The organism is Paenibacillus sp. FSL H8-0315 (assembly GCF_038005365.1).
GTDB lineage: Bacteria > Bacillota > Bacilli > Paenibacillales > Paenibacillaceae > Paenibacillus_AQ > Paenibacillus_AQ odorifer.
Map to the genome: position 1 here is coordinate 1 of NZ_JBBOTA010000001.1, position 230,686 is coordinate 230,686.

General features: G+C 44.9%; 169 protein-coding genes, 1 pseudogene and 2 riboswitches (1 of these 172 cut by a window edge). Of the genes and pseudogenes, 94 read left to right on the plus strand and 76 right to left on the minus strand.

The features are described from left to right. Positions 1–29: 29 nt before the first annotated feature. From MHB56_RS00005 to MHB56_RS00035, 7 genes are all read left to right on the plus strand, one after another. Complete coding sequence (locus MHB56_RS00005; RefSeq protein ID WP_341143104.1) at positions 30–3,836, plus strand: amino acid adenylation domain-containing protein; 3,807 nt, start codon at positions 30–32, stop codon at positions 3,834–3,836. A 1,078-nt stretch (positions 3,837–4,914) separates the two neighbouring features. Next, positions 4,915–6,174 carry an ACP S-malonyltransferase gene (fabD, locus tag MHB56_RS00010; protein ID WP_143766520.1) on the plus strand — a complete coding sequence of 420 codons (1,260 nt, stop codon included), beginning with the start codon at positions 4,915–4,917 and terminating at the stop codon, positions 6,172–6,174. Positions 6,175–6,229: 55 nt separating this feature from the next. Continuing rightward, positions 6,230–37,411, plus strand: coding sequence for a non-ribosomal peptide synthase/polyketide synthase (locus MHB56_RS00015; protein WP_341143105.1), 31,182 nt, complete (start codon positions 6,230–6,232; stop codon positions 37,409–37,411). 96 nt (positions 37,412–37,507) lie between these two features. Beyond that, on the plus strand, positions 37,508–41,224 hold the full coding sequence (locus MHB56_RS00020) for a type I polyketide synthase (protein WP_248548623.1): 3,717 nt from the start codon (positions 37,508–37,510) through the stop codon (positions 41,222–41,224). Positions 41,225–41,256: 32 nt separating this feature from the next. Next, positions 41,257–42,252: a BtrH N-terminal domain-containing protein gene (locus MHB56_RS00025; protein WP_339281040.1), complete on the plus strand. Its 996-nt coding sequence runs from the start codon at positions 41,257–41,259 to the stop codon at positions 42,250–42,252. 256 nt (positions 42,253–42,508) lie between these two features. After that, complete coding sequence (locus MHB56_RS00030; protein ID WP_076184931.1) at positions 42,509–43,096, plus strand: DUF1349 domain-containing protein; 588 nt, start codon at positions 42,509–42,511, stop codon at positions 43,094–43,096. Between the two features lie 549 nt (positions 43,097–43,645). Continuing rightward, positions 43,646–43,837 carry a hypothetical protein gene (locus MHB56_RS00035; protein WP_076130505.1) on the plus strand — a complete coding sequence of 64 codons (192 nt, stop codon included), beginning with the start codon at positions 43,646–43,648 and terminating at the stop codon, positions 43,835–43,837. Between the two features lie 92 nt (positions 43,838–43,929). Here MHB56_RS00035 and MHB56_RS00040 read toward each other — a convergent pair whose 3' ends face one another. Beyond that, positions 43,930–44,742 (minus strand): class I SAM-dependent methyltransferase, encoded by an 813-nt coding sequence (locus MHB56_RS00040; protein WP_339281041.1) that lies wholly within the window; start codon positions 44,740–44,742, stop codon positions 43,930–43,932. 431 nt (positions 44,743–45,173) lie between these two features. Here MHB56_RS00040 and MHB56_RS00045 point away from each other — a divergent pair, with 431 nt between their 5' ends. Both MHB56_RS00045 and MHB56_RS00050 read left to right on the plus strand, forming a co-directional pair. Beyond that, a complete protein-coding gene (locus MHB56_RS00045; protein ID WP_076302944.1) occupies positions 45,174–46,439 on the plus strand; it encodes a YncE family protein in 1,266 nt (421 codons plus the stop codon). Between the two features lie 71 nt (positions 46,440–46,510). Next, positions 46,511–46,705, plus strand: a complete 195-nt coding sequence (locus MHB56_RS00050; RefSeq protein ID WP_076184928.1) for a hypothetical protein — start codon at positions 46,511–46,513, stop codon at positions 46,703–46,705. A gap of 135 nt (positions 46,706–46,840) precedes the next feature. Here the strand turns inward: MHB56_RS00050 and MHB56_RS29795 are convergent, their stop codons facing one another. Further along, positions 46,841–47,368 (minus strand): DUF1036 domain-containing protein, encoded by a 528-nt coding sequence (locus MHB56_RS29795; RefSeq protein ID WP_076302945.1) that lies wholly within the window; start codon positions 47,366–47,368, stop codon positions 46,841–46,843. Positions 47,369–47,920: 552 nt separating this feature from the next. Between MHB56_RS29795 and MHB56_RS00060 the strand changes: the two genes are divergently transcribed. The 4 genes from MHB56_RS00060 (at position 47,921) to MHB56_RS00075 (ending at position 50,737) form a co-directional block, all read left to right on the plus strand. Then, positions 47,921–48,556, plus strand: coding sequence for a TetR/AcrR family transcriptional regulator (locus tag MHB56_RS00060; RefSeq protein ID WP_339281042.1), 636 nt, complete (start codon positions 47,921–47,923; stop codon positions 48,554–48,556). A gap of 207 nt (positions 48,557–48,763) precedes the next feature. After that, positions 48,764–48,940 (plus strand): hypothetical protein, encoded by a 177-nt coding sequence (locus MHB56_RS00065; RefSeq protein ID WP_175617337.1) that lies wholly within the window; start codon positions 48,764–48,766, stop codon positions 48,938–48,940. Between the two features lie 205 nt (positions 48,941–49,145). Next, positions 49,146–50,156 (plus strand): LLM class flavin-dependent oxidoreductase, encoded by a 1,011-nt coding sequence (locus MHB56_RS00070; RefSeq protein WP_076190296.1) that lies wholly within the window; start codon positions 49,146–49,148, stop codon positions 50,154–50,156. Positions 50,157–50,221: 65 nt separating this feature from the next. Further along, positions 50,222–50,737, plus strand: coding sequence for a nuclear transport factor 2 family protein (locus tag MHB56_RS00075; protein WP_076184923.1), 516 nt, complete (start codon positions 50,222–50,224; stop codon positions 50,735–50,737). A 194-nt stretch (positions 50,738–50,931) separates the two neighbouring features. Here MHB56_RS00075 and MHB56_RS00080 read toward each other — a convergent pair whose 3' ends face one another. Continuing rightward, complete coding sequence (locus MHB56_RS00080) at positions 50,932–51,582, minus strand: helix-turn-helix transcriptional regulator (protein ID WP_076302946.1); 651 nt, start codon at positions 51,580–51,582, stop codon at positions 50,932–50,934. A gap of 166 nt (positions 51,583–51,748) precedes the next feature. On the opposite strand from MHB56_RS00080, the gene MHB56_RS00085 reads away from it, so the two are divergent. The 9 genes from MHB56_RS00085 to MHB56_RS00125 all read left to right on the plus strand — a co-directional run bounded on the left by MHB56_RS00085 (position 51,749) and on the right by MHB56_RS00125 (position 64,061). After that, a complete protein-coding gene (locus MHB56_RS00085) occupies positions 51,749–53,152 on the plus strand; it encodes an MFS transporter (protein ID WP_339281043.1) in 1,404 nt (467 codons plus the stop codon). Between the two features lie 18 nt (positions 53,153–53,170). Next, positions 53,171–53,530 carry a HesB/IscA family protein gene (locus MHB56_RS00090; protein WP_076184918.1) on the plus strand — a complete coding sequence of 120 codons (360 nt, stop codon included), beginning with the start codon at positions 53,171–53,173 and terminating at the stop codon, positions 53,528–53,530. A 23-nt stretch (positions 53,531–53,553) separates the two neighbouring features. Continuing rightward, complete coding sequence (locus tag MHB56_RS00095; protein ID WP_076099150.1) at positions 53,554–53,838, plus strand: HesB/YadR/YfhF family protein; 285 nt, start codon at positions 53,554–53,556, stop codon at positions 53,836–53,838. Between the two features lie 154 nt (positions 53,839–53,992). After that, positions 53,993–54,790 carry an AraC family transcriptional regulator gene (locus MHB56_RS00100; protein WP_341143106.1) on the plus strand — a complete coding sequence of 266 codons (798 nt, stop codon included), beginning with the start codon at positions 53,993–53,995 and terminating at the stop codon, positions 54,788–54,790. Positions 54,791–54,998: 208 nt separating this feature from the next. Then, positions 54,999–56,309, plus strand: coding sequence for an NtaA/DmoA family FMN-dependent monooxygenase (locus tag MHB56_RS00105; protein WP_076190294.1), 1,311 nt, complete (start codon positions 54,999–55,001; stop codon positions 56,307–56,309). A gap of 25 nt (positions 56,310–56,334) precedes the next feature. Then, complete coding sequence (locus tag MHB56_RS00110) at positions 56,335–57,384, plus strand: NAD(P)/FAD-dependent oxidoreductase (RefSeq protein WP_076130518.1); 1,050 nt, start codon at positions 56,335–56,337, stop codon at positions 57,382–57,384. A 25-nt stretch (positions 57,385–57,409) separates the two neighbouring features. Then, positions 57,410–58,357 carry an ABC transporter substrate-binding protein gene (locus MHB56_RS00115; RefSeq protein ID WP_341143107.1) on the plus strand — a complete coding sequence of 316 codons (948 nt, stop codon included), beginning with the start codon at positions 57,410–57,412 and terminating at the stop codon, positions 58,355–58,357. 133 nt (positions 58,358–58,490) lie between these two features. Beyond that, the gene (locus MHB56_RS00120; RefSeq protein ID WP_341143108.1) at positions 58,491–60,413 is read left to right on the plus strand and encodes an AraC family transcriptional regulator; all 1,923 of its coding nucleotides are present in this window, start codon (positions 58,491–58,493) and stop codon (positions 60,411–60,413) included. Positions 60,414–60,764: 351 nt separating this feature from the next. Next, entirely contained in the window at positions 60,765–64,061 is a 3,297-nt protein-coding gene (locus MHB56_RS00125) for a chitinase N-terminal domain-containing protein (protein WP_341143109.1), read from the plus strand. A gap of 137 nt (positions 64,062–64,198) precedes the next feature. Here MHB56_RS00125 and MHB56_RS00130 read toward each other — a convergent pair whose 3' ends face one another. Beyond that, positions 64,199–64,879, minus strand: a complete 681-nt coding sequence (locus MHB56_RS00130) for a hypothetical protein (protein WP_339167900.1) — start codon at positions 64,877–64,879, stop codon at positions 64,199–64,201. Positions 64,880–65,118: 239 nt separating this feature from the next. Here MHB56_RS00130 and nikB point away from each other — a divergent pair, with 239 nt between their 5' ends. From nikB to MHB56_RS00175, 9 genes are all read left to right on the plus strand, one after another. Continuing rightward, on the plus strand, positions 65,119–66,057 hold the full coding sequence (nikB, locus tag MHB56_RS00135; RefSeq protein WP_254857073.1) for a nickel ABC transporter permease: 939 nt from the start codon (positions 65,119–65,121) through the stop codon (positions 66,055–66,057). Positions 66,058–66,080: 23 nt separating this feature from the next. Continuing rightward, positions 66,081–66,926 carry a nickel transporter permease gene (nikC, locus tag MHB56_RS00140; RefSeq protein WP_076184910.1) on the plus strand — a complete coding sequence of 282 codons (846 nt, stop codon included), beginning with the start codon at positions 66,081–66,083 and terminating at the stop codon, positions 66,924–66,926. Then, the gene (locus tag MHB56_RS00145; RefSeq protein WP_076302952.1) at positions 66,923–67,708 is read left to right on the plus strand and encodes an ABC transporter ATP-binding protein; all 786 of its coding nucleotides are present in this window, start codon (positions 66,923–66,925) and stop codon (positions 67,706–67,708) included. Before nikC ends, MHB56_RS00145 begins: the two co-directional genes overlap by 4 nt. Positions 67,709–67,745: 37 nt before the next feature. Then, the gene (locus tag MHB56_RS00150; RefSeq protein ID WP_076302953.1) at positions 67,746–68,594 is read left to right on the plus strand and encodes an ATP-binding cassette domain-containing protein; all 849 of its coding nucleotides are present in this window, start codon (positions 67,746–67,748) and stop codon (positions 68,592–68,594) included. Between the two features lie 18 nt (positions 68,595–68,612). After that, on the plus strand, positions 68,613–70,286 hold the full coding sequence (locus tag MHB56_RS00155) for a nickel ABC transporter substrate-binding protein (RefSeq protein ID WP_076302954.1): 1,674 nt from the start codon (positions 68,613–68,615) through the stop codon (positions 70,284–70,286). Then, positions 70,286–71,038, plus strand: a complete 753-nt coding sequence (locus MHB56_RS00160; protein WP_341143110.1) for a class I SAM-dependent methyltransferase — start codon at positions 70,286–70,288, stop codon at positions 71,036–71,038. The genes MHB56_RS00155 and MHB56_RS00160 overlap by 1 nt, the downstream gene beginning before the upstream one ends. Beyond that, entirely contained in the window at positions 71,039–71,383 is a 345-nt protein-coding gene (locus MHB56_RS00165; protein WP_076302956.1) for a class I SAM-dependent methyltransferase, read from the plus strand. Further along, the gene (locus tag MHB56_RS00170) at positions 71,365–71,637 is read left to right on the plus strand and encodes a hypothetical protein (RefSeq protein ID WP_076302957.1); all 273 of its coding nucleotides are present in this window, start codon (positions 71,365–71,367) and stop codon (positions 71,635–71,637) included. Before MHB56_RS00165 ends, MHB56_RS00170 begins: the two co-directional genes overlap by 19 nt. 254 nt (positions 71,638–71,891) lie before the next feature. Beyond that, on the plus strand, positions 71,892–72,881 hold the full coding sequence (locus MHB56_RS00175; RefSeq protein ID WP_076184906.1) for an alpha/beta fold hydrolase: 990 nt from the start codon (positions 71,892–71,894) through the stop codon (positions 72,879–72,881). A gap of 82 nt (positions 72,882–72,963) precedes the next feature. Here the strand turns inward: MHB56_RS00175 and MHB56_RS00180 are convergent, their stop codons facing one another. Further along, a complete protein-coding gene (locus tag MHB56_RS00180) occupies positions 72,964–73,599 on the minus strand; it encodes a TetR/AcrR family transcriptional regulator (protein WP_341143111.1) in 636 nt (211 codons plus the stop codon). Between the two features lie 80 nt (positions 73,600–73,679). On the opposite strand from MHB56_RS00180, the gene MHB56_RS00185 reads away from it, so the two are divergent. From MHB56_RS00185 to cydC, 5 genes are all read left to right on the plus strand, one after another. Then, the gene (locus MHB56_RS00185) at positions 73,680–75,527 is read left to right on the plus strand and encodes a hypothetical protein (RefSeq protein WP_076184905.1); all 1,848 of its coding nucleotides are present in this window, start codon (positions 73,680–73,682) and stop codon (positions 75,525–75,527) included. Positions 75,528–76,077: 550 nt separating this feature from the next. Beyond that, positions 76,078–77,442, plus strand: a complete 1,365-nt coding sequence (locus MHB56_RS00190) for a cytochrome ubiquinol oxidase subunit I (protein ID WP_248548643.1) — start codon at positions 76,078–76,080, stop codon at positions 77,440–77,442. Further along, positions 77,439–78,455, plus strand: a complete 1,017-nt coding sequence (locus MHB56_RS00195) for a cytochrome d ubiquinol oxidase subunit II (protein WP_076126522.1) — start codon at positions 77,439–77,441, stop codon at positions 78,453–78,455. The genes MHB56_RS00190 and MHB56_RS00195 overlap by 4 nt, the downstream gene beginning before the upstream one ends. 68 nt (positions 78,456–78,523) lie before the next feature. Then, a complete protein-coding gene (cydD, locus tag MHB56_RS00200) occupies positions 78,524–80,368 on the plus strand; it encodes a thiol reductant ABC exporter subunit CydD (RefSeq protein WP_341143112.1) in 1,845 nt (614 codons plus the stop codon). Then, entirely contained in the window at positions 80,365–82,092 is a 1,728-nt protein-coding gene (gene cydC / locus MHB56_RS00205) for a thiol reductant ABC exporter subunit CydC (protein WP_341143113.1), read from the plus strand. The genes cydD and cydC overlap by 4 nt, the downstream gene beginning before the upstream one ends. A 445-nt stretch (positions 82,093–82,537) precedes the next feature. Here cydC and MHB56_RS00210 read toward each other — a convergent pair whose 3' ends face one another. After that, positions 82,538–84,985, minus strand: coding sequence for a glycoside hydrolase family 38 N-terminal domain-containing protein (locus tag MHB56_RS00210; RefSeq protein ID WP_341143114.1), 2,448 nt, complete (start codon positions 84,983–84,985; stop codon positions 82,538–82,540). 57 nt (positions 84,986–85,042) lie between these two features. Continuing rightward, a complete protein-coding gene (locus MHB56_RS00215) occupies positions 85,043–87,160 on the minus strand; it encodes a DUF5054 domain-containing protein (RefSeq protein WP_341143115.1) in 2,118 nt (705 codons plus the stop codon). Positions 87,161–87,277: 117 nt separating this feature from the next. On the opposite strand from MHB56_RS00215, the gene MHB56_RS00220 reads away from it, so the two are divergent. The 4 genes from MHB56_RS00220 (at position 87,278) to MHB56_RS00235 (ending at position 91,160) form a co-directional block, all read left to right on the plus strand. Further along, complete coding sequence (locus MHB56_RS00220; protein WP_076126531.1) at positions 87,278–88,159, plus strand: AraC family transcriptional regulator; 882 nt, start codon at positions 87,278–87,280, stop codon at positions 88,157–88,159. A gap of 397 nt (positions 88,160–88,556) precedes the next feature. Next, a complete protein-coding gene (locus tag MHB56_RS00225) occupies positions 88,557–89,432 on the plus strand; it encodes a stalk domain-containing protein (RefSeq protein ID WP_076126533.1) in 876 nt (291 codons plus the stop codon). 224 nt (positions 89,433–89,656) lie between these two features. Further along, on the plus strand, positions 89,657–90,250 hold the full coding sequence (locus tag MHB56_RS00230; protein WP_341143116.1) for an RNA polymerase sigma factor: 594 nt from the start codon (positions 89,657–89,659) through the stop codon (positions 90,248–90,250). Then, positions 90,210–91,160 carry a hypothetical protein gene (locus MHB56_RS00235; protein WP_341143117.1) on the plus strand — a complete coding sequence of 317 codons (951 nt, stop codon included), beginning with the start codon at positions 90,210–90,212 and terminating at the stop codon, positions 91,158–91,160. Before MHB56_RS00230 ends, MHB56_RS00235 begins: the two co-directional genes overlap by 41 nt. Positions 91,161–91,359: 199 nt before the next feature. Here MHB56_RS00235 and MHB56_RS00240 read toward each other — a convergent pair whose 3' ends face one another. Further along, the gene (locus tag MHB56_RS00240) at positions 91,360–92,382 is read right to left on the minus strand and encodes an MBL fold metallo-hydrolase (RefSeq protein ID WP_341143118.1); all 1,023 of its coding nucleotides are present in this window, start codon (positions 92,380–92,382) and stop codon (positions 91,360–91,362) included. Positions 92,383–92,548: 166 nt separating this feature from the next. Here MHB56_RS00240 and MHB56_RS00245 point away from each other — a divergent pair, with 166 nt between their 5' ends. The 32 genes and pseudogenes from MHB56_RS00245 to MHB56_RS00400 all read left to right on the plus strand — a co-directional run bounded on the left by MHB56_RS00245 (position 92,549) and on the right by MHB56_RS00400 (position 139,637). Then, a complete protein-coding gene (locus MHB56_RS00245) occupies positions 92,549–93,559 on the plus strand; it encodes a fumarylacetoacetate hydrolase family protein (protein WP_341143119.1) in 1,011 nt (336 codons plus the stop codon). Between the two features lie 91 nt (positions 93,560–93,650). Next, complete coding sequence (locus MHB56_RS00250; protein WP_076126541.1) at positions 93,651–94,232, plus strand: TetR/AcrR family transcriptional regulator; 582 nt, start codon at positions 93,651–93,653, stop codon at positions 94,230–94,232. 376 nt (positions 94,233–94,608) lie between these two features. Further along, positions 94,609–95,556 (plus strand): ABC transporter permease, encoded by a 948-nt coding sequence (locus MHB56_RS00255; RefSeq protein WP_036677080.1) that lies wholly within the window; start codon positions 94,609–94,611, stop codon positions 95,554–95,556. Positions 95,557–95,569: 13 nt separating this feature from the next. Continuing rightward, positions 95,570–96,439 (plus strand): carbohydrate ABC transporter permease, encoded by an 870-nt coding sequence (locus MHB56_RS00260; RefSeq protein WP_036677077.1) that lies wholly within the window; start codon positions 95,570–95,572, stop codon positions 96,437–96,439. Between the two features lie 66 nt (positions 96,440–96,505). Next, the gene (locus tag MHB56_RS00265; RefSeq protein ID WP_036677074.1) at positions 96,506–98,092 is read left to right on the plus strand and encodes an extracellular solute-binding protein; all 1,587 of its coding nucleotides are present in this window, start codon (positions 96,506–96,508) and stop codon (positions 98,090–98,092) included. 190 nt (positions 98,093–98,282) lie between these two features. After that, the gene (locus MHB56_RS00270) at positions 98,283–100,022 is read left to right on the plus strand and encodes a sensor histidine kinase (RefSeq protein ID WP_341143120.1); all 1,740 of its coding nucleotides are present in this window, start codon (positions 98,283–98,285) and stop codon (positions 100,020–100,022) included. A gap of 2 nt (positions 100,023–100,024) precedes the next feature. After that, positions 100,025–101,644, plus strand: a complete 1,620-nt coding sequence (locus MHB56_RS00275) for a response regulator (protein WP_256717170.1) — start codon at positions 100,025–100,027, stop codon at positions 101,642–101,644. Positions 101,645–101,728: 84 nt separating this feature from the next. Then, positions 101,729–103,960: an FAD-dependent oxidoreductase gene (locus MHB56_RS00280; protein ID WP_341143121.1), complete on the plus strand. Its 2,232-nt coding sequence runs from the start codon at positions 101,729–101,731 to the stop codon at positions 103,958–103,960. Positions 103,961–103,977: 17 nt separating this feature from the next. Beyond that, on the plus strand, positions 103,978–105,186 hold the full coding sequence (locus MHB56_RS00285) for an SGNH/GDSL hydrolase family protein (RefSeq protein WP_076126551.1): 1,209 nt from the start codon (positions 103,978–103,980) through the stop codon (positions 105,184–105,186). A 296-nt stretch (positions 105,187–105,482) separates the two neighbouring features. Then, the gene (locus MHB56_RS00290) at positions 105,483–111,089 is read left to right on the plus strand and encodes a golvesin C-terminal-like domain-containing protein (RefSeq protein ID WP_341143122.1); all 5,607 of its coding nucleotides are present in this window, start codon (positions 105,483–105,485) and stop codon (positions 111,087–111,089) included. Positions 111,090–111,430: 341 nt separating this feature from the next. Continuing rightward, a complete protein-coding gene (locus MHB56_RS00295; RefSeq protein ID WP_339187109.1) occupies positions 111,431–112,372 on the plus strand; it encodes a hypothetical protein in 942 nt (313 codons plus the stop codon). A 108-nt stretch (positions 112,373–112,480) separates the two neighbouring features. Next, the gene (locus MHB56_RS00300; protein WP_341143123.1) at positions 112,481–119,278 is read left to right on the plus strand and encodes a putative Ig domain-containing protein; all 6,798 of its coding nucleotides are present in this window, start codon (positions 112,481–112,483) and stop codon (positions 119,276–119,278) included. 207 nt (positions 119,279–119,485) lie between these two features. Further along, positions 119,486–120,163: a response regulator transcription factor gene (locus MHB56_RS00305; RefSeq protein ID WP_076126558.1), complete on the plus strand. Its 678-nt coding sequence runs from the start codon at positions 119,486–119,488 to the stop codon at positions 120,161–120,163. Further along, a complete protein-coding gene (locus MHB56_RS00310; protein ID WP_341143124.1) occupies positions 120,160–121,167 on the plus strand; it encodes a sensor histidine kinase in 1,008 nt (335 codons plus the stop codon). The genes MHB56_RS00305 and MHB56_RS00310 overlap by 4 nt, the downstream gene beginning before the upstream one ends. A gap of 83 nt (positions 121,168–121,250) precedes the next feature. Next, entirely contained in the window at positions 121,251–121,973 is a 723-nt protein-coding gene (locus MHB56_RS00315) for an ABC transporter ATP-binding protein (RefSeq protein WP_341143125.1), read from the plus strand. Further along, positions 121,970–122,743, plus strand: a complete 774-nt coding sequence (locus tag MHB56_RS00320) for an ABC transporter permease (protein ID WP_076217648.1) — start codon at positions 121,970–121,972, stop codon at positions 122,741–122,743. Before MHB56_RS00315 ends, MHB56_RS00320 begins: the two co-directional genes overlap by 4 nt. Further along, positions 122,740–123,498: an ABC transporter permease gene (locus MHB56_RS00325; RefSeq protein WP_076126564.1), complete on the plus strand. Its 759-nt coding sequence runs from the start codon at positions 122,740–122,742 to the stop codon at positions 123,496–123,498. The genes MHB56_RS00320 and MHB56_RS00325 overlap by 4 nt, the downstream gene beginning before the upstream one ends. A gap of 190 nt (positions 123,499–123,688) precedes the next feature. Next, positions 123,689–124,273 (plus strand): TetR/AcrR family transcriptional regulator, encoded by a 585-nt coding sequence (locus MHB56_RS00330; protein WP_249267693.1) that lies wholly within the window; start codon positions 123,689–123,691, stop codon positions 124,271–124,273. Positions 124,274–124,430: 157 nt separating this feature from the next. Further along, the gene (locus MHB56_RS00335; protein ID WP_076217647.1) at positions 124,431–125,300 is read left to right on the plus strand and encodes an NAD(P)-dependent oxidoreductase; all 870 of its coding nucleotides are present in this window, start codon (positions 124,431–124,433) and stop codon (positions 125,298–125,300) included. A gap of 63 nt (positions 125,301–125,363) precedes the next feature. Continuing rightward, positions 125,364–126,416, plus strand: coding sequence for an LLM class flavin-dependent oxidoreductase (locus MHB56_RS00340; RefSeq protein WP_076279716.1), 1,053 nt, complete (start codon positions 125,364–125,366; stop codon positions 126,414–126,416). A 60-nt stretch (positions 126,417–126,476) separates the two neighbouring features. Beyond that, on the plus strand, positions 126,477–127,418 hold the full coding sequence (locus tag MHB56_RS00345) for an alpha/beta hydrolase (protein ID WP_339243601.1): 942 nt from the start codon (positions 126,477–126,479) through the stop codon (positions 127,416–127,418). A 306-nt stretch (positions 127,419–127,724) separates the two neighbouring features. Continuing rightward, positions 127,725–128,651 carry an ADP-ribosylglycohydrolase family protein gene (locus tag MHB56_RS00350; protein ID WP_341143126.1) on the plus strand — a complete coding sequence of 309 codons (927 nt, stop codon included), beginning with the start codon at positions 127,725–127,727 and terminating at the stop codon, positions 128,649–128,651. A 44-nt stretch (positions 128,652–128,695) separates the two neighbouring features. After that, positions 128,696–130,345 (plus strand): annotated as a pseudogene (locus tag MHB56_RS00355) (DUF6138 family protein). 607 nt (positions 130,346–130,952) lie between these two features. Next, positions 130,953–131,633, plus strand: a complete 681-nt coding sequence (gene pnuC, locus MHB56_RS00360; protein WP_248548662.1) for a nicotinamide riboside transporter PnuC — start codon at positions 130,953–130,955, stop codon at positions 131,631–131,633. Further along, a complete protein-coding gene (locus MHB56_RS00365; RefSeq protein ID WP_076184878.1) occupies positions 131,630–132,640 on the plus strand; it encodes an AAA family ATPase in 1,011 nt (336 codons plus the stop codon). The genes pnuC and MHB56_RS00365 overlap by 4 nt, the downstream gene beginning before the upstream one ends. A 26-nt stretch (positions 132,641–132,666) precedes the next feature. Beyond that, complete coding sequence (locus tag MHB56_RS00370) at positions 132,667–133,554, plus strand: NUDIX hydrolase (RefSeq protein ID WP_341143127.1); 888 nt, start codon at positions 132,667–132,669, stop codon at positions 133,552–133,554. Positions 133,555–133,556: 2 nt separating this feature from the next. Then, entirely contained in the window at positions 133,557–134,108 is a 552-nt protein-coding gene (locus MHB56_RS00375; protein ID WP_076184876.1) for an NADAR family protein, read from the plus strand. 59 nt (positions 134,109–134,167) lie between these two features. Continuing rightward, positions 134,168–134,443, plus strand: coding sequence for a hypothetical protein (locus tag MHB56_RS00380; RefSeq protein WP_143763838.1), 276 nt, complete (start codon positions 134,168–134,170; stop codon positions 134,441–134,443). A 261-nt stretch (positions 134,444–134,704) separates the two neighbouring features. Then, on the plus strand, positions 134,705–136,660 hold the full coding sequence (locus MHB56_RS00385) for an AraC family transcriptional regulator (protein WP_339187138.1): 1,956 nt from the start codon (positions 134,705–134,707) through the stop codon (positions 136,658–136,660). Positions 136,661–136,734: 74 nt separating this feature from the next. Continuing rightward, a complete protein-coding gene (locus tag MHB56_RS00390; protein WP_076126583.1) occupies positions 136,735–137,760 on the plus strand; it encodes a FecCD family ABC transporter permease in 1,026 nt (341 codons plus the stop codon). Further along, positions 137,757–138,770, plus strand: a complete 1,014-nt coding sequence (locus tag MHB56_RS00395) for a FecCD family ABC transporter permease (protein ID WP_340393669.1) — start codon at positions 137,757–137,759, stop codon at positions 138,768–138,770. Before MHB56_RS00390 ends, MHB56_RS00395 begins: the two co-directional genes overlap by 4 nt. Before the next feature lie 9 nt (positions 138,771–138,779). Further along, a complete protein-coding gene (locus MHB56_RS00400) occupies positions 138,780–139,637 on the plus strand; it encodes an ABC transporter ATP-binding protein (protein WP_076190254.1) in 858 nt (285 codons plus the stop codon). Positions 139,638–140,183: 546 nt separating this feature from the next. On the opposite strand, the gene MHB56_RS00405 is transcribed toward MHB56_RS00400, so the two are convergent. Continuing rightward, entirely contained in the window at positions 140,184–141,095 is a 912-nt protein-coding gene (locus MHB56_RS00405) for a helix-turn-helix transcriptional regulator (RefSeq protein ID WP_076126589.1), read from the minus strand. A gap of 99 nt (positions 141,096–141,194) precedes the next feature. Between MHB56_RS00405 and MHB56_RS00410 the strand changes: the two genes are divergently transcribed. The 3 genes from MHB56_RS00410 (at position 141,195) to MHB56_RS00420 (ending at position 143,117) form a co-directional block, all read left to right on the plus strand. Beyond that, the gene (locus MHB56_RS00410) at positions 141,195–142,136 is read left to right on the plus strand and encodes an alpha/beta fold hydrolase (protein ID WP_340393675.1); all 942 of its coding nucleotides are present in this window, start codon (positions 141,195–141,197) and stop codon (positions 142,134–142,136) included. After that, positions 142,112–142,702: a YdeI/OmpD-associated family protein gene (locus MHB56_RS00415; protein WP_232061375.1), complete on the plus strand. Its 591-nt coding sequence runs from the start codon at positions 142,112–142,114 to the stop codon at positions 142,700–142,702. The genes MHB56_RS00410 and MHB56_RS00415 overlap by 25 nt, the downstream gene beginning before the upstream one ends. Positions 142,703–142,946: 244 nt before the next feature. After that, on the plus strand, positions 142,947–143,117 hold the full coding sequence (locus MHB56_RS00420; RefSeq protein ID WP_217696906.1) for an alpha/beta fold hydrolase: 171 nt from the start codon (positions 142,947–142,949) through the stop codon (positions 143,115–143,117). Between the two features lie 20 nt (positions 143,118–143,137). Here MHB56_RS00420 and MHB56_RS00425 read toward each other — a convergent pair whose 3' ends face one another. After that, the gene (locus MHB56_RS00425; RefSeq protein WP_340393680.1) at positions 143,138–143,455 is read right to left on the minus strand and encodes a hypothetical protein; all 318 of its coding nucleotides are present in this window, start codon (positions 143,453–143,455) and stop codon (positions 143,138–143,140) included. A 346-nt stretch (positions 143,456–143,801) separates the two neighbouring features. On the opposite strand from MHB56_RS00425, the gene MHB56_RS00430 reads away from it, so the two are divergent. After that, on the plus strand, positions 143,802–145,295 hold the full coding sequence (locus MHB56_RS00430) for an SMI1/KNR4 family protein (RefSeq protein ID WP_341143128.1): 1,494 nt from the start codon (positions 143,802–143,804) through the stop codon (positions 145,293–145,295). Between the two features lie 25 nt (positions 145,296–145,320). Here MHB56_RS00430 and MHB56_RS00435 read toward each other — a convergent pair whose 3' ends face one another. The 3 genes from MHB56_RS00435 to MHB56_RS00445 all read right to left on the minus strand — a co-directional run bounded on the left by MHB56_RS00435 (position 145,321) and on the right by MHB56_RS00445 (position 146,979). Continuing rightward, positions 145,321–145,647: an MFS transporter gene (locus MHB56_RS00435; protein ID WP_076184869.1), complete on the minus strand. Its 327-nt coding sequence runs from the start codon at positions 145,645–145,647 to the stop codon at positions 145,321–145,323. Next, positions 145,604–145,921: an MFS transporter gene (locus MHB56_RS00440; protein WP_076302984.1), complete on the minus strand. Its 318-nt coding sequence runs from the start codon at positions 145,919–145,921 to the stop codon at positions 145,604–145,606. Before MHB56_RS00440 ends, MHB56_RS00435 begins: the two co-directional genes overlap by 44 nt. Positions 145,922–146,055: 134 nt before the next feature. Continuing rightward, positions 146,056–146,979 carry a ketopantoate reductase family protein gene (locus MHB56_RS00445; protein WP_076184868.1) on the minus strand — a complete coding sequence of 308 codons (924 nt, stop codon included), beginning with the start codon at positions 146,977–146,979 and terminating at the stop codon, positions 146,056–146,058. 148 nt (positions 146,980–147,127) lie between these two features. Here MHB56_RS00445 and MHB56_RS00450 point away from each other — a divergent pair, with 148 nt between their 5' ends. After that, a complete protein-coding gene (locus tag MHB56_RS00450; RefSeq protein WP_076184867.1) occupies positions 147,128–147,679 on the plus strand; it encodes a TetR/AcrR family transcriptional regulator in 552 nt (183 codons plus the stop codon). A 407-nt stretch (positions 147,680–148,086) separates the two neighbouring features. Continuing rightward, positions 148,087–148,320 carry a transcriptional regulator gene (locus MHB56_RS00455; RefSeq protein WP_076106729.1) on the plus strand — a complete coding sequence of 78 codons (234 nt, stop codon included), beginning with the start codon at positions 148,087–148,089 and terminating at the stop codon, positions 148,318–148,320. Positions 148,321–148,437: 117 nt separating this feature from the next. Here MHB56_RS00455 and MHB56_RS00460 read toward each other — a convergent pair whose 3' ends face one another. Both MHB56_RS00460 and MHB56_RS00465 read right to left on the minus strand, forming a co-directional pair. Next, the gene (locus MHB56_RS00460) at positions 148,438–148,674 is read right to left on the minus strand and encodes a hypothetical protein (protein WP_340919018.1); all 237 of its coding nucleotides are present in this window, start codon (positions 148,672–148,674) and stop codon (positions 148,438–148,440) included. A 118-nt stretch (positions 148,675–148,792) separates the two neighbouring features. After that, positions 148,793–149,113 carry a hypothetical protein gene (locus MHB56_RS00465; protein WP_341143129.1) on the minus strand — a complete coding sequence of 107 codons (321 nt, stop codon included), beginning with the start codon at positions 149,111–149,113 and terminating at the stop codon, positions 148,793–148,795. Between the two features lie 231 nt (positions 149,114–149,344). Here MHB56_RS00465 and MHB56_RS00470 point away from each other — a divergent pair, with 231 nt between their 5' ends. Continuing rightward, a complete protein-coding gene (locus MHB56_RS00470) occupies positions 149,345–149,791 on the plus strand; it encodes a hypothetical protein (protein WP_076126604.1) in 447 nt (148 codons plus the stop codon). Positions 149,792–150,586: 795 nt separating this feature from the next. Here MHB56_RS00470 and MHB56_RS00475 read toward each other — a convergent pair. Further along, complete coding sequence (locus MHB56_RS00475; RefSeq protein ID WP_305953553.1) at positions 150,587–151,630, minus strand: hypothetical protein; 1,044 nt, start codon at positions 151,628–151,630, stop codon at positions 150,587–150,589. Between the two features lie 3,979 nt (positions 151,631–155,609). Here MHB56_RS00475 and MHB56_RS00480 point away from each other — a divergent pair. From MHB56_RS00480 to MHB56_RS00500, 5 genes are all read left to right on the plus strand, one after another. Continuing rightward, on the plus strand, positions 155,610–156,452 hold the full coding sequence (locus MHB56_RS00480) for a hypothetical protein (RefSeq protein WP_341143130.1): 843 nt from the start codon (positions 155,610–155,612) through the stop codon (positions 156,450–156,452). A 140-nt stretch (positions 156,453–156,592) separates the two neighbouring features. After that, positions 156,593–156,895, plus strand: a complete 303-nt coding sequence (locus tag MHB56_RS00485; protein WP_341143131.1) for a MazG-like family protein — start codon at positions 156,593–156,595, stop codon at positions 156,893–156,895. A gap of 76 nt (positions 156,896–156,971) precedes the next feature. Further along, entirely contained in the window at positions 156,972–157,718 is a 747-nt protein-coding gene (locus MHB56_RS00490) for a hypothetical protein (RefSeq protein WP_341143132.1), read from the plus strand. Positions 157,719–157,923: 205 nt separating this feature from the next. After that, on the plus strand, positions 157,924–158,601 hold the full coding sequence (locus MHB56_RS00495; RefSeq protein WP_341143133.1) for a response regulator transcription factor: 678 nt from the start codon (positions 157,924–157,926) through the stop codon (positions 158,599–158,601). Positions 158,602–158,706: 105 nt separating this feature from the next. Continuing rightward, on the plus strand, positions 158,707–159,066 hold the full coding sequence (locus tag MHB56_RS00500; RefSeq protein ID WP_341143134.1) for a hypothetical protein: 360 nt from the start codon (positions 158,707–158,709) through the stop codon (positions 159,064–159,066). Between the two features lie 839 nt (positions 159,067–159,905). On the opposite strand, the gene MHB56_RS00505 is transcribed toward MHB56_RS00500, so the two are convergent. The 12 genes from MHB56_RS00505 to MHB56_RS00555 form a co-directional block, all read right to left on the minus strand. Next, on the minus strand, positions 159,906–160,439 hold the full coding sequence (locus MHB56_RS00505; protein ID WP_081387607.1) for a putative immunity protein: 534 nt from the start codon (positions 160,437–160,439) through the stop codon (positions 159,906–159,908). A 15-nt stretch (positions 160,440–160,454) separates the two neighbouring features. Further along, entirely contained in the window at positions 160,455–162,332 is a 1,878-nt protein-coding gene (gene asnB, locus MHB56_RS00510; RefSeq protein WP_341143135.1) for an asparagine synthase (glutamine-hydrolyzing), read from the minus strand. 147 nt (positions 162,333–162,479) lie between these two features. Next, a complete protein-coding gene (locus MHB56_RS00515; RefSeq protein WP_076218049.1) occupies positions 162,480–163,418 on the minus strand; it encodes an alpha/beta fold hydrolase in 939 nt (312 codons plus the stop codon). A 278-nt stretch (positions 163,419–163,696) separates the two neighbouring features. Further along, positions 163,697–163,909: a DUF896 domain-containing protein gene (locus tag MHB56_RS00520; RefSeq protein WP_036676956.1), complete on the minus strand. Its 213-nt coding sequence runs from the start codon at positions 163,907–163,909 to the stop codon at positions 163,697–163,699. Positions 163,910–163,971: 62 nt separating this feature from the next. Next, a complete protein-coding gene (locus MHB56_RS00525) occupies positions 163,972–164,388 on the minus strand; it encodes a MarR family winged helix-turn-helix transcriptional regulator (RefSeq protein ID WP_341143136.1) in 417 nt (138 codons plus the stop codon). 189 nt (positions 164,389–164,577) lie between these two features. Then, positions 164,578–165,672, minus strand: a complete 1,095-nt coding sequence (locus MHB56_RS00530) for a HAMP domain-containing sensor histidine kinase (RefSeq protein WP_341143137.1) — start codon at positions 165,670–165,672, stop codon at positions 164,578–164,580. Positions 165,673–165,753: 81 nt separating this feature from the next. Continuing rightward, entirely contained in the window at positions 165,754–166,392 is a 639-nt protein-coding gene (locus tag MHB56_RS00535; RefSeq protein WP_076218050.1) for an ABC-2 transporter permease, read from the minus strand. 17 nt (positions 166,393–166,409) lie between these two features. Continuing rightward, positions 166,410–167,045, minus strand: a complete 636-nt coding sequence (locus tag MHB56_RS29800) for an ABC-2 transporter permease (RefSeq protein WP_076280407.1) — start codon at positions 167,043–167,045, stop codon at positions 166,410–166,412. Further along, on the minus strand, positions 167,038–167,907 hold the full coding sequence (locus MHB56_RS00540) for an ABC transporter ATP-binding protein (RefSeq protein WP_076126629.1): 870 nt from the start codon (positions 167,905–167,907) through the stop codon (positions 167,038–167,040). The genes MHB56_RS29800 and MHB56_RS00540 overlap by 8 nt, the downstream gene beginning before the upstream one ends. Continuing rightward, positions 167,904–168,284, minus strand: a complete 381-nt coding sequence (locus MHB56_RS00545; protein ID WP_076126630.1) for a GntR family transcriptional regulator — start codon at positions 168,282–168,284, stop codon at positions 167,904–167,906. The genes MHB56_RS00540 and MHB56_RS00545 overlap by 4 nt, the downstream gene beginning before the upstream one ends. 156 nt (positions 168,285–168,440) lie before the next feature. After that, positions 168,441–169,118, minus strand: a complete 678-nt coding sequence (locus tag MHB56_RS00550; protein ID WP_076280406.1) for a M99 family carboxypeptidase catalytic domain-containing protein — start codon at positions 169,116–169,118, stop codon at positions 168,441–168,443. A gap of 180 nt (positions 169,119–169,298) precedes the next feature. Further along, on the minus strand, positions 169,299–170,597 hold the full coding sequence (locus MHB56_RS00555) for an alpha-glucosidase/alpha-galactosidase (RefSeq protein ID WP_076190244.1): 1,299 nt from the start codon (positions 170,595–170,597) through the stop codon (positions 169,299–169,301). 257 nt (positions 170,598–170,854) lie between these two features. On the opposite strand from MHB56_RS00555, the gene MHB56_RS00560 reads away from it, so the two are divergent. Next, positions 170,855–171,718: an AraC family transcriptional regulator gene (locus MHB56_RS00560; RefSeq protein WP_076126635.1), complete on the plus strand. Its 864-nt coding sequence runs from the start codon at positions 170,855–170,857 to the stop codon at positions 171,716–171,718. 10 nt (positions 171,719–171,728) lie between these two features. On the opposite strand, the gene MHB56_RS00565 is transcribed toward MHB56_RS00560, so the two are convergent. Further along, the gene (locus tag MHB56_RS00565; protein ID WP_370510713.1) at positions 171,729–172,259 is read right to left on the minus strand and encodes a GrpB family protein; all 531 of its coding nucleotides are present in this window, start codon (positions 172,257–172,259) and stop codon (positions 171,729–171,731) included. A gap of 39 nt (positions 172,260–172,298) precedes the next feature. Then, entirely contained in the window at positions 172,299–173,519 is a 1,221-nt protein-coding gene (locus MHB56_RS00570) for an MFS transporter (protein WP_076126637.1), read from the minus strand. A 188-nt stretch (positions 173,520–173,707) separates the two neighbouring features. Here MHB56_RS00570 and MHB56_RS00575 point away from each other — a divergent pair, with 188 nt between their 5' ends. Together MHB56_RS00575 and MHB56_RS00580 are read left to right on the plus strand one after the other, a co-directional pair. Further along, positions 173,708–174,487, plus strand: a complete 780-nt coding sequence (locus MHB56_RS00575; RefSeq protein ID WP_341143138.1) for a GNAT family N-acetyltransferase — start codon at positions 173,708–173,710, stop codon at positions 174,485–174,487. Positions 174,488–174,511: 24 nt separating this feature from the next. Next, a complete protein-coding gene (locus MHB56_RS00580; RefSeq protein WP_341143139.1) occupies positions 174,512–174,820 on the plus strand; it encodes a DUF4190 domain-containing protein in 309 nt (102 codons plus the stop codon). Positions 174,821–174,895: 75 nt separating this feature from the next. Here MHB56_RS00580 and MHB56_RS00585 read toward each other — a convergent pair whose 3' ends face one another. The 8 genes from MHB56_RS00585 to MHB56_RS00620 all read right to left on the minus strand — a co-directional run bounded on the left by MHB56_RS00585 (position 174,896) and on the right by MHB56_RS00620 (position 186,395). After that, positions 174,896–176,086 carry a Ger(x)C family spore germination protein gene (locus MHB56_RS00585; RefSeq protein WP_076126641.1) on the minus strand — a complete coding sequence of 397 codons (1,191 nt, stop codon included), beginning with the start codon at positions 176,084–176,086 and terminating at the stop codon, positions 174,896–174,898. Continuing rightward, entirely contained in the window at positions 176,079–177,182 is a 1,104-nt protein-coding gene (locus MHB56_RS00590; RefSeq protein WP_341143140.1) for a GerAB/ArcD/ProY family transporter, read from the minus strand. The genes MHB56_RS00585 and MHB56_RS00590 overlap by 8 nt, the downstream gene beginning before the upstream one ends. Positions 177,183–177,219: 37 nt before the next feature. Beyond that, positions 177,220–178,890 carry a spore germination protein gene (locus MHB56_RS00595; RefSeq protein ID WP_076126801.1) on the minus strand — a complete coding sequence of 557 codons (1,671 nt, stop codon included), beginning with the start codon at positions 178,888–178,890 and terminating at the stop codon, positions 177,220–177,222. Between the two features lie 172 nt (positions 178,891–179,062). Continuing rightward, complete coding sequence (locus MHB56_RS00600) at positions 179,063–181,261, minus strand: DEAD/DEAH box helicase (RefSeq protein WP_341143141.1); 2,199 nt, start codon at positions 181,259–181,261, stop codon at positions 179,063–179,065. Continuing rightward, positions 181,258–182,577 carry an ATP-binding protein gene (locus MHB56_RS00605; protein WP_076184846.1) on the minus strand — a complete coding sequence of 440 codons (1,320 nt, stop codon included), beginning with the start codon at positions 182,575–182,577 and terminating at the stop codon, positions 181,258–181,260. Before MHB56_RS00605 ends, MHB56_RS00600 begins: the two co-directional genes overlap by 4 nt. 15 nt (positions 182,578–182,592) lie before the next feature. Then, positions 182,593–184,149, minus strand: a complete 1,557-nt coding sequence (locus tag MHB56_RS00610) for a TerB N-terminal domain-containing protein (RefSeq protein WP_341143142.1) — start codon at positions 184,147–184,149, stop codon at positions 182,593–182,595. A gap of 185 nt (positions 184,150–184,334) precedes the next feature. Then, positions 184,335–185,537, minus strand: coding sequence for an MFS transporter (locus tag MHB56_RS00615; RefSeq protein WP_036677382.1), 1,203 nt, complete (start codon positions 185,535–185,537; stop codon positions 184,335–184,337). A gap of 90 nt (positions 185,538–185,627) precedes the next feature. After that, on the minus strand, positions 185,628–186,395 hold the full coding sequence (locus tag MHB56_RS00620; protein WP_036676915.1) for a DUF1836 domain-containing protein: 768 nt from the start codon (positions 186,393–186,395) through the stop codon (positions 185,628–185,630). A gap of 114 nt (positions 186,396–186,509) precedes the next feature. Between MHB56_RS00620 and MHB56_RS00625 the strand changes: the two genes are divergently transcribed. Beyond that, positions 186,510–187,820 carry a hemolysin family protein gene (locus MHB56_RS00625; protein WP_076126650.1) on the plus strand — a complete coding sequence of 437 codons (1,311 nt, stop codon included), beginning with the start codon at positions 186,510–186,512 and terminating at the stop codon, positions 187,818–187,820. A gap of 49 nt (positions 187,821–187,869) precedes the next feature. Here the strand turns inward: MHB56_RS00625 and MHB56_RS00630 are convergent, their stop codons facing one another. From MHB56_RS00630 to MHB56_RS00640, 3 genes are read right to left on the minus strand one after another with little or no spacing between them, the layout of a single operon-like run. Beyond that, positions 187,870–188,403: a GNAT family N-acetyltransferase gene (locus tag MHB56_RS00630; RefSeq protein WP_076184844.1), complete on the minus strand. Its 534-nt coding sequence runs from the start codon at positions 188,401–188,403 to the stop codon at positions 187,870–187,872. Between the two features lie 24 nt (positions 188,404–188,427). After that, complete coding sequence (locus MHB56_RS00635; protein WP_341143143.1) at positions 188,428–188,856, minus strand: GNAT family N-acetyltransferase; 429 nt, start codon at positions 188,854–188,856, stop codon at positions 188,428–188,430. Positions 188,857–188,881: 25 nt separating this feature from the next. Further along, positions 188,882–189,235 carry a VOC family protein gene (locus MHB56_RS00640; RefSeq protein ID WP_036677380.1) on the minus strand — a complete coding sequence of 118 codons (354 nt, stop codon included), beginning with the start codon at positions 189,233–189,235 and terminating at the stop codon, positions 188,882–188,884. Between the two features lie 191 nt (positions 189,236–189,426). On the opposite strand from MHB56_RS00640, the gene MHB56_RS00645 reads away from it, so the two are divergent. Next, a complete protein-coding gene (locus tag MHB56_RS00645; protein ID WP_341144353.1) occupies positions 189,427–190,743 on the plus strand; it encodes a TrkH family potassium uptake protein in 1,317 nt (438 codons plus the stop codon). A gap of 57 nt (positions 190,744–190,800) precedes the next feature. Here MHB56_RS00645 and MHB56_RS00650 read toward each other — a convergent pair whose 3' ends face one another. Further along, a complete protein-coding gene (locus tag MHB56_RS00650) occupies positions 190,801–191,076 on the minus strand; it encodes a hypothetical protein (protein ID WP_076280402.1) in 276 nt (91 codons plus the stop codon). A gap of 178 nt (positions 191,077–191,254) precedes the next feature. Between MHB56_RS00650 and MHB56_RS00655 the strand changes: the two genes are divergently transcribed. From MHB56_RS00655 to MHB56_RS00665, 3 genes are all read left to right on the plus strand, one after another. Beyond that, the gene (locus tag MHB56_RS00655) at positions 191,255–192,487 is read left to right on the plus strand and encodes an aminopeptidase (RefSeq protein ID WP_036676902.1); all 1,233 of its coding nucleotides are present in this window, start codon (positions 191,255–191,257) and stop codon (positions 192,485–192,487) included. A 44-nt stretch (positions 192,488–192,531) separates the two neighbouring features. Continuing rightward, positions 192,532–193,761 carry an aminopeptidase gene (locus MHB56_RS00660; RefSeq protein ID WP_076126659.1) on the plus strand — a complete coding sequence of 410 codons (1,230 nt, stop codon included), beginning with the start codon at positions 192,532–192,534 and terminating at the stop codon, positions 193,759–193,761. A 227-nt stretch (positions 193,762–193,988) separates the two neighbouring features. After that, positions 193,989–194,171: a hypothetical protein gene (locus MHB56_RS00665; protein ID WP_076126661.1), complete on the plus strand. Its 183-nt coding sequence runs from the start codon at positions 193,989–193,991 to the stop codon at positions 194,169–194,171. Positions 194,172–194,245: 74 nt separating this feature from the next. On the opposite strand, the gene MHB56_RS00670 is transcribed toward MHB56_RS00665, so the two are convergent. The 10 genes from MHB56_RS00670 to MHB56_RS00715 form a co-directional block, all read right to left on the minus strand. Then, positions 194,246–194,938: an AlkZ-related protein gene (locus MHB56_RS00670; protein ID WP_341143144.1), complete on the minus strand. Its 693-nt coding sequence runs from the start codon at positions 194,936–194,938 to the stop codon at positions 194,246–194,248. 25 nt (positions 194,939–194,963) lie between these two features. Continuing rightward, on the minus strand, positions 194,964–195,536 hold the full coding sequence (locus MHB56_RS00675) for a TetR/AcrR family transcriptional regulator (protein WP_076126664.1): 573 nt from the start codon (positions 195,534–195,536) through the stop codon (positions 194,964–194,966). Beyond that, on the minus strand, positions 195,537–196,253 hold the full coding sequence (locus MHB56_RS00680) for an MBL fold metallo-hydrolase (RefSeq protein ID WP_339168008.1): 717 nt from the start codon (positions 196,251–196,253) through the stop codon (positions 195,537–195,539). Positions 196,254–196,351: 98 nt separating this feature from the next. After that, positions 196,352–196,819, minus strand: a complete 468-nt coding sequence (locus tag MHB56_RS00685; RefSeq protein WP_339168009.1) for a DUF6773 family protein — start codon at positions 196,817–196,819, stop codon at positions 196,352–196,354. Between the two features lie 2 nt (positions 196,820–196,821). Then, positions 196,822–197,025, minus strand: a complete 204-nt coding sequence (locus MHB56_RS00690; RefSeq protein ID WP_036676881.1) for a helix-turn-helix transcriptional regulator — start codon at positions 197,023–197,025, stop codon at positions 196,822–196,824. A 1,557-nt stretch (positions 197,026–198,582) separates the two neighbouring features. After that, positions 198,583–199,185, minus strand: a complete 603-nt coding sequence (locus MHB56_RS00695; protein ID WP_341143145.1) for a nitroreductase family protein — start codon at positions 199,183–199,185, stop codon at positions 198,583–198,585. A 223-nt stretch (positions 199,186–199,408) separates the two neighbouring features. Next, positions 199,409–200,185 carry a phosphate ABC transporter ATP-binding protein PstB gene (pstB, locus tag MHB56_RS00700; protein WP_036687516.1) on the minus strand — a complete coding sequence of 259 codons (777 nt, stop codon included), beginning with the start codon at positions 200,183–200,185 and terminating at the stop codon, positions 199,409–199,411. Positions 200,186–200,223: 38 nt separating this feature from the next. Further along, on the minus strand, positions 200,224–201,120 hold the full coding sequence (gene pstA / locus MHB56_RS00705) for a phosphate ABC transporter permease PstA (RefSeq protein ID WP_076184366.1): 897 nt from the start codon (positions 201,118–201,120) through the stop codon (positions 200,224–200,226). Next, complete coding sequence (gene pstC, locus MHB56_RS00710) at positions 201,117–202,019, minus strand: phosphate ABC transporter permease subunit PstC (RefSeq protein ID WP_036687519.1); 903 nt, start codon at positions 202,017–202,019, stop codon at positions 201,117–201,119. Before pstC ends, pstA begins: the two co-directional genes overlap by 4 nt. A 90-nt stretch (positions 202,020–202,109) precedes the next feature. Further along, positions 202,110–203,045 carry a phosphate ABC transporter substrate-binding protein PstS family protein gene (locus MHB56_RS00715; RefSeq protein ID WP_076126671.1) on the minus strand — a complete coding sequence of 312 codons (936 nt, stop codon included), beginning with the start codon at positions 203,043–203,045 and terminating at the stop codon, positions 202,110–202,112. A gap of 328 nt (positions 203,046–203,373) precedes the next feature. On the opposite strand from MHB56_RS00715, the gene MHB56_RS00720 reads away from it, so the two are divergent. Next, a complete protein-coding gene (locus tag MHB56_RS00720; RefSeq protein WP_341143146.1) occupies positions 203,374–204,264 on the plus strand; it encodes a LysR family transcriptional regulator in 891 nt (296 codons plus the stop codon). Between the two features lie 54 nt (positions 204,265–204,318). On the opposite strand, the gene MHB56_RS00725 is transcribed toward MHB56_RS00720, so the two are convergent. The 15 genes from MHB56_RS00725 to queF all read right to left on the minus strand — a co-directional run bounded on the left by MHB56_RS00725 (position 204,319) and on the right by queF (position 219,559). Beyond that, positions 204,319–205,308, minus strand: coding sequence for a substrate-binding domain-containing protein (locus MHB56_RS00725; RefSeq protein ID WP_339243634.1), 990 nt, complete (start codon positions 205,306–205,308; stop codon positions 204,319–204,321). Further along, the gene (locus MHB56_RS00730; RefSeq protein WP_341143147.1) at positions 205,305–207,089 is read right to left on the minus strand and encodes a cache domain-containing sensor histidine kinase; all 1,785 of its coding nucleotides are present in this window, start codon (positions 207,087–207,089) and stop codon (positions 205,305–205,307) included. The genes MHB56_RS00725 and MHB56_RS00730 overlap by 4 nt, the downstream gene beginning before the upstream one ends. After that, positions 207,086–208,696 (minus strand): response regulator, encoded by a 1,611-nt coding sequence (locus MHB56_RS00735; RefSeq protein ID WP_341143148.1) that lies wholly within the window; start codon positions 208,694–208,696, stop codon positions 207,086–207,088. The genes MHB56_RS00730 and MHB56_RS00735 overlap by 4 nt, the downstream gene beginning before the upstream one ends. A gap of 80 nt (positions 208,697–208,776) precedes the next feature. After that, on the minus strand, positions 208,777–209,757 hold the full coding sequence (locus MHB56_RS00740) for an ABC transporter substrate-binding protein (RefSeq protein ID WP_076302571.1): 981 nt from the start codon (positions 209,755–209,757) through the stop codon (positions 208,777–208,779). Positions 209,758–209,817: 60 nt separating this feature from the next. After that, the gene (locus MHB56_RS00745; protein ID WP_076277599.1) at positions 209,818–210,810 is read right to left on the minus strand and encodes an ABC transporter permease; all 993 of its coding nucleotides are present in this window, start codon (positions 210,808–210,810) and stop codon (positions 209,818–209,820) included. A gap of 32 nt (positions 210,811–210,842) precedes the next feature. After that, entirely contained in the window at positions 210,843–212,342 is a 1,500-nt protein-coding gene (locus MHB56_RS00750) for a sugar ABC transporter ATP-binding protein (RefSeq protein WP_076279360.1), read from the minus strand. Positions 212,343–212,567: 225 nt separating this feature from the next. Next, complete coding sequence (locus MHB56_RS00755) at positions 212,568–213,413, minus strand: class I SAM-dependent methyltransferase (RefSeq protein ID WP_076217755.1); 846 nt, start codon at positions 213,411–213,413, stop codon at positions 212,568–212,570. A gap of 32 nt (positions 213,414–213,445) precedes the next feature. Next, a complete protein-coding gene (locus MHB56_RS00760) occupies positions 213,446–214,360 on the minus strand; it encodes a DMT family transporter (protein ID WP_175618917.1) in 915 nt (304 codons plus the stop codon). A gap of 142 nt (positions 214,361–214,502) precedes the next feature. Further along, entirely contained in the window at positions 214,503–215,639 is a 1,137-nt protein-coding gene (locus MHB56_RS00765; protein WP_076190235.1) for a zinc-dependent alcohol dehydrogenase, read from the minus strand. 81 nt (positions 215,640–215,720) lie between these two features. Beyond that, positions 215,721–216,539, minus strand: a complete 819-nt coding sequence (locus MHB56_RS00770) for a VanW family protein (protein ID WP_341143149.1) — start codon at positions 216,537–216,539, stop codon at positions 215,721–215,723. Continuing rightward, on the minus strand, positions 216,540–217,061 hold the full coding sequence (locus MHB56_RS00775; protein ID WP_076190233.1) for a cysteine hydrolase family protein: 522 nt from the start codon (positions 217,059–217,061) through the stop codon (positions 216,540–216,542). 135 nt (positions 217,062–217,196) lie between these two features. Further along, positions 217,197–217,919 carry a 7-carboxy-7-deazaguanine synthase QueE gene (gene queE / locus MHB56_RS00780; protein ID WP_339187202.1) on the minus strand — a complete coding sequence of 241 codons (723 nt, stop codon included), beginning with the start codon at positions 217,917–217,919 and terminating at the stop codon, positions 217,197–217,199. Continuing rightward, positions 217,912–218,394 (minus strand): 6-pyruvoyl trahydropterin synthase family protein, encoded by a 483-nt coding sequence (locus MHB56_RS00785; protein ID WP_280753138.1) that lies wholly within the window; start codon positions 218,392–218,394, stop codon positions 217,912–217,914. The genes queE and MHB56_RS00785 overlap by 8 nt, the downstream gene beginning before the upstream one ends. Continuing rightward, the gene (gene queC / locus MHB56_RS00790) at positions 218,394–219,056 is read right to left on the minus strand and encodes a 7-cyano-7-deazaguanine synthase QueC (protein WP_280753137.1); all 663 of its coding nucleotides are present in this window, start codon (positions 219,054–219,056) and stop codon (positions 218,394–218,396) included. Before queC ends, MHB56_RS00785 begins: the two co-directional genes overlap by 1 nt. 29 nt (positions 219,057–219,085) lie before the next feature. Next, complete coding sequence (gene queF, locus MHB56_RS00795; RefSeq protein WP_036687775.1) at positions 219,086–219,559, minus strand: preQ(1) synthase; 474 nt, start codon at positions 219,557–219,559, stop codon at positions 219,086–219,088. Between the two features lie 163 nt (positions 219,560–219,722). Further along, positions 219,723–219,766, minus strand: a riboswitch (PreQ1 riboswitch). Between the two features lie 311 nt (positions 219,767–220,077). Between queF and MHB56_RS00800 the strand changes: the two genes are divergently transcribed. Beyond that, a complete protein-coding gene (locus MHB56_RS00800) occupies positions 220,078–220,413 on the plus strand; it encodes a hypothetical protein (protein ID WP_036687547.1) in 336 nt (111 codons plus the stop codon). Positions 220,414–220,477: 64 nt separating this feature from the next. Here the strand turns inward: MHB56_RS00800 and murB are convergent, their stop codons facing one another. The 9 genes from murB to MHB56_RS00845 form a co-directional block, all read right to left on the minus strand. After that, positions 220,478–221,389, minus strand: coding sequence for a UDP-N-acetylmuramate dehydrogenase (gene murB / locus MHB56_RS00805; RefSeq protein WP_036687548.1), 912 nt, complete (start codon positions 221,387–221,389; stop codon positions 220,478–220,480). A gap of 150 nt (positions 221,390–221,539) precedes the next feature. Then, positions 221,540–222,340, minus strand: a complete 801-nt coding sequence (locus MHB56_RS00810) for an ABC transporter ATP-binding protein (RefSeq protein WP_036687549.1) — start codon at positions 222,338–222,340, stop codon at positions 221,540–221,542. Positions 222,341–222,395: 55 nt separating this feature from the next. After that, complete coding sequence (locus tag MHB56_RS00815) at positions 222,396–223,430, minus strand: FecCD family ABC transporter permease (protein ID WP_341143150.1); 1,035 nt, start codon at positions 223,428–223,430, stop codon at positions 222,396–222,398. Then, a complete protein-coding gene (locus MHB56_RS00820; protein WP_341143151.1) occupies positions 223,430–224,485 on the minus strand; it encodes a FecCD family ABC transporter permease in 1,056 nt (351 codons plus the stop codon). The genes MHB56_RS00815 and MHB56_RS00820 overlap by 1 nt, the downstream gene beginning before the upstream one ends. Before the next feature lie 220 nt (positions 224,486–224,705). Continuing rightward, the gene (locus MHB56_RS00825; RefSeq protein WP_081383366.1) at positions 224,706–225,713 is read right to left on the minus strand and encodes an iron-hydroxamate ABC transporter substrate-binding protein; all 1,008 of its coding nucleotides are present in this window, start codon (positions 225,711–225,713) and stop codon (positions 224,706–224,708) included. Between the two features lie 203 nt (positions 225,714–225,916). After that, positions 225,917–227,734 carry an APC family permease gene (locus MHB56_RS00830; protein WP_076126699.1) on the minus strand — a complete coding sequence of 606 codons (1,818 nt, stop codon included), beginning with the start codon at positions 227,732–227,734 and terminating at the stop codon, positions 225,917–225,919. 124 nt (positions 227,735–227,858) lie between these two features. After that, positions 227,859–228,018, minus strand: a riboswitch (cyclic di-AMP (ydaO/yuaA leader). Positions 228,019–228,212: 194 nt separating this feature from the next. Next, the gene (locus MHB56_RS00835; protein WP_341143152.1) at positions 228,213–228,677 is read right to left on the minus strand and encodes a disulfide oxidoreductase; all 465 of its coding nucleotides are present in this window, start codon (positions 228,675–228,677) and stop codon (positions 228,213–228,215) included. Further along, positions 228,674–229,426, minus strand: a complete 753-nt coding sequence (locus MHB56_RS00840) for a DsbA family protein (RefSeq protein WP_081386224.1) — start codon at positions 229,424–229,426, stop codon at positions 228,674–228,676. Before MHB56_RS00840 ends, MHB56_RS00835 begins: the two co-directional genes overlap by 4 nt. A gap of 161 nt (positions 229,427–229,587) precedes the next feature. Next, positions 229,588–230,686, minus strand: the 3' portion of a protein-coding gene (locus MHB56_RS00845) for a hemolysin family protein (RefSeq protein WP_036687555.1). The gene runs 218 nt beyond the window's last position; only the last 1,099 of its 1,317 coding nucleotides appear in the window; its start codon lies beyond the right edge, outside the window; its stop codon occupies positions 229,588–229,590.

Here is a 230,686-nt window from a genome sequence, read left to right on the forward strand (position 1 = left end):
GGGAGTACGCGTTCCATCTGGATCGAGGGATGACCCGGCAGTTGGAGCAGTTGGCGCGCCAGACACAAGTGACGCTGAATACAGTGATTCAGGCGATCTGGGGGCTGCTGCTGCAGAAGTACAACCAAAGCGAGGATGTGGTATTCGGGACGGTCGTATCGGGCAGACCATCGGAGGTAGCGGGTATTGAGCGGATGATCGGTCTGTTTATCAATACGACGCCGGTTCGGATTAACTGTACGGAGGACCAGCGTGTAACGGCGCTGCTGCAGCAGGTGCAGGATGCGGCTTTGGCGTCGGAATCACACAGCCATTATCCATTGTACGAGATTCAAGGGCTGAGCCCACTGAAGACGGGCTTGATCGACCATGTTTTGGTATTCGAGAACTACCCGATTGCCGAAGCGATTGGGCAAGCGGGCGAGACGGATGAAGCGGCGTTTGCGATCCGTGACGTAGGTGTATTTGAGCAGACGAACTATGACATGACAATAGTATTGGCGCCTGGCGAAGCGTTGTCGATGACATTCCGTTACAACGCCAAGGTTTACGACCCGTTGTTCATCCAGTGCATGGAGGGGCATATCAAAGAAATCGCGCGGCAAATTCTAGAGGACGCGCAGCGGCCGATTGCTTCGATATCGCTCGTTACGGCAGAGGAGAAGCAGTTGCTGCTCTACGCGTTTAACGACACGGCGGCAGCGTATCCACGGGAAGCGACGATCCATGGGCTGTTCGAGGCCCAAGTTGAGAAGACACCGAACGCGGTGGCGGTCGTGTACGAGGATAAGCAACTGACTTATGCGGAGCTGAATGCGCGGGCCAATCAGCTGGCTTGGACGCTGCGCGAACAGGGTGTGGGACCGGATCGCATCGTGGCCATCCTGGCGGAACGCTCGCTGGAGCTGATGGTAGGGCTTTACGCCATCCTGAAGGCTGGCGGAGCCTACTTGCCGATCGATCCGGCACTGCCTGCCGAGCGTATCCGGTATATGCTGACGGACAGCGGCGCGGAGGTGCTTCTGATTCAGCCGGGCCTGGATCCATGTGGATTCGAGGGTTCGGTGCTCGAGTTGACGGAGAGGGGACAAGCGCAACTCGAGGCCAATCCGCCGCTAACGATAGACTCCCGGCGTTTGGCGTATGTAATTTATACCTCGGGTACAACAGGCAACCCGAAAGGGGTCATGATTGAGCATCGCTCGGTCATCAACCGCCTGCAATGGATGCAAAAGCGCTACCCGATTGGGGAACAGGACATCATTCTGCAGAAGACGCCGATCACGTTCGATGTTTCCGTATGGGAGCTATTTCTATGGGGAATGACAGGGGCCCGAGTCTGCATGCTTCCACCACAGGGAGAGAAAGATCCCGCTGTGCTAGCTGAAACAATTGAGCGGTATCGCGTGACGGCAATGCACTTTGTGCCGTCGATGCTGAGCGTCTTCCTGGAGTATGCTGGGCAAGCGTTTAAAACAGAGAAGCTTAGCAGCTTACGCCGGGTATTTGCAAGCGGCGAAGCGTTAAAGCCGCAGCACGTCGCGGGCTTCTACAAGTTAACCGAGGGTCACGAAGCGACGCTACACAACCTTTACGGGCCAACAGAAGCAACGGTAGAGGTTGCATATTTTGACTGCATGACCTCCTTTATGGAACCGGTTGTACCTATCGGTAAACCGATCGATAATACACAACTGTACATTGTGAGCGACAACTGGCAATTGCAGCCGATCGGCGTCGCAGGTGAACTGTGTATCGCGGGCGATGGCTTGGCACGTGGTTACTGGAACCGTCCAGAGCTGACGGCGGAGAAGTTCGTGGATAACCCATTTGAGACGGGTACGAAGATGTATCGGACCGGGGATTTGGCGAGATGGTTACCGGACGGTAACATTGAGTACTTGGGCCGGATCGACCATCAGGTAAAGATTCGCGGCTACCGGATCGAATGCGGGGAGATCGAGGCGCGGCTCATGGCGCACGCAGACATCTGCAAAGCGGTGGTTATTGCCCGCGAAAAGGAGCGAGGGCAGGCGTACTTGTGCGCGTATGTCGTGAGCGACGAAGCTGTTCCCGTTCCGGAATTACGTACGTATTTGGCGGCACTGTTGCCGGAGTACATGATTCCGTCGCACTTCGTGGCGTTGGAGAAGCTGCCTCTGAACAACAACGGCAAGATAGACCGTAAGGCGTTGCCTGAACCAGATTTAAAAGCAGGCATAGAAGCCTATGAAACGCCGCGGGATGAGCTGGAGGCGCAATTGGCAGCACTGTTCGTGGAGGTGCTGGGTACGGGCGCAGTAGGCATCGGGGATTCGTTCTTCGAACGCGGCGGTCATTCGCTGAAAGCCGTGACGCTGGTGTCGCGCATCCATCAGAAGTTGTCGGTGGAGTTGCCACTCCGAGAGCTGTTCGCGCGTCCAACGGTGAAAGCATTAGCGGAATATGTGCGCAGCGTGGAGCATTGCGACTACGGCCGGATTGAGCCTGCGGCGCCGCAGGCATCGTATGCGCTGTCGTCGGCACAGCGGCGGTTGTATGTCCTGCATGAGATGGGGCCGGAGAGCACGCGCTACAACATGCCGGGCGTTGTAGAACTGGTAGGGAAGGTGGATGCGGATCGGCTGAAACAAGCAATTCGCTCAGTCATCGCCCGTCACGAATCGCTGCGAACCTCGTTCACGTGGGTAGACAGCGAACCGAGACAACAGGTACACGAAGAAGTGTCGTTGGAATGGGTTTACCGGGATACGAATGAAGCGTATGCGCGGGCGTTGACACGAAACTTCGTGCGTCCATTTGCACTCGACCAGGCGCCTCTGCTACGCGCCGAGCTACTGCATTTAGCGGAAGACCGCTATTGGCTGCTGTGGGACATGCATCATATTGTGTCGGACGGTGTATCGATGAACATTCTGGTGTCAGACTTCATGACGGCGTATGCCGGCGAGGAGCTGCCGGCGCTGCAGATTCAGTACAAGGACTACGCGGTCTGGCAGCAGGGCACACTCGGGGTCGAGCGGATGCAAGCGCATGAGGCGTACTGGCTGTCCGCCTTTGCAGAGGAAGCACCGGTGCTGGAGCTGCCGACCGACCGGGTACGTCCGGCGGTGCCAAGCAGCGAGGGCGGTCGAGTGCAAACCTTGGTGAGCGCTCAGACTGTCCATGCACTCAAGCAGATTGCAACAGAGACCGGAGCAACGCTGTACATGGTACTGCTTGCAGCCTACAATGTCTGGCTGCACAAGTATACGAGGCAGACCGATATCGTGGTCGGTACGCCGGTGTCGGGGAGAACGCATGCGGACACGGAGCCGATGATCGGGATGTTCGTGAACACGCTGGCGCTGCGCAACGCTCCGTCCGGGGACAAGCGGTTTATCGACTTCGTGCGCGAGGTGAAGGAGCGAACGCTAATGGCGTTTGAACATCAGGACTACCCGTTCGAGGAACTGGTGGACAAGCTGAACGTGCGCCGTGATATTAGCCGCAACCCGCTGTTTGACACGATTCTGGTGCTGCAGAATATGGAACAATCGATTCTCTATTTAGCAGGTATTGAGGTTCATCCCGTTAAACAAGATATCTCGACAACGAAGATGGATCTAACGATGAATGTTGTCGAAATAGAACAAGAACTTCAATTATCTTTGGAATATAGCCGGGATTTGTTCGATCATGAGACAACGACGAGACTGCTTCAAAGCTTTTGTGAACTCATTAAAGTAACAGCAACCGATTCTTCTGTGTGCATTAAAGAAATAAAAATGGAGATCTTTCAACATGAAAAAGAAGAAGACGAAGACGAATTATTCGAATTTATTAATTTTGAATAGCAGTGTCTGTTTTATTATGGTGAATGTTCGGTAACAAGCGACGAGTGGGTAAAGTTTGATCGAGTTCCTGCGCTGATTGAGGGTTAGGTACACATTCAACTGACTCTGTTTGGTTGCAGAATTCTAGTTTCAGAGATGGATAGGCATTTGAAGCAAATGACCGAGAGAATTCGAGTCCGAAGCTTTAGGCGGTCAGTAAGGCCGAAATCAACACACTGCCCTTACGTTAGTTGATCTGGAAACTGAAACTAGAATTCCTGTTGCCGGGCAAACGCCGACGTTGGTCTGCAAGTAAACCTATAAAGACTATTAGAAATCAGATGTATGATGTCAAGCCGCTCCGAAGTGGTAAGTTTCTACGAAGATGCGTACCTTGATGCCGATGGTTTTATACCTTGTACTGTATCTACAGCAGGTTATATCGTCAGAAATCCGAAAGATGGCATTCTACTACTCAATGTTCTTTGAGAGAAATCAAGCCCAATATCCTTGACTTTACTCGGTCAATCGTCGTTGAGAATTGGGAAAAAGTTTGCCGAGATAATACGGACATTGAAATCATGCATCCGAATCGTGATCAAAAAAAGAATACTCGTTCCATAGCTGATGTCGTCTTGCGTGTAGCAACTCGTGAATTTTCTAAAAAAGATGCGACGGTCATTTGGTCAAGCGCGTCATTTGCGAGAATAATTGTCATTTAATCTTGTGGACAGATGTCCGTCACGAGCAGAGTATGTGTGCTTCGAGCAACAGAATAATTTTTTTAAGTTGATGGGTATTCCTAGTTGAAATATAATAATAAATGGTACAATTTTGTTATTTATTGAAAATAAGGGATCCGATGAATTCTATGGATTCGCCACCTTGTTTAACCATTTTATAGCAACTAATAAAATCTCTCACTTATCAGAAGAGAAGAAAAGAGGAGGACAGATCGTTCGAAAAGCTTTAATTATGAGTACACTCTTAAGGCGATTCTTATTACAGAGACAGAGCTCTCTTTTTATTTTGGTATTGTAATCGCATACAAGTATAAAAGTGGATAAACCGACTGAAAGAGGTGTCATATTTGCATAAAATGGCATTTGTATTCCCAGGACAAGGCACTCAATATGTTGGGATGGGTCAAGCGTGGCATTCAGCTTATCCGATCGCACGGGAATTGTTCGAGATGGCCAACGATGCTCTTGGTTTCGATATAAAAAAAATATGTTTCGAGGGAAGCCCGCAAGTACTTAAAAAGACTGAAATTGCCCAACCCGCAATTTTAACCGTAAGTTTGATTGCCTATCGAATAATACTTCAGGAGGTTGAGGTTGTGCAACCCGTCCTTGCGGGGCATAGCCTTGGAGAGATATCGGCGTTATGTGCAGCAGAGACCTTATCGTTTACCGACGCTATCAAGCTTGTGCATGCCAGAGGAAAATATATGCAGGAAGCTGTACCGGAGGGCGGAGGTTCGATGTATGCCGTGCTCGGTCTTTTATCAGGACAAGTGGAGGAGATATGCAGAGAGGTTTCGCTAAATATAGGTACGGTCGTGCCATCTAACTACAACGCTAGTAAACAAACTGTAATTTCAGGGGTAAACGATGCAGTGGAAGAAGCCGCTATTTCCATGAAACTTGCAGGCGCGCAAGTCATACCGTTAAAAGTCAGCGCTCCCTTTCACAGTCCACTCATGGAACCGGCAGCTGCCCCATTTCGCACATTTTTGAATGAACTTACACTTCATCCTTTGCGGCATCAAGTTGTATCGAATGTTACTGGGGATTTTTACAAAAGTGAACAGGATATTATTCCATTGCTTACTGACCAATTAATGAGGCCAGTTTTGTGGACGGCCTGTATGAATAGGATGGCAACTCTACCTGTTGATGCATTTATCGATACTGGGCCTCGTGAATCGCTAGGGCCGCTCTTGAAGGAACATTTTCCAGAAGCGACGGTATATGCAATAGACTCGGTCCATTCGACAATACAAGATTGTCTTCCCAAAATGAGGCATAAACCCGGGAGAAGTTTCCTGAGGCGCAAGAGTAATCCGATGGATAAATGCTTATCTATTGCCGTATGCACAAAAAATCATAATGAAGATGAGGATGAATATCAAAAAAATGTTGTCGAGCCGTATAAGATTTTGCAGAGAATGAAGGAAGAAATTACCGTTTCCAGTAAAGAGCCGACATTAGAGCAAACTGAGAGATCCCTACATCTACTTCGGACCATTCTTAAAGGGAAAAAGCTGCCTGTCGATGAACTGAGATTACGTTTGGAACAGGCGATTTACGAAACAGATATGCCCAGTTTATATCAAGGACTGCTGATGCTTGACTGACTGGTCGTAAAACAGATCGCTCGCCAAGCTACTCTATGTAATGGAGGTTCAAAAAATGGATTCTTTATCCGTTAGGCTTATGGCTTCTAGTGGTAAATACTCGGAGGCCGTTGATTATTGGCTTGAACAGCTTGCGGAATCACCGTCACCAACAACCATCTCCCTAGGTACGGAAGGTGTTATAGTCGGCCAGTCGTTCCGACAGGTTGAACAGCAACTTTCAAATGAGACTTTACATTGTGTAGAGTCCCTGTCTAAAAACTCCGAACAAGCAATGTTCATGGTCTTAATGTCCGGAACGCTGTTGTTTCTTTCCCGATATCTAAATCTTACGGATTTATTAGTGGGTATGCCTCCACTGAAAAAAAAAGGAAGTGAAGAAGTTGCTTCGGCTGTATTGCCGATTCGAATTCGAATTTGCTCAGAGAGTACCTTCAGGGACGTTCTGATCCAGGTGCGCGATTGCTTAACGGAAGCTGCTAAACATCAGAAATTTCCACATCCTTATATTGCTGAAAAAACCGGACTGCCTATAAACCGTGATGAGTTTCTTCGTTTAGGGACGATTATCTCACTTAACAGCATTCACCAAACGATTGATCCTACTCTCTCTGAATGCCTCATACATATATTTTTTCAAAAGGAAGACGATACACTTTCATTTGTACTGCATTATGATGTCGATCGGTATGCTTATGAGAGCCAGATCAGGTTGAAACAGCAGCTCGCTAACTTCCTTGATTTGATAATGGAACAAATAAATACGCCGATTTCCCAGATCGATATCGTTTCGGATGAGGAGAAGCAACAGTTGCACACGTTCAACGATACGACGGCGGACTATCCGCGGGAAGAGACGATCCATGGGCTATTCGAAGCCCAAGTCGAGAAGACGCCGAACGCAGTAGCTGTCGTGTGCGAAAATCGGCAGCTGACCTATGCGGAGCTGAACAGGCGGGCGAATCAGCTGGCTTGGACGCTGCGCGAGCAGGGTGTGGGACCGGATCGCATCGTGGCGGTCCTGATAGATCGCTCTGTGGAGATGATCGTCGGGGTACTGGGTATCCTGAAAGCCGGCGGGGCGTACTTGCCGATCGATCCAGATTATCCGGCCGAGCGAATTGCCTATACGCTGGCAGACAGCGGGGCGGAGTGGCTGGTAACGACCCGTGACGTCGAGTTTCGGATGCCATCGCTTGCGTTTACGGGATGCCGGGTATATGTCGACGAAACAGCACAGGCACAAGCAGAGAACCCGCCGCAGGGGGCGAAGCCGGCGGATTTGGCGTACGTGATCTATACCTCGGGGACGACCGGAAAGCCGAAAGGAACGATGATCGCACACCGGAATGTTGTGCGGCTGTTGTTCAACGACCGCTTGGCGTTCGATTTCAACGAACGAGATGTGTGGACATTATTTCACTCGTATTGCTTCGACTTCTCGGTATGGGAAATGTACGGAGCGCTGCTCTACGGAGGCAAGCTGGTCGTCGTGCCGATGATGACGGCGAGGGATCCGGAGCAGATGGTGTGGCTGCTGCGGCAAGAGCGGGTGACGGTGTTGAACCAGACACCGAGTGCGTTTTATGCGTTGTTACAACGGGAAATGCAGGAACCGGACGCGGCACTGAGCGTACGAGTCGTCATTTTTGGCGGAGAAGCGCTGGCGCCGGGTCGATTACGGGAATGGAGCCGGAAGTATCCGAATACGGATTTGATCAACATGTACGGGATCACGGAAACGACGGTGCATGTGACGTACAAAAAGCTTGGAGAGGCGGAGATCGCAAGCGGCATCAGCAACATCGGCAAGCCGATTCCGACGCTGCGAACCTATATTCTCAACGAATGGCAGCAGCTGCAGCCGATTGGGGCTGCGGGCGAGTTGTACGTAAGTGGTGACGGTGTGGCGTACGGTTACCTAAATCGGCCAGAGCTGACGGCAGAGAAGTTCGTGGACAACCCTTTTGAGCCGGGTATGCGGATGTACCGAACCGGGGATTTGGCGAGATGGTTACCAGACGGCAACCTCGAGTACTTAGGTCGGATCGACCATCAGGTGAAAATTCGCGGCTACCGGATCGAGTGCGGAGAGATCGAGGCGCGGCTCATGACGCACACTGACATCCGCGAAGCGGTGGTTATTGCCCGGGAAGAGGAGCAAGGGCAGGCGTACTTGTGCGCGTATATCGTGAGCGGTGAAGCGATTTCGGCTCCGGAGTTACGAGCGCACTTGGCCGCATGTCTGCCGGAGTACATGATTCCGTCCTACTTTGTGGCCATAGACAGCCTCCCGTTGACCACTAACGGCAAGGTAGACCGCAAGTCGTTGCCGAAGCCGGAAGCGGCGCATACAGGCAGCGTCTACGAAGCGCCAAGCACACCGACTCAGCGACAGTTGGCAGATATTTGGCAGGAAGTGCTAGGAACGGAGCAGGTCGGCATCCACGATAACTTCTTTGTGCTGGGCGGTGATTCGATCAAGGTCATTCGCCTGGTCAGCCGGATAAATCGCGACATGGAGACGCCCCTCCAGATGAAAGATTTGTACCTGCATCAGACAATCGGACAGTTGTCCGACTTGTTATCTCAGGAACGCAAGCCCGTCCGGCAACTGGAGTTTGGACGGGAGATGCTTGAGCAGATGAAACGGCGTATCACGGACGATCCCGAGCAGGCAAAACAACTGCCGGCCGATTGTGAGGATGTGTATCCGCTTAGCAAGATTCAGCAAAGCATGGTGTTCTACTCGAGATTGCGGCCAGAGGAGCCAATTTACCACGATCAGTTTTTGTACCATTTCAAGATTGTGTCGATGGAGCGGTTTGCAGAAGCGATGCAGCGGTTGTCCGATAAGCATCCGATCCTGCGCACAACCTTCGATCTAACGCATTTTGAGGAAGAAGTCCAGATTGTGCACGCTCGGATCGTGCTGGAGCCGTCGACACAAGATGTATCGTCACTCAGCCGAGAGGAGCAAGAGCGCGTTATCCGCGCATATATCGAACAAGACCAGCGTAACTTGTTTCGGTTCGATGGTGAGGTACTGTGGCGATTTCGCTTATTCCGGCTTAATGCAAAGCACGATTATTACATGGTGTTTACGTTCCACCATGCGATTCTGGACGGATGGAGTGTGGCATCCTTCCAGGAGGAGATTGTGGGTATCTATCAGCAACTGCTACAGGGAAAACCGGTCGAGATAAAGCCGCTACAAAGCAACTACAAGGATTATGTGGCAATCAACCGGTTCCGGGAGAACGACGAGGAGAGCCGGCTATATTGGATCAACGAATTTGCGGGGTATACCCGCAACAAGCTGCCGTTCAACTACGCGGGCAAAAAGAGGGAGCGTGGGGCGGACAGTAGAATTTATCGCAGCCAACTTAGCGGCACGCTGCTCGGATCCTTGGAGCAGCAGGCGAAGCGATACGGTTGTACCGTCAAGGAGTTGTGCCTGAGCGCGTACTTGTATTTGCTTGGTATCCTGACGACGGAGGAAGATATTGTAACGGGCGTGGTCAGCCACGATCGGCCGGCAATCGAGGATGCGGACAAAGTATTAGGCTGCTACCTCAATACGGTGCCGATCCGCATGCGGCTAACACGTAAAGTGTCCAAGCCGGAACTGGTATATCGCACAAAACAGCAGCTTATGCAAATGAAAGTGCATGAAATGTTTCTGGTCGACATCGCCCAATCAATCGGAGAAGTGTCAAGCTCGTCGGTCAACCCGATCTTCGATACGTTGTTTAACTACACGGATTTCCATGTGCTTGAGGAGATGCGTCCGGGGCAAGCGATCGTACCGGAGACGGCGGCGCTGAACTTGGAAGCAAACGAGATGACGAATACGTGGTTTGATCTGGAGGTATCTCAATCCTTTAATAGGCTGAATGTGCAGATCAAATACGCGCCGGCTTATTTTGAGAACCAGGAGATTGAGACGGCGTTCGTTTGGTACGAACGAATCCTTGAAGCTATATGCGACGAAGAGACCGATATCTTGTCAATGGAGCATCTGATGACGGCTGCGGAACGACAAGTGATCGTGTTTGAATGGAATCAGACGGATATGCCGTACGCAGCAGAGAAGACGCTGCACCAGCTGTTCGAGGAACAAGTGGCGAGGACACCTGAACAGCCAGCTTTAAGATGGAACGGTCAGCAACTGACCTATCGGGAGCTAGACGAGCGGTCTAACCGATTGGCGCGGCGACTGCGGGACCTTGGGGTGCAAGTAAATGATCGGGTAGGGTTAATGACCGAGCGGGGCTTCGATATGATTGTCGGTATGCTGGCGATTCTTAAAGCAGGCGCTGCATATGTACCGATTGATCCTGACTATCCGCAAAGCCGGATCGCGCATATTATCGGTCATGCGGGAGTAAATGTCGTTATCGTCGATCGGACGTATGTAGAAGCGCTTGCACAATTCGTCGACAGCAGGGACCCTTCACTGATCGAGTATTCTAGCGAGGCGCTTCACCTTACCATAGATTCGCGCGAGTTGGCGTACATTATTTACACCTCTGGTTCAACCGGACTGCCGAAAGGGGTAATGATTGAGCATCATTCGGCAGTGAACTTGATTAGCTGGGTTAATGAAGAATTTCTTGTTGACAAGGAAGATCGGCTATTGTTCGTCACTTCGATGTGCTTCGACTTGTCAGTGTATGACATTTTTGGACCGCTGGCGGTGGGAGCCCAGGTAGTTATTGCAAATCGGGAACATATACAGGATCCGAAACAGCTGCTACAACTACTTGGACAAGAGGCGATTACGATTTGGGACTCGGTGCCGACGACGCTGAACCATGTACTGCATACCTTGGAGGAACAGGAGGAACTTATCAGCCAGAAGACACTGCGGCTGGCGCTTGTGAGCGGGGACTGGATTCCGGTCGATTTAGCGGAACGTGCGAAGACGTACTTCTTCCCAAACTTGCATGTGATTGGGCTTGGGGGTGCAACGGAAGCAACCATATGGTCCAACTACTATCCGATCCAGGAAGTTACGCCGGATCAAACGAGTATTCCGTACGGAAAACCGCTAGGGAACAATACCTTCTACATTCTAGACGAGGAACGACATCCGGTTCCATACGGGGTGGCTGGTGAGCTGTATATCGGAGGAGTGGGCGTAGCTAGAGGATATTTGAACGATCCGGCCAAAACGAGTACATCGTTTATGGCAAATCCGTTTGTGCCGCAGGGGCGTATGTATCGGACAGGAGACATGGGGCGAATGCTGCCGGACGGCAACATGGAATTCCTGGGGCGCCGTGATCATCAAGTGAAAATTCGCGGCTTCCGGGTGGAGCCGGGAGAAATCGAGAGCCAACTGTTGAAGCATGAGGCGGTCCGCGAAGCAGTGGTAATCGTTCGAGAGGATGCCGCCGATGGGAAATACTTGTGTGCGTATGTGGTACTGCAGCTGGAGACGACTTCGGCGGATATTCGGGAGTATCTCCGGCAAGCACTACCGGCATATATGATACCAGGGTACATTATGCCGATGGAGCGCTTGCCACTGACCCCCAACGGCAAGCTGGATCGCAAAGCGTTGCCGGAGCCGGATGATAGAATTCATTCGGAAGAACGGTATGAGGCGGCAAGCACCGAAACGGAACGGAAGCTGCTCGGTATTTGGCAGGACGTGCTTGGCTTAGAGAACATTGGAGTAAGCGACGACTTTTTTACAATCGGGGGACATTCCCTGCGGGCGACTGCGCTGGTGTCCAAAATCCAGAAGACGATGAATGCTGATCTGATGCTGCAGGAAGTATTCCGACTACCGACGATTAAGGAGCAGGCGCGGAAGATAGAGGGAATGTCCAAGACAGCATACAGTGCCATCGAACCGGCGAAGCCGGGCGAGGATTATCTAATGACGTCGGCGCAAAAAAGAATGTATATCCTGCATGAGCTGGAGCCGGAGAGCACGCGCTACAACATGCCGGGCGTCGTGGAACTGGCAGGGAAGGTAGATGCGGGTCGACTGGAGCAAGCGATTCGTTCAGTCATTACCCGTCACGAATCGCTACGAACGTCGTTCACATGGGTAGACGGCGAACCGAGACAACAGATACACGAAGACGTGTCGTTGGAATGGGTTTACCGGGATGCGGATGAGGGTCAAGCACGGGCGTTGACAAGGAACTTCGTGCGTCCGTTCGCACTTGACCAGGCGCCGCTACTGCGCGCCGGGCTGCTGCGTCTAGCGGAGAACCGCCATTGGCTGCTGTGGGACATGCACCATATTGTGTCGGACGGCGTATCCATGGGCATTCTGGTGTCAGACTTCATAGCGGCGTATGCCGGCGAGGAGCTGCCGCCACTGCGGATTCAGTACAAGGATTATGCAGTCTGGCAGCAAGGCACGCTCGAGGTAGAGCGGATGGAAGCGCATGAGGCGTACTGGCTGTCCGCCTATGCGGAGGAAGCGCCAGTGCTGGAGCTGCCGACCGACCATACGCGTCCGGCGGTGCCAAGCAGCGAAGGCGGAAAGGTATACACCTCGGTGAGCGCCAAGACTGCAGAGGCTCTTAAACGAATCGCGGTAGAGACGGGATCGACGCTGTACATGGTGCTGCTCGCAGCCTATAACGTGTGGCTACACAAGTACACGGGGCAGACCGACATCGTGCTGGGTACGCCGGTGTCGGGGCGCACACATGCAGACACGGAGCCGATGATCGGGATGTTCGTGAACACGCTGGCGCTGCGCAACGCTCCATCCGGGGACAAGCGATTTATCGACTTCGTGCAAGAGGTGAAGGCGCGGACGCTGGCAGCGTTTGAACACCAGGACTATCCGTTCGAAGAACTGGTGGAGAAGCTGAACGTGCGCCGCGATAGGAGCCGAAACCCGCTGTTTGACACGATGCTAATATTGCAAAATATGGAGCAGGTAAGCTTTGATCTGGCAGACGTTGACATTCGTCCGGTCGAGCTGAGCCATCCGGTGACGAAATTCGACTTGACGCTAAACATCGTAGAAGTCAATCAAAGTCTCCATATGACACTGGAATACAGTCGCGCCTTGTTCAATGCGTCTACGGTTGAGCGTCTATTGTCTCACTTTGTACAACTGTTGACTCAAATTACCGAACGAACGGACGCAAGCATAGCTTCTCTGCAACTTATAACGCCAGAGGAGAAACAGTTGCTGCTCTACGCATTCAACGACACGGTAGCAGATTATCCGCGTGAAGCGACGATCCATGGGCTGTTCGAGGCCCAAGTTGAGAAGACACCGAACGCGGTGGCGGTTGTGTACGAAGACCGGCAGCTGACTTATGCGGAGCTGAATGCGCGGGCCAATCAGCTGGCTTGGACGCTACGCGAACAGGGTGTGGGTCCGGATCGCATCGTGGCCATCCTGACGGAACGCTCGCTGGAGCTGATGGTAGGGGTAATTGGCATCCTGAAGGCCGGTGGGGCGTACTTGCCAATCGATCCGTCGCTGCCTGCCGAACGTATCCGGTATATGCTAGCGGACAGTGGGGCGAAGGTGCTGCTGATTCAGCCTAGTCTAGATCCGTGCGGATTCGAAGGCACGGTGCTGGACCTGGCAGAATCTGAACAAGCACCGTCAGAAGCAAACCTCACGCTTAATGCAACGTCGAACGATTTGGCCTATATGATCTACACCTCGGGCACAACAGGGAACCCGAAAGGAGTCATGATCGAGCACCGCTCGGTGGTGAACTTTATCGCAGGGATGAGGCAAGCGATTCCGTTCGCCCCAGCGAAGTCGATGTTATTTGCGACCACGCTGGCGTTCGACATCTCGGTGGTGGAAACACTGCTGGCGTTGACGCAAGGCATGCGGGTCGTGGCAGCGAATGAAGAGCAGCAGAAGGAGCCTCAGCAGCTGGCGGCGCTGATCGAGCGCCAGCATATCGACGTGGTGCAGATGACGCCTTCCCGGTTGAAGATGCTGCTGTCTGCAGGCAACGATGGGTGGCTGGAAAGCGTCACGGAAATGTTGATTGGAGGAGAGGCTTGGACGGACGATCTGCTGGCGGTGCTGCAAAGCAAATCGAAGGCCGCGCTGTTTAATATGTACGGTCCGACCGAGACGACGATTTGGTCCGCGATGCGGGAAGTAACCAATGATCAGACGGTGAGCATCGGGGGTCCGATCGCCAATACACAGCTGTATATTTTGAGCGACAACTGGCAGTTGCAGCCGATCGGTGTTGCAGGTGAGCTGTGTATCGCTGGCGATGGCTTAGCCCGTGGTTACTGGAACCGGCCGGAACTGACGGCGGAGAAGTTCGTGGACAATCCTTTTGAACCAGGTACACGGATGTACCGGACCGGTGATTTGGCGAGATGGCTGCCGGACGGCAACCTCGAGTACTTGGGCCGGATTGATCATCAGGTGAAGATCCGCGGCTACCGGATCGAATGCGGGGAGATCGAGGCGCGGCTCATCGCGCACGCTGACATCCGCGAAGCGGTAGTCATTGCCCGTGAAGAGGAAAAGGGACAGGCGTACTTGTGCGCGTATGTCGTGAGCGGTGAAGCTGTTCCCGTTCCGGAATTACGTACGCATTTGGCGGCTCAGCTGCCGGAGTACATGATTCCGTCCTATTTTGTTGAATTGGAGAACATTCCGCTGAACAACAACGGCAAGGTAGACCGCAAGGCGTTACCCGCACCAGATTTAAATGCAGGCTTAGAAGCCTGTGAAGCGCCGCGGGATGCGCTGGAGGCGCAATTGGCTGAGCTGTTCGCGGAGGCACTGGGCGGGAGTGCGATCGGCATCGGGGATTCATTCTTCGAGCGCGGTGGTCATTCGCTGAAGGCTGTGACGCTGGTGTCGCGCATTCATCAGCAGATGGCGGTGGAGTTGCCGCTGCGGGAGCTGTTCGCGCGACCGACGGTAAAGGCGTTGGCGGAATATGTGCGCAGCATGGATCCTAGCGACTACGGCCGGATTGAGCCGGCAGTGCCACAGGCATCGTATGCGCTGTCGTCGGCGCAGCGGCGGTTGTATGTGCTGCATGAGCTGGAGCCGGAGAGCACGCGCTACAACATGCCGGGCGTCGTGGAACTGGCAGGGAAGGTGGACGCGGATCGGCTGGAGCAAGCGATTCGTTCAGTCATTACCCGTCATGAATCGCTTCGCACGTCGTTCACATGGGTAGACGGCGAACCGAGACAACAGATACACGAAGACGTGTCGTTGGAATGGGTTTACCGGGATGCGGATGAGGGTCAAGCACGGGCGTTGACAAGGAACTTCGTGCGTCCGTTCGCACTTGACCAGGCGCCGCTACTGCGCGCCGGGCTGCTGCGTCTAGCGGAGAACCGCCATTGGCTGCTGTGGGACATGCACCATATTGTGTCGGACGGCGTATCCATGGGCATTCTGGTGTCAGACTTCATAGCGGCGTATGCCGGCGAGGAGCTGCCGCCACTGCGGATTCAGTACAAGGATTATGCAGTCTGGCAGCAAGGCACGCTCGAGGTAGAGCGGATGGAAGCGCATGAGGCGTACTGGCTGTCCGCCTATGCGGAGGAAGCGCCAGTGCTGGAGCTGCCGACCGACCATACGCGTCCGGCGGTGCCAAGCAGCGAAGGCGGAAAGGTATACACCTCGGTGAGCGCCAAGACTGCAGAGGCTCTTAAACGAATCGCGGTAGAGACGGGATCGACGCTGTACATGGTGCTGCTCGCAGCCTATAACGTGTGGCTACACAAGTACACGGGGCAGACCGACATTGTGGTGGGTACGCCGGTGTCGGGGAGAACACATGCAGACACGGAGCCGATGATCGGGATGTTCGTGAACACGCTGGCGCTGCGCAACGCTCCATCCGGGGACAAGCGATTTATCGACTTCGTGCACGAGGTGAAGGCGCGGACGCTGGCAGCGTTTGAACATCAGGACTATCCGTTCGAAGAACTGGTGGAGAAGCTGAACGTGCGCCGCGATAGGAGCCGAAACCCGCTGTTTGACACGATGCTAATATTGCAAAATATGGAGCAGGTAAGCTCTGATCTGGCAGACGTTGACATTCGTCCGGTCGAGCTGAGCCATCCGGTGACGAAGTTTGACTTGACGCTAAACGTCGTCGAAGTCAATCAAAGTCTTCACATGACGCTGGAATATAGTCGCGCCTTGTTCAATGCGTTTACGGTTGAGCGTCTATTGTCTCACTTTGTACAACTGTTGACTCAAATTACCGAACGAACGGACGCAAGCATAGCTTCTCTGCAATTTATAACGCCAGAGGAGAAGCAATTGCTGCTCTACGCATTTAACGACACGGCGGCAGCGTATCCGCGTGAAGCGACGATCCATGGGCTGTTCGAGGCCCAAGTTGAGAAGACGCCGAATGCGGTAGCGGTCGTGTACGAGGACCAGCAACTGACTTATGCGGAGCTGAATGCGCGGGCCAATCAGCTGGCTTGGACGCTGCGCGAGCAGGGTGTGGGTCCGGATCGCATCGTGGCCATCCTGACGGAACGCTCGCTGGAGATGGTTGTCGGGGTGCTGGGTATCCTGAAAGCTGGCGGAGCCTACTTACCAATTGATCCGTCGCTGCCTGCCGAGCGTATCCGGTATATGCTGACGGACAGCGGCGCGGAGGTACTTCTGATTCAGCCGGGCCTGGATCCATGTGGATTCAAGGGTTCGGTGCTCGAGTTGACGGAAAGGGGACAAGCGCAACTCGAGGCCCATCCGCCGCTAACGATAGACTCTCGGCGTTTGGCTTATGTAATTTACACCTCGGGTACGACTGGGAACCCGAAAGGAGTCATGATCGAGCACCGCTCGGTGGTGAACTTTATCGCAGGGATGAGGCAAGCGATTCCGTTCGCCCCAGCGAAGTCGATGTTATTTGCGACCACGCTGTCGTTCGACATCTCGGTGGTGGAAACACTGCTGGCGTTGACGCAAGGCATGCGGGTCGTGGCAGCGAATGAAGAGCAGCAGAAGGAGCCTCAGCAGCTGGCGGCGCTGATCGAGCGCCAGCATATCGACGTGGTTCAGATGACGCCTTCCCGGTTGAAGATGCTGCTGTCTGCAGGCAACGATGGGTGGCTGGAAAGCGTCACGGAAATGTTGATTGGAGGAGAGGCTTGGACGGACGATCTGCTGGCGGTGCTGCAAAGCAAATCGAAGGCCGCGCTGTTTAATATGTACGGTCCGACCGAGACGACGATTTGGTCCGCGATGCGGGAAGTAACCAATGATCAGACGGTGAGCATCGGGGGTCCGATCGCCAATACACAGCTGTATATTTTGAGCGACAACTGGCAGTTGCAGCCGATCGGCGTCGCAGGTGAGCTGTGTATCGCTGGCGATGGCTTAGCCCGTGGTTACTGGAACCGGCCGGAACTGACGGCGGAGAAGTTCGTGGACAATCCTTTTGAACCAGGTACACGGATGTACCGGACCGGTGATTTGGCGAGATGGCTGCCGGACGGCAACCTCGAGTACTTGGGCCGGATTGATCATCAGGTGAAGATCCGCGGCTACCGGATCGAATGCGGGGAGATCGAAACGCGGCTCATGACGCAAGAGCACATCCGCCAAGCAGTGGTTATTGCCCGTGAAGAGGAGCAAGGGCAGACGTATTTATGCGCGTATATCGTGAGCGACGAAGCTATTCCCGTTCCGGAGCTATGTGCGCATTTGGCGGCACAGCTACCGGAGTACATGATTCCGTCCTATTTTGTTCAATTGGAGAACATTCCGCTGAACAACAACGGCAAGGTAGACCGCAAGGAGTTGCCGGCACCAGATTTAAATATAGGTCTAGAGGTTTATGAAGCGCCTCGAGATGAGCTGGAGGCGCAATTGGCGGAGCTGTTCGCGGAGGTGCTGGGCACGGGCTCGTTCAGCATCGGCGACTCGTTCTTCGAGCACGGCGGTCATTCGCTGAAAGCCGTGACGCTGGTGTCGCGCATCCATCAGCAGCTGGCGGTGGAGTTGCCGCTACGGGAGTTGTTCGCGCGACCGACGGTGAAGGCGTTGGCGGAATATGTGCGCAGCATGGATCCTAGCGACTACGGTCGGATTGAGCCGGCAGAGCCACAGGCATCGTATGCGCTGTCGTCGACGCAGCGGCGGTTGTATGTGCTGCATGAGCTGGAGCCGGAAAGCACGCGCTACAACATGCCGGGCGTCGTGGAACTGGCAGGGAAGGTGGACGTGGACCGGCTGGAGCAAGCGATTCGCTCAGTCATCACCCGTCACGAATCGCTACGCACCTCGTTCACGTGGGTAGATGGCGAACCGAGACAACAGATACACGAAGACGTGTCGTTGGAATGGGTTTACCGGGATGCGGATGAGGGTCAAGCACGGGCGTTGACACGGAACTTCGTGCGTCCGTTCGCACTTGACCAGGCGCCGCTACTGCGCGCCGAGCTGCTGCGTCTAGCGGAGGACCGCCATTGGCTGCTGTGGGACATGCATCATATTGTGTCGGACGGCGTATCGATGAGCATTCTGGTGTCAGACTTCATGGCGGCGTATGCCGGCGCGGAGCTGCCGCCACTGCGGATTCAGTACAAGGATTATGCAGTCTGGCAGCAAGGCGCGTTCGAGGCCGAGCGGATGGAAGCGCACGAGGCGTACTGGCTGTCCACCTATGCGGAGGAAGCGCCAGTGCTGGAGCTGCCGACCGACCATACGCGTCCGGCGGTGCCAAGCAGCGAGGGCGGACGCGTTCATGCAGAGATTAGCGCGGACGTGGCCGAAGGGCTGAAGAAGGTCGCAACGAAGACCGGATCAACGCTGTACATGGTACTGCTTGCAGCCTATAACGTGTGGCTACACAAGTACACGGGGCAGAGCGACATCGTGGTCGGTACGCCGGTGTCGGGGCGCACACATGCGGACACGGAGCCGATGATCGGGATGTTCGTGAACACGCTGGCGCTGCGCAACGCTCCATCCGGGGACAAGCGATTTATCGACTTCGTGCACGAGGTGAAGGCGCGGACGCTGGCAGCGTTTGAACATCAGGACTATCCGTTCGAAGAACTGGTGGAGAAGCTGAACGTGCGCCGCGATAGGAGCCGAAACCCGCTGTTTGACACGATGCTAATATTGCAAAATATGGAGCAGGTAAGCTTTGATCTGGCAGACGTTGACGTTCATCCGGTCGAGCTGAGCCATCCGGTGACGAAATTCGACTTGACGCTAAACGTCGTGGAAGTCAATCAAGGTCTTCACATGACACTGGAATATAGTCGCGCCTTGTTCAATGCGTCTACGGTTGAGCGTCTATTGTCTCACTTTGTACAACTGTTGACTCAAATTACCGAACGAACGGACGCAAGCATAGCTTCTCTGCAACTTATAACGCCAGAGGAGAAACAGTTGCTGCTCTACGCATTCAACGACACGGTAGCAGATTATCCGCGTGAAGCGACGATCCATGGGCTGTTCGAGGCCCAAGTTGAGAAGACACCGAACGCGGTGGCGGTTGTGTACGAAGACCGGCAGCTGACTTATGCGGAGCTGAATGCGCGGGCCAATCAGCTGGCTTGGACGCTACGCGAACAGGGTGTGGGTCCGGATCGCATCGTGGCCATCCTGACGGAACGCTCGCTGGAGCTGATGGTAGGGGTAATTGGCATCCTGAAGGCCGGTGGGGCGTACTTGCCAATCGATCCGTCGCTGCCTGCCGAACGTATCCGGTATATGCTAACGGACAGCGGCGCAGCGATGCTACTAATTCAGCCGGGCCTGGATCCGTGCGGATTCGAAGGCACGGTGCTGGATCTGGTGGAAGCCGGGCAAGCACCGTCAGAAGCAAACCTCGCGCTTAATGCAACGTCGAGCGATTTGGCCTATATGATCTATACCTCGGGCACAACAGGGAACCCGAAAGGAGTCATGATCGAGCACCGCTCGGTGGTGAACTTTATCGCAGGGATGAGGCAAGCGATTCCGTTCGCCCCAGCGAAGTCGATGTTATTTGCGACCACGCTGTCGTTCGACATCTCGGTGGTGGAAACACTGCTGGCGTTGACGCAAGGCATGCGGGTCGTGGCAGCGAATGAAGAGCAGCAGAAGGAGCCTCAGCAGCTGGCGGCGCTGATCGAGCGCCAGCATATCGACGTGGTGCAGATGACGCCTTCCCGGTTGAAGATGCTGCTGTCTGCAGGCAACGATGGGTGGCTGGAAAGCGTCACGGAAATGTTGATTGGAGGAGAGGCTTGGACGGACGATCTGCTGGCGGTGCTGCAAAGCAAATCGAAGGCCGCGCTGTTTAATATGTACGGTCCGACCGAGACGACGATTTGGTCCGCGATGCGGGAAGTAACCAATGATCAGACGGTGAGCATCGGGGGTCCGATCGCCAATACACAGCTGTATATTTTGAGCGACAACTGGCAGTTGCAGCCGATCGGTGTTGCAGGTGAGCTGTGTATCGCTGGCGATGGCTTAGCCCGTGGTTACTGGAACCGGCCGGAGCTGACGGCGGAGAAGTTCGTGGACAACCCGTTCGAACCAGGTACGCGGATGTACCGGACCGGGGATTTGGCAAGATGGCTGCCGGACGGCAACCTCGAATACTTGGGCCGGATTGACCACCAGGTGAAAATCCGCGGCTACCGGATCGAGTGCGGGGAGATCGAAGCGCGGCTCATGGGGCACGCAGACATCCGCGAAGCGGTAGTCATTGCCCGGGAAGAGGAGCAAGGGCAGGCGTACTTGTGCGCGTATATCGTGAGCGGTGAAGCTATTCCCGTTCCGGAGCTACGTGCGCATTTGGCGGCACAGCTACCGGAGTACATGATTCCGTCCTATTTTGTTCAATTGGAGAACATTCCGCTGAACAACAACGGCAAGGTAGACCGCAAGGAGTTGCCGGCACCAGATTTAAATATAGGTCTAGAGGTTTATGAAGCGCCTCGAGATGAGCTGGAGGCGCAATTGGCGGAGCTGTTCGCGGAGGTGCTGGGCACGGGCTCGTTCAGCATCGGCGACTCGTTCTTCGAGCACGGCGGTCATTCGCTGAAAGCCGTGACGCTGGTGTCGCGCATCCATCAGCAGCTGGCGGTGGAGTTGCCGCTGCGGGAGTTGTTCGCGCGTCCGACGGTGAAGGCGTTGGTGGAATATGTGCGCAGCATGGATCCTAGCGACTACGGCCGGATTGAGCCGGCAGAGCCACAGGCATCGTATGCGCTGTCGTCGGCGCAGCGGCGGTTGTATGTGCTGCATGAGCTGGAGCCAGAGAGCATGCGTTACAACATGCCGGGCGTCGTGGAACTGGTAGGGAAGGTGGACGCGGATCGGCTGGAGCAAGCGATTCGCTCGGTCATCGCCCGTCATGAATCGCTTCGCACGTCGTTTACATGGATAGACGGTGAACCGAAACAACAGATACACGAAGACGTGTCGTTGGAATGGGTTTACCAAGATACAGATGAAGCGCATGCGCGGGCGTTGACACGGAACTTCGTGCGTCCGTTCGCACTTGACCAAGCACCCCTGCTACGCGCCGAGCTGCTGCGTCTAGCGGAGGACCGTTATTGGCTGCTGTGGGACATGCATCATATTGTGTCGGACGGCGTATCGATGAACATCCTGCTGTCGGACTTCATGACGGCGTATGCCGGCGCGGAGCTGCCGCCACTGCGGATTCAGTACAAGGATTATGCAGTCTGGCAGCAAGGCACGCTCGAGGCCGAGCAGATGGAAGCGCACGAGGCGTACTGGCTGTCCGCCTTTACGGAGGAAGCACCGGTGCTGGAGCTGCCGACCGACCGAGTGCGTCCTGCGGTACCAAGCAGCGAGGGCGGACGTGTTCATGCGGAGCTTAACGCTGACGTGGCCGAAGGGCTGAAGAAAGTCGCAGCGAAGACGGGATCGACGCTTTACATGGTACTGCTTGCAGCCTATAACGTGTGGCTACACAAGTACACGGGGCAGAGCGACATCGTGGTGGGTACGCCGGTGTCGGGGCGCACACATGCGGACACGGAGCCGATGATCGGGATGTTCGTGAACACGCTGGCGCTGCGCAACGCTCCATCCGGGGACAAGCGATTTATCGACTTCGTGCACGAGGTGAAGGCGCGGACACTGGCAGCGTTTGAACACCAGGACTACCCGTTCGAGGAACTGGTAGAGAAGCTGAACGTGCGCCGGGATAGGAGCCGCAACCCGTTGTTCGACACGATGCTGATATTGCAAAATATGGAGCAGGTAAGCTTTGATCTGGCAGACGTTGACGTTCGTCCGGTCGAGCTGAGCCATCCGGTGACGAAATTCGACTTGACGCTAAACATCGTAGAAGTCAATCAAAGTCTCCATATGACACTGGAATACAGTCGCGCCTTGTTCAATGCGTCTACGGTTGAGCGTCTATTGTCTCACTTTGTACAACTGTTGACTCAAATTACCGAACGAACGGACGCAAGCATAGCTTCTCTGCAACTTATAACGCCAGAGGAGAAACAGTTGCTGCTCTACGCATTCAACGACACGGTAGCAGATTATCCGCGTGAAGCGACGATCCATGGGCTGTTCGAGGCCCAAGTTGAGAAGACACCGAACGCGGTGGCGGTTGTGTACGAAGACCGGCAGCTGACTTATGCGGAGCTGAATGCGCGGGCCAATCAGCTGGCTTGGACGCTACGCGAACAGGGTGTGGGTCCGGATCGCATCGTGGCCATCCTGACGGAACGCTCGCTGGAGCTGATGGTAGGGGTAATTGGCATCCTGAAGGCCGGTGGGGCGTACTTGCCAATCGATCCGTCGCTGCCTGCCGAACGTATCCGGTATATGCTAACGGACAGCGGCGCAGCGATGCTACTAATTCAGCCGGGCCTGGATCCGTGCGGATTCGAAGGCACGGTGCTGGATCTGGTGGAAGCCGGGCAAGCACCGTCAGAAGCAAACCTCGCGCTTAATGCAACGTCGAGCGATTTGGCCTATATGATCTATACCTCGGGCACAACAGGGAACCCGAAAGGAGTCATGATCGAGCACCGCTCGGTGGTGAACTTTATCGCAGGGATGAGGCAAGCGATTCCGTTCGCCCCAGCGAAGTCGATGTTATTTGCGACCACGCTGTCGTTCGACATCTCGGTGGTGGAAACACTGCTTGCGTTGACGCAAGGTATGCGGGTCGTGGCAGCGAATGAAGAGCAGCAGAAGGAGCCTCAGCAGCTGGCGGCGCTGATCGAGCGCCAGCATATCGACGTGGTGCAGATGACGCCTTCCCGGTTGAAGATGCTGCTGTCTGCAGGCAACGATGGGTGGCTGGAAAGCGTCACGGAAATGTTGATTGGAGGAGAGGCTTGGACGGACGATCTACTGGCGGTGCTGCAGAGCAAATCAAAGGCCGCGCTGTTTAATATGTACGGTCCGACCGAGACGACGATTTGGTCCGCGATGCAGGAAGTAACCAACGATCAGACGGTGAGCATCGGGGGACCGATCGCCAATACACAGCTGTATATTTCGAGCGACAACTGGCAGTTGCAGCCGATCGGCGTCGCAGGTGAGCTGTGTATCGCTGGCGATGGCTTAGCCCGTGGTTACTGGAACCGGCCGGAACTGACGGCGGAGAAGTTCGTGGACAATCCTTTTGAACCAGGTACACGGATGTACCGGACCGGTGATTTGGCGAGATGGCTGCCGGACGGCAACCTCGAGTACTTGGGCCGGATTGATCATCAGGTGAAGATCCGCGGCTACCGGATCGAATGCGGGGAGATCGAAACGCGGCTCATGACGCAAGAGCACATCCGCCAAGCAGTGGTTATTGCCCGTGAAGAGGAGCAAGGGCAGACGTATTTATGCGCGTATATCGTGAGCGACGAAGCTATTCCCGTTCCGGAGCTATGTGCGCATTTGGCGGCACAGCTGCCGGAGTACATGATTCCGTCCTATTTCGTCGCGCTTGAGAAACTACCGCTTACAGTAAACGGTAAGCTGGATCGCAAAGCGCTGCCGGCACCGGATCGGGAGGCTTACACCGAAGCCTATGAAGCGCCACGGGATGGGCTGGAGGCGCAATTGGCGACGCTGTTCGCGGAGGCACTGGGCGGGGGTACGATCGGCATCGGCGACTCGTTCTTCGAGCGCGGCGGTCATTCGCTGAAAGCCGTGACGCTGGTGTCGCGCATCCATCAGCAGTTGGCGGTGGAGTTGCCGCTACGGGAGTTGTTCGCGCGACCGACGGTGAAGGCGTTGGCGGAATATGTGCGCAGCATGGATCCTAGCGACTACGGTCGGATTGAGCCGGCAGAGCCACAGGCATCGTATGCGCTGTCGTCGGCGCAGCGGCGGTTGTATGTGCTGCATGAGCTGGAGCCGGAAAGCACGCGCTACAACATGCCGGGCGTCGTGGAACTGGCAGGGAAGGTGGACGTGGACCGGCTGGAGCAAGCGATTCGCTCAGTCATCACCCGTCACGAATCGCTACGCACCTCGTTCACGTGGGTAGATGGCGAACCGAGACAACAGATACACGAAGACGTGTCGTTGGAATGGGTTTACCAAGATACGCATGAAGAGCATGCGCGGGCGTTGACACGGGACTTCGTGCGTCCGTTCGCACTTGACCAAGCGCCGCTACTGCGCGCTGCGCTGCTGCGTCTAGCGGAGGACCGCCATTGGCTGCTGTGGGACATGCATCATATTGTGTCGGACGGCGTATCGATGAACATCTTGCTGTCGGACTTCATGACGGCGTATGCCGGCGAGGAGCTGCCGCCACTGCGGATTCAGTACAAGGACTATGCGGTCTGGCAACAAGGCACGCTCGAGGTTGAGCGGATGGAAGCGCATGAGGCGTACTGGCTGTCCGCCTATGCGGAGGAAGCGCCGGTGCTGGAGTTGCCGACCGATCATACGCGTCCGGCGGTGCCAAGCAGCGAGGGCGGACGCGTTCATGCGGAGATTAGCGCGGACGTGGCCGAAGGGCTGAAGAAAGTCGCAACGAAGACCGGATCAACGCTGTACATGGTACTGCTTGCAGCCTATAACGTGTGGCTACACAAGTACACGGGGCAGAGCGACATCGTGGTCGGTACGCCGGTGTCGGGGCGCACACATGCGGACACGGAGCCGATGATCGGGATGTTCGTGAACACGCTGGCGCTGCGCAACGCTCCATCCGGGGACAAGCGATTTATCGACTTCGTGCACGAGGTGAAGGCGCGGACACTGGCAGCGTTTGAACACCAGGACTATCCGTTCGAAGAACTGGTGGAGAAGCTGAACGTGCGCCGCGATAGGAGCCGCAACCCGCTGTTTGACACGATGCTGATATTGCAAAATATGGAGCAGACGCGCTTTGGTCTGGCTGAGGTTGCGGTTCGTTCGGTCGAGCTGAGCCATCCGGTGACGAAGTTTGATTTGACGCTAAACGTCGTGGAAGTCAATCAAGGTCTTCACATGACACTGGAATATAGTCGCGCCTTGTTCAATGCGTCTACGGTTGAGTGTCTATTGTCTCACTTTGTACAACTGTTGACTCAAATTACCAAACGAACGGACGCAAGCATAGCTTCTCTACAACTGGTAACACCAGAGGAGAAGAAGCAGTTGCACGCGTTCAATGACACGGCGGCGGACTATCCACGGGAAGCGACGATCCATGGGCTGTTCGAGGCCCAAGTTGAGAAGACACCGAACGCAGTTGCGGTTGTGTACGAAGACCGGCAGCTAACTTATGCGGAGCTGAATGCGCGGACGAATCAGCTGGCTTGGACGCTGCGCGAACAGGGTGTGGGACCAGATCGCATCGTGGCCATCCTGGCGGAACGCTCGCTGGAGATGGTTGTCGGGGTGCTGGGTATCCTGAAAGCTGGCGGAGCCTACTTACCAATTGATCCGTCGCTGCCTGCCGAGCGTATCCGGTATATGCTAGCGGACAGCGGCGCGGAGGTACTTCTGATTCAGCCGGGCCTGGATCCATGTGGATTCAAGGGTTCGGTGCACGAGTTGACGGAAAGGGGACAAGCGCAACTCGAGGCCCATCCGCCGCTAACGATAGACTCTCGGCGTTTGGCTTATGTAATTTACACCTCGGGTACGACTGGGAACCCGAAAGGAGTCATGATCGAGCACCGCTCGGTGGTGAACTTCATCGCAGGGATGAGGCAAGCGATTCCGTTCGCCCCAGCGAAGTCGATGTTATTTGCGACCACGCTGTCGTTCGACATCTCGGTGGTGGAAACACTGCTTGCGTTGACGCAAGGTATGCGGGTCGTGGCAGCGAATGAAGAGCAGCAGAAGGAGCCTCAGCAGCTGGCGGCGCTGATCGAGCGCCAGCATATCGACGTGGTTCAGATGACGCCTTCCCGGTTGAAGATGCTGCTGTCTGCAGGCAACGATGGGTGGCTGGAAAGCGTCACGGAAATGTTGATTGGAGGAGAGGCTTGGACGGACGATCTGCTGGCGGTGCTGCAAAGCAAATCGAAGGCCGCGCTGTTTAATATGTACGGTCCGACCGAGACGACGATTTGGTCCGCGATGCGGGAAGTAACCAATGATCAGACGGTGAGCATCGGGGGTCCGATCGCCAATACACAGCTGTATATTTTGAGCGACAACTGGCAGTTGCAGCCGATCGGTGTTGCAGGTGAGCTGTGTATCGCTGGCGATGGCTTAGCCCGTGGTTACTGGAACCGGCCGGAACTGACGGCGGAGAAGTTCGTGGACAATCCTTTTGAACCAGGTACACGGATGTACCGGACCGGTGATTTGGCGAGATGGCTGCCGGACGGCAACCTCGAGTACTTGGGCCGGATTGATCATCAGGTGAAGATCCGCGGCTACCGGATCGAATGCGGGGAGATCGAAACGCGGCTCATGACGCAAGAGCACATCCGCGAAGCAGTGGTTATTGCCCGTGAAGAGGAGCAAAGGCAGACGTATTTATGCGCGTATATCGTGAGCGACGAAGCTGTTCCCGTTCCGGAGCTACGTGCGCATCTGGCCGTACAGCTGCCGGAGTACATGATTCCGTCGCACTTCGTGGAGCTGGAGAAGCTGCCACTGAACAACAATGGCAAGGTAGACCGTAAAGCGCTGCCGGCACCAGAACGGGAGGCTTACACCGAAGCCTATGAAGCGCCACGGGATGCGCTGGAGGCGCAATTGGCGACGCTGTTCGCGGAGGTGTTGGTCACGGGCGCGATTGGCATCGGCGACTCGTTCTTCGAGCGCGGCGGTCATTCGCTGAAGGCCGTGACGCTGGTGTCGCGCATCCATCAGCAGCTGGCGGTGGAGTTGCCGCTGCGGGAGCTGTTCGCGCGACCGACGGTGAAGGCGTTGGCGGAATATGTGCGCAGCATGGATCCTAGCGACTACGGCCGGATTGAGCCGGCAGAGCCACAGGCATCGTATGCGCTGTCGTCGGCGCAGCGGCGGTTGTATGTGCTGCATGAGCTGGAGCCGGAGAGCACGCGTTACAACATGCCGGGCGTCGTGGAACTGGTAGGGAAGGTGGACGCGGATCGGCTGGAGCAAGCGATTCGCTCGGTCATCACCCGTCACGAATCGCTGCGCACTTCGTTTACATGGATAGACGGTGAACCGAGACAACAGATACACGAAGTCGTGTCGTTGGAATGGGTTTACCAAGATACAGATGAAGCGCATGCGTGGGCGTTGACACGGGACTTCGTGCGTCCGTTCGCACTTGACCAAGCACCGCTACTGCGCGCCGAGCTGCTGCGTCTAGCGGAGGACCGTTATTGGCTGCTGTGGGACATGCATCATATTGTGTCGGACGGCGTATCGATGAACATCCTGCTGTCGGACTTCATGACGGCGTATGCCGGCGCGGAGCTGCCGCCGCTGGGGATTCAGTACAAAGATTACGCGGTCTGGCAGCAAGGCACGCTCGAGGTCGAGCGGATGCAAGCGCACGAGGCGTACTGGCTGTCCGCCTATGCGGAGGAAGCGCCAGTGCTAGAGCTGCCGACTGACCATACGCGTCCGGCGGTACCAAGCAGCGAGGGCGGAAAGGTATACACCTCAGTGAGCGCCAAGACTGTAGAGGCCCTTAAACGAATCGCGGCAGAGACGGGATCGACGCTGTACATGGTGCTGCTCGCAGCCTACAACGTGTGGCTACACAAGTACACGGGGCAGAGCGACATCGTGGTCGGTACGCCGGTGTCGGGGCGCACACATGCGGACACGGAGCCGATGATCGGGATGTTCGTGAACACGCTGGCGCTGCGCAACGCTCCATCCGGGGACAAGCGATTTATCGACTTCGTGCACGAGGTGAAGGCGCGGACGCTGGCAGCGTTTGAACATCAGGACTATCCGTTCGAAGAACTGGTGGAGAAGCTGAACGTGCGCCGCGATAGGAGCCGAAACCCGCTGTTCGACACGATGCTGATATTGCAAAATATGGAGCAGACGCGCTTTGGTTTGGCTGAGGTTGAGGTTCGTTCGGTCGAGCTAAGCCATCCGGTGACGAAGTTTGACTTGACGCTGAATGTCGTGGAAGTCAATCAAGGCCTTCACATGACGCTGGAATATAGTCGAGCCTTGTTCAATGCGTCTACGGTTGAGCGGCAATTGTCTCACTTTGTACAACTGTTGACTCAAATTACCGAACGAACAGACGCAAGCATAGCTTCTCTGCAACTGGTAACGCCGGAGGAGAAGCAACTGCTGCACGCGTTCAATGACACGGCGGCGGACTATCCACGGGAAGCGACGATCCATGAGCTGTTCGAGGCGCAAGTCGAGAAGACGCCGAACGCGGTGGCGGTTATATGCGGCTACAAACAATTGACATATGCAGAGTTGAATGCGCGGGCGAATCAGCTGGCTTGGACGCTGCATGACAAAGGTATTCAAGCGGATACGGTAGTCGGAATTGCTGCTGAGCGTTCATTGGAAATGATCATTGGCCTATTGGCGATATCGAAGGCCGGCGGTGCATATTTGCCAATCGATCCGATTTTGCCGTTTGAACGCATTCGGTCCATGCTTAAGGACAGCGGCGCAAGTGTACTGCTGCGTCATCACGGTTCAGAAACGTATGCGTTTCAAGGATGCATTCTGGATTTTGAGGATACCGAAATCGGAGATCGGCTTGAAACGAACCCTGCCATTACAGTGATGCCACACCATTTGGCTTATGTGCTTTACACATCGGGGACGACCGGCCAGCCGAAAGGCGTAATGATCGAGCATCGCTCCGCCGTCAATTTTCTGTTTGGCATGACAACGAGAATTGCGTTCGTGCCGACCAAATCGATTCTATTCGCGGCCACGTTGTCTTTCGACATCTCGGTTGTTGAAACGTTACTGGCGTTAACCCGGGGCATGCGCATCATTGTCGCGACCAAGGATCAGCAGAGGGATCCGCAGCAATTAACGGAACTGATTAAGCGACATCGGATCGCCATGCTGCAGGCGACACCATCTAGACTTCATACGCTATTGGCTGTTGGTTCCGATTCTTGGTTGGAGAGCGTGAGCGACATTATGGTTGGCGGAGAAGCGCTGACAGAGGATCTACTGAATCAATTGCAATCACGGTCTTCTGCGGCGATATATAACATGTATGGGCCGACAGAAACGACGGTCTGGTCGATGCTGCGAGACGTCACCGCAGATAAAACAGTGACGATCGGAAGTCCCAACGCCAATATGCGGTTCTACGTCGTAGATCCAAACGGCCAATTGCAACCCATTGGCGTAGCGGGAGAGCTTTGTATAGCAGGCGATGGCGTGGGACGCGGTTATATTAATCAGCCTGAACTGACTACGGAAAAATATGTAGATAACCCGTTCGATCCGGGTACGCTGATGTATCGGACTGGGGATTTGGCAAGGTGGCAGCCGGATGGCAACCTTATCTATATGGGTCGAATGGATCATCAAGTCAAGATCCGTGGGTATCGCATCGAATGTGGGGAGATTGAAGTTTGTCTGAAAGAGCATGAATACATCCGCCAAGCGGTCGTATTGTCTCGGAATGATGAGCAAGGGCAGGCGTATCTATGCGCTTATCTGGTATGCAGCATGCCGCTGACAGCATCTCAAATACATGCTCACCTAGCTCGGTATTTGCCGGAGTATATGATCCCGTCCTATTTTGTTGAATTGGAGAACATTCCGCTGAACAACAACGGCAAGGTAGACCGTAAGGCGCTGCCTGCGCCGGATTTAAATGCAGGCATAGAAGCCTATGAAGCGCCGCGGGATGCGCTGGAGGCGCAATTGGCGGAGCTGTTCGCGGAGGTGCTGGGCACGGGCTCGTTCAGCATCGGCGACTCGTTTTTCGAGCGCGGTGGTCATTCGCTGAAGGCCGTAACGCTGGTGTCGCGCATTCATCAGCAGCTGTCGGTGGATTTGCCGCTGCGGGAGCTGTTCGCGCGACCGACGGTGAAGGCGCTGGCGGAATATGTGCGCAGCATGGATCCTAGCGACTACGGCCGGATTGAGCCGGCAGAGCCACAGGCATCGTATGCGCTGTCGTCGGCGCAGCGGCGGTTGTATGTGCTGCATGAGCTGGAGCCAGAGAGCACGCGTTACAACATGCCGGGCGTCGTGGAACTGGTAGGGAAGGTGGACGCGGATCGGCTGGAGCAAGCGATTCGTTCAGTCATTACCCGTCACGAATCGCTACGCACGTCGTTCACATGGGTAGACGGCGAACCGAGACAACAGATACACGAAGACGTGTCGTTGGAATGGGTTTACCAAGATACGCATGAAGAGCATGCGCGGGCGTTGACACGGGACTTCGTGCGTCCGTTCGCACTTGACCAAGCGCCGCTACTGCGCGCTGGGCTGCTGCGTCTAGCGGAGGACCGCCATTGGCTGCTGTGGGACATGCATCATATTGTGTCGGACGGCGTATCGATGAACATCCTGCTGTCGGACTTCATGACGGCGTATGCCGGCGCGGAGCTGCCGCCACTGCGGATTCAGTACAAGGATTATGCAGTCTGGCAGCAAGGCACGCTCGAGGCCGAGCAGATGGAAGCGCACGAGGCGTACTGGCTGTCCGCCTTTACGGAGGAAGCACCGGTGCTGGAGCTGCCGACCGACCGAGTGCGTCCTGCGGTACCAAGCAGCGAGGGCGGACGTGTTCATGCGGAGCTTAACGCTGACGTGGCCGAAGGGCTGAAGAAAGTCGCAGCGAAGACGGGATCGACGCTTTACATGGTACTGCTTGCAGCCTATAACGTGTGGCTACACAAGTACACGGGGCAGAGCGACATCGTGGTGGGTACGCCGGTGTCGGGGCGCACACATGCGGACACGGAGCCGATGATCGGGATGTTCGTGAACACGCTGGCGCTGCGCAACGCTCCATCCGGGGACAAGCGATTTATCGACTTCGTGCACGAGGTGAAGGCGCGGACGCTGGCAGCGTTTGAACATCAGGACTATCCGTTCGAAGAACTGGTGGAGAAGCTGAACGTGCGCCGCGATAGGAGCCGAAACCCGCTGTTTGACACGATGCTAATATTGCAAAATATGGAGCAGGTAAGCTCTGATCTGGCAGACGTTGACATTCGTCCGGTCGAGCTGAGCCATCCGGTGACGAAGTTTGACTTGACGCTAAACGTCGTCGAAGTCAATCAAAGTCTTCACATGACGCTGGAATATAGTCGCGCCTTGTTCAATGCGTCTACGGTTGAGCGTCTATTGTCTCACTTTGTACAACTGTTGACTCAAATTACCGAACGAACAGACGCAAGCATAGCTTCTCTGCAACTGGTAACGCCGGAGGAGAAGCAACTGCTGCACGCTTTCAATGACACGGCGGCGGACTATCCACGGGAAGCGACGATCCATGAGCTGTTCGAGGCGCAAGTTGAGAAGACGCCGAATGCGGTAGCGGTCGTGTACGAGGACCAGCAACTGACTTATGCGGAGCTGAATGCGCGGACGAATCAGCTGGCTTGGACGCTGCGCGAGCAGGGTGTGGGTCCGGATCGCATCGTGGCCATCCTGGCGGAACGCTCGCTGGAGATGGTTATCGGGGTACTCGGCATCCTGAAGGCCGGTGGGGCGTACTTGCCAATCGATCCGTCGCTGCCTGCCGAACGTATCCGGTATATGCTAGCGGACAGTGGGGCGAAGGTGCTGCTGATTCAGCCTAGTCTAGATCCGTGCGGATTCGAAGGCACGGTGCTGGACCTGGCAGAATCTGAACAAGCACCGTCAGAAGCAAACCTCACGCTTAATGCAACGTCGAACGATTTGGCCTATATGATCTACACCTCGGGCACAACAGGGAACCCGAAAGGAGTCATGATCGAGCACCGCTCGGTGGTGAACTTTATCGCAGGGATGAGGCAAGCGATTCCGTTCGCCCCAGCGAAGTCGATGTTATTTGCGACCACGCTGGCGTTCGACATCTCGGTGGTGGAAACACTGCTGGCGTTGACGCAAGGCATGCGGGTCGTGGCAGCGAATGAAGAGCAGCAGAAGGAGCCTCAGCAGCTGGCGGCGCTGATCGAGCGCCAGCATATCGACGTGGTGCAGATGACGCCTTCCCGGTTGAAGATGCTGCTGTCTGCAGGCAACGATGGGTGGCTGGAAAGCGTCACGGAAATGTTGATTGGAGGAGAGGCTTGGACGGACGATCTGCTGGCGGTGCTGCAAAGCAAATCGAAGGCCGCGCTGTTTAATATGTACGGTCCGACCGAGACGACGATTTGGTCCGCGATGCGGGAAGTAACCAATGATCAGACGGTGAGCATCGGGGGTCCGATCGCCAATACACAGCTGTATATTTTGAGCGACAACTGGCAGTTGCAGCCGATCGGTGTTGCAGGTGAGCTGTGTATCGCTGGCGATGGCTTAGCCCGTGGTTACTGGAACCGGCCGGAACTGACGGCGGAGAAGTTCGTGGACAATCCTTTTGAACCAGGTACACGGATGTACCGGACCGGTGATTTGGCAAGATGGCTGCCGGACGGCAACCTCGAATACTTGGGCCGGATTGACCATCAGGTGAAGATCCGCGGCTACCGGATCGAATGCGGGGAGATCGAGGCGCGGCTCATGGCGCACGTTGACATCCGCGAAGCGGTAGTCATTGCCCGGGAAGAGGAAAAGGGGCAGGCGCACTTGTGTGCGTATATCGTGAGCGGTGAAGCTGTTCCCGTTCCGGAACTACGTGCGCATTTGGCGGCACAGCTGCCGGAGTACATGATTCCGTCCTATTTTGTTGAATTGGAGAACATTCCGCTGAACAACAACGGCAAGGTAGACCACAAGGCGCTGCCTGCGCCGGATCGGGAGGCTTACACCGAAGCCTATGAAGCGCCTCGAGATGAGATGGAGGCGCAATTGACGACGTTGTTCGCGGAGGCACTGGGCGGGGGTACGATCGGCATCAGCGATTCGTTCTTCGAGCGCGGCGGTCATTCGCTGAAGGCCGTGACGCTGGTGTCGCGCATCCATCAGCAGCTGGCGGTGGAGTTGCCGCTGCGGGAGCTGTTCGCGCGACCGACGGTGAAGGCGTTGGCGGAATATGTGCGCAGCATGGATCCTAGCGACTACGGCCGGATTGAGCCGGCAGAGCCACAGGCATCGTATGCGCTGTCGTCGGCGCAGCGGCGGTTGTATGTGCTGCATGAGCTGGAGCCGGAGAGCACGCGTTACAACATGCCGGGCATCGTGGAACTGGTAGGGAAGGTGGACGCGGATCGGCTGGAGCAAGCGATTCGCTCGGTCATCACCCGTCACGAATCGCTGCGCACTTCGTTTACATGGATAGACGGTGAACCGAGACAACAGATACACGAAGACGTGTCGTTGGAATGGGTTTACCAAGATACAGATGAAGCGCATGCGCGGGCGTTGACACGGAACTTCGTGCGTCCGTTCGCACTTGACCAAGCACCGCTACTGCGCGCCGAGCTGCTGCGTCTAGCGGAGGACCGTTATTGGCTGCTGTGGGACATGCATCATATTGTGTCGGACGGCGTATCGATGAACATCCTGCTGTCGGACTTCATGACGGCGTATGCCGGCGAGGAGCTGCCACCGCTGCGAATTCAGTACAAGGACTACGCGGTCTGGCAGCAAGGCGCGCTCGAGGTTGAGCGGATGCAAACGAATGAGGCGTACTGGCTGTCCACCTATGCGGAGGAAGCACCAGTGCTGGAGCTGCCGACCGACCATACGCGTCCGGCGGTACCAAGTAGCGAGGGCGGAAAGGTATACACCTCGGTGAGCGCCAAGACTGCAGAGGCCCTTAAACGAATCGCGGCAGAGACGGGATCGACGCTGTACATGGTGCTGCTTGCAGCCTATAACGTGTGGCTACACAAGTACACGGGGCAGACCGACATTGTGGTGGGTACGCCGGTGTCGGGGAGAACGCATGCGGACACGGAGCCAATGATCGGGATGTTCGTGAACACGCTGGCGCTGCGCAACGCTCCGTCCGGGGACAAGCGGTTTATTGACTTCGTGCGCGAGGTGAAGGCGCGGACGCTGGCAGCGTTTGAACACCAGGACTATCCGTTCGAAGAACTGGTGGAGAAGCTGAACGTGCGCCGCGATAGGAGCCGCAACCCGCTGTTTGACACGATGCTGGTGCTGCAAAATATGGAGCAGACACGCTTTAGCCTAGCGGACGTTGACGTTCGTCCGGTCGAGCTGAGCCATCCGGTGACGAAGTTTGATTTGACGCTGAATGTCGTGGAAGTCAATCAAGGTCTTCACATGACACTGGAATATAGTCGCGCCTTGTTCAATGCGTCTACGGTTGAGCGTCTATTGTCTCACTTTGTACAACTGTTGACTCAAATTACCGAACGAACGGACGCAAGCATAGCTTCTTTGCAATTTATAACGCCAGAGGAGAAGCAGTTGCTGCTCTACGCGTTTAACGACACGGCGGCAGCGTATCCACGGGAAGCGACGATCCATGGGCTGTTCGAGGCCCAAGTTGAGAAGACACCGAACGCGGTGGCGGTCGTATACGAGGACCGACAACTGACCTATGCGGAGCTGAACAAGCGGGCGAATCAGCTGGCTTGGACGCTGCGCGAACAGGGTGTGGGACCGGATCGCATCGTGGCCATCCTGGCGGAACGCTCGCTGGAGCTGATGGTAGGGCTTTACGCCATCCTGAAGGCTGGCGGAGCCTACTTGCCGATCGAACCGGCACTGCCTGCCGAGCGTATCCGGTATATGCTGACGGACAGCGGCGCGGAGGTGCTTCTGATTCAGCCGGGCCTGGATCCATGTGGATTCGAGGGTTCGGTGCTCGAGTTGACGGAGAGGGGACAAGCGCAACTCGAGGCCAATCCGCCGCTAACGATAGACTCCCGGTGTTTGGCGTATGTAATTTATACCTCGGGTACAACAGGCAACCCGAAAGGGGTCATGATTGAGCATCGCTCGGTCATCAACCGCCTGCAATGGATGCAAAAGCGCTACCCGATTGGGGAACAGGACGTCATTCTGCAGAAGACGCCGATCACGTTCGATGTTTCCGTATGGGAGCTATTTCTATGGGGAATGACAGGGGCCCGAGTCTGCATGCTTCCACCACAGGGAGAGAAAGATCCCGCTGTGCTAGCTGAAACAATTGAGCGGTATCGCGTGACGGCAATGCACTTTGTGCCGTCGATGCTGAGCGTCTTCCTGGAGTATGCTGGGCAAGCGTTTAAAACAGAGAAGCTTAGCAGCTTACGCCGGGTATTTGCAAGCGGCGAAGCGTTAAAGCCGCAGCACGTCGCGGGCTTCTACAAGTTAACCGAGGGTCACGAAGCGACGCTACACAACCTTTACGGGCCAACAGAAGCAACGGTAGAGGTTGCATATTTTGACTGCATGACCTCCTTTATGGAACCGGTTGTACCTATCGGTAAACCGATCGATAATACACAACTGTACATTGTGAGCGACAACTGGCAATTTCAGCCGATCGGCGTCGCAGGTGAACTGTGTATCGCGGGCGATGGCTTGGCACGTGGTTACTGGAACCGGCCGGAGCTGACGGCGGAGAAGTTCGTGGATAACCCATTTGAGACGGGTACTAAGATGTATCGGACCGGGGATTTGGCGAGATGGTTACCGGACGGTAACATTGAGTACTTGGGCCGGATCGACCATCAGGTAAAGATTCGCGGCTACCGGATCGAATGCGGGGAGATCGAGGCGCGGCTCATGGCGCACGCAAACATCTGCGAAGCGGTGGTTATTGCCCGCGAAAAGGAACAAGGTCAAGCGTATCTATGCGCTTATCTAGTATGCAGTATGCCGCTAACAGCGGCTCAAATACGTGCTTACCTGTCTCAGTATTTGCCGGATTATATGATCCCTTCGTATTTTGTTGAAATGGAGAACATTCCACTCAACAATAACGGAAAAGTGAATCGAAATTTTCTACCTGTTCCAAATCTGGCCATGCAAAATAAAGGAGAAATACTGCCGCCTGCTACTGAGATTGAGTCTGAAATTTTGAAAGTGTGGCAAGCGGTCCTTAACCAAGACGATATTGGGGTTACGGATCATTTCTTCCATGTTGGCGGAAACTCATTGCACATTGTAGAGGTATATGCCAAGTTAAAGCAAAAGTATCCGGGCGTTCTTTCTGTAGCGGATTTGTTCGGAAATCCGAACGTGCGTCAACTGGCTCAGCATATTGAAACGATCTATGAGCAAAAGCAAGTATTTAAATGGAAGCCCTTCACATTCCCAACGTCGGATATGCTCGACCAGGGTGACTACATTCCAGGCGATGTATTGCTTTTTGAGCTTTCGAAGCGAACGAGTCAAAGCTTGGAACGGATTTCGGATCACTACAGTGTTCTAAAGGTATCTATTCTGATGACTGCTTTTGCATTTTTGATGTCGGAATACGCACAGACAGATGAGGTAACTTTACCTTGCTTACTAAATGACGACGTTTTATGTCAAGTTGAGGTTTCGTTCCGCGAAGCTGCAGAGTTGAGAGAAGTCTTTACAACAGTAGACAGATACCTGAAAACGAGAGATGGAGGACATTTTCATTGGGACAAGGTGAAGTACACCGCTTATGAGCCGCGTGAAGACCAAATACTTTGTGCTTTTGCAGGCGCTGTCTCGTTACCGGCAGGCTTTGCAAAACAGTTCGATCTAGTGCTCCAATGTGTAGAGGATGGTCATGCCCTTGCCTTTACATGTGAGCACAACCAGGGCCGCATTTTACAAGCGTCTGTAGAGACGCTGCTTCGCCAATTCGTAAGCTTACTGACAAAAATGCTTGAACAATGTGAAAAAAAGATAGGTCTGCTAGAGATGTAAAGTTAAGTGTAGGAGAGAGGAGAAGGCAAGCAGATGTCCTTCTCCTTTATCTTACCAATCACCCATTAGGAGCGGTTTCATATTAGAGGAGGATATATGAAAAAAAGACTGGTCGATTTCGATACTTCTGACGTGCTCTTAACTAACGAAAATATCAAGTTTGAACAAATCTCAAGTAAAGATATTGCAGTGATTGGTGTATCTTGTCAGATTGGTAGAGCAAGAAACATGAATGAATTTTGGGGTTTTTTAGTTGACGGGAAATGTTTGATTGAAGATCTGCCACGAACACGTAAAAAAGATATAACAGACGCGCTAAAACAATTAGGCATCGCTCCCGCTCCTCAGAAATTCATGAAGTCTACTTATCTTGGCAACATCGACACGTTTGATTATAAGTTTTTTTCTATACCGGCCATTGAGGCTCAATTAATGGATCCGAACCAACGTCTCTTTCTAGAGACTGTCTATGCTGCTATGGAGGATGCAGGTTACGGGGGAAGGGGATTGCATGGCAGCGAAACCGGAGTGTTCGTCGGACTTTCTAGCGAAGGGCCAATTGAATACAAAACATTTGCGCAAATGTCCGCTCCGGAGCTTGTAGGTCTAACAACTTCAGGTAATTTAAAATCGATTATTGCAGGTAGGATTTCCTATATATTTGATTTTAAAGGACCCAGCAGTGTGGTGGATACCGCATGCTCTTCATCTTTATCCGCTCTTCATCTGGCATGTCGTTCCATTCGCGCAGGCGAATGCAATACTGCTATAGCGGGAAGCGTCAAAATTAATATGTTACCGGCCAGTCAGTCGAATAATTACAAAATGGGAATCGAATCATCAGACGGGTATACGCGAACATTCGACGCAAATTCTGATGGAACAAATTCTGGGGAGGGAGTCGCGGCTGTTCTGCTGAAACCACTGCATCAAGCGATATTGGATCATGATCATATTTATGCGGTCGTTAAGGGCGGCGCATGGAATCAAGATGGCAGTTCAGTGGGGCTAACCGCACCGAATCCGAGCGCACAAGAGCGGGTTATTCTAAGCGCATGGCAAGATGCAGGAATCAATCCAGAATCCATTTCATACCTGGAAGCTCATGGAACAGGAACAAAGCTAGGCGATCCGATCGAAATCCAGGGAATACAAAATGCATTCCGCAGACATACCTCAAAAATGCAATTTTGTGCCGTAGGTTCTGTTAAAACAAATATAGGTCATTTGGATCATGCAGCAGGAATTGCAGGCTTTATTAAAGTAGTGCTCGCCTTAAAGCATGAAAAAATTCCTCCGATGCTACATTTTAAACAGCTTAATCCTAATATATCGTTAATTGATTCGCCTGTTTATATTGCGGACAAGCTAATCCAGTGGAAGCGTTCACCAAGTTCGAAAAGAAGATGCGGAGTAAGTTCGTTCGGTCTAAGCGGAACTAATTGTCATGTCATATTAGAAGAAGCTCCTGAACGACCTGAGGCTTCCCCTGACAACTTGAATCATATTTTTACCCTATCCGGCATGGAACAAACTAATCTAATAGAGAATGTTAAACAATATATTAATTTCCTATCAAGTTCTGCTAACCATTATAGAGTCGGGGATGTCTGTTACACCGTTAATACGGGGAGAGACCACTACACACACCGCTTGGTGCTGAAGACATCCAGCATAAAAGAACTGCTTCAGCAACTTGAAAGATTTCTTAATGCCCCATTCTTTACGATGGAGGAGCATCATATTTATTACGGTAGTCACAACACCGACACTGACAAAGCCATCTGGCCAAAACCTGAAAATGTGACCGATTCTGATACCAATCACGCCAAAGATCTGCTGCTAACTTTTAGTAAAGACCCATCCGATATGGGAGGGGCGTTTCGTGCTTTCGCTCAGGCCTATACGCAAGGAGCAGAGATTGATTGGGAATTGTTTTATCCGAAACATTCTTATTATAAAGTCAGTTTGCCAACATATAGCTATTTGAAAAACAGATGCTGGATTAGTATTCCGAAGAGGAATGTACATCCTGTTGGGAGACGAGAGACTTCAACATCCGAGCAAGAAGAGGAACATTGCTATTATCAGCTGAAATGGGTGGCCCAGGGCATTGATGACAAACCTTCGGAACCAATTGACGGGAAGACGGTTTTCTTTCGAACAACAGATCCAGTTTGCAACCAAATCAGTATATTACTGGAAAGACAAAACCAAGATTTTATTGAAGTTTATTATGGATCCCAGTACAAAAAGGTAACTGATTGTGAATACGTGATTTCGAGCAATGATTCTGACCACCATTTACTGCTCGAACAATTAGGAAAGGTTGGGCATGTCATTCATGCCTTTGATCTCGAAGAACGGCTACCGCTTTCTACATCGGAATTGCAGGAACGCCTCGTTAGCAGCGTGTACAGCTTGGTTTCTTTAACGAAAGCATTATTCAAGAAGCAGCGAAGGCAAGAAGTTGTGATTACCGTGCTTACCAAATCTGCAAATTCTGTGACGGGAGATGAGAAACAGATCAACCCGATCGGTGCCGCTATGCTCGGAATGGCAAAGGTTATTCACCAAGAATATCCGTACTTATTCACTCGAAGCTTTGATTTGGACGTAACTAGTGATCCTTCTGCACTTAAACAAATCTTAGCCCCAATTAGAGAAACGGCAGAATGTGCATACCGAAACGGCGATAGGTATATAGAAAGCCTTCAGTCATCGGAGCTTGAAAAAACTGAAGCCGTCTCCTTACGCAACAATGGCGTCTACATCATTACTGGAGGACACGGGGGGATTGGCTTGGAAGTAGCCAAACATTGGGTAAGACAACATAAAGTCTCCATTGCACTAATAAGTCGGACGCAATTGCCAAGCCGCGAACAATGGAGCTCAATTAAGGAGGGAGATGATCATAAACTAAAGCGCATTATTCAGAGCATTGAGGAAATGGAAAGCCTGGGATCTTCCATACATTCTTACAGCGCAGACGTTTCCGACTACGATCAAATGAACGTTCTGATCCAGCAGATCAGAGGCAGCTTTGGAAATATTAATGGTATTATTCATGCAGCAGGTATCGCAGGAGACGGCATGCTGTTCAGGAGAAGCAAGGAGCAATTTGACGCGGTCCTATCTCCTAAAGTAATGGGGTCGTGGAATCTGCACATGTTGACGAAAGACAATGACCTTGACTTTTTCGTGCTATGCTCCTCGATCGCTTCGCTTACCGGGGGAGTAGGTCAAGGGGACTATACGGCAGCCAATCGGTTCCTAGATTCATTCGCCGCTTATAGATTTGGATTAGGGATGACAGCTAGCTCTATTAATTGGCCAGCTTGGAAGGAGGTTGGTATGGCTGTTGATTATGGCGTCAAAGAAATCAACAACGTCATCAGCCATATTACACCTCGTTCGGCGCTGACTGCGCTTGATCAAATCCTAAATTCGAATCGACCTAGAGTAATCCTAGGAGAAATTAACGCTGTACACACGAATCAAATAACCATCAATAGTCAGTTACGGGATAAACAGTCCTTAGTGGCTGTTCAGCTGGTTGGAAGGGAATCCGGCGAATATACAAAACTTGAGAATCTATTGGCACGCATTTGGGGAGAACTTTTCGAACGTAATGTGATCATGGTTAATGACAATTTTTACGAATTGGGAGGACACTCCTTGCTTCTCATCCGGGTTGAAGTTGAGCTGGAAAAGCATGGCGTTGCGGTAGATCGTTTAAATATTGAACGGGACCGGACGCTTGAGCAAATAGCGAGCGCACTGGAGCACTCTAATTCAACGCTTGAAGACTGAGTGCGTAACTAGATGAATGCGGGGGAAAAGTGATGCACAAAATTATTGAACCGATAGAACCTTTTAACGAAATATATTATCAAAGCTGCTTGTATAATTCGTTGTTTCCGATTATACGGCATTTTCAGCTTAGCATCTTGCCGTTACTTATTAATGATTGGATTGTGTATGAGGCGACCCGCACAGGTGAAGGACTGCTATGTGGAATCTCCTACAGGACGAAAACGGGCCTTTCTGAAGGTCTTACAGGGCTTGGCGTCGCAGTAGAGAAGAGAGAACTTGTTGAAACGGTAATTGATAGAATCAAGAGTGCTATAGACATGGAGAGGCCTGTTGTGCTTTGGGTTGATTGCTACGAAATGCCGATTCGCAAAGACACTTTTCAAAAGAAGCACTTGCCTCACACCATCTTAGTTCATGGATATGATGATGTTAGCAGCCAATTTCATATTGTTGAACATTTGCAGACGGAAAACCTGTCCTATGGTAAAAAAACAATCATGATGGAGGATTTAGAGCGAGCGTTTATTGGATTTGATAATGAATTCAATAAAGGTCAAAAGAAGATAGATTCTTACTATGAATTTTACAAGATGAAGCAAGATGTTTCGACGATATACAAGGGCGAAGTTGAAACCTACCAAGAACTAATCAGGATAAACATGGATGCAATTACTGAAGGATTAGACAATCTGCTGGAAGTTACAGAGCAGTTGTACGGGAGGTTGATGCAGCAAGCGCCCATATCTATAGAATTTGCTGTAAAGCAACTGGATAAGCTGAATTCGCTCATATTAGCAAAACAAGCAGAGCATTACAAGCTTAAGCTTTTACAGATGGAGCAGGAGCCCTATTGTGCCATTCTACTAAATATTATCAATGAATGGAGCATAATAAGAGGTATAGTAGCCAAGTATGTTTATTCCAATCATTTTGAAGTTGAACGCTTTTCCGATCTGCCGGATCGAATGAACAATATTTACGAAGCAGAGTTAGAGTTCTACGCAAACTATTGTTCAAAAATATAGGCTTAAACTCGTGACACAAGCTTTAGGATCATATCGAGCATCCGAGTTTGAAAGAATTTGAATGGTTATTAGTGTTGAAGAAAAAGAATCTCCTCTGTCCGAAGCCGTAACCAATCGGGAAGGGATTGTTACAGAAATGTTTCCAAGACATGAACAGAATTATGGGAGGATCCACGCGGACTTATTGGGTAAGCATAGGTTTATACGAATTTCAGCGCCATAAATTTGTAACCATATTGAAGTGAGGAGTAGAGCAATGAACTTTGATAAAGAACAGCTTTTTTGGATAAATCCAATCAATGATTATTCTATTACAGAAAACAGGATTGAATTTGTAACGATGCCGAATACAGATTTTTGGCAACGAACCTATTATGGTTTTAGAAATGATAATTCACCTGCACTGTTAATGAAAACTGCTGAGAAGTATTTTTCATTTATAGTAAGAACAGATTATGATAGTACACATAGATACGAGCAGTGTGGGATAGTCATCTATCAGGACAGTGATAATTGGTTCAAGGCATCGGTAGAATATGAAAATGAGGAATTCCAAAGACTTGGAAGTGTGGTTACAAATCACGGATATTCAGATTGGGCAACAACTGATATCGATGCAAACATTAAAACTATGTATTATAGACTAAGTCGACGCGAAAGTGATTTCTGTATTGAAAGCTCTTTGGACGGGACTATATTTGAACAGATGCGTATTTTTCATTTGTTTGAAGGGAATGAGGAAATAAATTTTGGCTTATATGCTTGTAGCCCAGAGAATTCTTCATTTAAAGGTGTTTTCACCGAAATGGAAATTACAGAGTGCAAGTGGTTGGAGCATAAATAGTCGTTTACGCAGCTGAAAGTGAATATTACTCAAAAGGGCCTTCCTAAAAGGAAGGTCTTTTTTTAATGGAGTGGTTATAAAGTTGTCATCAGTTTCCGATTTCTATAGTTATCCATGTGGTAAAATTAGGATAATTGGATCTTGGGAGGCGAGGAGATTGAGTCTTGTGATGATCATTTTATTACTGTTCTTAAATATTCCAGTATATAAATTTTTATTTCGCGTGTTCTTCGTGAATAAAGATGATTATAGCGAATCGATTAGGCATACTTTTACACCTAACATCATTTCATTATTCCGGGGAGAGTATTGGAAGGATAGAATGAATACGGCAAGGCTTCAGTTTTTTATACTCATTTGCGGTGGGATTGTTGTTTTGGAATACCTTGTTTTGTATAAAATAATTGATATTTTTCGTTAACTAGAACTTCATTTAGAAACTTCTGCTTATGGTGAGCAGGAGTTTTTTTATCTTGCATAAGCACCGCCCTATTATGGAAAACTTATGTAGTGCGAATAAACAGCATGAATCTATTTTGGGAGGTGATAATGATGACAAATCAAGATCCGCAGGAGCTTCTTAAAAGTAAACACAAGCTGGATGAGCAGAAGAGGCAGTTCACAAATTTTGCCCGAAGTGCTTCCGGTCATGGTGAAGCAGAAGCAGGCCAGGAATTCAGTAATGACCGAGTGCCAGATGATCAAAACCGCATGAAATCTGTTGAGAACAGACAAGATTGATCTTAAAAAGCTATCAAATAAGCCGATCCTTTTCTGGATCGGCTTAGAAAAATAATTTTTACGTTGTAAGGTTGTTCAATAGGTATCGGATGCTAGAGTTTTCTTGCTTTAATTACAAAAGTTACAGGAAGCATCTTTGCTTTTTTTGCAAAATCGCTTTTATCGTCCCGCGACTGCATAAGTTCATCATCAGATTGCTCAATCATTTGCTCAATAACAAATCCAGCTTTAGATAGCGCATTCACATAAGTTGATAATTTACGATCCGATAAAGTTAGCGTACTTTCATCAAGAGATACTGAATACCAAGATTCATCGAAATAACATTTTTTAAAAACAAGCATATCATTTTCTGCAACAACACATTTGTGTATAGGGTGAGACCAGCTGAAAATAAATGATCCATCTTTTTTAAGGTAAGAAGCAATCCGGCTAAAAGTACCCTCAAGGTCAGTTGTCCAGCCTATGGCATAAACCGAATATACAAAGTCAAAATAATCCTCTGGCAGGCCACATTCTTCTTCCATAGGTGAGCAGATCAATTTTGCTGAAAGACCGTGCTCCGTCAAAAGTTGCCTAGTCTTTTCGATTTGGTTCTCTGCTATATCCGTACCCCATAGTTCAGATGCATTGCGTTCCCCCAGATATTGCAAAGATTGACCGCTTCCACAGCCTATCTCCAGCAACTTTTTCCCTGAGACATCACCAAAAAGTTGGCATTGTTCTTCCGATACAAATGCTCCATAAAGAGGAAGTGCAGTAGCTCCTAAAACTTCATTTCCTTTTGTATCCCAAAATAAGCTGTTTGTTTCATGAATAGAGTTCGTATCCATATCGACCGAGATGGCAACGCCAACCTCACCAGCGCCTATAACATTTGTTCTATAACCAGAATTTTTGTCCATGCAGACACCCGCCCCAAATATAGATTTTATAAGCCTAAACATATCTCCCGACTTGCGCGTAATCCCAATAATATATATCGAACACGAACAAGCTGAGGGATTAACCATAGAATAATCTACCATTTTTCCATGAACATATCCATCCAAAATTTCCAATTGTGAAATAAAGCATGAATTTCTGTTTATCACTCGCAGGGGGAGCCAGAATAAGTATGAATGTTACGATATTTTAATTTACGAGAAGGATCAGTTTTTCATGCTGCTCTAGGCATGCAACTGGACTCGCACACACCTTTCCTAGATAAATAGGCAGTCAAGCTATAATTTAATTCTAGCTATTGTATAGTCCAATCCCGACTACAGTTCTTACATACATTAAAGAGAGACTGGTAGTTTATATTAAATCTTTAATTAAGGGAGGATTCACTAGAATGGCCATTCTATCATCAGGACCTATTGATAATAGCGCTGTGAGCGGTTTCAGACCTACTGAACAGGTGACGGTCAAGATTGATAACCGGGATGCGTTAAATCAGTCCGCAATTCTGATCCAAGGGTACAATTTAACCCTCACAAGGACCTTGTATGTAAGCGAGCTTGTTACTATTTCTCCAGACGAGGTGATTACAAGAAATTACTTTGCCAATCTGGATGCCTATGAGTTTGTCTTTACAACGGAAGGTCTTGCAGAATTACAGACGGAAATTTCCATGTGGGGCAAAAATACAGACGGGGAGTTGGTTACCGCCCACCGGCTTGTATCATCTGAGCTGCTGGGAACTGAAAATGGGGGAGCCACAGGCTCCGTTAACCGCATCTATGTTTCCAATTTCAATAGCAATGATGTTTCTGTGATCAACGGGGCAACAGGTGCGGTGATAGTAGTCATCCCTGTAGGTGTGAATCCTGCGGGAGTAGCCATAAACCCGTTAACTAATCGTATTTATGTTGCTAATTTGAACAGCGACAACGTATCCGTTATCGACGGAGCGACCAATACGGTGCTGGCTACCATTCCTGCCGGGGATGGAGCAGGTGCTGTCGCGGTCAATACTGCTACCAATGCTATCTATGTTGCTAACTTTAATGATAATAGTGTTACTGTCATTGACGGATTAACCAACACAGTGGTGACTACCATTATTCCCGCCGGCGGTTCTCCTTTTCCAACGGGGATCGGCGTGAATTCCTTAACCAATACTATTTATGTAGCTGAATTCAACTCGGATATTGTTACCGTCATTGACGGGTCTACGAATATGGTTATTACGCAGATTCCCGTTCAGGTTAATCCATTTCGGGTGGGCGTTGATCCCTTAACGAACCGGATTTATGTCTCGAACTTTACCAGTAACACCGTTTCAGTCATTGATGGAGCCAGCAATACTGTGATAACTAACTTGCCTGTAGGAACGACTCCGGCTGAATTGGGAGTGAACATATCAACCAATGCCATCTATGTGCCAGACCGGGATGACGACAATGTGTCGGTGATTGGCGGTTTAACGAATACGGTGATTACTACCATTCCGGTCGGGAATAACCCTAATGGTGCAGGAGTTAATCCATTGACCAATCGCATCTATATCACCAATCAGGATGATAACACGGTATCGGTCATTGATGGGGTTACCCAGACTGTGATTAGTGTTATTCCTGTAGGTGCACGTCCGTTCTCAGTCGGTGTCAATCCGTAGGAAGCAAGGACAAAGAATTTAGTACACTCTAAATTCTGTTCTTCATCTTACCGCAGGGGGTGAATCATACGATGAAAATAACATCGGCAGAAGAAATTATGATCCTATTGTCGAGTATGGACAAAGAGCATTCTGCAGCACGTATCTACGTTCCGGGCATAGGTGAATTCACGATTGTACTACAAAAGAAAGAGGGTAGCAGCAGGACAGCAGCAGAAGAACGCATAATACCGGCAGCAGGGTTAACAAGGAACCCTTATCTTTAGTGATAATCAGTAACTCAACCTTCTTCCGGTAAGGAAGAGGCTGGGGGTTTGTATCTTGAAGTTTTGTATATGAGAGAAGTTGAAACAGTCTTGGACTGAATACGAAAGTCCAAGACTGTTTCTACTTTTTTCCGCCTAATGTTTCGAGATAGATTTCCTGCCTGCAGCAGGTTGTACAACTCGATGACCTTTAATAGGAGAGGTACTCCGGCCAACATTTTTCCTTTTACCAGGAACTGCCGTGTTGACATTTAAAAACTTAGATTGACTTTGAATACTAGTGGATACAATATTAACCGTGTAATTTCTGTAGTTACCAATACTGATTTTTCTCAATCCAAGCCTTCTACAAAGCGGAGCAGCACAGTAACCTGCGCCACCACAAAGTTTGAAAGCATTTTGCGGTAGAGTAAGATAGTTAACACCTGACCATACAAGACGCCTATCTGCAGATTCGGCATAGTAATATATCTCACGATTGTTGACTGCCCCATTCAATACCTCTACCGTTTGACCTGGATTAATTGTGTACCAACCTACCGCTTCATACCAGCTGGGCCAAGGTATTAAGGGGATAGAGCCCTTATTACAGCTTGCAGAGGAGTAATATGCGAAGGCAACATATATGGTTACACTGGTACTATTACGAAAACTAAGTCCCATTGCATTCAGCTCCTTTCTTTTTGATAGAATAAAGTATGCAGTTTAATAGAAGAAAGGAATGGACATTAAGAAAACAATTTCGAATCGATTGGGTTGCTCATGTGAAGAGCCAGGGTAGATAAATTAAGAAGAGACCTCTCGCGTGCCGTCCTTTATCTATGTCATCCTATTTTATCGATCGAACTTATTAATTCGTCAGAGGACGTAGATCTGTTCTGTTTGGTCCGAGTCAAAAAGCATATGTGGATGTATATATCAGAAACATAACACCTGCAGGGTTGTAATGAGTATTTGCTCTGACTAATAGTTAAATTAATCCCAGCATTTGTCATACAGACGCTCCCCTATGTGTCGATGAAATATCATAGTGAAGAAATGCGTGAACTGGTATACACACTAGGCAAAACTTTACTTAGATTTCTGGTCGAACTCCGCAGACCTGTTCCAAGGCTGACTTATTTCCAATGACATGTACAACATTAAGAGTATCAAGTAAAATGGCTGATATAAGAATTCTGAATGTATTGGTTTGATCAGGGGGGGAGTTTTACAATGAAGAAAAAGGTACTAACTGAACGTCAGTTAAAATCGCAACAAGTCAAAGAAAATATACATAATGCAGCCATCAGGATGCTGAAAGAATATGAATACGACTATTTAACGGTTCGTAATGTATGCAAAGAAGCCAACGTATCTACAGGTACGTTTTATCATCATTTTAAAAACAAAGATGATCTTTTGACCTATTATTTAGCATACGGGTACGAAAAGTACATGGATGAAAACGAGATTCTGTTTGATGATGATGTGAAAAAGAACATCGCTCAAATTTATCATATTTACATTTCTTATTGTATGGAGATGGGTATTGAATTTTTATCAAATTACTATTCCACTAAAAATAAAAGCTTAAATACACGTGATAAACATTCCCCAGATGAAATCCACAAGGTTCCATTTTTTGAAAAGTCGATCATTGCCATAAAACATGGGCAAGAACAGGAATTTATATCGCCAGATGTAGATATACATGAAGCTGCTAATGATATTTGCACTTTAGTTAAAGGACTCATCTTCGAGTGGTGCCTGACAGATGGGAGCTATGACCTACAAAAGAATGTTCAAAAAATCTTAAGGATTTATTTGAATAGTATAGTTACAGAGGCGTATAGAGCTTTGTACGAATAAATTTTTGGAAATAGTTATTTGACAACTATGGATTTTTGCTTTAAATTTAGAACACGTTCTAGAAATGGTTATTTGTTCTCTAAGCAACGCCAACCGGGGGTCTTTATGGAGACCTTAGGATGAAAAACTATTTACTGAGCGTTTGAGTACTTTACACGGTGATCGTCTTCCCCTAGTGGCAGTAGGTTTTATTCATAGTCCAGAAGAATGCTAGACATCCTAAACAGTGGGATTACTCTTGTTGCCATGGGTCGGGAATTTATTGTGGAACCGCATTGGGTGAAGAAGGTGATGGATGGGAATGAAGGAGATATTGCTTGGGAGAAACTATTTTTTATCGAAGGTTGGGTACCTGTGGCGAAAAAAATGAATAGGGTGGTGTAAGGTCGGAACTATGGATTAAAATCTCAAAGTAAAGCAAAACATTCTAATTTAGAAAACTAGTAAACATAAATAACAGGATAATCATATTAACCTTTTATATGCATGCGCATGCAAATATATGGGTGTTTTCAAAATAAATACGCCAACTAATTGTTCAATACGAGGATAATAAATATTCCCTTATAAAAGGAGCCCTTTGAGAAACATGATTTCAATAAACATATTGGACTATTCGCCAGTGGACGAAAATTACGATGCACAAGAAGCATTGATTCAGACAACGGAGTTGGCAAAAAGAGCGGATCAACTTGGATATAAGAGATTTTGGGTATCAGAGCATCACCAAATGCAGTCCTTAGCAGGAAGTACTCCTGAACTGCTCATGATGCATCTTGCGGCTTCAACAAATCACATAAGAATCGGTTCTGGAGGAGTGATGCTTCCTCATTATAGCTCGTATAAAGTGGCTGAAAACTTCCGGATGCTAGAGGCTCTGTACCCTAATCGTATTGACTTAGGTATAGGAAGAGCTCCCGGAGCAAATAGATTAGTCACTCACGCACTTAATGAAGAGAAAACTAGACCACTTTCCTATGAGCAACAAGTTATGGATCTAAAAAGTTTCTTAACGAATGATTTTCCAGAAGAACATCGTTTCAAAGATTTGTTCACTACGCCTGATATTTCTACAACTCCAGAAATGTGGGTCTTGGGTGGGGGAGGAGGAAGTGCCAAAATAGCTGCTGATAATGGCGCTGCATATACGTTTGCTCATTTTATTAATCCTTATGGAGAAGGGATAAGAGCAATAAATCACTATCGAGAAAACTTTAAACCATCCAAATTGTTTAAAGAACCTCATGTAATGATTGCTGTATTTGCTGTAATCGCAGAAACAAATGAAGAGGCAGAAGAGCTCGCAAAAGCATTTGATTTATGGCTTTTGAAAGCTGAGTCTGCACAAACTCCAAATTCTTACCCTTCAATTGAAACTGCAAAGATCTATTCATACAGTTCATTTGAGAAAGAAACTATTCATCGTAATCGCAATCGCGTTGTAGTTGGTGATGTAAATCATGTTAAGGAACAAATTGAGAATCTTGCAAAAAAATATGGAGTGAACGAAGTAACTATTCTGCCAAATATCTCAGGAGCTAATAATAGAGTTAAATCTATTGAACTGCTGGCGCGAGCTTTTAATTTGAAAGAATTATAATTTTTATTAAGGATTAGAAAAACGGAGCACAACTATCAAATTTATCATTGAAGGGGAAGTCGAAAATGTTGAATTTAAATGAATCATTAAACGATAATCTAAGCTTAGAACAAAGAATAGCTCGGTTAGAAGATATTGAAGCAATCAAACAGTTAAAGTATCAGTACGCACGTTATTGTGATAACCATTATGACCCGGATGGAATCGCCTCATTATTCATACCAGATGGACATTGGTTAGTTACTGGTATTGGTGGCGAGGCAACAGGCCATGATGAGATAAAGAAGCATTTCGTTGCAGCTTCTAAGGATATTGTATGGGTCGTACATTATATAACGTCACCAGAAATCGTAATAGCTTCTGATGGGAATAGTGCTACTGGAAAGTTTTATTTGAACTGTCTTGCTACCATTATTAATAAAAATGACAGATCCCAAGAAGACGCAGTAGTAATGACCGGGAACTATGTTGATCATTTCGTTAAGGTAAATGGAAAGTGGTACTTCAAAAAATTAAGCGGTGCTATAACTCAAGCGTCTGAATGGACAGATGGTTGGGTTCGTAAGCCTTGGATTGAATGAAGTATTCCTGCGTTATAAACCATTAGAGGGTAAAAGCTAAAATATAACAACCCACAGCCAAGATCATATTTATTATAAATCTTGGCTGTGGGTTGTTATTTATTTGTAATGAATATTATGATAATGGTTCATATCGCTAGTCATTGGATGCTCATGTGTGAAATGGAAGGGTTTGGAAAGTGCCACAGAAATTGTCAGAGTCTAACCGTATAAACACAGTTTCTTCCTCCCGCTAATATGTACTCCCCCCGTTCAATATGAACATTATTACCTAGAACAGTTTTAAATAGATGTAACTCATTTTTGCATAACCCGGTACATACAGCAGCAGCTTCACAGATCGGGCAATGTTTCTCAATGAATAAAAGACTGCCATCATCCTGCTCCTTAACCTCGGCCATATACCCTTCATTTGTTCGAATCTCGGCCAGTTTCTCCAGCTTCTCTCTAACGTCTGCTGTATCACCAAGATGCTGAAGATATTGTTCTTGCATATTCTTATTTCGAACAGCCAGCAGCTTGTCCAGCCCCTCATTTCCGAAAGCTTCTTTCATGGAATGGATCAGACTGACGGATAAATCCGAATATCCGCTTGGAAAAAACCGATCGGCCGCGGGGGTTAAGATCCATAGCTTGGTGGGCCGCCCCATGGGACGGGACTCTTCTATATTAGTAACCAGCCCTTCTTCTTTCAGCGCATTCAAATGTTGACGAATAGCCATTCCAGATAGCGAAAACTGGGAGGAGAGTGCCATAACATCCATTCCCCCTTGTTGCTTTAACAAATCAATGATCGCTCTTCGGGTCTTGGTTGAGACATCCTTTTTGGTTTGATTTCGGCTCACGTTGCACCTCCTACTGAAACAACTAAATCTACATCACAGACTACATTTTAAACAAAAATGTTGACAAAGTCAAAGCTGGACTGTAGCTTAGACATTATAAACAAAAATGTTTACTAAGTTTCCGGATACGATGTATACATACCAATTTTCTTGGAGGTCACATTTCATGTCGTCTAATCATCAAAGTATTTTCAGCCCACGTTATTTTGCACTATCCATAGGTATTATTCTGTCAGTGATGGCCGTTGGATTCGAAGGCCTGTCCGTAACCACCATTGCCCCTTCAATTGCTAGAGATTTGAACGGCCTTAGCCTGTTTGGCTGGATATTCAGTACGTATCTGCTTGCGCAGATTATCGGGACTCTGGTCGTCGGTCGAATCATAGATAGAAGAGGACCTGCAGTACCGTTCACTATCGCACTTCTTTTGTTTATCGTTGGGTTGATTGCTGCCGCAACATCAGGCGATATGTATACCATGATAGGATCACGGGCCATGCAGGGTTTGGGTGCCGGAGCTATGATGACTTGTGTGTACACAGCAATATCCTTAAGCTACCCGGATGAATTACGCGCCAAAATACTCGGAGCATTTGGTACGGCCTATGTTCTTCCGTCCATGCTCGGTCCTTACGTTGCAGGTCTTATTGCAGATCAGTGGTCCTGGCGGTTTGTTTTCTGGGGAATATTACCGATCCTGATGATTTCAGCACTGCTTAGTTTACCTGCGTTCACGAAATTAAAAACACCGAAGACGCAAGGGGATATCGGAGCTTCATCAACCTGGAATGCGTTACTGTTAACGATGGGTACAGGGATTTTCTTAGTTGGTCTAAGCATGCTTCCGAGCATTATGGGATTTGTTTTAGTCATTATCGGCTTAGTACTTATGATATTTCCGCTCCGCAAACTGCTACCGAAGGGAACTCTTACGCTTAGAAGAGGCATGCCAGCTATTCTGGCAACACGTGGGCTGTTCTTCGCTGCCTATACCAGCACACAGAATTTCTTGGTATTGGCTCTAATCGATGTGAAAGGAATAACGCCTTCTCAGGCCGGATTGATTGTAGCGAGTGCTGCGTTGAGTTGGTGCGTCATAGCGTATCTGCAAGGACGGTGGGATTCGGCAGATCAGGGCCGTGGACGGCATACGCGAATTATTCTGGGTGTATTGCTGCTTGCCATAGGGATTACTATCGTATTTTGGATACCCGTTGTGACCGTTACCGTAGCAGTTATTGGACAGATCATCGCTGGAATCGGCATTGGATTGGCGCATCCGATTAGCGGTGTTGTGGCGTTTTCTCAGACAGGAGAAGGAGGTGTCGGCAACACCTCGGCTAATCTGCAATTTGCGGATTCTTTTACACCCGGTGTAGTTATCGGGATCGGCGGTTCCATCCTTGTGGTTTGTCAGGCTGGCGGAATGTCACTCCAATCCGGATTAATTGTAGCAATGGGTTTCCATCTCTTGTTGATTGTAATGAGTTTATTTGCGAGCACTCGGATCTCACCAGTAGCTGAACAAATAGGAACGGGTATCCAATCTTTAGGTTTGAAAAACAAATAAACGAAGGAGGAGTTCACAATGTTCATCGAGGTCAGTGACAAAGCATCAGAAAAAATCGCCGAAATCTTATCAAGTGCGAATATCCGAAATCCATTTCTAAGAGTGGGTGTTGATGAAGGAGGATGCAGTGGACTATCCTATACCCTAGTCGTGGATGAGCAGCAAGCAGAAGAGGATATTATATTAAATAAACAAGATTTTAGTATATTGGTTCACCCGAATAGTATTCCATATATTGACGGTCTTGAAATTGACTATGAAGAGAGTGGAATGGTAGGCGGATTCACTATGAATAACCCTAATGCAAAAGCTTCATGTGGATGCGGAGCCAGTTTCAGAATGGCCAATTATCGTGGCGAAATAAAAAAATGTGATTAAACAGCAGGAAGGAGAGAAGAGGAATGATATCATTTGCAGTATCCGAAAAAGCATTGGATTCATTTAAGAATGAATGGGGTTTGGAAGAGGGGCAATATGTAAGAATTTATGCAAAATATGCCGGTGGAGGCTCTGATGCTTTCACTGTTGGAATTAATGCAAGTGCTACACCGATCGATCCCGCATGGGTTCAATCCATTGGCGGATTTCATTTCTTTGTTGAAAAAACTGATGTTTGGATTTTACAGGATGAACTTCTTCAAATTGATTGTAATGAAAACGGCATATTTTCAACCAAAATCTCCTGAGCATCTTCTTGGGTTGCAATTTACAGTAGAATATCTACTACACTTCTAGCAATTTCGCATACTATTGTCTATACTGTTTTAAATAAATATCAGAATTGGATCTGATTTTAAAAGAAGCATGGTGCTAGGAAGCAGGTGCAGAGCATTGATAAATTTGGACAAATTAGCAAAGGCATTTACTAAAGGTGTCTATGAAATAGAAGATAGAAGCCGCTTAGTCATCCAGCCCAAAAGCTTATTAAGTGAATTCACCACCGTTAAGCATGGATTTCTATTTATCATTCGCGGAGGAGCCAGAATACGTGTGAATGGAACGGTATATGAATTACGGCCAGGATCAGTTTTTCATGCTGCTCCGGGCATGCAGATGGATTCGCAGGTTATAGGACAATCTGAGCTCGAGTATTACTCCCTTTTTTATAAATTGGATATGCCGGAAGAAATGAATAGTACTCACGAATTTGACTCTCATTTCAAGCTGGAGCCGGGAGCGAATCTAAAAATTATTGAATTACTAATTATGCTCCATCAGAATGCCCATCCATCCGGAGAAATTGGGAAGCTGCGTATCAAGGAGTTGTTCTTAAGCCTGATGCACCAGGTTCTGATTGCGTGCAGTTACAGAGAGAACGATCGTTCTCCGAATCAAAGAATGGTAGACGAAGCCCTTGCGTATATTAAACTTCATTATATGAATTCACTTACACTCGGTGAGTTAGCGGAACTGCATGCAATGAGTGCCAACCGCTTCTCTTACCTCTTTCATAAATATACGGGACTACGACCCATCGACTATGTCGTTAATTATCGTTTGGAACGGGCCTGTGAATTACTCAAAGCAGGTAATTTTCCTATCCGCGAGATTGCTGACCGTGTCGGTTATGACAATCCACTATATTTCAGCCGATTATTCAAAAAGAAATTCGGTGTTTCTCCCTCTGCCTATAAATAATGTACATAATGAGCTTCTTGTACTTGAACTACGTCTGCAGCTACTGGTGATAAGCCAGAAGTGCAGACTTTTTTTATTTAGATTAAATAATGATGCATGCTGGATTTGAGATTTGTACATTTGAATTTATTTAAATTTTTGATAAACTCACCTTTGTAACTGAGAATCATTATCAGTAAATTGATTTATAAATGAAAGGCTGGTAGATATGACAGAAAAAAGACCCAGACAATTATGTATTGGCCTGTCCTTAAATGCAACCTGGATGAAAGGAGACGGCTGGCGGCACCTGGATAGCAGAGTTGAAAAGATGGAGTCTATTGATTACTATATTGATTTGGCAAAAATGGCTGAGAATTCAAAGCTCGATTTTCTTTTCAGAGCTGATTATCTGTATGTTAGCCCACAGATGTTAGGAGATTCCTCAAATTTCGGCAGCCCAGACCCTGCATTGTTTTTTGCAGCGATAGCTCGTGAAACCGAGCGGATCGGACTGGTAACGACGATTTCCACTACTTTTAATCCGCCGTATGTTGTTGCAAGGCAGCTGCAGTCCTTACACTGGCTGAGCAATGGACGCGCCGGCTGGAATATTGTCACTTCTATTGAAGGCGCCGATAATTTCAGCGCCTCACCCATGCCGTCACCGGAAGAGAGATATGCCATGGCTATGGAGTTCACGGATGTTGTATGCAAGCTTTGGGAGAGTTTTCCGAATGAAGCGATTGTTATCGACCGTCAGACAGGTATGTTTTCGGATAAGGATAAAGTGACTGCCATTAATCATTCCGGGGAATTTTTCAGTGTAAAAGGGCCGCTTACTTTGCCTGCTCACAAGTCAGGAACGCCGCCGCTATTCCAAGCTGGGGCTTCGGATATTGGACGGAATTTCGCCTCATCTGTAGCTGATGCTATTTTTGCCGCAATGCCGGATATCGAATCGGGAGTGGAACTAAGGAATGATCTGAGAAGAAGAGCGGCTGAGCAGGGCCGTGATCCGGATGCTATCAAAGTTTTGCCGGGCTTATATTTTTTCCTGGCCGATACGCGCGAAGAAGCACTTGAATTACATAAGGCTGCACATGCGAATTTAAGCCTTGAACGCAGACATGCTTCGCTTAAATCGGTGCTGGGTCTTGATTTAAGCGGTTATCCCTTAGATAAGCGAGTAACTGCCGATATGTTACCCGATTCCAGTCAGGCCGTCCGCAGCCGGACTCATGCTGAGTTGTTACGGCGGTATATTATTAAAAATCAGCCTACAGTGAAAGAAATCTTGGACAGGCCGGAGGTTGTCGGATCTGCACATTGGGTATCTGTCGGGACAGTCGAGGATGTGCTGAACGATATTATTGAACGGTTTGAAGCGGGGGCTATAGATGGCTTCATCGCCCTGCCAGGCGGTTCGGAACAATCTATGGAGCTGTTTTTTGAGAAGTTGGTACCGCAGCTGGTTGAAAGAGACTTATTCCGGAGCGAATATACGGGTAGCACTTTCCGTGAGCATTTAGGGATTTAAAAAAGAGAAATGAGGCGATTGAACGATGCATGAAGAGGAATTGTTTGATGTTACGATTATTGGCGGCGGTCCGGCTGGATTATTTGCTGCATTTTATAGCGGACTCCGTGAAATGAAAACCAAAATTATAGAATTCCAACCTGTGCTTGGCGGCAAAGTGCATGTCTATCCGGAAAAGATGATCTGGGACGTGGGAGGCTTACAGCCTATTCTTGGCTCGCAGCTTATTGAACAAATGGTTGGTCAAGGGATGACTTTCCAACCGGAGGTTGCCTTTAATGAAAAGGTCACATCCATCTCGCAAGATGAAGCAGGTTACTTTATTTTACACACAGCCGCAAACCGGAAGCATTTCACTAAAACTGTCATATTGGCCATTGGAGGAGGCATTTTGAAGCCTGTCAAGCTCGAAATCAAGGGTGCCGAAAGATTCGAAATCACAAATTTGCATTATACGGTGAAGTCACTTGCCCGCTTTAAAGAGAAGACTGTCCTAATATCGGGAGGCGGCCATTCTGCTGTAGACTGGGCGAATGAACTGGCTCCGATTGCCAAAAAGGTGTTTCTGACGTACCGGAAAGAGAACTTAAAGGGGCATGAAGCCGATATTTCACGCTTGGCAAACAATGGCGTAGAGTGCTTGTTAAATACTTCAATCGAAAAGTTGATTGCCACACCGGATCACGAAAGAATAGGGACTGTACTGCTAAAAAGTAATGACAACGGAGAGGGATTTGAGCTGTCTGTCGATGAGGTCATCATTAATCACGGTTATGAGCGCGACAAAGAACTGCTGGTGAACAGTGAAATTAAAATGGATCTGTGGGAACACCGGATTTCAGGATCAGTAATGAGCGGGACATCCGTGCCGGGTATTTATGCGGCAGGGGATGTTCTACATCATGAGGGGAAACTGCACCTGATCGCGGGGGCATTCCAGGATGCTGCCAATGCGGTAAACCAAGCCAAACAATACATCACACCGGAGGCAAATTCGTCCGGGATGGTGTCTTCACATAATGACCTGTTCACGCAGAAAAACCGTGATTTAATGAAGCATTTATACAGACAGTAATGATAACAACTCAAGGGGGAGCCAAATGAAAAGACTATATGGATGGATTACATCCTTAATTATACTAGTAGGATTACTGGCTGGGTGTTCCGAAACTTCAGTCACGCCTACACCAGAAGTTGGCAAGATCGAAGAAGCAGGATGGCCAAGAACAATTGCGGATGCCAGCGACAATGGAGTGGTGCTCAAGACACGACCTGAGCGTATAGCGGTTCTGCATCCCTTGTATTTAGATTACTTTTTTGCTCTTGATACGCCTCCAATCGCATCAACTAACGCAGCGGAAGCGATGAAGGATTTTGCTACTTTACAGCCTTACGCTGGAACTGCTGAAATTATTGATTTGGGCAGCAGCAATGCGAATCTGGAAATGATCATGGATGCAAAGCCTGATGTGATTGTAACCTTCAAGGGTTCTATTGATAGCAATTATGAAGAGTTGAATAAAATTGCACCAGTCATCTTAATTGACTACACCGATACCTGGGAAAAAACGACGATGCTGTGTGCTCAGATTGTTGGTAAAGAGACATTAGCGGAACAAACCATTAAGGAAACCCAAGAAATGATCGCAAAAACAAAAGAACAGCTAAGTAGTCTTGAGAATAAAACCTTTGCTTTACTACGGGTCGACGGAAAAGCTAATTTTAATGCTCAAGGCTCTAAAAACACAATGTACTACAATCAAACAGTAGGCTTTGGGTTGTTGCCACCGAAGGGATATCCTGAAGAGGGAGGGGCCCTTTCTCTGGAAGGGATATACAGCATGAATCCTGATTATATTATTATCCAGCATGATATGGATATCGCAAAGGCAGCCATCAAGGACAAGGAAACTTCGAACGTGTGGAACTCACTGGAAGCAGTGAAAAATAATCATGTTCTTATCTTTGATAACTCACTTAATAGCGCAAGTATCCTGGCTGTCCGTTTGGCTGCAGATCATTTTCTGCAATTGGCGTCTGAACAATAAATTTATATTAAAAAATCCGATTGCACCTTTTAGGGCAATCGGATTTTTGTTATTAAGTTAAATATCTTGACTATTATTGATAATGGTTATCATTTATGATGAGTATTAGACAGATAACGGAGGGGTAGTCATTATGCACAAAAGCAATCAAATATTGCTTTGGGACCAAGCGACGGTCAAGTTATTGGATGTGCGCCATATTGAACGGGTTCAAGGCGAAATTCTTCATAAGTACAAGATTCCTGCCAGTATATTTTTACTTTCGGTACAAGGGAGCGCTCAAGTTCAGTTAGATCACTCTGAATTTTCTTTTACAGGATTTCAAGTCCTGCATAGCGGGAAAGGGGCGATACTTAATATTGTTCCGACAAGTAAGAATTTTGTTTACTATATCATTTATTACCGTGCATGGATTCAAGAGGAGGATCTGTTCCAATCACAATATTGTTTTTCCCCTGATGCACCCATTTTACTTTATAACAAAATGCAATTGATGTATCTAAAATGGAACGAGCAAGAAGAGAGACTCAACGTAAAATCACTTTTTTATCAATTCATTCATCAGGTTTTAAAAGAATTACATAGAAAAGAGACTGAGGTGAAACAGACCAGTGTTGCAGTCCAAGTAATCACCTACATTCAGGAGTACTATGCGGAGCCAATTACATTAGATTCTCTTGCGGAAGTATTTAATTTCAGTGCTTATCATTTGTCATCCTTGTTTAAAGAGTACACAGGTATGAGTCCGATTGATTACTTAATTCGGTTTCGGCTTGAACTTGCAACAGAGCTTCTAATAACAACAGATGCTTCGGTCGGTGAAATATCAGCAAGCGTTGGTTATAAAGACGTATATTATTTCAGCCGAATTTTCAAGAAAAGAAAAGGTGTATCCCCTGCACATTTTAGAACAAAAGAGTCACAGCGGCCAAAAGTTGCTGAAAGTCCATTAAACTTCCCCACATCCTCTATTTTTGAACCCATCGTTCAACAGTATATTAATAATGATAATCATTATCATAATACGGAAAAAGGGGAATTACATATGTTTAAAATGACAAAATCTCAGACGACGGCCGCTTTACTGCTTTGCGGTTCTCTATTATTAGGTGCTTGCTCAAGTGGGACGGGTACTGCTACGAAGGAACAAAGTAATGGAAATGGAACCGTAAATCAAGCAACATCAGAAGAAAGTACGAACACTCGAATAGTATCAACGCCTAAGGGAGATGTGGAAGTACCAGCAGAGCCGAAAAGAGTGGCGGCTGACCAATATATGGGGCATTTATTGAAATTAGGAATTGTACCCATCGGAGCAAGAACGTTTATGCTGGATGAAGGCTGGATGGAAAAAGCGGACATACCCAAAGAAACGATCGAGAAAATTGAGGATTTAGGGGATTTCCCTTTAAATCTGGAAAAATTAACGATGCTAGATCCGGACTTAATTATCGGTTCGATCGATGAGAACATAGAACAATATGAGAAAATTGGGACCACTGTATTTCTGCCTTATTGGGAGGGGTTAAAAACAGCAGGGCCGCTTGATAAATTTAGGAGTGTAAGCAAAATATTCGGAAAAGAAAAAGAAGCAGAAGAATGGATTACGGAATATGAACAGAAAGTAGCTGAAGCAAAGTCTAAACTTGCCGGGGTTATCAAGGAAGAGGAAACCGTTTCGATTGTTCAGTTTTCACAAAAGGCGGTATACGTCTTAGCGGCAAAGGGAGGAAACTATGGTTCTTCCACTATATATAATATGCTTCAGCTGCCTCCAACAGAAAGTGCAAAAAATATGGCGGAGGGATTTGAATCGATTTCATTAGAAGTGCTTCCAGAATATTTAGGTGATTATGTTTTTGTTTATAATGGCGATGCGGATGCTACCAATAAAGCAATGGAAAGTAACATATGGAAAGGCATCCCTGCAGTGAAAAATGGCAAAGTTTATTTGTATGGTGATAATTATCATGATGAATTCGTAATGGAAGATCCTTTTTCATTAGAGCTTCAGCTTGATACGATTGTGAATTTGTTACTTGGCACTAGTAAATAGTTTAATAGATATACTTAAGCCACTGATGTTTCTGGAATATTGATACCAGGACAACAAGCAGAAACTGCCAGCGGCGACATAGGAAGAGAGCGAAACGGAGCATTTATCCGTTTCGTTTTTTTTTGCTAATATCCCGATAGTCCAATCCTTCATCATAAGCCTCAGCAACTGTGACTTTTTTCATAATACCCTTTCTATATTCGACCCGTTTTATAGGCCAAAAGTATAATTTTTACAGCAGTTTACATAAATCTATCTTTTTTTTAATTGTTTTGAGATAGGATAGTAGATGTCTAGCAGGTGGGTATTTATGGTAATTACTCACCGGACTATATCTTGAGGAGGAAGGGTATGAAGGAGAAGAATTCAGTTTGGAAAAAGAGGCTGATGAACAGCACTCTAGCTGTGGCGGTGGCCGTACCACTTCAGCTGTTCACGTTCGGAGCCGGTTCGGCGGTATTCGCAGAAGGACCAAACGATCCTGCGCCGTACATTGAGGCCAAAGTCGTCAATGAGCATGCAGGCCAGAAGATCCTGTTCGACAACACCCATGAGCAGACTGCGGGAGCAGCCGATTGGGTGATTGACGGCGCTTTTTCAGACTTTGGGAATGCCCTTGCCCAGGAAGGCTATTATGTCAAAGAACTCCGCAAGACGACTCCAATTACTTTGAGTGATCTTTCCGATTATGATGTCTACATCGTCGCCGAATCCAACGTGCCCTACAAAGCAAGCGAGCAGCTTGCGATGGCGGAATATGTGGAGGATGGCGGCAGTATTTTCTTCATCGGCGACCATTATAACGCCGACCGCAACAAAAACCGCTGGGATGGTTCAGAAGCTTTCAACGGCTACCGCCGTGGAGCGTGGGACAATCCAGCCAAAGGCATGAATGCCGATGAGGTCGCTTCTTCAGCCATGCAGGGTGTGGTTAGCTCTGACTGGCTGGCGGACGAGTTCGGTGTCCGTTTCCGCTACAATGCGCTTGGCGACATTAACGCAACCAACGTCGTGGCTCCCGATCAAGCCTTCGGCATTACAACGGGCGTATCAGCGGTAGCTATGCATGCCGGTTCAACGCTGGCCATTCTAGACCCAGCCCGTGCGAAAGGTATCGTCTACCTGCCGCAAACCAATGCTGCCTGGGCCAATGCCGTAGACCAGGGGGTCTATAACGGCGGCGGTGTGGCAGAAGGTCCCTATGTGGCAGTTGCTAAAAAAGGCGCCGGCAAGGCAGCCTTCATCGGTGACTCATCTCCTGTAGAGGATGCAACACCTAAATACCTGCGCGAAGATACCGGCGCCAAGAAAACAACTTACGATGGCTTCAAGGAAGTGGACGATGCCACACTGCTGGTTAACACCGTGAACTGGCTCGCCGAGCAGGAGAGCTATACGGATTTCACCCAGGTGAATGGCCTGACGCTAGATCAGCCGACAACACTGCTGCCATTCGAGGAGCCGGCGCTGTCCACTGAGCCGCAGCCGGAGCCTTGGGCTCAACCTAATGCTGGCTACAAATGGTATGATCACAGCACCTTCAAAGCAGGCTCCTACGGCGGACCGGCAGCCACTGCAAGTGCGGTTTATAACTTCACGCACCAGGCTGTGCTGCCAAATGCACAGAATTTTCAGATTCGGGTGAGTGCAGATAATCTTCCTGCAGGCACAAGCGTATCCGGCTTCCAGGTAGGTGTCTACCAGGTAAGCAGCGGCGCCCAAATCGCCAAGATTCAGAACAGCGACGGTACCTGGCCAAGCAGCTACGGCTATAGCTCCTCATTCAATCTGACAGGTGATCTGAACGGTCATGCCTATAAGGATCTGACGATCCAGATCAAGCCGGGCACCACAGCTGCATCCAATCTGCGCCTTCGCCAGAACAGTACAAACCTCAAGACTGAATCGGTGACGCTGGGCAATGTTCCTGCTGAACCGCTTCCGGCTGAGGAAGATCCCATTCCGGCTACAATCTCTATCAGCGACTCCCGGGCTAAGGCAGCCGGATCACTGGTAACGGTGGAGGGGACCGTGACGACTGAGCCGGGTATCTTCGGCGGACAGTCCTTCTATCTCCAAGATGGAACCGGTGGGGTTTATGTCTTTCAGAGTCAGAGCGGCTTCCACGTGGGCGATAAGGTCAAGGTAACAGCGTCCACCGCATTGTACAACACAGAGCTGGAGCTGACAGAAGCAGTGCAAATTGCGAAGACGGGCACGGCGACACTACCGCAGCCGATTGCGGCGAGCATGGTGAATGATGCCAACCAAGGCCAATTGGTTCAACTGAACGGTGTGACCGTGGCGAACATTATCAACGCTACGCCAAGCGGCTCCTTTGAATTCGACGCCGTCAATGCCGACGGGACAAGCAATCATGTGCGCGTGGATGCCCGGACAGGCATTACTAAGGATATCTTCCCTTATACAGAGGGACAGAAACTTAATATTACAGGTGTTGCCGCAATTTTTAAAGGCATCTACCAGCTCAAGCCGAGAAGCCTCGATGACTTCGCCGCAGCAGCAGAAGAGGGAGCTCCGGTAACAACGGCGACGCTTTCTGCCGAGCCTAATGCTTCCGGCTGGTTTAACCAGCCAGTCACCGTTACCCTGAAGGCGAATACAGATACAGCTAATGTTTATTACTCGCTGAACGGCAACAAGGAAGCTGAGTACAGTACACCTGTGGACCTGAAGGAAGACGGGCGGCATACATTGACATACCATGCTGTGCCGGCAAAAGGCAAAGCGGAAGATCTAAAGACGCTGAACCTCAATATTGATACGGCTCCACCGGTTGCCGAACTGAAAGAATCCGGTCATGAGGTGAGAGATGTAGAAGAAGGAGCGCAGCTTTCCTTTGAATTGACTGCTGACGATGTATTGTCAGGTGTAACCTCGAAACAGCTTCTATTAGATGGAAGACCGATTGCCGAAGGCCAGACCCTGAGCGCCGCCGATTTAGGCGCCGGCCCCCACACCGTGAAATACATCGTGCATGACGCGGCCGGCAATACGACTGAAAAGAACAATACGTTTCAGGTTATTGGCGGCCAGGTGATTGCGACTGGTAAGCCAGGACAAGCTGTGCTATCCTCCAACAGCAGCTATGCTAATGGACTTAGTGATGGTAACTATACAGTCACCATGAACCTATGGTGGGGTAATAACGGCACGAGTTACAAACTCTATGAGAACGGCACACTGATTGATTCCAAGACACTGAAAGATGTATCGCCGGCTGCCCAGACGGCAAGTACAGATCTTCATGGTAAGGTGAACGGCACTTATGTTTACACTGCGGAGTTAATCAACAAATATGGCACGACCAAGAGCGATCCGCTTACGGTCACCATAAGTGACTCCGCGCCGGGCAAGCCGATACTATCCGAAGATAACTGGGACGGAGATGGCACCTATAAGGTGTCGATGAATCTGTGGTGGGGGACTAACGCTACAGAATACCGCCTGTATGAGAACGGGGAGCTCATCGACTCGCAGCCGCTGAATGCCCATACGCCTTCGGCACAAAGTGCAGCAACCACTATCAGCGGACGCACTGCCGGTGTGTACGAATATCGGGCGGAGCTGGTCAACGCGGCGGGAGTGACTGCCAGTGATACGATCAAGGTAACGGTCATCCGCTAAACAGACTGACAGTAACAATAAAAGTAAAAAACGAAGAGCGCCGGATTCCAGGCCACTCTTCGTTTTTTACATTACCATGAGTTCAATTGTGCCTCGCAAAAAGCCCTGGTTCGCACCAGGGCTGCAAATCATGTGGATTATAGGCCGCTATCATCGGTAGTTTCGTAACCATAGTCGAAGGTCTCGATAGTACCATCATCATATTGAAGTGTGAGCTGGTCAATAATAATCGTATGTATTGTATTCTGATATGTAAAATCACTGAAAATAAATAAAGTATCATTGGGCTCAACCGGCCCCACATATTTAAGTGAAAAGCTGCTCTTGCCGTTCAGCTGATCATTGGAAGGATCGCCTACTGGATTAAACGTGCTGATGTGGGCTGTGTAATAATTGATCCTTTTTCCAGTTAAGTTGTCAGCTTCCCAAGTAAGCTTAACAGCATCGGCAGAGTTCGTACTATACTTGAATTCTAATGGCGCACCAATCCCTTGCCCGGATGGGGTATCTGCTACTGACAGATCTTCAGAGTCATCACCGACGGGTCCAGTATCATCATCCGAAGGCATATCTTCCAAGACAACGGCTTCCGGGGAAGGGGAAGGGGAAGATTCAGTAGGATTGGATCCAGTAGTGTTGGATTCAGCAGCAATAGCAGCTTTATCTAAGGTACTAGGCGGTATTTCTTCGATAACGGGATTACTTGCCACAGTCTGCCCATTGAAGCGTGTTTCAACGCTAGGGGCCACGTAAATCCCTAAAAGAAAAGCTATCATGATGGATAAAACATAGATGAGGACTAGATTGAACCGACTCAAATACACACTTCCTTTATTGTTATTTTTAATATGAACCTACTTATAATGACATGATTCCTAAGGATTTGACAATATTATTGTGAAAAATAGTTGCGACTGTGCAGAGACCAAATGTTTAAAGATCAACTCATTTAATAGGGGTTGATTTTTTTATGTCCTACATAAAATAAATCAATTTAAGACTATTAATTTAAAAAGATTATGCTATAATCGTAATTATTACGATTAAGATTTTGGAGTTGAATGCCATCAATCGATACTTGTTGCAACGCTTATTGCAGCTCATCCCCGTGCTGCTCGGCATCTCTTGCATTACCTTTGCGCTGATGCATTTAACACCAGGTGATCCAGCGGAGATCATGCTGCGTGCTGACGGCATCAAACCTACGCAGGAAGCTATTGAGGCGACCAGACATACACTTGGTCTGGATGGTCCTGTACATAAGCAATATTTTCACTGGTTGAACCGGGTATCCCATCTCGATTTTGGCTTATCTTACAGCAGCGGTCGTCCAGTGTTCACAGAGCTGATGAGTCGTTTTCCGGCAACTTTACTGCTCAGTGCCTGTTCCGTATTGTCCGCTATTCTTATTGCCCTGCCGATAGGAGTGGGGTCTGCATTATATCCAGGTAGAATGCTTGATCGACTGGGAAGAGTATGTGCAATGCTCAGTGTTTCAATGCCAGGATACTGGCTAAGTCTGCTTCTGATTTATTATGGTGCGGTGAAGTTTAAGCTATTTCCTGTGATGGGAATGGATGAGGTATCCAGTGTCATTCTACCTGCCCTCACACTAGGATTTGGTATGGCAGGAGTCTACATCCGCTTGATTCGTTCCAGTCTCCTAGACGTTTTGGGCAAGCGTTACATCACAGCAGCTAGAGCTAAGGGGCTGCAGGAATGGAGAATAATCATTCGGCATGCACTTCGTAATGCGCTTCTTCCGAGTCTTACCCTCCTTGGGGTTAACATAGCGGGGCTATTAGGCGGTTCCGTTATTGTTGAAACTATATTTTCTTGGCCGGGAATTGGTAAGTATGCCATTGAGGCGATTTTTGCGAAAGACTATATTGTCATTCAGGGTTACGTATTATGGATGGCTGTTGTCGTTGTCCTGATTAACTTGACAGTGGATTTATTACATCTGCTGCTGGATCCGCGAATCAGGCTGCGGTGACGATTTAGAAGGAGCGGATTGTCATATTTCGTATTAGCTTATTTAAGAATAAGGGAGCAAGGTTAGGAGCGGGCATAGTACTTTTGTTCATATCCGTTGGACTCTTTGCCCCATGGCTTTCACCTTCCGATCCGCTGCAGATTCACATGGAACTCAAACTGGCTACACCTTCCTGGCAATACCCGCTCGGTACGGATCATCTGGGACGTTGTGTCTTATCCCGATTAATCTATGGGACCCGAACCTCCCTGAATGATTCGTTTATGGTGTTGATCGTTGTTTTTGCGATTAGCATCCCTGTTGGTTTACTGGCTGGTTACGCTGGCGGCAAGATCGATCATTTGATTATGCGGATCATAGATATATTGCTTGCCTTTCCCAGCTTAATCCTATCCCTTGCTATTACAGCCATGCTAGGTCCCAGTATGAAGAATCTGCTAATCGCATTTGCTGCTGTCTGGTGGACGGGGTATGCCAGAGTGATACGCAGTATGGTCCTTCAAATCAAGGAAAGTGAATATATTACAGCGGCCAAAGCGTCAGGCACTTCTCATTTACAAATTATTTTCAGGCATATTCTGCTGAACGCAGCCCGGCCTATTCTGGTTCTTGCTTCTATGGAAGTGGGTACGATTATGCTCTCCATTGCGGGTTTGTCCTTTCTGGGTTTGGGAGCTCAGCCGCCTACACCGGAATGGGGAGTAATGCTGAACGACAGCCGTGCCTATATTCAAACGGAGCCGCGGTTGATGCTATTTCCGGGAATGATGATCATGCTGGCGGTTCTGGGCTTTAATCTGTTGGGAGAAGGCTTGCGACAACCAGAGCGTGCTTTCAATTCTGTAGTAAAGTGGGGGGCCAGAATATGATGGCAGAGTCTCCACTGCTGAAGGTCAGTCATTTACGCACCTGCTTTCACACAGGCAGTTATAAAGTTACAGCGGTTGATGATGTCAGTATCGAGGTGAAATCCCGGCAGATTGTCGCACTTGTAGGTGAGAGCGGCAGCGGTAAAAGTGTTACGGCAATGTCCATATTAGGATTAGTAGATTCTCCAGGCATAGTTGAGAGTGGAGAAATCTGGCTTAAGGGTAACAATCTTCGTGAGTGCTCCAGCCGTCAGTTACAGAAACTTCGGGGAACAGAAATGGCTGTTATCTTTCAAGATCCTATGAACGCGCTGAATCCGGTACTTACTATTGGCAGGCAGATCATGGAGACGATTAAACTGCACAAGCGTATATCGGGAAAAGAAGCAAAGCTGCTTGCCATGAGGCAGATGGAGCAAGCAGGGCTCAGCGAGCCTAAATTGCTTTTCAATAAATATCCTTTTCAAATTAGCGGTGGTATGTGTCAAAGAGTAATGATCGCCATCGCCCTGGTATCCGGAGCACAATTGCTAATTGCAGATGAGCCTACAACGGCATTGGATGTAACCATTCAAGCCCAGATTCTTAAAGAGCTGGACCGAATCAGATGGACGAACAATGTCGGCATTCTATTAATTACCCATGATCTTGGCGTTGTTGCGGAGCTTGCAGATTATGTATATGTGATGAAGTCCGGGAAGATTGTGGAATCAGGCAATGTGTTTGAACTCTTTTCTAATCCCGTGCATCCCTATACTAAATATTTAATTGAGTGCAGATAACAACGGTAATATTACATTTTTTAGGGACGTGGTGATCTTGAAGATATTGGAAGCGGTAAGCCTGAACAAGAAATATGGGATGGAAAGGGGGTGGTTCACACGTAATGTCAGAAGTGTTCATGCCGTCAACAACCTGTCTCTCAGTCTGGAGAGCGGTGAGACCCTTGGTTTAGTGGGGGAAAGTGGCTGTGGTAAGAGCACTTTGGCCAGACTTCTGCTGGGACTGGAGAAACCATCCTCCGGAAGAGTTATGTACCGGAACGAGGATTATACGGATTGGACCTTTAGCGAAATGCGCATGATCCGCAGGAAGATGCAGATGGTGTTTCAGAACAGTCTGGCTTCATTTAATCCGTTGTTTACGGTAGAGCAGATTATCGGGGAGCCTCTTCAGAACTACGGAGAGAGGAAGGCTGGAGCCCGCAGGGCCACGGTAGCAGACACACTTGAGCTTGTGGGACTTGAACGGCAGCATATTCACCGCTATCCGCATGAACTCAGCGGCGGACAGCAGCAAAGGGTCGGAATTGCGCGCGCAATCGCCTTGCGGCCGGAGCTGATTATCTGCGATGAACCTTTCTCAAGTCTCGATGTCACCCTGCGAAAGCAAATGATGGATCTGCTGCAGGAGTTGAAGCATGAGCTGGGATTATCCTATGTATTCATTACACATGACTTGTCAGTTGTAAATCGTTTTTGCGACAGTGTGGCTGTGATGTGTCAAGGGGAAATTGTAGAGAAGCAATCGGGTGCAACCATGTTGCAGCAAGCAAACCACCCTTATACAAAAACATTGCTCTCCTCGGTACCTGTGCAGGACCCCCGCTTAAGAAAGAAGAGACTGGGAGAAGAGTGGCAACCCAGCCATTCCTATGATGTTAAGTAGAGAAAGGATGTACCAAGAATGAGAACGAACCCTAAGACAAAAAACCTATTATCAAAATCGTTATTCTTTATGCTTCTTGTAATAGTTGTGTTGATATCAGGTTGCAGCAACAGTAATAACAGCAATTCTACGGCTAGAGCCAATAATACCGCCAATAATGAAGCTGCACAAGGATCTGAAGCTCAGGACAAGACAGTCACTGTTGCTATATCGTCTGATGCCGGTATAGACCGATTGGATGCCGGTGCCTATGATGGTTCGATGAATGTGCACGCGATGATATATGAGGGGTTAGTGGAGTATGGTGAAAAAGGCGAAATACTGCCGTCGCTTGCGGAGTCTTGGGATATTTCAGAAGATGGGAAAGTATATACGTTCCATCTTCGCCATGACGTCAAATTCTCTGACGGTACGGAGTTTAATGCCGACGCAGTTAAATTCTCCTTCGAACGCTGGATTAAGGATCCAGCCAATTCGTTAAATGTAGCAACTGCGATGCAATCCCTTGTTGTTGTGGACGAACATACGATCACAATGACATTCAACAAAGCGTATTATCCCTTCTTAACCGAGTTATCCTTTGCAAGACCGGTCCGAATTATCAGCCCTTCCGCTGTGGAACCCGCAGGAGATATTACGGGTAAATTCATCAAAGCGATTGGAACTGGCGCATGGATGGCAGAGAGCTACAAAACAGATCAGGAAGCCATACTCGTCAGAAATCCGAATTATTGGGGAGAAATGCCGAAGCTGTCGAAAATTATTTTGAAGGTAATCCCAGATCCACAGTCCAGAGTACTAGCGCTGCAAGCTGGAGACATTGACATTGCCGGGGGACAAATGGGAAAGATTCCAGTCGAAAGCGTGCCAGTGATTGAAGCGGATTCTTCACTAACTTTGCAAAAAGCACAAGGAACAAACTCTCATTTCATGATCTTTAACTACAAAACGCCCGCACTTCAAGATCTGAATGTGCGCAAAGCTATCAATTTGGCAATTAATAAAAAAAGCATTGTCGAAGATCTTATGGACGGTATCGGCAGTGAAGCTCAAGGCCTGTTCCCGCTGACAGTTCCTTATGTGACGGAGTCCAATAATACTTGGTACGGCTTCAATCCGCTGGAAGCGAAGCAACTGCTAGCAGCTGCCGGTTACACGGATTCGGACGGAGATGGAATTGTACAGAAGGACGGAGCCCAGCTTGAGCTTAATTTCGTGCTGCAGCAGGCTGAATATCCCGAATGGAAGTCCATCAGTGAACTGGTTCAGTCTGAGTTAAAGGAGATTGGCATTAGAGTGAATCTTCAGGTTCTTGAGCCGAATGCTTATTATGATGCCTTATGGACAAGCAAAGCTTATGATCTAATCATGTACCGGACTTATGATGATGCTTATAATCCGCATGCATTCTTGCTGTCCCTATTTCATAAAACAGCTGACGCATCTGCTGTCGTATGGTCTGATCCTGGACTAGAATCACTGATTGACACAGCAGTAGGAACAACCGATATTCAGGAACGTCAGACCGCATATGACTCCATTTTCTCCAAATTGTATCAGGAGGCTATGTTTGCAGCTATTTATTTCCCTGACGATATCTTAGCAGTAAATAATAGAGTGACTGGATTTAAACCGGGGTACTCCACCTTTATGCCGGTCTTCTGGAATCTACTCGACATAGGAGAAAAATGATGTTAAAAGAGATTTCGAAATACTGGACATCAAGCTCGGAGAGTTATGACAAAGTCATACAGACTCAATTCCGCAGCAAAAAAACCATAAACCTCTGGAAACAACTGCTTAATAAAGGGTTGGGAACAACTACCCAGCAAAAGGTGCTGGATGTGGGAACAGGGCCTGGCTTTTTCTCCATACTCTTATCACAGATGGGTCATCTGCCTACAGCGGTGGATACCTCTCAGGGAATGATCGATAGAGCTTCACGAAATTTTGAGAGTTATGGATATAAAGTTCCAGCTTATGTCGCTGATGCTGCCGATTTGCATATGGAGCTAGAGAATAGCTTTGAGGCAGTGGTCTGCAGGGATGTAGTATGGACGCTTCCTGATCCACAGAGGGCTTATGCTGAATGGTATCGGATTCTAAAACCGGGCGGGACCCTGATTATTTTTGACGGCAACTATTTGTATAAAGAGAGCAAGACTGTATTCCATAGATTTTGGTATGCCTTGTCCTGGACACTGATTCTACTCACAGAACAAAGAATCCGCCAGCGAAGCAGTCAAGATAAAAGCCTGCTAAGCGAGTTGCCATATGTTAATGTATTACGGCCTGAAGCTGACGAGACAGCGCTGAAACAGGCCGGGTTCCGAACCATAGATGTTCACCGGAACTTTATCCCTGCCCGTGCGATGCCGCTAGATTATTTGAAATACGGTTACCAGAATGTAAACCGGTTCATGATACTTGCCAAGAAGGAGTGAATGATAAATGGGTTTCCTGGCTTCTTCTCTGTGATTCTTTCGAGTGCCGGGCATCTGGTTACTGCGATCGATTGTACCGACAATATGCTGGAAGAAGCACGTGCCCACTCCATTCGGGAAGGTGTAACCGTTACTTTCCGCAAGATGGATTCGCACAAGCTTGACTTTGCTGCGGAGAGCTTCGATCTAATCGTGTGCCGCAATGTCACCTGGAGCCTTACCGATCCCCGCAGTCAGCCTACAAAGAGTGGAGAAGTGTACTTAAGCCTGGGGGACGGCTGCTGGTTTTTGATGCCAACTGGAATCGCCATCTCTGGGACGAAGAGATGCAGCAAAAGCGAGTAGAGGATCAGCAAACCTATGTAGATAAGGGCTTTGGTGAACTCCCGCATCATAAGGACATAGAGGAGACAGACCGTCTGAGTCTTGTATTGCCGCTGACCAGAGAATGGCGTCCCGAGTGGGATATACGGACTCTCAAAAAAGAAGGCTTCGCTAATATTTTTGCTGAAGAGAATTTGAACGCAAAAATTCTGGATGAGAAACAGCAAGTCTTAAACCGGTCAACACCGATATTCATGATTTGTGCTGAGAAATAATAGAATAGTGAGAACCTACACATATTAAATGAAGTATACAATAAAAAGTAGCGATCTCTAATGAGAAACGCTGCTTTTTGAGTAAAGGACAAGAACATTATTTCATTTCCGATTTGATGTTAATCTAAAACTTCTTTTTTTGTCTTGTTCATATTCCGTTCATATTGTCGTCACGAAGAGTACATCTTGATTGATTACACTTTGAATATGTCGTCAAGGCGGCACTTCAGATACAGGGACAAGGAAGGGAAGAGATGAACGTGGCAAATAAGGTAGAAATAAAAACAACAGGGACTAAGAGCCACAAGAAACGGAACCTATGGTTAAAAATAATCGGAGGTATTGTAGGGGCGCTCGTGCTGTTCATGGGCATCGTTTTTATCGTTGATGCAATCAGCGACGGGGTAGAGAAAAAGAAAATCGAATCGTATGGCCAGTATGTCAATGTGGATGGGAAAAAGATGAATGTGCTTATTCAAGGCAGTGGAGAACAAACTGTTGTACTCCTACCGGGACAAGGAACCCCGACGCCTGCACTTGATTTCAAATTGCTGATCGATGAAATTACCCCTAATTATAAAGTCGTGGTGGTCGAGCCTTTCGGTTATGGTTTGAGCGATGAAACCGAGAAGGAGAGAACGACTGAGAATATAGTAAGTGAGGTTCACGAAGCATTGCAGCAACTGGGTTTAGACCGTTACATTCTAATGGGACATTCCATCGCGGGACTTTACGGAGCGACCTATGTGAACACATATCCGGATGAAGTTCTTGCTTTTGTCGGCATCGATAGCAGCGTTCCCAATCAACCCGGAATGGATGTCAAATTACCTTTGAACGCCATGAAATTTCTTCAAAAATCAGGTCTAATGAGATTGGTCCAAAAAGTGAGCGGAGATCCCTATGAATCGCTTGCGTTCGATGAGCATACCAAAGAACAGATGCGTTTGATTTCGAATCAAGTCGCGACCAATCCAACGTTGATGAATGAACTGGGCCACCTCGGTTCCAATTTCAAAAATGGAGAAAAAATCACAATGCCAAATGACTTGCCGCTGCTTCTCTTCGTTCAATCAAATAACGAGCACAATAAACAGTGGATTCCGCTGCATGAGGAGCAAGTCAAACAATCCGCACAGGGCAAAATGATCCCAATGGAAGGTTCACATTATCTGCATCATACAAAATACAAAGAAATCGCCGAGGCATTCAAAGAGTACATGAAACAAATTCAAATTCAATAGTAGGGTTGATAATTAAACTGCGGAGCCGAACTTGGTTCCGTGGTTTCTTTGTTTTTTCATTTATAAACACGATTTTTAAACCTTATTCCTGGGACATTGGAGTATGGTATACCTCAAGACAAATTTTGGTCATTTCGTCTATGGATTTTGCAAAGTCTGATTGTATCCATTTAAGGAGAACATTATAGAGGGCCCCCGCTTTAAAGTATATTCGGTACACATTCTCGTCGCTTTTGTCATGAGCAGTAGAAAGCATCATTTCATTCAAGCAATCCAGAATTACATGATCAAACTTTGCACTCTGAAGTGCTTTGTAGATGTTCCGCTGCTGAAAAATAACTTCAAAAAGCACTTTGATAAATTTTTGAGGTTCTTTAGCTTTGCCTGTTAATTCATTGGTGTAAGGTAAGAGTTTTTGATTAATTTCAAAAATAAGCGAATCGACCAAATCCACCAGGATCTCTTGCTTGGAGGAATAGTTGTTGTAATAGGCTGTTCGAGAAACCCCTGCGCGCTTCACAATATCGGTGATGGTGATTTTGTCAAAAGGCTGTTCCTGGATCAAGAAGACTAATGCCGTACAGATGGCTTCTCTTGTCAAATGGTTGGTTTCTTTATTGGAACGATGCTGAGAGGTATTTGGACTGTATAATTCATGATTTGAGATGACATTTCCCCTCCGTTTGTACATTCTGATGTTCGTTTCATTGTTTTTCATGAGTCTTTTCAATATGCTAAAACCATAAGGCATTACAAATGTAATGTCAAAATAATCGTTAGTTAAAATGGGAGGGCGTCATGTTAGAAATCTTATATAGACGATTGTCAGCAGTGCTGCTTTTGATCCTAGCACTAAGTGCTACGGTATTCATTGGCGAAGAAACGGTAATCTCAATCGTGACCATCATCTTTTTATTAGCAGAATTAGGCATCTCTTTTTTACTATTAAAGAAGCGTGAGAAGTTACATGTAGTATTTATTAGTGCGATGGTGGCAGAAGGGTTATTCTTACTAACAAGAAATTTTTGGCTGCTTGCGCTTTCTATCCTCTTGCTGATCATAGCGGGCATATGGAGAGGACTCTTGGGGCAAAAGGTAAGCAGAAGAGTTACTCCGTTTCTAGTGGTTCGTAAAGTGTTATTCAGCATTGCTGCACTTATCGTTACTGCACTTTGGGGTATTGGAGTCTATGCAAAACCTATTACAACACCTGTAGCATTAGCTGCTGATACGACAGTGACGATCGATGAACGCAATTTGGATTCTGCAGCAGTGATGCTCAAAGATATTGAAGTAATGAATTCTTTTGGAAGCCGTACAACCGGCTCTGAGGGTCACAATCAGTTTATTGCTTGGCTGGAGCAGCAGGTATCTGATATGGGGCTGCAAGTTTATCGTGATCGCTATACTTTTGACCGATGGGAAGAAAAGAACAGTACTTTAATGATTGATCAGCAGGAAATTCATGTCTCTTCAGCTTTTCCCTATTCCGGGGAAACTGACGAAAAAGGTGTAACTGGGGAGCTGGTGTATACGAAGCGTGGTGAATATGGCCAGGCCAGCGGAAAAATTGCTGTCATTGAAATTGAGAATTTCAGAAATTTTCCAAGTGGGATCGTTATGAATATGCGGGATTCATCACCAATGGACAACCAAATTGCCCCAAATGAAGGCGATCTGGTCCTCACTACAGCATTAAAAGAAGCTAAATTGGAGCAAGCGAAGGAAATGGGCGTAAAAGCTGTTGTTTTAGTCTGGAAAGGGGTATCTGACGATAAGGTTGAAGAGCAATATGTGCCTTTTACCACCGATTATGCTGGAATCCCTGCGATTTGGGTTAATGAAACGGAAGGGAAAAAGGTGATCAGCGCAGCTCAGGAGCATAAAGAAGGTACGGTTATTTTAGAAGCGGAAATACAAAAAGATGCCCCAACAGAATCCTTTTATGTGAAAATTGACGGTAAGAATAAAGACGAAGCAATTATCGTAAATACTCATACGGATGGGATAAATGTGGTGGAGGAGAATGGCGCTGTGGGCATGCTGTCTATGATTCGTTACTTACAGCAGGAGCAGCCGGAACGTACGATGATATTTGCTTTTGTGACAGGGCATTTTAGATTACCGGAGTTCAAAGGTTCCTCTCAGGCAACTTCCACCTGGATGGAGGGGCATCGAGAGCTGTGGGATGGCAAGAATGGCCATTTAAAAGCTGTAGCTGGAATTACGGTTGAGCATTTAGGCAGCATGGAGTGGAAGGACGATGATACGGGTCATTATGGTCCAACTGGACAAATAAGTACAGAATATACCTATGCAGGCAATGAAATGATGGCAGGCATTTGGCTGAAGGCTATTGAAAAGACAGATAGCACACGTACTGTATTATTGCGTGGACATAACAAGTTTGAGTTTGGAGAGAGTCAGCCCTTATTTGAAGCAGGGATACCAGTGATTGGTTTCATTCCAATGCCCGACTATCTGCTCGTGGATAGTGACAACAGAGAGATGGACAAATTTGATGCAAAGCTAATGCATACGCAAATTGTATCGTTGCTGAAAGCGGTCAAGCTAGTGGACGGAACGGAGACGACTAAGCTTGGGAAATCAGATGGGTATTCTTTTTTCTACGGTCGTACTAAATGATAGTAGCAGTTCAAGATTTGTCATGACAAAGATGAAATTAGCTTTAATTCAAAAAACACTGATGATTTGAGTCAGTGTTTTTTGTTGCAAAAAAGGGGATATATTACGGCTCAAAATGAGAAAATATCGTTTTTTTGCTAGCATCGAAGTAGGAGGGAACTTGTGACATCACATATGCACTAATCAATCAATAGCTCCTTCGGGTACTTTTTGTGTTATTCACTGAGTTGTCAGAAAGATTTGACCCTTTCTTGAACGTTTAGGGATTAAGAGATATCTGTGATTGAATTACTTGCAATTTAAGATAAGATGATTTTAATCATTAGGTCACATTATAATTTTGACTGTTCAGTATCAGGTAAATCGGGCTCGCCAACTCTTGCTTTGTGAATTTTTTCTCTTTTTACATAGCAAAGAACGATGAACGTCATACTAAAACGAACAGGCAACGATGTCGCTGAACCTTGCTAAACCTGATATTGAATGCAGCCAACAGTTAGCAGGCCTAATCATAGAAAAATGAACAGTGTTTTGAAGGGAGCATTAAAGAATGGCAATTGATACGGTGCTATGGAGCAGGCTGGTGACAGGCTTGACTCTCGGGTTCCACGTTATTTTTGCGACGATTGGCGTCGGTATACCGCTAATGATCGCTATAGCAGAGTTTATCGGGATTCGGAAGAAGGACCCCCATTATACACTTATGGCAAAGCGGTGGTCTCGAGGATTTGTCATTTCTGTGGCGGTTGGTGTCGTGACCGGTACAGCGATTTCACTACAGCTGGCCCTGGTATGGCCGAATTTTATGAAACTGGCTGGGAATGTCATTGCACTTCCGTTATTCATGGAGGTGTTCGCATTCTTTTTTGAAGCTATCTTCTTGGGCATTTATTTGTATACGTGGGATCGCTTCAAAAATCCGTATATCCATTGGCTGCTGACGATTCCGATTGTCGCCGGGGCAGGCATGTCTGCCGTTTTTATTACGACGGTGAACGGATTCATGAACCAGCCTGAGGGCTTTGTCATGGAAGCAGGCCAATTCACAGCGATTAACCCGGTGCAAGCGATGCTGAATACGGCGACGTTCTCCAAAGTGTTCCATGTATTAAGCTCGGCCTATTTGACTGGAGCTGCCTTGTTAGCCGGGATTGCAGCCTTCGCGATGCTGAGAAAAGGTGTGTCCGCATACCACAAAAAATCTTTAAATCTAATGATGGCAGTCGTTTTACTATTCGGTTTGCTGAACACGTTAGCCGGTGATGTGTCCGCCAAGTTTTTGGCCGAGCATCAGCCAGAGAAGCTTGCAGCGGCAGAGTGGCATTTTGAGACGAGCAGCAGTGTGGATTTGGTGCTATTGGGATGGCTGAATGCAGAGCATGAAGTTCTAGGGGCTCTTCATCTGCCGAAGCTGCTCAGCTTCCTGGCCTTTGGAGACTTTAATGCAGAGGTGACGGGGCTCGAGGAATTCCCCAAGGAAGAATGGCCACCGCTTCTCGTTCATTATCTGTTTGATTTAATGGTCGGAATTGGATTTACTCTGCTCGCGATTTCGTTTCTATATTTTCTGTTTGTGTTCTGGAAAAAGCGTAATGAGCTTAACAAATGGATGCTTCGCATCATCGCACTGAGCGCCCCTCTCGCTTTTCTGGCTGTTGAGCTGGGATGGTTTTATGCAGAGGTTGGCCGACAGCCGTGGATTATCCGTGGATATATGCGTGTTGAGGAGGCGGCCACGTCTTCACCGAATGTAAGAATTATATTCTTCGCCTTATTGCTCTTGTACATCGTACTCGGCAGTATGTGTGTAATCGTGCTAAGACGCTTGTTCAACAATAATCCGGCAGAAGCTGAGATGGAGAAATGGATGAAGGATCATCCTAATCAATCTGCGGAAAAGGGGGGCACTGAATGATGAGTTACGAATTGATTGGCATCTCGGTGCTCTGGCTGTTTTTGTACGGCTATTTAATTATAGCTTCCATTGATTTCGGAGCGGGCTTCTTCGCCTTTTATGCACGTTTAACGAAGCAGGATCATCTCATTAATCGTCTGATTTCCCGATATTTATCACCCGTATGGGAGATTACAAATGTATTTTTTATCTTTTTCTATATTGGCATCGTCGGATTTTTTCCGGACACAGCCTATTATTATGGCTCCGCGTTACTTGTTCCGGGAAGCATTGCAGTGATTCTTCTTGCGATTCGCGGTTCATTCTATGCTTTTGAAAATTACGGTTCCAAGAAAAACATAGTATATCTTTTTTTGTACGGAGCTACAGGTTTGCTTATTCCAGCATCGTTGTCAGTGGCGCTAACTTTGTCTGAAGGCGGCTTTATCGTGAAGCAGGGGGAGACGGTTTCTCTGGATTACTGGGCGCTGTTTACCAATCCGTTATCGTGGAGTATCGTTGGACTGGCAATCGTGTCCGTTTTGTTCATTAGCGGCTCATTTCTGACATTTTACGCTTCTCGGGCGGAGGATCATTCCGCGTTGAAGCTGATGCGCAACTACGCCCTGTTTTGGAGCACACCGACGATAATCCTCGCACTGACAGCATTTATCTATTTGGGTCAACACAATGAGCGCCATTTTCAAAATATGATGGATTTATGGTGGTTGCTGGCACTTTCCGTTGCTTTCTTTATGATCGCGATGTGGCTGTTATATAACGGACGCCGTTACGGATTAGCTTTTATATGCGTCATGTTGCAGTTTTTCTGTGCCTTTTTCGCTTATGGGATTGGGCAATACCCTTATATTCTTGATCCGTATATCACGATTCAGAGCAGTGCAACTTCACCGGCAATGGGTTTAGCGTTAGTAATTGTGTTTATCGGCGGTCTATGCCTGTTGATCCCATCCCTTATTCTGGTCTTCAAACTCTTCCTGTTTGATGCGGATTATGTAAAAGGGAAAAAATAAAGCTGTTTAATCCATTACGGCATGTTTGAGGTTTCCCTACAAGCCTATAGATAAAGGAGGTGTGATCTGTGAAGAGGAAATCCAGTCTGATTTCTCAACAAATGTCTTCACAAAGGAAAAACAGGGCTCTCCTCGCAATCATTTCGCTCGCGCTCGGTATAGCTATTGTGAGTCAGGCTGGACTGCTTGCTGAAGCAGTCCAACGGATTTTTGTCGAGAAAGCTTCATTTTCATCGGTTATCCTGTTGCTCGGCATACTTCTAACTGTTATGGCTGTACGCACACTGTTGTCTTATGGAAACGGTATAGTTGGCTTACATATGGCTGCCACTGCTAAGACAAATATGCGCGCTGCCGTGCTGCAAAACTTGACTCATGCCTCCATGCCTTCAACCCTTCGTGGACAGACGGGAGGAAAGGTCAGTATTGCTCTGGATGCTGTGGATGAGGCCGATAGTTATTTCAGTCAATACATGCCGCGTATGATGGAAGCTGCTATCATCCCGGTTCTGATTTTGGTCGTTACATTTATCCAACATGCCAACACAGGTTTCATTCTATTGTTTACTGCTCCGTTCATCCCGCTGTTCATGATTTTGGTAGGGCTGAAAACGAAGAACAAGTCCGAAGAAAAATACGCGCAACTGGCTGAGTTTTCAGGGACGTTTCTAGACTCTCTTCAAGGACTGGTGACATTGAAAATATTTGGACGGGCTCACCGTCAGCAACAGGAGATTGAGCGTAGTAGCTTGGGTTATCGTGATGCCACAATGGGCATTTTGAAGATTGCGTTTACGAATACCTTCATGCTGGAATCGATCGTGATGCTAAGCATTGGCATTGTCGCTCTTGAACTGGCCATCCAGTTGCTCGTTTTCAAAGCTATGACGTTCCACACCGCCTTTCTCGTTTTGCTGCTCGTTCCCGAGTTTTACAACCTGTTAAAGAATACGGGAACGGCCTTTCACAGCGGCCGGACAAGTATGGGTGCGGTTCGTAAGGTAGAACAGATGCTTGAGGAAACGGCAGGGGGGAGCAGGGACGCTAATGGCATTGAAGGAGCATTAACAACCGATGGAATCGACGAGATCGACAGCATGGATAAGGTCGGTGATAGGACCGACAGAATAAGCAAATTGGAACTCACCCATTCTGGAGACCTTTTAATACCGCCGTCCATCGTAATTGACCAACTCCGGTTTCAGTATGCTCCAGATTCTTTCGAGCTTAAGACGGGGCGGATCCAGCTTAGTCCAGGAGAACACATTGCCATTGTTGGCAAAAGCGGTTCCGGCAAAACGACTTTGCTACATCTCATTGCCGGTCTGCTGAAACCAGAATCGGGAACGCTTCTGGTGAATGGAAGTCCACTCTCGCAATACGATGAAACCGAATGGTTCGAACATGTTAGCTACATTACACAGCATCCGTATATTTTTGCAGGCACATTTTCTGAAAATATTGCGATTGGTGCTCGTAGGAGCATCTCCAGAGCAGAAATTGAGCGGTCGGGGGAAGAAGCAGGACTCGCTGCGCTTACAGCCCAATTAGAGCATGGATTTGATACCTTTGTTGGTGAAGGAGGCCGGGGACTGTCTGGTGGGGAAAAGCAACGGCTTGCCTTAGCACGCGCTTTTTTGAAGCGTCCTGCTATCATTTTGTTTGATGAACCCACAGTTGGACTTGATTTGCACACCGAGCGGGTACTGCAACGCTCCATAGCCAAACTGGCAAAAACGGCTACAATGATTACGGTAGCTCACCGATTATATACGATTCAACAAGCCGACAAGATTTTGTTTATGGACAATGGAGTGTTGGTGGACTCGGGACGACATGACGAGCTTCTGGAGCGCCTGCCTCAGTATGCCGAGATGATTGATGTAGAGCGGAAAGGGGGGATATCCTCATGAATGAACTGGCTGTTCTGTCAAAGGCGATGATTCAGGAGCGCAAGGATATCATTCTTTCGATTTTGGGTGGATTTATCGCCGGCATAGCCGGTGTGGCACTCTTTTCTGCGAGCGGATATCTGATTTCGCAAACGGTATTTGCGCCACCGCTTTATACTTTAATTGTACTCACCTCCATGGTCAAACTGCTGGGACTGCTTCGGGCGGCGAGTCGTTATGGAGAACGCTTGTATTCTCACCGGGCGACATTCTCCATACTTAGCCGTTTACGTACATCCTTTTTTGCCAAGCTTATTCCTTTAACGCCTGGTATATTGAACAAAAATCGAAGCGGGGATCTGCTTGCGCGGATCGTTGGGGATGTGGAAAGTTTGCAAAATTATTTTTTGCGAGTCGCTTATCCTCCGATCATGGTCGTCATGGTGTTTTTGGCTACGGTGCTGTTTACTTCTACCTTTTCGATCTGGATTGCCGTTTTGTTTGTAATAGGTATGCTGGTAACGGCATTCGTTGTACCGGGAATTGTGTTACTCGGGCAGCGGAGAATACATGGACGCGTTCGTGAGCAGAGGGCGCAGCTGTCCACGGAAGTTACCGAAGTGTTGTACGGTTTCCGGGATTTAAAAGTATATGGTCAATTGGCACAGCGGGAGGAACATCTCCAGCATGCTTCCACTGTATTGGCAGCTGAGCAGCAACGAGCAGCCGGGCAACTGCTGCGCGGGCAATCGATGCACACTTTTGTTACGTTTTTCGTTTCCTGGGGAGTGCTTACGCTTGGCGCCTATTTAATTATGGAAGGAGCGCTTGCAGGCGTATTTCTTGCCATGCTGGTTATGGCATCACAAACCGTATTTGAAGAAGCGGCGGCTATGGCCACATTACCCGCGTATAAAGAGGATAGCGAACACGCAGCCAAACGACTGACGGAAACAGTTCAGACCTTTGATGAGCAGTCTTCGCAGCCAAGTGGCACATTGTCTGTTGATCATGCCGTTACGATGGAGCTATCCGATGTTACGTTTCAATATGAAGGGGAGTGGAGACCGGCGCTCAGGGATGTATCCCTGCACATTTTACCTGGTTCCAAAACGGCGATTGTCGGGCCGAGTGGATCAGGAAAATCAACGATTATCGAATTGCTGCTCAAGCTGCGAACACCAACGGCCGGTGATATACGATTAAACGGCATTTCGGTGAAGGAACTGGATGAAACGAGCATTTGGCAAACGGCTACTGTAGTGTTTCAGCAAAGTCATTTCTTCCGGGGAACGATCCGGGACAACCTGCTGCTGAACGGAGAAGAACATGCAGACGAACAATTGTTGGATGTGCTAGCAAAAATGCAGCTGCCCGATACATCGTTGACCGATATGGTGTATGAAAAAGGGGAGAATCTGTCAGACGGCGAGAAGCAGAGGTTGGCTCTGGCGCGAGCGATGCTCCGCAAAGGACGGGTATGGCTTCTGGACGAACCCACTTCATCGCTGGATTATGTGACAGAGCATCAAGTTTTGAAGCATCTCTACGCACAGGCGGCTAATGATACGCTTCTCCTGATTTGTCATCGGCTAACCGGATTGGAAGAGATGGACCAGATTGTGGTCATGGACCAAGGCAGGGTAGTCGAAACAGGGTCCTATTCGGAGTTGATGGGGCAAAAAGGCTATTTTTATGAGATGAAACAAATCGAACAGCAAATGATCGGAGAAGTTGGAGTGTAAAAAAAGCAAGAGCTCCTCTGAGCATTCGATCAATCTTACCAAGCAACAGGCTAAAGAATAACTTCCGGTGTAATATCGGGAGCAGTTCTTTAGCCTGTTTTGCGATTCTCGCCTAGACTATAATCCACGTTTGTCTTAAACGATGAGCAGTTCTTCAAAAACTGGTAATAAAAATCGCTTCAGAGAAAAACGCTAAACCGGCTCAAATTGTATTAGCACACGTAAATTGGAACGTCTGGAAGAAGCAATATATAAAATTAAACAGTAAAATATCCATTATATCCATTAATGATGGCATGTTGAACGATGGGGAGGTTTAATCTCGGAGAAGCCCTCAATTTACGTGACACTAAAAAGTTGATCTATTTTGCAGATCAACTTTTTAGTTTACTATGTTAAGGGAGAAGAGACATCTTGTAGGGAGATTATTTTCAATGATTATTGCTTATAAATTTGTTCTCCAAGACAGGATACCCGCGTTCATGCTCCTGCACGCCTTCATTGCAGATTCTGGGGTATGAAGTTCCTCACCCCAAGTAACATAATATCGGAATTCATAGAATCCTCCCAGTGTCGCCTTAAAGTTTGTCTCCCAATAATTATTCATGGGCCATGAGTACAGGTGGGCTGGATCATGGGCAAGCTCCGGATGGCCGCTCAGAAGACGATCCTCATAGTCTAATGAACCGATTTGAATCAGCGGCGTGTCCGGCATGGCAATCGCAATCCCTCGTCCTTCACTGATATACGCCACACCCTCATCAACACAGTAGAAATCGGCAAGGGAACCCGGGAGTTGGTCGATACGCGGTCGTACTGACGCACCGGTTTTTTCAATCCATAGTTCTTGCTGCGGTGAAGAGGGAGCACTTCCGAACGGAAGAGAAATGTATAGATTTTCTGGGTCCCATACACTTTCCTTATGCATGCGTACGGCAACATCAATTCGCGCACGATCACTGTATAAGGTGACAAGTAAGGAATAATGACTGCAGCCATTGACGCTGTATGTCAGACGAACTTTAGCGTATAGTGCGCCTTTTTCAACAATATCAACATTAACCAGTGTTCCCACAGAAGTAATTGCATCAGGGCCTCTACGATTGCGTCCCATCTTGCGCCGAACATCATACATACCAAATTCGTTAGCTGCCCGAGTCACATTATAAACAGGAGAAAATGCATGGTGATTCCGATCTGCACGAAGCAGGTTCTGATTCACGGTCTTGTCGATCCATTTCGTGATGCCAGCACCGATCTCCCATTCAAGTCTTACGTATTGCGATTCCATATATTTCGGCGTAACGTGAAGCTTCGGTGCGACTGGCGGGATGATATCCAACATACGATCCGAGCCTACATAATCTGTTCGATACGCAGTTACAGGTTTGTGATTGATAAGAGACTTGATCGTCAATTGTACCTGCTGCTTTGGCTGAAGCGTTACCGGAATGGTAAGGATGACACCGCGGTGCCCTGTAACCATTTGCACCTCATATTCAGTGCCCGTCGATTCATCCATGACTTCAAAACCGTTCTTCAATTCCGATATATTCCAGCCTTCCATAATGAGTTCAGCATAATCAGTTTGCGCAAAATCATTAGGATTATATAACTTAAATTTCATTGGACAATTAGGACGAAGCAAAGCGTCACCGCGAGCCTCAAGGATGTCGTATAAAGCGGTATGAGCGAGTGAGCTGGCATTGGCCGCATAGGCTTCTTTCCTGCAGCCAAGCTCTTGAACGAACGGATTCCAAGGTTCGGTGACCGAGGAATGATAACCCCATGTATGCTCAGCGAATAGCGCTAGCTCATATTCCATTGCTTCAAGACGTTCTTTGGGGACGATCTCGCATGCGGGATCTAAAAGCTTCACCTTTGTATAGACACGTTGTGCTTCACGGAAAATCTGTACATGCATCGGCGTCGTCGCCGAGCCATCTGTCCACCAATCTGGCCAGTCCCCACGGAAGGTCTCGATTTCCTCGGGATGCTCCTCTGCATAAGCTCTCAAATCTGCAAAGAAATCGTCCAAGGTCGCCGGTTGAATCCGGATGCGTTCGCCATGCTTCTCATTCCATGGATTCACAAAATCCATCAACGCTGCGTTCGGCGAGCCGTTGTCGGTAGGAAGTCCGGACACCATCACCGGTACGAACGGGAACGTGTAACCATCAGCAACCAATTGCTGTAAATAACGATCAAAACGTGCTTCGGCCACTTCAAAGGATACACCGTTTCGGACATCATGATCATCGCGAATCGTATAAGATCCGCCAATGCCTGGGGTCAATCCAAGATCATTGCCGAACATGTAATGCTCACCGCTCCAGGTGAGAATACGATCTCCTTTCGGCGTTTCCCACCAAAACGGAATCTGCTTCTTCCACAGTGGAAACATGGAATGATGCGTATGAATACATGTAATCAAATTCTCGATACCTGCATCCGCCAGCACTTGACTGTATCCCCAACCAAAGCCTGTAATGTCTGCCGTCATCGCAGAACGTACCGGGAATTGAATCGATTGTCCATAATCTGTTATCCGCTTAATCATGATAGAGAGTATCTCTTGATTTAATTGCTCACCGAAATTGAGATAGGTGCCGGAGAGACCGATATAACCTTTCTTCACCGCATGAGCGAGTTCTTCTTTTTCTATGTCTGTGGCTTTCAATAGGAAGGATTCAACAGGCCAATAGGTTTCACATACCCACTTATAGCCTTTTAAGTCAGGTCTGGCGCCGCTCTCAATATCACGTACAATTTGCAGAGCCTGCCGAATATAATTGACATGATATTGACGAATTTTTTCTTGACGCTCGGTATAGCCGACATCGGTATGGGAATGTTGAATGACGTAAATTGTCCAAGGTTTGTGCTGATTCATCGTAGAGCTCCTTTCGGAATTACAGGATTATCGAATCGAGATATAAACGAAGGGAAATTATATATGTGATTGAAAATACAGCTTGAAGCGGAACAAAGCATCTTCTTCATACCATGCTTGGAAGTTCGTTCCCCATACATTGTTATGCAAATTCACATGCATACCTCCGGTAAGCGGAGCAAAAGTATGATCAAACTGAAGCAAGCGTGGCTTCCCAGGACAGATAAGTGCAGCATCCAACGTATCGATTTGCACTTTTCCATCTGCTGCTGCATAGTACATCCCTTGCTGAACCGCATGCATGTTGCGATTTCCACCTTGAACGACATCCAAAGGTGAGATGAGTTGTCCGATTTTGTCCAGCTTCCATTGATTTGGATTGTTCACGATCGGATTAAAGCTCATCCAAGAAGCTTCAGGAAGGCGATAGGCATCTTTGTCAAACCACTGCAGCTTGCATTCCACTGTATGCGTATGTTTTTTAAAGACATACTCAAGCGTTAATTCCCGTGGAGCGCCCATACGCTCACATGCCGCTCTCGGCATACGTAGGTTTGCAAGCACGACATCTTGCTCTTCACAAAAGACAGCCTGCAAAGACTGAAGCCTTGGTGTCATAACTTCATGTGCTATCCACTCGTGGGTTAAGTCCATCCCTGGTTTCCCAAAATCTCCGGTTGCCCACACATGCGTATGTCTCCATCTGAGATGATATTCACGATACCATCGGTCATAATCGGCCTGCGAATAAGTTTCGTAGGAGAATAAACCAATTTGATTTTTTGGACCGGCCCATGCCCGACCGCGAGCATCTTTCAGTCCGACAATTGCGCCACTATCCTCAAACACAACCTCAAAATCTCCTAATACATAAGGCTGGTCACTTGATAAGATAGTTGCATCCGTTAGAGTGCTACGAGATGGTTTCAACGCGAGCAGGGCAACTTCGGCTTTCTCTTGTCGTTCAGGTTGAAGTGCTTGGATTGCTTGTTTCAAGTATTCACGCTGTTCCTGCCAAGACTTCTCTATAAGACTAAAGGAACGTGCATTCAGCTTGGCATCGGCTTCCTCACCAAACATTTCAATCATTTCAGCGCGGGAGTTCATTTCGTAGAACCGATATTCCAGCGGGTTTAAGTTGATATCGACCTTATCGCGTTTGCGTGCTTCTTGGAAGTCATCTTTACCATAGTGGATATAATCTGCAAGATATCTTTTGATATCTACACCCCACGTATGCTCAGGAATCATAATTAACTCATCACAGAAATTGCGATATTCTTCATCGCTGTCTGTTAACGCCCCTTCTTCCAGCCACTTACTCTTCAAGCGTAGCAATTCTCGGTAACATGCTAATTTGTAAGGGTCGGTGGAAGAACCGTGAATCCAGCTATCGCCGATTTCTTCTTCTACGACAGTTAAGGTATTACGAATAGCCCATACCTTTTCGGCATACTGGTCTAATGTGGAAGCTTGTATCACTGCCTGCGGATAAGCTTCTCGCAGCTTGGCGAACTCAGCTTCAATCTGCTGCACCGTAGAAGGGCCATGATTATCATGGGTATGCGCGAAGTAAAGGATATCGTTCAAACTTTCGATGTCAAAGGTTGTGCCGTAATCTTTGCTGTAGTGGACAACAATTTCAGATCCGTCCGTATTTCGCCATAAGAACATTTCAGGAACGTGAGGAACATAGCTGGAAGGGTTAACGCCTAAGTGCAAATACTTTAGACCAGCCTTTGCCATATGCGTGATTAACGAGCGTGTATGACCGGGAACGTCCGTCATTTTGGCTGCGATCGTACGCTTGCCAAATCGCTCATCAAGTCGCGTCGCCATTTGAATGCCATAGTCAAGCAATTCGCGATCATATAACTCGGTATATGTGGTGAAAGGGAGACCATGCCATCTTAAATAATCCTTTGCAATCGCTTCTTCGACTTGTTGTCTTACTTCGTTGGAACCGTGCTTTAATAGATGATGGATTAACCATGAGCCCGTTGTCCAGATAAAGGAACCTTTCTCCGGGTTCCCGGCAAAATATTTCGCTGTTTGAATCGCACTTGGAAAAAATTGCCCCATATATCGGTCCGTCACATTTTTCGCGAAATCCGTGTAGCCAATATCCAAGTGTGTTTTGAATATAACGTGAATGTGTGTTGCGCTCTGATTCAAGTTCATCGCTCCTTCCTCATAATCACGATTTCAGTGTATAGCAATTTATCTCATTTGACTTTTCGATTTATATTGAATAGGATCAGAAACAAATCAAGCAGAGGTGGAGTATAGATTGTGGCGAATCATATCAAAAATGAACGGTGGGTATATGTCATAGAGGGAGAGAATGGCAACTCGGCTCGAGTAAAGGATTTATTGTTAATGGGGTATGACCATTTTAGTAAAGCGATGCCTTTAACGAATCATGTGCATGAGGATGCATACGAATTCGTCTATGTTGATCAGGGGGCTGTCGACTGGGAGATCGGAGACGAAACATACCATACGAATGCCCAGCAAGTTATACATACAAGTCCGGGGGAGCGGCACCGTGCCAAATTTGATTATATTGGTCCATCCACCATTTGGTGGATGATTATTCGCGACCCAGCCCGAAACAAGGAATGGTTCGGGCTTCAAGAGGAGGAGCGTCAGATCTTCGTTAATTGGATGCAGAACTGTCCACGCATTCAATTGGTCAGCAAGGACGTTGTCGTCTATTTCAAACAATTGAAGCAGCTTCTACAGAACCAGAGTACGGTACTGCTGGAATTTCAACTTCGGCATTATGTCATGGAAATTTTGCTGCATCTATTTCATCATTCGCAGCTTGTTGTGCATTCCCCAAACATGCATACCTACACGCAGCAGCTGAAGGACAGACTTCAGCAGAATCCATCTGCTCGTTATTCAATTGAACAGCTTGCAAAGGAGTTCGGGTTGAGTGAGTCGCATTTCTATCGTGTGTTCCGAGAGACGAATGGACAATCGCCTATAGTGTATATGGAACGAGTTCGTATAGATTGTGCAAGCCAGATGCTGAAGGAATCGAAGATGTCCATCACGGATATTGCCATGGAACTTGGATTTAAGACAAGTCAGCATTTTGCTACAGTATTTAAAAAAATGATAGGGGTGACACCGAAGGCCTGGAGAAAGCAGAATATGCAGCGATGAATTTGGTATTGAAATTTTGAAAACACTCGTCATATAACGGAGTGGTCATATGAACTTAAAGATTGATCGGCAGGACTTGATGAACAGGTTTATTCTCGAACGCCGGCCCGGACAGTGCTTCTCAACTAGCGCATTGGATGTACTTAAATCTTTCAAGTCAAATAAAGCGCTTAAAGCTTTCGGCAATTTGTTGATGTTTCTACGGACGCGATTCTGAGATACAGCATCGCTTACGCTACAGCTCATTAATAGTATGGAAGTTTCTCTAGATTCGTTGCATGTAATAGTGTATAAATATTGGATAAACTTATAACAATTTGGGTATTCAAACAACTCAAACAAAATAAGAAAGGAAAACTTCTATTATTAAGATAAATCTATTATGGGAGGTTTTATTATGAAGAAAAAATTGATGATTTCCTTATTTGCCTCAGCTTTACTTGTGCTTCCAGTAATACCGGTGCATAGCTTTGCAGCGGATACATCCAAACCTACGATCATAAATAACGGCCAAATTAACAACGGTCGAGTTCTCATTCCGTTACGAGCTGTTTCAGAAAATTTAGGCGCAAGTGTGGAATGGTTTCAAACGGAGAAAGAAGTAAAGATTAAAAATGGAGACACGACCCTCTGGCTTGCTGCAAATTTCAAACGCGCAATTATTGAATCACCACCGACTACAGATAACCCGGATATTCCGCACCGGGAATATATTGATATAGATACTGCCACGCAGGTCATTAAAGGAACAACCTATGTTCCGCTACGCTTTGTCGGTCAATCGCTAGGTGCAAATGTCTTATGGAACCAACAGTCTAAGCAGGCGACCATAACATTGGGGGGTAAGGAACTCGTAGTCAACATGGAGCAACAATCTATTCAAATCTCTGATAAGCAGAAAATTATGGATCCACGGTTAAAACAACTCTCCGATAAATTAAATCAAGCAGCTGATATCTCTTCAATTAAAAATATTAGTTCCTACTTCAAACCGTACTTTACCGATAAATTAATTAAGTCTATCGTTCAAAATAAAGGCTTGAATACAGCTAGTACCTATGAATCGCCTGCCTCGTCGCCAGTATACATTAACAAGACTTTAGCCACGCTTGCGCAATCGGTTATATTGGCAAATGGTCTAACAGGAGAAGATCAATATGCCGAGGATCGTACGATCACTCTCGTATTTACGAATGGTGTATGGAAGGTCGATAGCGTCAGCAAGGGGTTGAGGGTACTAATCTCAGGGTTCTCAGATTTTCAACCTCAATAATTATTCATAGGCTCCTGATATTTGAGTAAGAAAAACAAAGAAAGCCCTCACAAGAAGGGCTTTTTTGTTATGTTTATTAATATTAAAGTTTGAAAATCAATATGTGCCAGGGGAGATGCTAAAAAACGAGGGGTTAATAAAGAAGATTTATTCTTGAGATTTTTATTGCAGTCACATTTTAGGTTGAGCTCTTCGTTGTATAGAGTGAAAGGGGGGGAGACAGCTTGAATGATACGGAGTTAAATCAGATCATTGCAGATGTGTTGGATGGGAACACAGAACAATTCGAGAAAATCATGGAGATTTATCAAAAACCGATTTTTCTCTACTGTTATCACATGCTGGGCAATTATGCCGAAGCCGAGGAAAACGCACAGGAGGTATTTTTGAAGACCTTCAGCACCTTGAAAAAATATACCCAATATCAGATGGATTTTGGTGCCTGGGTATACAAGATTGCCTACCATCAATGTATCGACATCATCCGTAAGCGAAAGTTGGTGAAATATTTGCCTTTCTTTTACCAAGATGAGAAAGAAAATAATGAAGTCGATTTGCATATTGAAGCCAACTATTTTGATGAATCCGTACATCAGGCCATGGCAAAATTATCGGCGGAAGAGCGTAATTTGTTAATCTTACGTTGTGTCGAGGATAAAAGCTATCAGGAGATTGGATTGATTCTCGGTAAAAACAGCGCCAGCCTTCGTAAAAGGTACGAACGTACATCTGCAAAATTTCGAAAGTATTACGCTCAAGTGAAGGGAGTGGGAGTGTATGAATATGGACAGGGATTGGGATTTGAAAAAACTGTTTGATGACCCGCGCATTCCCGACGCCGACTTGACAGGAAAAGTAATGAGAATATTACATGCTAAGCCAAAAGAAAAGGAACGGTTTTTTATGAAATATAAAGTTGTTCTGACTGCGTGTCTAGGGATGATGTTAATGGCCTCCACGGGTTATGCGGCAGTTCAATATCATTCTTTGACCAATAAAGATGGCAAAGTCGTATATGAAACTAAATCTACAAAAGATTACGTAAAAACAGAAACGAAAGATGAGGCAGCGCGGTTCAAGGCATTTTTTGAACTGAAGGAAAAGGTGCTTAAGAACGGGGAAGCTGGGCTGTTCTATATGGTTGCCAATAACCCGAATCATCAAACAGATCTTGGAACAAAGTTGACGATCTTCCATGATCCATCTCAATTGCGCGATAAGATTACGGATAAATCCATTAAGATCGCAGACAACATCAATGGAAATTATACATTCCAAAAGGCGGACGTAATCTTTAAAAATGCTCAGGAAGTGAATCCTCCTTCTTCGGAAGAAAAAAAGAAAATGGCAGAAAAGCTGAGAAGGCAGGCGGAAGAATCCAATCAGGGATATGCCATGATGCCGGTTGAAATGACAGATCAGTTTTTCCTTCTCTTTGCTACGTATCAAAATGGCGAAGATAAAATCGGGGTTGATATCACTAATCTGAGTGGAAAGAGCGATCCTACAATGTATATTGACGAGAAGGTTGAATTTAAGCAGGAGAAGGTTCAAGTGAAGGGAGTAGAAATGCTGCATACAGAATTTGCTCCTTCGCAGACGCACGAGCTGAAATGGGTATACGAGAGCCCAGACAAAAAGCTGAAATACGCCTATACTTTACGGGGTGACCTAAATAAAGTAAGCAAAGAAACCCTAATGAAACTTGCCGAAGGCTATTTGGAATAATAAATACAACAACAACGGGAATCTCCTCCCATCCAATTGGGGGGATTCCCCTCTAGTAAACCATAGTCCTTCTTCATTTTTTATCATAATCGTTTCTAAGCACCGATTTTAATTCCGTGGAACAATGCAAAAGAACGGCCGCTGTTCGCATCATTTACGACAGGGCCGTTTTTTGTTTTCATAGGTTAGCTGTAAATTGCTATTCTTTCCAAACACTCATAGGGTCCCATGGCTTGATCTGATTGTCATATTTTCCAGCCAAAAAAGCTTTCATGTCTTCCAGCTTAGCAGGCACCTCGTTCCAAATTGGAAAGGGTGGTAACCCTCGTTTGCTTTTCAATAGGATATCCACTGTAACATACAAGCGTTCTGGCTGAATCCAATGAAGGAAGCGGGAAATATCCATTTGCTTGGTCAGAGACAAGGAATCGATTTCGTCATTGTAATGCTTGTTGAACTCGCTGATCAGGTTCAAGAGGTAGTCTCTCTGTTCCTTCACGAAATCCAAACCGCAAATGGCGCCATGCCCTGGAACAACGATTTCGGGTTTAATTTCATCAATAATGCGATCAAGCACTTTAACCCAATTGAGGGTTCCTTCTTCGCTGTATGCCGTACAACCATTAAACACGACATCGCCAGCGAACAGCACTTTTTCTTTTGGCATCCACAACAGCAAGTCACTATCAGAGTGGGCTGGAGCTACGCTGTAAATCATAACTTCCGTATCGCCAAGACGGATGTTGATATCATCCTTTATCTCAATATTCGGGAGCACCCATTCTACGCCTTCCAGGTCGAATCCTTCAAATTCCGCTGCAAAAAATCGCTCGCCCGGAGTCGATTCCGTAGAATCCTTTCCTCTTCTGATGACGCTGTCCATCCAGGTGATATTTTCGGTGAGACGCTCTCTGGAGGCTTCCTTGTGCATAATAATGCAAGCATCTTCAAACACTTTGTTTCCCCAGGCATGGTCGCTGTTATAGTGCGAGTTCACCACATATGCGGGAGAGCCGCCGTTGCTTACTTCCATAAAAGCCTCTCTCATTTCCCGCGCATGGAACAAATCGAAGAACGTGTCATACACCAGCCCTTCACCCTTGTTGATGAACCCGGCATTGGCCCAACTGATCCCGCGATACGGCGAAATACCGGCAAAAACGCCATCTGCGACTTCAATAAATTTAACGCGAGGTTTTTGGATAATACGTCCATACTTCATGAAAATTCTCCTTTTTCGTATATGTTTTTGGGGTAAGGCATACTGACTATGGCTTTATTATAGAGAACGGAAAACATAAATGCAAGCATGTACTTGCATGCATTTATGCTGTGCGATATGATAGTAACAGAACAACATCACACTACATGTATGGAGGCGCTGCAACATGAAGCTAGTAACCTTTCAAACCAAAATATCCCAGGAACCTTTGTTTGGGCTTGTAATTAACGAGAAATTTGTCGTGTCTTTTGCCGCAATCATGAAAAAGCAGGGAACATTCGTTGACAGTCTTGAAAGTATGGACAGCTATCTTCATTATTTGCCGGCAAGTTATGATGCCGCTAAGGAATTGATGCAATATGCTGTCGAACAGTCGCATCAATTTAATGAAAATGAAATCTGCCCGATTGTAACGGTAAAACTGCTGCCGCCAGTTCCAAATCCGGCTGCGCTTATCGATTTCGGGCTGACGCCAAGACATCTGAGAAATGCTGGCGGAAATCTGCTGCAAAGAGAATATACAGGGCCGGAAAGAGAAGAGCTTAAACAAAAAATCGCTGAAAAATTCCAGCAAGATCCGAATAAAGTAACTTTCAGTTATTACAAATGTAACCATAATGCATTAATTGGCGATGGAGATACGATTCATTGGCCTTCGTACTCTTCCTACCTGGATATTGAGCCGGAGCTGGCCTTTGTTACAGGGATGGAGAACTGCATTGCAGGTTATGTTATTTTTAATGACAGTACTGTCCGCGATGTGCAATGGCCGGATTTCCAGGGGCTGACCGGACCGACGCGCTGCAAAGATTTTGATCGCAGCAAAGGCATAGGGCCATTTCTGGTTACGCCGGATGAAATCGACAATCCGCTGGTACTGGATGTGAATGTATGCATCGGGGAGAGACTGCACTGGAAGGGGAGCACATCCGAGTATTCTGCACACCCTGCAAAAGTGATGGAGGAGGTTCTCAAAGTTTTCACGCCGCTCCCGGGCACGATTATAGGAATGGGGACGATACCGGATTGCTGCGCAATCGAGACCGAAGAATGGCTGTTGCCCTCTGACCGAATCCAGATTACATTTGATAAATTAGGCACGCTCACGCAATTGGTGCCTGATCATGTCAAGATTACGGAACCAAGCCGCTGGGAAAAAAGAAGCGATTTGCCTTAAAAAACGTTTATCAAAATGATGAACCCCGACCCTGCTGCATATGCAGAACTTGTAGTAGAATAGGATTAACATATGCAAAAGGAGAACTACAATGCAAACTTCAGACAGAATCATTGAAGCCGCGACACAGCTCATCAAAAAGAATGGCTATCGAGGAGTAAGCACCAAAGCCATTGCAACGGAAGCTAAAGTCAATGAATCTACGATTTTTCGGCAATTTGGAAGCAAGCAAGGCATATTGGAAGCCATCATTGAAAGACATTCGGATATTCCGCAATTTGAGAAGCTGTTAAAAGAGGAAGCGACCGATAATCCGGAAGTCGATCTGCTGAATGTAAGTCAGCAGTACCGTTTGTTTTTCCATAAAAATGCTGACATCATTTTGATTGGCATCCGCGACAAAGGAATGCTTCCCGAATTAGACAGAGTGCTCGCCGATCCGCCGGCGAAGCTTCACTCCTTGCTGGTTGAATATTTTGAACGATTGCAGAAGAAAAAAGTTATCGCCAGACAGGATGAGCGTCTTGTCGCAATGTCTTTTCTCTCGATGTGCTACGGATTTCAGATGAGCGAGCTGATTCACCGGCAATATCAATCCCAATTCGTCACCGAGGAAGAGTTCTACAAGCATAGTGTCTCATTGTTTGTTAAAGGAATTTTAGCCCAGTCATAAGCATTATTGATTTATATATTGGGAAGTCTAATCTTACGTGAACAGGGATGGAGGATGCCTTTTTTGCTCATGAATGTAGTTTTTAGTAATGGAAAATAAAATACGTGGATGCATTATATAGAAACTGACCATTAATTAAGCCCAATTTTTTTAGGGGCTTTTTTTATTTGGGAACTCAGGATTGTATTTAGTCTATACCCAAACTTTCGAGTCAGAGTTATTGTACGAGCTTTAATGCAAGACAATCATGCCTATTGTATTGGAATTATCCAGGGCTGTACTTACTTAATATCTTATAAGAAATTCTTGAAATTACAGAAATTTATCCAGTAGGGGGATGCTATTATACAAATACAAATAAAGACGAGGTGATGATATGCAAGCAAAATTGGCAGCGGACGCCATTCCCCTCCCCAAAAAGCGGAACTCATGGATAAGGACGATAAAAAAGTATAAAGTGATGTACGCTCTCTTGTTCCCGGCATTAGTTTACTTTGCCGTATTCAAATACATTCCTATGGCGGGAATCATTATTGCCTTTAAAAACTATAATCTGGCTTTGGGACTATGGGATAGCCCATGGGTGGGATTTAGAAATTTTACAGATTTTATGAACGGCGTTTATTTCTGGGACATCATGAGAAATACGATTATCATATCCCTGTATAAGCTGTTGTTCGGTTTCTCAGCTCCTATCATACTTGCTTTGCTGCTCAATGAAGTTTATACCCAATGGTTTAAGAAAATCGTACAAACGATCACTTATTTACCCCACTTTCTATCATGGGTCATTGTTTATGGAATGATGGTGGCATTATTAGCCCCAGGGGATGGTCTTTTTAACATGATCTTGAAGGAAACTGGAGTTGAACCCATCTCATTCCTAACGGAACCTGCCTGGGGTAGACTGCTGATCATCTTATCTGAAATATGGAAGGATATTGGATGGGGAGCGATATTGTACCTTGCAGCATTAGCAGGAATCGATCCAAGCTTATATGAAGCGGCTAGAATTGATGGCGCTTCCAAGTGGAGACAGCTATGGCATGTAACACTTCCCGGCATTCGAGGCGTGATGATTCTGATGCTGATCCTTAAATTAAGCCATATTCTGGATGCTGGTTTTGACCAAATATTCATGTTTGCCAACAGCTTTAATCAGGAGAAGATCGACATTATAGACACATGGGTATACCGTGAAGGGCTCGAGCGACTTAAGATTGGCTTGGCTACTGCTGTGGGATTATTTAAAGCGGTCATCGGATTTGTTTTAGTGTTGGCAGCGAATAAGCTCGCCAAAAAATTCGATGGGCAAATTTGGTGAGGTGGTTATCAAAATGATCAATTTGACAATCGGAGAAAAGGTCTGGCAAGCATTCGTTTATTTTATTCTTATTTTGCTAGCTCTACTTTGCTTACTACCCTTTCTATATGTGGTTGCTGTTTCAGTAACGCCAGAATCGGAAGTGCTAAGAAGAGGAATTGTTATTATACCAGAAACCTTTACCTTTCTAGCCTATAAAGAAGTATTCATTTCTCATGGTATTGGGCAGGCGTATAAAATCACATTGTTTCGAACGATTGTGGGCACTGCTCTCAATGTGTTCTTTACGGTAATCGCGGCATATCCGTTATCCAAAAAATATTTGCCGGGTCGCAGCCCATTTTTACTATTCATTGTCTTTACCATGATGTTTGGGGGAGGATTAATTCCGACTTATTTACTAGTCCGCTCTCTGGGATTGCTAAACAGTCCGTGGGTACTGATTATTCCAAATCTCATTAGTGCATTTAATCTGGTGATCATTAAAGGCTTTTTCGAGCAATTGCCTGCTGAAATCGAGGAATCAGCGAGGGTAGACGGTGCAAGTGAACTTCAGTCGTTATGGCGGATCATTTTACCTCTGTCCTTGCCCGTCCTTTCCACAATTTCTTTATTTTACGCAGTCGGGCATTGGAACAGTTACTTCGATGCTATTGTTTATATCAATGATTCCAACTTAATGCCGCTTCAAGTGATCTTGCGCAACATCCTGCTTAACGTCGCAACACAAAGTGCTGATTCGCTTGCCAATACCGGAGCTGTTAGTACGTTCGCTATACAAATGGCAGCAGTTGTCGTAACTACAGTTCCGATTTTGATCGTTTACCCATTTATGCAAAAGCATTTTACCAAAGGTGTGCTCTTGGGATCGGTTAAAGGTTAAAAAGATATTCCAACCTGAGTTGTTACGGGGAAACCGTGATAATATAGAAGCAAAGGAGAGGTCATTATGCAACGTAAAGCGATTACATTTGCTATTCTGACAGCAATGGTCGGTGTGGGAACAGTATTGTCAGGCTGTGGGGAACAAAAAGAGGTTACATCGACAGCTTCGGGTAATTCACAAGGCCAGTCTAGTCCCTTTGAAACCAAATTGAAAATTTCGATGTTTAACCAAGGAACTTTCAATGCTGCTGCTCCGATTCCTCCCCGTGAAGAAGATATCCAACGCCAAATGTTGGAGAAAGCAGTAAATATCGACTTGGAAATGATGATTCCTCAATCAGGGCAAGCAACGACTAAATTAAATACGCTCATTGCTGGCGGAGATATTCCAGATTTGATCTTTTTAAAGAGCCGGGCTGATCTCGCGCAATATTATGACCAAGGCGTTCTTGCGGATTTGACACCGTATCTGGATCAATTCCCTGAACTGCAGAAACGTTTTAGCAACGACTCCTGGGAGGCGATGTCCTATCAGGGAAAAACCATTGGGGTTCCAGGTTATGATAACGTAAACGGTATTAGTCGAAGCTTCTTTATCCGTAATGATTGGCTGAAAAAGCTGAATATGGAAGTGCCAACAACACCTGACGAGCTATTTGAAGTTATGAAAGCCTTTACAGAGAAAGACCCGGACGGCAATGGCAAAAATGATACGTACGGATTCATAGGCGGTATGAATAAAGAAGGCAATCTGCAAACCTATGGCTTCGATAGTTTGATGTGGATGTTTGGAGTCAATCCTCCCTCAGCCATTGATGTGAAAGACAATGAACCGGTGTTCCTGTTTACCGACCCAAAAATGAAAGAAGCGCTCGCTTATATCAATAAAATGATGGAAGCTAAAGTTGTAGATCCAGACTGGGTGACGATGAATACTCCCGATTTATTGGACCAAAAGCTATTTAAGGGTAAAGTTGGCTTTATGATAAGAGATGCCCGCAGGCTGGAACCAGATTATCAGCAAAAAATGAAAGAAATCAGTGGAGAGGTGCCGGAATGGATCGTCATTCCTCCAATGACAGGTCCTTATGGTGATCAAATTGTAGAGAGAAAATCGTTCCAAGGCAATTCATGGGCCATATCCAAGAAAGCGGATAAGGACAAAATCATTCGGATCTTGTCCATGCTGAATTATCTCTTTACGGACAAAGAAGCATATCCAAATTTTGCATACGGAATTAAAGGGATTCATTGGGATTTGGTAGACGGCAAGATCAAAAATAAAACCTCCGAATTATCAAAGGAAATGAAAGAAAAGTACTTATGGGTCGATCATTATAGAATGCCGCGTCGTGGTGATGATGCTGAGTACTTCAGCTTCCAGAATCCGAAGACGGCAGAAGCTTTTGAGAACAATCAGAAATACGTGGCGGCTACGTTGCCCGGGAATTTATTGACTGAAGACCCGAACGATTCATTGGCTGCTGACCGCCAACGTTACATTAATGAAAGCTTGGTCAAATTTATGACTGGCAAAGAACCTCTTTCGAACTGGGACAATTTCCTCAATACATTGGAAACTAAGTTTGACATGCAGAAGTATAAAGACTCAGTAATCAAGCAATTTAAAGAAGCAGGCTTAATCAAGTAAATCAAACGAAGAGAGCGGCTATAATTAGCCCCTCTCTTTATTGAAATATAAGAAAGTGTAAGTTTTACTTTATGCTTTATCCTTCTATTTTTCGAAGAAACGCTTATCGTCCTTAAAAAGGACGCCGAAGGCGTTTCTTCTTATCATATGCTATTATTTGTTTATTACAGATTTAAAAGGAAGATGATCGATGCGAAGAAGAATCAGCTTGCCTTTAAAACTATTTTTTATCGTGTTTGCATTTGTGTTAAGCTGCATAATCTTGATAAGCCAATTGTCTTATCGCTATGTCCAAAAGGAAATTAGAACCTCTGACATTTATTATACCAACCAAATACTTGATAAGATTGATCAGTATTTCACAGTTAATTTTTCCTCCTTCCAGACGATGCTGTTCTCGGTCGAGTCATCGGTGAAAGCCAACATTGACAATCCGGACGTGATTAAAAAGCAATTAAGAGAGCTCTATGAACTCAACAGTAATTACGTCAGTAATATTTATTTGATCAAAAGCGATTTATCTATTCTAGGCGGAAGTACACCTACCCGAATATTTGATGAACCTTTAGCTGAAAGAGAACCATTGTTTGATGCAGCTGACAAGAATAGAAGGATTACATTTGTCAGTGATCCTTACAAATCTAAATATTCCGGCTGGACAGTTACGATGGTCCGATATCTGAACAGTGCTCCGTTTCCTATGGCCATTGCAGTAGATTTAGATCTAAATGCCATTGAAGATACCTTGTTCAAGATTAATAAAAAAGAACAAATGAATCTGGCTCTAATCACCGCATCGGGAAAAATCATTGCCGGATTTTCGGAAAATAAAGGCCCCCTGAATGTTCAAGATCATACTTTTTCAATCGGTGAAACGTCAGCAGAAGAAATTCTGGATACTACAGAAACAAACCTTCAACTGCACACCAAGGAGGGGATTCAAGTTTCCCTTCTAAAAAAACCGACTGAAAAATTCAACTGGACCATCATCTCAATCAACGATGAATCACGCTTGAAAGCTGCTTTATCCAGATTGGAAACCTATTATATCGAGCTTCTAGCTGCTGGTTTTCTCTTAAGTCTGTTCGTTTCCTTCTTTATTGCCAAATATATAAGGAACCCGCTCTATGCACTCAAAACAAAAATGAAGCGGGTGGAGCAAGGCTCCCTCACAACTACAATATCGATTAACCGAAATGATGAGTTTGGAGATCTCTCCCGAGCATTCGATCGTATGCTGCAGCAAATTGTGGAACTGATTCGGGGAGCAGAGCTTCATAACGAACTTGAACGAAAGCTGGAAATTCAAGTGCTGCAGTCTCAAATAAACCCTCATTTTCTGTATAACACGCTTGGTTCTATCAGTAATGTCATACGACTCGGACAAATAGAGAAAGTAGATGTGGTGATCGAGTCTCTCATTTCAATATTGGAATATGGGATAGCCGACGCTTCGGAGAAGGTATCACTGCGTCAGGAATTGCAAAATGTATCAGACTATATCGCGATCCAGAACATCCGCTATAACCGAAACTTCCACTTAATCGAAAATATCGAAGCAGGGCTAATAGATTTTCCGGTTTTTCGAATGCTGTTGCAGCCCCTTGTGGAGAATAGTATCTTCCATGGTTATAACGGAGGGGGGATCGAAGGCCCTATTACTATTCATGCGTACAGGGAGGGTGGCAACGTCATCATAGAAGTAGTTGATCAGGGCGAGGGAATTCCAACTGATAAAATAAAGCATATTTTAATTTCAGAACCGGGGGATGTGGAATTGAAAAGGAAAAGAATCGGGTTAAATAATATTCATGACCGAATCAGACTTCACTACGGAGAACAGTTCGGGCTCCAAATCATAAGCATACCTAAGGAAATAACCCGGGTTCGCGCCTTATTCCCAGCAGGCTTGTTTAAAGGAGATGCATGATGATGAGAGACTACACCTGCTTCATTGTTGACGATGAAGATCTAATCATTCAGAGATTGGAATTGTTTTTTCACGAGCGCTCCCTTAGGGATAAGCGATTTCATTTAGTGGGAAAAGCGAATAATGGGCTGAAGGGGATAGAGGAGATCGTAAAGCTTAAGCCGGATATCGTAATATCTGATATCGTCATGCCGCGAATGGATGGGATTTCCATGATTGAGCAGCTAAAGCCAAAGCTTCCCCATACCCAATTCATTCTTTTGACCGCTTATTCATCCTTTGAATACGCCCAGAGAGCTATTCAAGCCAACGTATTGGAGTACATTGTTAAGGTTCCGCTCAGAGATGCGGATTTGGATCGAGCTTTAGATAAGGCAGCCGGGATTTTAAATGAAGTTAAGAAAAAAGAAGCGGAATTTCAATCTTTAAACGTATCCGTGCTTGAAAATAAATATAGAGTCCGCAAGCAATTTTTTAACGAGCTTATCAGAGGCGAAATCCCTTCTCATCGGGCATCAGATTTTGCCAATCGTATGCAGTTTCATTTCTTTCAAGCCAACTATCGCTGCTTTATTGTCGAAATGAATATGTATGAAAGTTTCCGAAATGATTATTCAGCGTCTGATCAGAACATATTGAGGTATGCGATTACAAATATAATCGAAGAAACGGTGATGAATGGTGGCAGTGGTGTAGCTGCGGATCTATCCGATAATCGGTTTATTGGCTTTCTATCCTGGGAAAATAATCGTAGTGATCTGGAAACGGAATATGATTGCCAAACATTGGGGGGGCAGATCGTCTCCCATTTGCATCAATATTTGAATCAAAGGGTATCCGTCGCTTTTGGAGGTCCACACCGAGGCTGGGAATCCATCAAACAAGCTTACACGGAAGCACAAAATGTGAGTGATGATTTCTATTATCATACAGAGAAAGTAGTAAAAACACCCATGCATCGGTTCCATTACCATAATGACAGAAAAGAAGAATTTCAGCAGAAATTGGCTGATTTTCTTGCTGGGGTGAAAAGAAAGGTTTCCAAGGAAGAGCTGGAGAAAGCATTTGCTGATCTGAACCAATTTGTTACGGACCATAAAATCCATAAGTCCATTATGGCGCCTATGTTAAGAGACTTGTACAGAGACATTATTGTGAAGTTTAAATCGGGGAACAAGTTGGCCACGGAAGTAGCAGAGTTTCCCATAGAATTTTTAGCTTTTCGGGAGCAGCTTGCCTATATTGGCGACTTTACCTTTGAATATGTGCACGCTGGCCAACTTTTGCATCGTATAGAAATCATGAGTGCTATGCGGTTTATAGAGAAAAATCTGAAACAGCGATTAACGCTCGAGGCGATTGCCGAGGAAGTGAATTTAGCTCCATCGTATTTTAGCAGCTTATTCAAAAAAACAATGAATGAAGGCGTTATCAGCTACATCAATCGTAAAAAAATCCAATTAGCTCTCGAGCTGTTAAATGTTCAGGATTATTCTATATTGGAATTGTGTGAGGAAGTAGGAATTGTGAATGAAGGTTATTTTTGCAAATTATTTAAAGAATATACGGGTGATACTCCTAAGCAATATCGGATAAAAATGACACGGTATGAATCCAATTAAGGTTGCAAAAAATGTGTGATTTTTTCGCGAAATCATGTAAAAAAAAAGGGAGCAAAAGGATTACCATGATAGAAGGATCTAATCATGGAGGTTATCAAAATGGAGCTTATTAAAGGAGATGTAACCGTCGTCGGCGGAGGTATTGCTGGGATATGCGCTGCCATTGCTGCCGCACGCCAAGGGCTGCAAGTGTCACTTATTAATGATCGACCGGTTCTTGGGGGAAATGCGAGCAGCGAGGTCAGGGTTCATATCAACGGGTCGGCATATCTCGGAAACAGTCCATCCTATTATGCACGCGAAGGAGGGTTGGTGGAAGAACTCAAGTTGAAGATTTTCCACTATAATCCGTTATACAACAAGAAGCTGATGCTTTCGCTTTCGGATACGGTCTTGTTGGATATGGTCTATGCTGAGCCTAACATTTCTCTATTTCTGAATACATGCGTGCATGAGACGGGCATGGAGGACGGCAGAATTAAATGGGTGGAAGGCCTTCAATTGGCTTCCGAAAGGAAATTCCGTTTTGAAAGCCGAACCTATATCGATTGCTCTGGAGATGGAGTTGTCGGATATCAGGCAGGTGCTCTCTTCCGATGGGGGAGAGAAGCGAAACATGAATACAAGGAAGAATTGGCTCCTGAAGTGGCGGACCATTACACCATGGGCGATACGATCCTGTTTCAAGCCCGTGACGTAGGATATTCCGTTCCATACAAAAGACCTGGCTTTGCGTATGATATTACGAAGTTGGCCTTTTTCGATAGTATCAGAAAAGGCTTAAACCATCGGGCTTTTCCAAGAAAAATCAACGGGCTTGGCGGATTGTGGTGGCTGGAATACGGCGGACATATGGATATTATCAAAAATAATGAAGATATCGCGTTGGAGCTGCGGAAATTGGTATACGGGATTTGGGATTATCTCAAAAATAGCGGTGAATTTGATGATGTAGACAATCTCATTTTGGATTATGTATGCCCGATCCCGGGAAAGCGGGAGTCGAGGCGGTTTATTGGGGATCACATGTTGTCTCAGAACGATCTCACAGCAAAGCCTCATTTCGAAGATGCTGTATCCGTCGGCGGATGGTATATGGATTTACATGCTAATAAGGGCATCTACGATGAGGGGCCGGCTACAGCTTGGAATTTCGTGCCTGGATTGTACAATATCCCTTTCCGCAGTTTATATTCACGAAATATTCCTAATCTCATGTTCGCTGGTCGCAATATAAGTGCTACCCATGTGGCTTTCGGATCTACAAGGGTTATGGCAACCTGCGGTTGTATGGGGCAGGCGGTTGGAACGGCTGCTTCGTTGTGCTCGAAATATGAGGTAGACCCCGCGGCCATAGTCGAAGCTCATATGGGGGAGCTGCAGACGCTATTGCTTCGAGACGGACAAACCATTGTAGGCCTTCAAGAGGAATTGGATCCTTACTTCGCTGACGGATTAACTATTCGTGCCTCGTCTCAGCGCAGCTATGACAATCTTCATCCAACCGAAGAGATTTCCTTGGAGAAAGGGTTATGTTTGGTCTTGCCGATTCAGACATCCGTGGCTGAAAGCGTACGGTTCAAAATTAAAAATAGCTCCAATCATTCGGAAACTCTACATGTGAAGCTTTTTGGCGGGGAATGGAAGGAAAACTACATTCCAACCAGCGAGTTGAGAGACTACCACTTGGTTATTACAGCCGGTCATGACGACTGGATTACGCTAGACTTGGACTGCAAGAAACCGGCTGACGACAAAATCTACATCATATTGGAGGGCACGGCGAGCCTTGCCATATACGGTAATGAAGAGAAATTGACAGGAGCGGTCAGCTTCCACTATAGGCCGGAAGAGCCGTCCAGGCTGAAGAAATTCAATAAGAGCATTTGCTTTAAGGACCTGGTGCCAGCTCAGAATATGTATAGTCCTGAGAATGTTGTCAATGGCTACTCCAGACCTTATGGCCAACCGAATGGCTGGATTTCTGAACATTCGGAAGGACAGGAATGGTTGGAATTCTGTTTTGCAAGCCCCAAAAATCTGGACGAAATCCATCTTGTTTTTAATTCGCAGCTGGATTTGGAGCATTTCAACGACCCGATTGAGTCCCTTATCCAAGATTATGATATGACCTTGACCTTAGAAGACGGAACCGAGAGGACAATCATAACTCGTGGAAATTATCTCACGTTGAATAAACATAAGATAGATGCGAACGGTGTAACCCGAATCCGGATTAATTTCTGCGCAACTTATGGTTTGCCTTATTTTGAAGTGTTTGCTGTGAAATTGTTTGCTCCTAAAATCGATAAATGAGGACAGGTGAAGTCACGATGAAGGAATTATTCCCTCGTAAAGGGCTCCCCAATATAATTCAAAAATTGGAAAATGGGGATACCGTAACAATCGTCTATTTCGGCGGCAGTAATACACGTTCTGAAGGCTACAGGGTTATGACGGCGGATTGGCTTCGTAAGCAATATCCTAAGGCGGATATCCGCTCTGTGAATGCAGGCATTGATGGGACAGGATCGGATTTGGGCTGTGCCCGTTTGGAGACAGATGTACTGCGTCATCGACCTGATCTAGTATTTGTTGAATTTGTCGGTAATGATGGCGGAGATCCCGAATCCAAGGCGCGGATCGAAGGGATTGTCCGTCAGATCCGCAAGCGGAGCCGGTTTACTGATATCCTGTTCGTTTATACGCTGAAGGAGCGGGATGTGGCCTTATTTCAGTCTGGAGAATACCAGAAGGGGGCTCTAATGCAAGAGGAAGTGGCCGACTATTACGGTATTCCTTCGATTCATCTGGGCGTAGCGGTCAGTCACTTGGTGTCGGAGGGAAAACTCGTTTTCACCTCAAGGGAAGACGTGTCCATTTCCGGAGCCGTTGTTTTTACACATGATTCGATCCATCCGACTATTCCCGAAGGACATCAGATTTACACGGATACGATCACCCGGTCATTTGAGAAAATTAGAGAACTTCAGGATCATCCAGGAAGGTCAGTACATCACTTACCTCAGAATCCGTTGGTCCCGGCTAATCCTTGGGAATATGCGAGCATGCTGTCATTGGATAGTCTTACCGATTTTTCCGCAGGATGGTCTTACATGACTCCCGATGATTGTGCTTTAGTACGCGAGTACAATTGGTTGTTCCCCGGCCTGTGGCGAGCAGTCGATCCTGGAGAGGCTATTACGGTGCAGTTCGAGGGAACCCATATCGGGTTATTCGATATCGGGGGGCCTGATTCTGGCAGATTGAAGGTGTCGGTGGATGGTGGGGAACCCTTTATTGTCGATCGATTCACACTACACAACGATCATAATCGTAATCAGTATGTATTCTTGCCGGAGCTCCCGAATGGGAAACATACGGTGCGCTTCGAAGTCGATACCGAAAAGACAGACAAAGCGGCTGTATTTGAGGCATGCGGCAATGAACGAAGTATTGAGCATGTTCGGCAGCATCCAGATTGGTATGATCAAACGGTGATCCAGCTTGGGAAGTTGTTATTGGTGCAGCCGCCATTATAATTAATCATAAGGTTTTCTCCAATTGAAAGACCTATATCATACTGACTGCAGTTGAGCGGCCAGTTATGATGTAGGTCTCTTTTTTAAAGGAAGACAAAGTCGTTTCTTCTTGCTTAAAATCTTATAAGAAATTCTTGAAATCAAAGAAATTTCACAGTTATGTGACATGCTATGATAAAAACGACGGAGCGGGATTAGCCAGAAGAATACGGCTAATTGCTTCTTTATGATCTTCGAACAAAGGAGGGTTTCATTATTTTGTAAGCGTTATCAACTTAAGGGAGGCTGTGAGTTGTATGATAAAAAGGAAGCTGTTTTTCTTAATCGTTTTCATCGTGACGATATTAGTTCCTTTCAGCCTAGACGGAATAAGGACCGCTTATGCAGAGACCTTACCGTATAAGACGATTATTATCGATGACGGGAGCATCACGATCAATGATGTTGTGACACCTGATGTGGGTAACGAGAACAACGGATATTCGGCTCCGAATTGGACCACAAGTACAGGGGTGAAGGGGTATGATAACTCCAGCTCCAAATATACGAGTACAGCAGGCAGAACGATATCATGGAATCCACGATTGGAAGCGGGAACGGCGAAAATTTCGTTATACAAGCTTAACTGGGAAGATAAAGCGGATAGCAATGTGAAAATTGAAATCGTCCACAATGGAACGACGGATGTTCTTTTTATGGATTTGAGACCTTCGTTTGGCGCTTCTGTGGGATGGGTTGATTTGGGAGAGTACTATTTTTCCGGAGTTGGTAACGAATTCGTTAGATTAACTCGGTCTACCAGCACAACCAGCACGATACTTACTCGTGCAGATGCGGTCAAGTTCGAAGGGAATATTCAGCAAAAAGAGCCTCATAAGACGATCATCATTGATGATGGAAGCATCACGATTGATGATGTCGTCACTACTGATGTAAATAACGCAAATAACGGGTTCTCCGCTCCTGATTGGACTACAAGTACGGGAGTGAAGGGATATAATAATTCTAGTTCCAAATTTACCGATGCAGTAGGAAGAAGCATCACATGGAATCCGCGATTAGAAGCAGGGACGGTGAAAATTTCATTCAACAAGCTTGATTGGGCGGATAAAGCAGACAGTAATGTTAAAATCGAAATTGTTCACAATGGGATTACGGATGTCATGTTTATGGATCTGAGACCCTCGTCGGGGCCATCGGCCGGATGGGTTGATTTGGGGTCCTATTATTTCAGTGGTGATGATAGCGAATTTGTCAGACTGACTCGAACACAACCTACGACCGGAAAAATCATTACGCGGGCCGATGCGGTCAAATTTGAAGGGAATATACGGCAGCAAGCTCCGCCGTTGCCTCCGCTGCGCAGCCGTACATTGGCGAATCTCAGTTACACGGAAAAAGGCAGCATCGAGAATGCCAGCTATAAGGCTACCTTTTATGAAGCTGCTTGGGATGAAGGCAAAACCATCGTTCGTGATATGTTCTACAAGGATACGGATACGGGGAACTGGATGCCTGTTAATAATGTGGCGGAAAGACTTGAAGAACAATGGGTCTTATTGGATGGGAATGCGGGGAGTCGAACCAATTATTACGATACGATGAACAAACGCTGGATTACATTCGACGAGATCAATTTCCCAGACAGCCACACGGCGATATTAACCGATTCTTCACATGAAAGCGATTACGATTTACAAGTGAACTGGTCTATGTCAGGGGACAAACCTGATGTTTCCTTCGCCTTTACACCTCGCAAGGATGGCAATTATGTAATCGGTTATCAGTCCTTCACAACAGAGCAAATCTCAGACGTCAATGAAGTGTTAAATGGTTTCAGATCACACGCCAAAATGGTAGGTTCAGTGGAATCAACAAGCTTAAGGGAACTAAGCGCTCCGATGAGTCTAATTGAGAAGAATGACGGTTCGGGGAATCCATTGACATATGGGGTATTTGTACCGTCGGATGAGCTTCCGGTTGAATTTGAACCGACGGGAGGCGTTACGAAGCAAAGGCTTGGCATGAGCCTTGTCAACAACGAAGGCAGCGTGCAGCCAATCTTGTATGCTCCTCAATTAGGGACCTATTCGCAAATGAACGCAGAAAGCACTTATCAATTTCATATGGGACTAATCGCTCAAAAAAGCAAATTGTATGAGTCCTACGCGGATATTCTTCGCAAAGAGTACGGTTATTCTGCATACCGGGAAAATGTATCAGATCAGTCGCTTACTGACGCGATGTTCAATATGATAGATTTACTTAAGATAGAGCCGCAAGGGGATGACTCTGTTGATTATGTCCCGTCACCCAGCGGGTGGTGGAGCCGTGCCAAGGGCTTTATTGACATCGAAAACGAGGATAGCGTTCGAACAAGCTCGAATGCAGTTCTTTTGGGGGCTTACTATTTGACTGGGGATGACCAGCTCTACGATACGAGAGCATTGCCGTCCGTCCAGTATGGCTTATCGCGAAATGGTATAGGCTGGTCGCCTACGCAAAAGCCAGTATACGGTGTGCCGTCGTTATGGAAAATGGCAACCTTGCCGTTTGATTTTTCAAGCGTAACCGCTCTCAATCAGATGATGGGTACTTCGGCAGGAATTGGAGCACTGGCACAGGAAGAATACCTCGTGCGTGATCCTGACCAGAAAGACCGGGGTCCTGTCATTCAACCCCTGATGATGTATCGTATGACGGGAGATACTCAGTATTTACAGGCTGCCAAGGATGCAGCCGACAGCTATATCATGCAGCATATTGATACGCCTGCATCCGTCAATCTGAGTAAAAATGAGTTCATTTATTATTATAGCAAGCTGTGGATGGAGATCTTGGAGCTTTACGAGGAAACTCAGGATCCCAAATACTTGAATGCTGCTTATAAGGAAGCCAAACGGTATGCAACGATGTTCGTTGCTCGTCCGGTTCCAGAAGGTAGCGTTACGATTCCGCAGCCTGAGACGTATAATTACGCGGAGTCGTTCCATTGGCCGGAAAGTGGTAAATATCAATATCCTCGGATCAAGCTCCCAGAAGATGTAGCCGGAGGCGTACAAGCGGATAGTTGGCTTGTTTCTCCCAATGGATTGACGTTTGAAGCGGGAAGTACAACTGGCTATTATCGGATGAATGCTCAGGAAGCTCCATTCATGCTGAGATTGTCGCTCTATACAGGTGATAAACTGCTGCAGGATATTGCTCATAATGCAGTTATTGGACGATATTCTAGTTATCCAGGTTATTACTATAAGGGCTTCGCCGTTAGCCAACTTGAGCCAGAGTTTCCTCTGGAAGGCCCAAGCGGGGCTACATCCATCTATTATCACCATATCCCGGGACAGCTCGGGCAAACGATGGATTATTTGATCAGCGAACAAACGTTGAAATCGAATGGTAGTATTACATTTCCTTCTGTTTTTGAAACTAATTTTTTATGGTTCAAATATCACCTCTATGGAAATAAACCAGGGAATTTTTACGGTAATTCCGACGTTTGGCTCTGGATGCCCAAGGGGATTATCAAGACCAACCATCCTCAATTGAACTGGATAACGGGAGAGAGCGGGAATAAATTCTACATCGGGTTAAGCAACGAATCATCAGCTGAAGTCCAGACTCCGATCGAATTGAATGCGCAAATCATTGGGTTCAACCCGGCACAAGATTATACCGTAACCATCATCCGCGACAATGGCACACCAGAGCAAGCGGTTATGAGTGGTGGAATCATTCAAGCCACGGTTTCAAGCAAAGGAATAACCGCTATCATTGTAGAAGGACTCAACATTGATGTGCCGCTGCACCAGGTCAGAACTGCTGATACATCGGATGCAAGCTATTTCTTCGATATCCACAGTCCAATAGATGCTGTTAAAGGTATGCTGATCGTCAAGCCCGACGAAACGGCCTATGATGCTTATGTGCAGGCAAAAACGACAAAACCAGCGACGATCCATTATTCCTTGGATGGCGGAGTAACGTATACAACCATTCCAGATACGATCTATCCGATGGAATGGTCGATACGGGTAAACGATTTATCCCAAACCTTCACTTATTATGTGGAATCGGATGGGAAACAGACCCGCAAGCGGACACTCTATTTGCCTGATCAAGTACAAGAAACTCCAGTTCAACCGGATTGGCAGGAGAGTTCATCGATCATTGTGGATAATACGGAGGCAGAGACAGAAGGCGTCTGGATACGGGATACAACGGCTAACGACTATTACTATGATAACTATGTGTACGCCAAATCGGCTGCCGGCACAGCGACAAGCAGAATTAAATGGCGGCCTGAGCTGCCGGAAAGTGTTACTTACAGTGTGTATTACAAGCTTCCGCAAATAACCGCTACAAGTGAAAATTGGGCAACGAATGGCTCATTTACCGTTTATTATAGTGGAGGCTCCGAGACGGTTACCGTTGATGAGACAACGGCCAATGGGACTTGGGTGCACCTGGGAGATTATCCTTTTGCAGCAGGCGATAGCGGATATGTCGAATTAACCAATAAGGCCAACAAGTCACGGGTAGTTGCCGATGCGATGATGTGGGTGGATCCAAACAGTATGCCGCAATTGGAGTCTGTGGTGATCCTGTCGGATCGGGGTGAACTGCAAATGACTCAAACCGCACAACTAAGCGTAACCGGCTATTTGGATAACGGTCTGATTGGTGATCTATCACAGGCAAATGTGCAGTATTTCGTTGATCGAACCGATCTGGCTGAAGTGGACAGTAGCGGTATGTTGACCCTTCTAAGTCTCGACGGAGAAACGGATCATATTGAGGTATGGGCCACTGTAACGATTGACGGGGTGACCTTAACAACACCTTCTATGACAATTGCGATCAGGGACTTAACGGTTATTGTCGACAGCACGAATACGACTGGGTTATACACGACAGAAGGATCTTGGAGCCAAAGCAATTTAGCTGGATACAAAATTGGGGTTAAGTCCCGTTATTCTACCGTTCAAGGTTCATCAGCGACGTGGAAAGGCCAGTTCCCAGAGGGGAAATATACGGTCTCCATTTACAAGCTCGTCCATACGACGGCAAACGATAACTATGTCAAAGTGGAAGTGAAGCATCAGTCGGTTACCGAGGTTACGTATATTGATGCAACCGTCGGCTCATCAGGTTGGGTTAATCTAGGAACGTTCGACTTTACTGGAGACGGCAGCGAGTACGTTCGTCTAACCAGGGTTACTCCGACAACGGTAGATCCGCCAACTCTACCTGTCGATATGATTTATACGAGGGCTGATGCAGTCAAGTTCGAACGGCATTCCGTTAGCCCGGAATTGCTTGCAAATGGGGTGCCAGGTAAACCGATACTTTCGAATAATAGCGGTGTTGCGACAGGTATAAATGATGGCAATTATGAGGTTACAATGAATATGTGGTGGGGAAACAATGGCTCACTGTATAAGTTATACGAGAATGGTCAATTGATCCAAACGAAGTCATTGGCCGATGTTTCGCCAGCCGCCCAGACTTCCATTATTCCTATTCAAGGAAAGCCGAATGGAACCTATGTGTATACATGTGAGTTATCGAATTTGTATGGAACGACTTCATGTGATCCACACACCGTCACCGTGACTGATGCGAAGCCCGGCAAACCTGTTTTGTCTAGTGACAACTGGGATCAAGATGGGGACTATAACATTACTGCTAATATGTGGTGGGGCACGAACGCAACACAGTATCGATTATATGAAAATGGCGAACTTATTGAAACGCAATCTTTATCTTCACAAACACCAAGTGCTCAATCGGCCACTACACAAATTTCAGGGAAATCTCCTGGCATCTATCACTATCGCGGTGAGTTTATGAATGGAAGTGGAACAACGGAAAGTGATACGATACAGATTATTGTAAAATAAACTTATGAGCTGAGTGGATGAGAACAATCCATTCGGCTTTTTTATTTCCTGGAATTTAGTATAGAGCTATACAAAAAGCTAATCTTTCAAGGCTCTCAACTGGGTGATATCTACATAATACTGCTCATGCTAGATTAGCAGGGCGTTTTCAACCAAACGTGGTAATTTGAACATGTCAAATTTGTTCTAATTCAGTCTAAATAAGCGCTTACATTAGGGGGTGGCTAAACTTACAATAATGTCTAACCATTTAAATTTGGGAACTTCTCCTGCAACGGCGAAGAATTTCACTGTCATGGCTTTCATGCAAAGCTAGGTTGAATATTGGAGAGGAGGCTGTCATGGGGATTACAAGACGAAAACCAACAGTGATTATCTTGTTTACCGCTCTGATTGTTCTTGCTTTACTCATGTTGGGCTTAACTAACAAAAAGGTGGAACTGCCTGAAAATTGGATATTTACAGTAGATGGATACGCCGTAACAGAGGAAGAATTTCAATCTTTTGTCAAAGAGCAGAGAGCTATAACGGTAGACTATTTCTTCAGAACTTATGGGGCCCAAGTAGATGAGGGCTTCTGGACACATCAATACGGCAAAAATCATGAAACCCCCTCTGAATACGCCAAAAATTCTGCGATGACAGCATTGCTAATGTCCAAGCAGGAGCAATTTATTGCAGACAAGCGAGGAATCGCCCCTTACCAAAGCTTTGATGAGCTTAAATCCGACATGGAAGAAGAAAATGTTAAGCGAGCTAAGATGGATGATTCAGGAGAGACTTACTATGGGTTGCCTCAGTTTGATTTATATCAATACATGCAATATTTAAGTGGCGCCCGTTGGCCGGATTTGATAGAAACCCAGGTAAAGAAAACGAAAATGAGCGACGCCCAGTTACAAGTTGAGTATGCATCAAAAAGTGCGGATTATATTCGTGTAGCTGATAAATTAACGGCTGCGTTAGCGACAGCGGGACAAGTCAAAGAAGAGAAAGTGCTAAATCGTTTAGATATATCCAAAGAAGATACCGAGTCTCTTAAGTTCTGGGAGTCTTTAGCTGCTGCTTCTGTAGGTGAGACAGTAATCGGTAAATATATGGGTGAGGATGTCGTTGCTACATTAACCACAAAACCGGAAATCACCAAGCTTAAACTGGAAGAAGTGAAAGATTCCATTCTATACGGATCGGCGGAGTCTGACTTGCGAGCGTTAATTGCAAATACGAATGAATTGAAGATCGTGTATAACGGTAATCGATTCAGTGAGTTAGTAGTGAACTAGAATAGTTAGTTTTTAAGTTTATAAAAATCTATGTCTATTGAGACTTCCATAGATACAGATTTTTTATAAAGTATAAATTTATTAATTTCAAAGGGAGGAAATTTTGGAATGATACGATGGAAATGGATGCAAAAAGCTTTGTCGATAGTTACAGCTACAACGTTGGCATTCCCTGGTCTGTTCAGCTTGGCGCCTTCATCCGAAGTGTCAGCTGCGGGAGGGAGCGAATCTTTTGACTCCGTTGTACTAGAATTGACACAAGCGGCAGGTCAAACAGGTAGGGTAAATCTTACGTATAAAGGTTCACCTTTAAGCAGTCTGGTTAAAGGACCGGTTATTGACGAGGTAAGTTATGATTCCAGCAATTCGCAACTTTTAACTGTTAATAATCAGGGGAACATTACTTTATCTAACGGTTATACATTTGCGTCGCCAGATGCTCCGGGCGTCCCGGTGACAATCACGGCCAGGGCGGGTTATTACCCTGACTCAGAAGTGTTATTCATGGAGGACTTCGAGAACAACAATGGTCCGATGACATCTATGAGCAAATTTGGCTCGTCATTCACGCTGTCCGACGCACAGTCCCGTTCTGGATTGAAAGCGATTACACCTTCGGATGATACGAATAATGAAAAGGTATCTCAAGATGTGGCATTGCCGGCTGGCAGCAATTATAAGATGACGGCATGGTATTTTGACCCGTATCCTAATGAGGAGAAGACTGCGACGGATAGAACGCAATTTGCTATTGTAGATGGTAAAAATGCCACCTTTGCCGGGACATTCTATCAAAGTTCAGAGGCAGATGTTATTCATAACCCAACGAAATATACTTGGGCTTATGCACCATCATCAGCGGGTACAGCAGGCAATCGTTGGAAAGATAGCGGGGTTTTACGTTCCACAGGCTGGCATAAATTCGAGTGGCTTATTACACCGAATGGTGCGACGTTACAAATAGACGGAACATTAATATCCGATTCAGCGCAAAGTGATATTTACAAAGCTATGAAGAGCGGTACAACCATTCAGCCTAAAATAGCTGGAGGATGGAACAGCCAATTAGGGAATAAAGCTTATATTAAAAATAAACATCTAATCGACGATTTTTATATTGTAAAAGATGTGGCTACAACAACAGGTACCAGAACATTAACAGTGAATTTGGTACCTCCCGGCGGATTGCCAAATTTAGAAATAATCACTCAGCCAACAAAGGCAGAAGTGAAACAAAGTGAGACAGCAACATTTAGCATTACGGCATCAGCCGCTGCTACTGCTTATCAATGGTATGTATCTGATGACGAGACTGGCTTGAGCGGGACAAAAGTCAGCGGAGCTGACAAGGCAGTATTAACACTTTCCAATGTGGACGCAGCTTCACAACAAGGCAATTTTTATTATTGCGAGGTTTCCTCGGCAGAGGGAGTTGTAGTGAAATCCCATGCTGTACCGTTGTTGATAACCACCAATACGCAGGTGAATGCACCAATTAATCCAACGCTTGACTCGGATACGGGTATTTATAATGGCGCTTCCAATTACGGGGATACCCTTGTAACACTGTTCAAAGACGGTGTACCTGTTGGTTATTATTTATCGAAAAATGGGGGACCCGACCAGCCTAACAATCATGAAAGGCATCATGTTCTGCCCTATGCAAGGGCACTCGGAGTGGGCAACTACACTGTTACAGCTATTGTCATAAATAATGCGGGAGATATCAGTGAAGAAGTTGCAGCATCCGGAATATTGAAAATCGAGAAATTGCCTACACCGGCAAATGCCAGATGGAACGGCACATACGCTACATGGGATCGCGTCGCTAACGCATCTGCCTATTCGGTTCAACTCTTCAGTAATGGAGTGGTTAATGGAAGCCCGATTGCAGCAACAAGCAATGATACCGCTTTGTCTCCGACTTTAAACGATACATTTAAAGTAAAGACAAACGGCAACGCAACGTCACGATTCTTGGACTCTGATGAATCAGGGGAGAGTGCACAATATTCAGCGAACATTGCGCTAATTCGCCAGAACGATACATTACGGGCAGGAGATAGAACGCGGTTAATGGTTGACACAGCTGATGTGTTCGTTGCTGATAACATCAGCTTCAGTCCGGCGGATCAAGACAAGAATAAGATTGAAGTTGATGATGCCGGATTCGTGACAGTTAAGAAAGGTTATATTCCGACAGGGAACGAAGAAGTTACTGTACATGTGAGCGTTGATTACTTCAATAAGGCTGACACTAAATTTTACGATGGATTTGAAGGGGAGAAGAAATTTTCAAATGGTGCGAACGGATATGTTCACAGCGATGTGATGTCTCGTACCGGAGGAAAGGCCGCGACATCAAGCGGCGTCGGTCAGGTGGCGACTGTTCCAGGTACCTATAATTATGCCCCTGCAACCGGTAAGACAACAATCGTTACTGCTTGGTACTATGATGATGGCAGAGCGGCTTCCAATGACCACGCTGTCTTTGGCTTAACCCCATCGTCCAATGAACATATCGCAATAAATTATGGCAATGGAGATGGTGACTGGGCGGCAAATCTGACCAATTACGCAGTCAGGCCTGGTTCATCCGGGAGATTCTATCCTGTAGATGTCAAGCGAAGCGAAGGTTGGCATAAATTTCAATGGTTCGTTACATCAACAGGAACAACCTATAAAATCGATGGACAAGACATTCAAAGGCAAACAACAGCTGGCGGAAATTTTGATACTCCAGTTAAGAACAATATTTCCAAGATCGATGCATTGCAGCTTGCTACGAACTGGGGCAACAAGCCTGGAACGGTTAAGGATATACAGAACAGGCATTTTATCGATGACGTATATGTTATCGATAGTGGAATAGCAGCCCAAACCGGAACAGCTTCTATTACGCTAGAGCTCTTGCCTAAAGAGTATAGTCACTTGGAAGACAGCACATATGTTATTGGTCTGGATGACTATAATATCACCGTAAATCCTGATTTAACGGATCTAGCTGGAGTGGAGATCGACGCTGTAACTCTACTGCGGGATGTAGATTATACGGTTAGCGGTAATGTATTGAAGATTAACAAAGAATCATTCGCAAGAAATAATATCGTGCCGGGAAAATATACCGTTAGACTTGATCTGTATCCTGCCGAAATCACCTTCGAGTTGAACATTGTCCCCCTTGAAGTCCGTGATTATTATTTCTCCAATAACGGTGACGATCATGCAGATGGACGCACACCGGCTACGGCATGGAAATCAATCTCCAAGATTAATGAATATGTGTTTATGCCAGATTCAACTATTTATCTGGATGCGAATAGCGTATGGAATGAACAAATCAGACTGCGCGGCAATGGTGAGGAAGGAAATCCGATTACACTTACAAAATATAATACGACCGACCCTAACCAACGCCCGGTAATTAATGGTGGAGGAACAGCGTCGAGCCCATCAGGCATTTCCTTAAACGGTACCATTGAGTTATATGACGTAAACTATTGGGTAGTCAGTGGAATTGAAGTAACGAACATCGGCAATGCGGCAGGTGACGGCCGCTCCGGTATCGCTGTAATGTCAAGGATTTCCAAGCTGGGACAAGGTCAGTTTAATATTCAAGATTATGCTGATGCTCGTATGCAAGGAATCGTCATTCGAGATAACTATGTTCATGATGTTAATGGGCTGCACCAAGCAAATGGAGCAAGTAAGGTATCCGGCGGCATCATTATTAATGGTTATGTGGATATATTGGTTGAAGGCAACAAAACCCTTCGTTGTGATAACGAAGGTATTCGCAATAATGCCTACGGGCCAAGCAATCCAGGGACTAATAACACAGGCATTACTTGGAGTAATTCAAGCTATCCTTGGGCATCCAACGCTGTGTTTAGAAACAACTGGGTTTCTAGTTCGGTTGGAGATGGCATTGTCATGTCCGGTGGGAACAACTCCCTTGTGGAACGAAATGTGGTCACAGACAACGGTTATAGCTATTTAAGTGATAAGAGCGGCAATCTGGTTACGAACTGGGGTCCAAATAATACAACACCAACATATCTAGGTTCGCAAAACTATGCAGCAGCGTGGATTATGGCAAGTAAAGGCACCATCTTCCGCTATAATGAAGCTGTGGATAACCCTTATCATGCAAGTAATGACGGTATGGCTTGGGACATTGACAACTATTGTCAGGACAATGTGTATGAATACAATTACAGCCGAAATAACTATGGTGGTTGGTACTTACAGATGAATGCTACCAAGGGCAATATCGTTCGCTATAACATTAGCGTGAACGACGGCCGCAGCCCCGATTTTAACAAGAGCTTTAACAGTCTAATATTGCTTGCAGGAGGTTCTTCAACGAGCGAGGAATTAAGTGGCTTATACTATAACAATGTCATCGTCACACCATTGAAGAATAGCAGTTCGTTAGTATTTGACCCGACAGCCTCCAACTTGCACATTTATTTCCAAAATAATATATTTGCCTACACTGGGGAAAACAACCAGGTGGGTCTGAAAGGTGGGGGAACATCAGCTCCATTTGCAGCCGGACGTTTTACGAACAACATTGTATATCCGACTAATCTTTTTGGCAGCATGAACGCAGGTGGAGGCGGATATCTAGGTGCAGGCGTAACAGCAACAGACAACCGCTATGTAACAGAAGAGGAACTGAATTCTATATTAAAAGATTATAAATCTGCGCCTGAACATTGGATTACAAACAGCGGAACAGTGGATGCCAAGCTTGATTACAGTGCGATGAACGGGTTCCGTCTTACGGATGGTAATAAGCTGGCCTATGGTGCAGGTGCCGAGATTGTAAGCCCATATGTGGATCGGGCGAATGCTCTGCCACATATGACGGAGACAACAGACTTCTTCGGCAATTCACTTAGCGGTAGAACGCCTTCCATCGGCGCGCACAATCCTTATGCGGTAACTTTTGATTCCAATGGGGGCAGCGAAGTTGCGGTGAAGTTCGCTGACATGGGCGGTACAATTACCGAGCCAACAGCGCCGACAAAAGATAAAACTGTTTTCGGCGGTTGGTATCAAGATACAGGATTAAACGATGCTTGGGATTTCGATGCTGATCCTGTTACAAGGGATATTGAATTATATGCGAAATGGGCTGAAGACGCAGGTACGGCACCAACGATAATGACGAATTCTCTTGCGGATGGCAAGGTAGGACAACCTTATTCGGCAGTTCTTACCACTGATGGCGATAAGCCGATCAAATGGGCCGTTGTAGAGGGGCAATTACCATCAGGATTGAGCTTGGATGAAGATGTTGGTGTTATCTCTGGTACACCGGATCAATGGGGTCAATTTAAGTTCAAAGTTCAAGCAAACAATGACGTTGGCAGTGACACAAAACAGTTCAATATAGTGATCACTGAAGATGTCTCAGTTGATACAGCTCCGGAGATTATCACTAAGAATTTACCAAATGGCAAAGTTGGACAACCGTATACAGTAACACTAGCGGTATATGGCAGTGAACCGATTTCTTGGAAGGTCCAGGGAGGGGATTTGCCAGTAGATTTGAACCTAGATGAAGCAACAGGCGTTATCTCGGGTACGCCTCTAGAGGCGGGATATTACGAATTCACTGTTGCAGCAACGAATGATTTTGGTAGAGATGAGCGAGAATTGAGCATCGAGATTAAAGAAGATAAGCCAGTGGATACATCTCCGGAGATTATCACTAAGAATCTGCTAAGCGGCAACGTTGGACAACCGTATACGGTAACATTAGCGGTTTACGGCGACAAACCGATTACCTGGAAAGTGAGTGATAATTATTTACCTGCTGGGCTGAATTTAGAAGGAGTTACGGGTATTATTTCAGGCGTGCCTACTGAAGCGGGAACTTACAAATTCAATATTACGGCTTCCAATCATGCTGGCATGGATACGATAGAGTTAACTATTGTAATTACTACAAATGACAGTGGTGGCAATAATGGCAATAACAATGGCGGCAATTCAAATGGCCACAGCAGTACGCCGACTCCTTCGCCAGAGTCATCAGTAGCGGAGCGTATTGATGCTACAATCAAAGAGCAGCTGAAGAAGGGTAATTCCATTGCATTGACGATGTCAGCCGGAAAAGATGAGCTTGAGATTCAAAGCGATACGATCGGTGCGATTATTAATGCCGACAAACCGCTAATCGTTACGAATGACACCATATCTGTTAAATTGTCCGCTGAATTGTTGAAGCAGTTGAATACAGGAAAGCGGATGAAGGTTGTCATTATACCTGTAGATGAAAGAGGCGGAGCTATAGGGCGGGGATATGAATTAAAGATCTTCGTGGATGGCCGGGAAGTAACGGATTATACAGGGCTTATACCCGTAACCTTCGATCTGTCAAAAGAGAAGCTGTCGACAAACGATCTTAACATGTTATGCGGTGTTATGCTTCAATTGAACGGTAACATGGAGCGTTTAGGCGGCAACTATGAGCGTGAGACAGGTAAATTTACTTTCACGGCAAAAGGACTAGGTTATATCTTCATTACAGCCAAGCCTGAACCTGTGAAATTGGAATTCATTTTAGGAAAGACAGGATATAAATTAAACGGAATAGAAATGAGTATGGACGTTGCTTCAACGGTAGTTAAAGGCAGAACGTTAGTCCCACTGCGCTTCGTTGCCGAGAGCTTAGGAGCAAACGTAAGCTGGGATAACGTAACGAAAACCGTAATGATCACCTTGAAAGGTCAGACTTTATCGATTAAGATCGGTGAACTTGCACCAGGAATGGATGTAGCAGCTGAACTTGTAAACGGTCGTACTATGCTCCCATTACGTTTCATTGTTGAGTATTTTGGTGCAAATATATTCTTCGATAATACTTTGAAATCTATTAGTATCATGAAGTAGTATTTCCTAAAATTAGCAGCTACGCTCGAAACCCTCTAACATGCACTGCCATGTTAGAGGGTTTTCTAGTGTGCGCCCGGCATAGACGATAACTTGGCGGTGAATGTCCTCTATTAACGAACAATAAAATTGTCTTAACTGGAAACAATTCTTTAGATTGTGTTAATCTGTCTAATAGTGAACTCGGTTTAGAAAGAGGGAAGTTACTTGAAAAGAAACGTGTTATATATTGAAGATAATGAGAAGATCGGCAGTTGGGTAAAGGAAGAATTGGAACAACGAGGATTTTCAGTACAGTGGCTGCTTTCTGGTGAAGGAGCTGAAAAAGAAGTAAATCAGCATGAAATCGTTATTTTGGATATCATGTTACCCGGTTTAGACGGATTTACTGTGGGGAAACGATTAAAAAAGGCAGCTCCTGCTGTTCCTATTTTGCTGTTAACTGCCCGAACATCGATAGATGATAAGGTAGAAGGGTTACAATTTGCTGATGACTATTTAACGAAACCATTCCATACGGATGAACTAATTGCTAGATTAGAAGTATTAATCCGTCGAAAGGGCGGAACACATTCCGAACGCATTTCATTAGGGAATTATATTGAAGTAGATCCAGACATCCAAATGGTATTTGACAAACACACAGGAGAAGAAATTATATTGACAGGGAAACAACATCATATTTTGATGTACTTCTTACGCCACCCTAATCAAGTTTTACCAAAAGAACAAATCTATGAAGCCATCTGGGAAGAAGCTTATATCACAGGTGATAAAACATTAATGGTACATATTCATCGACTGCGTCAAAAGCTGGAACGCCATCCAGACTCCCCAGAGATTATTGAAACATTGAAGGGAATAGGCTATCGGGTGAAACTATGAAACAGACTAAATCATTATTTCGTCGTTTTCTAAAAGGACATTTTATATTTATCTTTTTACCTCCGATCGTACTTATTTTCTTATCTGCGTTCATTGCGTCTCCTTTTAATGAAGAAGAGCTGAATAAGTTAAATTATTTTTACATTGTACTTCTTGTGTTTGGTTTTATTATTGTCGCATTTGTGGTAATCTCTTGGATTTTCTTCTCGAGACTTCGTAAACGTCTCACCTGCTTACAGGAAGTCATGTCATTTTCAGCTAATCATAACTCATTTCCTAAACCAATAGCTGTTCAAAGTGATCGTATGGATGAAATAGACCAGTTAGGAAGTTCTTTTAATTGGATGATTCAACAGCTTGAAGACAGTCGCAAGCGAGAACATGAAGAGGAATTGTTACGACATCGACTCATCGCGAATTTATCTCACGACTTACGAACGCCGCTTACCATTTTGAGAGGACATGTCACCCGATTAAATAAAGAATCAATGAGTCTAGAAGGACAAAACTCATTATCAGAGATGAACCATACGATTACTAGAGTCGGAGATCTAATGGATGATTTACTTTCCTATACATTGCTTACATCAGGAAAACATCCTTTTGAGCCCACTTCAACAGATATTGGACGTTTAGTAAGAGCATCTGTTGCTGCGTGGTATCCTGTATTTGAAGAAAAAGAAATCCGGATCGAGGTTGATTTACCGACAGAGAAGACTTTTTATTGGGAAGCAGATCCTAAATGGATGACACGTGTTCTGGATAATTTATTTCAGAATATTCTTCGCCATGCAGCAGAGGGGAAATATGTAAACATTGTGGTTGATGTAGAAAAAGAACAGATCATTGTTGCAGACAGAGGTCCGGGGATGGATAACTCTTCCTATGAGCGTGGGGCGGGGATAGGTTTATCGACTTCAAATTATATGTTGAATAAAATGAAGCTTAAAGCTGACTTTACATCAAATGAAAACGGCACAACAGTGGCTATTGGTAGAGCTTAACCTAAAGTTAAACCAGAAGTAAACAGCAGGATAACCGAGATGTAACTTTGCTTCTTTATAATTAGAACCATAACAGAAAGGAAGTGTTATGGTTGCTTACAATTAATAACTTAGTCAAACATCGCGGAACTGGGAAAATCTTATCAGGTATCAGTTTTAAAGCTAGACCTGGCAGAGTAACTGGTTTTCTAGGTCCAAATGGAGCAGGTAAAAGCTCTACACTTCGCATCCTGCTTGGATTAGATCGTGCTACCTCAGGGAGTGCACTAATCAATGGAAAGCCATTCGCAGAATTACATAATCCTGTATCCACAGTAGGTGCCGCACTTGATGGATTTGGAGCTCATCGTATGCGAACAGGACGGGCACACTTGCGTTGGATTGCTCGTGCCGCAGGATTGTCTAACTCACGTGTCGAGGAAGTTCTGGAAATAGTAGGTCTTACTAATGCAGCCGGAAAAAGAGTTGGGAAGTATTCTCTTGGTATGGGGAGGAGACTTGGAATAGCAGCTGCGCTACTCGGTGATCCAAAAGTATTGATTTTAGATGAACCCGTAAATGGGCTCGACCCAGAAGGAATTCGGTGGATTCGGACATTTTTACGTGAACGTGCTGAGTCTGGAAATACGGTGTTGTTATCCAGTCATCTAATGGGAGAGCTTGCAGAGACGGTTGATGATGTGGTGATTATTAAGCATGGAACCATCGTTGCAGATGGAACATTGGAAGAAGTAATAGGTAACCATTCCACACTGGAGGAAGCCTTTTTTGCCCTGACATCTGAAAATGCGGGTGAAGTTGTATGAGAGCATTCAACGCGGAACTCTCTAAATTGTTCTCCTTACCGGGTATTTGGCTTGCTTTTCTCATTGGAGCGTTTGCCCCAGCGCTTATTTCTGCCTTGGACAGCATAGCACAAAAAGAGGAGATTATAGCTGGAGTTAGCACGCGGCTATCGGAAGTTGGCTATATCGGGTTAGCTCTTGGTGTGCAAGGCGTTATTATTCTTGGTGTGCTTGCTGTCAGCAGTGAGTATTTGACAGAGAGCAGTGAATCTGGTGGAGGACAACAGATTACAACGAGTTTAACTGTTGTTTCATCCCGAATTCATTTTTTATTGGCAAAAGCAGGTGCTGTGACTGTGATCAGCATACTCCTTTGTATTGTTGCTATTATGACAACTGTGTCTGTAAGTCATCTTATTCTTGGTGAATATGCCCCTGCATTTGAATGGTCCAGACTTATCGGTGCCATTTGTTACTGGACATTCACTGCTCTTTTAGCACTTGGAATTACTTTTCTAACTAAGAATGGCATCCTCCCGCTTGCTGTGCTCATAATAAATTCATCCGTTGTATCATTTAGTGTCCTGTTGTATAGGGTTACAAAGTTGGCGTTTTACTTACCAGATAGGGCTGGCGCTGAAATGTTTATGTTTACGGACAACACGTCCACAGGCAGTTTATTCGACAGGTTTCACACCCCCTTCACAGGCGGTTTAGTCATGTTTGCCTGGGTAGTCGTTGTTTTCATTATTGCAGCTATTGTATTCCATAGGAGGGACGTTGCAGCATGAGTGTCTCATCTAGTAGAAAGATAACACAAATCCTGGGTGCTGAACTGGATAAATTAGTTACATTACCATTGATAGGGCTCACTCTTTTGGTTACATTCATTCTTAATTTAGGTTTAGCCGCTGCTTTTACTTCTGTTGATCTACAAGGGGCAGCAGGAACGCAAAATATACTGAATACAGGACTTTCTTCTATGGGATATCTTCAAGCAGGATTCATTATTCTTGGTATCTTAGCTACTTGTTCAGAGTATACAGGGGGACAGATTCGAACTACTTTAACTACGATACCTTGGCGAGGGTTTCAATTATCCACGAAGTATTTGGCCTTGACCATTATAACCATTCCTGCGGCGTCTTTTACTACTGCATCAGGTGTACTATATACCTTTATCATGATGAAAGACACAGCAGTAGTGATTGAAATAGACGAAATGATAAAATCATTAGCAGGTGCAACAGGCTATCTAACTTTAACCACACTTCTCAGTGCAGCTATAGGTGCTTTATTAAGACGAACTACTCCTGCTTTAGTGGTACTGCTTGGCTATTACTTCATTGTCAGTCCATTGTCGAAAGATTTTCTACACAATACTAAATATTTTTTTCCAGATACAGCAGGATATTATATGTATATGCCGCCTTCCTCCGATGAAATAAATGTCCTTACACCAATGGAAGGGACAGGTATTTCCCTGTTATGGACACTGATCTTTATTACAGCAGCTATTATATTTTACCGTAAACGAGATGCCTAATTCTGAGCTAGCTGATTTGATCATTAAACTAGAATAATATGAAACAAACATTGATGTTTGGATAAAAGATGTTTATGAGCAATTCAATGACTAAGTATTTGCTCTTAAGAACGGACACCAATATGAGTGTCCGTTTATTTTATAAATCTGGACTGATCAGTTCAGATATGTTATATTTCAATGACGGGAGGTGTTACTTATCGCTAGGACAAAAGAATTTAACAAAGATCAAGCGCTGCATCAAGCCATGCTGTTGTTTTGGAAAAAAGGATACGAAGCGGCTAGCATACCGGATTTACTAGAGGTGATGGGCATTAGCCGATCCAGCCTTTACGATACGTTTTCCGACAAGCAAACCTTGTATACAGATGCCCTTGAGCATTATAAAAAGGGGAATTTCAATAAGCAGGCTATTCTTGAACATGCATCTAGTGTTAGAGATGGAATTCTTCAATTTTTTGAGTATCATATTGCTTCAGCATACGATACCAGCCTGCCGGGCGGGTGTTTTGTTACGAATGTAGCTACAACATTGGAGTCGCCAGATGAAAAAATTAATGAGTTGATAAAGACTAGTTTTTTGGAATTAGAGCAAGCTTTTTGTGACCTTTTAGAAAAGGGCCAGCAACGGGGAGAAATTGATAAAACGACTGATATCAAAGCGTTGTCTTATTTATTGTTGAATTTACATCAAAGCATTAATATTATGGCCAAAGCAGATCAGAATCCGGAACGTGCAAAAGAGATGATTAGCTTTGTAATAGCAGGAATCTAATTTTTTTTAATTATTTCGGAACGATCGTTCCGTTATCATATTCCCCATATTTTGAAGGTGCTAATTAAGGAGTATGTGTTAGACTATATTTTTTTTAATTATTATGGAATGATCATTCCGTTATTGAGAAATCCCTCAAAATAAGGAGAGGTGTCTAATGAAAGTATCGTTTATTGGGCTTGGAAATATGGGGCTCCCAATGGCCCAAAATCTGTTGAAAGCGGGTTATGAATTAGTCATCTTTAATCGGACCCCTGAAAAAGTTGAACCCTTAATGAAACAGGGAGCACGATATGCCAAAACACCGCTAGAGGCAGTGAAAGAAAGCAATCTTGTAATTACCATGCTTTCTGATGATGCTGCTTTGAAGGAGGTCGTCGAGGGACCAGATGGTGTTCTGAATGGATTGTCGGAAAATGGAATTCATATCTCTGCCAGTACAATCAGCGTAGATCTGGCTCGAAAATTATCCGTCTCGCATGCGGAGCGAAAGCAACACTTTGTGTCTGCCACGGTGATGGGGCGCCCAGATGCCGCTAAAGAAGCTAAATTGCGTATTATTTTAGCTGGTCCGGAACAAGCAAGACAACGGGTACTTCCCGTTTTGACAGTATTGGGTCAAGAGATAGTAGAGATTGGGGATCACGGCGAAGAAGGGAACGTTGTGAAAATTGGCGTTAACTTTCTAATTGCTTCAATGCTGGAAGCTTTGTCGGAAGTGCAGCTAATGGTAGAAAAGCACGGTATTGATTCGTCCCGATTTATGAATGTCGTGAATGCTCTTTTTCAATCTCCAATATATCAGAACTATGGAGCGATCATGAGCGAACAGCGCTTTGAACCGGCCGGTTTTAAAATGAAGCTTGGGTTAAAAGATGTTGCATTGGCTATTGAGGCAGCGAAGTCCGTTCAAACTCCTCTACCTTTAGGTCAGCTTATCCACCATCACTTGTCTGAAGGAATTGCCAATGGTTATGGTGAGTTGGATTGGACGGCTTTAATCCGTTGTCTTGAGCATTCTTCTTAAAAAATCGGGTTGCACCGATGATGTCGGGCGAATTGCAAGAGAAAATATAAGGAGAGATTAACTATGGAAATAGGTGTTACTTCGTTCATAGAAACAAAGCCTGATACTGAGACCGGAGTTGTGATGAGTCACGCACAGCGATTACGAGAAGTCGTCGAAGAAATCGTCCTTGCGGATCAGGTAGGACTTGATGTGTTTGGCATAGGTGAGCATCATCGTGAAGATTATGCAGCTTCATCACCCGCAGTGGTGTTGTCTGCTGCAGCCCCCCTAACAAAGCGGATTCGATTGACGAGTGCTGTGACGGTCCTTTCATCAGCTGATCCTGTCCGTGTGTTTCAGGATTTTGCCACGCTTGACGGCTTATCCAATGGACGTGCCGAGATTATAGCGGGCCGGGGTTCCTTTGTTGAATCCTTTCCGCTTTTTGGGTATGACTTGCATGACTATGAGGATTTATTTAATGAAAACATCGAGCTGCTTCTGAAAATACGGGAATCTGAGAAAGTTACATGGAGTGGAGGACATCGATCAGCGATAAATAATCTGGGTGTATACCCGCGCCCTGTTCAGCACTCTTTACCCGTATGGATTGGTAGCGGCGGTACCCAGGAGTCTGCCGTGCGTGCAGGACTTCTGGGCCTGCCATTAGTCCTGGCGATTATCGGTGGAAACCCAACCAATTTTGCACCGCTTGTACAACTGTATAAAAAGGCGGCAGCTCATGCCGGACATGATGCATCACGGCTTCAGGTAGGTTCACATTCCATCGGATTTGTTGCAGAAGATACGGAACAGGCAGCAGAACTCTTTTTTCCGTCAACCCAGTACGGTATGAATAAGCTCGGCAAAGAACGGGGGTGGGCGTACTACGATCGTTCCAGCTATGATGCTGCCCGACGCTTTGATGGTGCGTTGTATGTAGGGGATCCGGAAACAGTCGCCCAAAAAATAATCCATCTGCGTAAGCATGTAGGGATTACACGATTCATGATGTATGTTCCCTTAAGTACGATGCCGCATGAGTTGGTTATGCGGGCTATAGAACTGCTCGGTACAGAAGTTGCGCCGCGAGTACGAGAGGAAATTGCCAAGTGGGAAGCTCAAATGGGATAAGGATTATCTATGAATAAGACGTAAACGAACGAATTCATTATTTTATTTGGAGGGATTATTATGAGTGTTGAACCACGTATACTACCAGAATTAAGAGAGGTTTATTCACAATTTCCTGGGTTTGAATTGGAGAAGAATTTAGAGTGGAGCAGGAGCTTAGTGTCAGCTGCATCCGTGGAAGGATCAGAGCATGTAAACACAACCAGGCGCAAAATCCCGAGGGATGGAGGCGAGATGCTGGTGAAAATTTATGAGCCTGCCGGGCGAACGAATGACTTGTTACCTGCCATGCTATGGATTCACGGGGGAGGATATGTGTTAGGACATCCGGATATGGACGACGAATTATGCGAACGTTTTGTTCAGACAGCTGAATGTATAGTCGTATCGGTTGATTATAGGCTTGCTCCCGAGCACCCTTATCCGGCGGCGATCGAAGATTGTTATGCTGGATTGGTATGGATGACGGAGGAGGCAGCCTTGCTTGGCATTGATGTGGATCGGGTTGCAATTGCCGGTGCTAGCGGTGGCGGCGGACTGACAGCAGCACTCGCGCTGATGGCGCGTGATAAAGGAGGACCGTCTCTTATTTTCCAAATGCCATTATACCCGATGCTTGACAACCGTAACATCACACCGTCCAGTCATGAGATTACGGAAGCAGGTGCAATCTGGAACCGAACAGACAACATAGCAGCTTGGAACATGTACCTGGGCAAGGAGAGCGATGTCAGAGGAGAATCTACTTATGCAATACCCTCGAGAGCGGAGAACTTGGCAGGTTTGCCGCCAGCCTATACTTGTATAGGTCAGCTCGATCTATTCCGAGACGAGACAATGGAGTATGTGGCACAACTTGCACAAGCAGGTGTAGATGTTGAATTCCACCTGTATCCCGGTTGTTTTCACCTTTTCGAAATTTTCGCTCCAGAAACAGAAGTGAGTCAGCGCGCTGTTCAGGGCTATATGGATGCGATGGCCCGGGCACTTCATCCTAGCTAATTATAGGGACTAAAATAAACTGCGAATACGCAGAAAAAGTTGAATGGTTATTTAAGTAGAGACACGTGATTATTCGGGAAAGATTCATAAAAAAGATGAGGTTGTTGATTTTAAAAACAGCCTCATCTTTTGTTATATATTATTGATTTCAAAAAAGGCTTAAATTACTATCGTATTGTTCATTGGAAGCTTATTTCTTCAATTTTTATTTACATGATGCAAAACAGTTTAAATATTGATAGGGTAGGCTTATATATTTGTAGACAGCTTGATCCAAATTATATCTAGTGATAAGGAGAATACAACATGTGGGATAAGATTAAGGGTGGGCTTTACGGCTTATTGATTGGAGATGCTCTTGGTGTCCCCTATGAATTCAGATCAGCGGAGCAGCTCCCACCTCTGGAGCAGATTGAGTTTACTCCTCCTGTGGGCTTTCAGCCCACCTACCGAGATGTTCCTGCCGGCACCTGGTCGGATGATGGTGCGCAGGCACTATGTCTGCTGGAGAGTCTGATCGATAAAGGTACACTGGAGCTAACTGATTTTGCTGACAAATTGGTCGACTGGTATCATGAAGGTAGATGGGCAGTAGCCCAACAAGTTTTTGATGTTGGAATACAAACCAGTCGTACGTTGTCTACTTATTACCAAGGAATGTCCCCTTACGAGAGTGGCAATACAGTTCCTGATGGGAAAGGGAATGGGGCGCTAATGCGCGTGCTACCACTTGCCTTGTGGCACAAAGGAACAGATAAACAACTCGTTCAGGATGCACATACTCAATGCCTTGTAACTCATGCACATATCTGTAATCAGGTATGTTGTGCCTTCTATGTGTTAATTGCACGTGAACTGTTGCAAGAGCAAGACTTCAATCTGTGCTACCGAACTGCTCTTAGCAAGCTTCGAACGATCTACCAGCAGATGCCTGAGCATGAACGGGAGCTCGAAGAGAACATTCATCCAGATAAAATATTCTATGGCGAAGGATCTGGTTATGTCGTAGATTCCTTGTTCAGTGCGTGTATGATCCTCCAAACCTGCACTTCCTACGAAGATGCCGTCAAACGAGCAGTTGCCTTAGGCAACGACACGGATACAACGGCCTGTATCACAGGTGGTCTTGCCGGAATCCGATATGGCTATGAGCATATCCCTCAGCGCTGGATCAACCAGCTGCGAGAGGCAGATCTGGTTGATCAACTGCTTCTCCGTCTTCAAACTGCATGAGGTGTACTAAGTTCTATTAGCATTAACAATGAGGAGGAGTGGGAATGAACGCAGCAGTACAGAGGTTTTTAGACGATGTGTGGAGCGAGATGTTAACCATATACAACAAAGAGACTATAAGAATAAATGAATTCATAGGAAATCGTCCGCTCCAGGCAGGGATAAAGGATTATCTTCAGGTAGCTTGGCGTGACGGAAAAATACATATTGATGTTGAAGAACCGTTTGATTGGACAGACAGCTCTTATAAAATCGAAGCAGGTCCTTATATCGCCGAACTCACGGATGAATTAATTAGATCTGAACTTTACCCGGCTTTATGCAAGAGAGTGGAGGAGCTTTTTTTATCAGAGAAGTTAGGTCCTCGTTTTTTTGATTACCGATTCCAGATCGTACTTTCCTTTGAAATGGAGGACGAAGACTTAACACTTTGCGTGCATCTGGTTAACGAAGAGAAGCTGAACGAACTCCGCAAATCATTACAGAAGTTTATAACATCCAAAATCATGTCTGATCTTCCCGTATTGCCGAGTGTTGATGACCAGTTTTTCTTTTCTCATCACTTGATGAACCCTGATCTTATGAAGCAAGAAGAAAATGCAGTTGGCCCATTAATTGAGCATTTATCCGACAAGCTCAGAAGTAATAGGCGACGCTTAGACGAATGGACTGGCCAGTATACTTTGGCTATGGATAATTGGATTCAAAATATTTTTCTTCCACGCTATTTTGTGCGTACAGGCAGCTTTAGAATGGATTGGATACCTAAAGAGGATATGGCGCTTATGGATCCGAATGCAGATCAACTTTCCTTTTTTGTATATGCCGCTCTGCAAATTGGAAAAACGAAACCGGACATCCGGGAACAATATTTGAAACTAGCTGTCCAGCTTGGTTCAAAACACGCAGCGGAGTATATCCAGGGGGGAAGCGGGAAATTCACTCCAGTATATAAAGGGACCCGTGTTGAAGTTGATAATAATGATGTAACGCAGAGCATTGAAGTCCGGATTTTGAACGAGGAGGAAGCAGCTTATGGAGAAGCATTGGATCACATTACCCAATTGCTGCAGCAGGGATTCCCGAAGGAATATAACCTGAAGCTGAAAAGCAAACAAAAGAACTATCTTCCTCTAAAAAAAATGGCTAAATCAGGTCTTCATCAGTTTTTTGCTGGTGCACTAGCATATCCGTCTCTTTTTCCTAAGCTGGCTGCGTATGCGGATATCGCTATGGAGCCCTATGCGTGGTACAAGGACACGGAACCGGGTGAAAAGTCGGTCATGCCTGGTACCTATGCTGTACTCGGATTAGGATTATATAGCAAGAAATATTTCTCACTCGTCTCTCGTTATATGGAGATGGTAGATTCGGAGCACCAAATGATACAGGATAGTTATGCGGAGACCTTTATTGATACGCACGGTGTGGAGGCTGAGCTTATGCCAGTTCTAGTCGACATTCTGCTAGCAGGAAATGAGGAAGCAAGATCTGTCAAAAACTTCGGGATCGATCGGGTCGAGCTTGCAGAAGCGCTGCTTCAAGAGCTGTCGCCTTAAGAAATATATGAACGGGAGCAGGTTCTATACCGGATATTCGGAAGCCGTGCAAAGCTGGAAAAATCCGTGAAGTCAGAGCAGACGGAACTTGAGCTTAGAGTTATTCTATCGGAGCTACTGACTCTTATAAGTTGATGACGATATATAAAAATGGAATTCCCTATTGGTTCGGGCAGGAAGAAGAAGATGATGTTTTTATTGTGGCTTCAGTGGAGCCAAGTGGTTTATCATTTTATGCACAGATGAGTAATAGTGATTGGAGTTCTTGGATAGAGAGATTTAAATTGGAGGCGACAAAAGTATTAGGATTTGATGTTGGTGAACCCGAAGACGGGGTTTATGTAATGAAGTGCACAATTTAATTGTGGGGATGATTTCGTGTTTACTGAAATGGTAACTCAGTATTTACCTCTTCTCTTAGAAAAAGAGGGTGATTATTTATTTGAGTAGAAAGACGGAATAGTAAACCTTAAAAAACAGTCCACCTATTGGTACGTTAGTTGAACAAGATTAGAGGAAATCCCTTTTAATAGGGGTTTCTTTTTATTTTTACAAATTTAAAGTTAGTTCTGTTGAGAAGCCTTAAATAAGTACCTGTCTGTGGAAATAGGAAAAATTTGCTTGCCCTTCGCAGAATTTTCTGTTACTTTTGATAGTAACAATATGTTATTATCAAAACGATACTAAGTACAACTAATTTTTTTCGCTCTATGAATGAGTGGAAAAAGCGGAGGGATGCAAGATGAAAAAGGTGGCGGCTAACTGGAATCTGTTCGAAATTACGTGGTTGATACTATTTACCTCAATCGCTGTCGGGTTTACAGTGATTACAAAGGACTCTTTATTCGGATTCACGGTATTTATTACTGGGGTGTTATGCGTGGTGCTTGCAGCGAAGGGCAACCTGATGAGCTATGTTTTCGGCATGTACAATACCATCGGTTATGCTTATTTGGCCTATATTAACGGTTTGTTTGGAGAGGTTTTGCTGAATCTGCTATTCTTTGTTCCAATGAATGTTATTGGCTTCTACATGTGGAAAAATAATCGCCAAAAAGACGGTAGACTGACCATGCGGCAGATGGATCTTAGAAGACTGCTCCTCGTTGGGATGGTCTGTGTAATCGGCTGTTTGCTGCTCGGATTTGGGCTTTCGTTCATTCCGGGACAGAATTCGCCTTACATTGATGCCACTACAACGGTGCTGTCTGTTGTGGCGACCTTCTTAATGGTTAGAAGATTCAAGGAACAATGGCTGGTCTATATCGTGCTAAATCTCTTTACGGTGCTGCTGTGGGCGATTCGCATGCTGGAGGGCAGCGGGGAAGGCCTACTGATGATCGTGATGTGGAGCGCGTATCTGGTCAACGCAGTTTACGGGTACTATATTTGGAATAAAGGGGCGAAGGAGGTGGCGGCATGAACACGCTTGGACTAACACTGGGGAAGTTTGCCCCGCTGCATAAAGGCCATCAGTTCATGATTGAAACGGCGCTACAAGAGGTCGATGAATTGATCCTAGTCATTTACGAAACGACAGTCACTCCGATCCCGCTTCATGTCCGGGCAAATTGGATTCGCAGGCTCTATCCGGAAGTCCGGGTAATCGAAGCTTGGGATGGTCCGGATGGATATTCGGATGACAGGGAGCATGAGGTTCGGGAAGAACAGTATATACTCGGTTTGCTGAACGGAGAGCAAGTAACGCATTTTTACTCGAGCGAATTCTACGGCAAACATATGAGTCTCGCTTTGGGTGCAATAGACCGGCGGGTGGATGAAGCCCGAGAGCGGGTCCCGATCTCAGCGACGATGGTCCGTTCCAATCCATATCAGTACAGGGAGTTCGTAAGTGATATCGTGTACCGGGATTTGATCACGAAATTGGTATTCGTTGGAGCGATGTCAACGGGTAAGTCGACGATCACCGAAGCACTGGCACAGCGATATTGCACAACGTTCGCAAGCGAATACGGACGCGATTATTGGACCGAACATCAGGTGGACCGCCGAATCGGCTTGGAAGCGTTCGATGAAATCGCGGTGGGTCATATCGAGCGCGAAGAACAGGCAATGCTTGCGGCGAACCGGGTTCTGTTCGTCGATACCAATGCGATCACGACGTATATGTTCGCCCTAGATTACCACGGCCGGGCCCCCGAGCTGTTAACCCGGATCGCTCTGGAGAACGCGCAACGTTATGATCTGTTCTTCTTATGCGCTGACGATATTCCTTACGACGATACGTGGGACCGCAGCGGGGATCAGAAGCGGCATGTCTTTCATAAACAGATTATCGCGGATTTAAAGGAGCGGCGGATCCCCTATATTACGCTGCGGGGGAGCCTGGAGGAACGTATACGCAAGGTAGATGAAGTGTTGGCAAAGTTCGAGCCCTACGGGAATTATTTCGGAGAGCTGAACGGTTAAATCAAATATAAAGGAGGCATACCCACTTGGATTTGTTGGATAAGGATGGACTTACGGAATCTGAATTTTTGAAGCAATACAAGGCAGGCGATTACGAGCGTCCTTCAGTGACAACGGATATGGTTATCTTCACTGTGACGGAAGACGAGGCTGACAGTTATCGCAAACTACCGGGAAAAGAGCTACGCGTCCTACTAATTCGCCGGGGGGCTCACCCCTTCCTGGGCAAATGGGCGCTGCCTGGCGGTTTTGTCCGGCCGAATGAGACGACTGAGCAGGCAGCAGTAAGGGAACTATGCGAGGAAACCGGCGTGGAAGATGTTTATCTGGAGCAGCTGTATACGTTCAGTGATATCGGGCGCGACCCACGAACCTGGGTAATAAGCTGCAGCTATATGGCTCTGATTAACAGCGACAAGTTGGAGTTAAAGGCAGGAGATGATGCAGCAGACGCCGCCTGGTTCAAGGTATCCTATCGGCCGCTGCGGGAGCAAAAAGAGCTGTTTGAGGACGGATACATCAAGACGCTGGAGTACGAACTCAAACTAAGCAGTGAAGAAGAAGAACTTTCGGCGGTCGTGGCGAGGACTATGACAGCGAAGACTACATCGACTGGCACGGATTATGAGATCGTATCGAATGACGGATTGGCCTTCGACCATGCGAAGATCATAGCATGCGCTATTGATCGGTTACGGGGAAAAGTGAATTACACCGATATTGCACTGCACTTGATGCCGAAGCTTTTTACCTTGACGGAACTGCAGCAGGTTTATGAGGTAATTATGGATAAAGAGCTGTTGAAGGCGGCCTTCCGGCGTAAAGTAGCCGATCTTGTAGTGGAGACCGATCATTATACCGAAAATGCGGGGCATAGACCATCCCGCTTATATCGGAGAAATTTGGAGGGTTAACGATGATTTACAATATCGATGAGTTAAGAAAAGCATATAACGAGGGGAAAAAGTTCAAATTCGTGTTTTTTTGGGGACATACACCGCCTAAGGACGGGAGCGTTGATAAAAGCTGCTTCAGCCAATGGTGGCTGTGCACGTTCACGGTAGAGGGAACGCAGTACTCATGTGCCGAGCAGTTTATGATGGCCGAGAAGGCAAGGTTGTTCGGCGATGACGAAATGCTGGAGTCCATCCTTAAAGCTAAGCATCCAAAGGAGATGAAGGCTTTTGGACGTGCGGTCCAGAACTTTGACAAAGATATTTGGGATAAGGAATGTTACAGCATCGTCAAAAGAGCCAGCTTGGCCAAATTTTCGCAGAATCCGAAGCTTAACGATTATCTTAACTCCACGAAGAACCGCATCCTCGTCGAGGCTAGCCCGCGGGACCGTATTTGGGGGATCGGCATGGGCCAGTCCAATCCGGATGCGGAGAATCCCATGAAATGGCGGGGCAGAAATCTGCTGGGGTTCGCACTGACGGAAGCGCGGGACGAGTTGCTGCGGAGTTAGATTTATACAAGATTAAATTAATGGACTTGAGGAAATCAATGACAGGATGAGGGATGACCGTGAAATATACCGATTATATCTGCCTGAAAACAGGAAGATACCAATCAGTAGGAAAGTTTGGCGATAATATTTATGCATATGAGGTCCTTACGGGGGTAACCGACTCCCCGGAGTACCATCAAATTTCTAAGGCGGAATTCGATTCTTTTGAAACTTGGAGCCAAGAGTACATTTCGGATCTTAAAAAAATGTATGAAATCATTAACCGTCCCGTTATCTGCAGCGGCTACTTAGGGAGAGCGGAACTTGATCCTTCACTGCTTCGGAATATTTAGCTGTAAATAATATCTTCTACTGAGAGTATAGAAACGATTCTTCGCTCAGAGGACAAGAACATAGTCTCACTGGATGCCGCGCTGTGCGCGGCTTTTTTTATCGGTACAAGTTCTTGTCTTTTGTTTAGGGCAAGAACTTGTCCCCAATGTCACTTAATGATGATATACTTACCTCATTAATTATGATATTGATAATCAATATCAATTGAATTGATAGGTGATATATAAATTGCAAAAGGTGAGATGAAGGAGCGCAGATAGATGCAAGACGAAGCAGCAGCAAGTCAGGTATTTACACCGGAGATGATCGATACGATGGCCCACATTTGGACACGTTCGATCATTACATTAATAGATGTACGTTTTCAGAATGTAGCGTCCCAATACCCGTTGGAGCAGTATAAAATGCCTAGTAGCATGTTTATCTATGCATGTGGAGGAGAAGCACAAATTCAACTGAATGAAACCACATTTGGAATGGAACGCTTTGGTTTAGTTCACGGAGGGAAGGGGAGCCTGCTCAGTATTTCGCCTAAAGGGGAGAATGTGAAGACCTTTATGGTATTTTATAAAGCAGAATTACCTCTTTTTTTCAAGAGGCACCTGCAGCAATTACTCGAGGAAGTAAATCCATTTGTTCAACAGTATGGTTATACACCAAGTAATCCTATCTTGCTACTCGATTGGTTTCAACAGATGATGAATGGCTGGAACCGCGGCAAAGCGATGGATCAGCTGCAGGCCAAAAGTTTTCTATATCAATTGATACATGGGGTGTACAGAGATTTTGAGAGTGGGGAGATTCGGTATCTCCAGCCAGATCCAGCCTGTTCTGCCAAGATATATCTCGATAAACATTACATGCGGCCGATTATGTTCCAAGAAATTGCCGATATGTTTGGGATCAGTGGCGGGCAATTGACGCGGCTGTTCAAAAAAAAGGAAGGCATCAGCTTACAGGAGTACCTCATTCAGAGAAGGATTGAAGCTGCCTGCCATGACTTGAAACATACAGAAGCAACCATTAAAGAGATCGCAACAGGATCTGGTTTTGCAGATGAGAAAAATTTGTTTCGGATGTTTAAGAAGTATTACAAGATGACGCCAAGTGATTATCGGAAAATAAACGCACTATCTATGCAGGTTGATGGTATTGATAATGATTCTCATTTTCTTTACTATGAGAGGGAACTAGCGGGTCTAGTCCAGTCTTATAGAGAAGGGGAATCAACCATGTTTGGAAAAGTAAGAAGTAAAGAAATGATCTTGGCGGCGACGATGAGCTTGATGCTGTTATTGTCGGCATGTGCGTCGGGAACGCCATCGAATAACGGGGGAACGGTGAATTCAAACCCTGCGCAGACACAACAGACGACACAACCGGAAGCTTCAGAAGCAGTCTCGCAGACGAGAACGATTTCCACAGTAAAGGGTGACGTTAAGGTACCGAACAACCCTCAGCGTGTTGTAGTCGATTATTTGGTTGGTGATGTGGTGGCCCTAGGTGTAACTCCTTTAGGGGTGGCGAGAGCGGCAAGGGACGGGAAAGAGGCTGTTTTTGCTAACCAGATTACAGACTCTATTAAAATAGCTATGGAGCCGGAAGATGTCATGACTCTTGAGCCTGATCTGATCATTTTAGCATGGGGCGATGAAAATTATGAAGATTTATCCAAAATTGCCCCGACAATTTATGTCCCTTATGGTGATATGACTACAGAAGAGCGGATACATTTTATTGGTGATGTTTTGAACAAGCAGGAAGAGGCTAAGGCTGTTCTGAGTGCTTATGCCGGAAAAATAGAAGAAGCGAAGCTAGCCCTTCAGAATGCAGGTCTTTCAGACGTGACGATTACTATGGGGGAATTCAGTGATAAAAGTAACTACATCGCTGGAGCCAAGCATGCGGTTGGCGAGCTTGTTTATAATGGACTTAAAATGAAGGCACCTTCAAAAGTTCAAACTGATATTATTGACACAGATAAATATTGGGGAGATATCTCTATGGAGGTCTTGGCTGCTTACATAGGGGATTATCTAATCGCTATAGGAGATACGGAAGTCCCTACTGATAATGCGGTCTGGAAATCGCTACCTGCTGTGCAACATAATCGGATCATATCGGTGGGTACATCGCTATCTTGGTCCACGGATATAATGACTTCCAGTGCATTGATTGATCATATTGTAAATCAATTGCTGGCTATGGCTAGATAAGGATTTTGACGAGGTAAAAAGAAGTACTCCAATTTGTAAATATGACTATCAGTAGGTAAGGAAAGGAAAGCGTAATGAAAAACAAGCCTGAACAAAAACGCCGTGGGGCGGTGAATTTCACCATGTACATGGTGGTAGGGCTTGGATTAACGGTTCTCATGTCGGCGGCGTCGATTAGCTTCGGCGCCGCCGACATGAGGTTAGCGACTGCATGGGAGGCTATTTTCCGATTTGATCCAACGCTCACTGAGCATCAAATTATACAAACCCTACGTCTTCCGCGTACCGTAGCCGATCTGATCGTCGGATGCAGCCTTGCGGTATGTGGGGCTATTATGCAGGGAACGACGCGAAATCCGCTGGCTGACTCCGGGCTGATGGGCATCAGCTCTGGTGCAGCATTCGCGATTGCTCTTTGCCTGGCCTTTCTGCCGGGTTATTCGTATGGGCATATGATGCTGTTTGCTTGTCTGGGAGCAGCACTCGCGACCGGGATCACTTACTTCATCGCGTCACTGGGCAAGCGCGGGATGACGCCTCAGCGGCTGGTACTGGCAGGACTGTCCATCTCTATGCTATTTGGCGCACTCAGTCAGTATTTAGCGATCAATTATAATCTGGGTCGAGCATTAGCATTCTGGACGGCAGGCAGTACAGCGGGGGTCAAGTGGGGGGAATTGCTGATCATCTCACCGCTATTTGTTGGTGGTGTACTGCTGGCGCTGGCGCTATCTCCTTCTGTTACACTGCTCAGTTTGGGGGATGATGTGGCAAGTGGACTCGGTATTCGTAGCGGACTGGTCAAAGGTTTATCGACGATTATCGTGCTCGTGCTGACTGGATTAGCTGTTGTCTTAGTTGGTCCGATCGGGTTTGTTGGTCTGATTACCCCACATATTGTGCGATACATGGTCGGTGTCGACTATCGTTACATTATTCCGGCAGTTGCACTATATGGTGCGTTGCTGACCGTGTCGGCCGATCTGGCTGGCCGCTTGATCAATAAGCCGTTCGAAACACCGATTGGTATTATATTTTCTATCATTGGTGTGCCGTACTTTCTCTTCCTGGCTCGCAAGCAAAGGAGGGAATCTGAATGATCAAGCAGCGTTATACGGTGCAAAGGGGCATTATCGTCAATATAGTGCTTATGGTGCTCATCCTTATTTTTGCTGTCATTAGCATGAATTCTGGCAAAATGAATCTTTCACCGCTAGAAGTGCTGAATGTTCTCCTCGGAAACGGTACAGATAAGCAAAATCTGATCGTGTTCGATTTTCGCCTGCCACGAATCACACTGTCGATCTTGGTAGGTCTGGGAATGGGAGCGGCTGGGGTCGTGATGCAGAGTTTGCTGCGTAATGACATGGCTAGTCCAGGGACGCTGGGGATTAGTTCGGGATCGGGTTTGTTTGTCCTGTTCTTCGTCGTATTCATCGCATCGACAGGAAAGGGCTCCTTTATTGCCCTACCACTACTGGCCTTTGTTGGCGGATTATTGGCGGCGGGATTGATCTTCTTATTATCGTATCGCCGTGGGCGAGATATTTCGCCAATCGGTTTGATCTTAACCGGGGTCGCACTCGGAAGCGGGTATGAAGCGCTGACCACCTTCCTGACTCTCAAGCTGAATGATTCGCAGATGGATTTCATGCTGCATTGGCTGGCGGGAAGCTTATGGGGCGCTGATTGGCGTTATATTTCCGTACTGGCACCATGGGTCTTGATTTTACTCGGCTATATTTTCTACAAGTCTCGCATACTCAACACCCTCCATCTGGGCAATCAGACGGCAGAAGGGCTGGGTCTTGCCGTGAAGCGGCAGTTTTTGGGGTTGTCGGTCGCTGCGGTTGCTTTATCCTCTGGCAGTGTGGCCGTGGGCGGAAGCTTCTTTTTCGTTGGCTTGATCGCTCCGCATGTGGCAAGAAAACTGGTCGGGCCCGATCACAAATTGCTCGTTCCGGCTGCCAGCCTGACCGGAGGATTAGTCGTGGTGCTGGCTGACACGATTACGCGCACGGTTAGCTTGGGGGGAGATGTGCCGACGGGAATCGTCATTACGGTCATCAGTGTTCCGTACTTTCTTTATTTACTATCGAAGGCCAATTAGGAGGACGTCATGGAAAGTATTACAGCGCAACAAATCGATATTGCCTATAATGACACGCTTATCGTAAAAGAACTGAACTTGCAGATTCCGCGTGGACAGATTACCTCGATTATTGGTCCCAATGGATGCGGCAAATCAACCGTACTAAAGGCAGTCGGTCGGTTGCTCAAGACGAATAATGGTACGGTTTATCTGAATGGCGCCGATATCCGTACGCTGTCCACCAAGGAAGTGGCCAAGCAGATGGCGATTCTGCCGCAGACGCCGACCGCACCGAGCGGTTTGACGGTCGGTCAATTAATCGCCTATGGGCGTTTTCCACATCAACGGGGCTTCGGCAAGCTCTCCAAAGAGGATAAGCAAGTAGTAGCCTGGGCCCTATCGGTTACACAGCTTACAGCGTTTGAGCATCGTGAGGTCGATACGCTATCTGGCGGTCAGCGTCAGCGCGTATGGATTGCGATGGCGCTCGCCCAGCAAACCGATCTGATCCTGCTGGATGAACCCACAACCTATCTGGACCTGGCGCATCAGCTTGAAGTGCTGGAACTGCTCTATGAACTAAATCGCAGTCAACAGGTGACGATTGTGATGGTGCTGCATGACCTGAATCTGGCAGCACGCTTCTCCGACTATATGGTGGCGATTCGTGAGGGTCAGGTGGTGGAGCATGGTTCGCCAGAGCGTGTAATGACGGTACGGACGCTGCGTGAGGTATTTGCCATTGATGCCGAGATTATGCTGGAACCACGAACAGGGCGACCGGTGTATGTGACGTACGAGCTCTTGCGTGATAATCGTAGAGAACAAGGTGTGGATCAAGGATTCCCAAAAGCTAAGGAACAGAAGGAGGCGATTGCCACTTGAAAATCGCATAGCGTGTCCTCCTAGGCGCACGGAAATACTGGTGCAGTTAGGCATTGGATTTGCCGGTGTCATGATAGCCACGATTCAACGCGTATAGCCTTTGGTGTAGCTTCCACAAGCAACTAACTCCATGAAAGTGGGCTAAGGCTTGTTGCAGAGGGGAGAGATAATAATAAATAACAACATATCCTAAATTCACAGCCGCAGGTAACTAGCTTGCGGGCTTTTTTTATTATTCGGAGCACTAGATTACGTGATTAATTTGAGAGAACCAGTATATATAACTCTAAATGAAGCAAGGAGGACTATTGAAGGTATCAGAGGAATGCGCAACAAGCAGATTGCCCGGAAACTGCAGATGGGGACCGCAACACAGCAGTTGAGAAGATCAGCTGGTTCAGACTCAGGCGCACAATCACAATAGAATCTAAACGTGGCTGAAATCTTGGAACAGATGTATCACACGGTGAAGACAAATCGGGCTGAACCGTACCATAAATAGGGTGAAAAGTTGAGTTGAAGGTTGAAGCTTTAATGCTAAATATATCAGGAATAGTTCTCCATCATTTGATATAAATAATTTCGAAAGTCTTCAACATAGGTTTTGGGCTCTACAACTTTTAGATGAGTGCCGAAGCTTGCTAAAAGTTGAAATCCCATACGATTTTGTGGGACATAAATGGTTGCTAATAAAAATCCAGAATTATGGTCTTCAATACTTCTTCGACCATACCTTTCGATGATTTGATCTTTTATGCTAGGCGATATCCAGGCCTTAATCGTGACGAATTCAGGTAGATAATTTGCTTCGTGTACTTGCTCTGACCAATCGTCTCTAGGATGAAACGCGCGTTCATCCATAGTAATATGATCGATCCGAGATAACTTGAAAGTTCGATATCCCTGTCGATGTAAACAGAATCCTTTCAAGTACCAACTCGATTCGCTAAAATGCAGCTCATAGGGCTCGACCATTCTATTCGTTACAGCCCCGTCCTTATCTGTATAATCAAACGAAACCAGCCTCTTTTTTGAAATGGATTCTTGATATGTCTTTAAGGTTTCAAGAATCTCGGACCGACCTTCCCAATCATAAAACGACAGTTGAATGGAACGATTTAGAGACAATGGACTAACCATTGCCTCTATTTTTTTTATCGTTCTTTCAACTTCTTCAGTACGGAGGATTTGTTCCAATCCGCCGAGCGCAGTTAATATATTCTGTAAATCGGAGCTGCTTAAAAGGCGTTTATCAACCTTGTATTCATCCATTATGCCGTAGCCCCCTTTGACCCCATTGACAGAGTAGATCGGGATGTTCGATAAGCTCAATGTTTCCATATCGCGAAGGATCGTTCTTTTGGAGACATTGAATAGTTGTGAGAATTCCGTTGTAGAAACAACCTCTTTTTTCAGCAATATCATGATAATCGAAATGAGTCTCTCCACTTTGTCCATAATTGCCCTCTTTTTTTACATGATTTCAGAAAGGTGACACCTAGATGTCACCTTTTATTCATTATACTACAAGTATCACAAGAAGGAGGTTTTAATTCAATGTTTAATCCAACCGATTTTCCCAAGCCCACCCTTATTTCAGCCAACGGTGTGGAACTCGAAGTGTTTGAAGCAGGCCGAGAAAACGCAGGAAAACCTATTGTACTCTGCCACGGCTGGCCAGAGCATGCCTTTTCTTGGCGCCATCAGATGGACGCACTTGCCGCAGCGGGCTACCATGCCATCGTCCCCAACCAGCGGGGTTACGGCAACTCATCCCGTCCGACCGAAGTAACAGACTATGACATTGAACACTTGTCGGGTGATCTCATCGCGCTTCTCGATCACTATGGATACGAGGACGCTACCTTTGTCGGTCATGACTGGGGTGCATTCGTCGTTTGGGGACTGACCTTGTTGCATCCAAACCGCGTCAATAAAGTGATAAATCTGAGCTTGCCTTACCAAGAGCGCGGAGAAAAACCCTGGATCGAGTTCATGGAAGAAATACTTGGCGGCGATTTCTATTTCGTCCACTTCAATCGACAGCCAGGCGTCGCGGACGCCGTATTCGAAGACAATACATACAGGTTCCTTCGCAACCTGTACCGGAAGAGCGAGCCTCTCAGAGCACCTGAGCCAGGTATGGCGTTGATCAATCTCGCCAGAGCAGAAACACCGCTCGGTGAGCCCGTATTGAGCGAAAGCGAGCTGGCCGTTTACGTCTCCGCTTTTGAAACATCAGGGTTCACGGGCAGCATAAATTGGTACAGGAACCTTGACCGCAACTGGCGCTTATTGGCGAAAGTGAACCCAATCATCCAGCAGCCGACCCTCATGATCTACGGCGACCGGGATGTGGTTGCGAAGTCTGAAAACCTGACAAAGTTCGTGCCCAATGTGGAAGTGGTCAATCTGGATTGCGGTCATTGGATCCAGGAAGAAAAGCCGGAAGAAACAAACCAAGCGATTTTAAAATGGCTGGAACAATGGGAGATGTAGTTTTTTTCAACAACCAAGAAGAGTTTAACGATTGGTTAGAAGAACATCATGCTGAAGCTAGTGAAATTTGGGTGGGCTATTTTGGGATAAGTACAGGTCGTGCAAGCCTTACTTGGTCTGCATCAGTAGATGCCGCTCTTTGTTTTGGGTGGATTGACGGTATACGAAAAACCATTGATAAACAAAGCTATAAGATTCGCTTTACTCCGCGCAAAGTAAATAGTGTATGGAGTGCTGTGAACGTAAAGAAGGTAAAAGCACTAATACAGTTTGGAAAGATGAGACCAGAAGGAATGCACGTCTTTAACAACAGAACCGATGCACAAGGCTATTCCTCTGAACAAAGAAACGTGGAACTTGCCAAAGAATATGAAGAACAAATCAAGGCAAATCAAACAGCCTGGCTATTCTTCACTAATTTATCACCATCCTATAAAAGAGATTCAATCTGGTGGGTAATGAGCGCCAAGAAAGAAGAAACACGATTAAGAAGGCTTGGAATATTGATCGCTTCATCTGAAGAAGGGCTAAAATTTCAACATTGCAAAAAATATATTACAGAATAAGGAAATATAAATAACAAAAGAATGGTTAAAAGGATTTTTGGTACTGCATAAATCTGGGTCTATTGTTTCCCTGATCTATAGGAGAGAGGAGCTACTGTATTTCTCAATCAATTAGGGTTTAATTCTCATCAAAAGTCAGAACGTTTTAAATGCGAGGCATAAATCAAATCGCTAAATGAAGAAGGGATGAAACAGCTCATCCAAAATCGCAACCCCCTTCATTTTCATGGTACAGCCGACCCTCATGATCTATGGTGACCGGGATACGGTCCAGAGGTCTGAAAACCTGACAAAGTTCGTGCCTAATGCAGAAGTGGTCAATCTGGATTGCGGTCATTGGATCCAGCAAGAAAAGCCGGAAGAAACAAACCAAGCGATTTTGAGATGGCTGGAAGAGCAGAATGATGCTGAATAGAGTCGCTTAGCAAGCAAAACTTAGAAAAACAATAAGGACACCCAAACAGGCAAGGTCATTAAGTTAAGCTCAAAGGTAAGAACGGGAATAAAAATGGAATTCAAAACGGCATGGGAAAGCCCCGTGCCGATCGCTGTCAATACGAGTCCTGAATGAACTTCATTAACAATCTCTTGAATTTCAAGTACTGTCCATGGAGATGTCTCGTCCTCGCTCAATGCATAATCAACATAGGTTAAGTTCGACGGAGTAACATCTGTTACTCCAGTAGTGTCAAATATTGAGTGGTCAGGCGCATCGCCAGCTTGCTGAACGTAGTAAGCATTAATCGTATCCAACGCGGCTTGTGGAGACAATGGTGCAGGTGTTTGTGTAGGTGTCTGCGTTCTATAGATGTTACGCTGAACCGTACCATTAAATAGGGTGAAAATTAGTTGTGAATGAAGTTTATATAGAGATAAAATTAACCCCTAAGATGACTCTTAGTTTTTTTCATATGACTTAATACAACAATATTTACAAATTCATGATACGATATTGCTAAATCGGGAGATAGATGCTCCATATTTAAGATAGAATTAATTATTGATAGAACTGTTGAAGATGAATCATAACAAAATGATTGATGATCAACGAAGAATGTTTACTGAAACTATTATGACTCTGTAGAATGGGGGCCACTATATGTCATTAGCTAATAAAAAAGAAGAGTGTTTCCTTATCGAGACATTAAAATCGCATATACCAAATGTAGAGGAATTACTGAATCCAGCAGTTGAGGAATCAGAAATAGATCTTTTCGAGAGCATGATGAACTGCAAATTTCCAGAAGATTTCAGAAAGTTATACATGAATTCTAATGGAGAAGGAGAGCAGATTTTTGGCGTTATGGCTGGTCTTGGTTGGATGAACATTGAATCGATAGTAAGCAACTGGAAGTCCCTTTTAGAATCAGCTTATGATATTATATCCAGCAAATCAGATGTAATAAAAGACGGGAACTACAGAGAAGGCTGGATTCCTTTTGCTGAAGATGGTGGTGGCTCATTTTTGGCAATAGATTTAGACCCCGGAGAAAAGGGCGTTTATGGGCAAATTATCACGATAGATCATAATTCTCATTTTTCCTATGTTATTGCAGAAAGTTTGGGACATTTCTTTGAATTTATCGATTCGAGCCTCAGAAATAGTAGTATTGGTATTCGTGAAGAAGAAGATGTAATCATATTATCCCGTGAAAGTGGAAGTTTGTTAGATGATATTTTGGCTTTGACTAATTTGAATATCGAAGAGAACAGCCTTATCCCTGTAAGCGGATTTTGGGAAGAGTATTTTAAAGACGATGTTGAAAGTGGTTTTGTATCTTCAAAAACATTGAAAAAAAAGAGAATGGTATTTATTAGAGTTGATCAAGCTCAAAAATACGGAGCAATATCTTTGGATATTTTAACCCATATGGTTAATCTTAAAGAACTTATTATACATGCGGATGAAATTACTAATTTTGATGTACTTCAACGCTTGGCTTCTTTAGCAGAACTTGTGATAGGATCAGAAGCTTTTAAAGAGTCTGATTTGAAGTACTTAGTTTCTTTAGATGGGTTAAGGAAGCTAACATTAATAGGACTTCCATTAAAAGATATACATACACTGAAAGATATAAAGAAATTAAAGAGTTTGAGATTATGTAGAATGAACTCAATTGATAGGGGATTAATAGGAACTATAAAAAATTTGAAGGAACTAAGTTTAGAAGAAATGGAGGTTGGCGACCTGCTTTATATTTCAAACCTTAGTAAGTTAATAAAACTAGAGCTCAAACAAGTGACAATACCACATTTATCATTCTTAAAAGCTTTAAAGAATCTAACGGTTTTTGAGACAGATAGCTGTGCAATAGATGAATCACATATAGAGGTTATAGGAGAATTGAAGAAATTAAAGCAGTTCACTTATCCGGTTGGAGATTTAACAATACTCAAAAATTGTATGAGTCTAAAGCAGATTGGAGTAGATGCATCAAGACTTAAAGGTTTGGAGGAAATTTCAGACTGTAATATAGTCGATATAACTATATTTCATGCAACATCGAAAGAGAACGCGAAGTCCGTAGTTGCGGAGTTTAATAAATACTTTAAACTTCAGTCATATGGATGGCAGGTAACATGGAAAGATTAATGAAGCTTGCCTACACTGAGCTTTATCAAAATAGGGTGAAATTTTTATAAAAGAAAGGAGACAGAGCAAGAAGCAAGAGAAGCAGAAGTGCCCAAGGAAAGGAGGTGGTGCCCCATTGATTCAGAAGGACTCCTCCCAACATCCCGGCGCCGGCGATAGCCAGATTCCAAACCGTTGTATTGATAGGCATCACGATATCCACACCTTGCTTCCCATCAGCCTGAGCAAGTGCTGTCTGCAACAATGTTGCCGCACCACCGAATGTCAGCCCCCACAGCGCAACAGAAATGAAGATAATAGTACCATGCTCACTCCAAAGTCCTAGTACAAGAGATATCAGAGCAAATCCCAATCACCCAGATTCCCACCAGTGCCATAATTCCAAAAACAAGCAGAACCTGTCCGAGATAGGGTTCAAGCCCCATATCATCCAGGAAAGGAGAGATATAGGTGTACAAAATATTATGAGTCAGCATCCAGGCAAGAACCACAACCAAGATAGGAATCACCCCAGGTGTGAGTAAAACTTTGAATACTGAAATTTGTTTATCAGCCGACTGTCCCGGATAATAAAGCAGCGACAGCCCAAGACTTGATAAATAAAGTCTTGGACTGCCGCTGTTCAATTATCATTTCCCGTTAGTTTATTCAAGGATGCTACGAAAAAACTATATATTTAGATTTTCATATTCAGATTAATGCCTGATTGAAGGATTTAATGAAAATAAATTAAAAAATACCATACTATTTTAACAAAAAATTACTGAACATGTATTTCCGATTTGATATCATGTTGACTTAAAAATTTCATTAAATCATTACTCAGCTGTACAATCTCATTGTTAGCATTATTCGCATAATCCGGCAACATCATATCCCTAACCATCTTAGTTCGTAGCCATGTCATAAAGAAAAGATCCAAAAATAAGTTTGGAAATTTAAGCACCATTTTAAGCATTGGAGGATCAATTAAAACACCCGCTTTTTGTATTTCCCTAAGATACGCTTTTAAAGTGACTGTTATTTTGCGTGCCGTCTTTCTGGTTCTGGCTGTTTTTTTGTCAATAATCTTATTCTCAGAATGCAAAAAACTCAACATGGCAATATCTGATACGGAATGTGTGATTAGATACGCTTGCATATCCTTTTTAATAACGTAGGGAAGCTTTGCTGTTTTAAATAGTTTTGCGAGGTTTTCTATACGTTCTGTCACTGCACCATTAATTTCTCCAAATGCAGTTGCCGCTATAAACTTTGGTAGAAATCGCGCATGTAATACTCCATCTTTAATCTGTCCACCGAAGCCGGGAAAAGCTGGTAGAAGTCTATCCCCTACGATATCCAGCCACGAAGAAAATCCAATTGAATTACTAATCATCGTAACTATATTTTTGCTTTGATTATCTTTTAGCGCTAACAATGCTGATTCGGACCGATCATAACGAACAGTAACGAAAATAAAATCGTATACATCGTCATTTTCGAGCGTATCCATGACATTCACTTGTATCGATCTAACTGTACCTTTTTCTATATACTGCAGGCCATTTTCTCTTAATGATGTATATCTATTCGAATGTGCAAACAGGCTAACGTCAAACCCTGCTTCAATAAGCTTTATTGCGTACATGCTCCCGATGACACCTGCACCAAAAATTAAAATTCTATCTTGTTTTGCTGACATATAAACCACCCCTACTTGTTAATATTTCCTTTTGATTATCCGACAACATGTTGTATGATGTGATTATAAATCTTCATTATTCCTTGATCAACCATCAGTTTTTTATGATTTGTCGGATGATATTCTTATTCACTAGTAGGAGGGAAACATGAAAAAGCAACCCCAAATAACGGAGAAAACGAGACAAAAATTTGTAGAAGTTTTTTGTGAGTTGTATAGCCAAAAGCCGATTGAGAAAATTTCGATTCAGGAAATTTCGAATAAGTCAGGATATAACCGCAGCACCTTTTATCAATACTTTACTGACATTTACGAATTGTTAGACTCTGTTGAAAATGACTTATTGAATGACATGAAAAAAGAATTGGCGAATAAAGAGCTATCGAAGGATACGGTTCAAGATACGCTCAATTGTCTGGACAAAAAAGAACATCTCCTGGTTCTTAATGCCCTTTTGGGTGATTATGGAAGTGCCCGTTTTTTAAAACGCTTAAAAAAAGAAATCACTTTGGATCAATTAGAATTAAACGTTCCGCAAAACCAATCCTTAACGCCATACTTCATTGAGTTTTACCTGACAACTGCTCTTTCTTTGTTTCGTCTTTGGCTCCAGCGTCAAAAGGATTTATCGTCAGAAGAATTTTTCAAGTTAGTGGAGAACCTATATTCAAGAGGGATTACGCCTTATTTTAAAGAATGAGTCTGTCATTCAAACCAAATCCATATGTTCTATAACAATAAAAAAGCGCGCATAAGCTTGTTTACACAATATACTCCATAAAAACTGACCTAACTTACTCTTAAGGTGGACGATGTTATAGACCACGAGATGGGGCGTTATTGCTTATATATGTACGGAGTGAGAGATATGAACATCTTAATCAATATAGCAATGAGGATTTAGCAGATTTTCTACACAGTGCTATTATGCATCATTAATCTCAATTGTGAACAGGAAAATTGGGCTAAAAATAGGAAAACCACAGATTGAACTAACGGGAAACATGGGGAACTTCATCGTTATAGGACCCTTTATGAAGTATATTCATGCTGGCAATGGACAACGCTTAAGGTTAAGTATTATCTTATGCGGGAGGTCATCACTTCTTGAAATTTGAACTAGGACGTTGCTTACTGAATGAACGATTGATGGAATCCGGGAAGTCAGCGGAATGGCTGGCAAAAGACTTGCTTTTTAAACCGGAACGAGTTTACGACTTTATTGAAAACAAAAGAGTGATGCCACTCAAAATTGCCATATCGATCGCCGATTCCATCGGTTGTGATGTTCGTGCCTTGTATGAATTAATTCCGAATGATAATGAAGTAAAGGGAGATTAATGGAATAAGTGGTAGGTTGCATTAAGACTACGAATGTGATCCATTAAGCTAAGATAATGGGAAACGATAACTCTATCAAAATAAGAAGGCAGCCGGTCAAAAGATCGGCTGCCTTTGTTAAAATAACGGGCAGTTTAGATTACTCATGATGAGGATGACGAGAATCACAATTGGAGGAACAGCTTGAGCCAGATCCATGACGACAGCCTTGGGATTGAAGAATTTAAAATCCATGATGCTGCTCGGCATACGCGTGTAGCGCATCCAGCTTTCTTCCCAAAAGCAGGTCGAGTTTGGTTTCGCCTCGAATATCGTGAATACCGGTGTTGTAAGTGTGTTCCTTTTTAATTGCAAAGTATCAGTTCCGCCTGGTCTTTCGCTTGATGCCATGCTTGCTTGAGCAAATGATGGCTCTCTGCCGGAGCTTCTTGCATTCTGGCACGATGTGTTGCCGTGGAGACCAGTGCCTAGTTTACGGACTGCAAACGAAAAACAAGACTGTATTGTTCCTTGGAGCCAACACACGAATAAGACCAAACAAAACCAATATTGCACCGCGAACAGGCCAAGTGTGCAAAAAACACTTTTTACCAAAGATGCTGAAATGACGAATCTTGCTCGACGTATTACGGCCATCTCGCTTTATAACTTCTTCGGAGTGGCATAGAGGACAGGCCTGTTTGTAGGCTACCAGTGAGGCTTCCAAATGTACTTCTGTTTCATGGATCGAGACAACGCTATGATGTTGTAGTTCTGGTAATCCAAGCAGTTCGTTAATATACTGGATGGGCATCTGTCATAGCCTTTTCGTGTTGTTTGGTTGGACTTACAACATTACAAGATTTGCAGATGTTTTTCCATTTCTATCCTCGGTTTTACTCCGTTTTAATTTTCAACCGCAAAATTTGATTTTGAGCCTCAATTAATTGTGTAATTTGAGTGAACTCCCATCGTTTTTGTTACCGAAATATGTATATGGGCATATAACTAATTCTATAATTTAAAAGTCGAAAGGATGATAAACTTGTCTAGAAATTTAACTACACCAGATGGAACTACAGTATTTCCCTTTATAGCTCCTCAAGTTATTAGTGACCAAATTACACAAGGTAGAGTGGGGCACTACTATAAATCTTCAATTCCTGGGTTTGGATTAGTAACTTGGCAACTTGTAAGTTTCACGGTGCCAGCACCTGGAGCTGATATTGGATCAGGTACAATCTCAATGAATATTATCAATCCCGATGGTACAATGAGTTTTACTCAAGTAAGTAACCAAGATATAGTTGGGTTGCAATATATCGGTCCAGTATTGCCTGTTACCCCACCGCCACCTCCTGTTACACAACCTAAGCCCGTATGGTGTTCTTCAGCACCTTGGCATCCGGCTTGCTGGCGCGCTGAAGGCCCCTATCAGTATTATAGAGGCTATGATACGTACTGGGTACCTGTTCATATTCCTAAGAATTAATGTTGTCATCAATATCTTTAGAGGGAGTAACACTTCGATTTAACCACTGATTACAAAAAGAGAAAGTAGTAACATGTGATGTTAGTTTCTAGCTTCAAACTCCATTAAAGATTTCGGCTAGTGATAATATGTATTCTCGTAAATCAAGTTATTTCATATAAAAAAACAAGCAACCTACAGTTGATTTTTATGTAGGTTGCTTGTTTTGATTTCTAGTCCTCTAGGTTGTATTATCAGAGTTCGCATTTTATACTCTTTTCCCGGCCTTTGAATTCATCTTTTATTAGCCAAGTGACGGTTTAATCACCTTACCTAACTCACTCACTTTTTCGGGTAACTTTTTTATGCATGGTTTATCAAATTTGAATTTGGGGGCTCCTTTTTTGATGCCAAAGTGTTTCTCAACTTAGATCTACTATTTGTTCCATTTATAAGCGTTAGTGTGAAATTATAAAAATTGATCTCATCGAATCCGACAAAAATTTGTGAGTGCCACCAACACGAGTGGAAGTGTTGGATGAGTACAATACGCGTTTAATGGTTCTGTAATATAAGGAATAAATGGCTCAATCAGAAAAAATGAAAAGATACTGTCCCGTGTAAAAGGAACAGTACCTTGCCTTTACGTTTGGCTTTGCTTCTAAGCGATTGAGATTTATTGTCATTTGGTGCTCGCCTACTTTTTCGTAGGATAATCTATCTTATGAAAAAAAAAAAAAAAAAAAAAATGACTTTACGTAACGTTCATCCAACTTATTGAACGTGACAGGAAGATGTCGTTACGCGGGCATGTTCTTATCTCGACTTTGCTTGGATTATCTTAAGCCTGGATAGTTCTTTCGCTGTGAGGCGCCGGGTATAGGCAGCATTGCCGTTATGCGTATCGACTATCTTGATTCGGCCCGCACTCTGACCCGCTGGACGTGCCACACGGACTCGGAGTGCACTTAATGCCCAATCGATGGGAAAGGCAACCGAAGTCTTTCCATCCGTTGTTCCGGCATAATTTACAGCGGCCGCATAGTTATCTGAACTTCTCAGCCAGACTGAGCCCGAGTCGCCGGGAAGTGATATAGGTGTATTGCTCAGAATAATTGATTGATTGAGGAAGGTAAGCACGCCGATATCCGAACCATAATCTACTTGTACATCCGTATTTACCGAATCTACTTTTCCTCTGGTCAGTCCAGATGTCCGTCCTACTTTTTTGAAGCGTTCGCCTACACGGTAGGAGGTGACATGACCGGGAATAGTGCCTATCGTTGCATACTGTGGGCTGACAATGCTGTTGCTTAGCGGACGGGACAAGGCTGCATCAACCCGGTTTGAACCGCTGGTAGTCAGGGTAATAAACTGCGATAAATACCCGACACGGTTCCTTGGTGTCCTGCTTTCATCCGATCCGCCGGGCTGCAGTGTTTCTGCGCGATTGCGGGAGTTGGTCGGGTTGGTGAGCACATGGTTATTGCTGAATAAATACTGTTGATTGCCCCTGCTTACAATTAAGCCTACGGTTCCTGATCCGCCTGTGGTACCGATACTGTATCCTGCGATTACCGGACGAATCCGGTCCATGTAACTTGCGTTGCTGCGGATTTTTTGGGTTTTCACTACTCGTATCGGGACTTTTACAGTCTTGCCTCTAATTTGTGAGGAGAGCTTCGAACCAAAGCCTAGCGTCGTGCTGCTGACCGCATTAGCATAGAGGATCACGGCTGCGCCCTTTTTAGGATGTTTGGGATCATAGTATCCGACTCCGATCCCATGAATTCTCCGGTTCTTAAGTACTGTTTTCGAAATGTTATTCTTGATCACAAGAGCTTCAGCAAAAGAGGCCACTATTCATCACCTAATCTCATTAGAATAAGATAGTATATTAACCATGCGCACAAAAGGAATGGGCACTAATCATTGCATTTATGTGATAATGGTGAAATTGGTTAATAAAGATTGACGACAGTTATATCTGTCCAGCCATTATCTCCTCTTTAATTTAAGCTGTGAGCGATTTGTCGAAATACTGCTTATATGAGCGACATAGTTCTAAACGTGCTAATAGCCGGCCATTTAACTGAAAAAACCTTCATATACGTCAAGAGAGGCCGAACCGATGCAAAGCTTGAATGCTGGAGACGAGGATGCCTAAGGCACGGAAAAGGGAATAAAATAAGGGGTTAGAGTGGAAAGGATGCCTGATTACATCTTGTGAAGTCAATATTTCAGCATATTGGTCTTACTTTTGGTACGAGGCACTACGTACACGTAATGTTTTCGATCATTTAAACCACCATCATGAAACTGTACAGAAGATATATAGTGAAAGAAGTTGGGATATCGATATTTGGCTGACATCTTGGAAATTTACATCCATGATTTTGTTGAATCGAAAAGATATATACTCGATTTCTACAAAAATCTGATAAATAAAATATTGCTGTTGCTGAAGTTGTTTTAATCAACTATTTTAAGCCCCATATAATAAAGATTTCAAAAAAATATTTCAGTCATCGGAACATGAGTATAAAGAATGTTATGTATTAGATCTCGATTATGTAATTGTGGAGTTTGATACAACTGGTTTAGGTTTTAGGATCAAGAGTCAAGTGTTCGAAATAAGTAAAGAATATTTGTTAAATATACATTTGATTCGTAATCATCAAACCTAGCCCACCTGTAGCCCTTAAGCAAATAGTAGGTCCCACCAGTTCCATTTCCGATAAGCCAAAATTGGATTTGAGCAGCAGATATTTAAACATCCGCACCGGATCAACTACGGTTCGCCCGTTATCGTGGCAATAGTTTTGTTCAATTCTTAATATACAAAGCTAAAATAATTCGTTCATTTGACGCAGCAGGTGATCGTTAGGAATCAAAATATGGTTAAGCTTTGCAAACGGGCTCAATATAGAAACTCTGCTGCTCAGGGAGCATCAAAACCACCAGCCTTTAATTGGATACTTTAAAAAAGAAAAAAAAGAGACATTCCTCATAAAAATGAGAAATTGTCTCTTTTGAGGGGCGTAGGACTTTTTAAGTGACCTCTTTCTAGATGAGGTAAATGTTATTGTTGTTACTACTTAGCAAGTTAAGCGTGAATATTTGTGACTCTCCTTTAATCTGCCATTAATAAAATTAAATCACTTGAATTAGCACGGTGTCATTCGAAGACGACAAGTTCCTCCTGAACCAGAGCATCTAAAAGATACAGTTTGTGCAGTGGCAGGAACTTGATAAGTCGCTAGCGTGCCACCAGGATTTAAAGAGATCTCTGATCCAGGAATAATAAACCTTCCATCATCTGCAACCAGTGTAAATGTACAGCTACCAATATTTGAAATGGCTTTTAATTTTGGTGCAGGCCCCCCAAATCTTTTCACAAGAGTGAAGTTTCCACCACAAGCACCTATCAGGTCCACTGTATTTTCACTTATAGTCGATCTAACTCTGGATAACTTTGGTGCGCGAGTAATGGGAGCTCGTTTTCGTTTACCATTTGTACGAGTACTTGTAATTCTCTTAACTTTCTTAGAACAATTACATGACATATGTTATCACCTCGTAGTTTTAGTCTAGATTATACGTAACTCACCTTAACAAAAAGAAGTCCTTAGTATACATCTTCCACCTGTACCAGATTGACAACGGAATAAAATCTGATGTGGAGGAAATGCGTTAGGACCAAAAACATACCTAGCTAGTACATTGCCTGGTTGTAGCGTGTACTCCGAATTTTGAATTACATTTCCATTACGATCTACCGCGAGTAGTGTGAATGCACAATTTCCTACGTTACGAATTGTGTTAAACTCAGCAGAAAGTCCATTAGTTCTAGCTAAAATCAAGAGCTGACCACAATTTCCTGAAAAATCAAAAGTCTCACTCAGTTCTGTAGATCGAACCTTTCTTTTTCTTGGGACTCTAATTTCAGAAAGATTGATTTTTTTTAGGCGAACTGTTTTACTTTTGGTTGTTTTTCTGCATTTACATGACATTGAACTTACCTCCTTACACAAGATAAGACAGTATATTAAGGGGAGAGACAATACGTATGATCTATTATCCAATTTTTATAAAATATACCTTAGCCCTGTGATTGAAATAACATTTCAAGTTGAATTATATGGAGGAAGTATCTTTTAGAGAAAGATCATTTTTATAGTATAAGTACAAGAAGTAATGATGCAGCTTTAAATGGAGGAAGTTCAGGTTTTGAAATGATGACCAGTGCAATTCAAAGTTAAGTGAAAGAATACTCCAATCTATAATTAGACAGAACAAGGAGAAGGGGATTAGTAAAAATATTCTATTATGGATTCACGATCAGTGGTTGCGAGTTTCTCTATACTATTTTTCTGCAACTGTTTAAATTATTCAGAGTCAAGGTTAACGCAAAAATCTAATATTAGATGGATAGAAGTTCTTGAGTTAACAAAATCTAAATTCAAAATTGCTTTTAAGCTAGTAGAATCAATGACAAAAATTAAAGTGGATGTTTTATACAAGAAATAGAATAGTGCTGATTCAGACTTTAAAAAGTATAAGTGACCTAAGGAGTACATGGATTCGTTTATAAAAAAACATGACAGATAAATTCAAAATCAAAAAATATTTGTAGTTAACGACTGAAACAGCAACCGTTCTTTGACCGGTTGCTGTTTCATTAGAAGGAGGAACTTTCGGCAATGGGACCAAGTTCTTGTGCGACAATGTCGAAGGACAAGGACTTGGTACTATTGCCGATTTGAAAACCATTAAAATACATAATCATGTACTGATCTTATCGGAGTATCAGTACTCACTCTTTAATGAACGTATAATAATCAATAAGTAATTATACACCATCAGACCTTATCCATATATAAATGAGCTGATTGCCTAAAAATATTTTTGTTCCAAAAATATCATTCTTTGGGAAGCATGAGGCAATTTAAATTCTTTATTTAACTGCTCCGTTACTTCGATCGTACTTTCATAGAAAATATTATTTAGAAATGTGAATGTTATTCTTTGAGGGACAGTGTAGCATCCGCTATAAGATGCATGGCGCAGATCTCAGCTGCAACAATGTGAACCACTCCGTTAATCACTTCCGAAGTTAATTGTTTTATACCTATAACACCCTATATCGCTTGATCATCACTCTAATTCTATAGGAGTGTAACGGTTCCACAATTATTTATGCGACTTTTTGCACAAACACCCTTAAATATTGATGTTAAAGTTGCAAATATATAAGATTTAACTTCATCAATAGTAAGGGGACTAGCGTTATGAATAGTAAATTTGCATTAGTGTTAAAAAGTATAATGGCGATGATCATACTTATAAGTACACTGGGAATAAGGACAAATGATAAAGTATAGACAACCGAACAGTTGTCATTGATGGCCGGGTATATGGCTATGGCTTATATCAAAACAATAAACGAATCTACAGTGGCAAACACCCTTTCGCTGATTCAGAGCACATCTCAGAAAGACTTTATTTTTTTGACTATGCCAATAAAGAGTTGAAGCTGCTAAGGACGGCAGCCCACATCAATAAGAATAGATTTTATCCTATTCCCACTTGGGACAGCGAAGGAAATTCGATTTATTCTGAGACCTGGGACACTACTATTACGGGTACCACGCTCTCTGTGCATCCTAGTAACAATACATACATTTTAGATAATACCGCTACTAAACAGCTGCAATTCTATTCTTTTACTGACAATACAACCTATCTTACTGTAAAATCCGGTGACTATCTGGGAACACGAGACCTTTCCTCCTGTACCAGATCTTATGCCTGCTATTTTGGCAATGATACTGTATCAGTGAACGATAATCTGGTCATACGGATGAATGGCAAAATATATGAAATGAATCAGCAAAGGCATTTATCTGAAATAAAAAAAATCGACACCTCAGGTGAACGTTGGAAAATTCAATTCGGGGATTATATCTTAGAGCGCCAACAAAGATTATACATGACCAATCAAAAAACGAAACAAAAAATAGCAATAACACCTCAGAATGCCTATGTACGGGCAATACATTTATCTCCTGATCGCCGCTATTTGGTAAGTGAATTATGGCCTTCACAAGAAAAACCAATATATTCGGTATATGACACAGTTGCACAGAAAAAAATCCGTGACATCGAACTTCCTTATACTCAATATCCATCGGATGTCACATGGCATTCAAATACTATACTTGAATATACTCCTTTCACAAGCAGCAGACCTTTATATATCAAAGATGTACATATTGATATTTTAAAAGGGATTATCACTAAAGAGGATATTAAGGCCTTTGATTCACCAGGAGAGTATGTCATTGTTTCAAATTCGCTTCAGAATTATTTCACCTACGCACGACCTTCGAAAATATTATATAAAGATAAACCGGTGGTTTATACCAACCAGCCTGCTTTTTTGGGCATGAACGAATTATTGTATTGCTCTATCAAAGACCTGGCAATCACGATAGGTGCAGGTATACGTATCGAAGGAAGGCAAGTGATTGTCTCTTTAAAAAACAAACAGGCTACCGTCGATTTAGATAGTAAGGATGTCCTTGTTCAAGGCGGAGTCGTATATGCCCCAGTTAAAGCGATTGTATTGAAGCTGGGTTTGAAATATACGAGAGGTGAGGAAGGGATTATAATCGAGTAAAATTGACCGGCATCTCTGAGGATTGCTATTGCAGTCTGATGATTAAACACTTTAAGTTAATTTATGCCTACTACAACGCTTTACAAATATACACTGAAGAGATGTATAAAAAAATTATTTATAGGACAGGTGAGAATAAAATGATTGATTTATTACAATTACAAAAGAGAGTTTATCAGAATAAAATTGCGAAAGGATTTAATGTAACGGATGTTTTCCAAGAGTTTTGTTTTATCTATGGTGAATTATCAGAAGCCTGCGATGCTTACCGGAAAAAGAAAGATGATTTGGGTGAAGAATTGGCTGATGTTGCTCTCTACTTGATAGGACTCTCGGAACTTCTGGGAATTAACCTGGAAGAAGAGATCATGTGTAAAATGGAAAAAAACGAAAAAAGAATATACGAGAATAGAAATGGTGTACTTACAAAAGTAGAAGAGTAATTTAAAGAAATTTGCACAACACGGGGAAATTGGCAGATGCTTGACTATTCTATAATTAAGCGGGGAGAAGGCCATTATGAAAGGAAAGAGTTTGATTTATGCTTTAATGCTAGCAATTATAGTAGCAGTTGTATCAGGGGGTGGCAGTATCCATGCAGCTGCACGGAACATTACCGACATTGTCAAAGTGACCAAGCCTGCTGAGATCAAAGTTGGAGAGTGGAAGTCATACGAAATAGCCATCACAGACTGGACGGATGCAGACGTTACGGACCATGACTTCACTCCGAGCTCTTCAGATGAGAATATTGTCAAGGTAGTACGCAAAACGAATTGGGTATCTGAACTTCATGCAATTAATAAAGGGACTGCTACCTTGACTGTCAATATTGGAGATAAGTTTGAAGCTTATGTATTCACTGTTCAAGTAGTGGATGATTATACAGTCATTTCTGAACCAACAAAGCCGGTAGTTGTAAAGGAACTTACACACGAAGAAATCATGATGCAGGAGATGGTAGATTACACTGAACAGTTGAAGCCGCTAGTAAACAATGAAGAGAAAGCTATAACTGCGTTACATCAAAATAGAGGCCCAAACAATTCAACAAGAAAAACATTCTTCCTGTCTTTAAACAATACTGTAGTGCCCAACTATACTAAGTTTGTATCCGGGTTAAAAAACCTCAAGCCCAATAATGCTGAGTTGAAGGAAATACATAACTACTATCTGGCAGAGGCAAAACTCCAGCTGGAAGGGTTTATTATAATGCGGGACAGCCTGAAGACGACCAAAATTAATTATTCCAAATACTTCAAATAAATAGTTTAATAAAAAGAACCCATAGTACTTTAAGGGTTCTTTTTTAACGGTTGACACGAACTTTGTTACATTCCCGATATGATTTCATCTACTGCAGAAAGTTAAAAGATGCCATTGTTCTTAAGCTGACGGGGCAGTCAGTATGGTACTATTTAGGAGGAACTGTGATGTCTAACCCCATATTTGTTCATTCATGGAGGGACTTATGAAGCTGTTGATCGTAGAGGACGATATTGGAATATCGCATACAATTGCAAGAGTTATGCAGGATGAAGGGCATAAGGTTACGGAGTGTCATAACGGAGAAGAGGGCTTGCATCACGCATTGTACGGCGAGTTCGATTTAATTATTTTGGATATTATGCTGCCTAAGGTTGATGGATTTACTTTTATCCAAGAGCTGAGGAAGCAAAGAGTGGATACCCCGATTCTTTGTCTGACGGCAAAAGACGGATTAAACGACCGGGTAAAGGGGTTAACGATCGGAGCGGACGATTATGTGGTGAAGCCATTCGAAATTCCAGAGCTGATTGTCAGAGCTAAAGTGCTGTTGCGTCGTTATGGCAAGGTTAATCAAGAAGAGCAGATTAGCTACGGCCCGATTGCTATTCAAGTTCGAAATCGAGCAATAACGGTCGCAGGAGAAGAGCTGACTTTAACAGAAAAGGAATATGAGCTGCTTAAGTACCTGCTCATTAATAAAGAGCAGATCGTGACGAAAGAGCAAATCTATAACCGAATTTGGGGACTGGATTCGGAAGCGGGGATTGGCATCGTCGAGCTCTATGTCCATTATCTTCGAAAGAAGCTGTCTTTATGGCATGCCGATCAATATATCCAAACCGTAAGAGGTTTGGGCTACATACTAAGAATAAACAAGTAGTTTTTCAAAGGGAAATCAAAGGTTCATCTTATATATTCTTCTTATACTCTATAAAGGAGAGATTGATGAATGAACCTTGTAAGACAGATGTTTAAGAACACCTGATTGACTATTTTATTAGCTGTGGTACTTCTCGTATTGCTGATTGCAGGCGGTTTGTTTGGGCAGACCCAACATCAGCCAGAGAGTTTCGATGGATTGATTCAGAAGATGGTGGTAGATACGCTTAAGGATGACCCTGAGATACAGCTTTATTTTGACGTGAAAAATGTGGAGGGAATCCGATGGGATCCCACTAAGCTTACGGACCTGTCGGATGCCGATTACGAACTATTAAACGATAAGAGAAATGACTGGTTAAAAAAATTGAATAACTATGATGCTGCTAAGCTTTCCCCGGAAGACAAACGCAGCGGGGTAGGGTGTGGTACGACAGTTAAGATTCGTTTTCCGGTGATTAGTTAAATAATAATAGTACTCTTCAAAAGAGACTTACAATTGTTGTCGGGACTTTTGGGGATATCTATAGAACGCAGCAAAGCTCTTTATTATCTAATCTTTTCAAAAAAAGGGGAAATTAGTACATACTGTGCAATAAGCGAAGAAGATTATCTGGCTTCGCTACCGATTGATTATTAGCGCATATAAACAAAGGGTGATTACCGCTCAATGTTTAACTTGGATGTGATGCCTTGTACGAATTTCAAAAGAACCGTTGAATCAGCTCAACGCTTCTTTTGAAATGCATTTGTATGTCGTCCTATAAGTGGTTGATGAAACTCTGAGCAATTGATATGGCCAGTCGAAATCGCAAGGCTCTAATTTCTAATTAATGATGTGGTTATTGCTCGGAACTCGGAAGAGGAAGTGATAAAAAGATCAAATAATATAAACCCCTAGATTGTACACAATCCATATAGAACTATGTATAATCTAAGTAGAACGCATCTTAGTGACATATGTACAAAATACGGGTTTTGTGAGGAAGTAGTGTATAAATTAAAGGAACCAACCAATTTGATCCAAATTATTGCCAATTTACTGTCTATTAATGATTATCTAATCAATGTTCAAACCTGTTCAAAATAGCTGCCCTTTCCTAAGCAATTGATTCTTATTTAGTAATCGTATTATCTAAAACGAGTATTAAGCTTTAAAGCTCATCAAGTCTCGCATAAAACTTTAAGTACTAATAATGTTTTATTGTTTGCATTAGATTACATAACTCTCGATTATATAAAAAGTTAACTTTTCCCATTATTTAACTTTTAGAATCATCCTCATACATGTTCATCTTTAAACCTTCAATTACAAAGTAACTCTTCAGCTATCCTTAATTGTCTTTCCCGTTCTTTAGTAGCTGCCTCTGCAACTGAAGAATGATCTGATATGTAATTCACCAGTTTTACTGCATAGTCACTGCAAACCATAGCGTGTCCTCGCATATGTCCAGTTGCAATGGCTTGTGCAAAAGAACGGGCAGCATACTTACTAGCCTCGGTTGTGGACTCTTTGGCTAATTCATTGACAATAAATCCAACTTTTCTTAAGTCAAAGGCTCTAATCTCACCAGTTATACGCTTTTCTAGCGTTTCTATACCTAAATCAATCCGGGGGTCATTTACAAGCTGCTGGACCAGATGATCCAGGTGCTCAACTGCTACTTTCAAAGCCCATTTGGCCAGAAACTTCTGCGGCAGCTCTTCAAGCGTTTCTTCAAGCCGATTTCTTAATTCATGGTTATCTACAATCTTTATCTTTGGACTAGTATAAGTAAACATGTTAGTTTCTCTTAATTGCTGTTCATGTTTATTCCATGCATATTCCTCAATATTCAACGAATCACTCCCCCATTACAACACGGCACTGTTTAATTGCTTCAGGTCTTCTTTTATAAAAAGAGTGTACCATACTGAAAAAATGTAAATTATCCATATTCTACGCGAATAGTCGCCTTTATTACTCCGATGCTGGGTAAACATCTCTTCGATGATATTCATATTGAATATTTCTTCAATGCCACTATATCGTATTTGTTCGAACATTATATCTGAAATTGGAGTTTTGAGCCAATCACGAATGGGTACGGGAAATCCTAGTTTAGGTCGATTTACAATAGCTTCCGGAACGATTCCTTCCATAGCTTTACGCAAAGCAAGTTTTGTTGTTTTTTGCCCAATCCGATTGGACACAGGTATTTTACTAGCTGTCTCGAAAACCTCTTTATCTAAAAACGGGACTCTTAATTCTAATGAATGTGCCATGGACAGCTTATCTGCTTTTGATAAAATGTCTCCAGGTAACCAAAAATTCAGATCAATAAACTGCAATCTTGTCGTAGGGTCTAGGTGAGCTGTCTTATCATAAAAAGGCTTAACGATATCCATGGGATGTAAAAAGCTATTCTGAGCGTGTACCGATTCGTGGAGCAAGTTCATTTTACCGCTTTTGTTAAAGATATTAGCATTTCCGAAAAAACGCTCTTCTAAAGGTGTCAGACCCCGAAGTAAATAATTTTTGCCATAAAAATGATAGGGATATACAGATAATGATTTTCGTAACGAATCCTTTATGAAGTTAGGCATCCAGGTTATCGGTCTTAATGCATTTGGCTCTCTATAGATTCTGTACCCTCCGAATAATTCGTCAGCGCCTTCCCCTGATAGGACCACCGTGACATGTTCTTTTGCAAGCTGGTTTAGATGATAGAGTGCAATAGCGGAAGGGTCTGCAACAGGCTCATCTAGATGCCAGACCGTTTTCGGGATACTTTCAAAAAAATCTCTTTGCGATAAAATGTGAAAATAATGATCTGTCCCCAGTTTGGCTGCCGTTTGATTTGCAATGATTGTTTCATTGTTCAGCCCTTCAAATCCAATCGAAAAGGTTTTTGTTGATTCTTCTGCTCTCATCATTGCAGCTATTGCGGTGGAGTCAATTCCACTGGATAAAAAACATCCTCTATCCACATCACTTTGTAAATGAAGATTTACAGACTCTTTCAATTTCCACTGAATTTCTTCGGCATAGTCTGCTAAAGATCGTTCTACCGGTTGAAAATGGGGTTCCCAATATTTCTCGATCTTCATTTCACCATCCGAGTTAACAAATAATCGCTCCGCAGGTCCTAATTTATGAATGTGTTCAAACATCGTATCAGGATGCGGGACATACTGAAAAGTTAAGTAGCTGAATAAACTTTGATATTGAAGCTTTCTGGGTACCCCTTGCACTGCAAGTATGCTTTTAATTTCCGAAGCAAATAAAAGATTATTTTCGTCTTTGTAATAATAAAAAGGTTTGATCCCGAAATGATCTCTAGCAGCAAAAAGAGATTGTTCCTTAAGATCCCAAATCGCAAAACTAAACATTCCACGTAAATGATGGACACAGTCCTTGCCGTATTCCTCAAATAAATGCACAATGACCTCTGTATCTGATTGCGTCTGAAAGTGATGTCCTTTTAGCTTTAACTGATCTCGTAGTGTTTTATAATTATAGATTTCACCATTAAAAACAATCCAAAGGGTACGATCTTCATTCGTCATCGGTTGATTACCATCACGTAAATCAATTACAGACAATCTGCGAAAACCAAGTCCAATGTGAGAATCGAGCCATACTCCCTCATGATTGGGGCCTCGGTGATTCATAACCCCTGTCATTTGTTTTAAGGTTTCTTCCTGTGGTGGCTGTCCATTATATTTTAATATTCCTGCTATTCCGCACATACTATGGTAGTCCTTCCTATAATAAAGATTAGGATATAGAGTGCCCATAATTGCTTTGATAAATTTATCATTTTTTTCTAAAGGATTCACTTATTTGAAAATACAAAAAAAGAAAAGCCTGTATTAGCAGGCTTTTCTCATTCATTCTTACTTTATCTCTCCCATAAAGCTTCTAAAGTTCTCGACGATATCTTTGGATCGGGTATGGTGCAAATAATGCTCCCCATCAAGCAACATCAATTTCCCGTGTAAGGAGTCTTTAATCTGTTCTTTATGCAGGGATTCCCAGCCTGGAACATCCGTATTTTCTTTCACTAGGAAGAAAATAACAGGAAGATCTTTTGGGAAATTTAATGTTTCCGTGGCTTTGAAATTACTTTTAAAATGCTCTGCTTCGCTGATGATATTTGGATTCATCATGTTTTTAAGTGAAATCATTCTATTTTGTTCTTTAGTTTCCTCATCATCACTTGGTGTAACGATTTGGGCTGGATTGAGCTTTACCAGCAATCTCATAAATCCTGAGTTTTTAAGCAGCTTATAGGTTCCTGATGGAAATTCTTCATCGTTGCCCCCTTGTGTGGGTACGCTGCTGTCGATGCCTACGAATGCACTAACTTCGTTTTCGTATTTGTTCACATAGTCCAGTCCGTAAATTCCCGCTATAGAATGTCCCATCAGAATATAACGATCTATCTTTAATTCTTGTAAAGCTTCATGAAGCTCACTCACGATATTGTCGACCGTTCGTTCTTTTGTGGTGACATCGCTTAGTCCATAACCAAACGGCTCAACTACTACAACTTTATAGAAAGGAGTCAGTTCATCTACAAGTGGTTTGAAATCAATTACTGGTGATGCGGTTCCAAACCCTGGGAGTAACACGACTGTTTCCTTGCCTTGCCCTTGTATGGTAACATTCATCTTTTTCCCGTCGACAGGTACAAGCTGACCATAGGGTTCTATTTTTCCTTTCTCCACTTTATTGCTGATCACATTGACTGTAAAAACGATGACCAGAAAAAGTGCTATGAGTATGACTATAGCGACTATTACTTTAAGTAAAATTAATAATGTTTTTTTCATACTTTCATTTCCTTCCTTGATGTTTCTTTTAGTTTCTCCAACTTCTGCACCCCTTCATGTTATCCCTTATCTTTTGTCTATTTCATTCTAACAATCCAGTCTTAGATCCTGTGTAACGCAAGTTTAATTGATTCTTAACTTTCACCAGCTCCTAATGATAACGAATTAAGCTTCTGTTAAGATTTATATAACAAAAAACACCTCTAGATATCCGTCGATCAGCCATAGGCTAATCTAACGTTATCTAAAGGTGTAGTTTCCACTTATTAGTTCATTGATTATTTACGCGCTGCACGAAGCTTCTCAGGGGTTACATCGTTTCCATCCGGATCTAAAATTGTCACTCCAGAAAGACTGTTACGAACTTGTCCACGAATTTCACGCAGATAGTCTTCACGCAATGCGATCTGTTCAACCCATTCGCCTTGTGTCAAGCCTACTTCACGTTCTTTCTTAGCTAATTCATTGATGCGAGTCAAACTTGTAATCATCTATGTTCCTCTTTTCTTAGTTTTAATTAGCTTACTAACGGTTATGGCGATTAGTTCCAGATTCAAGCTAAATTATCGGCCATTTGTTTCATAAGTCTTCTTAATAAGAAACGCTCTTCAGGTATAATTCCGGCTAGTAATTTATCCAGCTGTTTGTTCCAGATCTGTTCCACAGGTTCGCAGAGATTACGTCCGGCTGGGGTTAGATACACTCGGCTAACTCTGCCATCTTCAGAATCTCTTTTTCGAACAACAAACCCATGATTTTCAAGAGATTTCACCATATTTGTTATGGTTGGAGGCTCACAATTCAAGCGTTCACTTAGCTGTATCTGTGTCATTCCATCTGTTCTCCATAACCGGCATAATAACTGTTCTTGACCCACATGAAGATTAAGTTCTCTAAGCAGTTCTGCATAATCTCTACGCATTTCCGCTGATATTCTATCCAGTAGTTCCCTTATCTCATCTTCTATCACAGATATTTCCTCCGTACTGCCTTACAAATTAATTAGCAAGCTAATAATATCACGATTTATTAAAAATTTCAAATAAATGTCCGGTAACGTTCATCCTGTCTGCTGACCAAACCATTAAAAAAGGAGTAAAACCACAAGATCACATAGATCTCGGTTTTACTCCTGCTCAGTCGACACTTGACTTCGTTCTCAATTATTTTGTGGAAGCCGTACTTCAAACATCGTCCGCACTACACTGCTTTGTGCAGAAACTGTTCCAGTATGTTGTTCCACAATGTTTTTAGTGATAAATAAGCCCAGTCCCGTACTCCCTGTAGGATGCGTTCGCGCTCGATCCCCGGTGTAGAACATATCAAAAATACGCGGCAGCTCTTCCGGATCAATACAATCTCCATAGTTAATGATCTCAATAACGACTTCATTTTCCTCTAAATACCCATGAATATCAATAAATTGACCGTCGCTTCCATATCGCGCTGCGTTGGTGAGGAGATTCTCAAATACACGTGCCAGCAGCTCACCGTCACCCTCTATCTTCAGAGGTTGGGTTACATCCAAGCGGGAAGTAAGACCATTTTTCTCAAAAACGGGATATAACTCTTCATTTAACTGCAAAAGAAGCTCACTCAGGTCGATCGAGGTTTTTTCAAGCGTAAGCTTACCATAGTTCATTCTTGTGATTTCAAATAGCTCATCAATTAATTTTTCCAAACGTTGAGATTTAGTATAAGCAATCGTTGTGTAATGTCTGGTCTGTTCTGGCGTTAATTCATTATCCTTCAGGATAAAATCCAAATAACCTATAACCGAGGTAAGTGGTGTACGCAGATCATGTGCCAGATTTAATACAAGTTGATCTTTACTGCTCTCCGCAAAGTCGCCCCGCTCAATAGCTTCCTGAAGATGGTCAATAGCCAGATTGATATCATGGCCAATAAGGCCGAATTCATCTTTAGATGGGATATCTACCCGCTCCGAGAAATCACCCGACGCCAGCTGATGGATCCCTTTCGAGATTTCCTTGAAATAATTTGCATATGGTTTAGTAAATATAAAAAAGAATAAGATGGCCAAAGGAATGAAGATAATCAAAAACGCATTAACATCACCGATATCCCGCATCAAGTAGCGAACTTTAGTCAATGGATTTTCTAATAAGACCTCTGATCGATAATATCTCTGCAGAATTTTATAGATTGAAAAGGTAATTCCACCGGATACAAGCATACTGGCCATCAGCAGCATAATCATTTTTGTGCGAAAGCTATAGATCATTTTAGGCATTGGTTGTATACCCTTCCCCTACTATTTATCTTTGTAGTGACAATGGTATATGAATTCATTCAAAATCTCAAATCCTTCGAATCAAAGATCTTTCCGCAAAAAAATCCGCAGAGAAATGATATATGAACAGCTAAGCAAGAATACATAAGCCAGCCCTAGGATTATAAAGGGAATGACTGTACCTTTCACTCCAAAACTCAGCCATCTGTTCACATCAGGTATCCACTGGATCAAAAAGCTAAACACGTTCGGTCCAAACATTACAATCATCATAAAAACAAGATTAACCACTTGCGCTCCCTTTGCCCCTAACCAGTAATGAATCGGTAAATAAAGCATCGCAAGGAGAGGGAATATGGATAACGTAATACCAACCTCTTGCCAAAAATGAGGGGTTACGGCTTTACCTGTTACAATAATCAGGAGATAGGTAAAGGACGTGGCTGCCAGCCCAACAAGCGCATACGGGAGGATCGAAAAATATTTGGCACGGACAAGCTCTTGTCTCCTTACAGGGAGATTAACGAGAAACCGTTGTGTCATCTGCTGAGTATCCATTGAGCAGGAGCTTATCAATAACAGCATGGGTGGCATTACCGTAAATAAACTGAAGCTATGATAGTTCGAGTAAGCTATAAAAATAAAAAAGGGGATTAGCAGCATCAGAAATTTACGCAGAAGAATGAAGTCTTTTTGAATTAAAAAAAATGATTTATACACTTTACGTCCTCCTTAGCTTATAACTCTTCCTTGCTAAACAATCGTAGTGAAATCCTATAAGAGCAGTACAATATGGAGAGATAAACAATCCCTATCAAACCAATCGACAACAGATGATCCTGCAGCTTTATGTCGGTAATTGTTAAGAAAAAGGATGAATTTGAGAGTGAAGATCCAGTGTTCAGGGTGGTAATCGTTATTACTACATTAAAAAGGATATTGAAGTAATAGTTTTTGGAACCAAGCCAATAATGAATCGGCAGATAAATAGACGCAGCCAAAGGAATCATAAGTAACGTTAAAGATACCCCTATCCAATAAAACGGGCTAATGGAATATCCAAATGAAAAGGAAATTAGTAACAAAGCTAAAGAGCAAACCAAACCGATGAAACAATAAGGAATAAGTGATAAGTATTTAGCCAAGATAATCTCTTGCCGTCTTACTGGTAACCCTATCACAAACTTTGTGTTGTTATTCTGTGCATCCATAGAACAGGAGTATACGAGCAACAGTAAAGATTGAAAAGTAGCAAACATGCTGGAGTTATCCAGTTGAACATATGCGATGAACAAGATACTCAAGAGAAATATAGGGATAAAATTCCGCAGGAGAATAAAATCTTTTCGAATCAGCAACAAGAGATTAAACATACAAAGCGTTTCCCTTTACCGTAAAATACATGATTTCTTCCAGAGTAGGCGTTTCGCATATGGCATGACCTCTAAAGAAGTGTTCCCCCTCAGAGCGATTGTTCAGAAGCCCCTCGAAACCAACTTCCGTCTCTCTAAGCCCGATGAACCATTTTCGTACATCCCGATCAAGCAACTCTTTATTGCCTTTTACCAGCATGTATTTGTTGGCTAGAGATTCTTTCATTTCATTAAATACTAGGTGCCCTTCGTTCACAAAAACAATATAGTCCGCGATCCGGTCCAAATCAGTCGTATTATGCGTTGAAAAAAGAATAGACTTCTTCTCATCCTGGATATGCTCACTAAGCAAATCAAGCAACTCTCTTCGGAATATAGGATCAAGTCCTGCAGTAGGTTCATCCATTATGAGCAGATCTGCACCATGTGATAAGGCAATGGCGAGCGAATACTTCATTTTCATTCCTTTGGAGAGCTCCTTAATCTTTTTCCGCGGGGAAAGCTTGAACATCTCTATGTATTTCCTATACGTTTCTTGATCCCAACGACTATAAAAAGGAGCAATAATCTTACTCATCTGATCGATGGTTAATTGATCGTAAAAGTAATTCTCATCGGAGACATAGCCAATCCGATCCTTATTCTCTGCTTCATGGATAGACATCTCCTGGTCAAAAATCTTGACGCTGCCATGATCAGGAAACACCATCCCCATCATCATTTTTATTAATGTTGTTTTCCCTGCCCCATTCGGTCCAATTAGCCCCGTGATATACCCTTCTTTAATACCGAACGTAAGTTCGCATAGGCTAAAATGGCCATATTTTTTAGATATTTGGTCCAATTGAATGACTTCTTTCATTCTGTCTCCTCCTCATAAAGCAATTTCAACATCTCACTAAACTCAGCAAAATTAATCCCCAGCATTTTACTCTCGTCGATAATCTCCTTCATTTTGTTCTCCATAATCCGTAGCCGTTGTTCCCGAATAAATTCCTGATCTGCACCAGAAACAAAGGAACCTTTCCCCACAATTGAATTGATAAGCCCTTCTCTCTCCAGTTCTTCATAGGCTCGTTTCGTTGTAATTACGCTAATCTGCAGCTCTTTGGCTAATAGCCGGATAGAAGGTAATGGGGTGCCAGACACTAACTCTCCTTGCAGAATCATCTGGCGGATCTGGCTGACAATCTGTGCATAGATGGGTTCACCGGAAGTGTTGGATATCAATATGTTCATGGAATCGTGCCCTCACTCCTAGTTTATGTGTTATCAATGTATATATGTAATATATACACTATACCCATTGTTGTCAATTAACTTTCTAGTATCGGCGAAAAAGCTGATTCCTAGGATCTAAGAACCAGCTTACACAGTTATCAGATATTTTCTCTATCACAATAATCCCGCACTTTTTAAAAAACGGCTAACAATATCTATCTGATAGCGAATCCGTAGCTCACGATCAAGGCTCCAGCAGGTTTCCACAGTAAATGCTTTAGCCCCTAATATACGGGTAACGGCTGCCCTTGAGGAGCCGGGGCGCTCCCGTAAACGGATATTAAAATGATAAGCGGTTTTGGGAATCGTTCGATTAATGCCTTTGATGACACGTTTTGCTGTACCTGTTCCTCGGCTTCCCGGAGTGACGATGATCGACTGGCCAAGTCGCTTCGGATTTTTTTGTGACAACCCATTTGCTTCATGAAGATCCAGAAACCAGGTGGGACGATATCTTAGTACTAGCTGTAGCAAAGCTGAAGCTAATGGATGTTTTGCCGCTGTTTTGCTAGAACGTGGAAAGGTGCGATTTAAATCGGGTACACCTCTGATCCGTTTGCGGTAAGCTTTTTGATTCATTAGAGGTACTACAATGATCGTGCCCCGGTGTATATACAACCTTCTCTGGTTAAAACGTTCTACAATGATCTGTGCGGCACGAATACTTCCTGTCTCATTCCCATGTATCCCCGACACCACCATAAAGACAGGACCAGGAAGCTCACCTCTAATCACATAATAAGGAGTAGCATAAGCTGTGGACGATGCTAAGGTATAGCTTTCAACGATCATAAAGGATCACCTCCACATTTAGATAATCCATATATGTGTATTCCGATGTCCCCCAGTTGTCCTAGACAGATAAGCAAGAAGAAACGACGTGGTCTTTTTTAAAGATAGCATTCGTTTTTCGTAGAAATACAATCAAAAAAAGCCTGATTTCTCAGGCTTCCTTAGTCCTAACTAGTTAATTTATTTATACGCCGGGAGCCAGTCTCCATGGGCTGTGATCAGCTCGTCGCACATATTTGTAATGTCATCCATCGACAATTCAGCTGCTGTATGTGGATCAAGCATTGCGGCGTGATAGATATGCTCTTTCTTATGGGTAATCGCTGCTTCGATCGTTAACAACTGTGTATTAATGTTTGTACGATTCAGTGCGGCGCACTGTGGAGGCAGATCTCCCACGTAGGTCGGAGTTACTCCGCTTCTATCTACTAAACAAGGGACCTCTACACATGCTTCTTTTGGCAGATTGGTGATGAGACCTGTATTCATAACATTGCCACCTATTTTGAAAGGCACATTAGTTTCGATAGCTTCCATAATATAAGACGCATATTCATGCGAACGTTCATGTTTAAGTTCTTTGTTATTAACCAATTCTTCACGCATTTGTTGCCAACGTTCAATTTGATCTACACAGCGGCGTGGATACTCGTCGAGTGGAATTTGAAACCGTTCGATAAGCTCAGGGTAATTACGTTTGATAAAATAAGGATGATACTCTGCGTTATGTTCCGAAGATTCCGTAATGTAGTAACCGAATTTAAGCATCATTTCATAACGGACCATGTCTCCGTGATGTTCTTGTTGCTTCTCAGCGGCACGGCGTTTAATTTCCGGATACAAATCCTCGCCGTCTTTAGTAACCTCCAATAACCAAGCCATATGGTTAATCCCAGCGATCTTAGCCTGAACACCTGTCTGATTCATACCCAGATGCTCGAACAAGCCCGGAATACAATGCTGCACACTATGACATAATCCCACCGTCTTTACACCGCCATAGGTATTCATCACATTGGTCAGAACTGCCATAGGATTCGTATAGTTCATAAAGAGTGCGTCCGGACAAACCTCCCGTACATCCGCAGCAAAGTCCAGCATCACTGGAATAGTACGCAGGTTACGGAAAATCCCACCTATGCCAACTGTGTCCGCAATCGTTTGCCGCAAGCCATATTTCTTCGGAATTTCAAAATCTGTGATGGTGCAAGGATCGTAACCTCCCACTTGGATTGCATTAATGACATATTTAGCTCCACGCAAAGCTTCTTTACGATCCGTATAGGATTTCACAACACAAGTGCTGCCGCTGCTCTCTTTTATATTATTAAGCATATTCTCGGAATCTTTCAGGCGTTGTAGATCAATATCATACAGGGCAAGTTCAAACCCTTGCAGGGCTGGCGTTCTCATACAATCTCCCAACACGTTTTTGGCAAATACGGTGCTACCCGCTCCGATAAATGTAATTTTAGACATGTGAAATATTCCTCCTTATAGGTGAGGTGAACGGTATTAACATCGCAGTTTTATGGAATAGAGTAAACTATAATTCCCTTATAAACACTAGGATGTCAGATCATAACCGTCTGCTCTCTTCACTAATCACTATAAATGAGAGCGGTCCCAATGAGTATGGAGAAATACAAGAGATATATGGACGTTTGTTGCATTTGTATATTCAATCCTATAATCTAAATGTATTATAAAAGCAATCTTGGGGAGGTTCTAAGTAAATGGCTTCAGAGCATTATCATTTTACAGCAGGGTTTAATCTGGCTCCCGATGATCATGACCTATCTGTATTATTCAGCGGAGAAGGCAAACCCGTTCCTGGCCATAAAATGGGCCCCTCTGTTCATGATTACTATCTCATTCATACAGTAATTGATGGGGAAGGAGTTTTTCAAAGTGGCAGTAATTCGCAGGGATGTAGTAAGGGGGATACCTTTGTTATTTTTCCGGGGGCGTTATTTAGCTATCAGGCAGACATGGATCGTCCGTGGACATATGTATGGGTGGCCTTACAAGGGGAAGCGGTTGAACAGCTACTACACGAAGTGGGAATTACAAGGGACAAGCCAATAATCCACTTAGATAACCTAATAGAGATACATAAAGTATATGAACATATTCGTTTATCCTTTCAGCAATCTGCTTATCCTCGACTGGAGAGCTTAGAAGCTTCGGGTTGGCTGCGGCTGCTAGTGCACAAATTCGGTGTTGCGAACATAAGTTCGCTTCCCTCTCAATCGATAGAATTACCGGATGTTATCGACCGTCAGATCGATCAAGCGATCCGTTGGATTTCTCTACAGTTTCATCAACAGATCAGTATCGACCATATGGCATCGTCTCTAGGCTATCATAGGGCGCACCTCTCTAAAGTCTTTAAACAAAAGATCGGCATGTCTCCCAAACAATATTTATTAAAGGTTCGTATGGATAAAGCAAAAAAACTGCTAGGAGGCACGCTGACCATCGACCAGATCTCTTCCTCGGTCGGTTTCAATGACGCGTTATACTTCTCCAAGCAGTTCCGTAAGTGGAGCGGCATGTCTCCCAGTGAATTTCGAAATCATCTTCGAACGGGCAAGTGATTGATGTTTCTTACGTTTCTTTCATGGCTTTAGATAAAATTGAGCTAACAAACGTTGTCTTTCCTTCACAATAAGCATCAATGTCATAACGATGTTGTTCTGCCAAGCGTTGTTTGACCTCTGCATACGCTTGACGCGCTGCTGTATTCGATCGCAGATAGTCTCTGAAAGCGATATGCTCCAAGTAGCCTTTTCCATCCTTAGGACATACATACAGATGATATTTCATAAATCCATCATCCTGAAGTCTTTGAAACGCTTCTCTTCCCTCTATTCCCAAGTTCCCTTGGTGTTCATATCCATGCTGTTGTAAACGTTCTATGATTTGTGGGAGTACATCGTAGCTGTCCATCACAAGATCAAGGTCGATGATAGGTTTAGCAGCTAGCCCTTCAATCGAAGTACTGCCCACATGCTCGATAGAAATAATAAGATCTCCGACATAAGATAAGAGCTGTTCTTTTAATCTATTGAATTCTGCCTTCCACTCTGGGTTATACGGGACAACCTCTATAACTTTCGTCTTCTCAGCGATGATCAAACACCTCCCGGGTATAATAAAAGGTACTGTAATACGTTTCTAGCTAGTCTCTGGTATATCCTCTTTCTCGATCACTCTATATACGATCCATATGCATAGAGCGGCTACAACTAGCGTTCCCCCCATTAAGCAGACACCACTCCAGCCCCAATGCTGCCATGCAAAACTTCCCAGCGTGGATCCAATCGCTCCACCTGTAAAAGTGCTGACCATAAAAACAGTATTAATACGACTGCGAGCCGCTGGTTCAAGTGCATATATCCGTGTTTGGTTACTGACCTGTGACCCCTGTACCCCAAGATCCAGAATAATAACTCCTGCAATCAAACTCCAGATCGTAAATCCGGCTAAACCAAAAAATCCGTAAGCTATTAATGTAATTAACAGTAGGATTCCTACAATCTTTTTAGGAGCAATTCTGTCTGCTAACCTCCCGATAAATGGAGCACCAGCAGCACCTGCTACACCAATAAGACCAAACAATCCTGTAATAGAGCTACTGTAGTGATAAGGTTCTCCTTCCAGAAAGAAAGCTAGAGAAGTCCAGAACACACTAAAGCCGCCAAACATGCAAGCCCCAATTAAAGATGACTCACGAAGCGTCGAATATCTGCGAATCAGTTGTCCCATTGATTTCAGCAGATCGGAGTACGAGGAATTATTGTCTGGTTTCGTTGCCGGGATTAGCCGATAAAGAATAAGGGATAACAATAACATGACTACTGCGGCAATCCAGTACATCGCTCTCCAGCCGAACATATCCCCTATAATTCCGGATATTGTTCTTGCTAGCAAAATACCAAAAAACAATCCGCTCATTACTGTGCCTATAACCTTCCCCCGCTCCTCCGGTAAAGCTAACTCAGCCGAGAGAGGAATGATGACCTGCGGCACCACCGTAGTTATGCCGATAGCAAAGCTGGCGATATACATCCAAGTGAGGTTTTGTGCGGTAGCGAAACCAATTAGTGACAGTGATACAGCAATAAGAAGTCCTGATATCAGTGTTCTGCGTTCACGAATGTCACCTAGTGGAACAAAAAATAACATTCCCAGCGCGTAGCCGATTTGAGTAAGCATCGATACATATCCCACTGCGTTAGAGGAAGCATTAAATGTGCGTCCTATCTCAGCTAGGAGCGGCTGATTATAATACATATTTGCCACGCTTAGTCCTGATGCAATGGCTAGAATTAGGATGAATTGCTTAGATAGACCTTCTCCTACACGAACAGCAGCGCCTGTGATAGATTGTGTCATGAAATTATGTGCCTCCGTTCACGTATGCTGCTTCAAACAGCGAGCTTTATTTTCCCTAATATATTATAACAGTCAATGTCAACCTTCCTTCTTCAATAGATTAATGATTAGTAAAGGGAAAAATATAAATATCTGCATAAGTACTATTTATAGTAAAATATATAAATCTGAGCTAGGAGTGGATGGACGTGCACCAGAACGAACGAATCATAAACAAATTACAAACGAATCCCTTAAAGAATGTAAGCTTGTTAAAAATGTTAAACTCCTTCCACGAAGTCATGGAAACACATCTAGTTGAGCATGGTGATCAGTGGGGTATTGTATTACTTCTTCCAGCCACAGCATACGCATATGATCATAGGGTATATCCTCAAGCGGATTACATCGTATTTTTGGATTACAGCTGCCCCGATATATTTCCAGCTTTACTACTACTGCTCCCAGCACAGGCGAAGCTTGTTTTTAAACTACAGGATGTGAAGTACCAAGAGGCACTGTCTGCGCATTTTTCTTTAGAAAAAACTCGGGGGTTTTTCTCTTACAGCACAACTGAGGGGTTAAGGTATAGTAAGGACAAAGAGGTGTCAATCAATCATTCATTTGACGACAGACTACTTCCACTTTGGGCTGCTAACCATTACAATAAGGAAGAAATTGAGGAATATTTCCAAAAAGGAGCGTTTTCCGTTTCAATCTTTCAGGGCGACAATCCGGTTAGTACCTGCCTAGCGTTCCGAAATGAAGAGCAGATTTGGGAAATCGGCGCTGTTCATACTTTAGAAGCATTTCAAAGATACGGATACGCGAAAATGGTAGTTCGCACAGCCATACAAGAAACGTTAGAACGAGGCTTTATTCCACGCTATCACGTCCTTGAAAGAAATCAAGCGTCCATTCGTCTAGCTGAATCTATTGGGCTTGTCCCTTGTGTGCAGCTAGAGCACTGGATTAACTACATTCAATAACAATTTCTATTGGAGGTGATTTTAATGAGCTATCCACCAAACGACAATTTGAACTATTATCAGCCTCCACCCCCTCCGGCACCGACGAATGGTAAATCAATCGCTGGTTTTGTCTTGGGAATCCTCTCTATTGTTGTGCCTTATATTGGTTTTCTGTTAGGAATTATTGCGATTATTCTATCCGCCTTATCGCTGAAGGAAATCCGTAATCGTTATGAACAAGGCAAAGGCATAGCGATTGCAGGCCTGGTATGTGGAATTGTGGGCACGCTGATGTACGCAATTATTATATTATTCGTCGTTGTGTTTGTTTTTGCAGCTTCTACTTACTAACCACGAAAAGGATCTCAATAGCCATCATCGGCTGCTGAGATCCTTTTCGAGTTAACACGCTATCAAGTGAACCCTTCATTCAGTCGTGGAACCAAAATCGGTGATTTTAAGCTTAACATCAAAGGTCAATGGCATCCGAATAAATTCCTCGTCCCAATGATCCTTGATCTTTTTCCAAACCTGCGGTTTTTCTATGCTGAACCAATTTCCGAACCCTGCTATATCCACTTTGTAGGTAGAATGCATTTTGTGAATAAGAGCATTGATTTTTTCGGTTAATTTTTCCTCGAATATCTTCTCCAATTCTTTGAAATAGGCAACTTCCGCGGAATGCTCATTATCATCCCAATTCTCAATAAGACGTCCATCAGACTCAATGGCTACATGAATAGAGAACTTCTCATCCGCAGTCTCCTTCAGCGTAATCTTGCTCTTAACTGATTTAATTTCATAAGTAATCGCTTCATTCAACTGATTATAGGCTTTAATGCTCCCACCTTTTATGTCCCCTTTGATCCAGGCAATACTCTCCACATCCTGTTGATCAATATTGCCAATCCACTGTCCTGTGTCTCCCTTGATAATACCTGCTCCGGAAAATTCCACCTCACCTTGTGCCTCCACAACGTTCTGTAAAACAAAGCTTTGCCTGGAGTACATAAGTGCATCTAGATTAGACAACGTTATGCCCTTCATAACTTTACTGGTTCTGAAGTGGTTATGAATCATGTCTGCCAGACGAAAAGAAGGAATCTCCTCCGAGGTTGTTTTAAGTGTGTCGGATGCAGGCCCTTGGCTAAGAAATATAAGACAGCTAGGGCGGATATCATTATCTCGCAGTAAAAAGTCCATTAGCCGTCTGATCTTCTCCTGTTGCACCAGTTTCTCAGATATGACAACAACCTTGAGGTGATGACCTATAATCGGACGGTTCTTACGTATTGAGATTTGGCGGAATATCTCAAGCAGAGAATCCCCTGTCTCAGAAATATTGTGATAATGAGTTTGTGGTGTTGCGCCATCTTTGCCAGAGTTTCCGAGTATTTTTTCAGGCACAATTTGTACCGTAGCCGTCAATTTATTTTTCTTAAAATAGCTTCCTCCGAGTTCCTCAAACTCCCGTTCGACTCCTTTCGGCTCCCCCTTGTCAAGCGCCAATCCCGTATAAACACTCAAGTCTTCAATCTCCTTACTGCTCCAGCAGCCAGACTGCGTAAGCAGAATCACGAATACCAATAGTAGGCGAATAACCCGCTGTCTAAACATTCTGCTTGAGTCCTTTCTTCCTAATGATTAATACAATCGACAATAACAGTGGCAGCATTATAAAGATCAGCACACCCATATAGCCAATCGCATCACCAAGACTAAAGACATCATTGATGCGCTGAGGGATCATCGTACAGATGAAGATGATGGGCATTAAAGCGAACATAACCGGATGGATCTTTAGGTGGAATACCTGGGAGATGCCAAGTGATGCATTAAAGAAAAAGCTGCAAAAATTACAGAACATCTGCATCAGCCAAATGACGAGCAACGGAAATTCAAATCGTTCAAAAAAGAACCCTGATATTTCAAAGCTCCGTACCAAATCTATCGTAGGCCAGGTGCTGGTGATTACAGAATTGATGGATAGGCCACCGATAACCATCACAACAGTAACCAGATACAATACCAGCGGGATACTTAAACCGACCATCATTCCTTTGACCGCTTGCTGCGGATGCTCCATAAAGGCCGTCATTATCATCACAACCTCACAACCGGTAAAAATCAGGATGCTCGACTTCATGCCTCGGATCACCGGCATCATGCCTTCACTCAGAAAAGGACGCAAATGCTGGATATCAAATATTCTGGTACTTAAGATATAACAAATAATCAGAATAAAAATACTGATCGGAAATACAATCTGAAACACGCGGGCCATGGAATTAATCCCGCCATACACCAAATAAGTGCCCACCCAGATGAACGGCATCACAATCGCCCAGATCGGTGTCCCTTCCAGAAGAAAAAACAACGTTACTTCCGCCAAAACGCGGATTTCGAAACCCGCAATCACAATAAAGTAAAGAATCAATATTGTACTCATTACACTGCCTGGAAGATTCCCAACAATTCTTTTAGAATACTGAAAGACAGTCTTCCCTGGAAATTGCTGGCTAAGCTTCACCATAACCAATATGACCAAAGATACGACGATACCTCCCAGCACTACTGAAATCCAGGCATCGGGAGTCTGCACAGCCTTAACAACATTTCTGGGCAAAGTCAAAATTCCCGCACCTAGCATTGAATTGGTCAAGATTATAGAAGCCTGCGAGGTTGTGATCTTGTCATCAGTTCGTTTAAACACTGTGGTCTCCCCTCTGCTCCTGCTAAGAATACATTCTCTAGGACCTGCGCTTTTTCTTCTGGGTCTTCAGCATCTCCGGTCTTCGCTTCATGATCGATAACGGTGCACGAACGAACAAATCCTTCCAGTCACTTAAGCGGAAAGGGGAAATAGGGGTGACGTAAGGAACTCCAAAGCTTGAAAGCCGAGTCAGATGGCTGCAAATAAGCAGGAAGAAAAGGATGGTTCCGAACATGCCCAGGACCGCCGCAAATAACATGCCTGCGAATCGTAAGATCCGGAGAGTAATCCCCGCACTGTACATCGGTATGGAAAACGAAGAGATCGCTGTCACGGCTACAACAATTACCAAAAAAGGACTTACAATACCAGCCTGTACCGCGGCATCTCCAATGATTAGACCTCCGACAATCCCCATTGCCGGACCTATGGGCTTCGGTAGCCGAATTCCAGCTTCACGCAAGATTTCAATGGAAATTTCCAGAATCAACACTTCAATTAATGCAGGAAAGGGTACACCTTGGCGTGTTTCGATAATGGAAATCGCCAGTTGTGTAGGAATCAGTCCCGGATGAAAAGAGATAAAGGAAATATACAGCGCCGGAGCCAACAGAGCCAGAAATGATGCGCAAAACCGGAGTATCCGCAAAAGTGTACCCGGAATCCAGCGCTCATAATAATCCTCAGGAGACTGCAAAAGCATACTGAACGTCACTGGAACAACGAGTGCAAACGGTGTGCCATCCAGCAAAATAGCGACTCTTCCCTCTAACAAGGATGCAATTACCCGATCGGGTCTTTCCGTATTCTGTGTCTGCTGAAACGGGCTTAAATAATCATCCTCGATCAACTGTTCCACATAGCCGGATTCCAGAATAAAGTCCATATCAATTTTGGAGATACGTTCCTTCACTTCCTGGAGCAGATCAGGATTCACAATGTTTTTCATATAAGCGATAACCAGGTTCTTCTTGATTTCGCTGCCTACTTCAACCATTTTCATTTCCAGATTCTTATTAAGCCCTTGGCGCCGCAGCATAGAGGTATTCTCACTAAGCACCTCAGTAAAGCCAATCCGAGGCCCACGCAGTAAAGCCTCCGAGGTCGGCTCAGTAATCGCGCGCACGGATCCATGCGGAGAACCCACCAGCAACATCTCACGCATGCCTTCGACAATCAGCGCAGTGTATCCGAATAGGACAAACTCCTGCAGTTGGTCTAAATCCTTGGCTTCACTAAGCTGAGCTAAGGGGAGCATATTCTGTTTCAAGTAGTTGTATATTCCTTCTGAAGCCTGCGTTTCGCCGGCATACATCAGATTCTGCAGCACCTGCTGATTGATTAGCTCCTCGTGCTGCATCCCCTCTACATAGACCAATGCTGCACGTGCCTGTATACCTTTAACTGAGAATTCACGAAAATGTACATCACTGTTCTCCCCCAATGCCGTTTTTATCGCTGTCAGATCGGCATCATAGTCCTGGGTAAAAGCAGTAGACACAGGAGGCTGCGGATTTACTTCCCGATTGTCATTCTTCTTCAGTTCCGCATCCTGTGATTTGGCCTCTGTTTCCTTGGAGCGTCCGCTTCCAACATAAAAATACAAATGCCTGTAAAGATAAAAAATCCCTACGGGAAAGAGCAGCGTAATCGCCGCCTGCATAAAAATTGTCCAGTCCGGAATATAAGAGACTATTTTAGGCCACATCGCAATCATCCTCTATAGGAATCTGTTAGTACTATTCTCCTTCCACCCTATTCTTATGCAACATTTGAAACTTAAGGAAAGTTCATATATCAGCATTGGTCCGGACATAACAAAACGCCCGCATAAGCGGACGTCTGCAATTTAGAGTATTTTCAACAGGTACTGCTTAAGGTTAATTAGGTTGCTGCCACTGCTTTAAAACTTCAATCAGACCCGGGACATCTAATCCATCCAAGGAAAAAGCTTTGCGCAGCAGCTCATGCGGTATGAACTCATCGTATTTTCCGATGTAGGGTGCTTCATCTGGGGATAACAATGATAATGGATCTGTGGCAGCCATACTTTCGGCAATGATCTCTGCTTCCAGCGTTTCTGCATCTGTTTTACCCGCAACGACCATATAATAAGGTTCCATGGGAACGATAGAACGCAGTCCCAGAGGGCTCTTCAGGTTGTTCTTCAGAAGGCGCTCCAGCGTACGGAATTGCCGACTACCGGCCCAGGGCAGAATGAACATGGAATCTCCACCCGCCGGCATAACGGATCGCACAAGCATTCCGCTTTCCTTCGCTAAACGACGGGCTCGTTCAAGACGCGCAGCCGCACTCGGAGCTAAATACGGATACAATGAAGTGGCTCCTAAGATTTCACGGATCTTGTTCATGATGCGTGTATGTACATCCCCACCCGCACCAAGCCACAACGTATCTACTTTGCCGCGTGAGGTTTTCACATAAACGGCTTTATGGCGATTATCCACCTCTTCTACCTTCCAAAGCTTACCTGCCAGAGTAAAACAGTAGCCTGGTGGTGGAACCGTTGTGATCGATCCGATTTCCTCAGTCCCGTTATAGACCACATGCTCTTCATCATCTTTGAAGACCGCGTAGAAGCGGAAGTTATTCACGATCTTCTCTCCCGCCATCCCGATGATCAAGCTGCCTTCGTCCATCTTCTCAATTTGTCCCATGCCTAACATATAGGTCATGAAAATATCATAATCAGTAGGATCTATGGTTTTAAACGAAGGCAAACTCAGAACCGCTTCTTTTAAATCATCCGGTTCGGCCTCACCCATACTTTTCAAAATGCTCATCGTCTGATGGTACAGCAGTCCAACTGGCAGCTGACGCACGACCAGGGGTTCCACCCATTTCTCGCGCACATATAGCTCAATAACCGCTATCGCTCGAAGCAGTGTCCACGGCATCCGCGCCGGAAGCTGAGCTTCCTCGTCCTCTTCCTCGGGCGTGACAAAGATCATCTCGGATGCAGCGTCTCCACGCCTGCCCGAGCGGCCTAACCGCTGCACAAAGCTTGCGCAGCTATAGGGAGCGCCGACCTGTAGCACTCGCTCCAGCTCGCCCAGATCAATGCCCAGCTCCAGCGTCAACGTCGCTGCGGCAACAGCCGGTCCGGTGCCTTGCCGCAGCGCGGCTTCCGTCTCTTCACGCAGCATCGCGGAGATGCTGCCATGGTGAACGTGAAATACATCCCGTTCACCACGCTTCGCGGCCGTTCTCCGCATCTCTAGGGTCGCCGTCTCCGCATCTGAGCGGCTGTTGGTGAAGATCAACGCCTTCTTCAGATGCGTATGATCATAAATGAAATCGTAATAAGACTGCTTCGCACGTTCTAAATGCTCCGCCTGCACCTCATCCCGTGCATCCGGGAAAGAGAAATGCTCCACACTTAAACGGAGCTTACGCCCGCCTTGTGGAGCGGACACTTCAACGCTCTCCCGTGTGCCCGCCGCCAGCCACTCTGTGACAGAAGCGTAGTCACTCAGCGTAGCTGATAGACCGATTCTGCGAGGATGACATCCCGCCATTCGTGAGATTCTCGCCAGCTGGCTTAACACCTGGATCCCCCGGTCAGCTCCCATAAAGGCATGCACCTCGTCAATGACAATAAAACGTAGATCATGGAACAACGCTGGAATAGCATTCGGGCGGTTCATCAACAATCCTTCAAGCGATTCAGGGGTGATTTGCAGCACGCCTGAAGGATTCTGCACCAGTTTTGTTTTATCGGCTTGTGGTACATCTCCATGCCAGTGCCACACCGGAATGTTGCCTTCACGAAGCAAATCATTCAAACGTGTAAATTGATCGTTGATCAAAGCTTTCAAAGGGGCGATATACAAAATGCCAACCGAACCGGAAGGACGTTCATACAGCTCAGTAAGCGCTGGGAAAAAAGCTGCCTCTGTCTTACCTGAAGCGGTACCTGAGGCAATCAGCAGATGATGCGGGGTATCAAAAAGCACCCGGCAGGCATCCACCTGTGCCTCACGCAAAGTCTCCCAGCGGTTCTTATAAATAAACTCTTTAATGAAGGGAGCCAGCCTATAGAACGGATTATCACTCATAATTCAAACTCCGCCAGGAATCCATCCAGTTCATTTTGCTCGGTCTCAGCTGGCTTAGCCGTTTTTTCGCCGACTAGCTGTTCAAAAGTAATCTCCGGATGCTGGTGGAGCGTATGCAGCAGATCCATGAAATCACGTACTACCTCCCGTGGAGTCAAGAGTTCCTCAGCCCCTAATCTTCCAACCGCTTCCTCCATAAAATGAACCAATTGTTCCTGTGATAAACGTGCTTCATAACCATAATGTAGGGCGTGAATCTCTTTAAGCTTTTGCAGCAGTACAAGAATTTCCTCGTGTGATAACATGTCCAGTGCAATGATAGGTCCAGTATAATTGTTCAGACCCGCCGCCACGTACCGGCCAGCAACCAATCGCGATCGCAGTGCCTCATAACTAAATAAACCACGCCGTCCATCTTCCACAAATTGCGGAGTTCCCCCTATAAAAATCCCTAAGTTCTCTGCCTTCCCCTGCATCGTATCATTGAACATGGTAAGCAGCTTTTCATAGTTGCTCTGACGGGAAATACTGTTCGTAATTTTATAAAGATTGACACCTTCATCAATAAACAGCAGCAGACCTTTATAGCCAATAGCCGCAGTAAATTCCGCCCAAAGCTTCATATAGTCATACCAATTATCATCATCAATAATCACGCCAACTCCAAGCGCTTTGCGGGCTTCTGTCCGAGTTGCAAATTCTCCACGCAACCAGCGAAGCGAATCCTGTTTCTGGTCATCATCGGCCAGCTTGTGTGCATTCCAATAAGAGGCGAGCACTTTGGCAAAATCAAAACCATGTACCAAACCACGCATTTCAGAGGCTACAGCGTAAATTCGCTTCTCTACTTCTTCACCAAGCTGAGGGTGATCAGGCCCATATTCCTTCTCCTGCATCACGGACTGCTGTAGCGTAATAATCCATTTCTGCAGGATGATCTCCAACGCTCCACCATCTGGACGTGTGCGGGTCGATAAATGGCTCATTAGCTCCCGGTAAGTCGCTAGGCCTTGTCCTTTAGTTCCTACTAACCTACGCTCAGGGGACAGGTCAGCATCTGCTACTACAAAATCCCGATCCATCGCGTAATTACGGATCATCTGAAGCAGAAAGCTTTTGCCGCTGCCGAATTTGCCTGTAATCAGCTTAAAAGCTGCCCCACCCTCTGCAATGTTCTCCATATCTCTTAATATGGCCTCAATCTCCGGCCGACGGCCAACGGCTATGTGCTCTAGTCCGATACGCGGAACAACACCAGCCGTCAACGAATTGACTAGCGCAGTTGTCATTCGTTTAGGTATTTTTAATTCACTCATCCAAAGTTCACCTCATTAAATATTGCGCAGCATAGAGATATATTCCTCAACAATGTCTTCCCCCTCAATGATCAGATCACCAAGAATGTCCATTGCGATTTCATTAATCTCATCAATTAGAAGCTCTGACATCGTGCCATTAGCAGCAGCCAGCTTCAGTAAAGCTTGACTTCCATCCTCATCCAAAAGAGCAAGCAGTGCTTCCCGTTGTAGTGGACTTAAAGCATTGGCAAACTGTTCTGCCTCCGATCCTATGCTAACCGCTTGAGCTTCTTCAATCACCTCTACAGGCAACAATTCTTCCTTACTATCTTGTATTGGATCAATTTCACCGATAGTTGCTTCGAGCTTGCTATCCTCGTAATCTTGCTCGTCCATATTCTCAACCGTAAGCATCGTCCGTACAATTTCAGAATCACTTTGCAGGCGTTCTAGTTTCTCCGGATCTATGACGACTGTCGGCCCTATGTCTTCCTGCGTCTCTTTAAGGTACTCACGCTTTAGAAAACGAGTGATCAAATCGTCCATATCGGCATCTACATTAATACCTTTAAGTCGTCCGCGGTAGCCCATCAGTTCCCGGAGTTTATTCTCAGTCAGACGAAATAACCTTGTAATCAGACTACGAAGTGGTGGAGATTTACTAATACGTACAACCGGTATAAGAACAGAATAGCCATATAATGAAATATCATATACGGCACTTCGGAATAAATAACGCTCCCGCATCACCGCTGGTCCAGGCGGAAACATTTCAACTAGATTGGAGCCGTGTTTCCGGGTGACATAAGCATTAATTAACGCCACGACCTGCGGAATGTATTGTTCAAGAGCTTCTTTGCCTTCTCCGATGTAGAACTTGGATTTACTAATATCATAGTCCGACATTGCCGTTAATACTGCGAAGGTTAGCTGCTCAGGAGCAGTCGTCAGTCCTCTCATTAATTCAAGTTCCGCCAGATCCCCAGCAAGACCACGTGAACGAGCCACAATGATAGAAAGCGGGACATCCAAATGATGTACAAAAGAGAAGTCCGCGATCCAGCCGCCAAGATATTGATCCAAACGTTTATAACTTTCCCGGTAAGCTTCCCAGATCAGATTTAGCTGCCTATAGCCATCAATAGGGTCAGTCCACCCCACGCCATTAATAAGCTCATATACATGCAGAAAAATATAAGAAAGATCTGTTTTCAGATATCTGCCTTGTCTAACTTCATTCCGCCAATAAAAATACCATCTGCTTTGCGTGCCTGTCATATGGCCATATGTAGGCCAGTAACTCTTAAAAGGAACAAAAAGCGCTGTGTCCTCAGTTTTTTCAACTAATTCCTTCGCTCTTGTTACGAACTGCCCTTCGGTGGTAGTCACAGGCTCCGGCGTTTCCATCTCTGTATCCCAAAGCTGCAGCTGTAATGAAGGTTCAGGGGTTGAATTTGTTTTGCCATTATTCTTAGAAGATGACTTAGGCAGCGCAGGTTCAGGGGAATTTCGCGGCGGAATCGGTACATTTTGTTCCGTACTTTCCCAGACTAATTCTGTGAAATGCGGCTGTTTCCTATCATTACTCATGTGCGATCGCTCCGTCCTTATAAATAAGGATTAATGTAAAAAAACGGTCCTGTTCACAACTGTGAAGGAACCGTTTTGTTCTTACGTGAATAGTGGTCATCCATACAGGACGACAACATCGTTTCTTCTTGATATTCTAGCATTGTTGATAGATTAACATCAAGTATGTAATGCAGAATCACACTTTAGAGAAGCTCGGTTCCCTTTGTTTCTTTGCCAAGGAACAATACCGCTAATGCACCGATAATAATCGTTACAAAAAATAGCATAAAGATCGAGCCAATCGCCATAGATTTACCTACTAGAACCCCTACCAGCAAAGGTGCGATAATGCCCCCAATCCGGCCAAAGGAAGTTGCTAAACCAGCGCCTGTGGAACGAATAGCCGTTGGGTACAGCTCTGGCGTATAAGCATACATGCCACCCCAAGCGCCAAGATTGAAGAAGGATAAACAAATTCCTGCAGCCATCAGCATGCCTTCAGTAGTCGCATTTCCGAACCATGCAGCGCTAACTGCAGTGAACAGCATATAGATGACTAGGACAAATTTACGTCCGAACTTTTCAATAAAGTAAGCGGCAGTAAAATATCCAGGCAGCTGAGCGAGCGTCATAATAAGCACATACTCGAAGCTTTTGACCAAGCTGAAGCCTTTAAGTACCATAACTGTAGGCAGCCATAGAAACATGCCATAATACGAGAACACCACCGTAAACCATAAAATCCACAACATAATTGTAGAACGGCGATATTCCGGCGACCATACGGTAGCGATTCGTTTCTTTAAGGAAACGGGTGCCTTTTTAATCTCAGCAAATTTCGGTGAATCATCAATCGCCCGTCTTAGATATAAAGCGTAGAGTGCAGGTACAGCCCCAATTCCGAAAGCTATACGCCAGCCATAATCAGGGATAATGAAGAACGCGATTAATGCCGAAGCAATCCAACCGACTGCCCAAAAGCTCTCCAAAAGCACAACCGCACGGCCTCTCTCCTGAGCAGGCATGCTCTCTGAGACCAAGGTAGAAGCGACAGGCAGCTCTCCGCCAAGACCAAACCCAGCAATAAAACGAAGCACACAGAGGATCGCAAAGCCTGTTGCAAATGCAGATAATCCGCTTGCCGCCGAGAAAATAAGAAGTGTCCACAGCAATACCGGTTTACGGCCAAAGCGGTCTGCTAATATCCCTGCCGCTGCAGCACCTACTGCCATACCGACGGAATTAATACTAGTCAATATACCGATCTGCTCCGGTCCCAGATTCCAATCCTTAGCTAAAGCTGCTACAACAAAAGAAATCATTCCGACGTCCATCGCATCGAACATCCAGCTCAAGCCAGCGCTGAAGAGTAATTTCCTTTGTTTCGGATTCCGCAGCAGTGTCATTTGATTCACTTCGAAGCCCCCTTATTTCAACCTGTTAACCAATAAACTTACTTTTGATTGTTTCACTTATACATTTTAAAATTGAAGTGCTCAAAAATCAAGAAATAAAGCAGCATTAAAGTATTGTCTAGCCAGCGATTGAAAATAACAGGTCTGCACAGAAATTGTGGCGATAAGCAGCATATTACGAACGGATTCTCTCTGCGCTCTCGACAAATGTGTCAGCCGGTTAATCACACGATCTATAGAGCTTTTTAACGAGGTATCTTCTTTCCAAGAGAACTCCTTGTGCAACACTTGATCTACTTTACATTGCGTCTGAATCGATGGATTGCTTTTGATCTCCTCAAAAAGCCCTGCATAGGCGTAATACAGCTTGGCCGGTTCAATTAGATCATCATCATCGCGATCCGGCTTTAGGAACATTAGCTGGAACAGTTGGCGGATACTTTCAAAGTTAAGAGCGGATTTGAGATCATCGATAATAAACAAAAGCGCTGCCTGATTAACCGAATATTTCTTTCCTTCTTTAGGCGAACCGAGATATTCCTTGAAGTCGCGCTTGACCCAATTTTGCATAGCTGTGACGGTCAATGTGGAATACTCTATAAGATGGCCCAATGAAGCAATTTCACCAAGTGAAAAGCCTTTTACATGGCCGCCTTTAATGATCTTTTGTAATATGGGTGGAACATTGGTTGATAAAAAAGCGGGTAACGAAGTCCCCTTTTGTAATTCTTCACGGTGAAACTTTGCCCATGCCTCTTGGAGGATATTCAGCGGTTTCCGGTCTGACAATCCGGTCAATGAGAGCAGTAGACTGGACATCTCCACACGAGTCAATGCAAATGATTCCATATCTGTTTCCCTCCACCATTTGATATTTTACTGAAAAGTTCGTAGAATAGTTCATAAGAACTCATAATAATGAGTATAACCTATTTTAGGAACGAAAGGGATGGTAAAGATTATATGGGTATAGGACTTAGTTTGACGTTGGTGGTTATTTTGATTATTTTAACCGCTTTTTTTGTAGCAACAGAATTTGCATTGGTGAGACTTAGAGGTAGCCAGATCAGTCAAATGGTGCTTGACGGAAAGAAGAATGCCTTGGCAGTACAGAAGGTATCCGCTAATCTTGATGGCTATTTATCCGCTTGTCAGCTCGGGATTACTATCACTGCGCTGGGTATTGGTGCACTGGCAGAGCCTGCATTCGAACAGTTATTGCTTCCTATTTTCGACTGGGCCAATATCAGTTCTAGTGTGAGTCACCCTCTTGCGTTTTTACTCGCATTCATCATTGCAACATTCTTGCACGTCGTTGTCGGAGAACTTGCTCCGAAGACGGCAGCTATAAACATTCCGGAAAAAATCGGTCAAATTACTTCACCGCTGATTATTTGGTTCTACAGAATTTTGTACCCTCTCATTTGGTTCATGAACGGTTCCGCTAATATGCTTGTTCGTCTTTTTGGGATGAAACCAGCTAGTGAGCATGGAGACGCGCATAGTGAAGATGAGATTCGTTTGATCCTGTCCGAGAGTTACGAAAGCGGGAAAATCAATAAAGCCGAATATGGCTATGTTAACCGAATCTTTACTTTTGATGAGATGCTCGCCAAAGAAATCATGGTTCCGCGAACCGATATGGTATGTCTTTTCACCAATCATTCGTTGAAAGAAAATTTCGAAATTATCCGCAAGGAGCAATATACTCGTTTCCCTGTGGCACAAGGCAGCAAGGATAATATTATCGGAATGATCAACACGAAACAGCTCTATTTGCAGTATGATAACAATCCTGATTTTGATTTCCATAGTTTAATTCAACCCGTACTGACAGTATCTGAGGTGACACCGGTCAAGAATCTTCTAACTCGTATGCAGTTGGAGCGTGTGCATATTGCCTTGCTGCTTGATGAATATGGTGGAACATCCGGTCTCATCACGATTGAAGATATTTTGGAAGAAATCGTTGGTGAAATCCGTGACGAGTTTGACGGTGATGAACGCAGAGAAGTCGAAAAAATAAGCGATACTAACTATCTGTTCGATGGTAAGGTATCTCTGTTAGAGGTCAAGGATCTTACAGGGCTTGATTTCGAAGATGAAGAAGTGACCACAGTTGGAGGCTGGGTATACAGTCATATCGCAGATCCAGCCATTGGCAAAAGTATTGTTCGTGACCATGTAACATTGACCATCCGCGAGATGAACAGATACCGTGTCCGCAAGGTTGAAGTTGTTATCGAACAATCAAGCAACACTGAATCATCATAAATCACGAAATCATAACCTTTATTCATAAAAAAAGGAGAGGGTCATCAGATTAAATCTGACACTCTATCCTTTTTTCTTTTTGGAGAATTTTGCTCATATAATATTCATCCACCCACTCACCATCGATAATAAGAGATTTCCGCTTCGTCCCTTCGATTTCAAACCCGCTCTTGGTATACAGCCCCAAAGCAGCTTGATTATGGGTCATGACGGATAACTCAAGACGAACAATCCCATTGTTCATAGCCCAGATGTCCATCTCACGGAACAGGCCAGCCCCAATCCCATTCCCCTGATATTGTTTCTGAATCCCAATCACTATGTACGCGCTATGTCTATTACGTCTAACACTTCCACCTCTAACAGACAAGTAACCTGCCAAATGATCGTCAACCTCTGCCCCTATAAGAATTGAAGTTTCTGCTGCCAGAAAGCTTTCGAGCATTTCTTTGACCTGACAAAGACTAGCTTGTCTTTCATCCGGTTCCAATAACATAAATTTGGACTCTTGGTCTAACTGATGCTGAAGTCTAAGCAATTCACCTGCATCCTCCGGCACCAGTTCTCTAAGTGTAACCATCATATCATCACTTCCAATCGTAAAGAACTATAAGTACTTCTTGAATACCTTGCTGGAGCTGCTATCATAACCAAGAATTTCGTAGAAACGATGCGCTTCTTCTCTCTTTGCAGCACTTGATAACATAATCTTAAGGGCTCCCTTGGAGATTGCTACATTCTCGGCATGTCTCATTAGCATTGCGCCATACCCTTTTCCTCGTACTTTTTCTGCCACAATGACTCTTTCTATGACAGCAAAGGGCCTATCGTCACACAAAGCATCCATACAAAAATGAAGATGTAACGACCCGACAATTGTTTCTTGTTCTTCGCACACATATAGAAAACTCTCCGGATGATCTGCTATCTGCTTCAGCCGCTCAGGAGATACATGAATAGCTGGATGCTCAGGCAGCAAAATCCCATAAAGTTCTTCAATGAAGGTAGCGTCTTCGGGCACTGCTTCTCTTATCATTCGTCTACTCCCTTCTATACAACGATTAACAACGACAGACCATGATCACATTTCCATCGGGATCTTTAAAATTAAACCAATGATCATGCTCAATATCCGTGAGAATCTCTCCTCCGTTGGCCTTTACATAATCATAAGCAGCATCAATATCCTCGGTGTTAAGATGAAACGAAGGGATGTTTAGAACAGATTCAGCGGTGTAAATCTTACTGTCCAAAACGATGCCCGGTCCCTGCATAGGGACTACATATAAATGACCGAATAATACCTCTCCATCTAATGGGAGTCCAAGCAATTGGCAATACCATTGTTTTGATTTCTCAATATCCTTTACCGGAATAAAAACAGCACCAATCTGATTCAGAATCGGACTTATCATCATTAAGAAAGCCTCCTCTTTTAAGTTGACGGATAGGGTGTTATTCTAGAATAATTCGATAAAATATGTCAATTACCTCCCTCCATTTAGGGAAGGGCTGGTAAGTTGTGTTATAATTCTGTGAGCATTACTCCAATATCACGTACGTCAGGAGAATTACATTGGCTAACCTGAACTTCGGTGGTTTTAAAATGACCCCGCCCAAAGTTTTATCACTAGGATTCTTAATCCTTATCACTGCCGGGACTTTTCTGCTTAGTCTCCCGGTCTCCTCAACATCCGGACAAATATCCTTTATCGATGCCTTGTTTATGGCGACTTCAGCCACTTGTGTAACAGGCCTTGCGGTCATTGATACGGGAACTCAGCTAACTACCTTCGGACAAGTTGTTCTACTCATTTTATTTCAAATCGGAGGATTAGGCTTTGTAACGATGGCTACTTTGATTACCTTGGTCCTTAATAAACGGATATCCTTGAAAGAGCGAATCCTTTTGCAAGAATCCATGAACCAAAATTCGATGCAGGGAATTGTACTCTTAATCCGTAGAGTCCTGATCTATTCTCTTGTTATTCAGCTGTCGGGGGCCGTGTTGTTTGCTGGAAGGTTTATGATGGATATGCCCTTTGGGAAAGCAGCATATTATGGGATTTTTCACAGTATATCTATCTTTAATAATGCAGGCTTTGATCTCTTCGGTGATATTCATGGGCCGTTTAGCGGACTTACTCGTTTTGTAAATGATCCCATTATTAACTTCACCTCAATGAGTCTCATATTTCTTGGAGGGATTGGTTTTATCGTTCTGTCTGATCTTATGGACTTTCCTAAACGTAGAAGACTCACTCTTCATTCAAAGGTTGTTCTTTGGACTTCTCTTATATTGATTGTTATTGGTGCGGGGCTGTTTTTTTTACTGGAGTTTAATTCTACGCTGAAGCCCTTGAGTGCAAGCGGAAAGTTTTGGGCGACCTTTTTACAAGCGGTAACTCCGCGATCTGGTGGTGTCACCACCATTGAAGTTCCACTTTTACGGCAATCCACGCAATTTCTAATGATTCTATTGATGTTTATCGGAGCTGCACCTGGGTCGACGGGTGGAGGAATCAAGATCACTACATTCGCCGTACTGGTTACTGCAGTAGCTGCGCGATTACGGGGGAAAGAAGATATTGTAATGTTCCGCCACCGGATCGCTAAAGAAAATGTATATAGAGCCCTTACTATCACATTAATGTCTCTTATGCTGCTTGTCATCGCTACGATGTTATTATCCTTAACCGAGAGCGCTGAATTTCTAACTGTACTTTTTGAAGCAGTATCTGCTTTTGGAACCTCAGGCTTATCTATGGGCCTTACTCCGGAACTGACTACGGCAGGAAAGGTTCTAGTGATTATCCTGATGTTTATGGGCCGGACCGGACCACTTACACTTGCTTATGCTTTGAAACCAAAAGGCAGTAAAGAACTGTATCGTTACCCAGAAGGTAAGATAACGATTGGATAGTCATAATATGGCCAGCGGCTACCAGATAATGCCGCTGGCGTCATATCAATAAAAGTATTATTCTTCCACGATTTCTTGTTGATCAAGTGCAGCATCCAGCAACTGATTGTACACATCATCGTTATTCTCCAGCAATGCATCCGTTTCTAAGAACTGTTCCTCGCTCCCAGGCTCACCCGCAAAGCTTAGACTGTAATCCCATTCCGTTCCTCTTGTACTGAAGAAAGTAATTTCATATGGAGCCTTATGATTTTCGAGAGTGAATACAGTCCTCCCTACATAACTTTTATCTTCTTTACGGCTCATTTCAGCACTTACGATCTCTAAATTCATCCACTTATCTTCCTTCCTATCATCAAATCAGCTACCCTTTCAGTATATCATTGAAATGAATGTAATTCCTTCTCTTTGCACTGTAAATTCCACGTAATTGACTTTTTTCATCCGGCGGTTAATAATTTAGTACAATGCTTGTAAAGTACTAAACTATTAGTAAATGGAGGAAATTACAATGACTGATTTTCAGGCTAAGCTTAGTAAATATGCAGATTTAGCTGTACAAATAGGTGTTAATGTTCAACCCGGGCAAATTCTAGTGGTGAATGCACCGATTCTTGCCGCTGATTTCGTACGTCTAATTACCGCTAAGGCATATGCTATCGGAGCAAGTTTAGTTAAGGTAAACTGGAGTGATGCAAGCATTACACGCCAACAGTTTGAACACGCTGCACCAGAGGTATTCACTCAGCCTCCTACTTGGTACGCAGGTGAAATGACTGAATTCGCCGAAAAAGGTGCGGCTATCCTTAACGTGATCGCTGAAGATCCTGATGCACTTAAAGGTATTGATCCAGTACGTATCTCCAATTTCCAAAAAGTTCGCGGAGCTGCCCTCACCAAATATCGTGAAATGCAAATGTCCGACAAAGTGAGCTGGAGTATTGTAGCTGTTCCCTGTCAAGCTTGGGCGGATAAAGTATTCCCTGAGGTCCCAGCCGAAGAACGTGTAGATAAACTCTGGGAAGCCATTTTCCACACCGTGCGTCTTGACCGTGAAGATCCAGTAGCTGCATGGCAGGAGCATCTTGACACCTTGGAGCAAAAAGCGAATGTACTCAACGCAAAAAAATATAAAAAGCTGCATTACATAGCACCTGGCACTGACCTTAGCATCGAGCTTCCTGAAGGCCATATCTGGGCACAAGGAGACAGCATTAATGCAAAAGGTCATTCTTTTGTAGCCAATATGCCTACCGAAGAAGTCTTCACTGCACCACTAAAGACTGGTGTTAATGGCACTGTAAGAAGCACAAAGCCACTTAGTCATGGCGGCAACATCATCGATGGCTTCTCTATTAGCTTTGAGAACGGCCGTATTATAAGTGTTACTGCTGAGCAAGGTCAAGAAGCGCTAGAGCACCTCATTAGCATGGATGAAGGAGCGAAATACTTAGGGGAGGTTGCCTTGGTTCCTCATAAATCCCCTATTTCTGAATCCAACATTCTTTATTACAACACATTATTTGACGAAAATGCTTCTAATCACCTTGCTATAGGTATGGCTTATGCCTTCTGTTTAGAAGGCGGTAAAGACATGAATCCAGAGCAGTTAATTGAGCATGGCCTCAACAATAGTGTAACCCATGTGGATTTCATGATCGGGTCAGCTGAGATGAACATTTACGGGATAACTGCTGATGGAACTGAAGAACCTGTCTTCCTGAATGGAAACTGGGCGTTCTAATTTAAGCACACAAGAGATACAGGATATTGGGAGGAATAGAAACTATGTTGGATTTCAAGCAAAAGCTGGAGAATTACGCATTGCTGGCCGTGAAGATTGGCGTTAATATTCAACCGGGTCAGACACTCGTTGTGAATGCAGATATTGTATCCGCAGAGCTTGTGCGACTTGTGGTTCGTAAAGCCTATGAAGCCGGCGCGAGACTTGTAAAGGTAAACTATAGTGATGAAGTTGTATTACGTACACGTTATGATCTTGCTCCATCTGATTCCTTCCTGGAGCCGCCGCAGTGGCAAGCCGATGAATTAGAGGATCTTGCTAAAAAGGGAGCCGCATTTCTAACCATTATCTCCGCTGACCCAGATCTTTTAAAAGGCGTTGAACCTGGAAGAATTGCAGATAATCAACGTATTTCTGGGCAGACCCTAGCACCTTATCGTGAGTACTTAATGGGGAATCATGCGAGCTGGAGCGGCCTTGCCTTCCCATCAGCCTCTTGGGCGGCAAAAGTGTTCCCTGACGCTCCATCAGAGCAGCAGGTTGAACTATTATGGGACGCCATCTTTAAAGCCACACGTGCGGATCAGGAAGATCCTATTGAAGCATGGAGCCGCCATTTAGATGGACTCAAAACTCGTTGCGCTTCCTTGAATGAAAGTAAGTTTCGCAAGCTGCATTATACAGCACCTGGTACAGATTTAACTATTGAGTTGCCGGAAGGACACATCTGGTGTCAGGCAGGAGCTGTGAACGGTAAGGGCGTCCCTTTCCTAGCCAACATTCCAACGGAAGAAGTGTTTACTGCCCCTCTGAAGTCTGGTATTAATGGTAAAGTGAGCAGCACTAAGCCACTTAGCTACGGCGGCAATCTAATCAATAACTTCACGCTGACCTTTGAGAACGGTAAAGTGATTGATTTTACTGCTGAAGAAGGCGCAGAAACTCTGGCATCACTAATCGCACTGGATGAAGGCTCTTCCTATCTTGGTGAAGTTGCTTTGGTGCCTTTCCACTCTCCGATTTCTGAGAGCGGTATTCTTTATTACACTACGTTGTATGATGAGAATGCCTCCTGTCATTTGGCTTTAGGTGCAGCTTATGCCTTCACAATTCAAGAAGGAATTACGATGACTAAAGAACAGCTGTTGGAAAAAGGAATGAATCAAAGCCATACCCATGTTGACTTTATGATGGGCTCACCTGAAATGAATATTGACGGAATTAACGATGATGGAACAACAGTACCTATCTTCCGTAATGGGGATTGGGCTTAAGGCTTAAACAACACCCGTTAGATCCTAGATAGAACCAACTTCAAACAACCCGCTTAGCTCTCTAATTAGAGAGTAAGCGGGTTGTTTTTGTTTTAACAGCAACATTTCAGGTGGTAAGATGCCCAAATTTGAATAAAAGTTCAATATTTGTTCACACTATTGTTGATTTCCGTTCACAAATATGTCACAATACAGTTAAGGATTGAATTTCCAAGGAGGGGATTATCATGTTGAGAGACCCAGTATCCAAAGAAGTTGACAGCCTCGAAGAAGAACAGCTAGAAATTCAACCACCGGTAGATTCAAGAATTGTTGCATCTAATGCTATTAAATACACTGCCTATGTTATGCTGCTTTTTGGATTCTTGTATTTCCTGATTGCTTACTTGGCGCCTATGTTGGAACCTTAATGTGATGGATATAATTTTATTGGAAAACGCTTACGGTTAATCACTCTCTATGGAGCAGTGATTAACCGTTTTTATTAATTCCATGAGAATGCTTTGTTTGTCCAAGCTATTGCTGTTGGCGACCATACCCCGTTCATCTTCGTTTGTATCCAAGCTACGGCCTCTTCTCTATCCCCTTCAAAAGCGGATAAACCGTTATCTGACATCCAGTGACTGACCGTCTCGAACGAGGTGCTGCTCCAGCCATTTACTTCACCTTCATCATTCAGGCGTTGCTTGATGCCTGAGATCACCATATCTAACGATCCTTGCAGTTCAGTAACCGCGTTATCGAAGGCTGTTTTCTTTTCTTTTGCCTTCATATCAGCCTCTGCCCGAAGTTTACGTGTATCAATGCCTTCATGTTCACGAACAATCTGCAATAAGGTCACAGCTTCTTTACTAGCCAACCCATCCTTATACCGCTCTTCAATAGATTTGGTACTGCCTACTGCTGCTACAAATGCCGGGAACCACTCCCTTGAGACTAAAATAGCCTTTTTCTTAATAAACTTTCCGTATCCTGCAAGACCCTCACCTGGAAACTGCGCACGCCATGACCACGGATCTAATTCTGTTCCGGTATGCCAATTCTCGGGCTTAGTTAAGCCGTTTAAAGACGGGTGTCCGGGAATCAGCGCAGCAAGCGGTAAAATCCCCAATTTCGTAATAATCTCTGCTGTTTCCCCATAAGTGGTGACACTACCTTGTTCATATTCCTGACCCATTTGTTCATCATCTCCTAGATCTAATTTAATCTGATTTCATATTTCCAATTCCGGTTATAAAAGTGCTAATCAAGCGGGTTAGACTCTCGTTAGTATCGAGCGCCATACCAAATCCACCCTTTTGTTCCAAAGAGGCGAATCCATGTAGGAGACTCCGTAATCCCCTTACGGCATGAAGTTCTCCTTCTTCACCTAATTGATAACTCTTCATCACCTGAATTATAAACTGCAAAATATGCTCACCAGCCGCTTCAAGCTCCGTGTTCTCCTGTTCAGGGGCTCGTAGTGTAGTCTCATACAAACCTGGTCTACTTCTAGCAAAATCCACATATGCTCGGCCCATCGCGTGTACAGCAGCATCTCCATTTAATCCCTCAGCTGCGTTCGACATGCATGTAAATAATAACTCTAAACCGTAAATGGCGAGCCCAGTCCGCAAATCCTGCAGGCCATTTATATGGTTATATAGTGACGGGGAACGAACACCTAGTTTAGCTGCTAGTGCAGCCAAGGTAACAGCTTCTATACCTTCAGCATCGGCAATTTCTGCTGCTCTAATCACTAGCGTGTGACGATCTAATCCTGCTCTAGGTGACATTTAATTACTCCTATCCTGAATCATTTGTGCCTTACGTATGGCTTTCTCCATCTCTTGCTTTGGCGCTTTAAGTAAGTTGCCGTGACCCACAGCAAGTAAAGCTGGAGATAACTCTAGAAGCTTAATCGCACTATTCAGAGCTTGAGCTTTATTCCATGTAGCCATTGCTGGAAAAGGAAACAGGGGGATGATGGTTCCTGCCACCGCAGTTCCCCGGAAGGTCTGAAGAGCATCCCCCACGATTACAGCACCGCTGCGTGAATCAAGGAAAGACATAGAGCCGGGGGTATGTCCTGGAGTGTGAATCGCTGATAATGAGCCAATGGTATCCCCTTCGTGGAGAAGGACGTCTGGCTTGGTAGCTATCTTCTTCGGCACGCCTCCCTTAATAGGGGTCTGAGGTTCTCCTTCCCGAAGTGAACGATCTCCATGAAGTAATGCCGAATCTCGCTCAGAGATGTACACCTGAGCCTCTGGACGTTGCTTTTTCAGTCCATCCAGTGCCCCAATATGATCATCATGCGCATGCGTTAAGATTATGCGTGTAAGCTTCTTATTTAGCTTCGCTTCAGTCTCCATAATTCCTTTTAGACTAAATGGCATAGCGGCATCTATTAAAGTCAATCCATCGTTTTCCTCAATAATGTAACAATTCACTGGAAAAAAATTAGGCATCCAAGTCAATTGCAATAAATGACCTTCACGTGTTACTCTCATCCTTACCCCTCCGATAAACTAATGGTATTAGCTTAAATATAAACTAATGACATTAGTTTTGCAAGAAGTGGTTATCTTTAATATTTAATCTTTAATCTTTAATTCTCAATGTTCTTGTCAGCATTTTTGTTGGATTTATTAATTATGTACCACATCGCCCAAGTGACCCCTATGAAAAAAACAACCGCCCCCACGAGAGTACTCGATATATTTTTTCTAATATCCACTTCTCCCGCTTCTCTAAAATCAAGCAAAAATGTTAGCGTGGCCCAAATAATCGTGCTGATAACTCCCGATATTAAATGAATCTTCTTAAACCGTCTGAGTTCTCCATCCTTACTCGGCAGCAGGTATATCCCATCTTTGACACAACGAACGGTAACATACAAGCAACCTAACAGCATAATCCCAAAAGTATCAACCCAGTATTTGATGTCCCACTCCAGGATAAATACTTTTACCAAAAGGCTAATCATAAATCCCACTAACACAATCAACAATCCGTGCGTACTAAACTTCTGAATTTCTGTGATAATTCGTTCGTCTTTAATCTTTGGCCCTTTCACAACTAATCCTCCCAAAAAATATCGTTTAATGACGTATCCAACGCCTTGCAGATGGCTATGCACAGCTTAATCGTCGGGTTATAGTTACCAGCTTCAATCAAGCCGATCGTCTGCCGTGTAACCCCTACAACTTCCGCTAACTGTTCTTGGGAAAGATTCTTTTGGATCCTAGCCAGCTTCAACTTGATGTTTTTGTTCTCTCCCACTCCATAACCCCCCTTTAATGTTTGTCATGCATTCCATTTTCCACCATTGTAATCTATATCGGTCATTATGTACATTATATATTGCATTTAATTGGTGGGATCAACGTTTTACTTTAGGATCGACGTGTCATATTAGGGGCAACGTTTCATATTAGGATCAACGTGTCATATTAGGATCCAGACTTCATTTTCCATTCCCTCTCCGTCAGGAATTACTTTTCTCCCCACCGTTGGATCAAATTTTGAAGAGTGATTGTAACTGAGTCCTAAGGCAGTCAGCTGCGATGCCTAACTCGCCGCCTTTGCTAGTATTTAAGCACACTTTTGCCAATGGTTCGGACTCAGATGACCTTATTATGCAAATTCGAGTGTTTTCTGCCGGTTATCGGACTCAGTTGCAGCTATTTACTCATAATCACACAGATTCTGCGCCTCTACAAGGTAATAAGAGCTATGCGGTCCGATACATCTGCAAAATGACTCAAAAAGCTCAAATAGCTGCAATACAGTCCGCAACATGAGGTTCTTTAGTTAGTTTGGGTTATACGCCTACTTGAGCCTACTTGAGCTTCAATAGCTTCATTAGCTTCATCAGATTCTTGAGGTTATCTTGGCTCTTTTTACTTTTTTGACTACTTTTGTGACTTGTGCTTCTTTGCTTACTTGGGTTAATTCGGTAACTTGGACATCATTGGTTTGGTTCTTAGGTTACTTTGGGTTCTTGCGCCATTTGAACTATCCCCCATGCTTGTGAACACACTTTTGCCGATGGTTCGGACTCAGTTGATCTTATTTCACCATTTCAAACGTTTTAGGCGAGCTATCGGACTCAGTTGCAGCTATTTACTCATAACCACACAGATTCTGCGCCTCTACATGCTAATAAGAGCTATGTGGTCCGGATCGGCAAAGTGACTCAAAAAGCTCAAATAGCTGCTATACAGTCCGTAACATACTGAGGGTCTTTAGTTAGTTTGGGTTAGTTTGGGTTAGTTTGGGTTAGTTTGGAGTTAGTTCACTTATTCGCCGTTGCATCGGACTGAGGAGTCCTTATTTCGTAGATTTGCAGCTAATTGACGTGCTATCGGACCCAGTTGCAGCTATTTACTCATAACCACACCAATTCTGCACAGTTACATGGTAATAAGAGCTATGCGGTCCGATAGATCGGCAAAATGACTCAAAAAGCTCAAATAGCTGCAATACAGTCCGATACGGAGATCGGTAGGAATCCCGCAGAAGGTCAATAGGAGATACTATGAAGTAAGTAGAAGGTTGAGCCACATAAGCAGAGGACCGGCAGCGAAACGTGATCAGCACCCAGTAGCCCTTCCCCCCTCACCCGACTACGGCTATTCTAAGCAACAAAAAAAAGCATCCCTAAGGATACTTTTGATAATTCGACGCTTATGATCTTTCGATACTTTTGATCTTTCGATGCTAATGATCTATCGGTGTTTTTGATCTTTCGATCTTTCGATCTTTTTGATCTTTCGACGCTTTTTCGATATTTTTGATCTTTCGCCGCTTTTAATATACGAATGCCTTCGACTTTCCTTATTCCACTACGCCATTCTCTGGAAAGAAGTCTACGATCTTCAGCAGCTCCGAAGTGTCTGTGCGTGGACGGCTGTCAGGTACAGTCTCCGGATATCCGGCATGGATCATGGCTACAATTTTTTCGCCAGGCTTTACACCAATTTTAGTGCGGAATTCAGGGTTGTTGATGTAGGGATCAGTCTTCCAAATCGTTCCTACACCTTGCTCCCAAGCTGCGAGCTGGAAGTTCTGTACAAGTGCGGACGCTGCTGCAAAATCCTCGTCCCACTCTCTCTGCCGAGGATCTTCAGGCATCACTACGATTACTGTTAATGGAATATTCGAGATATATTCTTTACGTTTAGCAGCCACTTCTGGATCAGCTATAGCACGTTTTACAAAAGCAAATGCAGATTCGGCTAGGAATTTCGAACCTTCCCCTTGAAAAGCAATAAATCTCCACGGCTCACGCACACCATGATTCGGTGCCCATACCGCTACATTTAATAATTCCTCTAAAAGGCCTTGTGGAAGTGGATCTTTTTTAAAAAGCTTAATCGAGCGTCGTTCTTTTATTATTTCGGCCACACTATTCTGTTGAGTCTGTTGAGATTGCGTCATAAGATCCACTCCCTATTATAGTAATAATGATAATCATTATCACAAATAATACAGCATCTTTCTGCCTTTTGCAAATAACAGGTAACCTTTCGAATCACAGTTAATTTCATATAAAAACAACCGATATACTTCGCAGAAACTTTCGGATGTTATTGTTTCTCTGCATATTAACTTTTGAATTCACAAAAAAAACACCGTTCCTGAAGGAACGATGTTCACAGCTTCAGCCGAATCGGCCCATGATATATTCTTGCGTCATTTGATTCTCTGGATTGGTAAAGACTTTATCCGTCTTATCATATTCGACAAGGGAGCCAAGATAAAAGTATGCGGTATAATCAGAGATCCGAGCTGCCTGCTGCATATTATGTGTCACAATAACGATGCGAAGCTCTTCTTTTAACTCCTTGATTAGCTCCTCTACTTTACCTGTGGAGACCGGGTCTAGAGCTGATGCTGGTTCGTCCAAGAGCAGAATTTGCGGGTTAACCGACAACGCTCTAGCAATACAAAGACGCTGCTGTTGTCCACCGGAAAGTGCAAGCGCTGAATCTTTTAAACGATCCTTTACCTCATCCCACAATGCTGCTTTGCGAAGACTGCTCTCAACAATCTCATCAAGAGCCTTTTTACCTTTAATGCCATGATATTTAGGTCCAAAAGCGATGTTATCGTAAATCGATTTATAGAACGGATTTGGCTTTTGCCATACCATCCCGATCTTCTGACGCAGCTTAATCACATCCGTACCCGGAGCATTAATATCCACTCCATCAATCCAGATGCTTCCTTTTGTTTTTGAGCCAGAAATTTCGTCATTCATCCGGTTCAAAGAACGAAGAAAGGTTGATTTACCGCAGCCGGAGGGGCCGATCAGTGCAGTAACCGTATTTTCAGCAAATGGAAGGCTTATCCCCTTTACTGCCTCATATGTTCCGTAAAAAATACTCAGGTCTTCGGTTTGAAAAGATTCACGCACTGCTGTTGCCGACGTTCCCATCGATTACTCCTCCTACATCTCTACTTTAATTTGTATGATTAGTTCATTCTTTTTGAAGCTGTAAGCTTACGATAAATAAATCTTCCGAAATAACGTGCTGCCAGATTGAAGATTAACACCATAATTACAAGCACCGCCGAAGCTCCCGCAGCAATTTGTGCAGCATCTGGAGCTAGACCTTCACTGTTGACCTTCCAAATGTGGACAGCCAGCGTTTCCGCTGGACGGAAGGGATTCAGTGGTGAATTCGCACTAAGTGGATTCCAGTTAGTGAAATCTAATCTTGGACTACTCATCCCTGCTGTGAACATCAACGCAGCTGCTTCCCCAAAGACACGGCCAGCGGACAAGATAGTACCTGTAATAATTGTTGGTAATGCTACCGGAAACAACACCGAGGTAACAATTTTCCACTTGGACAATCCTAGTGCAAAACCAGCCTCTTTTTGTTGTTTTGGAACACTACGGAAAGCTTGCTCTGTAATCCGCACCATCAGCGGCAGATTAAAGACCGTCAATGCCAGCGCACCGGAGATTAAGGAGAAGCCCAGATTGAAATAGTTAACAATCAGCAATAGACCAAACAAGCCGACTACGATGGAAGGGAAAGATGACAACACTTCAACAATCAAGCGAATAAAGCCGGTAATCTTACCGGGACGAGCATATTCCGCCATATAAATACCGGCACCCAGTCCAAGCGGAACTGTAATAATAAGCGTCAGTACTAACAGGAATAAGGAGTTAAATAGCTGCGGTCCGATCCCTCCACCTGCACGAATCTTTTGCGGTGCGGAGAAAAGAAAATCCCAACTGATATGGCTTAAGCCTCTAAAGAGGATATATCCCAAAAGTCCAAGTAGAATGACAACGATGAGCATCGCGAAAAATACAATAAGACTGGTGGCAATTTTATTTACGGTTCTCGGCTTCAAATTTTATTTCTCCTTTCAAGCATTCTCACAAAGAAGACAAATACGAAAGTCATCAGCATGAGAACCAGTGCCATACTCCACAGTGCATTATTGTGAGGTGAGCCCATGGTCGTGTTCCCCATACCGAGTGTGATCACACTGGTCAAGGTAGAAGCTGACTCAAAGAGTGATTTTGGTACGAATGGCGCGTTCCCGATAACCATTTGTACAGCGAGTGCTTCACCGAAAGCACGAGCCATTCCCAATACAATCCCTGTCATAATGGCAGGAAAGGTTGTTGGAATAATCACCCGCGAAATCGTCTGCCACCGGGTGGCACCAAGCGCATAGGAAGATTCTTTTAAGTTTTGCGGCAATGAAGCCAGCGCGTCTGCAGCCACGCTTGTAATCGTCGGAAGAATCATTACCGAGAGCACAAGCGCGCCTGCAGCTACCCCGATGCCTTGGCCCGGCAGGTTGTTGCGTAGAAACGGTACAATTACACTTAATCCGATGAAACCATATACTACCGAAGGAATCCCTGCCAAAAGCTCAATAACAGGTTGAAGTAATTTTTTGCCCCACCCTGGAACAATCTCAGTCATAAATAACGCAGCGCATAAGCTAAGTGGACTAGCAATCAATGCGGCAAGCAAAGTAACCAAAAAGGACCCCGAGATAAATGGAAAAGCTCCGAAGGAAGGCGTATCCGCTTCAGGCGACCACTTTGTACCGAAGAGAAATTCAGAAACTGTAGCATTGCCACTTGTGAAGGTTGAAATTCCTTTAGACGCTACAAAATATACCATCGATACAATGATTGTTATCAACAGTAATACACAGAAGGACATATAAGTACGTCCAACAAAATCTTCAATATGATGTTTTTCGAATCGTGAGTTCTTTAGTTTCACCCTCAATTGCTCCCTCTTTCTAAAGTGAAAAGAGAGGCAGATGTATCCGCCTCTAATCACTTGAGATTCTAATCAATAACATTGCCTAGAATTAAATTACTTAGCGGTAACAGTTCCTGCAACGTCGCGAACAACTTGCATTTTAACAGCTGGGATGTATCCAAGTTCAACAACTTCACCTGTTTGCACTTCGTCAGTTAAGAAAAAGTCGAGGAATGCTTTTACTGTTGCGTTAGGTTCACCATTTGTGTACATATGCTCGTAAGCCCATACTGGGTATTTACCCGAAACAACATTGTCAACAGATGCTTCTACACCGTCAAGACTAAGTGTTTTAATGGAATCATCCAGGTAAGAAAGAGCAAGGTATCCGATTGCCCCTGGAGTTTCACCGATCATTTTCTTAACCGTACCGGAGGAATCTTCTTGAATCGAACCTGGGATATCTTCTGTTTTGGTTCCAAGCGCAAAGCTTTCAAAGGTTGCACGAGTACCGGAGCTGCCTGGACGGTTGATGATTTGGATTTTTTGATCCGCTCCGCCTACTTCAGACCAGTTAGTGATTTTACCAGTGAAAATGTCCACCAGTTGTTGTTTAGTCAAGCTATCCACACCAGCATCAGGATGAGATACTGCTGCGATCGCTACTACTGCTACTTGATGATCTACGAGTGCTGCTGCTTTTTCTGCATCTGCATCTTTTAATTTTTCTTCTGCGAATACGTCAGAGTTTCCGATATCTACTTGTTTCTCAGCTACTTGAGTAAGACCAGTACCACTGCCACCGCCTTGAACTTGAATGTCCACGCCAGTGTTTTTATCCATGAAATTCTCTGCTACCAGCTCAACCAAGGGTTGTAATGCTGTTGAACCTGAAGCCAGAATCGAACCACTTATTTCAGCGCCGCCGCTTCCTTCGTTAGTTGCTGCAGCGTTTCCTCCTGTGTTGTTAGCCCCGCCGTTACCGCAAGCCGATAGTGCCAGTACGCTTGTTAAAGCCAAAGTCATGATCCATGATTTTTTGAATTGCATTGTTTTGTCTCCTCCTAAATGGTTTGTTAGCATGGCTCCCTGATCAGTTCATACCAAACTGGCTTCGAAAGCTTTAACATGGTGTTGTGGAGCTTGGCCCCCATATGCATGGTTACTGTAAAAGTTCATCAAACGCATATGTTATATGTTGTCCGGGACTTCTTGGCCCCTCTGACTCTTCTTATTCTAGAGCTCGTTCGTTAGAGAAACTTCTTATCTTTGTAAAGCGAACGAAAAAAATACCAATATAAAGTGTATATCTATATAGATATAATCTATAATGGAGATATAATTTATAATCCAACTTAGCATTATGTGGAGGAAAGTCATGAATATTATGAAATTGAACATCGTAGTTCTAATTGAAAAATATAAAAAAGTAACCGATGTAGCCGCAGAATTAGGCCTTAAACAACCTACTGTATCTTTTCATATGAAGAATCTGGAGGCTGAGCTCGGAACCCCTCTATTTCTTTACCGAAGCGGAAGAGTGCTGCTTACGGATGCTGGACGAGCCCTTTATCAATACGCCCTCAAAATCGTCTCTCTCACAGCAGAAGCTGAGCGCACAGTTAAACAATTTTCTTCCCCCTCAAAAGGAATATTAGAGCTGGAAGCCAGTTTTATTCCTGCAACTTATATTTTACCTAATGTGTTAATCCAATTCATGAAACTCTATCCGGGGATTAATAACTCTTTGACTGTTCAAAGCGATGCTTTGTTACGTGAGCGTCTCCGTAGTCGGGATATTCAGATGGCCATTTTACATACTGCGGATTGGCAGGACGAATCTTTTGATTTTCAGCTTATTGTCCGTGATGAACCTGTCCTAATTTTTGCACCTGGACATCCATTTGAAGGCCTAGAGAAATTAACACCTGAACAAATTGCCAATGAGCCGTGGATTCAGCATGAGCAAGGATCTTGTTTACGAGGGTATGCCGATCAATGGGCACAATTCAATCAAATCCGTTTATGGAACCGATCCGAGTTGAATTCTCCAGAAGTGATTAAGCAGTTAGTTAGCGGGAGTGATTGTGTTGGTATATGTTCTAAAGCGGCGGTTAAAGCTGAGATTGAGCTAGGCAAGCTTAGCTATGCCAACCTGCCAGGGATTCTGCCTGAAAGCGGCGGGTTTGTGCTCGGCTGGCGTAAAGATCATATTTTAACACCGTTGCAGCAATCCTTTGTTGATATAGTAACGACTCTTGATCTTTAAAAAAACAAGGAAGCTTCTAAAGCCGCAAACGGTTTTAGAAGCTTCCTTGTTCATTTATTCTATAAAAGGAAACATTAATTTCTCATTTTCACTTAAATACATATTCTCCTTTGTGATGATCACGGAGCCTGTATCTATTATCCGTTCCACTTTCTCACCCTCAACAGCTTCAATCGCCGTCTTCACAGCTAAGTACCCCATATTAAAAGGCTTCTGCATTACCGTGCCAAGCAAGATCCCTTTTTCGAGGAGCTTCACCTCATTGCTAGAATTGTCGAACCCAAATAATTTCACTTTGTCCTGAAATCCCATATCCATAATCGCCTGCCCAGCACCTAGTGTAGAAGGTTCATTAAGACCTATTATCCCCTTTAGATTTGGCTCGTCCTTTAGTAAATCAACAGTTAACTGGTACGCTTTTCGCACGGAACCATCACTGTATAATGTAGGCTGCACATCATGAACTCCATTCTCTAAAAGGGCATCACGAGCCCCTCTTTCCCTCTCTATTGCGGTGGCAGAGCCTTGTACAAAGTTAACGATAGCGACTTTATCCTCTGGATCGATATATTTTCTTAACTCCTGCCCTGCCTTACGTCCTGCTTCATAATTATCTGTAGCAATAAAACTCTCTGATACACCACCGCTCAAGCCCGAATCTACAGTAATAAGTGTAATGCCAGCTGATTTGATCTGTTCCGCGATTGGAATGAGGCGATAATAATCTGTAGCAGATAAAATAATGGCGTCAGGCTTTTCCTTAATTGCTTGCTCCAGCAGTTCTATCTGTTGATCTACATCAAGCTCTGTATCCGTTCCAATCGTGCGAACCTCTGCGCCGAACTCCTTAGCCGCAGTTGCCACACCTTGTTTCATCACTTCCCAGAATTCAATACTACTATCGATAGTCTTGGGCACATAAATAATGGTCCTAACCTTTGCGTCAAGCTCATTTGTAAACATACGATAGGCTAATGAACCCAAAGTAACAATGAAGAGCAGTAGCAGAGTATACAGGCCAATTTTTGACCGTAAAGCGCTCATTGACTCTCCTCCTCATAAATCATAGGTATTCGTAAAGTGGCCGTCGTTCCTTCCTCCATCTCGCTTGCAAAAGACAAACCGTATTTCACACCGAAATACAGCTGGATACGATGGTTCACATTCGCGACACCTACACCGCTGCCAGTCTTGAAATCTGATTTTTGCAGCAGTACCTTACCCATTTGCTCTTCATCCATCCCAATACCGTCATCAATGACCTGTACGATAATATCGTTCTGTTCTTGTCTTGCTCGGATCAGAATGTGCCCTTGCTCAGGATTATGTTTTATGCCGTGATAGATCGCATTTTCAACCAAAGGCTGAAGTACCATTTTTAAAATGCTGCTGGTTAGGATATCTTCTTGTACCTCTATGGAATAAGTGAATTTATTACGATAACGCATGTTCTGAATCGTTAAATAGTGCCGAATATGCTCTAATTCTTTGGCCAGCGGAATCAATTCCTCACCCTCACCAATTGTTGAACGAAGCAGCTTGGATAGAGATGAAGTCATCTCCACCACTTCCTCCATCTTTCCTGTCTCTGCCATCCAAATAATCGAATCAAGTGTATTGTACAAAAAGTGAGGTTTAATCTGCGCTTGCAGTGCCTTCAGTTCACTCACACGTTTCATCTCTTGCTCCAGAACGATCTGTCCCATTAACTCTTTAATCTTCATCATCATGAGATTAAACGTACGAGCAAGCTTGCCGATTTCATTCGTGCTCTCAATCTCCACGCGTATGTCGAACTCTCCACGTTCCGTTTTTTTCATATTCAGCTCCAAATTCTTCAGCGGTTTGGTCAGTGCGTAAGAGAGAAATATCGATATAGCCATAGCAAAAATCAAACTAATTGCTCCCCATAAGGCGGCGGTTCCTTGCATACGTTGCTTGTTCGCGACCAAATCATCCGGATAAGTGACTCCAACTATTTTCCAGCCAAAGCTGGTAGTGTCCACAGTGTACAGTTTCTGATCATTCCCCGTGTTAACCGTAACAGATCCACTCTTGATCCCAAGGACCGTCTCTAATTGTTCGAACTTTAGCTGGGAGTAGATCAACTGCTGTTGTGGATGATAGACAAGGCTACCTGCGGGATCGACGATAAAAACATAACCTCGTTTTCCCAGTTCGATTTGTTTACATAGATTATTAATTACACTGTAATTGAGATCTACGAGCAGTACACCTTGTTGATCCGCTTCCGTCATAGCATTCGCATTCGAGAGTTTTCGGCTGATCGAGACTACCCACCGGTATTCATCTTGAAAGATGTGCTGCACATGAGAGGAAGAAACTGCAACGTCTAATTGATTCATAGCTTTTTGATACCAGTCTTGAGCTATTAGTTCAGGAAGCGGTTTCAAAATAGCATGCTGTCGATCCGAAACGGTCATGCCATCTGAGCCTGCATATAATATAGAGGAAATATCCGAGCGGGACTGAACGACTGACCGGAGATAATGACTGGCAAGCAGTTTATTCTTAAGCGCCTCTTCTTCATCTAATTTCGAGCCTTTTATATATTTCTCTAGATCACTGCTAGTTAACACCAGCGCAGCTATGCTCTCCATATTACCAATGTAATTCTCGATATTTAGTTTTACTTGTTCTATTAATTGTGAAGTATAGGCTACAGAATTGCCCTTGACCGCGGCTGAGGACAGGCGATAGGAAGTATAACTCAGGACAATAGTTGTGCAGAGGATAAGAAGTGAAAAGGAGATAGCAATATTAGTATGAATACTTCGGCTGCGGAAAAAGCGCTGTGATCTCATAGAGAGAGATTCTCCTTCTGCCGGTGTCGATATTCCTTCGGTGTGCTTCCTACATTACGTTTGAAAATAACACTAAAATACTGTGGATCAGCATAACCAACTCTGGCAGCGATATCATATGTCTTCAACTGTGTGACCGTAAGGAGTTCTTTTGCTTTTTCCAAACGGAGTCGAGTCAGATACTCTATAAATGTTTCACCGGTATGCTGTTTAAAAGTTGCACTGAAATAACTGATGCTCATAAAAATATGGCTGCACAGCTCATTGAGTGAAAAGCTGTCATTACAATAATTCTCGCGAATATAAGCTTCTGCGGCTTGCATCTGAGAAGTCCGAACCGTTGTTCTCTGTTCCGATAGTTTAAGTATCAGCGTATGGCAAGTCCTCTCCAGATAATGCCTTGCTTCATCTAACGTCTTAAGCGTAGCAACCTCTGCAAACATATTATGCGAAACAACTACTGTATTTGGGAAGCCGATGTCGACCACATAGTTCATCAAAGAAACCAGCAGCTGATAGATGCTGCTACGGCAGCCTTCTATAGAGGAGGTATTACTTTTAAGCTCCTGAAACCACTTCAACAGAATTTCCGATACAGCAGAAGCTTTACCTGTCTTTAAAGCGGATATAAATTGCTTTTCCCATGAGGTGAAATGCGCCTGATCCAATCCCTTCCCAAACTCAAGATCCTGTATGGAGATAACTTTATCTATGCCTAAAAGGTAACGATATTCTATGGAGGAGACCGCTTCTTGGAAGGATTGTGGAATTTGTTGCAAAGTATTATATTTTCTACCGATGCCTATGGTGGATGACAGCTTCAAATATTTATTTAAGCTACCCTGGACTTGCTCTGCAAGATGCTGCGTTGCTACTTCTACCGTCTCTAAATTGCCGGATAATATCGCAGCGATTTTTCCATCTCTCGTCTGGAATACCACTCCCTCTTGCTCTTTCTCCAGCTGCTCTTGAACAATGTTAAAGGCGCCGAAACGCAGTAGCTCTGCATCAAAAGCTAGGACCTGGCTTCGTTTCTCCAATTCTATATCTATAACGAGCGCAAGGTACACTTGACCCTGCAACGGAATATGAAAATAACTCAATTTATTCTCGATTTCTTCGCTTTTCATTCGAGTAGTTACCAGCTGCTCCAAGAATCGTTCCCGCAGCAATGGAAGACTCTGATTAAGTTGCATACGAAGCTTAACTAAATTCGCTTTTTGTAGATGCTCTTCATCTAAATCCTGCTTCATCTTACTTAGAAATTCAGCAAACTCACGTGCATTAATCGGTTTTAATAAGTACTCAGTCACCTTCAGTGTTATGGCCTGCTTCGCATATTCGAAGTCTTCATATCCAGTGACGATAATGACCTTCATATCCCGGTACCTATCCATCACAGCTCTGGCCAATCCCAGTCCATCCATAAAAGGCATACAAATATCAGTAATAATTACGTCAGGACGATGCTGCTCGATTGCATCCAGTGCATCTCTGCCATTATCGAAATCACCAACCAGCTCAAACCCATATTTACTCCATGAGATCTTTTGTTTGATCCCTTCACGAACCTCATCTTCATCATCAACCAGAATTATCTTATACATCCAACACCTCCACAACTTTGAACTTATCAGCATAAGCATAATAGAGGCCGCCTGCGGGAGGCAACCTCTATCATTAAACTCTATTCGTATAGTAGAGGTTTGATCTCATCGGAATCCATATTGTTTTTATCATACCAGTGGAACCCCGTGTCGATGTTCTTTTCAACCGCTTCCCCTTTAATCGCTTGCACAGCTGCCTTCACAGCTTGATAGCCAATACCAATGGGGTCTTGTGTAACAGCACCAGCCACAACACCACTGCGGATAGCATCCATCAACTGCTTGCCAGAGTCAAAGCCGACGACTACGATCTTACCATTCATTTGCAATTCATTTACTGCATTAGCCACACCTACAGCAGAGCCTTCATTAGAGCCATAGATTCCTTTCAGATCCGGATTTGCCTGCATCATCGCTTTCGCAAGGTCTGTGGACTTTAACTGATCTCCACCTCCATATTGCGGCTCTAACACTTGAATATCCGGATATTTTTCTTTCATTTGTTCTAAGAATCCATCGCGACGCTGTTGCCCCGTGCTGCTTGTTTGGTCATGTATGACAAGACCCACTTTACCTTTCTTGCCAATCAGCTCAGCCATTTTATCTGCGGCCAACGCCGCTGCTGCTTTATTGTTAGTCGCTGCTGTTGCTACAGGGATATCACTGTCTACACCAGAGTCAAAGCCGATGACCGGAATCTTATTTTCCTTTGCCTTTTCTAGATAAGGAATCGCAGCTTTGCTGTCCAGTGCGGCTAGCGCAATTGCTGCTGGCTTCTTGTCGAGAGCGGTTTGCAGCATCTCAATTTGTTTATCCACCTGACTCTCATTTTCTGGACCTTCAAAGGTAATCTCAACATCAAATTCCTTAGCAGCTTTCTCAGCTCCTTGCTTCACCGCTTGCCAGAATTGATGCTGGAACCCTTTTGATATGACTGGAATGTATGGTTTGTCTGAACCGGATGCACTCTTGTTACTATCATTGTTGTTACATGCACTCAGCAATGTAGTGACTAATAATAGACAGGCAAGCATGATAAACCCTCTACGACGCAGTTTCATTTGGATCTTCCCCCTCGTCATTTGCTTTGTATATCACTCCGGATGGAGATCATACCAAGTTTATTGCTTACGGCGGCGTAGAATATCAGCGTAAACCGCAATAATGATTACAACACCGACAATGACCGTCCGCCATTCCTGAGCCACGGACATAATCTGCAAGCCATTCGTCAGCACACTCATAATCAGTGCGCCAATAATCGTGCCTAGAATAGAACCTACACCTCCACTTAAGGAAGTTCCGCCAATGACCACTGCCGCAATAGCCTCTAGTTCATAGCCAGTGCCCAGTGATGGCTGAGCTGAATTCAAACGTGATGCCATCAGGATACCTGCGATTCCACTAAAAATCCCTGTAATGGAATAGATAATAATCTTCCATTTGACTGTGTTCACACCAGATAAGCGAGTAGCTTCTTCATTACTGCCAAGCGCGAAGTTATAACGCCCAATAATCGTCTTAGACAAGATTATGCTTGCGATCATACCGAGTAATAAGAAGATAACGATGGTGTTGGGTATACCGGGGATCATTTTACCCATGGCGATCTTGGCGAAGATCGGATCATCGTTGAAATAAATAGGTTTGGCTCCGGTGATGACAAGCGACAAGCCTTTGGTGACCATCATAATCGCCAGAGTGGCGATGAAGGGTGGAATGTTCATCTTCGCCACCATCAAACCGCTGATAAAGCCACACAGTGCTCCAGCCAGAATCCCACCTACAATGCCTAACGGGACGGGCAGACCCCAGAAGGTAATAATGACTCCAACCATAACAGATGAAAATGTCATTACAGTACCGAGAGCAAGGTCGATGCCGCCCGTAATAATAACAAAGGTAGCTCCAAGCGCTAATACTCCGATTACAGCTGTAGAAACTAGAATTCCGACAAGATTTGAGAATTGAAAAAAGTTGCTGGAGGATATAGAAAATACGATGACCAATATGATCAGACTGGCAAATGCCAATAATTTTTGTTTGAATCCGGATTGCCCTCCCGTTTGCTTCATACCCGCTGGCTGACTAATCTCTTTATCCGCGATCTTCATAGTCCTGACACCTCCGGTTAACTCTTGAACAGTTATGAACGTTTCGTCGCATATTTCATAATCGCCTCCTGCGATGCTTCTTCTGCGGGGAGTTCTCCTGTTATACGCCCTTCACACATAATGATAATCCGGTGGCTCATTCTTAGAATCTCAGGAAGATCTGAAGAAATGATAATGATCGCCTTCCCTTCGCTCGCAAGCTGATCCAGCAGCTTATAAATTTCACTTTTCGCGCCTACATCAATACCTCGTGTGGGCTCATCGAAGATGAGTACATCACAGTCTCTAGTCAACCACTTGCCGATGACCACTTTCTGTTGATTACCTCCGGACAGAAACTTAACCTTTTGACCTACACTTGGAGTTTTGGTGGCTAGCGCTTCAACATGCTGCTCCGCTGAGCTTCGCATCTCCCGCTCCTTCATCCAGCCAAATGAATTACGGAATTTATAAAAGGAGGCAATCGCATTATTCATGCTGATATCCATATCCACAAGCAATCCGAAACGTTTGCGGTCTTCGGACAAATACCCAATACCATGCTGTACCGCTTGATGTGGCTGACGTATCCGAACCGATTTTCCATGGAGCATAATTTCACCCTCATCGATGGGATCCGCACCAAATACGGCACGTACAACCTCGGTACGTCCAGCTCCCATTAAACCAGCGAAGCCCAAAATCTCACCTTTATACAGATGAAAGCTAATATCCTTGAACGCATGCCCTCTAGAAAGCTTCCGAACTTCTAAGACAACTTGCTGAGTCTGTTTTGCAATCGTTGGTTTCGACGTTTGATATAATTCACGTCCAACCATCATGCTGATGATCTGATCAATCGTTATTGAATCGGTACGAACGGTATCTACATAACAACCATCACGCATAACTGTAATGCGGTCTGTAATTCGCTTCAATTCATCCATGCGGTGAGAGATATAAATAATTCCCACACCTTTATCTCGTAGCTGCTCAATCATTCGAAATAACTCGTTAATTTCTGTATCTGTTAACGCGGCGGTTGGTTCATCCATGATCAATACCTCGGCTTGGAAAGACAAGGCTTTAGCGATTTCAACCATTTGCTGATTAGCAACGGTCAGGTCTGATACCAAAACTCTGGGATCCAGCTTCAGATTCATTTGATCAAACAGTACCTGTACCCTGCGATTCATCTCCACATCATCAACGAACCATTTCAGAGCTTTACGCGGCTCTCGTCCAATGTAAATGTTCTGGGCGACCGTAAGATGAGGCATTAAATTCAATTCCTGATGGATGATACTAATTCCAAGCTCCTGTGCTTCACGGGTATTAACAATCTCCACTTCATTTCCCTTGTACCACATTTGACCAGCATCCTTGGAATAGACACCTGTCGCAATCTTCATAAGGGTAGACTTGCCAGCGCCATTTTCTCCTACTAACGCATGAACTTCCCCACGCTTCAGCTCAAATTGACATTCATTCAAAGCATGAACACCTGGGAAAAACTTGTTGATTCCCTCCATACGAAGCAACACTTCGTTCATTTTGATATCCACCTCAAATTCTTTGAGAATGCCTTAACCCTTAAAGTAATCGCTTTCAATCCGGAATGTAAAATCATTGTATTCCCTATAAGTTGCCATTGTAATGGAATAATCTCCGTAAAAAAGTTTAAAATTTTATGTTTTACATACAAAAAAAGCTGAACCGAGAGCACCTCAGTTCAGCACAAATGTTATACCCTAAAAATCACATGTCAGCGAACCCTCCTAAAGGCTTGCGCCATTTCCAGCCACCAATGTGAAGGTCTTAGGAATTCCCTTATCATACACGTCGGAAGATAGATTAGGTTCTTCTACTAATTGGCGGATCACTAGTCCGCTATTAGCTGCTGCGGTTACAATTTCTCCGAGTGTCCAGCGGCGCCAATACACAACACTATGCTCTTGTTCACCTGCTGGTTTACCTGTGGAAGGCAAATACTTGGAATAGGATACCTTCTTCTCTTCCAATGAAGAGTCAAAATAATCTCCGTTTACTTTGTGTTTGCGTACCTTCGCAGTAGATCCCTTCGAGGAAATAAGCTTGGTCGTTACCGGATGAAAATCGCGGAGTACAAATACGCCTCCAGGAGATAGCAATCGGCGAGCCGTTTCCATGAATAGTGTAAGGTTGGTAAAGTAATGAACAATTCCTAACTCTGCAAAGACGATGTCATATGAACCATCAAGGACGTCTTCTGGCAGCTTAAGAATATCTGAGACGATATAGGTTAGTGGTACCCCTGCTTCTTGGGCAAGATCAGCCGCATATCGCGCATTGGCTTCCGAGAAGTCAGCAACCGTTACTTCCGCACCTAGTAATGAGAGTGCCACGGCCTTCATCCCGTTTGAGCCCATTAAATTCATCATTTTCTTACTCTTCACCTCTCCAAAAAAAGAAAGGAGCGGGTGAAGCTTTGCACTTGGTTCCTTTATTAATTTTGCAGCTGCTTCTGACGGTGTACCAAACCGAGTTACCCAAGCGGTATAAGTATCTTCGTTCCAAAGCTCTTCGCTTGTTGGCACAGCGTTTTTTTCTGCCTGATTATTTGAATATTGATTCTGCTCTTCCATCCATTGCTACCCCTTTATGTGTAAAATATCTGTTATGAAGCATTCTGAATGGCATCAGCCATCCGGATAGTTTTCCTTCTTCCCGCGTACAAATATACTGCGAGGCCAATCATAACGAGCAGCCCACCTGCCCATTGTAAGGTTGTTAGCTGCTCACCCAAGAGTAAATACGCTAAGATACTGGCACCCACTGGTTCTCCTAAAATGTTCATTGAAACCGTAGTCGCGGATACATATTGTAGTAACCAATTAAACAAAATATGGCCAAACACCGTTGGCACCACTGCTAACAATACAAAGATTCCCCATTCCTTGGCCGGATAATTAAAAAAGGAAATCCCCATGAACAGATTGTATACGGCAAACACGCCAGCGGCTGATAAGAAGACAATCAAGCTATATAAGTAAGAGGGCATGCGCACCACTAGCTTTTGACCGATCAGCATATGTACAGCTACCGCGACAGTACCTCCGACCGATAATAGATCACCTTTTAGATTATCCGCAGAGATGCCGATATCACCCCAGCCGATAAACACGACACCGCCAATCGCAATGCCAAGCCCTAGAATAGCGGACAGAGCTGTCTTTTCCTTATACAAAAAATAAACACCCAGCATAATAAATACAGGCTCCAGCGCCATGATCATTGTTGAACTAGCTACCGAAGTATACTTCAATGATCCCATCCATAGCAAAAAGTGCAGCGCAAGCATTGCGCCTGAGAGGATGAGCATTAGCCAGTCTTTTTTACGAAGAGCAAAAGCAGCTCCACTATAGGGTCTTGCAAAAGGTAGCATCAGCAGTGAGGTAAATAATAATCTGTACATGCCTTGTATAGATGCAGGTGCATCAGACCATTTAATAAAAATGGCGGAAAAGGAGATGGCCACAATCCCTATCAACATTAATAGTGGAATCGGAAGTGGCGGTTTTTTAAGTTTCACATGTTACGCGTCCTTTCAATATCTTAAGTCACTTATGTTAATTTAACGCAGACCGTGAAAAAATGCATCTATTTTCATAAGATTTCACTAAAAAAAGCACAAGCAATGTCATTTCTGACGAAAGCTCATGCTTCTTAAAAGGCTACGGCTTCAAAACAACCTTGATGCAATCCTCTTTTTTCTCACTAAAAACGTCATAGCCATGCTCCGCTTTACTAATTGGAAGGCGATGCGTAATGATATCTGTAGGATCAAATTTATTTTCTTTAATCATCTTATACAGCAACGGCATATAGTGAATCACCGGCGCTTGTCCCATCTTTAATGAAATGTTCCGTTCAAATAGCTGACCCAGCGGGAACATATTGTAATTAAGTCCATAGACTCCTACAAGCTGGATGGTTCCGAATTTACGTACGATATCTGCGGCCATTCTGAATGCACTGAGCGAGCCTCCTTGCAGCTTCAGAACCGTTTCCACTTTCTCCAAGGCAGATATTTTGGCATCTAGACCCACACAGTCAATAACCACATCTGCGCCCCCACGAGTGATCTCCTTCAAATGAGCCTCAATGTCCTTGATCTCTTCGAAATTATAAACTTCAACATTATTGGTCAGCTTCGCATGCTGCAGACGATAGCCAATATGATCAACCGCAATGACTCTTGAGGCACCTTTGATCCAGGCAAACTTCTGAGTAAGCAGTCCAACAGGACCGCAGCCGAGAACAATGACTGTATCCCCTGGCTTCACTCCGCCGCTTTCTACTCCCCACCAAGCAGTAGGCACAATATCAGATATGAAAAGAATTTTCTCATCTTCCATTTCTGCATCCTCCGGAACTACAAAAGGGCCAAAGTTACCATAAGGTACCCGTAGCAATTCAGCTTGTCCGCCTGCAAAACCGCCATAAGTATCGGAATAACCAAGATAACCGCCTGTGTCCTTGGCGTCATTAGCATTGTCGCATTGGCTCTCCATCTCATGCTGGCAGAAAAAACACTGCCCACAGGCGACATTAAAGGGGATGATGACTCGGTCACCTTTTTTGACTTTAGTTACGTCAGGACCCACTTCCTCAACAATCCCCATCGGCTCATGACCAATAACATAATCATCATGCATACCTGGTATTTCCCCGTTATAAATGTGCAGATCCGAGCCACAAATCGCCGTAGTGGTAATCCGAACAAGGATGTCATCTTTTTTCTCAAGCGTCGGATCAGCTACTTCTTTAACTTTCACTTTTTTCTTCCCTTGGTAGGTTAGTGCTTTCATGCTGTTAATCCGCTCCTTTGGAGATGGTCTAGAGATATAATTTTCATGCCTTTCTATGTTATATCCCTAAGTCCTAACCTCTTATCCATGAAGAAGCGGGGAATACATCATTAGTGCGTAATTATCAGTTACAACTTCATCTCCAATTAGATCTCCAGAGCGTGTATATACTTTTCGACTGATCTTGTTACTGCGTATATATCCGCCCCAAGGCTCTAGACTAATCCTATGATCACTTTCGTATACTTCATAATCATAAAGCGCCTGCTCATTGCATCTCCACTCCCCGTGTAAATGGCTATCGTCCAGCCAGAGCTTTAGTTGATACGTTTGAGCGGTGTTATTTTTTAATTGAAGATCCAAATAGTTATAAGAACAGGTCGCCCCGCTTCCAAAAGGTTGTGTACGTTGTTCATCTGGAAATACATCATAACTGTGACGATGTCGTTCCATAACGGTAAGTGGCGTATGCAGTGCCATCCAATAGATCAGATTAGACAACTGGCATAAGCCTCCTCCAACCCCGGAATGAAAACCACCATAATGCAGCACCATACCCTCCAGATACCCTTTTCGCTTAGTGGGCTTACCAATACTTCTCCAGTAGGAAAAAGTCTCCCCCGGCTGCACAACAAGTCCATCCAGCTTCGCAATTGCCAGCCGTAAGTTAGTTATTTTATTGTATTGAAGCACCATATCTACATTCCGAAGACTTCTTAATAACGGGGTAGCATGAGTCATAGCTGCATAAGTTAAAGTTTCATCCGTACGCTGCTTCGCTATTTTGCTTCGTCCAGTGCACCATTTCAAATATCTTTTCCAAATAAAATATCGTTTGCCAGCAAACAATCTAAGGCGAGAACGCTGAATAGGCTTCATGGCAGCCTGGGGTGTATTCATCTAGAACTGAACCTCGCTTTCAGCTCGTAACTGGGCGAATCTACCTCCAATTATCGCATTATGATGCTTAACGATCTCCCTACTACTCAGAACCCCATTATCAAAGGTGCTATGAGCGTCTGAGACCAGTACACTTTTATATCCCATGCTGTATGCGCGTCTTATCGTCGTATCCAGACAGAATTCACTTTGCATCCCACAGATCACCAGATTCGTAATCCCGAGCTTCTGGAGTTCATCTTGCAGTTCCGTTCGGTGAAAAGCATCCCAAGTAGGCTTCTCAACGATAACTTCGCCTTCCTGCGGTGTGATGCGGTGACTGATCTGCCAAGTGGGTGTACCTTTTGTGTACTCCTCATCTTCGGTATGTTGAATATACACAATAGGAGTACCTGCTAATCGAGCTTTTTGCTGAAGGGAGACAATCCTGTCCATCACACCCTCTTCATCGTACAGCTTTAGATCATAGGAGAACATGGCTTCTTGAACATCGATAATTAATAATGCTGTTGATTGTTCCAAATGAATAACCTCCAAGAGCTTTTTTTAAAATCATACCAGAAACTGGGACAGACTATCTACCTACTAGAAGTTACAACTGTTAAAAATAAAAACCGAGTATCTGTAAGCAGATACCCGGACGATTTCATCAAACATTTATTTGCCACGCTTATTATGCCAGATCAATGCATGCAGCTGTGGAAGTACACGAACCTTGTTCATACCCGAATCCGCGATTACTTTATTAAACAACCACTCCAGCCTTCCCAGAAGTCGAGCAGAAATGTTGCCCTCTTCCGTGACATCATCATTACCAGGCTGCAGAAAGAGCTGCACATTCGGATATCGCTGGTGAACGTTTTTCGCATAATCAAAATCATTATCATCAAACACTACGACCTTCAAGCTATGTGTAGAACGACCCAGTTTCTCCATCTTACTCATGATGTTATCTAGCATTTCCCAATTCGTTGTCATTCCTGAGCTTGGAGGTTTAGGACTGATTGTCAGCACATCCACGTCATTGAACCAATCCTGCCATTTACTCCCCTGAGTTTCTATCGCTGCTTTTATTCCACGCTCATGAAGCAGATTGATGAAGGTACCCATTCCTTCACCAATCAAGGCAGGATTACCGCCTGAAATCGTAACACAGTCGAAATTATCTCCAGCTAACGCCAATAATTCATTTATGATTTCTTCTGCTTCCATCATGCGAACCTTATTCTTAGCCGTACCATCCCAAGTAAAAGCGGAGTCACACCAGCCGCAGCGATAATCGCAGCCATAGGTGCGGACAAACATTGTCTTCACTCCAATTACCGCACCTTCGCCTTGAATAGTTGGACCGAACATTTCAATTACAGGAATCTTACTCACAGTCACAGCCTCCATACAAACGGTAGGATGGCCCTTCATACGGAACATCTTCAGCCAGCACCTCTGCCCAAGAGGTTGGAGTCTCCCATAGCTTTACCGAGTACAAAGGCAACCCTGCTTGCTTAAGCTTGTAGGCAATATATGAAGACATATTCTCTACTGTGGTGCGGAAAGACAACAAGGCTACTTTGGAGCCCGTATTCGTTAACGTCTCTAACACAGGTTCATTTCCCATGGCAAGAAAAGCGTGATCTAAACGATCTACAAGGCTTTGTTGTACTGTCATTTTGATATCGCTGAAATCAATGACGAAGCCTTCATCCGAGTGGCCTTCCGCGGCCATAGGTTTGCCCTTAAGCACTACTTCGAGCTTATAAGTATGTCCGTGCAGATTGCTGCATTTCCCTTTGTGTCCCACTAACTGGTGTGCCGCATCGAACGTAAATATTTTGCAGACTGAAACCTCGTTAAGCATTAAGAACCGGCCTCCATTCTCTCCGCCTCATATTGCTCAAGACCACGCTGACGCAATAGACAGGCTGGACAAGTACCGCAGCCACTGCCAATAATACCGTTGTAACAGGTCAGTGTGTGTTCGCGAACATAATCAAAATACCCCAGTGCATCGGCCATTTTCCACGTTTCTTTTTTATCCAGCCACATTAGGGGAGTGTGGATCGCAAACTCATAGTCCATAGATAAGTTCAGCGTAACATTCAATGATTTCACAAAAACATCACGGCAGTCCGGATAACCGCTAAAGTCCGTTTGGCAAACCCCAGTGACGATATGGGAGTACCCCAGTTGTTTAGCTAATATTGCGGCAAAAGATAAAAACAACAAATTCCGTCCATCGACGAAAGTACTTGGAAGCTCATCTCCTTCACCAGCCACGATATCTATATCCTGACGGGTAAGTGCATTGGGTGCCAGCTGATTGAGCAGCCCCAGATCAAGAATATGCTGTTTTACATTAAACTTAGCTGCTATCTCTGTTGCAACTTCGATTTCAGCCGCATGACGTTGATTATAGTTGAAGGTAACTACCTGCACTTCCTCATACTGCTGCAATGCCCAAACCAGGCAAGTGGTGCTATCTTGTCCGCCGCTGAATACGACGAGTGCTTTTTTGTTCATATGAATCTCTCCTTATCACAAGTTGGAATTTAGCGGTTGTCCACTTTTTCTGGATAGAGGTCGTGATTGATTAAGCGGTGTTCCGCCATCGCCTCATACTTCGTACCCGGTCTTCCATAGTTGCAATAAGGATCAATTGAAATGCCTCCGCGCGGAGTGAACTTGCCCCATACCTCAATGTAACGCGGATCCATCAGAGAGATCAGATCATTCATAATAATGTTGACACAGTCCTCATGAAAATCACCATGGTTGCGGAAGCTAAACAGATACAGCTTTAATGATTTGGATTCCACCATTTTTTGTTCAGGAATATACGAAATATACAGCGTGGCAAAATCCGGCTGACCCGTTACAGGACACAAGCTAGTGAACTCAGGGCAGTTGAATTTAACAAAATAATCACGCCCGGGATGTTTGTTATCAAACACCTCCAGAATGTCTGGATCATAACCAAACTTGTACTGTGTTCCCTGATTACCAAGCAAAGTAACTTCCTGCATTTCCTCTTTCAATCTTCCTTCTGACACGACAAAAAACCCCTCTCTTTTCCTTCGGCCTTGGCCGGTAATGGAAAGAAGAACGAGATTTCGAAAACTTGGCTCCACTAAGAAGAAACGGAAGCAACGTCCGGATAAAGGACAGCAACCGCTTGTACTGTTTAATATATTCTTAGTTTTTTATAGAGGGAGTTCGCGAACCTCTCCTGCACAACTTAGCGCAGACTTCTTCTTAAAGCATATTGCGTCTTGAACTATACCATGGGTAGCCCGCTCCTGACAAGTTCTACTCTTTACTGTTACCTTATATAGATCAGCAAATAACTCCAGATTAACGTGGATAGACCTGCGTATGTAGAGATTAGGAAGCTCAAAAACCACGGCAATTTGATCGCGGATTTCTTTTTAATCACATGAACTATTCATATGGTTAATTAAAATGTAGCAAAAAAAAGGATTCAAATCCTAAGAAAGGGGTAACTTATTCATAATAATCTTCGAGCTAAGGGTGGGAGCATTTTATGGAACAAAGTATACAGCAGCTTATGGATTGGCTTAACAATCATTTGAATGAAACAATCGCTATTGAAAAGAAAGAACTTCGTGATTTGGATAAAGTTCATTTCAATTTAGAGTCCGTAGATTTCCGGAGTGCAGACGACGTAATTGATGAATATCTTGGAAGTGCACTGATATTAAGAGGTTTCGGCAGCACACTTAACGCCGATGGTGAACTGGTATCCCTGCCACAATCCACTTATGATTTAGCTGTTGAAGGTCTTCAAATCGTAGACTTAGCCGACCGCAAGGCAGAAATAACTACGGACAGAGCTAATTACACCCTTTCAGTAGATTAAACGAACATGATTATGATAAGCAAAAAGAGCCCACAGCGATCTGCGGGCTCTTTTTGCTTATCGTTTATTCTTCTCCAATGATCTCCACTTCAGTTTCCAGCTCTACACCGAATTTATCCTTCACAGTCGCTCTTACATGGTGGATTAGCCCGATGTAATCACTGGCTGTTGCATTATCTGCATTCACAATAAATCCCGCATGCTTCTTGGATACCTCAGCACCGCCGATTCTTGTACCCTGTAAGCCGCTCTCTTGAATTAACTGACCTGCAAAACGGCCTGGAGGCCGCTTAAATACACTCCCACAGGATGGATACTCAAGCGGTTGCTTCGATTCACGTAAATATGTTAGTTCATCCATTTTTGCCTTGATCGTTAAAACATCACCGGAAGTCATAGCAAATTTGGCCTCAAGTACAATATACTCACCGCTTGCGAATACACTTTTTCTGTATCCCCATTGCAGCTCATCTCCTTGCAGAGTTACCAATTGCCCGTTCTTATTTATAGCTAGTGCACTATGCAGGACATCTTTGATCTCACCGCCATAAGCACCTGCGTTCATATAGAGCGCTCCACCAACTGTTCCTGGAATGCCACAGGCGAACTCAAGACCCGTAAGCTCCTTATCAAGCGCATATCTGGAAACATCAATTATTTTGGCACCACATTGCGCATATAAGAGATTGTCGCGAATTCCCATTTCGGTCAGTCCTGCCGTTTGCAGAACGATTCCACGTACCCCTCCATCACGGATAATCACATTGGAGCCATTCCCAAGTACCGTAAGGGTTATCCCATTTTGTTCTGCATATGTAACAATCTTTTGAATTTCATCATAAGTAGCTGGTGCAGCCAAAATATCAGCTTTTCCGCCCATTTTAGTGTACACGTGATCTTTTAAATTCTCATGACTTTTCACTTTTCCTGCAGTCATTAGCTGCTCTAGGTCATCTTGAATTTTGTCAATATTCATGTTTTCATGCTCCTTTAACCATGTATAAATGATGGTCCTTGATCTATTTTAAAGAGTTATTATGAAATTGTAGGCAACCACAACTGTAACAACGAACAGGCTCCCTTGTCAATGACGGGAGCCTGTTCGTTATATGATTTTAGATGATAATTACACAGCTTTATAGGCAGCAAGCTCGTAAGGAAGACACAGTGGCACACCCGTACGTGGATCCGGAACGATATCCGCTTCAATTCCAAACACTTCCCGCAATACATCTGGTGTCATAACCTCAGTAGGTGAGCCTTCGCTAACCACAGTACCGGACTTAATCGCTACCATATGCTGCGCATAACGAGTAGCATGATTCAAATCATGCACGACCATGATAATGGTACGGCCTTCTTCCTCATTCAGCTTTTGCAAAAGCTGAAGAACTTCGAGCTGATGCGCCATATCTAGGAACGTTGTAGGCTCGTCAAGGAATAAAATATCTGTTTCTTGAGCCAACGCCATAGCGATCCAAGCGCGTTGACGTTGTCCACCAGAGAGACGGTCAATAGGGCGATCATGAAAAGATTCCATGCCCGTAACAGAGATGGCATTGGAGATGATGTTGCGATCTTCTGCGGTCATCGTGCCAAATCCCTTTTGATGAGGGAAGCGACCGTAACTGACCAGCTCAGATACCGTCAGACCGTCAGGAGCCGTTGGGTTCTGCGGTAGAATCGCTAGCTGACGAGCAACCTCTTTAGTTGAAAAGTTATGAATCGATTTGCCGTCCAGCATTACGGTGCCACTCTTCGGCTTCATAATCCGGGCCATCGTTTTGAGGATTGTAGATTTACCGGAGCCGTTAGCGCCCACTAGTGCGGTGATTTTCCCCGTAGGGATAGACAAGTTCAAGCCTTTAACTATAGTAGCCTCTGCATACCCAATACTTAATTCTTCTGTATTCAAACGTTCTGACATGATCTACAACTCCCTTAAAAGTTTTATGGAGCTATGCTCCTAAGTATGAACTAATTTACGCTTTAGACTTGGCGAGTAAATATAAAAAGTAAGGTGCGCCAATAATCGCAACCACAATGCCAGTCGGAACTTCCGCAGGTTGCAGCACCCATCTGCCGATGGTATCAGCGGTAATCATAAGAAGCGCCCCTGTCAAAGCACTAGCAGGTAATAACACTTGATGGCGGGGTCCCACGAGCCTGCGAGCCAGGTGTGGTGCTATCAGGCCGACGAAGCCAATACCTCCGCTTACCGCGACGCAGGAGCCGGCAAGCGCTACGGCTGTTACCAGAAGGAGAATACGTTCCTTCTCCACACGCATTCCTAGACCTAATGAAGTATGGTCCCCTAGATTCAATACATTTAGAACCCGGGCTTTATAGAAGGCGAACGGTAACAGAATCGCGATCCAAGGCAGCAAAGCAAGGACGAATCTCCAATCCCCACCCCATATTTTCCCGGCGATCCAAGTAGCTACAAATTGATAATTATTAGGATCAAGCTTAAGTGCCAATACAAGCTGGCAAGCATTGATTCCTGCAGCGACCGCAATCCCGATAAGGATCAGCCTTGTAGGAGACAGACCATCTGCCTTCCGGTAGGCAAGAATATAGATTAAAGCTGCGGTCAGGCCAGCCCCACCAAGCGCTAGGAGAGGCAAGACAAATACCGGAGCTGCTGTTGTAGCCGGAAAAAACGAGATAAAAATGATTACCGCAAAACCTGCACCAGCACTTATGCCCAGCGTAGCCGGTTCTGCGAGTGCATTACGTGCGAGACTTTGTAGAATACAGCCCGATACTGCAAAGCCCGCTCCTACTAACAATGAAATTACGATGCGGGGTAATCTGAAATCAAATAAAATAAGCTTTTGCTGATGTGTTCCATCACCCATGAGTGTATGTAATACCTCTAGTGGGGATAGACGCATAAACCCTGTATTCATACTGACTATAAACACAACGACGATCAGTATAGCAAGGAGCGCTAACACCGTTAAGGCGCGTGTGCGGCGTTCTTTTTCATCTGGAGTAAGGGTTAATTTGGGCATTACAGCTCCCCCTTCCGCTTACTCGCTAAATAAATAAAGAACGGTACGCCGATGATGGCAATTAAAGCTCCTAGCGGTGTCTCATAAGGTGCATTTATCATTCTTGCGGCAATATCTGCAAAGATAATCAATAAGCTCCCTAGAACTGCCGAGCAAGGGATAATCCAGCGGTAGTCCACTCCAACGAAATAACGTGTAACATGTGGAATAATTAGTCCTATAAAAGCAATCGGGCCAACCGTTGAAACCGCACTTCCAGCTAAGATAACCACAACAATCATACATGCCAATTGAACTAACCTTGTCCGCTGCCCCAGACCAACCGCTACTTCTCTTCCTAGGCTGAGCAATGTGACAGATCGTGATAACATCATCGCTGCAATTAAGGCTACGGCCACCCAAGGGAATATAATCTTGATCTGAGTCCAGCTAGCTCCACCCATCCCACCAGCTAACCAGAAGGCTATGTCCTGAGATAAGTTGAAAAGAATAGCTACTCCCTGACTAATAGCAACCAATAAAGCACTAACTGCCGAACCTGCTAATGTCAATCGCAAGGGGGTCAGGCCATTAAAAGAAAGCGAACCGATTCCGAATACGATAAAAGAGGCCACAGCGGCACCGATAAAGCAATACAACATTAGTGAAGTGAATGAGAGTGAGGGTGCAAAAGCAAATACTATGGCCAGCGCTACCCCTGCTCCTGCATTCAAGCCTAACAGCCCTGAATCCGCAAGCGGGTTTCTTGTCATCCCCTGCATGATAGCCCCTGCTACTGCGAAGCAAGCACCAACTAAGGCGCCAGCAATAGCACGTGGAAATCGCAGTTCTCTAATCACCTGATGTTTTTGTAAATCTGGATTGTAATGAAATATAGCTTCCCATACCGTAGCTAACTTGATATCTGCCGCCCCCACTGAGACCGAAAGTGCCAATCCGAAGGCAATAGCAGCAAGTCCAAAAATAAGAATACCAATGGCAGCTGCCGGTCGGGTATGTAGAGCTTTTTTGGGTTCATTTTTAATACGATTTGCGAAATCTGAGGGTGAAACCATGAGTCGTCTCCTTATTCAATAGTTACAATGGTTTTTATGATAACAACAATCATTCTCATTATCGCAAAAATATTTATGTTGTACAATTGCAGGAACGATTTTTCCGTACTATGGGATTGGTTTATAAAAAAATGGTGCAGATCTTTGTATCCCGAGATACTTGATCTGCACGCCCTTCCCCACCGAAATGATCAGTCTCATTCATGGTGAATTACGACTTTTATTTCACAAGACTTTTTAGCACATCGTCAATGATTTTTCTGCCAGCGTTCGCACCACTGTAAAGCCAGCTGCTTGTTGAGCTCATTTCATGCACATTTCCAGCTTTTACAGCTGGGATGCCCTTCCAGATTGCACTATCTAGGATCTCCGAACCCTCAGTCTTATCACTATTTACAAGGAAAATATGATCTGCGGTCAGCTCAGAAAGCTTCTCTAGTGAGATCGGATTCCAAGTTGCTCTTGTTCCTACTGGGATCTCTGTTACTAAGTTAGGCAGCGTTACGCCAAGGTCTGTATATAATACAGCTCCACTGCTGCGGGTTTCGTCTACAATATAGAAGTTTTTTTGCACCAACCATAAAATAGCCGCGGACTCTTGTCCAATAGCTCCTGCAAGCTGTTCTTTCGCAGCCGCTGCTTTAACATCATAATCTTTAATGGCTTTTTCTGCTTCAGGGGTTTTGTTCAAAATCTCACCCATCTTGAGCAACGATTTGCGCCAATCTTGATTTAGTTCATCCCCAATTACATAAGTGGGTGCAATCTTATTCAACTGATCGTAAATCCCGTTCTGAACAGAAGACTCCGATGGGATGATAATAAGATCCGGAGCAAAGCTGGTTACAGCCTCTAACGGAAGGTCGTAACTAATTGTAGGAACATCCTTCAATTCAGTGGCCAGATAATCCTGAACGCCGTTTGTAACTGACCATTGAGCTACTGGAGTTACACCCAGAGTTACCAAAGAGTCTTCCAAATATGAACCCAGAACGCGCTGTGGATTAGCCGGAATCGTTACTTTATGACCCATTGCATCTGTTAACGTCTTAGGTGCAGCAGGTGCCTCTGTAGATTCTGCTGTAGGCGCTGTTGTAGGCGCTGTTCCTGCATTTGATGAGCTTTCAGCATTATTATTACCACAAGCGGAAAGTATTAGCGTCATCACTATTAGTCCGCTCATCGTCACTTTCATGCTTCCTGATCTTTTTCTGTTAAGCCAAAACATTAAAAACCCTCCTATATGTAACTGCTTTGATATTCAAAGGTGACCTTTACCTCTGCTTCACTTTTAAATGATATTGATTCTCATTCTCTGTGTCAACATATAAATTTCAAATTCTGTGGATTTGCAACAATTTCCTTCATATAAAATACAAAAGAGGTTATATTCCGAACGTTCCGGATATAACCTCATCTTTAATCTTCTACTTATTTATTTAAATGATACGGGACAGTCGCTACTACAACGTCCTTTTGATTCATTAGATACGAGCGGATTAAAAAGCTGGTCTGATTATGAAGCACGGCTTGCCACCAATGTTTGGTAATAAACTGTGGAATCAGAATCGTGATGTGATCCGTCGCAGCGGTCTTCCACTCTACCGTATCGATAAACTTCACTAACGGACGAATGATACTACGATATCTGGAACGAAGAACAATCAGGCGTACACCTGGATTCCATTCCTCCCACCGTTGCTCCATCTTATGAATGTCTTCTTCATCAAAGCCTACATACACAGCAACAACATTATCTGTTAGAGACTTCGCATAGCTGATGGAATGTAATACAGCACGTGTAACCCCTGCAACAGGAACAACTACAGTACTTCCTTTAATTACAGGTTTATCAGTAGCCGGACATATACGCAGTTGATCCGCAGTGTTCAAATAATGCTTATGAATACGGTGGAACACGAACATTACAGCAGGTAAGAAAATGAATGCCATCCATACGCTCGAGAATTTAGTAATGATAAATATAAGCGTAATCGTCAATGTAGTCAGCATACCGATGGTATTTACTACAAATCTTTTCACCCATCCAGCGGGTCTTGTTTTGATCCAATGCACCATCATCCCCAGTTGGGATAAGGTAAAAGGAATGAACACGCCAACCGCATATAATGGAATCAAACCTTCCGTATTCCCATGGAATGCAGTCACAAGTATGATAGACATAACTCCTAGAAAAATAATGCCATTTGAGAAGCCCAGGCGGTCACCACGGACCATAAATGCATGTGGCAGATATTTATCTTTTGCAAACATAAAGGCGAGCAGCGGAAACGCTGAATATGCTGTATTAGCTGCCAAGAACAAAATCACTGCTGTAATCCCTTGAATGAAAAAGTACAATCCGCCACGGCCAAAGGTCGATTCAGCGATCTGAGAGACAACCGTAGCCTTTTCATCTGGCACAATCCCATACCAATACGCCAGCACAGTGATTCCGGTAAACATAAAGCCAAGGATAAGTCCCATGATCATTAGCGTCTTGGCTGCATTCTTCTCAGCGGGTGCTTTAAAGTTTGGGATCGCATTAGATACGGCCTCAACCCCCGTTAGGGCTGAACAACCAGAGCTAAACGCTTTTAATAGTAGAAACAAACTTACATTAGATACGGCGCTGCCTATTTCAGGAACATTCGCATGCGCGCCACCCATTGCATATTTAACGATACCGGAGATAATCAGAACAACAATCGAAACCACAAACAAATACACTGGAATTGCGATAAATGAAGCCGATTCAGTCACTCCGCGAAGATTAATGATTGTTAATAAAACGATAACAGATACAGCGATGAGAACAGTATGATTATGAAGACTTGGAAAAGCCGATGTGATCGCATCCGTCCCTGCCGAGGCACTAACCGCTACGGTAAGAATGTAATCCACCAATAATGAACCCCCAGCGAGCAGCCCTGTCGGAATACCAAGATTACTCTTGGCTACGATATAAGCTCCGCCTCCTTGCGGATAAGCAAAAATCGTCTGCCGATAGGATAAAATCAGGATGGCCAGCAGGCCCAATACGGCTAATGCAATTGGCAGGGAATACCAGATGGCAGTAAACCCGGCAGCCACTAGTACAATCAGAATTTGTTCCGTTCCGTAGGCTACAGACGAGAGCGCATCAGAAGACAGAACAGCCAGTGCTTTAACCTTGGATAACTTTTCATGATCGAGTTCATTCGACTTCATCGGACGTCCGATCAATAGTCGTTTTACCTTGCTTACCATGGTGGATACAGTTCCTTTCTTTGGGAGCTGAAACGGAATTTCCGTGCGCTGTTTTCATCGGTGGATTTCATAAATGCAGACACAAAAATAAGCATACGGAAATGATCCGCATGCTTATGCATGGTCATTTTCCCACCTTGCTTACGAGGTTAGCTGGCGGATTCGGGCTGTGGTTATAGCCCTACGGTAGAGGTCTGTTCGACCCGGTTCCGATTCACCCCATTGGCATGAATGCCAAGTTTGGTTCCCCCGTTTTTCCTAAGAAAATTCAGCGCATATTCAACTTCTCACAAGGTCTAATATTAGTCTACAAAGTGCCTACAGTAAAGCGTTGAAAAAAATGAAAAAAGAATGAAAAAACATCCAATAAGCTCAAATATAGCGTCTTATTGGATGCTCTCTTTCATTATCTTCAATTATCCCTCTAGCCCGTGATTTTAATACCTTTTCAGCTTTTTTGTACCTTCCAAAGTGAAAACTAAAATCCTAAGCTCTCCTCTGCATCTACTTCAATCATTTCTTCTTCCTTACGTCCATACCAAAGAAGGAGACTAATTAGAGCAAAAGCGATTAAAGCTAACAAAGGAATCGTAATAAATCCGAAGTAGTTCAAATAATCTTTATTACAAGGAACACCAATTGTACAAGGTAGAACTTTACTTAATGCTGGAATCTTCTGTTCCGCATAATGATAGATTGAGATACTGCCACCAATCAAACTTAATGGAAGCACATAAGGAATGACGCGCTTATCTCCACGGAAAGTGGCAATTCCCAACAAAAATAACTGCGGATACATAAAAATCCGCTGAAACCAGCAAAGCTTACAAGGTTCATACTTCAAGACTTCACTTAAATACAAGCTACCAGCTACAGCAACCAAAGAGACGAACCAGGCCAGATAGAGGCAGTTACGCTTGCAAAAAGATAGGAATTTTGTCACTTTGCCTCCACTGCTTTTGCGGCGGTGTTAATTTCAGATGTAATCGCTTCAATATCGAAAGGTTCAGCCGTTTTCACTCCATTAATGTAGAGCGAAGGCGTAGTTGTCACGCCTGCGTCAGTTGCCAACTGAATGTCTTTCTTCAGCTCATCTGCATAAGTTTTCTCTTGGATGTCTTTACGCAACAGATCGTAATCGATCGCTAATTTCTCTTTTTCAGCAAGGCTTACCAAGAAATCCTCAGTGGCCCATTCCACGCTCTCATCCCCTTGCTGCGCATACACAGCATCATAGAACTTCCAGAATTCATCCTTATTCTGATGGTATACAGACAATGCAGCTAGTGAAGCTGTCTCAGAGTCAGGACCAACGAAAGCCATATTTACAAAGTAAAGAGCTGCTTTTCCCTCGTTGACAAAATCTTGAACAATTTTCGGTTTCATGGAGCCAGCAAACTGGGAACAAGCTGGACATTTGAAATCACCAAATTCAACAAGCTTAACAGGTGCATCCTCATTACCAATCCTAGGTAGCTCACTGTAATTGAATTCTACCGGTTCTCCTGTAGAGACATTCTTTGCTGCATCTTTCGAAGCTAACATAAACAATCCAACAAAAATGATAACTACTACAGCTATTGAACTAATAACTAAAATTCTCGTTTTCTGCTTCTGTTGCTCCTGTTCTACCCGTCGTTTCTCTTGTTTGCTCAACTGGGGAACATTTGGACTTTTTTTAGGTTTACTCAAGGAGAATTCCTTTCTGTCCTCTAGGGACTAATGTAGTTTTTATCATATACATTTAAAATTATATAATTATTAATCTCTTTTTGGCAAACAGTATGGTCAAAAAAAACAGCGTGACTCCAAAAGGAGAAACGCTGCTCTTATTTTGAAAATATAAAATTCCATCAAGCTCCAGCTTCTTCATTCAATAACTGTAACCGCAATAGCTTAATTCGAGAAATTCGCTTATTCTCAGTCTCTTCTACAATAAATAGATGATCATCAAATTCTACGGATTGCCCTTTTTGAGGTGGATTAACCTCCAATTTAGAATACAGCCAGCCGCCTATCGTATCGTAATCCTCAGTCTCCATATGAAGACCTAAAAGATCATTAATCTCTTCAATAAGCATCAAACCGTCAATGGAGTGTTCATCCTCGCCAAGCTTCTCAACACCGGGACGTTCCTCATCAAATTCATCCTGAATTTCTCCAACAATTTCCTCCATGATATCTTCCAGTGTCACCATTCCTGAAGTACCCCCATACTCATCGATCAATATGGCGATTTGTGTCTTCGCACGCTGCATAACTTTCAGCAAAGCACTAATCTGAATGGATTCCGGCACGGTCAATATTGGACGAATTAATTTCTGATAACTTTGTGGACGATCCTTAATTAAGTCCTTTATATGGATGAAGCCTAAAATATGATCCTTATCACCGTCACAGACGGGATAACGTGTCCTCATGCCATCATAGGCAATCTCAAGGTTCTCCTCAGCAGAAACATGATTATTCAGACAGATCATCTCTGTCCGCGGAATCATGATCTCCCGAGCCATGGTATCCACAAATTCAAAAATATTGTCAACTAACGCCATTTCAGTATTATCGATAAAGCCGCTTTTGTTACTTTCCTGCATGATAATACGAATTTCTTCTTCCGTATGCGCCGTTCCCAGCTCTGAAGCCGGGGCTAATCGGAAAATTTGCAGTAAACCACGCGCCAGCCCATTAACGATCCATATCACTGGATACATGATTTTGTAAAATACATTCATCGGTCCTGCTGTTAGTAAAAGGACAGATTCAGCCTTGTTAACAGCAATGGTCTTAGGTGCAAGCTCACCTAATACGATATGCAAGATAGTAATGAACATAAGAGCAATAACCAAAGATACAACATTAACAGCAGTTTCTCCTAAACCTATGCTTCCTAATAAAGGCCCGATAAGATTAGCTATAGCTGGTTGACCCAGCCACCCTAATGCAAGCGAAGCC

Excerpts from the sequence above, each read along its gene's own strand:
- MHB56_RS00410 (WP_340393675.1), top strand. The coding sequence starts at position 141,195 with ATGTTTAATCCAACCGATTTTCCCAAGCCCACCCTTATTTCAGCCAAC.
- MHB56_RS00740 (WP_076302571.1), bottom strand. The coding sequence starts at position 209,757 with ATGAAACTGCGTCGTAGAGGGTTTATCATGCTTGCCTGTCTATTATTA.
- murB (WP_036687548.1), bottom strand. The coding sequence starts at position 221,389 with ATGAATATTGACAAAATTCAAGATGACCTAGAGCAGCTAATGACTGCA.
- MHB56_RS00745 (WP_076277599.1), bottom strand. The coding sequence starts at position 210,810 with ATGAAGATCGCGGATAAAGAGATTAGTCAGCCAGCGGGTATGAAGCAA.
- MHB56_RS00395 (WP_340393669.1), top strand. The coding sequence starts at position 137,757 with ATGATCAAGCAGCGTTATACGGTGCAAAGGGGCATTATCGTCAATATA.
- MHB56_RS00125 (WP_341143109.1), top strand. The coding sequence starts at position 60,765 with ATGAAGGAGAAGAATTCAGTTTGGAAAAAGAGGCTGATGAACAGCACT.
- MHB56_RS00415 (WP_232061375.1), top strand. The coding sequence starts at position 142,112 with ATGGCTGGAACAATGGGAGATGTAGTTTTTTTCAACAACCAAGAAGAG.
- MHB56_RS00675 (WP_076126664.1), bottom strand. The coding sequence starts at position 195,536 with ATGTCACCTAGAGCAGGATTAGATCGTCACACGCTAGTGATTAGAGCA.
- MHB56_RS00250 (WP_076126541.1), top strand. The coding sequence starts at position 93,651 with ATGCAAACTTCAGACAGAATCATTGAAGCCGCGACACAGCTCATCAAA.
- MHB56_RS00445 (WP_076184868.1), bottom strand. The coding sequence starts at position 146,979 with ATGTCAGCAAAACAAGATAGAATTTTAATTTTTGGTGCAGGTGTCATC.
- MHB56_RS00385 (WP_339187138.1), top strand. The coding sequence starts at position 134,705 with ATGCAAGACGAAGCAGCAGCAAGTCAGGTATTTACACCGGAGATGATC.
- MHB56_RS00465 (WP_341143129.1), bottom strand. The coding sequence starts at position 149,113 with ATGCCCATCCAGTATATTAACGAACTGCTTGGATTACCAGAACTACAA.
- MHB56_RS00180 (WP_341143111.1), bottom strand. The coding sequence starts at position 73,599 with ATGAAAAACAATGAAACGAACATCAGAATGTACAAACGGAGGGGAAAT.
- MHB56_RS00160 (WP_341143110.1), top strand. The coding sequence starts at position 70,286 with ATGTTAAAAGAGATTTCGAAATACTGGACATCAAGCTCGGAGAGTTAT.
- MHB56_RS00285 (WP_076126551.1), top strand. The coding sequence starts at position 103,978 with ATGAAGGAATTATTCCCTCGTAAAGGGCTCCCCAATATAATTCAAAAA.
- MHB56_RS00680 (WP_339168008.1), bottom strand. The coding sequence starts at position 196,253 with ATGAGAGTAACACGTGAAGGTCATTTATTGCAATTGACTTGGATGCCT.
- MHB56_RS29795 (WP_076302945.1), bottom strand. The coding sequence starts at position 47,368 with ATGGGACTTAGTTTTCGTAATAGTACCAGTGTAACCATATATGTTGCC.
- MHB56_RS29800 (WP_076280407.1), bottom strand. The coding sequence starts at position 167,045 with ATGTTTAATCTCTTGTTGCTGATTCGAAAAGATTTTATTCTCCTGCGG.
- MHB56_RS00075 (WP_076184923.1), top strand. The coding sequence starts at position 50,222 with ATGTTGAATTTAAATGAATCATTAAACGATAATCTAAGCTTAGAACAA.
- MHB56_RS00640 (WP_036677380.1), bottom strand. The coding sequence starts at position 189,235 with ATGATAAGTCCGATTCTGAATCAGATTGGTGCTGTTTTTATTCCGGTA.
- MHB56_RS00615 (WP_036677382.1), bottom strand. The coding sequence starts at position 185,537 with ATGACACTGCTGCGGAATCCGAAACAAAGGAAATTACTCTTCAGCGCT.
- MHB56_RS00095 (WP_076099150.1), top strand. The coding sequence starts at position 53,554 with ATGATATCATTTGCAGTATCCGAAAAAGCATTGGATTCATTTAAGAAT.
- MHB56_RS00620 (WP_036676915.1), bottom strand. The coding sequence starts at position 186,395 with ATGGAATCATTTGCATTGACTCGTGTGGAGATGTCCAGTCTACTGCTC.
- MHB56_RS00245 (WP_341143119.1), top strand. The coding sequence starts at position 92,549 with ATGAAGCTAGTAACCTTTCAAACCAAAATATCCCAGGAACCTTTGTTT.
- MHB56_RS00185 (WP_076184905.1), top strand. The coding sequence starts at position 73,680 with ATGTTAGAAATCTTATATAGACGATTGTCAGCAGTGCTGCTTTTGATC.
- fabD (WP_143766520.1), top strand. The coding sequence starts at position 4,915 with ATGGCATTTGTATTCCCAGGACAAGGCACTCAATATGTTGGGATGGGT.
- MHB56_RS00030 (WP_076184931.1), top strand. The coding sequence starts at position 42,509 with ATGAACTTTGATAAAGAACAGCTTTTTTGGATAAATCCAATCAATGAT.
- MHB56_RS00560 (WP_076126635.1), top strand. The coding sequence starts at position 170,855 with ATGGCTTCAGAGCATTATCATTTTACAGCAGGGTTTAATCTGGCTCCC.
- MHB56_RS00730 (WP_341143147.1), bottom strand. The coding sequence starts at position 207,089 with ATGAGATCACAGCGCTTTTTCCGCAGCCGAAGTATTCATACTAATATT.
- MHB56_RS00105 (WP_076190294.1), top strand. The coding sequence starts at position 54,999 with ATGACAGAAAAAAGACCCAGACAATTATGTATTGGCCTGTCCTTAAAT.
- MHB56_RS00060 (WP_339281042.1), top strand. The coding sequence starts at position 47,921 with ATGAAGAAAAAGGTACTAACTGAACGTCAGTTAAAATCGCAACAAGTC.
- MHB56_RS00240 (WP_341143118.1), bottom strand. The coding sequence starts at position 92,382 with ATGAAGTATGGACGTATTATCCAAAAACCTCGCGTTAAATTTATTGAA.
- MHB56_RS00320 (WP_076217648.1), top strand. The coding sequence starts at position 121,970 with ATGAGAGCATTCAACGCGGAACTCTCTAAATTGTTCTCCTTACCGGGT.
- MHB56_RS00595 (WP_076126801.1), bottom strand. The coding sequence starts at position 178,890 with ATGTGGCCTAAAATAGTCTCTTATATTCCGGACTGGACAATTTTTATG.
- MHB56_RS00485 (WP_341143131.1), top strand. The coding sequence starts at position 156,593 with ATGATTGATTTATTACAATTACAAAAGAGAGTTTATCAGAATAAAATT.
- MHB56_RS00625 (WP_076126650.1), top strand. The coding sequence starts at position 186,510 with ATGGGTATAGGACTTAGTTTGACGTTGGTGGTTATTTTGATTATTTTA.
- MHB56_RS00145 (WP_076302952.1), top strand. The coding sequence starts at position 66,923 with ATGATGGCAGAGTCTCCACTGCTGAAGGTCAGTCATTTACGCACCTGC.
- MHB56_RS00655 (WP_036676902.1), top strand. The coding sequence starts at position 191,255 with ATGACTGATTTTCAGGCTAAGCTTAGTAAATATGCAGATTTAGCTGTA.
- MHB56_RS00695 (WP_341143145.1), bottom strand. The coding sequence starts at position 199,185 with ATGACGCAATCTCAACAGACTCAACAGAATAGTGTGGCCGAAATAATA.
- MHB56_RS00040 (WP_339281041.1), bottom strand. The coding sequence starts at position 44,742 with ATGGACAAAAATTCTGGTTATAGAACAAATGTTATAGGCGCTGGTGAG.
- MHB56_RS00350 (WP_341143126.1), top strand. The coding sequence starts at position 127,725 with ATGTGGGATAAGATTAAGGGTGGGCTTTACGGCTTATTGATTGGAGAT.
- MHB56_RS00340 (WP_076279716.1), top strand. The coding sequence starts at position 125,364 with ATGGAAATAGGTGTTACTTCGTTCATAGAAACAAAGCCTGATACTGAG.
- MHB56_RS00120 (WP_341143108.1), top strand. The coding sequence starts at position 58,491 with ATGCACAAAAGCAATCAAATATTGCTTTGGGACCAAGCGACGGTCAAG.
- MHB56_RS00540 (WP_076126629.1), bottom strand. The coding sequence starts at position 167,907 with ATGAAAGAAGTCATTCAATTGGACCAAATATCTAAAAAATATGGCCAT.
- MHB56_RS00605 (WP_076184846.1), bottom strand. The coding sequence starts at position 182,577 with ATGAGTGAATTAAAAATACCTAAACGAATGACAACTGCGCTAGTCAAT.
- MHB56_RS00375 (WP_076184876.1), top strand. The coding sequence starts at position 133,557 with ATGATTTACAATATCGATGAGTTAAGAAAAGCATATAACGAGGGGAAA.
- MHB56_RS00650 (WP_076280402.1), bottom strand. The coding sequence starts at position 191,076 with ATGAATTTAGAGATCGTAAGTGCTGAAATGAGCCGTAAAGAAGATAAA.
- MHB56_RS00390 (WP_076126583.1), top strand. The coding sequence starts at position 136,735 with ATGAAAAACAAGCCTGAACAAAAACGCCGTGGGGCGGTGAATTTCACC.
- MHB56_RS00660 (WP_076126659.1), top strand. The coding sequence starts at position 192,532 with ATGTTGGATTTCAAGCAAAAGCTGGAGAATTACGCATTGCTGGCCGTG.
- queF (WP_036687775.1), bottom strand. The coding sequence starts at position 219,559 with ATGCAGGAAGTTACTTTGCTTGGTAATCAGGGAACACAGTACAAGTTT.
- MHB56_RS00045 (WP_076302944.1), top strand. The coding sequence starts at position 45,174 with ATGGCCATTCTATCATCAGGACCTATTGATAATAGCGCTGTGAGCGGT.
- cydC (WP_341143113.1), top strand. The coding sequence starts at position 80,365 with ATGAATGAACTGGCTGTTCTGTCAAAGGCGATGATTCAGGAGCGCAAG.
- asnB (WP_341143135.1), bottom strand. The coding sequence starts at position 162,332 with ATGTGCGGAATAGCAGGAATATTAAAATATAATGGACAGCCACCACAG.
- MHB56_RS00225 (WP_076126533.1), top strand. The coding sequence starts at position 88,557 with ATGAAGAAAAAATTGATGATTTCCTTATTTGCCTCAGCTTTACTTGTG.
- MHB56_RS00755 (WP_076217755.1), bottom strand. The coding sequence starts at position 213,413 with ATGGAAGAGCAGAATCAATATTCAAATAATCAGGCAGAAAAAAACGCT.
- MHB56_RS00270 (WP_341143120.1), top strand. The coding sequence starts at position 98,283 with ATGCGAAGAAGAATCAGCTTGCCTTTAAAACTATTTTTTATCGTGTTT.
- MHB56_RS00310 (WP_341143124.1), top strand. The coding sequence starts at position 120,160 with ATGAAACAGACTAAATCATTATTTCGTCGTTTTCTAAAAGGACATTTT.
- MHB56_RS00715 (WP_076126671.1), bottom strand. The coding sequence starts at position 203,045 with ATGCAATTCAAAAAATCATGGATCATGACTTTGGCTTTAACAAGCGTA.
- MHB56_RS00275 (WP_256717170.1), top strand. The coding sequence starts at position 100,025 with ATGAGAGACTACACCTGCTTCATTGTTGACGATGAAGATCTAATCATT.
- MHB56_RS00070 (WP_076190296.1), top strand. The coding sequence starts at position 49,146 with ATGATTTCAATAAACATATTGGACTATTCGCCAGTGGACGAAAATTAC.
- MHB56_RS00235 (WP_341143117.1), top strand. The coding sequence starts at position 90,210 with ATGAATATGGACAGGGATTGGGATTTGAAAAAACTGTTTGATGACCCG.
- MHB56_RS00720 (WP_341143146.1), top strand. The coding sequence starts at position 203,374 with ATGAATATTATGAAATTGAACATCGTAGTTCTAATTGAAAAATATAAA.
- MHB56_RS00400 (WP_076190254.1), top strand. The coding sequence starts at position 138,780 with ATGGAAAGTATTACAGCGCAACAAATCGATATTGCCTATAATGACACG.
- MHB56_RS00295 (WP_339187109.1), top strand. The coding sequence starts at position 111,431 with ATGGGGATTACAAGACGAAAACCAACAGTGATTATCTTGTTTACCGCT.
- MHB56_RS00815 (WP_341143150.1), bottom strand. The coding sequence starts at position 223,430 with ATGCCCAAATTAACCCTTACTCCAGATGAAAAAGAACGCCGCACACGC.
- MHB56_RS00580 (WP_341143139.1), top strand. The coding sequence starts at position 174,512 with ATGAGCTATCCACCAAACGACAATTTGAACTATTATCAGCCTCCACCC.
- MHB56_RS00210 (WP_341143114.1), bottom strand. The coding sequence starts at position 84,985 with ATGAATCAGCACAAACCTTGGACAATTTACGTCATTCAACATTCCCAT.
- MHB56_RS00825 (WP_081383366.1), bottom strand. The coding sequence starts at position 225,713 with ATGTTTTGGCTTAACAGAAAAAGATCAGGAAGCATGAAAGTGACGATG.
- MHB56_RS00490 (WP_341143132.1), top strand. The coding sequence starts at position 156,972 with ATGAAAGGAAAGAGTTTGATTTATGCTTTAATGCTAGCAATTATAGTA.
- MHB56_RS00170 (WP_076302957.1), top strand. The coding sequence starts at position 71,365 with ATGCAGCAAAAGCGAGTAGAGGATCAGCAAACCTATGTAGATAAGGGC.
- MHB56_RS00430 (WP_341143128.1), top strand. The coding sequence starts at position 143,802 with ATGTCATTAGCTAATAAAAAAGAAGAGTGTTTCCTTATCGAGACATTA.
- MHB56_RS00365 (WP_076184878.1), top strand. The coding sequence starts at position 131,630 with ATGAACACGCTTGGACTAACACTGGGGAAGTTTGCCCCGCTGCATAAA.
- MHB56_RS00195 (WP_076126522.1), top strand. The coding sequence starts at position 77,439 with ATGATGAGTTACGAATTGATTGGCATCTCGGTGCTCTGGCTGTTTTTG.
- MHB56_RS00450 (WP_076184867.1), top strand. The coding sequence starts at position 147,128 with ATGAAAAAGCAACCCCAAATAACGGAGAAAACGAGACAAAAATTTGTA.
- MHB56_RS00530 (WP_341143137.1), bottom strand. The coding sequence starts at position 165,672 with ATGCCTAAAATGATCTATAGCTTTCGCACAAAAATGATTATGCTGCTG.
- MHB56_RS00405 (WP_076126589.1), bottom strand. The coding sequence starts at position 141,095 with ATGGACAAAGTGGAGAGACTCATTTCGATTATCATGATATTGCTGAAA.
- MHB56_RS00820 (WP_341143151.1), bottom strand. The coding sequence starts at position 224,485 with ATGGTTTCACCCTCAGATTTCGCAAATCGTATTAAAAATGAACCCAAA.
- queC (WP_280753137.1), bottom strand. The coding sequence starts at position 219,056 with ATGAACAAAAAAGCACTCGTCGTATTCAGCGGCGGACAAGATAGCACC.
- MHB56_RS00630 (WP_076184844.1), bottom strand. The coding sequence starts at position 188,403 with ATGATGGTTACACTTAGAGAACTGGTGCCGGAGGATGCAGGTGAATTG.
- MHB56_RS00570 (WP_076126637.1), bottom strand. The coding sequence starts at position 173,519 with ATGACACAATCTATCACAGGCGCTGCTGTTCGTGTAGGAGAAGGTCTA.
- MHB56_RS00810 (WP_036687549.1), bottom strand. The coding sequence starts at position 222,340 with ATGTCAGAACGTTTGAATACAGAAGAATTAAGTATTGGGTATGCAGAG.
- MHB56_RS00725 (WP_339243634.1), bottom strand. The coding sequence starts at position 205,308 with ATGAGCGCTTTACGGTCAAAAATTGGCCTGTATACTCTGCTACTGCTC.
- MHB56_RS00495 (WP_341143133.1), top strand. The coding sequence starts at position 157,924 with ATGAAGCTGTTGATCGTAGAGGACGATATTGGAATATCGCATACAATT.
- MHB56_RS00005 (WP_341143104.1), top strand. The coding sequence starts at position 30 with ATGACCCGGCAGTTGGAGCAGTTGGCGCGCCAGACACAAGTGACGCTG.
- MHB56_RS00050 (WP_076184928.1), top strand. The coding sequence starts at position 46,511 with ATGAAAATAACATCGGCAGAAGAAATTATGATCCTATTGTCGAGTATG.
- MHB56_RS00115 (WP_341143107.1), top strand. The coding sequence starts at position 57,410 with ATGAAAAGACTATATGGATGGATTACATCCTTAATTATACTAGTAGGA.
- MHB56_RS00020 (WP_248548623.1), top strand. The coding sequence starts at position 37,508 with ATGAAAAAAAGACTGGTCGATTTCGATACTTCTGACGTGCTCTTAACT.
- MHB56_RS00550 (WP_076280406.1), bottom strand. The coding sequence starts at position 169,118 with ATGATCGTTGAAAGCTATACCTTAGCATCGTCCACAGCTTATGCTACT.
- MHB56_RS00260 (WP_036677077.1), top strand. The coding sequence starts at position 95,570 with ATGATCAATTTGACAATCGGAGAAAAGGTCTGGCAAGCATTCGTTTAT.
- MHB56_RS00645 (WP_341144353.1), top strand. The coding sequence starts at position 189,427 with ATGACCCCGCCCAAAGTTTTATCACTAGGATTCTTAATCCTTATCACT.
- MHB56_RS00155 (WP_076302954.1), top strand. The coding sequence starts at position 68,613 with ATGAGAACGAACCCTAAGACAAAAAACCTATTATCAAAATCGTTATTC.
- MHB56_RS00065 (WP_175617337.1), top strand. The coding sequence starts at position 48,764 with ATGCTAGACATCCTAAACAGTGGGATTACTCTTGTTGCCATGGGTCGG.
- MHB56_RS00015 (WP_341143105.1), top strand. The coding sequence starts at position 6,230 with ATGGATTCTTTATCCGTTAGGCTTATGGCTTCTAGTGGTAAATACTCG.
- MHB56_RS00190 (WP_248548643.1), top strand. The coding sequence starts at position 76,078 with ATGGCAATTGATACGGTGCTATGGAGCAGGCTGGTGACAGGCTTGACT.
- MHB56_RS00735 (WP_341143148.1), bottom strand. The coding sequence starts at position 208,696 with ATGTATAAGATAATTCTGGTTGATGATGAAGATGAGGTTCGTGAAGGG.
- MHB56_RS00090 (WP_076184918.1), top strand. The coding sequence starts at position 53,171 with ATGTTCATCGAGGTCAGTGACAAAGCATCAGAAAAAATCGCCGAAATC.
- MHB56_RS00335 (WP_076217647.1), top strand. The coding sequence starts at position 124,431 with ATGAAAGTATCGTTTATTGGGCTTGGAAATATGGGGCTCCCAATGGCC.
- MHB56_RS00345 (WP_339243601.1), top strand. The coding sequence starts at position 126,477 with ATGAGTGTTGAACCACGTATACTACCAGAATTAAGAGAGGTTTATTCA.
- MHB56_RS00610 (WP_341143142.1), bottom strand. The coding sequence starts at position 184,149 with ATGAGTAATGATAGGAAACAGCCGCATTTCACAGAATTAGTCTGGGAA.
- MHB56_RS00290 (WP_341143122.1), top strand. The coding sequence starts at position 105,483 with ATGATAAAAAGGAAGCTGTTTTTCTTAATCGTTTTCATCGTGACGATA.
- MHB56_RS00770 (WP_341143149.1), bottom strand. The coding sequence starts at position 216,539 with ATGAATACACCCCAGGCTGCCATGAAGCCTATTCAGCGTTCTCGCCTT.
- MHB56_RS00785 (WP_280753138.1), bottom strand. The coding sequence starts at position 218,394 with ATGCTTAACGAGGTTTCAGTCTGCAAAATATTTACGTTCGATGCGGCA.
- MHB56_RS00585 (WP_076126641.1), bottom strand. The coding sequence starts at position 176,086 with ATGTTTAGACAGCGGGTTATTCGCCTACTATTGGTATTCGTGATTCTG.
- MHB56_RS00255 (WP_036677080.1), top strand. The coding sequence starts at position 94,609 with ATGCAAGCAAAATTGGCAGCGGACGCCATTCCCCTCCCCAAAAAGCGG.
- MHB56_RS00800 (WP_036687547.1), top strand. The coding sequence starts at position 220,078 with ATGGAACAAAGTATACAGCAGCTTATGGATTGGCTTAACAATCATTTG.
- MHB56_RS00110 (WP_076130518.1), top strand. The coding sequence starts at position 56,335 with ATGCATGAAGAGGAATTGTTTGATGTTACGATTATTGGCGGCGGTCCG.
- MHB56_RS00280 (WP_341143121.1), top strand. The coding sequence starts at position 101,729 with ATGGAGGTTATCAAAATGGAGCTTATTAAAGGAGATGTAACCGTCGTC.
- MHB56_RS00300 (WP_341143123.1), top strand. The coding sequence starts at position 112,481 with ATGATACGATGGAAATGGATGCAAAAAGCTTTGTCGATAGTTACAGCT.
- MHB56_RS00545 (WP_076126630.1), bottom strand. The coding sequence starts at position 168,284 with ATGAACATATTGATATCCAACACTTCCGGTGAACCCATCTATGCACAG.
- MHB56_RS00035 (WP_076130505.1), top strand. The coding sequence starts at position 43,646 with ATGATGACAAATCAAGATCCGCAGGAGCTTCTTAAAAGTAAACACAAG.
- MHB56_RS00600 (WP_341143141.1), bottom strand. The coding sequence starts at position 181,261 with ATGAGTGATAATCCGTTCTATAGGCTGGCTCCCTTCATTAAAGAGTTT.
- pnuC (WP_248548662.1), top strand. The coding sequence starts at position 130,953 with ATGAAAAAGGTGGCGGCTAACTGGAATCTGTTCGAAATTACGTGGTTG.
- MHB56_RS00665 (WP_076126661.1), top strand. The coding sequence starts at position 193,989 with ATGTTGAGAGACCCAGTATCCAAAGAAGTTGACAGCCTCGAAGAAGAA.
- MHB56_RS00765 (WP_076190235.1), bottom strand. The coding sequence starts at position 215,639 with ATGAAAGCACTAACCTACCAAGGGAAGAAAAAAGTGAAAGTTAAAGAA.
- MHB56_RS00265 (WP_036677074.1), top strand. The coding sequence starts at position 96,506 with ATGCAACGTAAAGCGATTACATTTGCTATTCTGACAGCAATGGTCGGT.
- MHB56_RS00165 (WP_076302956.1), top strand. The coding sequence starts at position 71,039 with ATGATAAATGGGTTTCCTGGCTTCTTCTCTGTGATTCTTTCGAGTGCC.
- MHB56_RS00635 (WP_341143143.1), bottom strand. The coding sequence starts at position 188,856 with ATGATAAGAGAAGCAGTGCCCGAAGACGCTACCTTCATTGAAGAACTT.
- MHB56_RS00175 (WP_076184906.1), top strand. The coding sequence starts at position 71,892 with ATGAACGTGGCAAATAAGGTAGAAATAAAAACAACAGGGACTAAGAGC.
- MHB56_RS00555 (WP_076190244.1), bottom strand. The coding sequence starts at position 170,597 with ATGTCTAAAATTACATTTATCGGAGCGGGTAGCACCGTATTTGCCAAA.
- MHB56_RS00085 (WP_339281043.1), top strand. The coding sequence starts at position 51,749 with ATGTCGTCTAATCATCAAAGTATTTTCAGCCCACGTTATTTTGCACTA.
- MHB56_RS00750 (WP_076279360.1), bottom strand. The coding sequence starts at position 212,342 with ATGAACGAAGTGTTGCTTCGTATGGAGGGAATCAACAAGTTTTTCCCA.
- MHB56_RS00515 (WP_076218049.1), bottom strand. The coding sequence starts at position 163,418 with ATGAAAAAAACATTATTAATTTTACTTAAAGTAATAGTCGCTATAGTC.
- MHB56_RS00325 (WP_076126564.1), top strand. The coding sequence starts at position 122,740 with ATGAGTGTCTCATCTAGTAGAAAGATAACACAAATCCTGGGTGCTGAA.
- MHB56_RS00420 (WP_217696906.1), top strand. The coding sequence starts at position 142,947 with ATGATCTATGGTGACCGGGATACGGTCCAGAGGTCTGAAAACCTGACA.
- pstB (WP_036687516.1), bottom strand. The coding sequence starts at position 200,185 with ATGGGAACGTCGGCAACAGCAGTGCGTGAATCTTTTCAAACCGAAGAC.
- MHB56_RS00520 (WP_036676956.1), bottom strand. The coding sequence starts at position 163,909 with ATGATTACAAGTTTGACTCGCATCAATGAATTAGCTAAGAAAGAACGT.
- MHB56_RS00830 (WP_076126699.1), bottom strand. The coding sequence starts at position 227,734 with ATGGTAAGCAAGGTAAAACGACTATTGATCGGACGTCCGATGAAGTCG.
- MHB56_RS00670 (WP_341143144.1), bottom strand. The coding sequence starts at position 194,938 with ATGGGTCAGGAATATGAACAAGGTAGTGTCACCACTTATGGGGAAACA.
- MHB56_RS00025 (WP_339281040.1), top strand. The coding sequence starts at position 41,257 with ATGCACAAAATTATTGAACCGATAGAACCTTTTAACGAAATATATTAT.